Source organism: Ralstonia sp. RRA (genome assembly GCF_037023145.1).
GTDB lineage: Bacteria > Pseudomonadota > Gammaproteobacteria > Burkholderiales > Burkholderiaceae > Ralstonia.
In genome coordinates this window covers 57,672-279,487 of sequence record NZ_CP146094.1, presented here as the reverse complement: position 1 = coordinate 279,487, position 221,816 = coordinate 57,672, and the positions used below count along the sequence as shown (strand labels likewise).

Annotated in this window: 251 protein-coding genes and 3 pseudogenes (1 of these 254 only partly in view); 207 read left to right on the top strand and 47 right to left on the bottom strand. The window is 58.4% G+C overall.

Annotated features, from left to right (window positions below):
• Positions 1-22: 22 nt before the first annotated feature.
• Entirely contained in the window at positions 23-739 is a 717-nt protein-coding gene (locus tag V6657_RS30660) for a head GIN domain-containing protein (protein ID WP_238563858.1), read from the bottom strand.
• Positions 740-967: 228 nt separating this feature from the next.
• Between V6657_RS30660 and V6657_RS30655 the strand changes: the two genes are divergently transcribed.
• A complete protein-coding gene (locus V6657_RS30655) occupies positions 968-2,005 on the top strand; it encodes a DNA-binding protein (protein ID WP_004637342.1) in 1,038 nt (345 codons plus the stop codon).
• Positions 2,006-2,084: 79 nt separating this feature from the next.
• Entirely contained in the window at positions 2,085-2,924 is an 840-nt protein-coding gene (locus V6657_RS30650) for a LysR family transcriptional regulator (protein WP_240480110.1), read from the top strand.
• Positions 2,925-3,107: 183 nt separating this feature from the next.
• Here V6657_RS30650 and V6657_RS30645 read toward each other — a convergent pair.
• The 3 genes and pseudogenes from V6657_RS30645 to V6657_RS30635 all read right to left on the bottom strand — a co-directional run bounded on the left by V6657_RS30645 (position 3,108) and on the right by V6657_RS30635 (position 4,891).
• Positions 3,108-3,708, bottom strand: a pseudogene (locus V6657_RS30645) (uracil-DNA glycosylase family protein).
• 73 nt (positions 3,709-3,781) lie between these two features.
• The gene (locus tag V6657_RS30640) at positions 3,782-4,171 is read right to left on the bottom strand and encodes a cytochrome P460 family protein (protein ID WP_073665606.1); all 390 of its coding nucleotides are present in this window, start codon (positions 4,169-4,171) and stop codon (positions 3,782-3,784) included.
• Between the two features lie 186 nt (positions 4,172-4,357).
• Complete coding sequence (locus V6657_RS30635; protein WP_024542568.1) at positions 4,358-4,891, bottom strand: carboxymuconolactone decarboxylase family protein; 534 nt, start codon at positions 4,889-4,891, stop codon at positions 4,358-4,360.
• Between the two features lie 117 nt (positions 4,892-5,008).
• Between V6657_RS30635 and V6657_RS30630 the strand changes: the two genes are divergently transcribed.
• The 9 genes from V6657_RS30630 (at position 5,009) to V6657_RS30590 (ending at position 9,292) form a co-directional block, all read left to right on the top strand.
• Positions 5,009-5,851 carry an AraC family transcriptional regulator gene (locus tag V6657_RS30630; protein WP_024542567.1) on the top strand — a complete coding sequence of 281 codons (843 nt, stop codon included), beginning with the start codon at positions 5,009-5,011 and terminating at the stop codon, positions 5,849-5,851.
• A gap of 177 nt (positions 5,852-6,028) precedes the next feature.
• Positions 6,029-6,319, top strand: coding sequence for a nucleotidyltransferase (locus V6657_RS30625; RefSeq protein ID WP_001247892.1), 291 nt, complete (start codon positions 6,029-6,031; stop codon positions 6,317-6,319).
• The gene (locus V6657_RS30620; protein WP_003100872.1) at positions 6,316-6,702 is read left to right on the top strand and encodes a DUF86 domain-containing protein; all 387 of its coding nucleotides are present in this window, start codon (positions 6,316-6,318) and stop codon (positions 6,700-6,702) included. The genes V6657_RS30625 and V6657_RS30620 overlap by 4 nt, the downstream gene beginning before the upstream one ends.
• Before the next feature lie 15 nt (positions 6,703-6,717).
• Positions 6,718-6,891, top strand: coding sequence for a hypothetical protein (locus V6657_RS30615; protein WP_003154411.1), 174 nt, complete (start codon positions 6,718-6,720; stop codon positions 6,889-6,891).
• A gap of 47 nt (positions 6,892-6,938) precedes the next feature.
• The gene (locus V6657_RS30610) at positions 6,939-7,295 is read left to right on the top strand and encodes a cupin domain-containing protein (RefSeq protein WP_003465043.1); all 357 of its coding nucleotides are present in this window, start codon (positions 6,939-6,941) and stop codon (positions 7,293-7,295) included.
• Positions 7,296-7,549: 254 nt separating this feature from the next.
• Positions 7,550-7,876 carry a hypothetical protein gene (locus V6657_RS30605; RefSeq protein WP_003100858.1) on the top strand — a complete coding sequence of 109 codons (327 nt, stop codon included), beginning with the start codon at positions 7,550-7,552 and terminating at the stop codon, positions 7,874-7,876.
• A complete protein-coding gene (locus tag V6657_RS30600) occupies positions 7,873-8,373 on the top strand; it encodes a hypothetical protein (protein ID WP_003100856.1) in 501 nt (166 codons plus the stop codon). The genes V6657_RS30605 and V6657_RS30600 overlap by 4 nt, the downstream gene beginning before the upstream one ends.
• Positions 8,370-8,741 (top strand): hypothetical protein, encoded by a 372-nt coding sequence (locus V6657_RS30595; RefSeq protein ID WP_003100853.1) that lies wholly within the window; start codon positions 8,370-8,372, stop codon positions 8,739-8,741. Before V6657_RS30600 ends, V6657_RS30595 begins: the two co-directional genes overlap by 4 nt.
• On the top strand, positions 8,735-9,292 hold the full coding sequence (locus V6657_RS30590; RefSeq protein ID WP_003100847.1) for a recombinase family protein: 558 nt from the start codon (positions 8,735-8,737) through the stop codon (positions 9,290-9,292). The genes V6657_RS30595 and V6657_RS30590 overlap by 7 nt, the downstream gene beginning before the upstream one ends.
• A gap of 32 nt (positions 9,293-9,324) precedes the next feature.
• On the opposite strand, the pseudogene V6657_RS30585 reads toward V6657_RS30590, so the two are convergent.
• The 16 genes and pseudogenes from V6657_RS30585 to V6657_RS30510 all read right to left on the bottom strand — a co-directional run.
• A pseudogene (locus V6657_RS30585) lies at positions 9,325-10,212 on the bottom strand (YncE family protein); the annotation flags it as partial.
• Between the two features lie 59 nt (positions 10,213-10,271).
• On the bottom strand, positions 10,272-11,207 hold the full coding sequence (locus V6657_RS30580; RefSeq protein WP_024542565.1) for a DUF1259 domain-containing protein: 936 nt from the start codon (positions 11,205-11,207) through the stop codon (positions 10,272-10,274).
• Positions 11,208-11,250: 43 nt separating this feature from the next.
• Entirely contained in the window at positions 11,251-12,519 is a 1,269-nt protein-coding gene (locus V6657_RS30575; protein WP_029769034.1) for an MFS transporter, read from the bottom strand.
• Positions 12,512-12,817, bottom strand: coding sequence for a hypothetical protein (locus V6657_RS30570; RefSeq protein WP_024542609.1), 306 nt, complete (start codon positions 12,815-12,817; stop codon positions 12,512-12,514). Before V6657_RS30570 ends, V6657_RS30575 begins: the two co-directional genes overlap by 8 nt.
• 16 nt (positions 12,818-12,833) lie before the next feature.
• The gene (locus tag V6657_RS30565) at positions 12,834-13,238 is read right to left on the bottom strand and encodes a hypothetical protein (RefSeq protein ID WP_024542610.1); all 405 of its coding nucleotides are present in this window, start codon (positions 13,236-13,238) and stop codon (positions 12,834-12,836) included.
• An 18-nt stretch (positions 13,239-13,256) separates the two neighbouring features.
• Positions 13,257-13,871: a family 16 glycoside hydrolase gene (locus V6657_RS30560; RefSeq protein ID WP_024542611.1), complete on the bottom strand. Its 615-nt coding sequence runs from the start codon at positions 13,869-13,871 to the stop codon at positions 13,257-13,259.
• Between the two features lie 20 nt (positions 13,872-13,891).
• Positions 13,892-14,353 (bottom strand): chromate resistance protein ChrB domain-containing protein, encoded by a 462-nt coding sequence (locus V6657_RS30555; protein ID WP_024542612.1) that lies wholly within the window; start codon positions 14,351-14,353, stop codon positions 13,892-13,894.
• Between the two features lie 35 nt (positions 14,354-14,388).
• Positions 14,389-14,979: a Fe-Mn family superoxide dismutase gene (locus V6657_RS30550; RefSeq protein ID WP_024542613.1), complete on the bottom strand. Its 591-nt coding sequence runs from the start codon at positions 14,977-14,979 to the stop codon at positions 14,389-14,391.
• A gap of 16 nt (positions 14,980-14,995) precedes the next feature.
• Positions 14,996-16,201, bottom strand: a complete 1,206-nt coding sequence (locus V6657_RS30545) for a chromate transporter (RefSeq protein WP_092582997.1) — start codon at positions 16,199-16,201, stop codon at positions 14,996-14,998.
• Positions 16,202-16,219: 18 nt separating this feature from the next.
• On the bottom strand, positions 16,220-17,185 hold the full coding sequence (locus V6657_RS30540) for a chromate resistance protein ChrB domain-containing protein (RefSeq protein WP_024542615.1): 966 nt from the start codon (positions 17,183-17,185) through the stop codon (positions 16,220-16,222).
• A 73-nt stretch (positions 17,186-17,258) separates the two neighbouring features.
• The gene (locus V6657_RS30535; protein ID WP_024542616.1) at positions 17,259-20,495 is read right to left on the bottom strand and encodes a CusA/CzcA family heavy metal efflux RND transporter; all 3,237 of its coding nucleotides are present in this window, start codon (positions 20,493-20,495) and stop codon (positions 17,259-17,261) included.
• Positions 20,492-21,661: an efflux RND transporter periplasmic adaptor subunit gene (locus V6657_RS30530; RefSeq protein ID WP_024542617.1), complete on the bottom strand. Its 1,170-nt coding sequence runs from the start codon at positions 21,659-21,661 to the stop codon at positions 20,492-20,494. The genes V6657_RS30535 and V6657_RS30530 overlap by 4 nt, the downstream gene beginning before the upstream one ends.
• Entirely contained in the window at positions 21,661-22,908 is a 1,248-nt protein-coding gene (locus V6657_RS30525) for a TolC family protein (RefSeq protein WP_024542618.1), read from the bottom strand. The genes V6657_RS30530 and V6657_RS30525 overlap by 1 nt, the downstream gene beginning before the upstream one ends.
• A 90-nt stretch (positions 22,909-22,998) precedes the next feature.
• On the bottom strand, positions 22,999-23,571 hold the full coding sequence (locus V6657_RS30520) for a sigma-70 family RNA polymerase sigma factor (protein ID WP_024542619.1): 573 nt from the start codon (positions 23,569-23,571) through the stop codon (positions 22,999-23,001).
• Positions 23,568-24,014, bottom strand: a complete 447-nt coding sequence (locus V6657_RS30515) for a periplasmic heavy metal sensor (protein WP_024542620.1) — start codon at positions 24,012-24,014, stop codon at positions 23,568-23,570. Before V6657_RS30515 ends, V6657_RS30520 begins: the two co-directional genes overlap by 4 nt.
• Positions 24,011-24,298 (bottom strand): CnrY/NccY family anti-sigma factor, encoded by a 288-nt coding sequence (locus tag V6657_RS30510; RefSeq protein ID WP_024542621.1) that lies wholly within the window; start codon positions 24,296-24,298, stop codon positions 24,011-24,013. Before V6657_RS30510 ends, V6657_RS30515 begins: the two co-directional genes overlap by 4 nt.
• A 315-nt stretch (positions 24,299-24,613) precedes the next feature.
• On the opposite strand from V6657_RS30510, the gene V6657_RS30505 reads away from it, so the two are divergent.
• Complete coding sequence (locus V6657_RS30505; RefSeq protein ID WP_024979379.1) at positions 24,614-25,606, top strand: DNA-binding protein; 993 nt, start codon at positions 24,614-24,616, stop codon at positions 25,604-25,606.
• A 308-nt stretch (positions 25,607-25,914) separates the two neighbouring features.
• Here the strand turns inward: V6657_RS30505 and V6657_RS30500 are convergent, their stop codons facing one another.
• Positions 25,915-26,199 (bottom strand): H-NS histone family protein, encoded by a 285-nt coding sequence (locus tag V6657_RS30500; RefSeq protein ID WP_024979380.1) that lies wholly within the window; start codon positions 26,197-26,199, stop codon positions 25,915-25,917.
• Between the two features lie 296 nt (positions 26,200-26,495).
• On the opposite strand from V6657_RS30500, the gene V6657_RS30495 reads away from it, so the two are divergent.
• The 6 genes from V6657_RS30495 to V6657_RS30470 all read left to right on the top strand — a co-directional run bounded on the left by V6657_RS30495 (position 26,496) and on the right by V6657_RS30470 (position 36,089).
• A complete protein-coding gene (locus V6657_RS30495; RefSeq protein ID WP_024979381.1) occupies positions 26,496-26,900 on the top strand; it encodes an HU family DNA-binding protein in 405 nt (134 codons plus the stop codon).
• Positions 26,901-28,416: 1,516 nt separating this feature from the next.
• The gene (locus V6657_RS30490; protein WP_024979384.1) at positions 28,417-29,457 is read left to right on the top strand and encodes a hypothetical protein; all 1,041 of its coding nucleotides are present in this window, start codon (positions 28,417-28,419) and stop codon (positions 29,455-29,457) included.
• A gap of 433 nt (positions 29,458-29,890) precedes the next feature.
• Positions 29,891-32,068 carry a phage integrase family protein gene (locus V6657_RS30485; RefSeq protein ID WP_024979385.1) on the top strand — a complete coding sequence of 726 codons (2,178 nt, stop codon included), beginning with the start codon at positions 29,891-29,893 and terminating at the stop codon, positions 32,066-32,068.
• A gap of 1,774 nt (positions 32,069-33,842) precedes the next feature.
• Positions 33,843-34,847, top strand: coding sequence for a replication protein RepA (locus V6657_RS30480; RefSeq protein WP_024979386.1), 1,005 nt, complete (start codon positions 33,843-33,845; stop codon positions 34,845-34,847).
• 525 nt (positions 34,848-35,372) lie between these two features.
• Entirely contained in the window at positions 35,373-35,663 is a 291-nt protein-coding gene (locus tag V6657_RS30475; RefSeq protein WP_004630160.1) for a hypothetical protein, read from the top strand.
• Between the two features lie 204 nt (positions 35,664-35,867).
• The gene (locus tag V6657_RS30470) at positions 35,868-36,089 is read left to right on the top strand and encodes a hypothetical protein (RefSeq protein ID WP_024979387.1); all 222 of its coding nucleotides are present in this window, start codon (positions 35,868-35,870) and stop codon (positions 36,087-36,089) included.
• Between the two features lie 70 nt (positions 36,090-36,159).
• Here V6657_RS30470 and V6657_RS30465 read toward each other — a convergent pair whose 3' ends face one another.
• The 4 genes from V6657_RS30465 to V6657_RS30450 form a co-directional block, all read right to left on the bottom strand.
• Positions 36,160-36,462 carry a hypothetical protein gene (locus tag V6657_RS30465; protein WP_231973571.1) on the bottom strand — a complete coding sequence of 101 codons (303 nt, stop codon included), beginning with the start codon at positions 36,460-36,462 and terminating at the stop codon, positions 36,160-36,162.
• A 144-nt stretch (positions 36,463-36,606) separates the two neighbouring features.
• The gene (locus V6657_RS30460; RefSeq protein WP_024979389.1) at positions 36,607-37,581 is read right to left on the bottom strand and encodes a ParB/RepB/Spo0J family partition protein; all 975 of its coding nucleotides are present in this window, start codon (positions 37,579-37,581) and stop codon (positions 36,607-36,609) included.
• A gap of 4 nt (positions 37,582-37,585) precedes the next feature.
• On the bottom strand, positions 37,586-38,248 hold the full coding sequence (locus V6657_RS30455; protein WP_080693740.1) for an AAA family ATPase: 663 nt from the start codon (positions 38,246-38,248) through the stop codon (positions 37,586-37,588).
• 1,301 nt (positions 38,249-39,549) lie between these two features.
• Positions 39,550-40,326: a replication initiation protein gene (locus V6657_RS30450; protein ID WP_338755991.1), complete on the bottom strand. Its 777-nt coding sequence runs from the start codon at positions 40,324-40,326 to the stop codon at positions 39,550-39,552.
• Between the two features lie 151 nt (positions 40,327-40,477).
• Between V6657_RS30450 and V6657_RS30445 the strand changes: the two genes are divergently transcribed.
• Positions 40,478-41,564, top strand: a protein-coding gene (locus tag V6657_RS30445) for an IS3 family transposase (RefSeq protein ID WP_237433453.1) whose coding sequence is annotated in 2 segments (ribosomal slippage) — positions 40,478-40,731 and positions 40,730-41,564 — 1,089 coding nt in all. Because the reading frame shifts where the segments join, the coding sequence is not laid out codon by codon here.
• A gap of 3 nt (positions 41,565-41,567) precedes the next feature.
• Here V6657_RS30445 and V6657_RS30440 read toward each other — a convergent pair.
• Positions 41,568-42,098 (bottom strand): replication initiation protein, encoded by a 531-nt coding sequence (locus tag V6657_RS30440; RefSeq protein ID WP_338755990.1) that lies wholly within the window; start codon positions 42,096-42,098, stop codon positions 41,568-41,570.
• Positions 42,099-43,230: 1,132 nt separating this feature from the next.
• Here V6657_RS30440 and V6657_RS30435 point away from each other — a divergent pair.
• Together V6657_RS30435 and V6657_RS30430 are read left to right on the top strand one after the other, a co-directional pair.
• Positions 43,231-43,431 (top strand): hypothetical protein, encoded by a 201-nt coding sequence (locus tag V6657_RS30435; protein WP_024979391.1) that lies wholly within the window; start codon positions 43,231-43,233, stop codon positions 43,429-43,431.
• Positions 43,432-43,580: 149 nt separating this feature from the next.
• A complete protein-coding gene (locus V6657_RS30430; protein ID WP_080693741.1) occupies positions 43,581-44,165 on the top strand; it encodes a DUF882 domain-containing protein in 585 nt (194 codons plus the stop codon).
• Here V6657_RS30430 and V6657_RS30425 read toward each other — a convergent pair.
• Positions 44,162-45,067, bottom strand: coding sequence for a PD-(D/E)XK nuclease-like domain-containing protein (locus tag V6657_RS30425; protein ID WP_338755989.1), 906 nt, complete (start codon positions 45,065-45,067; stop codon positions 44,162-44,164). The two genes, V6657_RS30430 and V6657_RS30425, sit on opposite strands and share 4 nt — an antisense overlap.
• A gap of 124 nt (positions 45,068-45,191) precedes the next feature.
• Between V6657_RS30425 and V6657_RS30420 the strand changes: the two genes are divergently transcribed.
• The 5 genes from V6657_RS30420 to V6657_RS30400 all read left to right on the top strand — a co-directional run bounded on the left by V6657_RS30420 (position 45,192) and on the right by V6657_RS30400 (position 50,538).
• Positions 45,192-45,593 (top strand): hypothetical protein, encoded by a 402-nt coding sequence (locus V6657_RS30420; protein ID WP_024979393.1) that lies wholly within the window; start codon positions 45,192-45,194, stop codon positions 45,591-45,593.
• Position 45,594: 1 nt separating this feature from the next.
• Complete coding sequence (locus tag V6657_RS30415) at positions 45,595-46,356, top strand: hypothetical protein (protein ID WP_024979394.1); 762 nt, start codon at positions 45,595-45,597, stop codon at positions 46,354-46,356.
• A 66-nt stretch (positions 46,357-46,422) separates the two neighbouring features.
• Complete coding sequence (locus tag V6657_RS30410; RefSeq protein ID WP_024979395.1) at positions 46,423-47,694, top strand: hypothetical protein; 1,272 nt, start codon at positions 46,423-46,425, stop codon at positions 47,692-47,694.
• A gap of 911 nt (positions 47,695-48,605) precedes the next feature.
• The gene (locus V6657_RS30405; RefSeq protein WP_024979396.1) at positions 48,606-49,223 is read left to right on the top strand and encodes a polymer-forming cytoskeletal protein; all 618 of its coding nucleotides are present in this window, start codon (positions 48,606-48,608) and stop codon (positions 49,221-49,223) included.
• Between the two features lie 67 nt (positions 49,224-49,290).
• Entirely contained in the window at positions 49,291-50,538 is a 1,248-nt protein-coding gene (locus V6657_RS30400; RefSeq protein WP_024979397.1) for a hypothetical protein, read from the top strand.
• Between the two features lie 268 nt (positions 50,539-50,806).
• Here the strand turns inward: V6657_RS30400 and V6657_RS30395 are convergent, their stop codons facing one another.
• From V6657_RS30395 to V6657_RS30385, 3 genes are read right to left on the bottom strand one after another with little or no spacing between them, the layout of a single operon-like run.
• Positions 50,807-51,205: a hypothetical protein gene (locus V6657_RS30395; protein ID WP_024979398.1), complete on the bottom strand. Its 399-nt coding sequence runs from the start codon at positions 51,203-51,205 to the stop codon at positions 50,807-50,809.
• A gap of 38 nt (positions 51,206-51,243) precedes the next feature.
• A complete protein-coding gene (locus V6657_RS30390) occupies positions 51,244-53,085 on the bottom strand; it encodes an ATP-dependent helicase (protein WP_024979399.1) in 1,842 nt (613 codons plus the stop codon).
• A 3-nt stretch (positions 53,086-53,088) separates the two neighbouring features.
• Positions 53,089-53,868: a hypothetical protein gene (locus V6657_RS30385; RefSeq protein ID WP_024979400.1), complete on the bottom strand. Its 780-nt coding sequence runs from the start codon at positions 53,866-53,868 to the stop codon at positions 53,089-53,091.
• 667 nt (positions 53,869-54,535) lie between these two features.
• Here V6657_RS30385 and V6657_RS30380 point away from each other — a divergent pair.
• The 14 genes and pseudogenes from V6657_RS30380 to V6657_RS30315 all read left to right on the top strand — a co-directional run bounded on the left by V6657_RS30380 (position 54,536) and on the right by V6657_RS30315 (position 70,866).
• The gene (locus V6657_RS30380) at positions 54,536-54,802 is read left to right on the top strand and encodes a hypothetical protein (protein WP_024979401.1); all 267 of its coding nucleotides are present in this window, start codon (positions 54,536-54,538) and stop codon (positions 54,800-54,802) included.
• Positions 54,799-55,425 (top strand): hypothetical protein, encoded by a 627-nt coding sequence (locus V6657_RS30375; RefSeq protein WP_024979402.1) that lies wholly within the window; start codon positions 54,799-54,801, stop codon positions 55,423-55,425. The genes V6657_RS30380 and V6657_RS30375 overlap by 4 nt, the downstream gene beginning before the upstream one ends.
• 58 nt (positions 55,426-55,483) lie before the next feature.
• Positions 55,484-56,605 (top strand): AAA family ATPase, encoded by a 1,122-nt coding sequence (locus tag V6657_RS30370; protein ID WP_024979403.1) that lies wholly within the window; start codon positions 55,484-55,486, stop codon positions 56,603-56,605.
• Positions 56,606-56,607: 2 nt separating this feature from the next.
• Positions 56,608-57,213: a hypothetical protein gene (locus tag V6657_RS30365; protein ID WP_024979404.1), complete on the top strand. Its 606-nt coding sequence runs from the start codon at positions 56,608-56,610 to the stop codon at positions 57,211-57,213.
• A gap of 12 nt (positions 57,214-57,225) precedes the next feature.
• Positions 57,226-58,281, top strand: coding sequence for a hypothetical protein (locus V6657_RS30360; RefSeq protein ID WP_024979405.1), 1,056 nt, complete (start codon positions 57,226-57,228; stop codon positions 58,279-58,281).
• A 15-nt stretch (positions 58,282-58,296) separates the two neighbouring features.
• Positions 58,297-58,770 (top strand): single-stranded DNA-binding protein, encoded by a 474-nt coding sequence (ssb, locus tag V6657_RS30355; protein ID WP_024979406.1) that lies wholly within the window; start codon positions 58,297-58,299, stop codon positions 58,768-58,770.
• A gap of 106 nt (positions 58,771-58,876) precedes the next feature.
• Complete coding sequence (locus V6657_RS30350) at positions 58,877-59,104, top strand: hypothetical protein (RefSeq protein ID WP_024979407.1); 228 nt, start codon at positions 58,877-58,879, stop codon at positions 59,102-59,104.
• Positions 59,105-59,505: 401 nt separating this feature from the next.
• Positions 59,506-62,355, top strand: a complete 2,850-nt coding sequence (locus V6657_RS30345) for a ribonucleoside-diphosphate reductase subunit alpha (protein WP_024979408.1) — start codon at positions 59,506-59,508, stop codon at positions 62,353-62,355.
• Between the two features lie 132 nt (positions 62,356-62,487).
• Positions 62,488-63,504: pseudogene (locus V6657_RS30340) on the top strand (ribonucleotide-diphosphate reductase subunit beta); the annotation flags it as partial.
• Between the two features lie 637 nt (positions 63,505-64,141).
• Positions 64,142-65,470 (top strand): hypothetical protein, encoded by a 1,329-nt coding sequence (locus tag V6657_RS30335; protein WP_048935408.1) that lies wholly within the window; start codon positions 64,142-64,144, stop codon positions 65,468-65,470.
• A gap of 218 nt (positions 65,471-65,688) precedes the next feature.
• On the top strand, positions 65,689-66,792 hold the full coding sequence (locus V6657_RS30330; RefSeq protein ID WP_024979411.1) for a DUF3150 domain-containing protein: 1,104 nt from the start codon (positions 65,689-65,691) through the stop codon (positions 66,790-66,792).
• Between the two features lie 56 nt (positions 66,793-66,848).
• Positions 66,849-68,897, top strand: a complete 2,049-nt coding sequence (locus V6657_RS30325; protein ID WP_024979412.1) for a hypothetical protein — start codon at positions 66,849-66,851, stop codon at positions 68,895-68,897.
• Between the two features lie 17 nt (positions 68,898-68,914).
• The gene (locus V6657_RS30320; RefSeq protein WP_248694817.1) at positions 68,915-70,021 is read left to right on the top strand and encodes a primase-helicase zinc-binding domain-containing protein; all 1,107 of its coding nucleotides are present in this window, start codon (positions 68,915-68,917) and stop codon (positions 70,019-70,021) included.
• A 140-nt stretch (positions 70,022-70,161) separates the two neighbouring features.
• Positions 70,162-70,866, top strand: a complete 705-nt coding sequence (locus V6657_RS30315) for a hypothetical protein (RefSeq protein ID WP_024979414.1) — start codon at positions 70,162-70,164, stop codon at positions 70,864-70,866.
• Here V6657_RS30315 and V6657_RS30310 read toward each other — a convergent pair.
• Positions 70,814-71,569: a helix-turn-helix transcriptional regulator gene (locus V6657_RS30310; RefSeq protein ID WP_152959366.1), complete on the bottom strand. Its 756-nt coding sequence runs from the start codon at positions 71,567-71,569 to the stop codon at positions 70,814-70,816. The two genes, V6657_RS30315 and V6657_RS30310, sit on opposite strands and share 53 nt — an antisense overlap.
• 405 nt (positions 71,570-71,974) lie before the next feature.
• Between V6657_RS30310 and V6657_RS30305 the strand changes: the two genes are divergently transcribed.
• The 28 genes from V6657_RS30305 (at position 71,975) to V6657_RS30170 (ending at position 103,426) form a co-directional block, all read left to right on the top strand.
• A complete protein-coding gene (locus tag V6657_RS30305) occupies positions 71,975-72,169 on the top strand; it encodes a hypothetical protein (RefSeq protein ID WP_024979416.1) in 195 nt (64 codons plus the stop codon).
• 2 nt (positions 72,170-72,171) lie between these two features.
• Positions 72,172-72,729 carry a FlhC family transcriptional regulator gene (locus V6657_RS30300; RefSeq protein WP_024979417.1) on the top strand — a complete coding sequence of 186 codons (558 nt, stop codon included), beginning with the start codon at positions 72,172-72,174 and terminating at the stop codon, positions 72,727-72,729.
• An 80-nt stretch (positions 72,730-72,809) separates the two neighbouring features.
• Positions 72,810-73,682, top strand: coding sequence for a hypothetical protein (locus tag V6657_RS30295; RefSeq protein WP_024979418.1), 873 nt, complete (start codon positions 72,810-72,812; stop codon positions 73,680-73,682).
• Between the two features lie 327 nt (positions 73,683-74,009).
• Positions 74,010-76,028 carry a MobH family relaxase gene (mobH, locus tag V6657_RS30290; protein ID WP_231973559.1) on the top strand — a complete coding sequence of 673 codons (2,019 nt, stop codon included), beginning with the start codon at positions 74,010-74,012 and terminating at the stop codon, positions 76,026-76,028.
• Positions 76,025-77,914 carry a conjugative transfer system coupling protein TraD gene (gene traD / locus V6657_RS30285; protein ID WP_024979420.1) on the top strand — a complete coding sequence of 630 codons (1,890 nt, stop codon included), beginning with the start codon at positions 76,025-76,027 and terminating at the stop codon, positions 77,912-77,914. The genes mobH and traD overlap by 4 nt, the downstream gene beginning before the upstream one ends.
• A gap of 42 nt (positions 77,915-77,956) precedes the next feature.
• Entirely contained in the window at positions 77,957-78,583 is a 627-nt protein-coding gene (locus V6657_RS30280; protein WP_024979421.1) for a hypothetical protein, read from the top strand.
• Positions 78,580-79,218 carry a DUF4400 domain-containing protein gene (locus tag V6657_RS30275; RefSeq protein ID WP_024979422.1) on the top strand — a complete coding sequence of 213 codons (639 nt, stop codon included), beginning with the start codon at positions 78,580-78,582 and terminating at the stop codon, positions 79,216-79,218. Before V6657_RS30280 ends, V6657_RS30275 begins: the two co-directional genes overlap by 4 nt.
• Positions 79,219-79,328: 110 nt before the next feature.
• On the top strand, positions 79,329-80,378 hold the full coding sequence (locus V6657_RS30270) for an ATPase, T2SS/T4P/T4SS family (protein WP_024979423.1): 1,050 nt from the start codon (positions 79,329-79,331) through the stop codon (positions 80,376-80,378).
• Complete coding sequence (locus V6657_RS30265; protein WP_024979424.1) at positions 80,320-80,679, top strand: TrbC/VirB2 family protein; 360 nt, start codon at positions 80,320-80,322, stop codon at positions 80,677-80,679. Before V6657_RS30270 ends, V6657_RS30265 begins: the two co-directional genes overlap by 59 nt.
• A gap of 15 nt (positions 80,680-80,694) precedes the next feature.
• Positions 80,695-81,015, top strand: a complete 321-nt coding sequence (locus tag V6657_RS30260; RefSeq protein WP_024979425.1) for a VirB3 family type IV secretion system protein — start codon at positions 80,695-80,697, stop codon at positions 81,013-81,015.
• On the top strand, positions 81,009-83,543 hold the full coding sequence (locus tag V6657_RS30255; protein ID WP_024979426.1) for a VirB4 family type IV secretion system protein: 2,535 nt from the start codon (positions 81,009-81,011) through the stop codon (positions 83,541-83,543). Before V6657_RS30260 ends, V6657_RS30255 begins: the two co-directional genes overlap by 7 nt.
• Positions 83,536-84,297, top strand: a complete 762-nt coding sequence (locus V6657_RS30250) for a conjugal transfer protein (RefSeq protein ID WP_024979427.1) — start codon at positions 83,536-83,538, stop codon at positions 84,295-84,297. Before V6657_RS30255 ends, V6657_RS30250 begins: the two co-directional genes overlap by 8 nt.
• Positions 84,298-84,325: 28 nt before the next feature.
• Positions 84,326-85,099, top strand: a complete 774-nt coding sequence (locus V6657_RS30245; RefSeq protein ID WP_024979428.1) for a conjugal transfer protein — start codon at positions 84,326-84,328, stop codon at positions 85,097-85,099.
• A 117-nt stretch (positions 85,100-85,216) separates the two neighbouring features.
• Entirely contained in the window at positions 85,217-86,518 is a 1,302-nt protein-coding gene (locus V6657_RS30240; protein WP_024979429.1) for a type IV secretion system protein, read from the top strand.
• 414 nt (positions 86,519-86,932) lie between these two features.
• Positions 86,933-87,091 carry a hypothetical protein gene (locus V6657_RS30235; RefSeq protein ID WP_182557894.1) on the top strand — a complete coding sequence of 53 codons (159 nt, stop codon included), beginning with the start codon at positions 86,933-86,935 and terminating at the stop codon, positions 87,089-87,091.
• Positions 87,088-89,028, top strand: coding sequence for an ATP-binding protein (locus tag V6657_RS30230; protein WP_024979431.1), 1,941 nt, complete (start codon positions 87,088-87,090; stop codon positions 89,026-89,028). Before V6657_RS30235 ends, V6657_RS30230 begins: the two co-directional genes overlap by 4 nt.
• Positions 89,029-89,229: 201 nt before the next feature.
• Positions 89,230-89,928: a type IV secretion system protein gene (locus V6657_RS30225; RefSeq protein ID WP_048935409.1), complete on the top strand. Its 699-nt coding sequence runs from the start codon at positions 89,230-89,232 to the stop codon at positions 89,926-89,928.
• Positions 89,928-90,692 (top strand): TrbG/VirB9 family P-type conjugative transfer protein, encoded by a 765-nt coding sequence (locus V6657_RS30220; protein WP_048935410.1) that lies wholly within the window; start codon positions 89,928-89,930, stop codon positions 90,690-90,692. The genes V6657_RS30225 and V6657_RS30220 overlap by 1 nt, the downstream gene beginning before the upstream one ends.
• Entirely contained in the window at positions 90,689-92,023 is a 1,335-nt protein-coding gene (locus tag V6657_RS30215) for a TrbI/VirB10 family protein (protein ID WP_048935411.1), read from the top strand. The genes V6657_RS30220 and V6657_RS30215 overlap by 4 nt, the downstream gene beginning before the upstream one ends.
• Positions 92,024-92,028: 5 nt before the next feature.
• Positions 92,029-93,549 carry a TrbG/VirB9 family P-type conjugative transfer protein gene (locus V6657_RS30210; RefSeq protein WP_048935412.1) on the top strand — a complete coding sequence of 507 codons (1,521 nt, stop codon included), beginning with the start codon at positions 92,029-92,031 and terminating at the stop codon, positions 93,547-93,549.
• Complete coding sequence (locus tag V6657_RS30205) at positions 93,546-93,989, top strand: TcpQ domain-containing protein (protein ID WP_048935413.1); 444 nt, start codon at positions 93,546-93,548, stop codon at positions 93,987-93,989. Before V6657_RS30210 ends, V6657_RS30205 begins: the two co-directional genes overlap by 4 nt.
• A 306-nt stretch (positions 93,990-94,295) precedes the next feature.
• Positions 94,296-96,086 carry a hypothetical protein gene (locus V6657_RS30200; protein WP_048935414.1) on the top strand — a complete coding sequence of 597 codons (1,791 nt, stop codon included), beginning with the start codon at positions 94,296-94,298 and terminating at the stop codon, positions 96,084-96,086.
• Positions 96,083-97,384 (top strand): type 4b pilus protein PilO2, encoded by a 1,302-nt coding sequence (pilO2, locus tag V6657_RS30195; RefSeq protein ID WP_048935415.1) that lies wholly within the window; start codon positions 96,083-96,085, stop codon positions 97,382-97,384. Before V6657_RS30200 ends, pilO2 begins: the two co-directional genes overlap by 4 nt.
• Before the next feature lie 4 nt (positions 97,385-97,388).
• On the top strand, positions 97,389-97,964 hold the full coding sequence (locus V6657_RS30190; RefSeq protein ID WP_048935416.1) for a hypothetical protein: 576 nt from the start codon (positions 97,389-97,391) through the stop codon (positions 97,962-97,964).
• A complete protein-coding gene (locus tag V6657_RS30185; RefSeq protein WP_024979432.1) occupies positions 97,965-99,890 on the top strand; it encodes an ATPase, T2SS/T4P/T4SS family in 1,926 nt (641 codons plus the stop codon).
• Positions 99,887-101,041 (top strand): hypothetical protein, encoded by a 1,155-nt coding sequence (locus V6657_RS30180; protein WP_024979433.1) that lies wholly within the window; start codon positions 99,887-99,889, stop codon positions 101,039-101,041. The genes V6657_RS30185 and V6657_RS30180 overlap by 4 nt, the downstream gene beginning before the upstream one ends.
• A gap of 209 nt (positions 101,042-101,250) precedes the next feature.
• A complete protein-coding gene (locus V6657_RS30175; protein ID WP_024979434.1) occupies positions 101,251-101,853 on the top strand; it encodes a type 4 pilus major pilin in 603 nt (200 codons plus the stop codon).
• Positions 101,854-102,112: 259 nt separating this feature from the next.
• Entirely contained in the window at positions 102,113-103,426 is a 1,314-nt protein-coding gene (locus tag V6657_RS30170) for a hypothetical protein (protein WP_338755988.1), read from the top strand.
• A gap of 164 nt (positions 103,427-103,590) precedes the next feature.
• On the opposite strand, the gene V6657_RS30165 is transcribed toward V6657_RS30170, so the two are convergent.
• The 4 genes from V6657_RS30165 to V6657_RS30150 form a co-directional block, all read right to left on the bottom strand.
• Entirely contained in the window at positions 103,591-104,073 is a 483-nt protein-coding gene (locus tag V6657_RS30165; RefSeq protein WP_024979436.1) for a lytic transglycosylase domain-containing protein, read from the bottom strand.
• The gene (locus tag V6657_RS30160) at positions 104,066-104,419 is read right to left on the bottom strand and encodes a hypothetical protein (RefSeq protein WP_080693746.1); all 354 of its coding nucleotides are present in this window, start codon (positions 104,417-104,419) and stop codon (positions 104,066-104,068) included. The genes V6657_RS30165 and V6657_RS30160 overlap by 8 nt, the downstream gene beginning before the upstream one ends.
• Positions 104,420-104,484: 65 nt before the next feature.
• On the bottom strand, positions 104,485-104,919 hold the full coding sequence (locus tag V6657_RS30155; protein WP_080693747.1) for a hypothetical protein: 435 nt from the start codon (positions 104,917-104,919) through the stop codon (positions 104,485-104,487).
• Between the two features lie 9 nt (positions 104,920-104,928).
• Positions 104,929-105,981: a PRTRC system protein D gene (locus V6657_RS30150; protein ID WP_024979439.1), complete on the bottom strand. Its 1,053-nt coding sequence runs from the start codon at positions 105,979-105,981 to the stop codon at positions 104,929-104,931.
• A gap of 1,644 nt (positions 105,982-107,625) precedes the next feature.
• Here V6657_RS30150 and V6657_RS30145 point away from each other — a divergent pair.
• The 8 genes from V6657_RS30145 (at position 107,626) to V6657_RS30110 (ending at position 114,240) form a co-directional block, all read left to right on the top strand.
• Positions 107,626-109,029, top strand: a complete 1,404-nt coding sequence (locus V6657_RS30145) for a phage integrase N-terminal domain-containing protein (RefSeq protein ID WP_231973555.1) — start codon at positions 107,626-107,628, stop codon at positions 109,027-109,029.
• Between the two features lie 310 nt (positions 109,030-109,339).
• Positions 109,340-110,842 (top strand): LPD1 domain-containing protein, encoded by a 1,503-nt coding sequence (locus tag V6657_RS30140; protein ID WP_024979441.1) that lies wholly within the window; start codon positions 109,340-109,342, stop codon positions 110,840-110,842.
• Between the two features lie 272 nt (positions 110,843-111,114).
• Entirely contained in the window at positions 111,115-111,651 is a 537-nt protein-coding gene (locus V6657_RS30135) for a hypothetical protein (protein ID WP_024979442.1), read from the top strand.
• A gap of 70 nt (positions 111,652-111,721) precedes the next feature.
• Positions 111,722-112,252, top strand: a complete 531-nt coding sequence (locus tag V6657_RS30130) for a hypothetical protein (RefSeq protein WP_152543761.1) — start codon at positions 111,722-111,724, stop codon at positions 112,250-112,252.
• An 81-nt stretch (positions 112,253-112,333) separates the two neighbouring features.
• Entirely contained in the window at positions 112,334-112,546 is a 213-nt protein-coding gene (locus tag V6657_RS30125; protein WP_024979444.1) for a hypothetical protein, read from the top strand.
• Positions 112,547-112,630: 84 nt separating this feature from the next.
• Positions 112,631-112,903, top strand: a complete 273-nt coding sequence (locus tag V6657_RS30120) for a hypothetical protein (RefSeq protein WP_024979445.1) — start codon at positions 112,631-112,633, stop codon at positions 112,901-112,903.
• A gap of 547 nt (positions 112,904-113,450) precedes the next feature.
• Complete coding sequence (locus tag V6657_RS30115) at positions 113,451-113,843, top strand: hypothetical protein (protein WP_024979446.1); 393 nt, start codon at positions 113,451-113,453, stop codon at positions 113,841-113,843.
• 10 nt (positions 113,844-113,853) lie between these two features.
• On the top strand, positions 113,854-114,240 hold the full coding sequence (locus V6657_RS30110) for a hypothetical protein (RefSeq protein ID WP_024979447.1): 387 nt from the start codon (positions 113,854-113,856) through the stop codon (positions 114,238-114,240).
• A 364-nt stretch (positions 114,241-114,604) separates the two neighbouring features.
• On the opposite strand, the gene V6657_RS30105 is transcribed toward V6657_RS30110, so the two are convergent.
• The gene (locus V6657_RS30105; protein ID WP_152959368.1) at positions 114,605-114,847 is read right to left on the bottom strand and encodes a hypothetical protein; all 243 of its coding nucleotides are present in this window, start codon (positions 114,845-114,847) and stop codon (positions 114,605-114,607) included.
• Here V6657_RS30105 and V6657_RS30100 point away from each other — a divergent pair.
• The 14 genes from V6657_RS30100 to V6657_RS30035 all read left to right on the top strand — a co-directional run bounded on the left by V6657_RS30100 (position 114,846) and on the right by V6657_RS30035 (position 121,405).
• Entirely contained in the window at positions 114,846-115,214 is a 369-nt protein-coding gene (locus tag V6657_RS30100) for a hypothetical protein (protein WP_231973553.1), read from the top strand. The two genes, V6657_RS30105 and V6657_RS30100, sit on opposite strands and share 2 nt — an antisense overlap.
• A 10-nt stretch (positions 115,215-115,224) precedes the next feature.
• Entirely contained in the window at positions 115,225-115,383 is a 159-nt protein-coding gene (locus V6657_RS30095) for a hypothetical protein (RefSeq protein WP_197495080.1), read from the top strand.
• A gap of 18 nt (positions 115,384-115,401) precedes the next feature.
• On the top strand, positions 115,402-115,647 hold the full coding sequence (locus V6657_RS30090; RefSeq protein WP_231973551.1) for a hypothetical protein: 246 nt from the start codon (positions 115,402-115,404) through the stop codon (positions 115,645-115,647).
• Positions 115,648-115,779: 132 nt separating this feature from the next.
• Positions 115,780-116,121 carry a hypothetical protein gene (locus V6657_RS30085; protein ID WP_231973550.1) on the top strand — a complete coding sequence of 114 codons (342 nt, stop codon included), beginning with the start codon at positions 115,780-115,782 and terminating at the stop codon, positions 116,119-116,121.
• A gap of 27 nt (positions 116,122-116,148) precedes the next feature.
• Positions 116,149-116,643 (top strand): hypothetical protein, encoded by a 495-nt coding sequence (locus V6657_RS30080; protein ID WP_024979452.1) that lies wholly within the window; start codon positions 116,149-116,151, stop codon positions 116,641-116,643.
• A gap of 107 nt (positions 116,644-116,750) precedes the next feature.
• On the top strand, positions 116,751-116,981 hold the full coding sequence (locus V6657_RS30075) for a hypothetical protein (RefSeq protein WP_024979453.1): 231 nt from the start codon (positions 116,751-116,753) through the stop codon (positions 116,979-116,981).
• Positions 116,982-117,329: 348 nt separating this feature from the next.
• Entirely contained in the window at positions 117,330-117,749 is a 420-nt protein-coding gene (locus V6657_RS30070; protein ID WP_024979454.1) for a hypothetical protein, read from the top strand.
• Between the two features lie 14 nt (positions 117,750-117,763).
• Positions 117,764-118,015: a hypothetical protein gene (locus V6657_RS30065; RefSeq protein ID WP_024979455.1), complete on the top strand. Its 252-nt coding sequence runs from the start codon at positions 117,764-117,766 to the stop codon at positions 118,013-118,015.
• Between the two features lie 18 nt (positions 118,016-118,033).
• Positions 118,034-118,381 carry a hypothetical protein gene (locus V6657_RS30060; protein WP_024979456.1) on the top strand — a complete coding sequence of 116 codons (348 nt, stop codon included), beginning with the start codon at positions 118,034-118,036 and terminating at the stop codon, positions 118,379-118,381.
• 64 nt (positions 118,382-118,445) lie between these two features.
• The gene (locus tag V6657_RS30055; RefSeq protein WP_024979457.1) at positions 118,446-118,877 is read left to right on the top strand and encodes a hypothetical protein; all 432 of its coding nucleotides are present in this window, start codon (positions 118,446-118,448) and stop codon (positions 118,875-118,877) included.
• A 16-nt stretch (positions 118,878-118,893) separates the two neighbouring features.
• A complete protein-coding gene (locus V6657_RS30050) occupies positions 118,894-119,280 on the top strand; it encodes a hypothetical protein (RefSeq protein ID WP_024979458.1) in 387 nt (128 codons plus the stop codon).
• 41 nt (positions 119,281-119,321) lie between these two features.
• Positions 119,322-119,579, top strand: a complete 258-nt coding sequence (locus V6657_RS30045; RefSeq protein ID WP_024979459.1) for a hypothetical protein — start codon at positions 119,322-119,324, stop codon at positions 119,577-119,579.
• A 212-nt stretch (positions 119,580-119,791) separates the two neighbouring features.
• Positions 119,792-120,016: a hypothetical protein gene (locus V6657_RS30040; protein WP_024979460.1), complete on the top strand. Its 225-nt coding sequence runs from the start codon at positions 119,792-119,794 to the stop codon at positions 120,014-120,016.
• Positions 120,017-120,511: 495 nt separating this feature from the next.
• Complete coding sequence (locus tag V6657_RS30035; RefSeq protein ID WP_024979462.1) at positions 120,512-121,405, top strand: hypothetical protein; 894 nt, start codon at positions 120,512-120,514, stop codon at positions 121,403-121,405.
• A gap of 69 nt (positions 121,406-121,474) precedes the next feature.
• Here the strand turns inward: V6657_RS30035 and V6657_RS30030 are convergent, their stop codons facing one another.
• The 5 genes from V6657_RS30030 to V6657_RS30010 form a co-directional block, all read right to left on the bottom strand.
• On the bottom strand, positions 121,475-122,836 hold the full coding sequence (locus V6657_RS30030; RefSeq protein ID WP_024979463.1) for a type II toxin-antitoxin system HipA family toxin: 1,362 nt from the start codon (positions 122,834-122,836) through the stop codon (positions 121,475-121,477).
• Positions 122,836-123,216: a helix-turn-helix transcriptional regulator gene (locus tag V6657_RS30025; protein ID WP_024979464.1), complete on the bottom strand. Its 381-nt coding sequence runs from the start codon at positions 123,214-123,216 to the stop codon at positions 122,836-122,838. Before V6657_RS30025 ends, V6657_RS30030 begins: the two co-directional genes overlap by 1 nt.
• A 543-nt stretch (positions 123,217-123,759) precedes the next feature.
• A complete protein-coding gene (locus tag V6657_RS30020; protein ID WP_231973527.1) occupies positions 123,760-124,212 on the bottom strand; it encodes a DUF6283 family protein in 453 nt (150 codons plus the stop codon).
• 260 nt (positions 124,213-124,472) lie between these two features.
• Complete coding sequence (locus V6657_RS30015) at positions 124,473-124,862, bottom strand: hypothetical protein (protein ID WP_024979467.1); 390 nt, start codon at positions 124,860-124,862, stop codon at positions 124,473-124,475.
• A gap of 24 nt (positions 124,863-124,886) precedes the next feature.
• Entirely contained in the window at positions 124,887-125,090 is a 204-nt protein-coding gene (locus tag V6657_RS30010; RefSeq protein ID WP_024979468.1) for a hypothetical protein, read from the bottom strand.
• Between the two features lie 307 nt (positions 125,091-125,397).
• Between V6657_RS30010 and V6657_RS30005 the strand changes: the two genes are divergently transcribed.
• From V6657_RS30005 to V6657_RS29840, 34 genes are all read left to right on the top strand, one after another.
• The gene (locus V6657_RS30005; protein ID WP_024979469.1) at positions 125,398-125,748 is read left to right on the top strand and encodes a hypothetical protein; all 351 of its coding nucleotides are present in this window, start codon (positions 125,398-125,400) and stop codon (positions 125,746-125,748) included.
• 215 nt (positions 125,749-125,963) lie between these two features.
• Positions 125,964-126,545 carry a hypothetical protein gene (locus V6657_RS30000; RefSeq protein ID WP_024979470.1) on the top strand — a complete coding sequence of 194 codons (582 nt, stop codon included), beginning with the start codon at positions 125,964-125,966 and terminating at the stop codon, positions 126,543-126,545.
• Between the two features lie 249 nt (positions 126,546-126,794).
• Positions 126,795-128,078 (top strand): hypothetical protein, encoded by a 1,284-nt coding sequence (locus tag V6657_RS29995; RefSeq protein ID WP_024979471.1) that lies wholly within the window; start codon positions 126,795-126,797, stop codon positions 128,076-128,078.
• Positions 128,079-129,095: 1,017 nt separating this feature from the next.
• A complete protein-coding gene (locus V6657_RS29990) occupies positions 129,096-129,401 on the top strand; it encodes a hypothetical protein (protein WP_024979474.1) in 306 nt (101 codons plus the stop codon).
• 34 nt (positions 129,402-129,435) lie between these two features.
• Complete coding sequence (locus tag V6657_RS29985; protein ID WP_257784480.1) at positions 129,436-129,567, top strand: hypothetical protein; 132 nt, start codon at positions 129,436-129,438, stop codon at positions 129,565-129,567.
• Positions 129,568-129,966: 399 nt separating this feature from the next.
• Positions 129,967-130,410: a hypothetical protein gene (locus V6657_RS29980; RefSeq protein WP_024979475.1), complete on the top strand. Its 444-nt coding sequence runs from the start codon at positions 129,967-129,969 to the stop codon at positions 130,408-130,410.
• A 15-nt stretch (positions 130,411-130,425) separates the two neighbouring features.
• Positions 130,426-130,785 carry a hypothetical protein gene (locus V6657_RS29975; RefSeq protein WP_024979476.1) on the top strand — a complete coding sequence of 120 codons (360 nt, stop codon included), beginning with the start codon at positions 130,426-130,428 and terminating at the stop codon, positions 130,783-130,785.
• 12 nt (positions 130,786-130,797) lie between these two features.
• Positions 130,798-131,091, top strand: coding sequence for a hypothetical protein (locus tag V6657_RS29970; RefSeq protein ID WP_024979477.1), 294 nt, complete (start codon positions 130,798-130,800; stop codon positions 131,089-131,091).
• A 31-nt stretch (positions 131,092-131,122) separates the two neighbouring features.
• The gene (locus tag V6657_RS29965; protein ID WP_048935418.1) at positions 131,123-131,317 is read left to right on the top strand and encodes a hypothetical protein; all 195 of its coding nucleotides are present in this window, start codon (positions 131,123-131,125) and stop codon (positions 131,315-131,317) included.
• Between the two features lie 114 nt (positions 131,318-131,431).
• Positions 131,432-131,809: a hypothetical protein gene (locus tag V6657_RS29960; RefSeq protein ID WP_024979478.1), complete on the top strand. Its 378-nt coding sequence runs from the start codon at positions 131,432-131,434 to the stop codon at positions 131,807-131,809.
• A 131-nt stretch (positions 131,810-131,940) separates the two neighbouring features.
• Positions 131,941-132,102, top strand: a complete 162-nt coding sequence (locus tag V6657_RS29955) for a hypothetical protein (RefSeq protein ID WP_156669041.1) — start codon at positions 131,941-131,943, stop codon at positions 132,100-132,102.
• Between the two features lie 25 nt (positions 132,103-132,127).
• The gene (locus V6657_RS29950; RefSeq protein WP_152543762.1) at positions 132,128-132,313 is read left to right on the top strand and encodes a hypothetical protein; all 186 of its coding nucleotides are present in this window, start codon (positions 132,128-132,130) and stop codon (positions 132,311-132,313) included.
• A gap of 275 nt (positions 132,314-132,588) precedes the next feature.
• Positions 132,589-133,053, top strand: coding sequence for a hypothetical protein (locus V6657_RS29945; protein WP_064809138.1), 465 nt, complete (start codon positions 132,589-132,591; stop codon positions 133,051-133,053).
• Positions 133,054-133,061: 8 nt separating this feature from the next.
• Complete coding sequence (locus tag V6657_RS29940; RefSeq protein WP_024979482.1) at positions 133,062-133,322, top strand: hypothetical protein; 261 nt, start codon at positions 133,062-133,064, stop codon at positions 133,320-133,322.
• A 403-nt stretch (positions 133,323-133,725) separates the two neighbouring features.
• Positions 133,726-134,280: a hypothetical protein gene (locus V6657_RS29935; RefSeq protein WP_024979484.1), complete on the top strand. Its 555-nt coding sequence runs from the start codon at positions 133,726-133,728 to the stop codon at positions 134,278-134,280.
• A gap of 231 nt (positions 134,281-134,511) precedes the next feature.
• Entirely contained in the window at positions 134,512-134,772 is a 261-nt protein-coding gene (locus tag V6657_RS29930; protein ID WP_152543763.1) for a hypothetical protein, read from the top strand.
• Positions 134,773-134,851: 79 nt separating this feature from the next.
• Positions 134,852-135,067 (top strand): hypothetical protein, encoded by a 216-nt coding sequence (locus V6657_RS29925; protein WP_024979487.1) that lies wholly within the window; start codon positions 134,852-134,854, stop codon positions 135,065-135,067.
• Between the two features lie 217 nt (positions 135,068-135,284).
• Entirely contained in the window at positions 135,285-135,515 is a 231-nt protein-coding gene (locus V6657_RS29920) for a hypothetical protein (RefSeq protein WP_024979488.1), read from the top strand.
• A gap of 402 nt (positions 135,516-135,917) precedes the next feature.
• On the top strand, positions 135,918-136,079 hold the full coding sequence (locus V6657_RS29915) for a hypothetical protein (RefSeq protein WP_156669040.1): 162 nt from the start codon (positions 135,918-135,920) through the stop codon (positions 136,077-136,079).
• Between the two features lie 465 nt (positions 136,080-136,544).
• Complete coding sequence (locus V6657_RS29910; protein ID WP_152543764.1) at positions 136,545-136,967, top strand: hypothetical protein; 423 nt, start codon at positions 136,545-136,547, stop codon at positions 136,965-136,967.
• Positions 136,968-137,443: 476 nt separating this feature from the next.
• Positions 137,444-137,767, top strand: coding sequence for a hypothetical protein (locus V6657_RS29905; RefSeq protein ID WP_152543765.1), 324 nt, complete (start codon positions 137,444-137,446; stop codon positions 137,765-137,767).
• A gap of 7 nt (positions 137,768-137,774) precedes the next feature.
• Positions 137,775-138,149, top strand: coding sequence for a hypothetical protein (locus tag V6657_RS29900; protein ID WP_024979492.1), 375 nt, complete (start codon positions 137,775-137,777; stop codon positions 138,147-138,149).
• A gap of 57 nt (positions 138,150-138,206) precedes the next feature.
• The gene (locus V6657_RS29895; protein ID WP_024979493.1) at positions 138,207-138,608 is read left to right on the top strand and encodes a hypothetical protein; all 402 of its coding nucleotides are present in this window, start codon (positions 138,207-138,209) and stop codon (positions 138,606-138,608) included.
• 16 nt (positions 138,609-138,624) lie between these two features.
• Positions 138,625-138,966 carry a hypothetical protein gene (locus V6657_RS29890; RefSeq protein WP_231973514.1) on the top strand — a complete coding sequence of 114 codons (342 nt, stop codon included), beginning with the start codon at positions 138,625-138,627 and terminating at the stop codon, positions 138,964-138,966.
• A 56-nt stretch (positions 138,967-139,022) separates the two neighbouring features.
• Entirely contained in the window at positions 139,023-139,373 is a 351-nt protein-coding gene (locus tag V6657_RS29885) for a hypothetical protein (protein WP_024979495.1), read from the top strand.
• A 102-nt stretch (positions 139,374-139,475) separates the two neighbouring features.
• Positions 139,476-139,889 (top strand): hypothetical protein, encoded by a 414-nt coding sequence (locus V6657_RS29880; protein WP_024979496.1) that lies wholly within the window; start codon positions 139,476-139,478, stop codon positions 139,887-139,889.
• Between the two features lie 8 nt (positions 139,890-139,897).
• On the top strand, positions 139,898-140,113 hold the full coding sequence (locus V6657_RS29875) for a hypothetical protein (RefSeq protein ID WP_024979497.1): 216 nt from the start codon (positions 139,898-139,900) through the stop codon (positions 140,111-140,113).
• A 79-nt stretch (positions 140,114-140,192) separates the two neighbouring features.
• Positions 140,193-140,489 (top strand): hypothetical protein, encoded by a 297-nt coding sequence (locus V6657_RS29870; RefSeq protein WP_024979498.1) that lies wholly within the window; start codon positions 140,193-140,195, stop codon positions 140,487-140,489.
• 1,015 nt (positions 140,490-141,504) lie between these two features.
• A complete protein-coding gene (locus V6657_RS29865; protein WP_024979500.1) occupies positions 141,505-141,729 on the top strand; it encodes a hypothetical protein in 225 nt (74 codons plus the stop codon).
• Positions 141,730-141,770: 41 nt separating this feature from the next.
• Positions 141,771-142,028: a hypothetical protein gene (locus tag V6657_RS29860; RefSeq protein WP_024979501.1), complete on the top strand. Its 258-nt coding sequence runs from the start codon at positions 141,771-141,773 to the stop codon at positions 142,026-142,028.
• A gap of 16 nt (positions 142,029-142,044) precedes the next feature.
• Positions 142,045-142,305 (top strand): hypothetical protein, encoded by a 261-nt coding sequence (locus V6657_RS29855; RefSeq protein WP_037032527.1) that lies wholly within the window; start codon positions 142,045-142,047, stop codon positions 142,303-142,305.
• A gap of 101 nt (positions 142,306-142,406) precedes the next feature.
• On the top strand, positions 142,407-142,685 hold the full coding sequence (locus V6657_RS29850) for a hypothetical protein (protein ID WP_024979502.1): 279 nt from the start codon (positions 142,407-142,409) through the stop codon (positions 142,683-142,685).
• 7 nt (positions 142,686-142,692) lie between these two features.
• Entirely contained in the window at positions 142,693-143,004 is a 312-nt protein-coding gene (locus V6657_RS29845; protein WP_024979503.1) for a hypothetical protein, read from the top strand.
• Entirely contained in the window at positions 143,001-143,444 is a 444-nt protein-coding gene (locus V6657_RS29840; RefSeq protein WP_024979504.1) for a hypothetical protein, read from the top strand. The genes V6657_RS29845 and V6657_RS29840 overlap by 4 nt, the downstream gene beginning before the upstream one ends.
• A 1,111-nt stretch (positions 143,445-144,555) precedes the next feature.
• On the opposite strand, the gene V6657_RS29835 is transcribed toward V6657_RS29840, so the two are convergent.
• The 3 genes from V6657_RS29835 to V6657_RS29825 form a co-directional block, all read right to left on the bottom strand.
• Entirely contained in the window at positions 144,556-146,085 is a 1,530-nt protein-coding gene (locus tag V6657_RS29835) for an IS66 family transposase (protein WP_009238807.1), read from the bottom strand.
• A 62-nt stretch (positions 146,086-146,147) separates the two neighbouring features.
• Positions 146,148-146,438, bottom strand: coding sequence for an IS66 family insertion sequence element accessory protein TnpB (gene tnpB, locus V6657_RS29830; protein ID WP_004633551.1), 291 nt, complete (start codon positions 146,436-146,438; stop codon positions 146,148-146,150).
• Between the two features lie 41 nt (positions 146,439-146,479).
• Positions 146,480-146,767 (bottom strand): hypothetical protein, encoded by a 288-nt coding sequence (locus V6657_RS29825; RefSeq protein ID WP_012435592.1) that lies wholly within the window; start codon positions 146,765-146,767, stop codon positions 146,480-146,482.
• A 572-nt stretch (positions 146,768-147,339) separates the two neighbouring features.
• Between V6657_RS29825 and V6657_RS29820 the strand changes: the two genes are divergently transcribed.
• The 5 genes from V6657_RS29820 to V6657_RS29800 all read left to right on the top strand — a co-directional run bounded on the left by V6657_RS29820 (position 147,340) and on the right by V6657_RS29800 (position 149,554).
• A complete protein-coding gene (locus tag V6657_RS29820; protein ID WP_024979506.1) occupies positions 147,340-147,531 on the top strand; it encodes a hypothetical protein in 192 nt (63 codons plus the stop codon).
• Between the two features lie 205 nt (positions 147,532-147,736).
• A complete protein-coding gene (locus V6657_RS29815) occupies positions 147,737-147,943 on the top strand; it encodes a hypothetical protein (protein ID WP_024979507.1) in 207 nt (68 codons plus the stop codon).
• Positions 147,940-148,656 (top strand): DUF5677 domain-containing protein, encoded by a 717-nt coding sequence (locus tag V6657_RS29810; protein ID WP_024979508.1) that lies wholly within the window; start codon positions 147,940-147,942, stop codon positions 148,654-148,656. Before V6657_RS29815 ends, V6657_RS29810 begins: the two co-directional genes overlap by 4 nt.
• Positions 148,657-148,751: 95 nt before the next feature.
• Complete coding sequence (locus V6657_RS29805) at positions 148,752-149,225, top strand: hypothetical protein (RefSeq protein WP_024979509.1); 474 nt, start codon at positions 148,752-148,754, stop codon at positions 149,223-149,225.
• A 20-nt stretch (positions 149,226-149,245) separates the two neighbouring features.
• Positions 149,246-149,554 carry a hypothetical protein gene (locus tag V6657_RS29800; RefSeq protein WP_037032542.1) on the top strand — a complete coding sequence of 103 codons (309 nt, stop codon included), beginning with the start codon at positions 149,246-149,248 and terminating at the stop codon, positions 149,552-149,554.
• A 121-nt stretch (positions 149,555-149,675) separates the two neighbouring features.
• On the opposite strand, the gene V6657_RS29795 is transcribed toward V6657_RS29800, so the two are convergent.
• Entirely contained in the window at positions 149,676-150,038 is a 363-nt protein-coding gene (locus V6657_RS29795; RefSeq protein ID WP_156669044.1) for a hypothetical protein, read from the bottom strand.
• A gap of 115 nt (positions 150,039-150,153) precedes the next feature.
• On the opposite strand from V6657_RS29795, the gene V6657_RS29790 reads away from it, so the two are divergent.
• The 3 genes from V6657_RS29790 to V6657_RS29780 all read left to right on the top strand — a co-directional run bounded on the left by V6657_RS29790 (position 150,154) and on the right by V6657_RS29780 (position 152,128).
• Positions 150,154-150,585 carry a hypothetical protein gene (locus V6657_RS29790; protein ID WP_248694814.1) on the top strand — a complete coding sequence of 144 codons (432 nt, stop codon included), beginning with the start codon at positions 150,154-150,156 and terminating at the stop codon, positions 150,583-150,585.
• A 472-nt stretch (positions 150,586-151,057) separates the two neighbouring features.
• Entirely contained in the window at positions 151,058-151,423 is a 366-nt protein-coding gene (locus V6657_RS29785; protein ID WP_024979512.1) for a hypothetical protein, read from the top strand.
• A 153-nt stretch (positions 151,424-151,576) separates the two neighbouring features.
• Complete coding sequence (locus V6657_RS29780; protein WP_231973512.1) at positions 151,577-152,128, top strand: hypothetical protein; 552 nt, start codon at positions 151,577-151,579, stop codon at positions 152,126-152,128.
• On the opposite strand, the gene V6657_RS29775 is transcribed toward V6657_RS29780, so the two are convergent.
• Positions 152,117-153,034 carry a hypothetical protein gene (locus V6657_RS29775; RefSeq protein WP_024979514.1) on the bottom strand — a complete coding sequence of 306 codons (918 nt, stop codon included), beginning with the start codon at positions 153,032-153,034 and terminating at the stop codon, positions 152,117-152,119. The two genes, V6657_RS29780 and V6657_RS29775, sit on opposite strands and share 12 nt — an antisense overlap.
• Before the next feature lie 3 nt (positions 153,035-153,037).
• A complete protein-coding gene (locus V6657_RS29770) occupies positions 153,038-154,150 on the bottom strand; it encodes a type IV toxin-antitoxin system AbiEi family antitoxin (RefSeq protein ID WP_338756003.1) in 1,113 nt (370 codons plus the stop codon).
• Positions 154,151-155,575: 1,425 nt separating this feature from the next.
• On the opposite strand from V6657_RS29770, the gene V6657_RS29765 reads away from it, so the two are divergent.
• The 75 genes from V6657_RS29765 to V6657_RS29395 all read left to right on the top strand — a co-directional run.
• Entirely contained in the window at positions 155,576-156,565 is a 990-nt protein-coding gene (locus V6657_RS29765) for a hypothetical protein (protein ID WP_024979516.1), read from the top strand.
• Positions 156,559-157,404: a hypothetical protein gene (locus V6657_RS29760; protein WP_024979517.1), complete on the top strand. Its 846-nt coding sequence runs from the start codon at positions 156,559-156,561 to the stop codon at positions 157,402-157,404. Before V6657_RS29765 ends, V6657_RS29760 begins: the two co-directional genes overlap by 7 nt.
• Positions 157,398-158,894, top strand: coding sequence for a hypothetical protein (locus V6657_RS29755; protein ID WP_024979518.1), 1,497 nt, complete (start codon positions 157,398-157,400; stop codon positions 158,892-158,894). The genes V6657_RS29760 and V6657_RS29755 overlap by 7 nt, the downstream gene beginning before the upstream one ends.
• A 27-nt stretch (positions 158,895-158,921) precedes the next feature.
• Entirely contained in the window at positions 158,922-160,400 is a 1,479-nt protein-coding gene (locus V6657_RS29750) for a hypothetical protein (protein WP_024979519.1), read from the top strand.
• A 228-nt stretch (positions 160,401-160,628) separates the two neighbouring features.
• Positions 160,629-162,077: an N-6 DNA methylase gene (locus tag V6657_RS29745; RefSeq protein WP_024979520.1), complete on the top strand. Its 1,449-nt coding sequence runs from the start codon at positions 160,629-160,631 to the stop codon at positions 162,075-162,077.
• A 45-nt stretch (positions 162,078-162,122) separates the two neighbouring features.
• Positions 162,123-162,599, top strand: coding sequence for a hypothetical protein (locus tag V6657_RS29740; protein WP_037032544.1), 477 nt, complete (start codon positions 162,123-162,125; stop codon positions 162,597-162,599).
• Positions 162,600-163,409: 810 nt separating this feature from the next.
• On the top strand, positions 163,410-163,586 hold the full coding sequence (locus V6657_RS29735) for a hypothetical protein (RefSeq protein ID WP_231973504.1): 177 nt from the start codon (positions 163,410-163,412) through the stop codon (positions 163,584-163,586).
• A 379-nt stretch (positions 163,587-163,965) separates the two neighbouring features.
• Entirely contained in the window at positions 163,966-164,202 is a 237-nt protein-coding gene (locus tag V6657_RS29730) for a hypothetical protein (RefSeq protein ID WP_024979526.1), read from the top strand.
• An 8-nt stretch (positions 164,203-164,210) separates the two neighbouring features.
• Positions 164,211-164,603, top strand: a complete 393-nt coding sequence (locus tag V6657_RS29725; RefSeq protein WP_024979527.1) for a hypothetical protein — start codon at positions 164,211-164,213, stop codon at positions 164,601-164,603.
• 725 nt (positions 164,604-165,328) lie between these two features.
• On the top strand, positions 165,329-165,673 hold the full coding sequence (locus V6657_RS29720; RefSeq protein ID WP_024979528.1) for a hypothetical protein: 345 nt from the start codon (positions 165,329-165,331) through the stop codon (positions 165,671-165,673).
• 142 nt (positions 165,674-165,815) lie between these two features.
• Positions 165,816-167,171 carry a hypothetical protein gene (locus V6657_RS29715; protein ID WP_024979529.1) on the top strand — a complete coding sequence of 452 codons (1,356 nt, stop codon included), beginning with the start codon at positions 165,816-165,818 and terminating at the stop codon, positions 167,169-167,171.
• Positions 167,172-167,501: 330 nt separating this feature from the next.
• On the top strand, positions 167,502-167,750 hold the full coding sequence (locus V6657_RS29710; protein WP_024979530.1) for a hypothetical protein: 249 nt from the start codon (positions 167,502-167,504) through the stop codon (positions 167,748-167,750).
• A 157-nt stretch (positions 167,751-167,907) separates the two neighbouring features.
• Positions 167,908-169,023 carry a hypothetical protein gene (locus tag V6657_RS29705; RefSeq protein ID WP_024979531.1) on the top strand — a complete coding sequence of 372 codons (1,116 nt, stop codon included), beginning with the start codon at positions 167,908-167,910 and terminating at the stop codon, positions 169,021-169,023.
• A 649-nt stretch (positions 169,024-169,672) separates the two neighbouring features.
• Positions 169,673-169,810, top strand: a complete 138-nt coding sequence (locus V6657_RS29700; protein WP_231973502.1) for a hypothetical protein — start codon at positions 169,673-169,675, stop codon at positions 169,808-169,810.
• A gap of 180 nt (positions 169,811-169,990) precedes the next feature.
• Positions 169,991-171,046 carry a hypothetical protein gene (locus V6657_RS29695; protein ID WP_024979533.1) on the top strand — a complete coding sequence of 352 codons (1,056 nt, stop codon included), beginning with the start codon at positions 169,991-169,993 and terminating at the stop codon, positions 171,044-171,046.
• Positions 171,047-171,376: 330 nt separating this feature from the next.
• Positions 171,377-172,210: a hypothetical protein gene (locus V6657_RS29690; RefSeq protein ID WP_024979534.1), complete on the top strand. Its 834-nt coding sequence runs from the start codon at positions 171,377-171,379 to the stop codon at positions 172,208-172,210.
• A gap of 323 nt (positions 172,211-172,533) precedes the next feature.
• Positions 172,534-172,860 (top strand): hypothetical protein, encoded by a 327-nt coding sequence (locus V6657_RS29685; RefSeq protein WP_024979535.1) that lies wholly within the window; start codon positions 172,534-172,536, stop codon positions 172,858-172,860.
• A gap of 18 nt (positions 172,861-172,878) precedes the next feature.
• Positions 172,879-173,241: a hypothetical protein gene (locus V6657_RS29680; protein ID WP_024979536.1), complete on the top strand. Its 363-nt coding sequence runs from the start codon at positions 172,879-172,881 to the stop codon at positions 173,239-173,241.
• A 112-nt stretch (positions 173,242-173,353) separates the two neighbouring features.
• Entirely contained in the window at positions 173,354-173,554 is a 201-nt protein-coding gene (locus V6657_RS29675) for a hypothetical protein (protein WP_080693751.1), read from the top strand.
• 114 nt (positions 173,555-173,668) lie between these two features.
• Positions 173,669-173,917 carry a hypothetical protein gene (locus V6657_RS29670; RefSeq protein WP_182557884.1) on the top strand — a complete coding sequence of 83 codons (249 nt, stop codon included), beginning with the start codon at positions 173,669-173,671 and terminating at the stop codon, positions 173,915-173,917.
• A 330-nt stretch (positions 173,918-174,247) separates the two neighbouring features.
• Positions 174,248-175,405 carry a hypothetical protein gene (locus V6657_RS29665; protein ID WP_338756002.1) on the top strand — a complete coding sequence of 386 codons (1,158 nt, stop codon included), beginning with the start codon at positions 174,248-174,250 and terminating at the stop codon, positions 175,403-175,405.
• A gap of 172 nt (positions 175,406-175,577) precedes the next feature.
• Positions 175,578-176,474: a hypothetical protein gene (locus V6657_RS29660; RefSeq protein ID WP_024979538.1), complete on the top strand. Its 897-nt coding sequence runs from the start codon at positions 175,578-175,580 to the stop codon at positions 176,472-176,474.
• A gap of 310 nt (positions 176,475-176,784) precedes the next feature.
• Entirely contained in the window at positions 176,785-177,015 is a 231-nt protein-coding gene (locus V6657_RS29655; RefSeq protein WP_024979539.1) for a hypothetical protein, read from the top strand.
• Between the two features lie 335 nt (positions 177,016-177,350).
• Positions 177,351-177,941 carry a transposase gene (locus V6657_RS29650; protein ID WP_231973495.1) on the top strand — a complete coding sequence of 197 codons (591 nt, stop codon included), beginning with the start codon at positions 177,351-177,353 and terminating at the stop codon, positions 177,939-177,941.
• A gap of 342 nt (positions 177,942-178,283) precedes the next feature.
• A complete protein-coding gene (locus V6657_RS29645; RefSeq protein WP_231973493.1) occupies positions 178,284-178,805 on the top strand; it encodes a site-2 protease family protein in 522 nt (173 codons plus the stop codon).
• Positions 178,806-178,910: 105 nt separating this feature from the next.
• Positions 178,911-179,087 (top strand): hypothetical protein, encoded by a 177-nt coding sequence (locus V6657_RS29640; protein ID WP_248694815.1) that lies wholly within the window; start codon positions 178,911-178,913, stop codon positions 179,085-179,087.
• A 440-nt stretch (positions 179,088-179,527) separates the two neighbouring features.
• Positions 179,528-179,749, top strand: a complete 222-nt coding sequence (locus tag V6657_RS29635; RefSeq protein ID WP_024979542.1) for a hypothetical protein — start codon at positions 179,528-179,530, stop codon at positions 179,747-179,749.
• Between the two features lie 153 nt (positions 179,750-179,902).
• Positions 179,903-180,031, top strand: coding sequence for a hypothetical protein (locus V6657_RS29630; RefSeq protein ID WP_257784479.1), 129 nt, complete (start codon positions 179,903-179,905; stop codon positions 180,029-180,031).
• Positions 180,032-180,405: 374 nt separating this feature from the next.
• A complete protein-coding gene (locus V6657_RS29625; protein WP_024979543.1) occupies positions 180,406-180,852 on the top strand; it encodes a hypothetical protein in 447 nt (148 codons plus the stop codon).
• 801 nt (positions 180,853-181,653) lie between these two features.
• Positions 181,654-182,055 carry a hypothetical protein gene (locus tag V6657_RS29620; RefSeq protein ID WP_231973491.1) on the top strand — a complete coding sequence of 134 codons (402 nt, stop codon included), beginning with the start codon at positions 181,654-181,656 and terminating at the stop codon, positions 182,053-182,055.
• Between the two features lie 440 nt (positions 182,056-182,495).
• The gene (locus V6657_RS29615; protein ID WP_024979546.1) at positions 182,496-182,705 is read left to right on the top strand and encodes a hypothetical protein; all 210 of its coding nucleotides are present in this window, start codon (positions 182,496-182,498) and stop codon (positions 182,703-182,705) included.
• 385 nt (positions 182,706-183,090) lie between these two features.
• On the top strand, positions 183,091-183,681 hold the full coding sequence (locus tag V6657_RS29610) for a sugar O-acetyltransferase (protein WP_024979547.1): 591 nt from the start codon (positions 183,091-183,093) through the stop codon (positions 183,679-183,681).
• Positions 183,682-183,709: 28 nt separating this feature from the next.
• Positions 183,710-184,468: an ATP-grasp domain-containing protein gene (locus tag V6657_RS29605; protein ID WP_024979548.1), complete on the top strand. Its 759-nt coding sequence runs from the start codon at positions 183,710-183,712 to the stop codon at positions 184,466-184,468.
• Positions 184,469-185,151: 683 nt separating this feature from the next.
• Positions 185,152-185,733: a hypothetical protein gene (locus tag V6657_RS29600; RefSeq protein ID WP_231973483.1), complete on the top strand. Its 582-nt coding sequence runs from the start codon at positions 185,152-185,154 to the stop codon at positions 185,731-185,733.
• A 125-nt stretch (positions 185,734-185,858) separates the two neighbouring features.
• The gene (locus V6657_RS29595; protein ID WP_024979550.1) at positions 185,859-186,428 is read left to right on the top strand and encodes a hypothetical protein; all 570 of its coding nucleotides are present in this window, start codon (positions 185,859-185,861) and stop codon (positions 186,426-186,428) included.
• Positions 186,429-186,470: 42 nt separating this feature from the next.
• Positions 186,471-187,679, top strand: coding sequence for a hypothetical protein (locus V6657_RS29590; protein WP_024979551.1), 1,209 nt, complete (start codon positions 186,471-186,473; stop codon positions 187,677-187,679).
• Positions 187,676-188,092 (top strand): hypothetical protein, encoded by a 417-nt coding sequence (locus V6657_RS29585; protein WP_024979552.1) that lies wholly within the window; start codon positions 187,676-187,678, stop codon positions 188,090-188,092. The genes V6657_RS29590 and V6657_RS29585 overlap by 4 nt, the downstream gene beginning before the upstream one ends.
• 360 nt (positions 188,093-188,452) lie before the next feature.
• Positions 188,453-189,106, top strand: a complete 654-nt coding sequence (locus V6657_RS29580) for a hypothetical protein (protein ID WP_231973481.1) — start codon at positions 188,453-188,455, stop codon at positions 189,104-189,106.
• A 766-nt stretch (positions 189,107-189,872) separates the two neighbouring features.
• Positions 189,873-190,367: a hypothetical protein gene (locus V6657_RS29575; RefSeq protein WP_024979554.1), complete on the top strand. Its 495-nt coding sequence runs from the start codon at positions 189,873-189,875 to the stop codon at positions 190,365-190,367.
• Between the two features lie 112 nt (positions 190,368-190,479).
• Entirely contained in the window at positions 190,480-191,436 is a 957-nt protein-coding gene (locus tag V6657_RS29570) for a head GIN domain-containing protein (RefSeq protein ID WP_027692859.1), read from the top strand.
• A gap of 149 nt (positions 191,437-191,585) precedes the next feature.
• Positions 191,586-192,050, top strand: a complete 465-nt coding sequence (locus V6657_RS29565; protein ID WP_024979556.1) for a hypothetical protein — start codon at positions 191,586-191,588, stop codon at positions 192,048-192,050.
• Between the two features lie 10 nt (positions 192,051-192,060).
• A complete protein-coding gene (locus tag V6657_RS29560; RefSeq protein WP_024979557.1) occupies positions 192,061-192,528 on the top strand; it encodes a hypothetical protein in 468 nt (155 codons plus the stop codon).
• A gap of 926 nt (positions 192,529-193,454) precedes the next feature.
• Complete coding sequence (locus V6657_RS29555; protein WP_024979559.1) at positions 193,455-193,757, top strand: DUF4031 domain-containing protein; 303 nt, start codon at positions 193,455-193,457, stop codon at positions 193,755-193,757.
• 101 nt (positions 193,758-193,858) lie between these two features.
• Positions 193,859-194,359, top strand: a complete 501-nt coding sequence (locus V6657_RS29550) for a hypothetical protein (protein WP_024979560.1) — start codon at positions 193,859-193,861, stop codon at positions 194,357-194,359.
• A gap of 200 nt (positions 194,360-194,559) precedes the next feature.
• Positions 194,560-195,933 (top strand): DNA repair protein RadA, encoded by a 1,374-nt coding sequence (gene radA, locus V6657_RS29545; protein WP_024979561.1) that lies wholly within the window; start codon positions 194,560-194,562, stop codon positions 195,931-195,933.
• A gap of 230 nt (positions 195,934-196,163) precedes the next feature.
• Complete coding sequence (locus V6657_RS29540) at positions 196,164-197,033, top strand: hypothetical protein (RefSeq protein ID WP_024979562.1); 870 nt, start codon at positions 196,164-196,166, stop codon at positions 197,031-197,033.
• Positions 197,034-197,122: 89 nt separating this feature from the next.
• Entirely contained in the window at positions 197,123-197,434 is a 312-nt protein-coding gene (locus V6657_RS29535) for an H-NS histone family protein (RefSeq protein WP_024979563.1), read from the top strand.
• 399 nt (positions 197,435-197,833) lie between these two features.
• Positions 197,834-199,924, top strand: coding sequence for an SPFH domain-containing protein (locus V6657_RS29530; protein WP_024979564.1), 2,091 nt, complete (start codon positions 197,834-197,836; stop codon positions 199,922-199,924).
• 61 nt (positions 199,925-199,985) lie between these two features.
• Positions 199,986-200,291, top strand: a complete 306-nt coding sequence (locus V6657_RS29525; RefSeq protein WP_024979565.1) for a hypothetical protein — start codon at positions 199,986-199,988, stop codon at positions 200,289-200,291.
• Between the two features lie 18 nt (positions 200,292-200,309).
• On the top strand, positions 200,310-200,597 hold the full coding sequence (locus V6657_RS29520) for a hypothetical protein (RefSeq protein WP_024979566.1): 288 nt from the start codon (positions 200,310-200,312) through the stop codon (positions 200,595-200,597).
• A gap of 89 nt (positions 200,598-200,686) precedes the next feature.
• Complete coding sequence (locus V6657_RS29515; RefSeq protein WP_024979567.1) at positions 200,687-200,914, top strand: hypothetical protein; 228 nt, start codon at positions 200,687-200,689, stop codon at positions 200,912-200,914.
• Between the two features lie 180 nt (positions 200,915-201,094).
• Positions 201,095-201,424, top strand: coding sequence for a hypothetical protein (locus tag V6657_RS29510; RefSeq protein ID WP_231973479.1), 330 nt, complete (start codon positions 201,095-201,097; stop codon positions 201,422-201,424).
• Between the two features lie 553 nt (positions 201,425-201,977).
• The gene (locus tag V6657_RS29505) at positions 201,978-202,754 is read left to right on the top strand and encodes a hypothetical protein (protein ID WP_080693754.1); all 777 of its coding nucleotides are present in this window, start codon (positions 201,978-201,980) and stop codon (positions 202,752-202,754) included.
• A gap of 388 nt (positions 202,755-203,142) precedes the next feature.
• Positions 203,143-203,514: a hypothetical protein gene (locus V6657_RS29500; RefSeq protein WP_024979570.1), complete on the top strand. Its 372-nt coding sequence runs from the start codon at positions 203,143-203,145 to the stop codon at positions 203,512-203,514.
• A 165-nt stretch (positions 203,515-203,679) separates the two neighbouring features.
• A complete protein-coding gene (locus V6657_RS29495) occupies positions 203,680-204,168 on the top strand; it encodes a hypothetical protein (RefSeq protein ID WP_024979571.1) in 489 nt (162 codons plus the stop codon).
• Positions 204,165-204,662, top strand: a complete 498-nt coding sequence (locus V6657_RS29490; RefSeq protein WP_024979572.1) for a hypothetical protein — start codon at positions 204,165-204,167, stop codon at positions 204,660-204,662. The genes V6657_RS29495 and V6657_RS29490 overlap by 4 nt, the downstream gene beginning before the upstream one ends.
• A 290-nt stretch (positions 204,663-204,952) precedes the next feature.
• Entirely contained in the window at positions 204,953-205,273 is a 321-nt protein-coding gene (locus tag V6657_RS29485) for a DUF1294 domain-containing protein (RefSeq protein WP_025584864.1), read from the top strand.
• Positions 205,274-205,527: 254 nt separating this feature from the next.
• Positions 205,528-205,722, top strand: a complete 195-nt coding sequence (locus V6657_RS29480) for a hypothetical protein (RefSeq protein ID WP_024979574.1) — start codon at positions 205,528-205,530, stop codon at positions 205,720-205,722.
• A gap of 54 nt (positions 205,723-205,776) precedes the next feature.
• The gene (locus V6657_RS29475) at positions 205,777-206,472 is read left to right on the top strand and encodes a hypothetical protein (RefSeq protein ID WP_024979575.1); all 696 of its coding nucleotides are present in this window, start codon (positions 205,777-205,779) and stop codon (positions 206,470-206,472) included.
• A 553-nt stretch (positions 206,473-207,025) separates the two neighbouring features.
• Complete coding sequence (locus V6657_RS29470; protein ID WP_024979576.1) at positions 207,026-208,279, top strand: hypothetical protein; 1,254 nt, start codon at positions 207,026-207,028, stop codon at positions 208,277-208,279.
• Positions 208,280-208,355: 76 nt separating this feature from the next.
• Positions 208,356-208,730 (top strand): hypothetical protein, encoded by a 375-nt coding sequence (locus tag V6657_RS29465; protein ID WP_182557885.1) that lies wholly within the window; start codon positions 208,356-208,358, stop codon positions 208,728-208,730.
• Positions 208,727-209,287 (top strand): hypothetical protein, encoded by a 561-nt coding sequence (locus tag V6657_RS29460; RefSeq protein ID WP_024979577.1) that lies wholly within the window; start codon positions 208,727-208,729, stop codon positions 209,285-209,287. Before V6657_RS29465 ends, V6657_RS29460 begins: the two co-directional genes overlap by 4 nt.
• Before the next feature lie 453 nt (positions 209,288-209,740).
• The gene (locus V6657_RS29455; protein WP_048932974.1) at positions 209,741-210,727 is read left to right on the top strand and encodes a hypothetical protein; all 987 of its coding nucleotides are present in this window, start codon (positions 209,741-209,743) and stop codon (positions 210,725-210,727) included.
• A 124-nt stretch (positions 210,728-210,851) separates the two neighbouring features.
• On the top strand, positions 210,852-211,367 hold the full coding sequence (locus V6657_RS29450) for a hypothetical protein (RefSeq protein WP_024979580.1): 516 nt from the start codon (positions 210,852-210,854) through the stop codon (positions 211,365-211,367).
• A gap of 179 nt (positions 211,368-211,546) precedes the next feature.
• A complete protein-coding gene (locus V6657_RS29445) occupies positions 211,547-211,825 on the top strand; it encodes a hypothetical protein (RefSeq protein ID WP_080693756.1) in 279 nt (92 codons plus the stop codon).
• Positions 211,822-212,106 (top strand): hypothetical protein, encoded by a 285-nt coding sequence (locus tag V6657_RS29440; protein ID WP_024979581.1) that lies wholly within the window; start codon positions 211,822-211,824, stop codon positions 212,104-212,106. Before V6657_RS29445 ends, V6657_RS29440 begins: the two co-directional genes overlap by 4 nt.
• Positions 212,107-212,526: 420 nt before the next feature.
• Complete coding sequence (locus tag V6657_RS29435; protein WP_024979582.1) at positions 212,527-212,865, top strand: hypothetical protein; 339 nt, start codon at positions 212,527-212,529, stop codon at positions 212,863-212,865.
• 108 nt (positions 212,866-212,973) lie between these two features.
• Entirely contained in the window at positions 212,974-213,159 is a 186-nt protein-coding gene (locus tag V6657_RS29430) for a hypothetical protein (protein WP_024979583.1), read from the top strand.
• A 278-nt stretch (positions 213,160-213,437) separates the two neighbouring features.
• A complete protein-coding gene (locus tag V6657_RS29425) occupies positions 213,438-213,656 on the top strand; it encodes a hypothetical protein (RefSeq protein ID WP_024979584.1) in 219 nt (72 codons plus the stop codon).
• A gap of 183 nt (positions 213,657-213,839) precedes the next feature.
• Positions 213,840-214,295, top strand: coding sequence for a hypothetical protein (locus V6657_RS29420; protein ID WP_024979585.1), 456 nt, complete (start codon positions 213,840-213,842; stop codon positions 214,293-214,295).
• A 118-nt stretch (positions 214,296-214,413) separates the two neighbouring features.
• The gene (locus V6657_RS29415; protein ID WP_024979586.1) at positions 214,414-216,228 is read left to right on the top strand and encodes a hypothetical protein; all 1,815 of its coding nucleotides are present in this window, start codon (positions 214,414-214,416) and stop codon (positions 216,226-216,228) included.
• Between the two features lie 334 nt (positions 216,229-216,562).
• Positions 216,563-218,191, top strand: coding sequence for an ATP-binding protein (locus tag V6657_RS29410; protein ID WP_024979587.1), 1,629 nt, complete (start codon positions 216,563-216,565; stop codon positions 218,189-218,191).
• Positions 218,192-218,402: 211 nt separating this feature from the next.
• The gene (locus V6657_RS29405) at positions 218,403-219,161 is read left to right on the top strand and encodes a phospholipase D-like domain-containing protein (RefSeq protein WP_024979588.1); all 759 of its coding nucleotides are present in this window, start codon (positions 218,403-218,405) and stop codon (positions 219,159-219,161) included.
• Positions 219,162-220,276: 1,115 nt separating this feature from the next.
• A complete protein-coding gene (locus V6657_RS29400) occupies positions 220,277-221,515 on the top strand; it encodes a site-specific DNA-methyltransferase (protein WP_024979590.1) in 1,239 nt (412 codons plus the stop codon).
• Between the two features lie 9 nt (positions 221,516-221,524).
• On the top strand, positions 221,525-221,816 hold the 5' portion of the coding sequence (locus tag V6657_RS29395) for an EAL domain-containing protein (protein WP_024979591.1). The gene runs 1,808 nt beyond the window's last position; only the first 292 of its 2,100 coding nucleotides appear in the window; it begins with the start codon at positions 221,525-221,527; its stop codon lies beyond the right edge, outside the window.

Here is a 221,816-nt window from a genome sequence, read left to right as displayed (position 1 = left end):
CGGAGTGCTGGGCCTGCCGCCGTCAACGAAACTTGATCGTGCCGGAGCCAGCCACGTGGTCGTCCCAGCGCAGCGGGTTGCCCCGCACGACGATGTCACCCGAGCCGGCCACGCGGGCGCGCACCTCGGTCCGCACGAAGGCGTCAATGTCGCCGGAACCCGCCACCGACAGGTCGGCCGACTCGGCGATCAGCGCACTGGCATCGACATCGCCAGAGCCCACGACCTGCACGTGCAAGCGGGCGACGTGGCCGCTGGCGGTGATATCGCCCGAACCCGGGATTTCCAGGTCCAAGGCGTCTTGCTGCAGATCGAGCAAGGTGACATCGCCGCTGCCCTTGATCTTGATCGCCGGGAACTCGGGCAGCGCGATGCCGACCACCGCGCGCGGCTGGTGCAGGGAAATGGCCGGCCCGGTGGGCTTGCCGTTCACGATGTCGCCCAAGACCACCGAGCCGACCGTGCCGTGGAAGGTCATGTGGCTGCTGCCGAAGCGGATCGACACGCCTTCGCGCTCGATCACCAGTTTGTCGCCTTTGTAGGCGGTCCGGACCGAGGTCACCGCATCCGCCGTTTCGCCGGCAACGACCAGCGTTGGCGTGTCCGCGCGCCGGAACACCATGTCGACCGAGCCTTTGACGACGATCTTGCGGATCGGCTGCAGGGGACGCTCCTCCTTGAAGGCGGCTTCAAGGCGATCCCAGCCGGTACCGGTGGAGGGCATATCGGAGAGATTCATGAGGTTCGGCGTCATCCAATCATGTCGATTAGAAACCAATCATAGTGATTCAACGTAGGACAATCAACCGCCTGCGAGGTCACCTCGGGCGAGGCGTATTGTGCGGGGCCAGTGCGCAGTATAGTCTAGACAGAAGCGTACTTATGTCTCAAGTTTGTACTTGAAATTATGAAATCACGCGGTTTACGGCATATTATTGACTCATTCGAACTGAAATCCAGGCCCGTCATGACGCTTGACCCCGCATCCACCGCCGAAGACCAAGCGCTGCAGGCCGATATCGCGGCGCTGCGCGGCCGTTTCACCGAGACGCGGGAGCTGTACCGCGAAGTCTGCGCGCTGCTGTTTTTCCGCTATGGCGTCACACCGACGGCCAACAAGCTCTACAGTCTGGTGCGCAAGGGCAGCATGAGCACACCTTCCCACGTGCTGAACCGGTTCTGGCAGGACCTGCGCGACAAAACACGGGTGACGATCGACCACCCAGATCTCCCCGAGGCCTTGAAGCAGGTTGCCGCCGAGGCAGTGTTGGCCATCTGGCAAGCGGCCTCGTCCGCGGCGGCCACCGAACTGGCCGCACTGCGGGCCGAAGCGCGCCACCAGGCGCACGCCGCCGAAGCCGCGCGCGACCAAGCCACTGCGGAAAGCGAAACCGCGCGACAAGCGACCGCGGTCATTCAGGCACAGCTGGACTCGGTGCGCGGGCAGCTTGCCGCGCTTCAAGAAATGCTGTCTGCTGAGCGCCAGGGCCACGCAGCAACCGAAGCGCGTCTGCAGGAGACCCGCCGGCAGTTGGACGAGGCGGCACAGCAGCTCACACAGGCTCGGGTTGAATTTGGCGCGCAGCTCGATCGTGAGCGGGCCCGCGCGGATGCAGCAGAAGAGCGTGCCGCCAGCCACGAGAAACGTGCGTTGCGCGAGATCGACCAGGAGCGCACCGCCCGTCAGAAAAGCGACAAGCTGGCCGATGAGCTACGTGCGCAGGTTGTGGCCGCGCGTACCGCGATGCAAGAAAGCGCCGTGACACATGCCAATGCGATCGGCACGTTGCGCATGGAACTGGGCGCAGTGCGGCAGCAGGCGGAGGGAGCCGCCACGCGGCAGCGTGAAACGGCCGAAGAACTGGTGCAGACCCAGTCGTTGCTGGAGGAGGCGCTACGGCGGGCTGAGCGCGCCGAAACCGAAGCGGAAACAACGCGCCGGCTGGTGAGCGAGTTGAAGAAGGCAACACCAGGACGCGTTGGCCAGCGGACGAAAGCGCCGTGATCCTTAATTACTGAAACGTATGATTCGCGCCGCCTTCATTACTTGAAGGCTTATGATAGCGAACTGGCCTCATCTTGGCATGACCCCGGGTTCGTTTGCCGAGGCGGCCCGTGTGCTGCACCTCGCGCCACCCACGGTCAGTTTGCATATTGCCGACCTGGAGTCGCGGGTTGGCGGAAAGCTGTTGTCGCGCACACGTGGGCGCATTCAGCCTTCGGCGATTGGAGAAACGCTGGTGGAGCGCGCGCGGCGCCTGTTGGCGGATGCGGAGCAGGCGCTTGAGGACGTGGAGCGTCAGGTGCAGGGCTTGGCCGGGCGTGTGCGGCTGGGTGCCTCCACAGGGGCCATCGCACAGTTGATGCCGCAAGCTTTGGAGACGTTGGGCCAACGCCATCCCGCTATCGATGTGCAGGTCGCGGTGCTCACGTCGCAGGAAACTTTGAAGAAGCTTGCCGAGGGCTCTTTGGAGATCGGTCTGGTCGCGCTGCCACAGACCCCGGTGAAGGAATTGCGGATCGAGCCATGGCGGCGGGACCCGGTCATGGCCTTCTTGCCGGCTCGCTGGGAATGCCCGGATGTTGTGACCCCCGGTTGGCTGGCCGCCCAGCCATTAATTCTGAATGACAAAACTACTCGGCTTTCGCGCTTGACCTCGGAGTGGTTCGCCAGTGATGGACGGCAGCCCACGCCGCGTATTCAACTGAACTACAACGATGCGATCAAAAGCCTAGTGGCGGCCGGTTATGGTGCGACGTTGTTGCCGCATGAAGCCTCCACGCCATTGCCCGATACCAGGATCGTCATGCGGCCATTACAGCCCTTATTGTGGCGTCAACTTGGTATTGCCCACCGTGGTGGGGACGTCGAGCGGCCTACGCAACATGTGCTGGATGTGTTGTGGGGGTTGAGTGCGGGCTAGGGCGATGTTGTCAGAGAAAGGACCGCTTTCGACCCGGTCATACGGTGATTGAGGTCCCAGGCGTCAGCTACCGCACCTGAAGCCGTCGTTCATCGCTCCAAAGCCGGTGCCTGTCTCCGTTCGCCCAGGCCAGGGTGTCGTAGTACTTGTGCAGCAGCTCGGTAATGGCGGCGGTGTCGTCGGTCATGGGGTTTCCTTGGGGTTGGCGGTGAGGACTGCCTGGACGCGTGCTTGCAGCGCGGGCAGCACGTCTTGTTGGAACCAGGGGTTGCGCACCAGCCAGCGATTGTTGCGCGGGCTAGGGTGAGGCAGGGGGAACGCTTGCGGCCAGTGCTCGCGCCAGGCTTCGACCACCCGGGTGAGCGGCGTCTTGCCAGTACCGAGGTGGTAGTCCATGGCGTAGCTGCCCAGCACGATGACCAGCGACAGGCGCTCGAAACGCTGCATGAAGGCTTCGCGCCAGGCGGGGGGCGCACTCCGGGCGTAGCGGCAGGTCACCGCTTTTGCCGGTGCCCGGATAACAGAAGCCCATGGGCAGAATGGCGATGCGGGTAGGGTCGTAGAAGGTGTCGCGGTCCACGCCCAGCCAGGCGCGCAGACGCGCGCCGCTGGCGTCGTCGAAGGGCACGCCTGAGGCATGGACCCGGGCCCCCGGTGCTTGGCCGGCGATGAGGATGGGCGCACTCGGGTGAAACTGGAAGACCGGCTGCACGCCGTGTGGCAGATGCGGTGCGCAGCGCGTGCAGGCGCGGACGTCGGTCAGAAAGGCGTCGAGTGTCGGCATGGCGCGCTTCCGGAAAGGGTGGCTCGCGCAGGACGGAGGTGCCATCCTGCGCGAAGCGTAACCCGGCAGCAAGTCAGTGCTGGGTCAGTGTCGGATAGCCCTGGATGAATACGCGGTCGGTCTTGGCCGCCGGCACATGGCAGCCCATGCAGTCGGCTTCGTAGCTGACGGCGACATTCTTGGCGGGGGCGTCGGCCTTGAACAGCGCCCAGCCCCAGCCGTCGCCCCACAAGGGGTTGCTGGCGAAACGGCCTTTGGCGTCCTTGACCATCACGAACCACACGGCCGCATCGGAACCCCAGACCACAGGGTTGCCAGTGGTCATGGCGCTGGTTTCGAGCTTGCGGATCTCTTTCACCAGCGTGGCGCCGTCCAAGAACTTGCCGGTCTTGCGGTAGTGCTCGGCCGAGGCCTTTTCGGTGTACACATCGTGCAGGCCGCGAGAGGCGGATTTTTCGTCCAACACCGCATATGAGCCCAGGTGGACGAAGTTTGTGCGGAAGTCTGTGGGGCGGCTGATGCCGCCCTGGCTGTCCACATAGGGCGAAAAGTCGCCGGCCGTGACGGCCAGTGGCAGGACGAGGGCGCTGGCGAGCAGAGCGCCGGTGAGTGCGATTTTCGTTGTGTTCTCCTTATATGCCTATGGAGATCAGACGGCGACCACGGGGAAATCCACCGTGGTGTCGGCGATGTGGTTGGTGTAGTTGGTGAGCGTGTTCAGCGCGATGTTGGCGATCACTTCCAGTATCAGGCCGTCGTCGAGCCCCGCGCGGCGGTAGTTGGCCATGGCGTCGGCCGACACCACGCCGCGTTGCTCGACCAGCGCGCGGGCAAAGCCGGCAATTGCATCGTCAAGTGCGTTGGCCGCCTGGCCGGTGCGGGCCGCGGCGATGGCCTCTGCCGACAGTCCGGCACCTTTGCCGATCAGGGTGTGTGCGCTCAGGCAGTACTGGCAGCGATTGGCTTGACCGGCAGCCAGCGCAACGATCTCGCGCTGGGTGGCACTCAGGCGGCCGGTGCCCAGCGTTTCGGACAGGCCGAGGTAGCCGTTGAGCGCTGCCGGCGCGTGGGCCAGCGTGGCGAGCAGGTTCGGCACCATGCCGAGCTTGGCTTTGACGGCCTTGAGTGTGGCAGCGGTAGCGGCGTCAGCGGTGTCGATGGTCAGGGGGGCGATTTGGGTCATGTCTATCTCCGTAGTGGGTGAGGTGCAAGAGCAAGTGGGCATGATCGCCCTTTGTTTGGTACGATATGGCACGTAAAGTATCAAATACGTAACCTATCGTCTTATATGGAGAGTGGAATGGCGGATCGACTGGCCGGCTTGCTCCGGCACTACTCGCTTTCGGCGCGCGTTTTTCACAGCGGCGCCTTCTGTGAGCAGCATCATTACGCGGCGCCGCATGGCTATATCCATCTGGTGCGGCGCGGCCCGATTACGGCGCGTTCGCCCGTGCATGAAGATCTGCTGGTTACCGAGCCGAGCCTGCTGTTTTATCCGCGCGTGGCGTCGCATCGTTTTGTCGCCGCCCCCGGCGATACCGCTGAGCTGTTGTGTGCGGAGGTCGATCTGGGCGCTTCGACGGGCAATCCGTTGGCCATGGCCTTGCCGTCGATGCTGCTGATTCCGCTGGCGGACTTGCCCGGCCTCGGGCCGACGCTAGAGCTGCTGTTTGCCGAAGCCGAGCGCGACCAGTGCGGTCGGCAGGCCGCCATCGACCGCTTGTGCGAGTTGCTACTGATCCAGTTGCTGCGTTATCTGATGGATGGGCGGCTTGGCGCCACCGGACTGCTGGCGGGACTGGCCGACCCGAAACTCGCGCGCGCCATAACCGCCATGCACGATGCGCCGCAGACCGCGTGGTCGCTCGAGGCGCTGGCGGCGCAGGCGGGCATGTCACGCGCGCGCTTCGCCGCCGCGTTCAAAGACGCGGTGGGCGTCACGCCGGGCGACTATCTGGCCGACTGGCGGATGAACGTCAGTTGCACCCTGCTCAAGCAGGGGCGTCCGGTGGCGGTGGTGGCCGACCGCGTCGGCTACGGCAGCCCGAACGCGTTGGCGCGCGCCTTCCGCGTGCGCATGGGCTGCGCCCCGCGCGACTGGCTGGCGCAGCAGCGCGGTGACGCGTCGCTCAGCGGTTCGTGAGTTTGAGGTCGATTCGCCGGTTCTTGGCGTAGGCGGCGTCGGTGTTGCGCTCGTCGAGCGGGTGAAATTCACAGGCGCGGCACGGGAATCAAGGCATTGCGATTCTCGAAAATAGTTCTTGAAATTCTATTCTTGATTGCATATCATCTCAACGAGTTTCGATAAGAAAGGATGCGCATGCGACCGTCTGTTGTGCTTGACATGAAGCGAAGCGCAGTGCGTGAAGCGGTAGGCCGCTTTCGCGCCGCGAACCCGCGCGTCTTCGGCTCGGTGCTGCATGGCACCGACCGGGATGGCAGCGACCTCGACCTGTTGGTCGATGCGCTGCCCGGTGCCACGTTGTTGGACTTGGGCGATTTGGAAGAAGAACTGAAATCGCTGCTCGGCGTTGACGTCGATCTGCTGACTCCCGGCGACCTGCCGCCGAAGTTCCGGGCCAAGGTGCTCGCGGAGGCGCAACCGATATGAGCGAGAACCGCCTGCCCGATTACCTCGACCACATTCAGCAGGCCGCAACCGATGCGCGCAGCTTCGTGGAAGGGATGGCCAAGGACGACTTCTTGGCCGACAAGCGCACCCAGCAGGCCGTCATCATGAGCCTGATCGTCATCGGCGAGGCGGCCACAAAGGTGATGGATGGCTACGTCGAGTTCACCCAGGCGCATGCCGACGTGCCGTGGCGCAGCATGCGCAATATGCGTAATCGCATGGCTCACGGCTATTTCGACATCAACCTCGATGTGGTGTGGGAGACGGTACAGGAATGGCTGCCGGCGTTGCTCCAGCAATTGCCCGCCGTGCGTCAGGATGCCGACGATGAAGACCGTAACGACAAAGGCATGGAGCCATGACCAATCAAGCCGCCGATGTTCGGCCCCTCTGGCGTGTTCGATCCCGCGACCTATGAGCCGCGCTCGGGCAAGACCTTCTGGATGGCCGCAACGGACGTGAGTTCGCTGGTGGGCAAGGAGGCAGCAGCCGACACGCTCATCGGCAACTGCACGACCGCACGACCAGCCTCCCGTTCAAATTCGAGTTAGAACTCATATCCAGCCTGTCTGGGGGCACTGTGAAAGAGGGATCTCCGATGACTGTTGAATCGAGAATATTTTCTGTAGCCGAGTATGTTCAGCCGTCCGAAGGCGAGCCTATTCGTTCCGTTGTGCTTGAAACCCGAGACTCAATTATCGTGGTTTGGCATGTCCATCCCGGGCAGGAAATTGCGGCTCACATTCATCCTCACGGCCAAGACACGTGGACTGTTTTGTCGGGAATGGCTGATTACTTTCAGGGCAATGGGATTGTTCGTGCCCTCAGGGAAGGTGAGATAGCCGTGGCAAGACCGGGCCAAGTGCACGGGGCGCGAAATACAGGTACCGAGCCATTTGTGTTCGTCTCGGTTGTGGCATCAGCCAATGCCGGTTTCGTATTGGCTGAGCGATAGAGCCCAATCTCTGGAGTTGGTCCAATGAGCGGTCGGGGAGATAGGTAACAGACATGCAGCGGACACGGCTGCTAAACCAGGTCGCAAACCTCCTTGCGTCGCAGCGTGCCGCAAGCGACGCGATCAATCGAATGGGGTCGGCATGAGACTGAACACCATCCAGTTCCCGACCGCGTAGCCGCCTGTCCTGCCGATCAGGTCTTGACCATCGACGCCTGGGATCAGTCCTGAATGTTCTTGGAGACCACTACGTTATGAGCCGCAGCCGCCGCAAAACACCCATCGTCGGGCACACGACCTGCGGCAGCGAGCGCGAGGACAAGAAGCTCTGGCATCAGCGCTGGCGCACCCGTGAGCGCACGGCGCTGACCAGCGCGTCGCCCGAAGCCCTGAGCGCCCATCTGCCCCTGCTGGAAAACCAGGCCAGCAGCGTCTGGTCGATGGGCAAGGATGGCCGCTCCTACTGGCCCGTCAAGCGCCAGGCCGCCACGGCGGATCGCATCGCCAATCACAAGGGACGCAACCCGCAAGAACGCGCCTCCCTGAAAAAGCGCCTGCTGCGCAAGTGGATGAGCAAATGAAGCTCTCCTTCCATCAGCACATTGCGCTGTTCTGGATGATCGGTGCTCCGGGCGTCTTCGCGCCCGTGATCGAGAACGCCAAGCGGCCCGATGCCGGCGCCGTCATGGCGTGGGGTGTCGCGATCGTGGCGGTGATGATCCTCTTCACCCCTTTGCTGCTGCGCTGTCCACCATTCCGGCGCTGGTATGGCCGGACGGATGCGCTGTCGGAGCGGCAGCGCCAGGCGCTTGCCGAGCGCGGCCTGCGCCGCTACTACCAGACCGCTTTCGATGACGGCTACGTGCCCCGCGTGATGCCCTACGTGTGGCGCATCATCTGGACGGTCGGCGGGTTGATGGCTGTGACCGCCGTACTGCCTACCAACACCGGACGGCCAGCCTTCGATGCCTTGGTGGTCTTCTCGACCTGGTATCCGATAGGCGTGATGCTGCTGGTTTTCGCGTCGAGGCCCCTTGGCCGGTTGATTCGCCAAAGAGCACAGGAGCGGCGGAAATGAGCACGTCAACCATCGAGGCGCTGGCCAGCGCCTGGGCAAGGATTGCCGAGGAAGCGGAATTCCCCGCTGACTACGAGGGGACTGCCACACCACAAGCGCATCGGGCTAGCGAAGCTATTCAGGAGCAGATTCGGGAGCGCATCGTCGCCACCAACGACATGCGGCTGTTCAGCCTGCTGCACCTGCTGGGTCAGGCGTCGCTGCGCATGGAGCAAGCGCTGTGGCCGGAGGATTACGAGCGGATGACGCGCGAGGTTGAGGAAGCCCTGCGGCAAGCCACCGACGCCAACGCCAGATCGTACACCCACGAAGAAGTGATGCAGGCGATGCAGGAACGCATCGACCGGGCGCGAGACAAGCCATGTTGATTGGCTATGCGCGCGTCTCGACGCAGGATCAGAACCTGGAGCTGCAACGCGAAGCCTTGAGCAAGGCCGGATGTAAAAAGGTCTTCGAGGACAAGGTGAGTGGCACGCGGGCAGACCGGCCTGGCTTGGCCAAGACGCTCGAAATGCTGCGCGAAGGCGATACTTTGGTCGTCTGGAAGCTCGACCGGCTGGGCCGGTCGGTCAAGCAACTGGTCGATCTGGTCGGCGATCTGCACAAGCACGGTGTCCAGTTCAGGAGCCTCACCGACTCCATCGACACCGGCACACCATCCGGGCGGTTCTTCTTCCACGTCATGGCGAGCCTTGCCGAAATGGAGCGCGAGCTGACCGTCGAGCGCACCCGCGCCGGGCTGGAAGTCGCCAAGCAGCTCGGCCGCAAAGGCGGCCGCAAGCCGAAGATGACCGACAGCAAGATCGAGTCGGCCAAGAAGCTGCTGGCCAGCGGGGTGCCGCCCAAGGACGTGGCCAAGAACCTCGGCGTGTCCATTCCGACGCTGTACCGCTGGGTGCCAGCCTCCACGCACGCTTAGCGTGCTTTATTTTCCGTTTTCTGAGACGACCCCTTAAAGATCGTCAAGACGCCGGATTCGCTAGCGACATACAACCATCCGAGCGCCGCGTCGTAGGCCACGACGTCGGGCGTCTGTCCAACCCCGAAGCTTGCAACCACCTGTCTGGTGTTCAGGCTCAACACCAGCAAGCGACTGTCGCCCTCGCACGCGATAAACGCCAGTCGCAGCTTGGGCACGATCAGCAGCCCATGGTTTCCTTCGGCACCGGGCAATGGGATGCGATCCACGACTTGATCGGTGCGCGGGTCGATCTCGGCCAAGATCCCCCGTCCCTGGACGTTGACGAGGATGTGCTTCGAAACCGGGTCATACTGCGTGTTCCCAACGGCGCCGCCCAGCGCGATCGTCGTTATTCGCTGGCTGGTGCGGGCATCAATTACCGTTTCCGTGTTACCGGTCTCATCGGAAACATACAGCTTGCCGAGTTCCGGGGCGTAGGCGACGCCGTCAGGATAGATGCCTCCCGGAATACGGGCGACGATTCTCAGCGTCGCGGCGTCGATTGCCACGATTTCGTCGGTCCCCGTCGCGGAGGCATACACACGGTCGAGCTCCGGAACGGCCAACGTGCCATGGACATGACGGATGTTGCTGATCGTGGCCAGCACCCCTTTGGTTTTGGTGTCCACGACAACCACCGCGCTATCCCCGAGGTGGGCGACAAACAGCCGCGACCTGGTCGGGTCCAAGCTGAGGTAGTCCCAGCGCGTCGTGGCGCCAGGTAACGGATAGTCGCCCACATGTCGCAACGGCAGTGTCCCGGCCGGCCTTTGCGTTGCCGCACTGACGGTAAGTGCCAAACCGAGTGCGAGGGTGGCAAGTGCGAGTACGCACCTGAATGACGTGCAGCCTTCGAGTATCGGCGATCGGGTGTGCATGGCTCTCAAAGTTTTGAGGACCGCAGACAAGCGCGGGGACCGGACATGCTGGCCCGCGCTCACCGCATCACTGATTTGTGCACGCTGGCCTGCGCGTCCAGGGCTTTCTTCACGCCCTTTGCCAGGTCGACCGCTTTGCCCTTGCCCCAGTAGTGCAGGAACATGTAGCGCGGCTGCTCGTGCGTCATGTGCTGGTGAATGGCCACGATGTTGATGCCATCGGCCCGCATCGACTTCAGCACGGGCTGCAGCTCGTCTTCGCGCATCGCGAAGTCACCATCCACCACGGCCTCGTCATCGGTGCCGGCAAACGCGGCCCAGGTGTTCAGCCCCATTTCATTGCCGAAGGACACACCGTGCATGGTGCCCTTGGCACCGATCACGACCTTGAACATGCCATTGCTGGCTTGCCCCTTCGTCCCAAAAATGGCGTCCAAGGGCGCCGGCGTGATCTTGTTCTCGCTGGCGATCTTGCCGGGAAACGCCGTCCCGGGAGCTGGGTTCGCCGCACGAATCTCGGCGATTTTGTCGTAGACCTTCTTTACGCCAGCGGCGAGTTCGGCCGGGTCGCCCATGCCGCCGATATGCATGAAATACACCCGAGGCCGGTCGAAGAAGAAGTGGTTGTGCAGTGCCGTGACCTCCAGCCCGGCGTCGAGTGCCGCGCTCATGGCCGGGTTCACCTCATCCTCGAAGAGCACGGTGTCGCCCATCAGCATGGCGTGGCCGTCATGGGCTGGCGTGAACGCCGCCCAGGAGGTCAGTCCCATGAAGGGCGGCATGGCCACGCCGTCCACTTGGATGGGGACATCGTTGCGCGGCTTCGACACCTTGAAGACGTTCTCCCGCTCGGAGAAGCTGCCCTTCAGGCCGGTGACCTGTTCGATGCGAGCGGTATCCAGGGCGGCTCGCTGCGCGGGCGACGCCGCGTGGGCGATGGCACAGACGCTGACGGTTGCAGCCAGGGCAAGAGCAATCGGTGTTCGCAAAGCCATTTCATACTCCAAGGGTTGGGGGGGGGACGGGGAAACGCCTCGGTCAGTTGAGCGGTTCGACGCGCCGAAATCCGCGCAGGATGGCGAGGTCGTAGACAATTTTCAGGACGCCGCAGGCCACCAACGGTGCGCCAATCCAGCCGGCGGCGAGCATCGCGCTGGCCAGTGTCGGGCTGATGGCAGCGGCCAGGCTTCTGGGAACCGAGGTCAGGCTTGCCGCGGCGGTGCGCTCGGGCGGCGTCACCACCGCCATCACGTAGGCCGTTCGGGTCGGCACATCCATTTGGGAGAGCGCGCTGCGCACGAGCAGCAGCCCCAGGGTCAAGGCCAGCGACGGCGCGAACGCCGCCGCGATCAGGCAGAGGCTGGACGGGATATGCGTGAACACCATCGTGTTGAGCAAGCCGATCTTGCGCGCGAGGGGCACGGCGACGAGCTGGGACGCCGTCGTCAGCAGCCCCGCAAAGAAGAAGAACTGGCCTGCGGCCCCGGGCGAAAGGCCAAAACGCTGCATCAGCCACAGCGATAGCAGTGCGTTGACCACCAGGCCGCCCGCAAACGCATCCACGCTGAAAAGCAGCGCCAGCCGGATCACGATGCCGCGCGAAGGCCCCAGTGGAGTTGCAGCCCCGCCTGATTGCGGCTGATGCAGAGGCAGACGCGCATAGAGCACCCAGAGTGCGACACCGATCAATGCGTAGACGAAGAACATCGCTCGCATCGCCGCCAGGAAAGACAGGCCGCTATGCGTAGCGAGCCAGCCAGGCAGGGCTGCGGCCAAGGCACCGATGGCGGCGGAAAACGCCCCGATCAGGCTGTAGCGGGCGAAGAGCGCGGTACGGGCATCGGGCAAAGCCGATTCCGCCAGACGCGCCTGCTCCAGCGGGAGGAACACACTGACATCGCCTGAACTGGGGTTGAGCGTGCCGACAAAGGCGATGGCCAGCAGCGGCCAGAGATCGGAGAGCCCGGCAAAGCCCACGCCGGTCGCCGCCATCAAGGCGGCCGCCAGCATCAGGAGGCGGCGCGGCGCAAAGCGACTGCCGAGCATGCCGACCAGAATCGTTGCCAGCGCCGAGCCGATCAGCGTGGCGCTGCTAACGAGCCCGACGGCCCACTGGGTGAGCCCGAGCGCCAGCAGGTATGCCGGCAACAGCACGGCGATGTAGCCGTCGCAAAAACCGCGCAGTGCCCGGCCGACAAGGATGAACCAGGCACCTGCATCAACGCCCGACGGCAGAAGCCAGCGTGTGAGCCGGCCCCGGGTGGCGGCCACGGCAGATGCCAGGCCGTGATGTACAGCCTCAGTCATCGTCTTCGTCGGCGATTTGCTGACCGTCTTGGCCGATGAGCACGGTGGACTTGTCGCTTCCACTGCCGAGCGTGACCTCGTAGCGGACCCGGCCGTTCTGCGTCTGCTTCTCGATTTCGCCGATCGCCCGCCCGCCCGCCTGCCGATCAATCGTCGCTTTGACTGGCGCCGGGACTTGCGCAATACCGACGACCTCGCTGCTGCGCTCGCCAAACGGGTTCTTCTTGCAGCCGGCGATCGCGAAGGCTAATGAACAGGCGAGAACGATTGCAGCGAGCTGCTGGGCGTCATTCGACATGGTGGGCTCCGATACGTCATCTGTTGACCAAATCCCCCTGCGCAAAGCCGTTTCCATTGCGCCGATATTCGATTGCGTGGCCATGGCGCCAGACTTCGAAGCAATCCTCGGCCTGGGGCTTGCCCTTGCCGTTGGAATCGGCAATGCACAACTCGCCGCCCCGCACGCGCCAGCGGCCGCCTAGGACCTGTCCGTGCATGACGGATTCGACCGTGCCGTCGGGCTTGAACTTGTCCGACCAGTGGGTGCCATCAGTGATGGTCTTGCCAACGATCGCCTTCTTGAGTTCAGCACCGCTCAGGTGCTTGAAACCTTCATCGGCCAGCACCGAAGTGGTGGTACATAGCATCGCGATTCCAGCCCAGACAATTGCGCATGGCAACCGGCCTTTGGTCCCGCCCACTTCCGACTTGAAATTCACTTCTTTCTCCTCTCTGTATTACTTCGCGGTGGTGCCGTACGAGAACGCGTCGAACAGGGTCACGCTGTCGGCCTTGGTCCAGACCCCAACCGCGCCGGTACCGCGGATGTGATCGTCCGTCACGTCGATGTAGCGCTTGCCATCCAGCGATACCTGAATGCGATCGCCCGCGAATTCCACCCGCAACGTATGCCAGGCCTGCGCGGCAACCGGCGCATCCTGGTAGCGAAGCGTGTGCCGGTGACCACCCGTCGTGTAGTACAGCGAGACGTTGTTCTCCAGCGCGTTCGCGCGCGCGACGTAGTAATCGTTGCCGTCCTTCCAGCGCCAGACGACGCCCCCGGCCTGATCTTCATGACCAGCGACAGGCTTGAACTTCACCTCGACGAACCCGTCGGCGACGGCGGTACCCTGTTTCACGCACCACGGGAAATCGCCGGAGCCAGACTGCTTGAGCACGTTGGTGCCGGCAGCGTCCGCCTCAACGGTCCATCTGGGCGTGCCGTGGCCGGTGACGCCAGCCACCCATCCCGCAGGCAATGCGCCAGGCTTGTCCTGGGTGAACAGGATCGTTTCTCCTGTCGCCGGCATGGCCAACAACAGCAGCCAAGGCATCAGCAGGGTCCGCTTCATCGCTCGTCTCCTTGGCCGGTTCAGGCCGGCATCTTGGGAGGCCACTTGTGCGTCTCGGCCTGGCAGCGTTGGCACCACGCATAGAGGGCGTCGTACATCACCAGCCCGTGCTCCAGCATCTCGTGGTCGTCGGCATACACCTGCGAGAGTCCGAGCGAGATGGCATACAGCCCGCTGGACTGCGGCGTCAGGTCCAGCCGCGACGTATCCGCGCCGCGCACGATGCGGGCCAACTGCTGCAGCGCGGCGTCCTGGCCGAGGCGGTACTTGTTGAGGAAGGCGTCGAAGCTGCACAGCTCGCCGACATGCGTAAGCTCCACACCAGGGATGTCGTACGGAATCGCACCACGTTCGTTGGCGATGCGCACCACATCGCCCGACGGTACATAGAGGAACTCCGGCGTCTCATCGATGAAGCGGGCGATCAGCCAGGGACAGGCAATGCGATCGATCTTGGGGCGCTCGCGCGTAATCCACTGCATGACAACCTCCGCTGCGATTAGTTGATGGAAAGGCACTACCGCTGCACGGTGGCCAGACGCTCGGCGACGCGCGCCCAGTGCACGTTCTGCATGAACGCGTCGACATAGGCCGCGGCCTTGGCGCCGTAGTCCATGTGGTACGCGTGCTCGTACATGTCGAGCGCCAGGATTGGCGTGCCGCCGGCCAGCGTATGGGTGTGGTCCGCTGCCCACTGGTTGACGAGCCGCCCATCACGCGGCGAGTAGGTCAGCAACACCCAGCCGGAGCCGCCGCCAAGCGCCTTGCCCATCGCTGTGAATTCGGCCTGCCAGCGCTCGACCGAGCCGAAATCGCGTTCGATGGCAACCTTCAGGTTGCCCCCCAACGGCCCGCCATCCCCAAGGCTGTCGAAGTACACCTCGTGCAGGATCATGGAGTTCGTGGCGATCAGCTCTTCACGCTTGAGGCCGTTGAGCACGAACCCCGCAGCCGTGGTCACATCGAGCGCCGCAAACGCCGCCGCGATGGCATTCAGGCGCTTCACGGCGCCGCCGTAGTTGTTCTCGTAGTGGCTGGCGATCAGCTTCTCCGACAAGCCGGACAGCTTGGTCGGATCGCATGCCAGCGGCTTCATTTGGGTAGTCATGGTCGTCTCGCCCGATTCAGTGGTGGAGCAGTGGATACACCGCCAGGCCGATCAACGCGGCGCCGGCCACGATCACCGGCTCCGTCAGCTTCTTGAACTTGAGCAGCAGCGCGACCGTCACCAGCGCCAGCAACACCGTCGGCACATCGACGATGGAGCGCTTGGCCAGCACGATCACCGCGCCGGTAATGGCACCCACGGCGGCGGCTGTGACACCGTCGACAAACGCCAGGATGGCGGGCAGCTTGCCGTACTTCTTGAAGTACGGCGCCGGCAGGATGGTGAACAGGTAGCACGGCAAGAACGTGCCAGCCGCTGCTACGCAAGCGCCGGGCAGGCCCGCGATCAGGTAGCCGATGAAGCCCACCGTGATGACCACCGGCCCCGGCGTGATCATTGCCACGGCCACCGCATCGACGAACTGTTTATCGTTGAGCCAGTGGTGTTCGGTGACCACGCCGCCATAGAGGAATGGCACGATGGCCAGGCCCGAGCCAAACACGAAGGCGCCCGCTTTGGCAAAGAACACGCCGATCTGCGACAGCAGCGGCCAGTCGATTGAGCTGAAGATGCCGCTGGCCGCCGGCAGCGGTGTCGCGGCCAGCGCATTCACCTTGCCCTGACGTACCCACTTGGGCGGTGCGCGCCAGAACCAGACGAGCACACCGCCGGCCAGGAACAGCCAGGCCACTTCCGATTCCGTGATGACGGTGACGGCCGCCAGCACCAGGTAGACCGCCCACAGCAGCTTGTCCTTGCCAACGCTCTTGGTCGTCAGCTTGTAAGCGCTGATGGCGATGATGCCGATCACGGCCGCACCGACCCCGTAGAACACCGACTGCATCCAGGTCAGGCCGCCGAAGCGCACATAAGCCCACCCCAGCGCCACCACCATCAGGAACGACGGCAGCACGAAGGCGATGCCGATCAGCGTTGCCCCGAGGATGCGGTAATGCACATAGCCGAGGTAAATCGCCAATTGCGCGGCCAATGGGCCGGGTGCCAACTGTGCAAGCGCGAGGCCTTCCTTGTAGTCAGCCTCGGTGATCCATTGCTTCGCGTCCACCAAGTCGCGGCGCATATAGCCGGCCAGCGCCACGGGGCCGCCGAAGCCCAGGGTGCCGAGCCGCACAAAATACAGCACCAGTTGCCAGAGCGTGTAGGACGGGCGTTCGTGGTGAGGCTGCGGTGGCGTGGGCGCGGTGGATGGGGTCGTGTTCATCATGGTTGTGCAGTGAAGTCAGCTTGGTTTGCGGCTGCCGGAGAAGTGGGCATAGAGGGAATCGAGCACACTGCCGATCTCTGTCAGCAGCGCGTCGTCATCGGCCAGTCGTTTGCGAGCGCCGGCCAGGATGGCTTCGAAGCCGCCAGCTTCCGGCACGGTGGTGCCGCCCACGTCCAGCGCGTGCACGACCGCGCCGAGCCGGGCGAGCCCGTGATTGCCGTCCAGGCCGAAGCTGGCGAGCAGCACCTCGAACGACACCCGGTCGCCGACGTGCGTGAAGGTCGCACCGTCAAAGTCGAAGCCCAGCGCATCTGCCGGGCAATCGGCGGGGCTCTCCAGCCAGAGAAAGCGCGCGTGCGGATCGATGAAGCGCTGGATCAGCCAGGCGCTGGCAACGCGATCGACCCACAGATGCTGGCGTGTGGCCCACATACGGCCCTGATACTGCGCAGGGTCGCGGCGCGGGATGCTGCCGGCGGCCGCATGCGGCTCACCCGGCGATTGAACGGCAGTGACGGCGCCCGCAAAGTCCCGCCACTGCGCCTGCGCACGGATCGACGCCTCGTTGGGGAAGAAGTCGATCTTGCGGATGGCCTCATAGGTGCGGGCGTGCCGACGGTGCAGGCGGTTGAGTTCCGCCGCGGCCAGGCCGGGGAGCGTCTTGCGGGCATCCGACAGCTCGGCCAACCAGTCCGTGTAATCAGGGGTGCGGTCGAATAGGGCCTGATAGATCGCCGCCTCATCCGGCCCTGGGGCCTGGACGTGCAGCAGCCAGGCTTGGCCGTTTTCCCGTACGACTTCGTCGGCCAACTCGCGCAACTGGGGGGCTTGTTCCGCGTGGGCAGGCAATAAGTAGGCGCCGTCGCGCAGGGCGGCACAGCCCAGCGCCTTGAGCGCGCGCCAGACGCGCATGCGCGCGGTTGCGCTCGCGGTTGGCAGGCTGACGATCAGCAGGAGCCAGGAATCGAGAGGGGCAGTCATGACGGCAGCTTAGATTGCCGTATGCGACGCTGCAATGATGTAGAGATCGCTACATCAATACGGCTGCCCCCCGTTATGGCTGCGCTTCGAGTACCCCCTGGTCACCCGACTCGCGGCGGGCCTGCCGCCGCAACACCAGCCCGCAGAGCGCGGGTAGCACGAACAGTGTCAGGACGGTGGCGGTGACCAGGCCGCCGATCACCACCGTCGCCAGCGGCTTCTGCACCTCGGCGCCGGTACCCGTCGCAATCGCCATCGGCACGAAGCCGAGCGAGGCAACCAGCGCCGTCATCAGCACAGGCCGCACCCGTTCCATGGCCCCTTCGACGACTGCCGCATCGGGCGCCATGCCATCTTTCAGGCGCTTGCGGATGGCCGAGATGAGCACGAGCCCGTTGAGCACCGCCACCCCCGACACGGCAATGAACCCGACGGCAGCGGAGATCGAGAACGGCATGCCGCGCAGCAGCAGCGCAAACACGCCGCCGGCGAGCGCGAGCGGCACGGCGGTCAATACCGTCGCCGTCAGCATGGCGCTGCCGATCGCCAGATAGAGCGTGGCCGCGATCAGGATGAAGCACGCCGGCACGATGATCGCCAGGCGCTTCGTCGCCGCCTGGAGATTCTGGAACTGCCCGCCCCATTCGATCCACGAGCCGGTCGGCAGCTTGACCTCGTTGGCGATGCGCTTGGCAGCATCGTCGACGAAGCTGCCCAGGTCGCGCTCGCCCACGTTGGCCTCCACGTAGATGCGCCGCTTGCCGTTGTCGCGGCTCACTTCGTTCAGACCTTGGGTGAAGCGGAATTGCACCAACTGACGCAGCGGTACCGATGCGCGTGGTTGGCCATCAGCCTGTGGCAGCATGACCGGCAGCGCGCCAAGCACATCGAGGTTGTCGCGTTGCTCGCGGGCCAAGCGGACCACGATATCGAAGCGCCGGTCGCCATCGAACACCTGACCGGCCGCCTTGCCGGCCAGTGCGGTCGACAGCGTGTCGGCCACTTCCTTGACGGTCAGGCCGTAGCGGGCAATCGCGGCCCGGTCGAACACGATGTCGAAGGTCGGGAAGCCGCCGGTAAGCGGCACACGTACGTCGGCCGCACCCGGCGTCTTGCGCAGCACCGCCGCAACGCGCTGGGCCGTGGCCGCGAGCTCATCCAGATCCTCACCGTAGATCTTCACAGCCACGTCGCTGCGCACGCCACCGATCAGCTCGTTGAAGCGCATCTCGATCGGCTGTGTCACGTCGTAGTTGTTGCCGACCATCGCGGCGGTCTTCTGGCGGATGCGCTCGATCACCTGTTCCTTGGTGGTCACCCCCGCCGGCCATTCGTCCTTAGGCTTCAGGATGATGTAGTTGTCGGACGCGTTGGGCGGCATCGGGTCTGCCGCCAGGCTGGCGGTACCGGCCTTCGAGTAGACCGTCTTCACTTCCGGCAGCGTCATCACCGCCCGCTCCAGCGGCAAGTCGATGGCCACCGACTGGTCGATCGACGTCGACGGAATGCGCACGGACGAGAGGTTCAGGTTCTGTTCGTCCAACGTCGGCATGAACTCGCGGCCGACGAAGGCAAAGGCCACGGCGGCCAGCGCGAGCGTAAGCGCACCCGCCCCAAGAAAAGGCAGCGGACGCCTTACCGCTGCTTGCAGCCACGGGCGATACCGCTGCTTGGTGGCCGCGATCACCCGCACTTCCTTCTCTGCGACCTGTTTGCGCATCAGCACCGCGATCATGGCCGGCACGAAGGTCAGCGACAGCACGAAGGCTGACGCCAGCGCCAGCATCAGTGTGATGACCATCGGCGAGAACATCTTGCCCTCGACGCCCTGGAAGGTCAGGCACGGCAGGAAAACCAGGAAGATGACGAGCTGGCCATAGACCGTGGGGCGGACCATCTCGCGCGACGACAGCACCACTTCGTCCAGCCGTTCGCGCAGCGTCAGCAGGCGGCCCTCCCGGTGCTGGCGTTCGGCCAGCCGGCGCAGTGTGTTCTCGACGATGATGACGGCACCGTCGATGATGAGGCCAAAGTCCAGTGCGCCCAGGCTCATCAGGTTGCCGGAAATGCCCAGCGCGTTCATACCGATTGCGCTGATCAGCAGCGACAGCGGAATGACCAGCGCCGCGATGGTCGCCGCCCGCACGTTGCCCAGCAGCAGGAACAGGATCACCACCACCAGCAACGCGCCTTCGGTCAGATTTTTCGCCACGGTTTCGATGGTGGCCACAACCAGTTGCGAGCGGTCCAGCGTCGGCACGATCACCACGCCCGGCGGCATCGTCTTTTCGATCTGCTTGAGCTTGTCGCCCACCGCTTGCGCCACCGTGCGGCTGTTGGCGCCCACCAGCATCAACGCACTGCCGACCACAGTTTCATAGCCGTTGCGGCTGGCTGCCCCGGAGCGCAGTTCGCCCCCGACCTTGACGACAGCAACCTGGCCGACCGTGATCGGCACGTTCTGCCGTTGCGCAATGACCGCGCGTGAAATCTCGTCCACCGAGCGGATGCGGGCGTCCGCGCGCACGAGATACGACTCGCCCGAGCGCCGGATGTAGTTGGCGCCGACCGAGAGGTTGGCGTCTTCCAGCCCCCGCGCCAGTTCAGCATACGAGATGCCGTAGGCCGCCAGCTTGGCCGCGTCGGGCTCGACCACATACTGCTTGACGTAGCCGCCCAGGGAATCCACGTCGGCCACACCGGGCGTGGTGCGCAGTTGCGGCCGGACGATCCAGTCCTGCACCGTGCGCAGATAGGCGAGCTTGGAGACCTGATCGGTCAGCCGTTCTCCCCGGTCCGTCAGAAAGCTGCCGTCGCTCTGCCAGCCGGGCAGCCCATCCTTGATCGTTGCGCCTTTGCCATCAGGGTGGGCATATTCCACGCTGTAGTGGAACACCTCACCCAGGCCGGTCGATACCGGTCCCATTTGCGGCTCGGCCCCTTCGGGCAGGCTCGGGCGCGCCTGCGCCAGCCGCTCCGACACCTGCTGGCGCATGAAGTAGAGGTTGGCACTCTCCTTGAAGATCACCGTGACCTGGCTGAAGCCGTTGCGCGAGAACGAACGCGTGCTCTCCACACCGTTCAAGCCGGACAACGCGGTCTCGATCGGATAGGTCACACGTTTCTCAACCTCCACCGGGCTGAGCGTCGGCACCACGGTATTGATCTGGACCTGCTTGTTGGTGATGTCGGGCGTGACGTCGATCGGCAGCAGGTTGAGCTGCCAGGCGCCGACTGTCGCCACCACCGCCGTCAGGAACAACACGAGCCAGCGCAGCCGGACCGCGCCGTTCAGAATGCTGCCGATCATTCGTCGTCCCCGGCGCCTTTGTTCATCTCGGCCTTGAGCAGGAAGGCGTTGCGCGTCGCCACCTGTTCACCGGCGCGCGCACCCGAGAGAATCTGGGCGGACCCGCCACTGCGGATGCCCACCAGCACTGGCTGGGGCCGGAACCCCTGCGGCGTGCGAACGAACAACACGTCGCGCCCGTCCAGGTTCTGCACGGCATCCTCCGGCACCGACAGGGCAGCGGGGCCGCTCGTGCGCGTTTGCAGGCGCACCTGCACGCCTTCGCCGATCACCAGCTTGTCCAGCGCTTGCGTGGGCGTCAGGACCACAGTCGCGGTGCGGGCGCTGCTGTTCACCGTCGGCGTCACCGAGTGCACCACGGCGGGCACGGGCGAGCCGCTGCCCAGCAAGATCACCGCAGTGTCGCCGGCCGCCACGCGGGCGGTATCAGCGGCCGTGACCGAAGCCTCCACCTGTGCCGTGCCGCTGCCTGCGACCCGGAACAGTTCGGCCTGAGGCTGCACGAAGGCGCCCAGCGTGACGGATTGCGCCGTCACCCTGCCGGCAATGGGGCTGGTCACCGCGACCGAGCGACCGTCGCTGGCAAGATGCGCGGATTGCGCCACGGTCGCTGCGCGCTGCGCCTCGGCATTGGCGACTTCGAGCGCGGCCTTGGCCGCTTCCATCTCCTGACGCGGCGTGACGCCTTGCTCGTACAGTGCGGCTTCTCGTGCGTAGGTCTTGCGCGCCAAATCGGCCCTGGCGGCGGCCACCCGGCGCTCTGCAGCCATCGCGGCCGCCTCCGGGCTGTCCACCAGGGCCAGCACGTCGCCCGCACGCACGACCTCACCAAGCCGGCGGTTGATCCGCTGGACAGCACCCGACGCGCGGGCAATGATCACGGCCTCGCTGCCCGGCGCGGCGACCACCGTGGCGGGCGCAAGGATCTCCGCGCCCACGCCAGCCGTGGCCACCGGCTCGACCGCGATGTTGGCGGTGGCCAGGTATTCGAGGGGAACCTTGACCTCAGTGGGGGCGGCTTTTTCGGGCGCGGCGGCTGTCTTGGCCGCTGGCGCCGCAGAATGACTGGGCACAAGCCCGCGCGCCACACCGAACCCCACCAGGGCGGCCACCCCGGCAATCCCGGCGATCAGCGGCCAGTTGGCCGAGCGGAGGTTGTCTTTCATCATCGAGCTTCCTCAAAAGCCAGGCGGCCGTCAGCCTGTGCCAGTGCGGCCAACGCGCGTACGCGCGCGAGGCGCGCGTCAATCGTGAGTTGCCTTGCTTCAAACAACGCGCGCCGGACGGCGAGCAGTTCAATCAACGGGGTCTTGCCGGCGTCGTAGCCGAGACGGCCCAGGCGATAGGCTTCGGCGGCTGCGCGTTCGCCTTCCGCCGCTGCGGCGAGGCGTTTTTCCGAAGCCGCAGCCTGAGCCTGGGCGGATCGTTTTGCCGCAGATGCTTCCAGGCGCACGGTGTCCAGCCTGGCTTCTGCGGCGGCGGCACGCTCGACCGCAGCGGTCACCGCGTGCGTGTTCTGGTCAAACAGTGGAATCGTGGCCGACAGGCCCACGACGTAGCCACTGGCATTCGTCCAGCCGTAGCGGCGCACGCCTGCGCTGACGCCAACCTCGGGAACCCACTTCTTGCGCTCGACCTCGACCTGGGCGCTTATCACGTCTCGCTCGGCTTGCGCCGTGACGACAGCGGGGGCTTCGTCCGCCGCGCCCGACGAGGCGGGAGGTGCCGCCGATGTGGACAGAAGCGAGCCAGCCAGACGGGTGTAGGGCTCGTCAGAGCCGGCCAAGGCAGCCAACTGCTCCAGCGCTTGCGTCGCGTCCGCGCCAGCCGCATGTTCAGCCGCAGTGGCGGCGGCGACGCTGGCTTGCGCCTGGGACACGCGCAACGCAGCTTCCTTGCCGGATTGGACTAGCGCGCGGGCCACGCGAAGCTCCTCGCGCGCGCGCCCGAGGTCTTCCGCAGCCAAGGACTTTCGCGCCAGCATGGCCTCTGCCGTCGCATAGGCGGTCGCCAATTCAGCCGCGTACGCGATCTGCGTTTGATGCTCGCGCGCTTGTGCGGCGGCGAAGCCGCGCTGCCCGGCTTCGATGCGTGCGCCACGCTTGCCGCCGATCTCAATCGGCTGTGTGATGGAAAAGGTGTTCTGGCGCTGGCTCACGCCATCGCTCTGCGGAGCCCCCAGATTCTCGAACACCGACTCCGCACGAGGGTTGGGCCACGCGCGCGCCTGGGCGGCATCGGCGCCAGCGGCCAAGACGTTGGCGGCCTGCACGCGCATCGCGGGCGCGTGGGCGAGCGACTGCTGCAGCAATTCTGTAAAGGGCGGTGCCTCGGCCGCCCAACCAGATGCGGCGGACAAGGCCAGCGATGCGGCAAGCACGCTGAGGGTATGGAAAGAGGACACGCGGGTCATCGCCGGATTTCTTGAGGGAAGCAGAAGCCGAAGACGGCACAGATTGGTCAATACGGCGCCCAGCGCGGCACCCCCTCGCGCCCGTCGAAATTATTCGGTGCTGCGGGCGTCGATCAAGGCAGCCAGCTTGGCACGGGCGCGGCCAATGCGCCCCTCAATGGCCTTCGGCGTCATGCCAAGTGCGGCAGCCGCCTCCGGCTGCGACATGCCGACGATGGCGGTCAAAACAATGGCTTCCCGCGAGTTCGCATCGAGCCCGTCCAGGACAGCCACGACGCGTGCCAATTCGCGCCGGGCAGAAGCACGGCGCTCCGGGCCCGGGTCTGGATCGGCCAAGGCAGGGCGTTCGGGGTCCGTCAGATCCTCCGCGCCGAACAGGAAGTGCCGCACGCGCCGGAAACGGCGCAGGTCACGCATCTTGTTGAGCCCGATGTGGAACAGCCAGGCACGGAACGGTCGAGCCTCGTCGTAGTCCCCCAGCGCGCGCCAAGCTGCAACAAAGGTGTCCTGCACGACATCGTCGATATCGGTTTCCGGAATGCCAAAGCTGCGGCCAGCCTGCGCCAGGGCGGGGCTATGCCGCCGCACCAGGATGCCAAACGCATGGTGATCTCCCCGAGCGGCGCGCCGGGCGAGCACGCCGTCCGCTTCCGTACTGGTCACTGCGAACCACGGCGAAGCGCATCAACCAGCACGCGGTCATAAGCAGGCCGGTGCTCGGGCTTCAGGCCCGCGCGCATCTCGAAAACGTGGACCAGCGTGGCCCGCTGCAAATCGGCAGCCGCGCGTTCCACTTCCTGGGTGGCCGCCTCGACCTCTGGCGACCACGTGGGATTCTTGGCAATCGCGTCAGCGAGTTGACCGTTGGCCGTGCGCAGCCGGGTTTCGATCTCCCGGCGGCGTTGGGCGAAGGCCTGTTCCTTCATGTCGAGAATTTCACGCTCGTTGGCGTCCAGCGGCACCGCCTCGTGGAGCATCTCGTGCAGGTCGGTCCGGTGCTCCTGCGATGGGTGCGACAGGAAGACGACGGCGCCGGCAATGGCCACCCCCACCAGAGCGCCGGCTAGCGTTGAGAGGGAAAGACGTCGGGTGCGTGGCGTCATCATTCACCGATCAGCAGGCCAAACGGAGAAGCGGCAGACGGTGTGGCAACCCAGGTTGGGCCCGGCTTGTTCAAGACGGCGGTCGCCACGCGGTCGATCACCGTGAAGGCCACCAGCGCAGCGATGGCGGCGCACAGCATGGCACGCCGCGCATCATAGCGGGCGACCAGCACGTCGGGCGCGGGCTCGGCTGCGAGCCGTTGCTGGATGCGCGCGGTACTTACCGCAGACGGTGCTTCATGGGTGATCCTGGCTGCGTCGGCGAGCCATTGGTCGAGGTCGGCCATTGCTGATCTCCTTGGTGGTTGCCCTGTATACGGCTCGCGCATGCAAATACCCCCGGGTGGCTTCAGAAGGCACCGGCAATCGCGGTAGGCCAACTGCCCCGTCCCGCAATTGGGCAGCACCGAGAATACGCGGCCTTCATCACTACATCCGGCGCGTTTCGTACCGGATTGGGGACCACCAGGGCGCCATGACACCTCTCACACGTGATAATCCGCCATTATCACATGTGAGATTTCGACTCAAACCAATCACCTTGACGCGTCAATTAGGTACGTATATACATGGTACGTACCACAGTATCAAATTCTAACGCCATGGCCCGTGCCGGACTCAGTCGTCTTGACATTAAGCGTGCTCGCGATTCGCTGCTCGCCAAGGGACAACACCCCTCGATTGATGCGATACGTATCGCGCTGGGTAACACCGGCTCGAAGACGACGATCCACCGCTACCTGAAGGAACTGGAAGAAGAGGAAGGCGCGGCGCTCAAGCGGGCCGGCACCACCTCCGACGCCATCCTGGATCTGGTGGGCAGATTGGCGGCGCGCCTGCACGAAGAGGCGCAGGCGGTGGTCGACCAGCAGGTCACGGCCGCCACGGCACAGCGCCAGCAAGTCCGGGCAGAGGCCGACAAGCTGTCCGCAGATCTCGTCGCGCTTCGCGCCGAACTGGCGCAGGCTCATGCCACCATTGCCAAGGAGCGGGCCGCGCACAGCGACACGCAAGCGGCGCTACAGCAGCGCACCATCGAGGCGGAGCGCTCTGCGCAGCAGGTTCAGGACCTCACGGCCCGGCTGGCCGAACATGAAGGCTTCCGACGCTCACTGGAGGAAAAGCTGCAGCACGCCCACCAGGCGCTGGACCACTTCCGCAATGCTAGCAAGGAGCAGCGGGATCAGAACGCGCGCCGGCACGAGCAGCAGGTCCAGCAACTGCAGGCGGAAATCCGGCAGGCCAACCAGGCGCTGATCGTCAAGCAGGGAGAAATCACGCAGTTGAACAGGGATGGCGCGAGGCTGGTCGCCGAAGCCGGGGCCACAACGAAGCGTGCCCGCGAACTGGAAGCACGCGGCGAGCAAACACTGGCGGCGCTGAACCAAGCGCACGCCGACCACACGCGGGCGGAGACGGAACGGGATGTGTTGCGCGCGACGGTGCAGGTCCAGGCCGATGAGCTTGCGGCCTCGCGTGCGGAACGTGAGCAGACGGCGACGGAGTTGGCCAAGCTGGCAGCACGGCTCGAAGCCCAGCAGACGCTACTGGCTGACTACCGGGCGCAGCTCGGAGTAGCGGCGCCGGCGGCATGAAACCGCCAGATTCTGCATCAAAAGGACGACTGCCGCGAAATTGCTGAATTTCCAAGTCACTGATCTAAAAAGGAAATTCAGACGAAACCGCCAGATTTTGCGCGAAAAGGACGACTACCCCGTTCAGCGCGATCAACCTCGACCACGGCGAGCAGTTCTGCATCCATTAAGTCCCCACAACAGTTGGCGCGTGGTGTGGATCGCAACGTCATTTGACCCATTTTGACGCCCGCAGCGCGCAGCGAGCTTCACCGGCCGGCGAATCGCTGCTCTGTGCAGATCTACCCAAGCGAGAGTCGACGCTAGCGTTAGGCGATCAGGAATCGGTCCCGGTTCTTACCGATCCACGCAGGCGCCCGACCGCGCCCCGACCAAGTCGCCCCTGTTTTCGGATCCTGGTATTTCGGTGCCACAGGCGTTTTACCGTGCGCCTTCCGTACACGCTTCACCCCCAGATCCTCAACGGTGAGGTCATAGTCTTGCATGATTTGGCGGATCTGTTGAACGACCTGTTCCACCTCCGCCTTGCGCGCGGCTTCAATTTGCTCATCGAGAGCAGCCTTCTTGGCCATCAATTCTTTATAGGTTGCCATGGTGTTCCTAATTTATGCCGAATGTGAAAGAGGTGAGTTGAATCCTTGCCTGCCTCTTTTGCGCTCAATTAGCGCAGCAGCGAGACTACCAGCAATTGAGCCACCCGAGGGATCCAGGAAACCGGCACCCTGCCCTGCCCTCTTAGAATGTCCTCCAGCAGAGACATTGATTTGCGATTGGAAACTTCAGCCGTAGATCGCCAAAAAGGCTTTGGCTTTGCTATGCTTGACACGCGAAAAATCGCACTGTCATTCGCCATCCTTGGATGGTTAACTTTCTGAAAACTACTCACTCCATGGCGACGAAAACCAAGACCGCAGCAAAGAAAGCCGTACCGGCAAAGAAGGCAGCACCAGCAGCCAAACCAGCCGCCGCTACTGCGATCAAACCGTTGAAGGACACTTTCACGAAAGCCAGCCTGGTGAGCCACCTCGCTGAGAAGGCAGGAGTCGAAGCCAAGGCGGTCAAGTCCGTACTTCAGCATCTGGAGAACACCATCCTCGGCGCGGTCCACAAGAAGGGCGCTGGCGAGTTCTCGCTTCCCGGCCTCTTCAAGGTGACCTCCGTGAAGGTGCCGGCGACCAAGCGTCGTTTCGGCAAAAACCCGTTCACGGGTCAAGAGCAGTGGTTTGAAGCCAAGCCGGCCACTGTGCGCGTCAAGGTTCGCCCGCTGAAGAAGGTCAAGGACGCAGCGCTGTAAATCCATTGCAACAAGCTAACAATACGAACGGGAGGCTCTGCCTCCCGTTTTTTTATGGTGTTCGCTTGCATCCGCCTTATTCGTGCGATGCGACTGCCTCGCTATGCCAGCCTGGCAGATACGCGTCGTAGCGTGCGTGTTGACTTGCCAATCGAGGGTGGGCCCGAACCCATGCAAACAAGGCCTCCCCCGCCCGGGACTTGAAAAAGTAGTCCCGCCGTACCTGTTGCGCGACGAGCAGATGCGGGGGGAGCAACGCAATTCCAAAGGCCTCGCTCAGTTGTTTCACATCCGAATCTGAGAAGTCGGTCAGGTCTAGGCGAGGTTCGTTGTCGTACTTAACAAGCCACCATCCCTGGTTACGCGGACGATTCATAGGGTCGACGGGGGCGAATTTGCGCAATCCGCAGACCCCGAGAGCAACACCGCCCGATCGGCTCTTGCACGTGATGTACGGGCCGTCAGCGCTTATCAGCCCCTGGAACTCCAAGCCTCGAACAGACTCGTTGTGGAACATTCGATTGTTCACGCTTCCTCCCTTCCGTTTGTCAGCATGCACTCGATAGTGCACCACCGAAGCACAACTTCTAGCCCTTCCCGGCGAAGTTGCGAAACGAATCAAGCTTTTCTGGCTCTCGTCACTCAGAACTATCTGCGACTCCGGCGTGCGCTGCTAGATCCTCTAGCCAACTCCAATAACGCCGCCTATCCTGGGGCACGCTAGACATTCTGCGCGAGGCGGCCACTCTGGTGCCCTACACTCAGTCAATCAAGCGGATCTGGCCGAGTCGCTCTAGGCGGTCCCGATCGGCCTGATCGCTGTTCGCCGGCGCGACTGGATGGACGGTTCCGCAAACTGTGCAGACCCAGCTCTCGGTGGTGCGACAGGGCCCTAGCGATGTCTGGCCGCTGGTGTCGAGAACATGGTCCCGCAAGACCGTACAGGTAGTACAGGCAAGCCAGCGCGTGCGTGCTTTCATGGAATCCTAGAAAAGTCTGCCTACCTGATGATAGCCCGCACGCGCGCGCGCCAAAACCTTCTGTCGAGATTCACTGAATCTTGAACCGCTCGAACGTGAGATTGGGGACCTTCACTGCTGAATTGTTCAGCGAACGTGGAACTCTTGGTTCATTGAACATGGAAGTATCTGGTGGCCGGGTCGTTGAAATTGGCACTTTCAGGCGACCTTTTCCGTTTTCCGGCTCGGGCACCCATACCGCTGATACTCGCCGAATAGTTCCTCGCGGCAGGGCTCAATCTATAGCCCGACCATGCGCAAGTTTCTTGCGGGGGCTTTGTCTGAAAAGACAGCGGATCGTGCACTCGAATCTCTGAGGATTGCGGCCCCGCATGGCGCATCTGTGCTAATCTAAATCTACGCTTGGCAGAAAGCGTCCCGCTCGCATTGGGTTAGCCGCAACGGCACTGCCACTTAGTAATACCGCCTTTCATCCTGCTTCTTGTCGGGGTCGATGGTGAGCGAGCCGCCGCCGACCCTCATGCCAAGGAGCTGCCATGCGTCTATTCCCCGCTCATCTTCGCGAAGCCAAAGGCATGGCTCGCCGTCTTTTCGACGCCTTCACCGCCATGGAACTGCCAGGGAACTGGCGAAACCCTGGAACGCTTCAACCCAGCTTGCAGAAAACTCAAGAGTTCATGGCTACTGCAATGGGCTATGCGGGTTGGCGTGAGCTTTCAAGGGCGGTCCAGCAGCCACACGAGCCTGTCTATGTCGACACGGTTGATCCAGGCTCAGATGGGCAGACAATCCTTTTCGAGGTTGTGACGAAGCTCACTACGCTCTTGGGTCTAAGCGATGGAAATGGATCGGTCTACGACGCTGTCACGTCTGCGGGCGTGGGCTATTCTCCGAGAATGCGCCAGCGCCAGTTGGAAAACAGCACCCCTTGGGGAATCGCGATCGGTGAGCCCGAGGAACTCGTACCCGGAATCCGGCACGTCTACACAGCCTCCCACGGTGGCCTACTCCTGTCCCCTCAGCGGAACAGTTCGATGCCGCCCCATCTACGCTTACCGGATGGCGCCTATGCGGATAGCGGCGAATTCCATCTTGTCACGATTGCATTCGCCGAAGAGGCGGAGGCAATGGAGTCCTCTATACGCGATGCGCTCCATTATCTGGGGCTGATCGATCCTTATGACAGGAGCCTGGTACGCGCGCTGGAGTTGCTGAACAGGAGCAGGAGTGACCAGGATTACTTCGCCATCCACTTTCCCACGGAGGCGGCACTCTCCGAAAGCGACTTGGAGGAGGAGATCATTGCGTATCTAGTGCATTGCGTGCGAACGAACACGCTCCCAATCCGCTTTCCCGGCGAGACAGGCGACGCCGACGAGAACGAACGCTTTCAAGCGAAGTACGACCGCTACAGCCTCGCAAGGTGGGTACAGACCTACCAGGGAATTCCGACTGTTGACGGCCGCTGGCCCACGCGCCCGGGGCCCTGGTACCAGCACTGGGCCTGGCAAGAGCGCTTGCATGAGGCTGACGCCGAGCAAGAGCACCGCTTTTCCCCAGGGCCTCGGGTCGATTAGTCATCGCGCGGACCCGCGTGCCGTGTAGACCGGTCGCATTTTCTCAACCACCACTCCCCTGCCCTTCCGGGCAACGGGAAGAGGATTGAATGCACGGGTCGAGCCGCTGCCTCCACAAGGTGTCCTTGGTATAGCAGCCACCGAGCGCCTAGACTGTATTTCAAGGACTCCGCGTGCGACTTTCCCTTCGTCAACCGCATTGCTGTGGACTTGATTGCGCGAGGGCGCAATTTTTTAGGGTGAAACCAAGGGATACATAGGTGTTACTATGTACCCCTTCACAAAATACGTGAAGTTAGGCTGTTTTTGAACGCGCCTCACCCTCCCCGGCCGCCAGCCCTTGGCCAGCAAGGCCCCGCACCGGTCCGAGCCGGCGCCGGCCGAGCGGGGTCGGCGCCACGAACACCCCCAGACCGACCCACAGCGAACCCGCATGCCGACGAACGACGACCGCGAGACCACCGCCAACCGCCCGGGCGCCCTGCCCGCCGACGCGACGGTCGAGGACGTGACCTTTCGCGAGGTGGCCACGCCGGCAGCGCCTGCTGATGGCCAGGCACCGGCCGCTGCCCGAGCGGCCCCGGAGCGACGGCGCATCGGCCTGCACCACATTGCGTTCTTCCGCACCTACCTGGAGGGGCTGGACCTCGCTGACGCGGCCGACCGCTACCTGGATTTCGGGCGCGACACGCCGCGCGCGCGCCGCACCCAGCGCTGGCTGCTCGACGAGTTGGTCGCGGCCGCCCGCAAGCACAAGGATTTCGCCACCGCGCGCCTCCTGAAGATCCGCCCGGCCGCGATCGCGCCGCTGGAGGCGGCGCCAGTCACGCCCGGTGCCCAGCCCAAGCGGCAAGCGCCGTCGCTGGACGACTTCGCCGCCGAACGCGACCCGGACGGGTTCTACACCGAGGCCGAGCTGCTCGAGCTCTTTACGGCCGAGTTTCCCGCCGGCGGCGAGAGCGAGGATCCGGCCGAGGCCGCGGTGCGCCGCCGGCAGGAACGCAACGCCCGGTTGCGCGCCAAGCAACTGGTCGCGCTGGCGGAGTTGGAGCGCCTGCTGGTGGAAGTGCCCAAGCCCGAGCACCACGTGCTGGGCTGGTTCGACGTGTCGATCGCTCTCAAGCTCGCCGACGTCGGCCTCAACACCCTCCGAGGTCTGGTGCAGGCCGTCAATGCGGCCGGCTACCGCTGGTACCGCAACGTGCCGCGCCTCGGCGAAAAGGGTGCCGGCCGCATCACCGCCTGGCTGGAAGCCAATGGGCAGGCGCTCGGCATGCCGGTGGCGCCGACCGCCCTGGCCCGCCCGCCGCGCTGGGGCCAGCCGGTGGTGCTGGAGCGCGCGCCGTCGACGTCGGTCGCGCCGTTGGAGTACTTCGTGCTGCCACGCGCGCTGGACGGCAGCCTCGGCACCAACCGCGACCTGGACTCGCGCAACAAGACCGAGGCGCACGACGACAAGGCGGCGATCCTCTGGTGGCTAGGCAAGTACGCCGGCAACGCCAACACGCTGGCGCGCTACCGCACCGAGGCCGAGCGGCTGCTGCTGTGGGCCGTCCTGCAGAAGGGCAAGGCGCTCTCTAGCCTGTCGATCGCGGACTGCAACGAGTACGTGAACACCTTCCTGCCGGCACCGACCCCGACGTCGACCTGGATCATGGAGCGGGTCGAAGCGCGCTCGCACCCGCTGTGGCGGCCGTTTCGCAAGGGCTTGGGCTACAAGAGCCGCGACCTGGCCCTGCAGGCGCTCAAGAGCCTGTGCGAGTCGCTCACGCGCGCCCACTACCTCGACTTCAACCCGTTTGCAGAGGTGCGCCTTTCGCGGCAGATGCGCCTGGCCGAGGATGGCACGCCAGCGGAGCCGGAGACCGTCACCAGCCGCATCCATACCGAACGCAGTCTCACCCACGACGAATGGCAGTTCGCCATGCGCTTCTTGCGCGGCTTGCCAGCGGAGACGCCCGCCACCCAGCGCATTCGCTTCATCCTGACCTTCGCCTATGGCACCGGTTTGCGCCGGGCAGAGCTGGCCGGCGCGCGCACCGGGCACATCACCCGCACGTACGCGGGGCCCGAGCTGGGCACCATCACGGTCCTACGGGTGATCGGCAAGGGCGGCAAGGAACGCTTCATCCCACTGTCGCCGCGCCTGCTGCAGGCGCTGTCCGCGTACCTGGTCTACCGCGGTCTGCCGGCGGATCCGCAGGCCTGCCCGGCCGGCACGCCGCTCATCCCGGCACTGCAGGACAAGCGCGAACTGCAACTCAAGCGTCTGAAGCCGGCAGGTGCAGAGGCCGTCGTGCCCGCGGACCGTACCGAGAAGGCCGTCACGCTGGCCAAGCTGTACAACGCGGTGAAGCGCTTTTTCGACAATGCTGCGGCCGCCGCTCACCTGGAAGCGCCCGAATTCGCAGACGCGTTCTCGCGGGCAACCACACACTGGCTGCGCCATACGTTCGGCTCGCACGCCGTGGCCGGCGGGATGGCGTTGGAAACCGCGCGCCAGTTCCTGGGGCACGCGTCGATCAGCACGACGGGCATCTACTCGGTCGCCGACATTGCCCGCCAGTACCGAGAGGTCGATGCCTTCATCGAATCGTCGTTTGGCACGTAGGCGCCCTACCCGGCTTCTGCATAGCAACGCGCTTTCTATTGCCGACACAAGTCGACGAAAGACACGCGCCCCAAGGAAACTTTGCCTCCCTACCCCAGGGTAATGCCACGCTGGTTCAGGGTGCACAGTGGCGCTTCCCGCCCGTAGCTCTGGACAAGTCGCGCACGAAAAAGAGTCACGCGCGCTTGCGCTTCTTCCCTGACCTCTCTTGACCGCCCATCGTTCAGCGTTGGCCAAAAGCGTTCCTATCTGGGTTTTCCAATGGCAGCTGCATTTTGGGCGGATCGAAGATCCGCCTCAGTCCCGACTTATGGGCGCTAAAGCGTATATAACCCAACATGGGGGTCACGCAGAACAAGGGTGCGCGAACGCGCACTGAGGCGCCGGCCACTCTGTGGGAGACGAACATCTATGGCCAGCCAACCTGCGCAGATTTAGGGTGGATTTCCGTGCACACCCCAGCACTCTTTGCCCTGAAAGCGACACGCTGATTCAGGGTAAGCAGTCGGCAAACGCGGCCAGCACACTGTTGCCGAGGTGCCGGCGGCCAGCGGCCATTCCCTCCGAACGAAGATTCGGGGTGAATCTAAATCGACCGGTTCCGAGTGCGCGAAGAATCGGGGTGCGAATCTGCCGTCGGCGCGCAGCAGCGCCATGCACTGGTTGCGATGCTGCCAACCGCGGCTACAGGCTCGAGCGGTGCGGCAGCCGGAGCCATGCCCCTTCCACCCTGATTCTGCGTACCCTGAATCTTCGTGCCCCTTTGGGCGGCAAAAACAAGCGCAAGCGCCACCCTGATTCTGCGCAATTGAGCGTTCCCGCTCTACCTCCCACAATGGCAGACACTCTATATATGGGCGGCCTGCCAACCACCACCGCAAGGGCCTTCAGGGACGATGCCCACCCTGAATCTGCGCTTCGGGTGGGATAGCATGCCGGCCATACCGCGCATGGACGTGGCCCGCTTGAGCAGATCAATGACCTTAGAATGGCCTCAGCCGGACCGATTGCTCATCAGAAAAACCCGTTAACAATCCGATAGTTGCGCCGGAATCCACCCTGAATCTGCATTGCCGCTACCTCCTAGGCCAATGCGGACGGTGAGGCAAGTGGCAGACCAGTCCGATTGAGCAATACACGCAGATCCAGGGTGGAAATGCGCCGTACGGCCTTCATGCCGATCCGGACCTCGAGACGCCAGGTACGCCGCCGTCGACCTCTGGTAGGCCCTAGAACCTCAGCTCCAGCATGCCTTGAAGGCGATTTGCGAAGATTCAGGGTGACTCTGGGCGCAGATTCAGGGTGGGAAAGGCTCTGTGGCCGCGAGCTCGATATCGACGCAAGGGCGCTCTGTGGACAAACCTGTGCATTGTGAAAGTTGTCCACAAAGATTCAGGGTGGGCCGGCGAAGAATCAGGGTGCGGAAAGCATGCTTGTCCAAGCAGATTCAGGGTGTACCTACGCAGATTCAGGGAGAGAGAACGCTGATTCAGGGTTGAGGGTGCCCGCAAACCTAGACGGGACAACGGTTCGCGGGCACCGCATATATGTTGGCATTTATCTTCTGTATCTAAGACTTTCTATATCTCTCAACTAGTTGAGGTCGCCCGGCCCGGGGACAACTTTGAAAAACCAAAGTTGCCCCCCGCCCAGCGCGCCCGCGAACACGATGTAGAAAAAAAACGACCAAAACCCCAGTTTCACCCTGAATCTGCGTTACACCGAGATCGAAGAGCGTGTAGATTTCCCCAAACGTTCCGGTACCGGAGCTCACATGAACAACGAAGATTCCAAGAAGCCCTCCCAACTCGTCTTAGTGCCCCGAGATTCCACGTCGGAGAGCAAGCGCGCTCGGGAGCGACGCTTCACCGCTTTGTATGAAGAAGCCTTGGCAATCGAGGCGGAAGATGCAAAGAAGGCTGGCCAAATTGGGTTCGTGGCCAAGTGGATGGTGCACGCCACTCTTCCGTATGTGCAGCCTAAGAACAATCCGCCCGCATGGGGGCGAAATAGCGGTAAGGTCAGCCTGCTAATTCAACCCGGCCACTACATGAAACGGGTGGAGACGATTGTCCGCGGCAAGCCGAAAATCACCCAGGAGGCAGTGTCCATTGGGTATCCGTACGGCGCATACCCGCGCCTGATCCTGGCTTGGATTGCGACCGAGGTTGCGAAAACAGGTGAGCGCGAACTGGTTCTCGGCAACTCACTCAGTGAGTTCATGAGCAACATCGGCAGAGAACATGTGTCAGGGGGATCCCGAGGCAATATCACCTTGATGCGCAACCAGATGCAGCGGTTGTTTTCCGCCAATATCGCGGTGACGAGTGATCCGGATGCGGTGGCTTGGCAGACTGATGGCTTTCGCATTGTGGACAACGCGAACATCGAGATTTGGTGGAATCCGCACAACCCTGACCAAGGCTCACTCTGGCAGTCTCGGCTTCGTTTGACCGAGCGGTTCCATGAGACGCTGTCGAAGAGCCCGGTTCCAGTCGACCTGCGGATTGTGAAGGCATTGTCTCGATCCGCAATGGCGATCGACATCTACTGCTGGTTGACTTATCGATACGCGATTATGGACAAGTCGACCAAGATTCCATGGGAAGCTCTGATGCTGCAGTTCGGCTCTGAGTCGTCACCTCACAAGTTCAAGGAAAACTTCCTCAAAAACCTGAAGGATGTGAAGGAAGTCTACCGCGACGCGAAGCTCGACTACGACAAATCGGGCATTCTCTTGCTCCCGTCGCGCCCCTCGGTGCCTAAGCGAATCGCCTAGGGCTGCACAATATCTGCCCCCAGCGATTCCTGATGGGAAGTAGTTCTTGACTTTGCTGGCGAACTGAAAAAGAATACCCACGTGCCGAACACCGGCATCGAGCAGCTGGAACTCGCACCATTTCGAGCCTCACTTCTACGCAAGCCTCTACGCGGATGAAGATTTGGGAAATGCAGTGGCTTGCATTCCCCAAGCTTTCATCCAAGTCCCTCTGGGCTTGTCTTGCTCTCCTTGGTTGCAAGCAGCAGGATTTCGAACACGTTCGCGTGTCCCGTTTTTCCCGCGAGATCCTTTGTGATCTTGCTCGTCCCTTTGTGGACGGCTTGCTACTCCGGTAGCCTCGAGAACTTCACCGTTCTCCTGTCTCGGCATCGCCTTTTCAGCGATTTGTCGTCTTGTTGTGCCTCGGTTCTGGTAGCTGTCCGATTCGATCGGCTGTTGCTCGTTCCGTTTTTCTTTCAACCCGCGCGGGGACTCGATTCCCTCGTGGGGACGATGTCTTCGCATTCTCCTTTGGAGATTGTCATGTCGAACGTCGTCCTGTCTGAACGCGCCCTGCGTCGCCAAGCCATTTCGGAAGCTCACAGCCATCTCCTGGAGGTGGCTGCAAAGCAACCGAAGACGCTCCTCGAAAACTTCCGCATGTATCCGTCCCTTGTGGGCGATCTGGCATGCTTGGAAGAAGTCGTGGAGATTCTCGTGGAACAGGGATTTGGTAAGCAGCTCGAGCTGCTGTGTGATGCGCCTGGTATCGGGCGCTACGCGAGTACCGTCATCTCTCGCGTGGTTCTGTTTGCGACCAAGGCTTCTGCTTAATCGCACACAGTTCCTCTTTGCCAATCAGCGCTGGGGGTTCCGCTATGCGGAGTCTTCCAGTCTGATAGGCATGTGGTCGCAAGCTTTCGACGCAGTAATGCGCCACAAGCGAGTCCACCGTGCCATCCGGCACTTGTTGTTTCTCACCCATCGGGGCCTACTCCCCGCTGGGGGGCAGGCTTCGAAACATCTTTGGAGCCTAGCATGTTGAACATCGAATCCCGTTCGTCTGCAGTTGCCATCTTGGCCGTCGTCGTCCAGCTGTTTGCCGCCCTCTACTTCCTGACCATTCCGGTCAGCAGTTCGGTGCTGCGTCATCAGCTGGGTGTGCTCGCGTTCTCCATGATCGTGATCGGTCTGCTGTGGCTCTTCGCCAAAGCAAACGAGTCGGTCCCGTCTGCACGGGCCTATCGTCCCGCCTACTGATTTGGTGGGGCATGGACGAGCAAAGTGGCTCGCTTGGAACGTACCTGGCGACAGGTTCTACCAGCTAGCCTTATTGCTCGCATGGATCTGGCCTTGATTTGAACTTCGGTTCGGTCTGGATCAGTTCCCCTTCTGCCAGTCGTGCAAGAAGTTCCGCATCTGCGGATCCTTCTTGCGCGGCCAGCAGTTGGTAATGCTCTGCTGTTTTTAGCAAGGCCTTGTTGTACTCCTCCACCGACTTCGGTGTTGTCTGGTCACCAGAAATCGTCTGAAAGCGCTCAGTTTCCTCTGGCGTCAAGCGCAGAACCTTCCCCAATCGCAGCATCCCCCCCTCCCCTTCTCCGGCAAAACTATTCAGTGATGCTTCAACCAATCTAGGTGCGCTAGTCGGCGCAACTAGGTAGTCCCGTGCTGTTGTATTACGCAACTCTTGCTGCAGGCTCTAATTCGTATTACGTGGGACCCTCGGAAACGCGGCTGCCATAGTGCAATCAACTGTCGTCGCCACCAACGAGTGTCACGTAACTTGAGTCGGGAAAAGATCTTTGATCTTTCTCGCGACCTCCTCGGCCTGTTGTGCGCTCAGGCCCTTCAACTTCAATTCAAGTCGGCCGTCGGCCTCGAACGTCCTTAGCTCCCCTTTTGCCTCGCCAAAGCTTAAGTGTTCCCGAAATGATCGTGCCCGGCGCACTGGGCCTTTGGCTGCTAGCTTGCGGCGAGCAACCACGTCACGGTAACCCAGACCATTCCTGGCTGCGTCTTGAATTAGTTCGAAGGTCTCGTCATCGCCTTGCTGTTCCCAGTATTCACGCAAGGCGTTGAGCATCTTGTGATTCATTAGCTCTGAATACTCAGATACCCCCAAGACAATTTTGTGAGGCAACTGCGCGAGTGATAGGGTGCGGGACACATAGTCTTCACCGAGATTCAACGCCTTAGCGAGTGCACTCTGGGTTGGGTAGATCTTTCGTGCGAGCAGTTCCTTCCACCTAATAGCGTCGTCGAGCGGAGTCTGGTCTCTTCGCTCGACGTTCGCAGCGCGCGCCATTTCGTACAGCTCGCGTTCGCTTGCGGGCTTGGCACGAATTTCGACCCGGAGCGTCGGGATACCGGCCGCCCGGGCGCCGCGCAAACGCGTCTCGCCCTCAATCAGTACGATTGCTCCGTCGTCCTCCTGATAGCCGAGTGCGGCAACACGCTGCCCGTTATTCGTCAGTGAGATCGCCATTTCGTCCACTGCTGCACTCGTATAGACAGCACGTGGATTCAGTGGATTCGACCTGACCCGTTCAACAGGCACTTCGATAATTTGGCCGATCACAACATCTTGGCTCGAGCCAACTTTTGTTGTTGCGTCGTGAAATACCGGCTGAGCAAGCGCCAACCCGTCATTGTGCGTCCGGGGGTCTCCGACAATTGGGGCGCTTGCTGCATTTGCCTCCGCAACTGCGACGGCGGCCGGAGAAATAGTCTTCTTTTTAAATGTGGCCATTAGATCACTCCTTATTTGCCAGTTCGACGATTTCTTCGTATAGCGCCTGCATCTCTTCAATTGCTTTTAATGACCGGTCGGAGCCTTTGAGTTCATGCAGGGCGCGACCAGTTTTTCCCGTCGCCCGCCACGCTTCTCGCTGTGCAATGTGTGTTCGGCACACTGGAATGGATTCTCCCGCGAAGTATTCCCTCAATTCATTCGTGGCTTTTGCATTTTCTTTTGTAGACACTCTGGTCAGAACGACATGAGCTGGAATACTGCCGTTCTGGTGCCGATGATCCAGAGCACGCAGTGCTTCGAACACATTGAGTGTGGATTCGACTTCTTGCTGATCGGGTCCACAAGGAACCAGCACAAGATCCGATAATTGTGCGCATTCAAGCATCGTTCGATAGTTTTGCGCCCCGATATCGACGACAACTAGCGTGTACTTGCCGGCAAGATTAGCGAGCTCTCTAGCCGGATTTGGTGGCAAAGAAAGTACAGGAATCGCCGGAGTTACGCCTTCGTCATTGCGTATGCGAGACCAAGACATCGCGGAGCCTTGTTTGTCCGTATCCAAAAGAACCACATCTATTCCTTCAGTTGCTGCCAAAGCTGCGAGATGCGTAGACAACCGTGTTTTCGCGACCCCACCCTTTTCGGCACCGATAGTGATAACCATGGATGTCCTCCAGACAAATTATCGAAATTTAGTGAATTCTAATTCAGAAGAAATCGCTAAACAAGAGATGGCAATCCAAACGTCAAGAAATTCCGCGCGCAAAGTTCGCATATAAAAAGTTGGCTCGAGCCAACCTAGTGCCGCAGCCGTGCACCGGGCGACTCGAACGCAAAGATTCCGAGGATATTGCGGCCCGCAGCGTGGCCGGTGAAATCTTGGCTCGAGCCAACTTTTTCCGATGGTAACGGGCCTCTATGGAAGAAGAGAAATTTGTAACGCACAACTGAGCCCCTTTGGAAGTTGGCTCGAGCCAACTTGCCGTAGACCTAAGTGCGTGGCTGGATTCGGAAGTAACGGATTTGCTGATTGGTCGGATTCAAATATGGCCGAGAGAATCTTGGCTCGAGCCAAGATCGCCGGTGGTCACGGGGCTCTCTGGAGGAAGGCGTGTGAATGACGCGCACCCGAGCCCTTTAGAAGTTGGCTCGAGCCAACTCCCCGGAAACGAGGCGCGTAGCTCGATTCGGAAGTAGCGGTCTTGTTGATTGGTCGGACCCCAAAGTGGTCAGTGAAATCTTGGCTCGAGCCAACTTTTCAGGCACTCGCAGGGTTCCATGGAAGAAAGCAGTCGTATGGCGCACTCCAAGCCGATAGGAAAGTTGGCTCGAGCCAAGTCGCTTCGCCAAGGCAACTGCTCCTCGAAGAGGCGCCGCCCAGGATCTTGATTGTGTGTTTTTACTTTTACCCCTTAGCCGCCGCCCGATCGGCACAGTGCTGCCCGGTATGACGCTGAAGCGGTTGCAAGCTGGTCCCGCGCAATCAAGCGAGTGACTTCACAACAATTTGACGATAGAAATAAAAAAATATAAAGAAAGTACGACAAAAATCCATCAAATTATGCAGATATGTATGTGTACAGTAGGTCACGACAAGGCTGCCGCAATCGCTCTAACAGCATTTCCATTCACTGAGAGCGCAATTCCTTTGACCAGAAACGGCGGTGGGAAAGGTGTAAAGCGGCAACTCATTACGCACCTGGACAGCCTGAGGCCATAGTGCGCCGATCAATGGCCGGAAAGTGGCCATTGAACTGGGGGACATGCTCCTCCTTGCCTGTCTGTGGCCGTTGTGTGGCCATCTGAGGCCGATCGCCGGCCGGACTCAAGCAAGGAAGAATAATGGAGGAACGGGGAGGGGGGGAGCAACTGCCCTTACACGCCCGGCAGAACCCAAATTGGCAAGGCTAGCGGAAAGATATTGCGGCCAATACCAGTAAGAAGCTACAGAACACGCAGGATCTCTCAGTTCTTGAAGTGATAGGCGTACAGATCGGCATCACCAGGTTCGCCCCACAAATGCTGGTTCAAGAACCGGATAAACCCAGTTTTTGCCAGTTTTGTACTACGGGATGGGTCGTACAAGAGCTTGTCGTTCCGCACACTGGAGTTGTATCGCTGGAGCACCTCCGCCTGCTCGTCGAGGGGCATCTCCAAGAACGCTTTTTCCGCTTTGGCGTCACGGCTGCACATGAACGATTCCCTGAGGTCAGCGTCGTTCAAGACGGGGCGACGAGGGGATGTCCCAGCGTTGAGTTTTCCCGAAACACCTGATCGCGAATATCCATTCTCAATGCTGCTGACAAAGAACGATGCCCGACTCTTCAGGGGCTCTTTGTCTTTCGACGCGTCGCGAAGCAGGGTATGTTGGAGCGCGGCCCTGACCTGCTCCTCGGAGAACTCGCTCATGAGCTGGGCGGCTTTGTTCGGCGACACACCAAGCTTAAGAACCTCCTCCAGCAGCGCAGTTGTTGATGATGAGACTTGTGGTGGGTTCTGAGAATCGGCCTCTAATGCCAGGTCGCCCCCCTTGCGATCCACTTTGAACTGGATCTGGTTTACGACGCGCCCCACCTTATGAAGGATGAGGGTAACTTCGATGTCCGTGAGCTCATTCACTTCCGCAATGGCGCGGTTGAGAACTTTGGCGCGGAAATGTTTGAAGTGTGCGTAAATCGAGTCAGAGTCAATGATTCCAACAACAGCATGCCTGAAGTCCTCCCATGACCATCGACTGGTCATGCCGGTGCGCTCGTAACGTTTGCACCACTCATATAAAGGTCCACTACCCATCGAACGGAAGCGCTGCGAAATGAGTAGATTGATGGGTAATACCCCCTGAAATCCACCGCTGGGAGAAGTAGAATTTTCTCGTTAAGAGGGAGTTCTGCAGATGAAGAAGTCGAGATTCACAGATAGCCAGATATTGGAGGCGCTCAAGCGCGCGGAGGCTGGGCTTGCGGTGCCGGAGCTATGCCGGGAACTGGGCATCAGTTCGGCAACGTTCTACAAATGGCGCTCGAAGTACGGCGGGATGGACGCGTCGATGATGTCGCGCATGAAGGAGCTCGAGGCGGAGAATGCCCGGCTGCGCAAGATGTACATCGAGGAGAAGCTCAAGGCTGAGATTGCCTCGGAGGCGCTGCAAAAAAGTTCTGAAGCCATCTCGCCGGCGCGAGATGGCAAAGCAGGTTGTGCAACAGCGCCGCGTGTCAATTCGTGTGGCGTGCACAGTGTTCGGCATCAGCGAGTCGTGCTACCGATACGAGGCGAAGTTGAACACGGAGAACGAAGAGATTGCAGACTGGCTGATGCGTATCACGGGCTGTCATCGCAACTGGGGCTTTCTGCTGTGCTATTACTACTTGCGTAACGTGCAGGGATTCGGGTGGAACCACAAGCGCATCTACCGGATTTATCGGGAGCTGGAGCTGAACCTGCGCATCAAGCCGAAGAAACGCTTGGTGCGCGAAACGCCGCAGCCGCTGTCGGTGCCGCATGCCATCAACGAAGTGTGGTCAATGGACTTCATGCATGACCAGCTCGTTGACGGGCGCAGCATCCGGACGCTGAACGTGATTGATGATTTCAACCGCGAGGCGCTGGGCATTGAGGTGGATTTCTCGCTGCCGTCCGAGCGGGTGATTCGCACGCTGGAGCAGCACATGGAATGGCGTGGCAAGCCGAAGGTAATTCGTTGTGACAACGGCCCAGAATACCTGAGCACAGCCATCGTGACTTGGACGCAGAAGCTAGGTATACGGCTGGAATACATTGAGCCGGGCAAGCCGCAACAGAACGCGTACATCGAACGGTTCAATCGGACCGCGCGATACGAATGGCTCTCGCAATATCTGTGGGAAGACCTGGAGCAGGTTCGGCAGGCAGCGGCCGACTGGATGTGGACTTACAATCACGAGCGCCCAAATATGGCATTGGGCGGCTTTACCCCGAAGCAGCGGCTGGCCATGGCCGCTTAGTTTCTACTTCTGCCGACTGTGGAAAACGGGGGCATTACCGATGCGCTGCCAAATTTTGGGATCAAGAAGAGCTTCCCGAAGCTTCGGGCTGAACGAGAACTCGAACGCTTTTTGGTCGACCAAGTGCGTCACATCAGCAAGCAACGTCGAGGCTGAAATCTTGCGGTCCAACGGGTTCGTGGTCGCATCCCAAACCACATGCTCCTTCATGAGGCTAAGTAACTCGCCCATGACATAACGGCGGTTGCTCGAATCTTTATAGCCAATGACGTGCTCGAGCTCAGAAATCAGAACCTTCCAGCTGTGGAGTTCGGGCTGCCGCTGCGCAAAGTAGACGCAAGAGTTGAAGAGTCGTTGCTGCAGGACTGACAGGGGCCTGTCTGGGAAAACGAAGATGGCTTCGCGCGCCTTGCGCATGGTGACGGGGCTACCACGCTTCACCATAGGAAGCAGTGCAGCCTGCTGAGGCGCAGGCAACTGTGTGATCGACCCACTAGCTTGAACGCTCATACCCTTGTCGAACTCGGTGCCCAATGCTCGATTCCACCGTATAGCAACGCTCGGTTGAAGATCCGACTTCATAGAGGACGGACGACGAGTGAAAGCTGATGGCTAAGCTTGGTTGGTTTCGAAACTACTTCCCATCTGGAAGCGGAGACTGTGAAGATACCCGTTGACAGGACTTGGAAAAAGCCGAAAAGAAGCGCCATACCCCCACAAATTCGAATTTGAGCTGGACAGCATGACAGCGCCGAATGGCCTACGGGCCACTTCTACCGAAGGCAGGGGAGCGTTCAGCGGATTGTAGAAATGGTTACCTATCGAACGGAGAACCTTCTCTTTTTGCCTCTCTGGAGGCCATTGGTAACCACCTCTACCCCTTACTGGAAGAGCGGCACGGGAAGGGCGGCCAACTCCCGAGAGAGCGTGAAAGTGGTTACTTGTCAGGCGAGCCGCTGAAAAGCTCGTATCTAGGCTGACAAATCACGATGTGCAGTGCCGAAAGGAAGCCGCTGTGGTGAGAGGCCCACAGAGCCGCCAGCATGCGTCACTCAGCGCATCCCAGATCAGTCCCACCTAGTAGATCTGGTTACCTATTACCACTCAGAACAGATTGAAGCGCCGCTTAAGACGCGACGGCACAGGTTTGGCAGCCCGCTTCAAGGGAAGGTGGGTGAGTTGCACAATGGATAGGCATCGACGGTTATAGGTAACCAGGTCTACCGGCCTTGCCCCGGCCCAAATTACGAGAACTGGATACCTGGCTCTTGTGAAGTCAGTAACCTGACAAGCGATAGGTGCCGTGTGGAAGGTGCCTAAGTCCATAGACTAGGTTACCTTCTGAGCTGCCAACGCTTGCGCGAAGCCAGTTCTCGACCCGTAAACAAGTAAACAAAGGATGTTCTTCTAAACTAAAAGAACAAACTCTTCATGGTGGCCCTTAGAAGTGGTTACCTACCAGCAGCGCCCTGTTGATAACTTCTCAGCAAGAACCGGCTCGTTGCCAGTTCGCAGTTGGTCGGCTACGATGTGTGCTCAAATTGAGACCGACCATTCGTGTTTCAAACGACCAGCTGGGGAACCAGCCAATTCGGGCGACCGGATAACCGACCCGTGGGGCACTCGTACCCCGCGGTCGAGCTGCTCCACTTTTCGAGGAGTAGCTATGAAGACATTGTTCAATTGGGCAGTGGGTCTGTTCGTGCTTTTCTGCTTCTTCGTCGGCTTCTTTGATCAAGACTCTTCTTCGAAAAGGAAGCGTTCATCGAGCGAAGAACAGTTGACTGATGAAGTGGAGCGTCGAACGCATGCGGCGGAAGACGCGGCGTACTACGCCGAACACAACCCGCACGATCATCACGCGTAGAAAAGAAAGGGAGGAAGCTGAGGCTTCCTCCCTTTTTTTGTGTGCAGACCAGCTAGAGCGCTGGGCGCGAGAACTCGTACGCGAAAGCTACCCCTGATGCGTACCGTTTCGCGCTGGCTGACTTTGGCTAGTCCGAAAAAAATAGCGGAATGGAAGATCTTTCCCATCCCGCCCCTTCGCCGATCACGAGCCTGCCACGTCGACGCTTTCTACAGAGCGCGACTTTAGTGGCGGCGGCGGCCTATGCTCCAGCCATCTTTGCGCAAGCGCGGGATGACTACTGGTCCCGACCGCGGGCCCTGTGGCTGAGACGCAAAGAAACAGGGGAAGAAGTCAGAACCGTCTATTGGGCAGACGGAAAGCTCGTTGTCGATGCTTATGTCCAATGCTGCACGTTGCTTCGAGACGTTCGCGCCGGCGCGGTGGTTCAGATGAATCCCACCCTCTTGGACATTCTGTGCGGAGTCTACGGCTGGTTCGCGCAGGCAGGGATCGAACGTCCAATCGTCGTCACATCAGGGTACCGAACGCAAGCGACGAACGGAAGAACTGAAGGTTCAGCTCGGAATTCCATGCACCTGGTCGGCCGGGCAGCCGATATACGTGTACCCGACGTCCCAACAGAGTACTTGGCAAGGTTGGGGCTATACCTCCGCGGTGGCGGTGTTGGCTATTACGCGACCAAGCAGTTTGTCCATGTAGACAGCGGGAGACTCAGAACATGGGCAGGCTAGGCCGAGGCCAGGATGTCGTGGTTGGATTGGTATTCGTGCCACCGATCCACTTCGAGAACATAGTCTCCCGCGTACCCCGGCCAAGAATCATGCGCGCGTGCATGGTTCAACCGATTAAGGCCGTCCTCGAACTTCTGAGCACCGTTGTCGAGCAGGGAGTCTCCTGCGGTGTAGGTCATGACGCTGTAGGGCGCTTCCTTCTCAACCGCAATGAAGACGAATGGCCTCTCCTCACCAGTAAAGTACTGGACGCCCGTCTGGTATATGAACGCCGACAGATCGTAATGGTAAGCGTGGACAGAGCCGTTGAATGCTGCGGGTCGAACGTCGACGGTCGACTTCAGATCGAAGATGAACTCGGGGTGCAGGTTATCTACCTTGACCCGGCATTTGACATTCGTTACCCGCTCAACAAAGTAGATCGCCTTTTCCGACTCCCCTTCGTCAAACCACTCTCCAAGAGTGCGGCCGCGAAAATAGTGTTCTCGAACTGCCTTGCGCATGGACAGGAGTGCGTCGAATTTGTCCTGCCCAATGACAGTATGGTTCGGATGATCAGCGATAAACGTCTTGCAGCTACGAAGGCGTCGGTCAAACTCGCCGTCATAGGGCAGCACCACGTCCTCAAATCGCCACGGCTCAAACACGGCCATATGCGCAAGGCGACCGAATTCCAACACTTGCTTGTCCTTGCCGGCCCCTTGAACAGCCGCGAGAAAATGCTTTGGGGTCTTGAGGATCGACTTCAGCTGCGTCGACGACACGTAGTCACGGTCAGAGTGGTACTCCTCGTCGGTGACGGCCATCGAGTAGCTGTCCCTATCCACGCCAAAGACCGCCTTTTTCTTACCTCGCCAGGCCGGAAGGTTTGCTCTTTGCATCATATTGGGGAACGCATTCATCTCACACCTCGAAAGTCTGAGATCAGCGTACAGGGCCATTACTCCGATTCAAGCCCCTTTCTGGCGTCAGGCACCTTGAACAGCGGGGATAGAAACTGGAGGAAGGTTCGGTATCGTTGGCTGCATGAAACGACTGAACACACTCTCTCGCCCCAAATCGCCTGCTCTGCAGGCGTATGTGAAAAACACCTTTCTCGAGCTAGCCGAGGTCAACTTTGTCACACAGACAGACTTCTGCAACGAGGTCCGCGCGGTCTACAACAATCTAGGGAACCCACCCCTACTGCGATCAAAGGCTCTTGCCGTCTTGCTCGCAGCCTCCGAGAAGTTTCCGACTCTGATTACGCTGAAAGACGAGCAGGGCAAGGTAGTTACTGCCGGAGCCACAGGCTTTCGCGAAATCTGCGGCTTGTTTCCCTCAGTTCCGAAATCCGAGATCGATGCGATCTGCCGAAAGGTCGGGTTGCTTCGCGGCGTGCCGAACATGCTTGCGCATGCCAAGCCGATGAACGTCCTGGGGATCTGACATGACGAACAAACCTCTCGAAACCTTCAGCGGCGCACTTTTCGGGGTGCCGATTCTGCTGCCTCGCCAACGCAAATGTCGCACTGAGTCGGCTAAGGGGCAGTATCGGTTCATGGAGGAACTTGCACTGTTGATGCGCGCGACGACGCCCTACAAGGTGAGGACGCTAGACCGCTTTATCTCTCTTCAAGGTACGACCGTGATCTCTCCAGCGTCCATGCGCAACTTTGAGAGGGAGATGGTCGCAATGACGATGAAGGGAAAGACCGCGAGAATCGAGAAGTACGTTCACGCAGTGGGTCCTGGTGACGAATGGCCGCTGGTCGTCATCGCCATTGGAGTCGTAGCCCGGGCGACCACCGGAGCGTCACGATTCAGCCTGCCTGCTCCCGATGTTTGGCAAAGCATACATGCGAAGTTGCAGGGCTACTTGGGCTTTCATGTGGAGGAGTTCCAAGGTGCCGCCATTGGCCAGATTCAATGGATCGACAAGGCTATCGACGACGCTCGCAGGATGTTGCTTGGTGCTGGTACACGCCGTATCGAGGGGGCGCTAGGGGACGGTGCAGCGATTGAAGGCGTCACTGTCACGACGATGAGTCAGGGATTCCGAGTTCATCTTCATAACAGTAGTGGCGTGAACGTTATCGAAGTACCAGCGAGAAGCGGAGCGGATATCGGAGCCGAAATCGCCGGAATCGATGAGAGCATTCGATTCCTAACGGGAAAAGCGGCCGTTTGGGGGCTTGAGACACGACATTGAACGCGAGGGCTAGAAATTGACGCGCGGTCTGTTGAAATTGTCTCAAGCGACCTACAGGAGAATGACGTGATCACCGGTCTCGAATTTGATACCCCAATTCTTGGCACCGTGCGAATGGGCGAGACTCGCCCTGGATTGGGTGGCGCAGAGGACTATCTGGTGCATTTCGATTACTTCGAAGTGCACAACCGCGAACGCAATGCCGACGGCAGCTGGGCAAAGCATCCCATCCACGACAAGCTTCACAACAGGCTCAAGTTAGACGGCCATGCAGGCACAGCGACTGGTGAATTGAAGTTGCGCGAGATTCCAATCACGCTGCCTTACAACAACCCCAAGCTGCTGCTTACCCAGCAACTAGAAGCCCGTAGTCTTGTGGATGGTAGACGAGTGTGTGTCGGCAACGGGGAGAGCGCTGTTCGCCTCGAGAGCGACCAGCGAACAGTCGCAACGGCCTGTCCAGGATGCGAACGTTGCCCCTTCGGAAACACGCAGGAAGTGCAGTGCCAACGTCGCACATCGTTGATTTTTCGAATTGAGGGGCAAGACGATCCGTTCTCGGTGTTTGTTCTCCATTCCGCTGGAAGGAACACGGCGCAAACGCTCGTTACAAAGGTTCACTCAATGCATGCTGCGTTTGGGAATCGCCTGACCGGCATTCCGATGACGCTGAAAATGCGCAACACCGTGTCCGCCGACTCCGACAACTCATCTGTGTTTTACGCCGATCTCGTTCTCCGGGATATCAATCCAAATGAAGCGGTGAAGGTGGCGATGGAATACGAGCGTCAGCAGAAAGAAGCAGGCTTTGACCAAGGCGCGATGGAGGAGGCTCTTCTCCAGTTGAAGGCTCAGTCTCAGTTTGCGCCTCCGGAAGACTTCGGCCAGGTTCAGGACTTTTACGGCCGTCGACGAGCAGCTTCTCGTGGAGAACATGCTTCTCAATCTTTGCAGCTTGTGGCCGTTAATGCAGATGGTCACACCTCGGAAGCTGTCGCCGGTGGCGACCAGCCGATTGCTGATCTCGAGGCGGCTCCGCCGCTTCCCCCTCCAAAAGGGGGGGCGAGGTTCCGGATGCGTAAAGCTGTGCAAGCTGCTACCAGCGTTACCTCTCTGAACGAGCGCCTAGCTCCTAGTGCTGAATTGTCGGCCAAGGGCGCTGAAAGCAACTTGAAATCCGAAATGCTGCATCTCGTTGCGCCCGCAGATGCAGATGTGCCGACGCCTGTCCCGATGGTTCCATCGGTGCGGGGGTGCGCACTTGGAAGGGTAACTGCGGCCTCCTTGGCCGGTATCCCGGAAATGCCGCGTGCAGTAGCAGGCGGGACAGGTTTTTGATACATCGCAAGGAGCACTATGGCCTTTGAAGAACTAGACGCGAGGGTGATCGGCTCATCCATTACGGTGCGTCTCGAACAGTTTGTTGGAGGTACCCCCACACGACCGCCTTTTCAATCCAAGGCGACTGCGGCGAATGCGGCCGCGCCTCGATTGGGGCCGTTACCACCAGCGCCCAAGCCTGAAGTGATGTTCGCAAAGCCTGAGGACGGCTCCAGGCAAGCGCGAAGCCTCACTGCTAAGACGGGATGGCGAAAGCTGGGGGGGGTATTCGTCATGAAACCGCTGAGCGCGGAGCGCCTGCGGGTTGCGTTGACAGTTGGATGCGTCGGAGCGCTTGCGTTCACGGCCGGCACCATCTACATGCGCGACGGATGGAAGTTTTTTAAGGGTTTTCTCCCGACGGTTCATAACGAGACGAGGTCGTCTGCGACCTCAAGCACTCCGCCAACTTTAGTTGCTGGTGGGGCCGTCACACAGGCTCCGGCTTCAGCTGTGACCCCTTCTGCAGCGTCTGCAGTGGTCACGCAAGCAGCTGCTGTCATTCCACCGACGCAGCCGGCAGCCCCAGTGGAGGTTCACAGCCAAGCTTCGGCGGTGCAACCGTTCGCCTCAGCGCCTACAGGACCTCAACAGGCGAATGCCCCGGTGGCGCCACCGGCTCAGGCTGCTGCGCCGGCTCCCGTCGCGGTGGAGGCCCAGCCGGTGAAAAAAGCCGAAGTTCAACCGGTTCCCCAAGCTCTCATTGAACGGGCGCCGCTTGTGCCCCTGCCTGCTGCTCCGAAGATCGTGAGGCCTCGCGTAGTGCATCAGGAGGCTCCTGTGCGGCCGCAACCGCACGAGGCGCCGGCAGCGGAGCAGAACTCGCCGATCTTGGTTGGCGGCCAATTCAGTAAAGGTAAGGAGTCAAAATGAACATCACCCCCATGAATGATCAAGCATCTGAAACGGTGTCGTGCGTGCTGAGCATCGATCCCGTAAAGGAAAAGATCACAGCGGTACTGCCAGCCGGCGCCACTATCGAAGGGGCGCTCAGATTGAAAGAAGGCGGTCGCATTGGTGGCGTGGTCAAAGGCAATGTCATCAGTGAGTCCGGAACGCTGTTGATCGACTCAAGTGCCATTGTTGAGGGCGATATCGTGGCCAAAGGCCGTTGCATTGTTCTAGGCCAGGTCGGAACGTCCTCCCACCGATCGACGATTCGCTGCGAGAAGATTGACGGTCTGACAATCAGTCACGCCGCCCAAATTCACGCCAACATCGAGCACAACGGGATCTCGGCGACAAATGTAAGCGGGCAGATTCAGCGCATAGGTGAAGTAACTCACCAGCAGCCGCTTGCTCGAGAAGGCTTGCGAACGCCTGGGCAGGATCTCCATCTTGAAGAGCTGAGTTCCACTCAACCGCCGGCGTTGACGCACGATCCGTCGCCCGTCGCCAACTTTACGCAGCCTCCGGCACAAGCTCAGCAGGCACCCGCATTGCGAGTCGTCATTTCTGACTCTGCACAAGTCGCGGCAGTAGGCTGAACGACTAGACATAGACCGCGGCGGACCTCAAGATCCGCCGCGGTTTGCTTTTGAGGAATGGATCTTTATGGCCGGCAAGACTTGGGGCAATTTCAGCCAGTGGCGGGCGACAGCGTTGCCATTTGGCCAAAGCAAACTTGCGGGGTGCTTTCTCGCGTTTGCGGTTGGAGCATCGATGTGTGCGTTCAGTTGGCGAGAGCATGCCGCGCCCTTGTTGGCCGCACTCTTCCCTGTGGTGATGGTTATGTGCACATCCCGCTTGCAAGCCTGGTGTCTTGCGTTGGGATACGGTCTCGACATTGGCCTGATGGGCTTCGGTGGTGCCGGTACCTTCTTCGGCGGATCGTGGCTTCTGGGGCTTGCAGCAGGTGCCACTTACGGTTTGATTTTCAGTGCAACCGTTGCTGCGCTGTATCCGAATGACACTCAAAGCCCAAAGAAAAAGGCGGTTGCGGTCATGGCATGGACCGTCTTGTGGACCTATCCGCCGCTGGGAGCGTTCTTGGCAGGGTCGCTTGTGGCCACTTGGGGATTCTGGTTCCCAGGAACCAAGTGGTTGGGGCTTGCTTTGGGCGCTGGCTTCACCACGTTGCTCGGCGCTTACGCACACAGATTTTTTGGCCAGGTAGCGGTGGGCGTTGCAGTGGTTGTCGCGCTGGTCTTTTCGCCCTTGGAGGAGGCTTCGTTCGCACGTTCAGAAGATTGGGTGGGCGTTTCTACGGAATGGGGTGTCCAAACGCCAGATACCCTTCCTGAAACACTCGTGAAGATGCGCACGATCATCCATGATGAAGCTTCCCGGGGAGCAAAGGTTATTGTGTTCCCAGAAAGCATCATAGGCACCTATGACTCTTCCGAAGATGGCGTGCTTGAGATCATGCTCAAGCAGGCCGCTGCACAGAAGAAGGTGAGCGTGGTGTTTGGTGCAAACGCGATGACTGACGTCGGAATGGCCAACATTGCGCGCGAGTACGAGTACACCTCGGACGGGGTACACGAACTTCAATTTCAGGCACGCCAGACGGTGCCCGTCGCCGAATGGAACCCTCTATCTCGTTATCACTATCCCGCCCAATGGTTTTCCAGCGGGGTGATGCCTATCGGCGGAAGAGGGGCACTTTTTCTCTTCTGCTATGAAGAGTATCTGCCCTGGGAGGTGCTCTACTCGATCGGGCGGGAAAAGCCGGATTTGATCGTGGCGATGTCCAATTTGTGGTGGACAAAAGGCACGGGAGAGCCTGTTCTACAGCACCGCCACGCCGAGGGCTACGCGAAACTTTTTGGGCTCCCCCTGGTAATCGCTACCAATAGCTGACACTAGGCCAAGCGGTTGGATTAACGCATCAGAGATCAGAGTTTCGTCACCTGCAACGGCAGCCCCCGGGGCAGGTGAGCGGAGTTGGAATGGTTAGGGCCGGGAATGAGTGCTTCGGCGAACCGAGGACTTCGCGTTGACCAACAGCCGAATAAACGGAAGCACGTAGAACAAGCCCAAGAGTGTGCCGACCATCGCCATTGAGAGCGCTTCTGCCTTCTTGACGACGATGTCGTCAATGCCCACCTCGCCGGCGGAGTTGCTCGCGTCACCGACCGCTTCGGATGTCGTCCTTGATGTATTGAGCCACCACCTTCGCAGTGATGCGGCGCTTGACTCGGGAAGGCAAAGTCCAACGGTAGAAGAGCGCGTGACCTAAGAAGCTAAGGAAGTAGAAGCCAACGAAGTACCGGAGCAGGAGATTCTTCAGATCTTCAAAATTGCTCTGATTGAGCAGTTCCCGGACATAGGGAAGATCCGACGCACCCACCCAGAAGGCGGCCACGGGGACCAAGACAATTGCGTACACCAAGCCTTTCCATGCGAGGACGCAGAAGTCATACAGCCACGCGGTGTCGGCCCACTTGTCTTGGGCATACAGCTCGGCCTTCTCTTGTCGGTACAGGCGCTTGTAGTCAGCGACAGTCGGCAGCACAACGCGGGTCATGTGGATCGTCTTTTGATGTAGATCGTTGGAATCGAGGCTCAGTCGGGGTAGACCGTGGCAGGGTTCGAGGCCAGCCCAGCCTCAGCAATGTATGGCGTGTCGTTCGCGGGAGAGTGGAGAATGAAAAGGCGGTTCTTCGCTCGAGTCATCGCCACGTACATCAACCGCCGTTCGTCGACCTCGGAGCTACCCTCTCCAAGCGAAGGGATGATGTCCTTGTCGGCGCCGACAATGGCAGTGTTGCCAAACTCAAGACCTTTGCAACTGTGCATGGTGAACAAGCCGACAGAGGCTGGATCGTCCTTTCCCTTGGGCTTTTGGACGCTCTGAACACGAGACACCAGCGAACCACTACGACGTTTAAGAATGTCCGCCGCCTTGGTCAGATGTTTAGAGACGCGGTCCCTATACTGTCCTTGGCGCATTCCCATGGTGAGGAAGGTGGCTGCGCTATCGATAGCCTGGTTGACCGCACGCATCGGTGTGTTCGTGCCAGGGATTTTTCTATACAGCGCATCCTGTCGCCAAGTGACTAGCAGCTGCTGAAGTGAACGCATGTGCTCTGCATCGACCTTCGCGATATCGCCGTAGTCGTCGAAGTCCCGCTCGAAGAACGGAGCCATGGTCGCGCCGGGTATCCGCTTGTGAAGTTGGCTGAGGGCTTCTTCACCGGCGCCGACGAACGCGAGGGCGTGATCGATGCCGCTGCGGCTCATCGTCTCGACGGACACGAGTAACTGGAGATAGGTATTGATGTAGTCCTTGTCCCAAAACGAGGCGCCGTTCCTTCGGGAGCGGATGTTGAACTCGTCCAAGACTGCCTCGACCGTGTCGAGCATAAAGTTGGTTCGCGCGAGAATCGCCCACTGTTCTGGTTGAACTGCAATTCTGCCGCCCGGTTGCTCGTCTTCGGGTAGCGCAAACTCAAGGATGAAGGGCACGAGAAACTGAGTTTGAAGGGCAACGGAATCGTGCTCCTCTCCATCCTGCCGGTTCGCAGCAGACACAGCGTAGACGTGAGCCGATCCACCAGGGCCGCGCTTTGCGACGAGGTTCTTCTCCACTCGCTGTCCAGCGTTGTGACGGATCAGCCTGTCTGCAGGGCCAAGGATCTCAGAGTGGGATCGATAGTTCTCGCCAAGGGGGATGATCTCAGCGCCGGTTTGCTCGACGAAATCGATCATGCCCTTGTAGCCGAGAGCTCGACGCCAAGCGTAAATCGACTGATCGTCATCCCCCACGATGGTGACAGGGATGCCCCTGTTGGCGTGCGCCATCATCCAGACGAACTGGATCTCGTCACTGTCCTGGAATTCGTCGACTAGAAGGTGGGTGACTGGAAGAGGGGGAAGCTCTCCGCTAGTCATTTTCAGAGCACAGTCGCGCATGACGTCATACAAATCGACAACGCGGTTGCGCTTTAGCATCTCGTTGTATGCCGCGATGAACGGAGGAACATCCGACTCGTCGGGCGCAATCGCGCACTTGAAGTTCTCGAACAGCTTTAAGGCCGTTTCGTTGTCGATTTCGGTATTGGTAACCGCGATCGCGCGCCTGAGGAAAGTCTTCTGTTCAGGTGGTGTAGCGATCTTGCCGAGCATCTTGTGCCGGCGCAGGTGATCGATCGAGAGCTTGTGAAAGGTACCCAACTCTACGCGTTTAAGTACGTCGGGCCCGATGTCTCGAGTTAGGCGATGGCGCATTTCAGCCGCCGTATCGCTCGTGAAGGTCACTGCGCCGACTCGATTCTTCCGGTCGGCCTCAAGGGTGACCCCGATTTTCGTGATGATCGTTTTGGTTTTCCCCGAGCCGGGGCCGGCCACGGCAAGGATGTTGCCGTGGCCGTACGCCACGCGGTGCTGGGAAGGATTGAGACTCACGAGTTAGGCTGCCTCGGCATGCGAGTGGGCTTCGGTGGATGCCGGCGCGACGGAGATTGCTTCATCGGTAGCTGATGCAGTCGCGCCTTCTTCGGTGGCGTCGGTCTCCACGCTCTCGTCTCCCGTGTGGGCAGATCCCGCAGTGGCAGCTGCGGAGGAACCGGCAGGCAATCGGGCTTTCTCAGCGGCCTGCCAGGCATTGAACTGCTTGTACATCCGGAACTTCACGTCGCGCGCGAGGTTGGAGATCGAGCGAAGGCGCTTGCGGACAGCAATCTCGGCGCTGTGACGGTCGCGCGCGCTTACGAGGCCGGCAAGATACGCAGCCCAGATGAGCTTGAGGTACTCATCTGCGCGGCGCAGGAGCTTGATGTACTCCTTGACGCGCGGAGAGACGTAGGGGAGATCCTGCTTGAGCATGCCGGGAAACTCAGCCGCCGGTGTCTCACTGTTGTTCTCGAACAGCGCCCACAGCTGCTTGGTCAGATTGTCGACATAGACGATCGTGTCGCCAATCTTCTTCTTGAACAGATCATCGATTTCGTCGCACGCAGTCGTATCGAACCGGGGCAACGTGCGCGGAGCGTCGATCGTGAACGAGATATTCTTGTTCAGCAGCAGGTACTCTCGTCGAACGATGGATTGCACGATGGTGGAGCAAAATTCAACGGGCTCCATCGCCACAGCGCCGCGCATCTGGCGGCCGAAAGCTTCGCGAGCGAACTCCGCGACCGATTCGGTCACGGTCGGGCGCAGCAGGTTGACGTTTTCTGCAGTTGTCATGGTGATTCCTCATAGGAAGTGGGTCAGCCTAGAGTAATTGTCGCCACCGGGTGCAACAACGCGGAATCGTCGTCTATGAAGGGTGTCTTTCTTGCAGGTATGCGGCGTAATGCGCTGTTTGGCGCACCAGTCGGTACTGCATAAGGGCCGCCTGTGGTTCTTGGTAGGAAGCCGTGCTTGCAATTTCTACGGTCGCGGTACAGAATGGCCACGTGTCGGTAGAGAACCCACACCCAGCAGCTGGAACTGGTACCCTTTTCGTAGCCCAATTGTTGCGAGCTGGCGACGGCCGGCCCCTAGCGGGAAACCGCTAATTCGCTAGTTAAGCGGGCCCTTGGCCCGGGAGTGCCTCAAGCACTGCCAGAAGTACCAGCCCCTGGTGGAACCGGGGGCTTTCGAATAGGCGTTGATACGCTTTCCCTTCCTCCATTGTCTATTCCAAAGCCAGGTATTTCGTGCGGCGTAGCTGTTGAACGTCGTTGAAATGCTCTCTGGACACTGTTGTGTCTTGGGGGTATTGCCGGAGTTTTCCGGCTAAAGCTGGTGTTCTAGCCTACCTTTGTTACAGGCCTAGCCTGGCGCGGCAACCTTGCCGCGTATTAACCCCTGCGGGAATCTCATTTCCGCAGGGGGATGGGTTTCTCGCGTCTCACAGATGGAGAAGCCTATGGACTGGACGCAAGTCAGTCGTCTGCAGGGCAATTCTCGTGTCGTGTCGCGTGTCGAGGTCGACGACAACGTTTCCAAAGACCGGTTCTTTACGGTCTGGGAGTTGTCGGGCTCCGGGGGATGTATCGTCCTCGCCCGGAAGCGCAAGGCCAATGGCCGGCACGAATTCATCAGTGCAAAGAAGGACGGTCGGCGTACTGCCGATATCGTCCAAGCGCTGAAGGATGGTGCCGAACTGTTCTCCGAGAAGGAGGATGGTTCATGAGGCAAGTTTCGACATCACCAATCCAGGCAACGTTCTTCTTCATTCCGGCGCACGAGCAAATCGTGCGGGAAGCGAAGGACGCCCAGGAAGCGCGAGAGCGTGAAGCGAGGCAAGTCGCCTACGCCAAGAGCAAGTCCAAGAAGGTTCGGCCGGTCCCTGAGGGATTCGACGATCTGGACATGCCCCTGCTGCGCCAGATGTTCGCTGAGATTTTTGAGGCGGCAGACGGTGCCACGGTAGATAAAGCAGTCAACGTCGCTGGGGCGGTCGAATCGAATGAGGAATGGAGTGCGGATGCCGTCAAATGGCTCCACGCTTTGCTCCTCGAGAGATCGATCGAACTGCTGTCGATGCGGATCAGCACTGAGGAAAAGCTCGATATCCTTGATTGGATTTTGAAGCCCAACTTTTGCGGCTACCGCGACCAGATTCTCTCCGATAGGAGGGATAAGGATATCGACGGACGTGAAACTGATGTCGTTGAGCAGCGCCGGGTGCGAGTGCGGGTCTATCAAGACGAGATCCCCTTCACTTTCGCTACCTGTTGCCGTGTCGCTGGACTGAATCCTGAAGAACTCAGGGAGCAGATTCGGTCGAGGCGGGAGCAGATTCTGAGTAGTTAAGCCCCGGGGGCTCCTGTCCCCGTGGGGACTGGAGTCTCCAAATCATCCGGAGATTTTTATGACAACCCAAGCTACAACGTCCGCTGGTACGGGACAGAAGGGCAGAAAGAAGGCTTCACCTGCTCCCACTCCCGCGCCGCAGGCTGTCGCTGGTGCTGGGCTGGCCGAAGAGCAGGTCCAACCGCAATGGGTTCAGCACGACGCTTATCAAGCGTTCGGCGTTGAGCTGATGCGTGGTAAGACGATGATTGGTCTGAGTGCGCCTTCGGCGTTCACGCCGGCCAAGGACCCGACTTACAAGTGGCCGATGGAAAACCTGCGCGATCTGGCGTATTTCTACGTTGCTGGTGGGAATGCCTTCTGCGCAATGGGTCACCCCGGGACAGGCAAGACGGCAGGCGTGCAGCAGTTCCACGCCGCGTTGAATTTGCCGCTTCTTTGCATGTCGGCAAATCCGAGGACCCAGGCGTATCACCTGATTGGCCGGCTCGTTCCGAACCAAGAGGGTGGCGTGTCTTGGTCAGACGGCCCAGTGCTCATGGCTGCCCGCCTCGGTATGTCCGTTTTGATCGATGAATACAACGTCATCGATCCGGGAGAAATGACCGGCTTGAACCTCCTTCTGGAGGGACGGCCGTATCTGGTTCCGGAAACAAGCGAACTTGTTGTTCCGCGGAAGGGGTTTCGCGTCTACGCCACCTGCAATCCAAAGGATGACAAAGGCTTGGTTCATGGACGTCATACGCAGGACAACGCGAATGACGAACGCTTCGAGTTCAGCTGGTTCGGCTACCTCCCACCTGAGGTCGAGATCGATCTGGTTGCGGGGCTGATCGAACCATTTCAACCTGGTCTGCCACCAAAGACTCTTGCGGAGATGTTCGTTACTGTCGCCAACCAAGTGCGCAAGCTCTACGCTGGTGAGTCCGACGAGTCCGGTGCTCTCGACAAGACGATCTCGACACGCGTTCTGCGTCGTTGGGTCGGCAAGGCGATGTTGGCACAGGGTGGAGGCCTCGTTGAGGCACCCATTCACTACGGTCTCGAACGTGCGTGGTCCTTGTCGTGTTCAGATGAGGTTCGAGTTGCAGTTCACGAGCTGGTGACGCAAACCTTCGGGGGAGCTGAATACAAATCCAGCAAGGACAGCTTGCATGCACTGGATCTAGCGGGAGGCTGATCGTGAATAACGTTCTGCTGTTCCGTAAGGCCACTGATGGTCTCGACGTAGCTTTGTCGACGACGCAGGATTCCCCGCTGTGTTTGCACATCGGGGTATCTGGCGGGCGGATGACGAAGCATATCGTCGAAGGCTACACGCAGAGCTCACTCAAAGAGCAGCTCGGGGCCATGGGCTTCGAGTCGCTCGGCGAAAGAGAGTTCGAGGAGGGCTCTGTCGTAGAAACGGCGGCCTCAGACCTCCTGTTCGTAGTACTCGGCGTCAAGGAGTCAACATTCAGGAAGTCAGTCGCGGGCCTGGTCGGAGGTGACCTTGACTGGTCGTTTGTCGATTGCCACGACGAGATGTTTGTCGTGGGAACCCGTGCGAGCAACCAGACGGTAATCGGTGTCCTCGGCGCGGCAATCAGGTTAGGACTTGAGGTTGCCAAGCCGCGCAGTACGAGCGATGAGCTCGATCTCGTTCCTGTTCGCAAAAGCGGGAAGGAGATGTTGTCGTTCTTTGGTCGCGACCTGTTTTTCGGGGCGCTCCATGGAGCATCTGTCAAAGCCGGACTGGTTGTCTCTCCAACAGTTTTCTCAGTGGGGAGGCCATTGGTCAATTTCTGATGAGAGGTTGATATGTCTCAGCAAGGTAGCGTTTACCGCCGTCCGCAAGGAGTGTGTGAAACGATTGTGGAGTGGTGCTTCGTCCTGATCGGGTTCGCCCTCAAGACGGCGGTCACCATCGCTTCACTGGTGGTGCGTGGCGCAGCGAAGTTGCTGCTCGTCAGTTGTCGCTTCTTGTTTGCTTTCGGAATGAAAGCAGCGAAGCGCCGTGTGCCGAAGGATCTGGAGGCGACTGAGCCGGCAAAGACGAAGTCACCAGAACCGGTGCCAAGTCTCAAGCCGGCCATGAGCGTGGCTGAACCGAAGAGCCGAATTGCGTTTTCGGGTCCGGTAACGGCAGCGTTCACACGAACCATCAGCTTCGAGAAGGGCTTTGGGTCAGTGCTGTTGTGGTTCTACCCGGGCGGCAAGGTTAGGAGGCTCGTAAAAATCTACGACCGTGCCTTGATCGAGCAAGTTGGCTTCGAGCGGTACGAGTTGGAGGAGGTTGCATACTCCGGCCAGGCCGAAGTCGAAGTGGTTATCAGGCAAACCATCGCGCAAGTCCAAAGACTTCTGCGAGGCAAGCATGAAGTGAAACTTCGGATCGTCGCTTCGGGTTCTAACGAGTCCGCCAGTGACGCGAAGAAGGAAGAGGGGGGGTCCACAAAGGTACAAGTGGAGGACACCCAAGTAGCTTCAACAATGGAGGCCAAGAAGGTTGACGGTGATGTCGCAGTGATGCCGAAATCCTTCAAGGATGCCGTGGAGTTGAAACGGTCGAAGAGCCGACCTGCAAAGGTCTACACCGGGCGAGTCATCGAATTGGGCGTCAAGTCCAGAAAGATCTCCCAAGAGAAGGGGAAACCCGCAAAGCAAATTGACCAGTTCTGCGTGACCATGGAAGCAGACGAACTCCAAGGAAACGCCCTGCCGGTTTGGGGTACCGACCTGGAGAGAGCAATTGATGAGTGTGGGGCTAAAGTTGGCGATCGCGTTCGAATCGAGCACCTCGGTCGTATCGAGTGGCACGAGCAGAACGGAAAGAAAGCTTGGAAGAACGCCTTCAACGTTGAGTTGCTCAGTTGATTGATGAGGTAAGAGATGAAAAACACGAACCATTGTGTTCTCCACGGCTGGTTGGGGAAGGACCCTGAAGTTCGTTTTCGCAACTCTGGCGGTGCCACTGTGTTGTTCTCGCTCTGTACGAACGACGACTATCACAATGGAACCGAATGGGTGGAAGTCAAAGAGTGGCACGACTGCGTCGTAGTTGGGAATGCCGCTGAGCAATATGCTGAGAAGTATCAGCAAGGCGACGAAGTCATCGTCCAAGGCCGTGTGAAACCTCGTTTTTACGAGAAAAACGGTCAGAAGGTGAAAGTTGTCGAAATCTATGTGTCAACGATGGAGCTGATCGCCAAGCGCGCAAAGCCGATCGGAAACGATCAGCAGCGAGGCGGTGCTTCAGAAGGGCGCAAGGCCGAACAGCGCAAGCAGTATCAAGCTGGAAACGGTAGACAGGAGGTAACTTCTGTTGCTGGTTTGTCGGACGATTATGGTGGCAAGAACTTTTGAAGATCCTGCCGGTGTAGCGTCGCAATGAAATGAGTTTTTTCCCGAGATGGGGGCACGTTCCCCATCCCGGGGAATGTGTCTGCCTCAACTAGATTTGGAGACGGACATGGATGCTCAACGAGTCGTAACGGGTGCAGAACTGATCGAGTTCATCAAGAACGAGCAGGTGCTCCGAAACGCGTTTGCTTGCAGAGTGCAGGTCGAAGCAGCAGGTAAGACGGTGGAGAAGAAGGTCGCCTTCGACGGTATCGGTTTGGTGGTTGACAACGAGAGTTGTGATCCCGATCAGTTCGTCAAAGCGAACAGTGTCTTTGTGCCCCCGGTGCTGCGCTGACCGGATGTCTTCGTACAGCGAATTTGCTGTACACAACCCGAAGCCCGCTCGTTCACTCGAGCGGACTTCCCCAAGCTTCTCTGAATGAGAACCTTTGGGAAGTTGCCGGTTTCTTTGAGCGCAAGTCGCTCCCGAGCTGACGGATTTAGCCCAGGCCGGACCATTGGCTAGTCTGGTGATGCTGTACACACCATCGAGAACACCTCGTTCTCTCTTTCACTGTTGACCCTCGCGGTCGACGTTCTTGAACCCGGCGGGGAAGCTTTCCCGTCAGGGGAAATTCCTGCCGAACGTATGTCACCCAGTGCTTGCGGGATCCACTTAAGCGATCTCGCAGAGAGGCCGCTTAACTAGGCCTCGTCCAATCATTTGGGTAACACGCATTTTTGTGGGAGTTTTGTATGAAAAGAGATTTTGTCGGTGCTTACATGGTCATTCGCCGAAATGGCGAGACGGTGCCGTTTGACGCATCGAAAATTGCAAACGCGCTTGCCAAGGCGTTTCTGTATGACGCACATGGGAATCCGTATCGCCCAGGCGTCGTATCGCTCAGCGCCGCACAACGTGAACGCATTGAGCAGCTGACACAAGCAGTCTGTGATGCGCTGGGTCGACGAGGGGAAAGCAGTTCATTTCACATCGAGGCCTTGCAGGACCAAGTCGAACTGGCCCTGATGCGTGCGGGCGAGCACGAGGTCGCCCGCGGCTATGTCCTCTACCGCGAGATGGCGTCGAAGAAGCGTGCGCCGGCCGAGACTGCAGGGCGTTACGACCACATCAAGTCGTATCGCACGCGCAGTGGCGGTGAATCAGCGTTCGATCCTAACTTCTGGATCGCTATTGTCGAGTCCGTCGTAGCTGGACTCGAAGGTGTTTCAGCGACAGATCTGTTTGATGAAGCCGTTCGAAACCTCTACAACAAGGCGAAGGAAGAGGAGATCGAGAACGCGTTGATTCTTGCAGCGCGTACGAAGATCGAGTTGGAGCCGGCTTACACCAAGGCGGCTGCCAGGCTTGTCCTGGCGCTTCAGTTGGGACACGACGTGTTCGGCAAGGCCGTAACCTTCGCTGAGCTTGCCGGTTCTTACGGAGAGGCGTTCGCTCGCGGTATCAAGGAAGGGGTGAACGCTGAACTGCTTGCCGACGACATGTCGCGTGGGTTCGATTTGCAACGTCTGGCAAGTGCCATTCGTCCGGACCGAGATCGCCTTTGGGACTATCTCGGGATGCAGACGTTGTACGACCGCTACTTGTTGCACATCGACGGCAAGCGCATCGAACTACCGCAGGCATTCCTGATGCGGGTGGCGATGGGGCTGGCGCGGAACGAGGTGGAACGAGAAGTACGTGCCATCGAGTTCTACGAAGTACTGTCGACGTTTGACTACATGGCCAGTACGCCGACGCTGTTCAATACGGGATCGCTCCGGTCGCAGCTTTCGAGCTGCTATCTGACCACGATCTCGGATGACCTCGAGGGCATCTATGACGGGCTTAAAGAAAATGCCCTGTTGTCGAAGTTCGCTGGTGGGCTCGGTAACGACTGGACTCGCGTTCGCGCATTGGGTTCCTACATCAAGGGGACCAATGGCAAATCGCAAGGAATTGTCCCTTTCCTCAAGGTCACCAACGACACAGCCGTCGCCGTGAACCAAGGGGGCAAGCGCAAAGGTGCGGTGTGTGCGTACCTTGAAACGTGGCACCTCGACATCGAGGAATTCCTGGAGCTTCGCAAGAACACCGGGGATGATCGGCGTCGTACGCATGACATGAACACGGCCAACTGGATTCCGGACTTGTTTATGAAGCGCGTGCACGAGGGTGCAGACTGGACGCTGTTCTCGCCGAACGATGTTCCGGACTTGCATGATCTGTACGGTTCGAAGTTCGAAGCGCGCTACAAGCATTATGAAGCTTTGGCCGATGCTGGTACGTTGAAGCACTTCAAACGGTTGCCCGCTGTTGATCTTTGGCGCAAGATGCTCGGTCTGCTGTTTGAGACCGGACATCCTTGGATCACGTTCAAGGACCCTTGCAATATTCGGTCTCCGCAGCAGCATGTCGGCGTGGTGCACAGCTCCAACCTCTGCACGGAAATCACGCTGAACACCAACGACAGCGAAATCGCCGTGTGCAACCTTGGTTCGGTGAACCTTGTTGCTCATTTGGTGAAACTGCCAGATGGCAGTATGGCGCTCGATCACCAGAAGCTGCGGCGCACTGTCCGGATCGCGATGCGGATGCTGGACAACGTGATCGACATGAATTTCTACGCTGTGGCAAAAGCTCGCGCGTCGAATATGCGGCACCGTCCGGTGGGCCTTGGCATGATGGGGTATCAAGATTCGCTGTACGTGCTTGGTATTCCATTCGGCAGCGAGGCAGCTGTCGATTTCTCCGATCGCTCGATGGAAGCCATCTGCTACTACGCTTACGAGGCCTCTTCGGATCTCGCTGTTGAGCGCGGCGTTTACCCGAGCTACAACGGGTCGCTGTGGTCGAAGGGAATTCTTCCACTCGACTCGATTGATCTGCTGGTGCAGGAACGCGGAGAGGGCTACCTGGATATCGACCGTTCGTCGTCGATGGACTGGGATGCCCTGCGGGAAAAGATCGGGCGGCAGGGTATGCGCAACTCGAATTGCGTAGCGATTGCTCCGACTGCAACTATCTCGAACATCGTGGGTGTCTCTGCGAGTAACGAGCCCCAGTTCCAGAACCTTTACGTGAAATCCAACCTCTCGGGGGAGTTCACTTTGGTCAACGAGTACCTGGTCGCCGATCTGAAGAAGCTCGGCATCTGGGACGAGGTGATGTTGTCGGACCTGAAGTTCTACGATGGTTCTGTTCAGAAGATCGATCGCGTCCCTGATGAGATCAAGGCGCGTTATGCCACAGCGTTCGAGGTCGAGCCACGTTGGTCCGTGGAAGCTGGCGCACGCCGGCAGAAGTGGATCGATCAGGCGCAGTCTTTGAACATCTACATGGCCGGCGCTTCTGGAAAGAAGTTGGACGAGGTGTACAAACTTGCGTGGTTGCGTGGTCTCAAAACGACCTATTACCTGCGCACGATTGCCGCTACGTCTGTTGAGAAGTCTACGGTTGCTTTGGGAACTCTCAATGCTGTTGCGCCTTCGTCAGCAATGGCGACGCAGCAATCAACGCAGAGTTCGGATCTTGATGTTGAGGGACGGGTATGCATGTTCCGTCCTGGGGATCCGGATTCTGATGGATGCCAAGCCTGCCAATGAAGTCGGACTAGGTTTGCAGTGAATCATTTTTGGGGGCAGTCAGTCGGCTGCCCCCGTCATTTTCAGAGAGAGGTTAATATGGATATCTCGTCAGTCGAAACGACTGCGCTCGCTCATGCGACCGCAGCTGCGAAACGAGTGAACGTTGCCGAAAAGCGGATCATCAACGGTAAGACCGATGTGAACCAATTGGTGCCGTTCAAGTACAAGTGGGCGTGGGAAAAATACCTGGCCGGCTGCGCGAACCATTGGATGCCGCAGGAAATCAACATGTCGCGCGACATCGCCCTGTGGAAAGACCCGAACGGTCTGACCGAAGACGAGCGACGTATCATCAAGCGCAATTTAGGCTTTTTCGTTACGGCCGACTCACTGGCTGCCAACAACATCGTGCTCGGAACCTATCGGCACATTACGGCACCTGAGTGTCGCCAGTACCTGCTGCGCCAAGCGTTTGAGGAGGCGATTCATACGCACGCGTATCAGTACATCGTTGAATCGCTGGGCCTGAACGAGGCCGAGATCTTCAACGCGTACCACGAGGTGCAGTCGATCCGCGACAAGGACGAGTTCCTGATCCCGTTCATCGACACGCTGACGGACCCGTCCTTCGAGACCGGCACGCCCGAGAACGACCAGAAGCTGTTGAAGTCGCTCATCGTCTTCGCCTGCATCATGGAAGGCCTGTTCTTCTACGTCGGCTTCACGCAGATCCTCGCGATGGGCCGTCAGAACAAGATGACTGGTGCTGCCGAGCAGTACCAGTACATCCTGCGCGACGAGTCGCTGCACTGCAATTTCGGTATTGACCTGATCAACCAGATCAAGCTAGAGAACCCGCACCTATTCACGGATGAGTTCAAGGCCGAGATCACGGAGCTGTTCAAGAAGGCCGTCGATCTGGAATACCGCTATGCGGAAGACACTATGCCGCGCGGTGTGCTGGGCCTGAACGCATCGATGTTCAAGGGTTACCTGCGCTTCATCTGCAACCGCCGTTGTCAGCAGATCGGCTTGGAACCGCTGTTCCCGAACGAGGAAAACCCGTTCCCGTGGATGAGCGAGATGATCGACCTGAAGAAGGAGCGCAACTTTTTTGAGACTCGAGTCATCGAGTATCAGACTGGCGGTGCACTCAGTTGGGATTGAAAATCTTCGCCTGCTCACGGACACATAAGTTGAGATTTCGGACACATAAGTTGAGATTTTGTGCCCTAATCGGCACGTTCGTTAGGTGTTTGCAATCTTGTCCAATGTGTCAGTCTCCGCCTCGGAAGGCGACTCCGGTATGGAGACACGACGAAGCGGTGTTGCTTGCTTCGTATCAGGAAACCCCTGTAAAAGTGGTTACCTATCTGTTAGGTGGCCGTGGGCAGCCCCCGCGCGTAAGCGCGGGGCCTCGTCCACGCAACAACAACTAAATTGACCGTTCCCGTTAGGAATCGCCCGTACTATAATCACCGGAACCTAGCTGGGGGTCTACACTAGCCTTAGCCGCGCCCGCGGCATTCTGTTCTTCCGAGACGTCATAAGCATGCCCCACTGGAATGCTTCTGACGTTTTCTTGTGCCACGGCACGGAAGGGCTGCTTGGTATGCCCGTCTTGCATTCTTCGAATGTGACTAGCCAAGCCTTAGGGAGCTTTCCCCTCTCGTCTTCACCAAGTCCAGCAATGGGCTGGTAGTGCTTCTCCCTGCGAATTTCTTCAGTTTCGGGGCCCCCCAGAGCGATCCAGAACGCTCTGGGGGGCCTCGATTCTGGGGTTCAAATTCGCAAGGAGATAGAAATGAACGTCCAACCCCAGGTTTTTGAGCGTCAGCTCATTGCGCAGTCAGGTGTGTTCGGGGCAAGCAATGGCACCGATCAAGGCACCAGTTGGCTTGCCGATCCTGTGAGTGACCGTGGTGTTCTCGTCTCCGAGTACACCACATCGACTGACACTAGCCGCGTGCTGGCGGTCAGTTTGGCGCTATCAAGCAGCCGTTCAACATACGACGTCCTGGCAGAAGTAGCTGTTGCCGGGCGGGTGGGTATGCCGCTTCTCGTTGATCTGGCGAGTGCGACTCAACTCATCGATGAATCTAATCCCCATGAGCCCAACAGGGCTGCGACCTTGCAAGCAATCGAAAGGCTGTACGCAGCGTCGGCGCGAGGCAACGCAGTTGATGGGGCCCCTCCGATGATCGTGATCAGCGAAGGCGATCTCGCAGATGCTGCTCGTCTCGGGAATGTGGAAAAGTATGTGCGTGTTGGGTCAAGCCAACACGTCGATTGCGAGTTACTCGCTCATCCGCAACGCGTTCCCGAATTGCTGGGAACGGAAGTCAGCGGAATGATTTTTGGTGCGGGTTCAGTGGTTCGGGATGGTTGCGGCGGCGTGTTCGGTACGAGCTCCGAGTTCGTCGACGCAAGCGAGATGGTGGCAGGATCGGTGATCAACCTCTGCGACTATCTTGCTGATACTCAACGCGGAAATGATTGGTTCGACAGCAAGCGGCTCGAGGAGCAAATCCGGCTGGCGGTTCGCGAGCTTGACTCGATGCACGACGTCAAGGAGACGCTGGGATGTCCGGGGCAACCTGGATTTGGCCGGCGGATCGGAATCGGGATCTCGGGCGTCGCGTTCGCACTTCAGCAGCTTGGAGTTGCAGGGAACGCGGATAAAGCCAGAGCGGCGCTTGCGCAGGTAACCAGGATCATTCGTGACGAGGCTTATCGAGCTTCCTGCGATCTCGCAGAGGAGTTTGGTGCGTCGCCATGGTTTGACAGCGTTGATTTCCACACCGGACCCGTCGCGGATCAGTTACCGCCTTCATTGGTGGAGCGTATCCGTACGTATGGGCTCAGGAATGCGCAGATCTTCGGTTGGGCGCTTATGGCGGATCGGCCGGCGTTTGCGATGTCTGTCGGAGTAACTTCCGATTGGGCAGTTGATGCAGTGAGAACTGCAGAGGGGGTCGGCCAACAAATTGCTTGGCACGAAGTGATCTCTCAGGGCTTTGGGACCCAGTATCTCGCAGAGGTGCTGATCCCGGACAGCTGGAGCTTGGAGCAGTCGGCGAAACTGACAGCTCTTAGCAATCGCGCTGACCTCTGGGGAATCACGGTGCGGTAATTAGGCGCGGGTATCCGTGCTGAAGGGCCTTGGCCGGCCCATATGTTTGAAGACATCTCCGGAAAGCGAGCCGTTTCCAGAGATGTTTTTTGCGCAGTGCGCAGAGAGGGTAGCTGACACACCTAACCAAGTCAGCCATTCGTTTGTTAACCCAGCCGGGGATTCCATGCCCGGTAGGGGGCATGGTGTCTTCGGGTTTTCGCAGTAAGGAGATCTCCATGTCGAATCAAAACGAAATCCGGACCATTGAACGGGTCCTTTGTTTCAGTCTCGAAATCCATATCTGGTCGGGCCGGCGCAAGCTGCGTACGACTGATATCGGTGAGATCGATGAGCTGCCGAACAGCGACCTCGCGTCGCTAGGAAGCAAAAAGGTCATCGATAGCGAGCACCTGAAACCGTTCGATAAGCTCAAGAAGCGCGCGCAGAAGGCTTGCGAAAGCCGCGGCGTACGCTTTCTTGGCGGCTATGCTATTCCGTACAACAAGGCCAAACTCGTCGCCGACGAGCTGGAAGCCATCGCAGTGGAATACGAGCAAGCTCGCGCCCACCTCGTTGCAAACTACGACCGCTTCATCCAGGAATGGCAAAACGCTCCGAACAACAAGGAGTGGGCCCACATCATCAAAGACGAAGCGCCTGGGAAGGCGTACGTTGAGAGTGCGTTGGGTTTCAATTGGCAGGCCTGCAAGGTCCGTTCGGTCGACGAATCGGAGGAAGCAGCAGAGCAACTGTCGCGAGGTCTGAAGCAGGCGGAGCAGGGGCTTGCGGGCACTCTCTTTCGGGAAATCGCCCAAGAGGCCGCAGCTTTTGAGGAGCGCACCCTCTGCTTTGGTGACGCTAACAAAGGTCGCCATGCTCGTGAGTATGTCACCCAGCGATGCAAGAACGCACTGGAAGCCATTCGCGAGAAGATGGAGGGTCTGGCGTTCCTCGACCCGTGCGTGCGTCCCATCATCGAGACCATCGACTACAGCATCAACTTGCTACCGTCGAAGGGCAAGATCGAGGGGATCCATCTGACGACTCTCTGGGGCCTGACAGGCATCTTGAAACGTCCAGATCGGATGCGCGCGTTCGGTCAGCAATGTCTGGACTCCGGTGATGTTGCCGCGACGTTCGGATTTGCTGTCGGCACGAACGAAAGTGCGGTCGACGACGAAACCGAACTCGCGCCTGTACAGGTACCTCAGGCACCGGTTCAGCACTCGGTCACAGTCGGTGCTTCGGCAGTAACAACTGTGCGCTCTTCGCGCCAGCTTCCGTCCCTGCCGCTGCCGTTGCCGACGCAGTCGGGAACTGTCATCAGTCTCGGTATTTAATCCCGTAGGGGCAATTTGTCGCCCCTTCGGGGGCGATTCTCATTCTGAGGAATCGCATGAACATCAATACCTTGAAAGGGGCTCTGCCAATCGCAGCAAGGCTGTTGGCACAGAAGTGTGGCCTTGTCGTGCGGTTTGGCGGCCAGGCTTGCACCAACGGCAGAGAGATTACCCTGCCGAATTTGCCGATTGAAGTCGAAACAGCGCGCATCTTGGGTCTTGGATTTATCCTCCACGAAGGCGCTGGACATGTGGTCGAAACCGACTTCGAGGGGGTTCAAGCCTTGAATCTGCCGCCGTTCGTATTCCGACTCTTCAATGCACTGGAAGACGTGCGCATTGAGGGGCGAGTGGAGCGTCGGTATCCGGGCGCGCATCGGGTCTTTATGGCGATGCGAAAGCTGCTTCAAGAGCAAGGCCGCCTGGCAGATATCTCAAACGTGGATTCATTGTCCGGGGCACTGGTAATCGGCACGCTGCAAATACTGCAGTGGCGAGTGCTGAAGCGCGAGTTCTACAAGGAAAGCGAGGCAACTGCTGTTGAGTGGTTGCGCAACGGGTTCGGCATTGCCTTTGCCGACTCTTACCTCGCGATCGTTGGAAAGCTTAAGACTTCGTGCTCGTCAGTTGAAGCCGCGCACATTGCCCTAGAGGCAGCTGCGCTGCTCCAACAGTTCGTGGACGACCTTGCAGAGTCAACTTCTCAGCCGGATGAAAGCGGCAGCGAGAACGAGTCTGCAGACGCCTCCAGCGTTCCTGGCCAACAGTCCGAAGATGATCCGCAAGGTGATGAGTCTGACGCGTCCCCGACGGGAACCAATGACTCGGACGCGGCTGCTGGCGACAGCACTCAGTCGTCAGCGACCAGCCCTAGTGGAGAGCAAGATACAGCCGAAAGTGGGCAACCGCAGCAGGCTGAATCTGGTCCAGAAGGTATCGAGGCTGGGACGCAAGTCCCTGCTGAGAGCGGCGGTGAAAGTCACGTCAACGGCGAGAAGGACACCGCCGGCGGAGACACTGAGTCATCGCATGCCGGCGAACCCGGAGCAGTTGGGGAAGGTAACTCTTCTTCATCAGAATGCAGCGATATCGCCGACAGCGAATCGTTGGCGGGTGGACAAGATGGTCACGACGCGACAGCCAATGGTACCGACGCAACTGAAGTCGATACCGGCGGGCAAGCGGAACCGTCGTTCTGCCTGGCAGATCCCGTCACAAGCGCCGCCCTTCAGGCAGCGCTTGGAGCGGCGTACAACCCAAGCGAGGACTTAGGTGAAGCGCTGCAAGCGATGCTGACCAGCATTGCGTCCACCACGGAGGACCCGCCAGTACTGTCCGAAGCCGTGCCGTTCTTGTCGGAAATTGAAGACAACGGTGAAATCGTTCAGCGCGTGAAGCGCGAAACGATCGCACTGCGTCGGAAGTTGACGACGGCATTGGAATCACAGACGTTGAGCCAGTGTTGGGAAGGGTATGCAGGTGAACGTCTTTCCAATCTCGGAGCTCTCAGGTTGCCTATGGGGGACTTGAACATCTTCGAGCGGGAAACACGACGGACAAACGTCGACGTCGCTATCCAATTGCTGCTGGATCGTTCGGGCAGCATGCAGGAGGAAGAGCGTATCGCATTGGCAATTGACGCATGCACTGCATTGGGTCTAGCGCTCGGTCAGATTGATGGCGTGCAGATTGCAACTGCTGCTTTCCCGGCGGGTGAAATCAACTGCGATCGCAACGTGCTCGTCTTGAACGGGTTCAGTGAGTCGGTGAGCAGGCGTGCAGGTCGAATCGCGGCAGTTCGGGCGGACGGGGCAAACACCCCGCTAGCCGACGCGATGTTGTTTGGCCAGTACTCGCTGCTTTCGACTAAGGCGACTCGGCGAATCCTTCTTCCCATCACCGATGGAGAACCGGATAGCCGGTCTGCAGTTGCCGAAGTTGTCGCTTCATGCGCTCGTTGGGGTGTCGAGGTGATGGGAGTGGGAATTGGCCTTGATATCTCCAGTCAGATACCCGACAGCATCAGAATTGACAAGGTCGAGGAGTTGCCGCAGCGAATGTTCGAGATGATGACGAATCGTCTTGTACTGAAGCAAGCGGCGTAGGGGCCCAGGCGCGATGATTGCGCCTGGTTTCTTTAACAGCTGTAAGCATGGGGATTGGAACCATGATTAGAGATGACAATGCTCGCCGTGCGGCGCGCGACGCGATGATCAAGGATGCCAAGTACCGTGCGGCCGGCAAATGGCGCGGCCTGCTCGAGTCAGCTGGCCTTGACAAAACTTGGTTGAAAAAGGGTGTTCCCTGCCCCTTCTGTGGTGGCCATGATCGCTACAGCTTCACCGACAAGTGGGGAGATGGGAACTACTTCTGTCGCGGATGTGGCCCAGGCGATGGCCTGAAGTTGCTGCAGTTCGCCCTGGGCGGCGTGAGCTTCATGGAAGCTATCGAGTGGGCGATCCAATGGTCGGGGGGAAGCGTGCCCGACCTAAGCGGTTCAGCGCTTGCTCCGAGGCCTGTCCTGAAGTCCAGCGACGAACTTACTCCCGCTGAAGTAGAGCGGAGGAAAGGGCGATACAAAAAGCTTTGGGACGCCGGTTTTCGGGTGACTCAAGGAGACCCGGTATGGAAGCACTTGGAGCGAAGGCTGCCCGGGCTGGAGGAATCTGAAGTGCCTCGAGTATTGCGGTTTCATCCTGCCTTGGAGTACTGGGAGAAAGACGACAACGAGAAGTGGGTTCATGTCGGCAATTTTCCGGGAATGCTGGCCGCAATTCAGGGCCCAGATGGCGTCTGTTGCAACATCCATCGAACTTTCCTGACCGAGGAAGGAGAGAAGGCGCCGGTACCGAGTGCTCGTAAGAAGGAACTCTCCATCGGAGTGAAGGGGGGAGCCATCCGGCTGCTCCCATTGGTCGGCCGGGAGATGAGCGTTGCGGAAGGCATTGAGACATCACTCGCAGTGATTCGATATCGCGGCGAGAGTTGTTGGTCAGCCGTTGACGCCCAGGGGATGGAGGAAATCGCCATTCCAGATGAGGTAGACCTTATCCGCATCTATCAGGACAACGACCTACCGGATCAACGGGGTCGTCGACGTGGTTTCGAGGCGGGAGAAAAGCTTGCTCAGCGTGCGAAAGCGATGGGCAAGCGTGCAATCAAGTACGCACCTGGAAAGGCAGGGATGGACATGGATGATTTTGTCCGATCGCTTCCCAAAAGGGCGTGATGGCAGGCCGGAAACGGTCTGTGTATGATGAGCGCGCCGGGGATATCCCGGCGCGTTTTTTTTGCGCTGTCGTGAGAGGAAAGTGGCTTGAAACCCAGGGCACATTCCGTATCCTCTAGGCAGTAGATAGAGGAGTTTTGATGACTGCAGCGATGGATCAACTCACCGTGCACACGCGGGAGGACGGTGACAAGTTTGTATGCGTTTGGAAGGTAGGCCGGAAGCAGGGGATGGTTTTCGTCAGCGTTGAGGTGGACGTGCCAGAAAAGGCCGTCGTTGCTGAATTGAGCGCAATTCACTATCTCGTGGAAGACGTCCAATTGCTTGGCGATAATCGGAGTGGCGCTAATCTCGCGCTCACTGTTTCGTCGTCGCTCATTGCAGACATCAAAACGGGCAAAAGCCAAAGATCCCACCTGGTCCCATTTGCGGCGCTTCTCACTACAAAATTCCTCGATGTTCCAACGAGTGTGAGTAGGGACGACTCTTGGGTAGGCGAGGGCGCGGGCACCCGCGTCAAGCACCTGGTGGTGACGGAGCCTATGCGAGTTCTACTGGACGTAAAAGGGCACGGAACGATCGGCGTCACAAAGCATGGGTTCGATCAGTTCCGAACTCGGCTGAACAACGTCGGTGCAGTTGATGCTTGGAAGGAGATGCAGCGAATCGCGAAGGTGGGAATGGTCTCAACGCGTGAGTACCATCGAGGAAGCCGAAAGCTCTTCCATGCAGAAAGTCACTGGGCGTTCATTGTGGGGGAGGACGGCAATCTGATTACCGCCTACTCAGACCTCAACGCGGGAAAGCATGTCCAGCAGGAAACCGATACACGGGCGCTCCGATAACGTAGAGGCTATCGCGTTGCTGATGGGTCGTATAGCCAATGCCAATGTCGGATTGGGCAATATCGATGACCGTGTTGTCTTCAAAAGCGAACTCCCAGCGCGGCGCCCCTTGTGGGTTTTCCGGCAGAGATCTGATCCTGGCCACGTACATCAAGTTGTTATAGCGAACGATGTAGTGCTGGCCATCCTCAAGGACCACGTTTTGCGCCGTATAGACAACAATGTCGCCGGCCTGGACGAGTGAGAATGCCTCTTCAGGCGCCACTTGCCAGTAAAAGAACAAGCCAGCCCACCCGATGGTCGCAAACTCCTTAATGCGCTGAGGCAAGGACATTGAAATCGGGTCCTTCCCGCGCGGATCGTAGAGAAGATAGCTGTTCGTGCCCTCTGCGCCGATCAAGAAGTCTGGCGTCACGTTGAGTCGGCGCGCGAGCTCCATCAATATGTCGTAGTTGGGCACGAACACGCCGGACAGATACTTGTATGCAGTCGGCGATGTGACTTTGATCAACTCGGCGATGAACCTGCTCCGAGCAAATCCAGTAGTCGGCAACCCTCTCGCATCCAGGACCAAGTGGAGGCGTTGGCCAAACGTCTGACGGACGGCGTCAATGCCGCTCTGTTCCATGTGGCTTACCCAAAGAAAGTGAGTTTTTAGCGGCGTATTATGCCGCAGGTCGACACGGGCGACTGGGAAAATCACGTCCGCAGCCAAGAAAATGAGAATAATAAATCACATTCGTCCGGCCGCGTAAGGTGACCCTCATCTAGGGCAAGGTGACGCGGTTGGCGCTAGGAAGTCAACGCGGTCTAGCTGTAACGGCTTGTTTTCGTGGAACTTTAGACCTGTTGCCTCGAAACATCTATCAACCCTTCCGAGGGGTGTCCTCCAGCTTGCTAACGGGCTGTCCTTTGTGTAGATTCCGCTCAGGGTTAGTTCTTGCCAAGAAGTTGTAATTCCCAGGCTTAGATCCAAACACGGGAATCGGCTGACGGCAAACATTGGGGGGTCTACATGATGTGTCCAATACTTGAGCTCGCGGCGCGCGAGAATACAAGGGCTTTGGAGAATCGCTGGAACGCGGTGCGACTTGATAGGAGTCGGGCCATGATGGTCTACAAGCTCAGCCAGGAAGCTGTGGACATGCTTCTCCAGACCCCTCTTGAAGTTCTTGTTGAGAAGACGAAAGAAGCCAACCAGGCAATTTTCGTCGACAACCAGTTTGAGGATCTCCTCAAGGTTGCTGCGATTGCGACCGCGTCACCGTCGGCGATCAAGAATGTCATCGCGTTGCGTGGGTAAACATGAAAAATACCCAGCTTCGCTTCTACATTGAGCACGAACGCAGACTGAAGCGGCTATGTGAATTTGGCGCCAGACCCAAAACGATGCAGGCGCTCCTTACCCCTCACGGGGGGGTACATATCGCCACCTTCCGAGAAATTTTTACTCAGTTGACGGGGCGAACGCCAAAGCCGGGCATGTCACCGTCTCCGGATTTCGGAAGCTTCTTCCAAAAACCGAATCGTCGATTCGAGTGCAGCCTCATACTCCACTCATACAATAAGCTCTGCAATCTTGGTGCTCACCATGTTGATGCGCTGATTGAGGCGTACGCCTTTTTTCGGGAGAGCGCGCCCGCGGAAAAGAGCATGGAATTCTCTTTTGAGCGCGCGCTCATGCTCGCTCGGGCATTTGACAGTGGCGAACTACGGCTTTCAGAGTGCGACTGTTGCTCCTCCAACCACGTTCATGAGCGTAACGAACCGGTGATGTGCCCTGTGTGCAATAACGGCAACTTCGGCGGCTCGCGCAAGCGGCACAAATCGCGTGTCGTTGCGACATACCAGCAGGCAGGCTGATCGGTGCTGCCTGCATCCTCAACCGGGTTCGTGTTTCTACAGGAAGTAGACAGCGCGATTTCTGGCGGGCACGAGTTGCTATGCAAGTCGGACTGAGCCCCAGCGGGTTGGCGACCAAACGCGCCAATGTAGAACACCAATCATGCCGGGAACTTGTGCTCGGGCGCGAGGGAGTGGTCTCCATCTCGGCCCGTCGTCCACTGTTCCTGCGCAGCCTTGGTGAAACTGGCTCCGGCAGGTCTATGGCAATCATGGGCTTGGCAGAGCAGATGCTCGCAGGCGGCGGTGCGGTCCTGTGGATCGATAGTGGCAACCATCCCCGCGTTGCCAGGGCACTGCAGAAGCTGGCGGACAGGCATTTGGTGAACTATGCCGCGTCAAACGAATTTTCCCGCGGTGATCAGGCGGCGATCGCAAATTTGATGGCGCTGGGAGGGATTGGCCACTGTGTTCCGGGGAATGACATTCCATCGGGAATGCCAAAAGACAAATACACGCGCATGCGTCTCGGAAACATCCTCCGCACCCTGGGTTCATGTGAACTGAAGGGCCTGGGGAAAGTGTCCCCAACGCTGATTGTGTTCAACCAGATTGTGGGTGCATTTGAGGGACGCGCGCTCGGTCTGGGCAGCTTGCCGGCGAAGCTTCGCGGCGGCGGGCACAGCTTTGTCTTCAGTGATACCTCGATCCTGAACGACGCGCTGGACGTTTCGGCGCACGTCCGCCAGTACTTGTTCCATCGCATGCCTTACGCCCACGCATTGCGCCTTGTGAAAGCATTGCGACCAGCGTGTCGACAAGCGCAGGAGCAAGTTTCGGCTTTCTTCGCACCTTCGGGAGGGGATGCTGACGAGGTCCTTGCGCAGCAGATTGCTCAGCTCGTGGACGAATATGCCGTCTACTGTGCAAACGGAGACTGGAGAGTTCTGCGGTCCGCCGCACCATCACTGTGAGTGACGAGGATTGATTACCTCCAGTTGATCAACTCCTATATAGGGTTGCCGTGCTCGACTCGGTTCGGTCTTTCAGTCGCCTCAAATGCCTTGAAACACCGTCGGTATGCAGCACGTTTTGCGCTTTCTTGCTCTGGAGGCCGGGCATAGACTTTCCCTATGCTCAAACGATTCCTCCATCGGCTGTTAGGTCGAACTGAAGAAGAGGCCGCCGCTATCCCTGCGGTTTCGCCTGTCATCGCAGCGCGGCTCGGTACGCCAGCCGCGCGAGTCGACACTGTAGCCGTTCGCGTCCCTGTTTATCCCCCAATAGATCCGGGGATCGACGTGTTAGCGGTGGAGCAACTTATTGATAGTCAATCCCAGTTGATGGGACGTATCCGTACAGTCGCTGGCGGTGCTGACGATGAGTTCAACGAGATGTACATGTCCGTCATCAGCAACTTGGCGGCGTACGTGCACCTCCTTCCGGCATCAAGACTAGAGACACACACCGGCGCGGGTGGCCTCTTTCGTTTGTCGCTCGAAATGGGGTTTTACAGCCTGCAGGCTTCTGAAGGCGTGATCTTCACCCCGACTGAAGGCGTCGAACGCCGTCACAAACTCGAACCTCGATGGCGCTATGCGGCTTTCCTCGCTGGTCTGTGCTGCGAGTTGCATCGCCCGCTGGCTTCACTCATTGTGAGTGGCCCGGGTGGAGTGCAATGGCCAAAGTATCTTTCGCCACTTCATAAGTGGTGTACCGATCATGGGTTCGAGAACTACTACATCTCGTGGCAGCCAGAGCCAAGGGCGGAGTGGGCCGGGGTAAAAGCCGAGGTGTCCGCGATGATCAGTAAGATCGTCCCCGACAAATGCCTTCAGTACCTGGAGGCTGGTTCCCCCACGCTCGCTCCTATCGTGTTCTCCGTTGCGACGGGCGTTGCACGCGACAACGAAAACGCCGTGGCCGAACTCGTTACCCGTATTCGAAAGCGAGTTCTGGATCGCGATAAAGCTGTGCGGCCGGAGTACTACGGCACCCTCACGGTTGGCAACCATTTGGAGCCTCATCTGCTGGAGGCGATGCGAACTTTGATTCGTGAGAGCAAGTGGACGATCAACCAAGAGGGTGGTCGCGTGTGGTATGGCACCGACGGCCTATACGTAATCTGGAAAAAAGCTGCGGACGAGCTTTCGAAGGCGATCGATGAGAAGGGCATACGAGGTGTACCTTCCGAAGCCAACACTCTTGCCGAAGCGCTGCTGAACGCGAAAGTGTTCGTTGGTAAGAGCGATCGTGATCCCTACTGGAAGGTAATCCTTCCAAATGGCAAGGAATATCAGGCCACGAAGTTGGCGAACCCGCTTACTGTCCTTGGTGACATTGAGGTGGCCCCTCTGCCGCATGCAATCGGAAATGGAGCCGGCGGAGCTCCGAATATTTCCCAGCAGGCTGCCGCACAGACTTTGGCTCCTGCCACGGTACCTACTCCAGCTGCCTCCCCGGCGTCCGCCGAAGCAACAACTACAGCGGATCCTAAAGCTGGCGCCGGCTCGACGCAGCAGGCGCTCGCGCGCGCAGAGAACGAAGCTGTCTCGACCCCAGCTGCGCAAACGGCGTCTACGGGCCCCGCCGGTGTCGCGCCAGAGAAGCTGCATGCGCTAATGAGCCAACAGGCGCAGGCGAGGTCCGCGATGCGGACGCTAGAACCTACCGAGTTGGAAAGCAGAAGCGCTGAAGAAGCAGCAGCCGAACGTGCTGAGATTGGAGGAGCTCCGATAACGGCGGATCCTGTGCAGGCGAGTGAGCGTCGCCGCAGCAAGTCGAACTCAAAATCTTCAGCGACTGTGGAGAAAGCCTCCAATCTTGACGCGCGTGTTGACGCGCGTGCGAAGAGCGACAAGGTTGATGGAGCCCGTTTGGATCCTCCGATTACAGAAGCGGGTGCACCGAGTGGCTTGCAAAATGCCCGCCAAACAGCGGCACCCTCACAGACTCTTACTTCGGGCGATCAAACGGATTTCTCATACGCGCAGTTTGTACCCGAACAGTTCCGCGCAAAGTACAAACCGTTCTTAGCGGAGACGCTGGGAAAGTTGATCTCAGACTACCGGTCTGGTGATCATCAGGCGTTTTTTCTGTTGGACCGCGATGGGCTTTGCGTGAGCTTCAAGTACGCCGGAACGTTGGGGGCGCCTTTGCCTGCACTGATTGACGAATTGGATCGACTCAACTTGCTCTACGTGGACCCCAAGAATCCTGGGAAAAAGCAACATCAGCGGCGCCTACCTGGCTCCGAGAAAGACACACCTTGTTTGGTCCTTGCGGCCCACGCGGCTCAGCATCTTGGGGTAAGTGCATGATCATCGATTTCCAGAACCTCTTCCGTCCGACGTATGAAGCCCGGTCCGCGGCGGCGTGGGGTGTGTCGCTGGTCTCAATGACGGGCATCGCTCTTACTTCGGATATCAGCACCTCGGCGTTTCTTTGGATGGGTGCTGGATCTGCGGGCATGCTGCTTTGGCGCGGAAGTCAGGCGAAACGGATTTGGGATTTCAAGGCAAATTTGGCAGGAAAACCGTTCACGTTCCTGAAGGCAGACGTAGTTCGAATCAACATTCCGAAGTTCGGTGACAACCTGTGGCTAGGGTGGGGCTTCAGATGGGAGCCAAGCCATACTCAGCAGGCAACGGAGATCATGAAGCGTGATCTTGCCGCCGTCTACCCACCGAAATGGTTCTTGAAGGTTCGAGGACTAAAGGGCTCTCAGCTCGACCCGAAGAATGCCAAGGGTCTTCAATGGATTCATGGGCTTGCGGAAGAAAGCGACATGCTGATGCCGCTGACGGCCATGCAAGGACACACGGCCGTCTTGGCAACCACCGGCGCAATCAAGACAACGTTGTACAGCCTGCTGGTGTACCAGCTTGCGTTGCGCGGCTACACGATTGTCATCCTGGACCCAAAAGGTGACCACGATCTTAAGGAGATTGCGAGGAACGCTGGCACGCTATCGGGGCGGCCCGAGAAGGTGCTTACGTTCCACCCTGCATTTCCCTCGGAGTCCGTGCGAATCGATACGCTTAAGAACTGGGACCGCGAGACACAGGTTGCTTCCCGGATTTCTTCTTTGATTCCCTCCGATGGTGACGAGTCATTTCGGTCGTTCGTGTGGATGCAGGTCAACCATGTGGCTCAGGCACAAATCTATACCGGCACACGCCCGTCCTGGTCGTCTTTGCTCGACGCGATCCAAAACCTTAACGGGGCGCAGAAGCTTCTGGAAAAGGCTCTGAGGAAATTCTTCACCCTCAACGTCCCACTCTGGGAGAGCCAGGTCGCTCCGCTTGTTTCAAAGTACAACAAGCCGGAGAAAGGAAAGGGCGGCGATATGGAAGGCGCCTCCCCTGAGTTGCGCGCCTATGTGGAGTTCTTTGAGACTGCTGTCCCTGAGCGAGAACAACCACGGCAGATCAAGGGGCTGATTAGCACCGTACGGTCGAATCGTGAGTGGTTCGCAAAGATGATGGTTCTCCTACTGCCGCTCCTCACCAAACTTACCGCCGGCGAGTTGGAGGGTCTTCTTAGCCCTGACTACGACGACATCGACGATCCGCGGCCAATCTTTGACACCAAGAAAATCGTCGACGGTGGGTACATCTTCTATGCGGGACTAGATTCTCTGAGCGACCCGGAAGTTGGATCGGCGATCGCGGCAGCACTCTTGTCTGATCTCCAGGCCGTTGCGGGTGAGCGCTACAACTACGACAAGAATGTCAAAGACAAGTCTCGCATTGTGGTCTTGATCGACGAGTGGGGCGACGTGATGTGTGAGCCTGTGATTCAGGAACTCAATAAGGGCCGCGGCGCGGGCCTTGACATCATTGCTTGCGGCCAGACCTTTGCCGACCTTGCAGACAAGCTAGGGTCAGAAGTAAAAGCGAAGCGAATGATAGGGAACTTCAACAATCTGATCGCGGGTGCAACGCAAGACGCTGATACGCAGGAAATCATCGCCGAGAAAATTGGCGAAACATTCATCAAGAAGGTTTCGCGAAGCCATGGCCGAAATTCGAAGACAGAAGACCACGGCATCGAATTCGGTGGATCGGTGAGCGAAACAGTCTCGGAGGAGGCCACAGAGCTTTTTCCGATCACGCTCATGAGCAAGCTGCCTGACCTGCATTACATGGCGGTCTGGAATCGAGGCACTGTCATCAAGGGGCGCATTCCAAAACTCGTTCTGTAACGAGTGAATGTCCACCTCCATAAATCACGCAAGAAGCAAGCTATGGAATCGCAGGTAATCGACCTCGCTGGAACCGAGTTTCGCAAGCGCACCCGAGGCGCGCGAGAGGTCAACGTATCAAGCATCAGCCGGCAAGGGGACGTAATTCTGGCGAACGTCCTCCGTTCCACGGAAACGAAGGCGTCGGCGCGGCCGATCTTCCATCAATGGCCGACCTTGCAACAATCGGCCATGAAGTTCTGCGAGATTCTGTCTGAAAGCTATCCAGGTGCCGACGGTGAATCATTGGTCGTTGAGGCAATACGGACCGCAATCCAACGGTTTCTTGAAGTGTACGAGACGTCCCGCAGAAGCACCGATTCAATGGTTGCTTTCCTAGAGTCGCTCGCTCTTTCGGCCGACGTCGCCATGGAATACATCGCGGTCGGCTTTGACGCATCCGGTCGGAGGCGTACTTGGCCGCCGTTTGAAGAACCCATCGGTTCATGGGCCCGCCGCCTTGGTCTGGAAACAATCAGATTTGTCCGCATCCCTCCCCCGGAGCCTGAAGCCCGACTGGGGAATCGATATCTGCTTTGTAGCCGGATCATGACGGCCAAAGATATTGGTCGGGTAAGTGAGCTGCCGGGCGGAACGTTAGAGCAGGCAAGATCTGGAGCCGCGCGATGAAATGGGGACTGCATCTCAAGTTCTGGATCCTGCTAACCCTGGTCGTCCTATTGTCTGTGCCGGCCTTGGTGTCGGTGCAGTCGGGATTGGACCGGGTAGCCCGCGAAGTTGAAATGACGCGTTCGGTCTTCGGCGACGACATGACGGAGCACATTGTTGGCCGGGCGAAAGCTGTGTACAAGGCCGCCTTCGTGGATACCGGATTTATCGCAGATCTAAACAAGACACATCTGTCAGAAGACGATGTGCGCAAGGCACATGCGATGAGCGGTGCTTTGAAGCACTTTTCCGCGCTCACCAATTCTTACTTCGGCTCTATGGTGATCAATCTCTACGGGATGATGATCCGTGTGTTCATCATCGCGCATTGGTTGGCTTACGTAGCTCCGTTCCTCTTGGCCTGCGTGGTTGATGGCTACATGACGCGTGCAAAGAAGCTGGCGGGATTCGCATATCAGAATCCGAGCGCATTTTCGCTCGCAGCGCACGCTCTGCTTTGGATCATCTTCTTCCCGGTCATGTACCTGGTTGCCCCGCTGCCGGTGACCCCGTTGTTCATGCCCCTTTGGGCGCTTGTCATGGCGCTGCCTGTTGCAGTCATGCTCGCCAACTCGCAAAGGATCTTCGGTTCGTAACCTGTTCGCCCCGGAAACATCCCCCTCTTAGGCTGCGTTTCTCGCTATTTCTCCCTGAGAAGTACTAGTAGATTCGAAGCTGGCAAAGATTGTTGCACACGGGGGATGTGATGAGCGATCCAATTGGGGACGCGAAGAGCAGGCGCGAACAGAGTGTCTTGGCGAAGGTCCGGAACTGCCTGACGACTCTGCAAGAGTGGTTTGATGATCAATCGGTAACGGACATCATGATCAACCGGCCGGACGACGTGTGGGTCCAGCAGGGTGGCCGCCAATTCAGCACCGGCGCAAAGATCAGTGCGAGCCAGATTGAAGCCGCCATCACGCTGCTGGCGTCAAATTCCGGGTTCACCGTTAGCCAAGAGTCTGCTGATGCAATCGTCAGCACGAAGCTTCCAGGTTTCCGCGTTGAGGCTACGTTGCCGCCGGTGGCGGTCGACGGCCCGACCATTTGTTTCCGGCGAAACAACATGGTCGTCATGTCAATGGATGACTGGATCAGGCAGGGAGCCCTTCCCAAGGAGATCGCGGATTTCCTCGTGGACGTTGTTCGCAAGCGACTCGGAGTGGCGGTCGTCGGAAGTACTGGTTCGGGGAAAACAACTTTCGCCAACACGCTACTTGGCTGTTTCCCCGAAGGGGATCGGATTATCACCATCGAGCAGGTGCCGGAGCTTGTACTCAAAGCGCCGAACAGCGTACGTCTGCAAATCGATCTGCAGCGGAAGATTACTGCAAAGCGGCTGCTCGAGAGTGTGCTGCGACAGAACCCCAACCGCATCGTCCTCGGCGAGGCACGTGGTGCAGAAGCAAACGATTTGCTGCAGTCCGCCAACACAGGCCACCCAGGCCCACTCGTGACCCTGCACGCTAACAACGGCAGGGAAGGGTTGATTCGATTCGAGGACATGGTTGCGCAAGCGAGTGACGCGCCTGATAGCCGTGAGGGCATTCAAGTGCGTATCGCTTCTGCCTTCCAGGTGATGGTCTTCATGACTCTGGTTGGCGACGACCGGATTGTCGCTGAAGTAGTGAGTGTCGATGGCTTTAACCGCCAGACGAAAGAGTACGAAACCAAACTGATCTATAGGAGCAATCGATATGAAACTTTTGATGTCCCAACTGTCGGTATTCAACACGATCTCGCAGAAGCAGCGTAAATGGGCAGCGTTCGCGCTCCTGTCGGCTGTAGGGATTTCTTCCACGCCGGCTCTCGCCGTAATGACGCTTCCGATCACGGGCATTCTGTGTGATTTTTTCCACCTTATGACCGGCCCCGTCGGCTACGCAATCTCAGGGATTGTTGTGGTGATCCTGGGGTTGCTGTGGGCTGCGGGGGAGGTCAGCGGTTGGATCGGCCGCGGCTTGGCGGTCATCGTTGGCATTTCCATCGCTTTGCAAGCAGCTACCTGGTTGGGCGCGATCCAAACATCGGGTGGCGCTGCAGGCAGCGGCTGCTAAGAGAAGGGGGACGCTATGGATTACGAACCGCGCACCACAGTAATCCACCCCTCCCTGATGAGAGTTCAAACGATCGCTGGCGTCGAGCGGCGCCTTGCGATCGTTCACATCTCGATCGCTGTCGCGATGCTTGGGGTATGGCGCATCTGGTTGTATTTACCCGTCTTCGTCCTTCTGCATCTGTTCCTCGTTTGGCTTACCAAGCGAGACGAAAACATCTACCAGATCTACACGCAGTACAGCAAACAGTCTGACATCTACGACCCATGGGTCCGGATCGATCGGAAGTCAAAAATCAAGCGGCCGCACGGCTTTGGGCGTGACATCCTATGTTGAGCATTAAGGCGATTCTCGGCTCGTACCTCAAATCGGTCCGCAGCTTCTCTGAGATGGTTCCGTGGATGGGGCTGAATGCCTCTGACATGGTATTCAACGTCGATGGGTCGTTGATGGTCGTCTATGAGGTCGCGGGTATTGATGCTGAGGGGCGCCTTCCAATTGAGACTGACGGCTACGTTGAAAACTTCGAGCGGGCGCTGAAGGTCTTTGACGAGCACATCCTCGTCTGGTCGATCATGGACCGTCGTCGGACAGAGCATTATCCCGACGCCGATTTTCCCACGCCGATCGGTAAATACCTCGACCTGACTTGGAAGCAGCACTTATTCGGGCAACGCCAATACGAGAACCGGCACTACTTCGCCGTCATCTACCGGAATCTCGGCGGCACTTCCGGCTTCTTCGACAAGCTGTCAAACCATATGGACCGCTACAAGGTTGGGCTTTTGCCCGCCCTTTGGAAGCTGGGGACGGCGGCAACGTCCGCGCGCAAAAATGCATCGTTCGCATTCGAGCAGTTTGATTCGCATGAGAACCATTTCCGTCAGATCCTCGAAGAATTCGAGACGACCGTCGGCTCTCTCGGATTCAAGAAGCTGCAGAACAACGAGTTGTTGACGTTCATGCATCGGCGAGTTAGCCCGCCGAATGACCACCATCGTGTGGCCATGCCTGATACGCCTATCTATCTCAATACGTATCTCCCGGATTCGACGCTTCGCCGTAAGAAAAAGCACCTCGAGTTCGAAGGTGACGTGGTCCGCTACGTCGGCGCCATGAGTGTAAAGAATTGGCCAAACGTCATCGGTCCTGGTGTAACGGACCCGCTCCTGCAGATCGACGGCGAGATCACCGTCAGCCAGTGTTTTGAGATTTGGCCAAAGGAAAAAGCGCAGAAGTACATACAGGACACACAGGATCACTTCATGGCTTCCTCGAAGCCGTGGATGAGCCTCATGATCGAGCAGATGACCAAGACCGAATCGGACAAGGTCGATGCGGGGAAGCTCGCGCTCGCGGACGACGCTGCATCCGCGCTCGAGGACTTGACTGCACGTGAGCGGCAGTTTGGTCACTACAACATGACCATTCTGTCGTACGGTGACACCGAAAAGGAGATGGAAGAGACGCTGTCGGCAGTTGGCAGCGCAATGCGAACTCTCGTCGGCGCGAAAGTTGTTCGCGAGCGCATGTACGCGTTGTCGGCCTTCACTGCGACTCTGCCAGGCCAATGGGCAAACATCGTTCGATGGGGTTTCGTGAACGTCGGCAATCTCGCCGATCTTGCCCAGCTTCGTGCCATTCGCACCGGTGACCGGCGCAACACGCACTTGTCGGCCCAGCTACAACGGCCTATTCCAGCGCTAGCGTTGCTGCCCACCGAGCATAACGTACCGTTTAACTACAACTTCCACCAGGGAGATCTGCCTCACTTCTTCGTTGTCGGCCCTTCACGCTCCGGCAAGACCACGTTGCTGAACTTCCTCATTTCGCAGTTCTTCAAGTACCACCCTTGCAATGTCTTGATCTTTGACAAGGACTATTCGTGCTACGTGACCTCTGGCCTGCAGGGCGCCAAACACATTGACATGAACCCCAGTACTGGGAAGCCACCACGGATGAATCCGCTGCGCGTGGTGAAGGACTTGACGAAGCGCGGTTGGCTAATGCGGTGGCTTCAACTTATCGTTACCTTGCGGTCGTATGAGTGGAAGACCGAGGATGAGCTTACCTTCAACAAAGCCCTGAACATGTTGGCCGATCAGCCCCCTGAGCACTGGCGGCTGTCTGAACTCGCTGACTTTGTGCGCCCGCTGTCGAGTGAGCTCTACAAGGAATTGCTGCCGTGGCTCGAGGACGGCGGCACGTATCCTCATTTCGACAGTGTCGAAGATGACTTCCGGCTGTCTGACTTCACTGATGTTGAGATGGGCGGTCTGCTAGAGGACGAGATTCTGGCGCCAGTGTTTATCGACTATGCATTCTTCTGCATTGATGAAATGCTGACGCTCGATCCAACGGCGGCAATTAAACCGACGTTGATTTACCTCGAAGAGGTTTGGTATCTCCTGAAGAATAAAAAGCTTCGTGAACGCTTTGACAACTGGCTTCGCACTTTGGCTAAAAAGAATGCAATTGTCGGAATGACAACACAATCTTTGGCGGAAATTGCAGACAGCGATATCTTCACGACGATCATCGACAACATTCAGAACCGGATCTTCTTGCCGAATCCGAGCGTGATGGCGCACCTCGACTTGTACCGCGATAAGTTCCAGCTCAATGCCGAACAGATCGAACGGATCCGCACAGCAAAACGTAAAGTTCAGTATTACTTTGTCAATCCCGAGGGGATGTCTCGGATGGTGAACGTCAAGTTCCCGCCAGAAATGCTTGCATGCCTGCGTTCGGATCAGCTGGCCAAGAAGAAATTCGAGGAGTTCAAAGCCAAATTGGTGCCAGATTGGCAAGAGCAGTTCATCGAAGAATTGGTGCGCATCGGGGAGGCCGCGGAAAGTGAATAAGCTAATCGCAGTAGTGATCGCCACGTTTATTTCGGGTTCGTGCTTTGCCGGCGGGATGCCAGTGTTCACAGGCGGGCTTGTGTTCGATCCGTCGAACTTCGCCCAAAACATTGTCAAGGCTGGCCAGACCGCGCAGCGGGTCGTCACGCAGGCTCAACAGTATGCGACGCAAATCCAGCAGTACCGGATGGCTGTACAGCAGTTGAAATCGCTTGATCCCCGACAGCTGGCTGCATTGGGCGGGGTATCAATGACTGACTTGCAGTCTGTCTACAACTACATCGGCAGCTTGAAGAATGTCATGGGGGATTTGAACAACGTTTCTGATGCCTTGAACAAGCGGTTCACTGAAGCGCAGCTTTCGGGACGTAGTTGGCAGGACTATTTAGCATCGCAACAAGATGCAGTAAAAGCGAACGTCAAAGCGGCGCAGATCCGTGCGCAGAACGAGGCGGCGCTTTTGAAATCGGTTCAGGATGACTTCGCAATGGCAGCTGAATGGCAAGCGCAGATTCCTGCCACCTTGGGAACAAACGAAGACGTGCAGCTACTTAATGCACAGATGAACCGGCTCGTTATGCAGAACGCCCAAGTCATGAGATTGTTGGTCGACCAGAACGGCGCGATGAAATCTGCTGCGCAGATGGACGAATTGGCGAAGCGAAAGCAGGACGCTGAATCAAGGAGCGTTTTTTACAATGCAATTCATCAAGACGGCCAGAACACCAAGTCGTTGGTGGATGGTCTCCGCTGACCGAAAATAATTTGCAAGGGAAACAATCATGAAAAAATTTGCCATCGCACTGTTCATGCTGATCTCATCGGCAACGGCTTCTGCGCAGTACATCGTTTGGGATCCGACGAACTACGTTCAGAACGCGATGACCGCTGCACAAACTGTGCAGTCTGTTATCCAGCAAGTGCAGTCCTACGCTACGCAGATCCGCCAGTATGAAATGGAGGTGAGGCAGCTCGCAGCGATGCCCGCGAATGCGATCAATACGATCAAGCAGATCCGGAACGTCAATCTTTCGAACGTCAACGGGTATATCAACTCCCTGCAAAGCCTGTACGGCAACCTCAACGGCATCTCCAATCAGATTAGCACTCAGTTCTCCGCGGCTCAGTTGAGCAACATGACCTGGGATCAGTACATGGACAAGCTCAAGACAGACGTCCAAAACGGCGTGGCAGCGGCAAAAACTCGGGCTCAGAACGAGGCCAACACGCTTCAGTCGATTCAACAAGACTACGAAATGGCCAAGCAGTGGCAGTCCATGATCCCGGCAACTGCGGGTACCCACGAGTCGATGCAGTTGATGAACACCCAAATGAACCGGATGGTCATGCAGGGCGCCCAGATGTTGCAGCAGCTTCAGGCTATGAATGGTGCCGACAAAGCGCAAGAGGATCTCAACAAGCAGATCGCAAAGCAACGAAACGGCGATGCCTTGCAGACGGTCGACAAGACAATCAGCACAGACAACGCAAACATGTCGAACCTGGTGAATGGCCTAAAAACAACTGGCGGTGGCTGGTGGGGTGTGGCGCACTGATTTGCCGCAATGTTGCGAGCTTCGAAATCGGCTCGCGGTTGCTGTTCAATCAATCAGCTAGCCAGGTGTTGGGTTGGTGAGGTCGCAGATATCTTATGGAACGCGGTTGGAGCGCTGATGCAAATCCTTAAGTCGAACGTAGTCGCTGCTCTTATTTGGGCGGCGATTCTCTTTGTGCTATTGGGAGACTCGACGAGCGCTTTCGCTCAGTCGGGCGGTAGTCAGTCGGTGTCCATCGGTGCGGCAGACGCAGGCTTCATCAACCAGGTCACTAGCCAGCTCAACAGTCTTGAGAGTAGTCTGCAATCCGCGTTCAGCAGCATGAGCGGAACGCTGTCCGCCAATGGCAAGGAATTGGAGTGGGCCCTGTTCAGCGTCATGTTTGTTTGGACGGGCGTGATGGGGATGCTGAAAGGCGAGACCCTCGGGGAGGTTTTCGCAGCCATCATTATGCATACCCTCATGCTTGGGATCGTCATGATGTGCCTCAACTCGAGTTCGCAGAATGCGTTGGTTCGGACGTTCTCGACCATCGCCAGTCAGTTCAATAGCGACGGCGCAAACTTGGCGGCCGGGTTTAAGGGTTTCTTCACTGCAATCTCAAGTTTGTGGACGGATGGGGGGGCTTCCTCGTCTAGCTCTACGTCAAACGGGAGTGGTGGTTGGTTCTCATCGTTGTTCCACACGATCGGTGACTTTGACTTGGGCTCGATGCTTGCGGCCCTGGCGATCGTCATTTTGAAGGTGATTACTACGGTGGTCATCGCAGGTGCATCCGCGATTTGGGCAGCCAATTACATCCTCTCTCAGGCGAAACTTTTTATCGGTATGGCCGTTGCGCCGGTGATGGTTCCGTGGCTGATCATGCCGTATACAACCTTCCTTTTTGATGGATGGTTAAAGTTCATGATCGGCGCCGGGATGATGCAAGTCGTTGGCGCCATCATGATCAAGATCACGAATATTCTCGTGACTACGATGACTTCGATTGCTGCTGGTTCAACTGCAACGAACGTGATCTTGTACGTCGTTCTCGTTGTCCTGGCCTTCATCATCTCGTATCTGATGGCAGAGATTAACGGGATTGCGATGGGCCTTCTGCAAGGAGGCTCGCGTGTCGGTTTCGGATTCAGCTCGCTCTCGAATCTGAAGAACTATGGTCCCCACAAGGGTATGGGCTATGCAGGTGGCAAGGCGGCAGCGCTTGCCGGTCGGGGTGCTAGAAATGCTGGTGCCGCCGTGGGGAATGCAGCGCGACGAGGAGTGGCTGCAGGCTATAACCGCGTTCGACCAGGAGGGGGAGTCTCGAGGTCAGCTACAAGCTCTGGCTCCACGAGTGGGGGAACTGGCTCGTCGGGTGGAGGTGTGCGTGCGACGATGGCTCAAGCGCGCAACGGCGGCGATAAGTCGAAGTCGTGATGGGACTGGACGGTGGCCGCGTTGCACCACCGTTCAATAATAGGAACTCGAAATGAGCACAAAAGTGAAGGAACCCTCTCAGAAGCAAAGACGTGCGAGCTTCGGGGAAGCGTTCGCGGGCGCGCTTAAACTACTTCGAAGCGGCCCTGATACTGAGGCGGAGTGGGAAGCACGTGAAGTCGAGCTCCATGCAATGGTCCGCGCTTCCATGTCTGGGGCCCTGGGGGTAACGCTGGCCAGGCTCTTGGTGCAACAGCCAGTGGTTCTGTTTGCGGGAGTGGCGGGGCTCCTCTTGTGGACGTGCTTGGAGGCGGCACCGTTCCTCTACCATCTGTTGGTGTAGCCCCAGGCTTGTCGAGAGGGCTTGTTTCCGGATTCCACTCGCGTAAATTGGCGAATAAGGAGATCCGGATCATGACGATGCTCTACCGAACCATACTGTTTCTTGTACTTGCCGGCTATGGCTTGTACTACAACACCGCCTTTAACGTGGTACCGGCTTCCGGCGAAGGCCAAGTTCGAACTCAGGCGGTTCGCCATCAAGTCGCCGGCCACCGGGAGAGTGGAAAATGAACCACTACTCGCGGTCGAACCCCTTCGACACTCTTCTTGGCCTCCTGGTAATCGCCGGCGGTGTCCTGACGGTGTTGACAGCTGTCGCCTGGGGTTGGGAGACCTACCAGCTGTTCACCTCGAGCCAGACAGCAAGAGACGTGGCGCTCTATGGGCGAATCGCTTCGGTCGTGGTCGTCATGTTTGGTCTCGCGGCCATACGTGTTCGGTCCGCCGGTTATGCAGCGATCACTGCTTTCGCCTTCAGCTGGATTGCGCTCCAATTTGGAGGCGCCCCTACCAGCGAGTTTTGGGGCTTTGCGGGTTTTCTTCCTATTCTGGCGTTCTATCCATGGCTCGCAATCCGATTTCCGGAGGCTTCCGAGAGCCGCGATCGCGAGCTCGCCAGCAATCCCGCGCAAGAGCAAGGTGCAAGTCGGCTGCCTCAACTTCCGGTCATGAAGCCCCGTAAAGACCTCTCCTCACTCGTTGGCATGGAGGAACTTAAGGGCCGGCTCCGCCATGCCACCGAAGAGATCCTCGGCGCACGAGAAGAAGGAAACGATCCCCGTAATGGCATTCTGCTGTTTGGTGAGCCAGGCAATGGAAAGACTGAGTTTGCGGAGTGCCTCGCAGGCGAATTCGACCTTCCGATGATCAAGCTTCGGACGGGTGACGTGGCCAGCCGGTGGAAGAACCAGACGACGGAAAGTGTAGTGCAGGCTTTTGCGCAGGCCAAAGCTCACGCGCCCTGCATGCTATTCCTCGACGAGGTCGAGAGCATGCTTGCTGATCGCGCGGGCATGGCCGAAAGCGGCAGCGAGGAAGGTAAGCTGACCAATACGTTGCTCACTCTGTTGGTTGATATTCGTGCGCATCGCGTCGTGGTTGTTGCGGCGACTAACTACTTGGATAGGCTCGACCCCGCAGGCGCTCGGGAAGGCCGTTTCGACTACAAGATTGAAGTCCCCGCACCAGATGAGGCGGCGCGCCTGGCCTTGTTGGAGAATTCGCTGAAGCGGTTTGTCCCGTACGCGGAGATCCAACGCTCGGCGATTGAGAGAGCTGCGAAGCGTTGGGTGGGCTATTCGAGCAAGCGTATTCAATCTGTCGGGGAGCAACTGCGTGAAGAAAAGCGCAAGAGCAACCGGACCAGCTTTGGCTTTGACGATCTGATGGCGGCCATGCGGGCTTTGCAGGGCCGTGCGGGGAAGATTCCAGAAAGCACGAAGAATATCGAAGACCTCATCCTTCCGGTTGCTTCCAGTAAGCGCCTGAAGGCCATTGCAACGCGCATGTCGAAGATTGGGCAGATCGAAGAACTGGGCGGGAAGGCTCCGACTGGCATCGTCTTCTGGGGCCCCCCTGGCACGGGGAAAACTGAGGCTGCCCGCGCTTTGGCGAAGGCAACAGGTTGGGCCTTCCTGCAAACGACAGGAAGCACGCTGATTGCCGATCCGGTTTCCTGGGACAAACTCATTCGAGAGGCCAAGGATATTCGGCCGGTGATTGTCTTCCTCGACGAGGCGGATGACATTCTGCGGAATCGACAGCTTTCGAACGTTGCGGCGCTGACAAACAAGATTCTCACAACAATGGACGGTGCTTCAGGTAAGACACCCGATATCGTATTTGTTGCCGCAACCAACTTCGTCGACGATATCGACGAGGCTGCAATGCGCGGAGGTCGGTTTACCGAAAAAGTTCGCTTTGAAGCGCCTGACGCCTTGGGAACCGAGAAATTCGTGATGGACTGGCTTCAAAAGCGCGGGATTGCTCCACAAAACAGCTTTGTCGCGCGAACTGTTCAGCTCCTTGAGGGAGAGTCGATCGCGAATATTGATGCGGTTTTGCAGGAGGCGGTCAATCAGTGTGCAGTCCGTATGCTTGATGGCCAGGAAGGGCATCTTACCGTCGACGATGTCGTTGATGCGCGCCAGGCGGTAGTTCGTAGCTAGTCCTGGAGACTCCGCGCATTCTTAGGGCCGCTTACATGCGGCCCTTTTTCATGCCCCATTCCCTCTGCATGTGGTTCCCAGGTAACTGCTCCGCGCCTGAACCCCGAGCGCGAAAGGTGGCCCTTATAGGCGTTCTTTCGCGATGGTTGAGTGGATCAGTGCTGTGTTTTACTTCCTGCTGAGAAATCTCGGAGCCGGAGCATGCTGTTCAGGAAGAAGGAAAAAGAGGTCAATGTGTTGATGGCGGGTAACGCAGGGCCAATCACTGCCTACGACCGCGCCAAGCGCGAGTTCTTCGAAATCATCGGGTCCAGTCAAGCAAATTCGGCCCGTTGGTTCATCGTCGCTATGGTGATGGGAATTGGCTTGGTCCTCGTGTCGCTGAACCATTACAGGCTCATGCCTCTCAAGACGATCGTTCCGTACATCGTGCGCGAACAAAGTGACGGAAGCGTTGCCAATGGTGGTGCTGTGGCGGCATCGAACTTCACTCCGGACCGCAATATGCGGTCGTACTTTCTGCGCTCTTGGGCAGAGCAAGTCCTGACCATTGACCAGTTCACGACGACAAAAGGTCTCAAGGCGGCTCTGGCACTTTGTCGTGGGACCTGTCTGGCCGAACTCAATAAGCTTGTGACCGACGACGATGTGTGGGGCAAGTTGGCCAGGAATCCGCAGTACACCCGGGTGGTGCACGTCAAGAGCGTTGACCCTGGCGAGAACAACATCGGCTTCATCTTTCTGAATACCGTTTCGAACAGCGGTGACGGCGTGCTCGCGACCAAGCAGTATCGGCTCACCGTGCATTACTCGATCCAGCCACCGACCAAGGAAGAAGAAATCGCCACAAATCCCGTCGGCATTTTTGTCACGCATTTCGCGCGCGTCGAGGACCTCTGATGATGTCGATCCTTCTGAAGACTGCCGCGGCTCTGGTGGTTCTGTCCGCTCCTTTCGCTGCACACGCAGAGCTTATTGCCACGCCGCTTCCAGGCGACACCCGGCTGGTTCGCTTTGAATTCGATCCGAACAACACATACCAAGTGCTGACACGGCCTAAATCGGTGACCGACATCGAGCTGGAGCCGGGTGAAGTGGTTAAGGGCATGGCGGTCGGGGACTCATTCTCTTGGGATTGCGAGACCGGGGTACCTGGGCACATTTTTGTTCGCCCGAAATACGACGATATGGTGACTTCGGGTACCGTAGTAACGGACAAACGCACCTATCAGCTGATGTTGCGCTCGACATCGGCCGACGTGGGGAAGTGGTACCAACGCGTTACCTGGGGCTATCCAGCGACCTCTATTCTGCAGCCGGTCAGTGCGGCCGGAATTGCGCCGCAGTCGGAGTCCAAAGCGCCGGCCGGAGGTTTGGCTAGGGGCATTTCTGTAGACCAACTCAACTTCGACTACTCAATCAGTGGCGGAGCGGCGTTCCGCCCAGTCCAGGTTATCGACGATGGGACGTTCACGTGGCTGCAGATGCCGTCCAAATTGCAGGACTGGCCTGCAGTGTTCTGGGTGACTCCTGACAATCGATATGCGGCGCTGACACCTGTGCCAGATGGCCGCTACCTTAAGGTCACAAAGGTTGTCCACAAGCTACTCTTGAAGATCGGCAAGGAAGAGGTCGAGATCACTAACAACAGGGTCGTTCAATGACCGAGAAGATGATCATTGACCCCGAGGCCGACGACGGGCTTCCTAAGAAGAACATGCATTGGAAGATTGTGCTGTTGCTCAGCGCGGTCGTTCTGGTTGCGATGTTCATCAAATTTGGTGGGGGTAGCACCCGCAACACCGAGTTCAAGCCTACGCCTGTGCAGCCTGCACAATTGGGGCCTGCAGGAGATCCGACCTCAATCGACAAAGGGAAGGCTGAGGCAGAGGAGCGCGAGCGGTTGGCGAAAGCACGAGAGCAAGCAGATCGAGTCGAAGCGAAAAGAAAGCAAGAGGAACTACTGGCCCAGCAGGCACGTCAGGCAGCGAATGCCGGTGTAGCAAGTGCTGCTCCAGCTGTTACGCCTCTATCGAACGCTCCAGTTACCGGCGGTCAGCCCAACGGCGCGTTGCCGCCTCTACCCGCGGGAATGGCTGGAACCGGTTCGCGCCCGGGGCGCTCTGTCTCCGATCCCGACCGTGAAGCGATGATTCGCAACTCTCCGGTTCTGGTGAAGGGGGCGGCGTCAGGGCCGAACCAAGCCCAAGGTAGCGGCGGAAATAGCCTCACTCCACCCGAACTCTCTGAGGCGCAGCGCAAACAGATCACTGGCGCGTTCGATATGTCGTCGATTCTGAAGAACATTCCGGGAATGCAGAATGGTGGGGCTCCTGGAGCCGGCGCCGCTGCGAATGCCCAATGGTTGACTGACTACAGTTCGAAGGCGGCAGACCATACCGTTCAAACGGCATATGCCCCGCCCACGAAGTACTACCTTCGGGCGAATACGCTGATCCAGGCTGTCACCACTCGCGCGCTGAATAGTGATCTCTCTGGGCCGTTTGAGATGAATGTTGTCAGCGATGTGTACGACACAGTAACCGGCACGCAGATTCTCATTCCTGCAGGTTCAACCATTTCGGGCGGAAACAATGGGGACATTCGCCTTGGTCAGTCGCGGATCGAAGTTGGTGTTGGGCGGATATGCCGGCCCGACGGAATTTGCGTGGACACGCCCAATTCACAGGGCGCGGATTCTTCCGGCGCAACTGGTCTGACCGGCGACGTCAACAACCATTTCTTGCAGATTTTCGCTACGGCCATCATTCCTGCCGCTTTAGGCTATGTGACAAGCCCGAAAAGTGCCGGCAGCGGGAACGTGTATGCAGGCAGCGGGAACCCTATGAATGCCGCTGGTCAGATTTTGACGCAGACCTCCCAGCAGATCTTGAATCGCTACAGCAACGCACCGCCGACCATCACGGTTGATCCCGGTACGCCCGTCAGCATCGTGCTTGGCAAAGATTTGGTGTTGCCACCCTTTCATAGGTAACAAACGTGAAAAGCAGCTTTCTGAATATGGTGCAGTCCCGCCTTGCTATCGCGTGCCTAGTTGGCCTCCTAGCAAGCGGGTGCGCAACCTCGCCACTTCCCGCACCTTCGAACCAGAATTACGACTTTGCTTACCGAACCTCGGGCGGAACGAGTGTACGTCCGAGCCAAGTATTTGATGATGGAGCAAAGACGTACTTCCAGTTCCCGATCGGGAAGTTCGCGCCCGTCATCGAACTTGATGAAGGCGGTAAGCGAAGACTGCTCGAGCCAACGCAGGAAGGGCTCTACTACACCATTCCAATGGTAGGCAACCGATTCGTCCTGCAACGCGGCCAGGAGACCGCGGTCGTTGAATATGATGGCGCGAAGATCCATCAGAGCGGCACGATTTCTCGATTCGCAGTGCGTCCGGCGGAGGGATCAGTCTCGGCACAGAATCTTGATCCCGATGCTTTGTATTCGATACTGCAAAGAGGGCGTCCGATTCACGTTAAGCAAGCAATTCAAGCCAATAGTTACGCGGTACCTGTAACGGGAGACAACGCGGCATGGGCAACCTCGCTCCCGACAGAAGATCGTTTCGACGTTCTCTTCAAGCGCGGGAGCTCGACTCTGGTCGTGCCGAAGAAGGCCACTGCTGCGGAGATTCTTGAATCTGCACGTCGCGCAGGGCGTATTGTGGTCACGGGCCGTGATGATGACAGCATGATGGAGACGCTCGCAGAGAAGCGAGCCGCGGCGGTGAAGGAGTGGCTCGTAAAGAACGGGGTCGCTCCAAATATCATCCGACTTGTTGCCGATACAAGCGGGGCCAGCGGCTTAGATGCGCAGCTTCAGATCTTCAGCAAGGTGACGCAAGTGCCTGTGGACTACGCTTCGCCTGATTCTCTGGCATTCAAGGCGGACGCCGTCAAATCGGAAATGCAGGCGGGTGCCATCACGCGAGAGGAGGGCGCGCGCAGGCTTGCCGAGCTGGTTGGCTATGGTGACGGTGGTGGAGACGGAAAAGTAGGAGGTGGTTTGATCTCCATGAAGTCCACTCTGTCAGTGTTCGCAGACAAGGAAGGCTATCGCCTGAACTGGATTGGTGGCCTTGCCGATTCGAAGATCTCTGTGCCGCCGATTGATCGGCTTCCAACCATTGAGGCGAAAGCTGAAGAGATCACGAGGGCTGGCACCGGGGCATTCAACCTCGGCGTTGATAAGGTGGCGAAGTCGCTGTATGCCTCTGCGGATTTGAATGGTCTCGTGCAAGTAGCTGGAAAGGCCGGCATCGAAACGCTTAGCGAGGCGAATGGGAACCTCGCGGTGAAGCTGCGTAGCACGCCTTCGACGATGTATGTTTTCGACCGTGTGGATAAAACCGACCTCACGGTTGATTGGCAGGATCCAACATCGTTCACTGTGCCTATGCGAGACAAGATGGAACTCGCACTGGACAACAGGACCTTGCAATTGACGCGCGTAGCAGACAAGCGCTACGTCATCGTGCTTCAACCCTCTGCCGAGACCACGACAAAATGAAGAAACTGACTTTGCTCCGGCTAGGGGCGATGGCTGCACTGGCGATCACTGTGCAAGCTTTTGCAGCTCAGGAGCATAAAAACCAAGCCTTCGTACCAAAAGCTGGCCCGACAACTGCACAGGCGACCGTTGCGGCGCCGACTAGCGAAAAGGTGGCGCCAATCGGGCGAGCTCAGCAAGATTTCATTGTTCGTGAAAGCGACGAGAACTTCCGAAAGCTGATTGATCGATGGGCTAAGGAAGCCGGATGGCACGCGTTGTGGGACGTGGACCGGGATATCAATATCACCGGCGAGCACACGTGGACGAATATGGGATTCGTGGATGCCGTCCGTGCCACGCTTCATACGACCGAACGCGGCGATTTGGCTGTTCATGGGTGCTATTACGCGAACAATTGGGTGCAGGTCGTCAGGCTCACTACTCCCTGCAAGAAGTAGTTCCGCCACACCTAAAGCGTGTAGTTTCCACGAGTGGGCGCCTTGAAAAGGGCGCCCTTTCTCTTTGGGCCCAGGAATCCCACAGCCTACCCTCGTACCCGTTGGGGGTTCGCAGCCGATGGTAGGAAAGGTGCCCGCGATAGGCACTGTTTCTCGATAGTTCATTGAATCTAGCCATGATTTACTTCTTCATGGGAAGAGGTAGGGCGCCGTGCAAGAGGGCCTCGTCGGCTGCCGGTTAGGCAGTCGACGGAATGGTCAGGACGGAGGCCAGTTAGCCAATGCCGACTAAATCAAGGTAGACCAATGAAACGTGAGATGAAGGCCCTTGTGGTGATGCCGCTGGTGGCTGCACTGACTCTGTCGGGGTGCGTGTCACCCACACTCGAGCGCCAAACCAAGGGTACGGTGGAAGACAACACGCGGCTCCAAGTTGAAGGGCGCCAGCAGCTGCTCGACCAGATTCTCAACAGCCAGAAGGTGCGTGAGCGCGATGAAATGGTTAACGCGCCCTTCTTGGCAGGTAAGGCCGTCGCCCTTAACAGGGAAGTTGTCCTGCCGTTGGCGCTTCGGAAGAACGTCAAAGTGGAAGTGATGTTTCCAGGGCGCCGCGTAACTCTCCCTGTCGCCGCAGAGCGGATCACCTTGGCGACAGGCATTCCAGTAAAGATCGACTCGGACGTCTACTTGCCCGCATCAGCTCTGTTGCCCAAAGGTCAAGCCGGAGATGATGCTAAGGGGGCTCTCGCGGGCCAGGCGGCAGGGGGGCGTGCAGGTGGTTCACTTCCCCTTGCTGCCGGTGGCAAGGGTGTTCTTCCCCCGATCCCTACTGCCACGGAGGGGTTGGGTGGGCTTCAGGGCTACTCTGGAGCCGCCTCTATTGATACCCCGATGGACGTCCAGTTTGAGCCGGGAGAGATGGCTCTGTCGAAGACTCTCGATCTCATTTCGACTCGACTCGGCATCAACTGGAACTACGACGATCAGAAAGGGGTTATCCGCTTCTACCGTATGGTGACAAAGACTTGGCTGCTTCCGGTCAAACCGGGGTCCATGTCGTACACCACCGCGTTCAAGGGTTCGACGATGCAGTCGAACAATTCCAACGCTCTGAACACTCAGGCGCAGGGTCAGGACGCTCCTATTAAGAGCGAGGCGACCAACATCAGCGAGGTTGAATCGGTCAAGTCCTCGATCGGCACGATCATGACGCGCGCGGGCTCAATCTCGGCTGACCCCGCACTTGGCTCTATCACTTTGACTGACACAAAAGAGGCTGTCGACAAGGCGGACGAAATCGTCAAATTTTCGACAAGTGTGTTGTCGAAGATGGTGCTGGTTCGCCTTCAACTGATCCAAGTTACTACCAAGGACAATGGGCAGGCGGCCGTGAACTGGAATGCGGTCATGACCAAGGCGCTGCAGAACATTCCAGGGTTCCAGCTTTCGTCGATTTCGCCTGTTTCGCTCATTGGACAGAGTGGTGGACTAAATAACTCCGGTTCAATCGGTCTGAACATTACCAGCGGCGGCTTCTCAGGTACACAAGCGATCGTTCAAGCACTAGAGGAGCTTGGGCGCGTTTCGACAACAACAGAGATCCCTCTGTCGATCCAGAATCGGCACGGCATGTACTACAACGTACGCCAGACCTACTCGTACGTCTCAGGCACGACTCCGGCCACGGCGACTGCGGGTGGTACAGGTGGGGTACCGGGTATCACCACGGCTCAGGACCAAGTCGGCTTCAAGCTGATGATCTATCCAAGTGTGACGAATCGCGGCTCGATCAACATGACCGTGTCCATTGATCAGTCCACGCTTCAGGGCCTTGATAAGTTCACTTCTGGTTCGGGAGCAAACCAGCAGACAGTCCAGCTACCAAACACGAATGGTGAAGGAGCCACGATTGATGCGATCGTGAACAACGGCGGCACCCTCATTCTGACCGGCTTCGAGCAGAAGCAAAATCAGTTCGACCGACGTGGGCTCGCTCCTGATGTTCCTTTGATCGCCGGCGGATCGAAGGCGGCCAGCACTCAGCGCACAACGACAATCATTATTCTGTCTGCCGCCGTCCAGGATGCCGACTCATGATTATCGACGTCAACGGCAAGAAGATTGCGTTCGGGCTCGCGTGGAAACGCCTTGTAGGTGGCGGCACACCCGAAGCTAAGGCAGTCAGCAAGGCGCGTGAGGTCAAGTCAGCGTTGATCTGGACGGACGCAGAGGCGCTTCAAGTTGGCCTACTCCCGTCTTCCGATTTGACAGAAAAGGAGGCGGCTGCTTCCAGCGTGCCTGTGTACGCCGCAGCGAAGATTCTGTCACGTATCCCCGGTCTCAAGAGGAACGTTCTGCTGGTCTTGAACAGTCCGAGTAAGAGCGGAAGTTTCATCCTTATTGCGCTCTACAAGGGTAAGCCAAGAGACAAGTTCGATCTGGTGGATGTCCCGGGTGACGTCGTAGAGCAGAAGGTCACTGAGTACAGGGAAAAGTTAGTCGGAGCGGAGCCATTTGACATCGTTGGTGATGTCCGCGGAATCGAGGGGCTTCACCTCACGCATATCGGCGTGCTCGCTGAATTCGCAGATGCGGTGAGCGTCATGCATCGGCCGAAGGCGCAGCTTCCACTTCGAAAGGTCGCTGTCGGGATCAGCCTGTTGGTGATGGTCTTTGCTACGGTGCAATTTGCCATTCCGATGGGTATGAGGAAGTGGCAAGAGCATCGGCAAAAGCAGCAGCCGGATCCTCAGAAGCTCTACGACGAGAACATCGCATCGGTTAGGTCCAATCCGGCCGTTGGGGCTCCTGAGTTGGGCCCTTGGTATCAGTGGTTTAGGTCCCGTCCGTGGGATATCGGCGGCTGGCATCTGACCGCAGCCACGTGCACGTTCACGCCAGCGTCAGTTATGGCTTGCTCAGTCGACTACAAACGCTCGATGCCCCAGGCAACGTACATGACGTTCCAGGCGGCTGTGCCGGATGACTGGAAAAGCGTGTATCGATTCGACGGTGAGCTGGCGCACGTTCAGACCAGTTCGCCGGTTGGGCAAGTTCAGCGTATTGGTGCGCTTCTCGACCACGCGCCTGCGGCTGACGCGGTGACGCTTAATTTCGGGTCGCTCCTCCAGGCGTATTCAGTCACTGGGACGTACGTGCTTTCGCCTTTCGCGCTCTTTGGGGCCGACGGTATCGAACCGAGCGCGCTACAGAACACCTTCCGGGCAGCGCAATGGAGCATGTCCGGCCCAGTGCGCAACTTTGAATTGCTGAGCAAATTCCCCGCATATGCAACGGTTGGTTCCATCAACGTGCAAGTGTCCCAACCGCAAACGTCGATCAACTCTTCACTCTTTCAAGTGACGGTCAAGGGCCAAGTGCTGGTTAAAGGATAGGAATATGAAGCGAATTTTTATTGCTGCAGGACTCGTGGCTTCGCTCGTTTGGACTTGCGCGCAAGCGGGTGGCCCCACGACCGCGGAGCTCATCGATGCAGAGGCTGCGAAGACGCTCAAGGCCCTGACAGAAAGCGACAAGTCAGGCGCCAACTCTGGTGTTCCCGGATCGATTCCGCAGGTGGCTGCGCCGATGGCGCCTTTGCCCGTTGCACAAGACGCAGAGAGCGGGAAGCCAAAGCCCCGCGACGGTCTATTTGCTCGCTTCGGGATTGTCCCGGATCTGTCTGGGTACCTCATGTGGAATGGAGTTGTTCACCAGATCTGGGTTGGAAAGAAGGTGCGTGGATACACCGTCGTTGCGATCAACTCGGAGGGCGCCGATCTGAAACCCGCTCGGGGGCCCGTGAAGCACTTCGAGTCCCTTGTGGATGAGGGGTTCAGCATCGGAGATGACACGGGGATCCCTGCTCCAGCGCGAAACAAGCAGGCAGTCGCGCAGCCTGGGATGCCCCCTACCGCACCGGGCATGCCGATGGGAATGGGTCAAATGATGGGCGGAAACGTAGGAGCACGCTAAATGCTGAATCGAATTCTGAACAGGGGTGAGGCGAGCGTGAATCGCGCTGAGCCGGTCATCGGAAATCCCGTGGACATCGTTTCGTCGGGTGCTTGGGTGCCCCCGTCGTCTCCCGGTGGGACTCCTCAAGGCACGGTAACGATCGATTCCGACGCTGCCGAGATTGCAACGCCGCGCATTGGTCCTCAGGACCGCGATGCTGACGACTCGGTGGTCATCTCCACTGTTGACGCGCTTCCGCTCTTTACACGCAAGATGTATGACGACGATCTGGTCCAGATGCCGCCGTCCATGCGTCAATGTGTTTGTCCAGTGGAGGTGTCCCCGCCAAATGCTGAAGGTAAGAAGCGGGGCGAGTACGCCATCATTCTGACCAAGGACATGCGAAACGACGACTACGTCGAGGAGCTCGTTGCGCACTTGGCAGTCAAGTGGGACCTTGTTGCTGATGGCTATCACATTGCCTCTGATCAGGTACTGATTGATCTCGCACGCGACCGGGTGATGGAAAATCGTCGGCGCAAGTCTGCTGCTGTGTCGCTCGAGCAGAAGAACGCAAGCGCTCTTTACCGGCAGTTCGAACTGATGGGCGAGTTCTCGATTGCAAATGAGGCCTCGGACTTGCATATCGAAATGAACCGCCGGCAGGCGAAATCTCAGGTCTCGTTCCGAATCCACGGAAAGCTGGTGCAGCCGCCCGAGTTTTGGATCGACACGCATACGTTGCTGGACATGGTCGCGTACCTGTACAACAACAAGTCGCAGAATGGATCTCACAACTCGTACAACGAGAACATCCTGCAGCAGTGCCAACTGCAGTTGAAGATTCAAGGCCGTGAGGTTCTGTTCCGTTGGGCGTCAGGTCGGACCGCGCTCGGTAGCATCGTTGTGCTGCGCATGTTGTTCCAGGATGACATGCAAAGCATCAAGTCTCTCGAGGAGCTCGGCTACTTCGACCAGCAGATCCATATGTGGCGGAACGCAATCAGCCGTCACAAGGGCGGAATCACTGTCGCTGGAATCGTCGGCTCGGGGAAATCGACGACCATGCAGACCAACATGGCCGGTCTTCCCGCTACGATGGCCAAGTACACGGTTGAAGATCCGGTCGAGTACTTGATTCCTGGCGTACGCCAATTCAACGTGTCGCGTTCCCTGACTGATACGGAAGGCGATTCATTTATTGGCTGGAAGCGGCAGTTGAAGCGTATGGACCCCAGCGCAGTCCTTGTTGGTGAGTGTCGTGATTTGGAAAGCGCCTCGATGTTCCGTGACATTGTCGAATCCGGCCACCTTGGGTTCACTACGGTTCACGCTCCGTCACACATTGGCAGTATCGACCGCTTTTGTTCGTCGGAGTTGGGGATTCCCCGTGAAGTCATGGCGACCCCTGGGTTCATGAACTTGCTTGTTTACCAAGCACTCGTGCCGATCAACTGCGAGTGTTGTAAGGAATTCCCCGCAACTCGAGTTGCTAGCCCGGAGTATTTGCATCGCCTTGAACGCCTGTTTGAGATCGACGTTGACGGCATCTTCATAACGAATCTCCACGGGTGCGAAAAATGCCGCAAGCCAGGATTAACTGAACTCAATGGCATTGCCGGGCGTAAGGTGGTCGCCGAGATGCTTGAGCTCGATACCTACATGCTGGAGATGATCCGCGATCATCGGAACATCGATCTGATCAAGTACGTCAACAAGCAGCGCACAGCAGGTTTCAACGAGGAAGACTCGGTCGGTAAGTCGGCAATGGAAGTTGCTATGTATCGCTGCTCGCGAGGCGAAGTGTCGCCCTTTGAAATCGAAGAGAAGTTTGGCACCTTCGAGCAGTATGAGAGCGAGCAGCAGCGCTTTGGTCTGGGAAAATTCGCCGGTGCGCAAGAGCGGTTTGACTCCCTGCAGAGGAACTGGGGGGTTGTCGCATGAAAACCATGCTTGCTCGATTGCCATTTGGCAGAACGACCGCGACATCCGATCCGACAGCCGGTCGCGGTCTATATCTTGCAATACTCGACTTTAAACAGCGCCGGGGGGAGTTCTACGGGGATTTGGCTGGGATTATGGATGCCCAGCCTGGCCGGAACATCCGGGAATTGCTTGAGCCCTATGTTGAACGGTATGGCTCCTTGCCGGAAGGCAAGCTCGCGGCGTTTTGGCTTCAGCGAATGGACGAGGACGTTGCTACGTTCTCTGAAGCGCTCACCGGGACCGTCCCATCGGAAGACCTAACCGTTCTTTCCTTTGCCGAGCGAGCAGGTGATCTCAAGGTTGGTTTGAAGCAACTCTCAGAAAGCATTCTTGGAATGGAGGCCGCGAAGAAGGTCGCACGCACTGTTTTGATGACTGCAGTTGCAGCCATTGTGATCTTCCACGTCTTCCTTGGCGTTGAAGGTTTCGTGCTCATGCCGCGACTTTTGAGAACGATCGGGGGGATGATCCCACCCGAACAGTGGGGCCCAGTTGGCAAGTTATTCAACACAGTTGGCGAGTTTATTCGCAGCTGGGGCTGGGCAGTTCTCGCGCTCGAAGCGCTGGCAATATGGTGGGTCAAGTGGTCCTTCCCAAACTATGTCGGGAAACTCCGCCCGTGGCTCGACCGAAACTTTCTTCCCTATCAGTTCTACAGAGACTTTCGCGGGGCGTCATTCCTGTCTTCGCTCGGAGCGGCCACTACGAAAGTCGGGACCCAGGTGCAGACAGTTCCAGACGCTTTGGAAAAGATGGAGCCCGAAGCTTATCCCTGGCTGAGATGGCACATCAAGCAGATCCTCGACAACTTCGAGCAGGAGCCTAACGCGAAGGGCGAAGCGTTCAATACAGGAATAGTCAACGATCGAGCTTACTACCGGATCGTTGACTTGGCCTCGTACAACGATATGTCGACCATGCTTGGCAAGGTCGGTGAGATCGTTCGTACGACGGCGCCGGTCGAGATGCAGAAGAAGGCCACCACGCTCCGATACATCGTTGTTATTGGCGTCATTCTGCTGATGATGAGCTTCTACTTCGGAACGTTCAAGATGGGCGATGAGTTCAAACAGATCATCCAGTTGAACATGATGATGCGTGGCTCTTGAGCCGAAACGCATTCGATTTCCGTCCGAATGACCCCGCCGATAGGCTCTCTCTCGCTATTTCGGGTGCTTCTAGGACGTGTTTTACTGATTCCGAGGAAGAAGTGGCAATGGTTGAGTCGCGCCGAGTTCACGGATGTGGAGGCGCGAACGGTCGACGCTTCGTTCGTGGCGGTGGCGCACTTTCCTTCTATTACGTGCTGAGGAGCATCATGGATATTCGTTTTACTGAAGTGGAAAAGAGCGGCCTGGCGCAGCGGCCGCGCCGTCTGGGTTGGGCAAAGTCGTGTGCTCATCTGAAGGGCAACGGGCAGCGGGGCAGCGTGTTGGTCGAGTACGGCCTCTATTTGCTCGTGATTCTGATCGCCGTGGTCGGCTCGTACGCATATTTCAGTTCGAACAGCGTTGGCGAGCAAACCAATCTGCTCGGCAACGACCTGACTTCGTTGGCCGGCAAAGTGAAATCGACGTACGCAGGTCAGTACGCCAACGTTTCGAATGCATCCCTGGATACTGGTGGGTTCTTCAAGAACCTGGTTTCCATGCAGGACACCGCCGGCACCGTTACTGTTTCGCCTGGCGGCGGCCTGCTTACCGTTACGCCGGGCACCTTGAACATCGCGAACGACTCCGTGCAGTATCAAATCACCAACCTACCTGATTCGGCTTGTCAGCCGATCATCTCGGCAATCATGCGGTCAGCGTCGCAGATCTCCATCAACGGCACAGTGATCAAGTCGTCGACGGTGACGTTCAATCCGGCCAACATGACTTGCACGAACAACGCGAACAAGCTGGTGTATCTCATGACCTGATGCGGCCTGCGCAGGTCGAACATTTGGCAAAGGCGCCCGTGAGCGCCTTTTTTCTTGGCACTTCTATCGCCTATACTTCCTGATGGGAAGTTTTATGCGCTCGGAAGCAACGCGGACATCGTTAGGATCATCGAAACACAGGGGATGGCATTCTATGAATCAGACACTGGATTGGAAGGACGTGGTGGGGCGCCCCCCTATGTGGCGTGCAGGGGCGACGGCAACTGCGCGACGTGCTCGTCTGCGACAGAAGGGCAGCATGCTCATTGATACGGCGTTGGCGCTGACGATTGCCACCATGACGTTGGGAGGGCAGTTCGCCAACACCACCGAGGCAGTCGACGAGTCGCTTACAAAGGCAACGGGGCAATGGGCTGTGGAGTTTCAGGGGGGGATTAACGGGTACTACAGTGACTATGGCCAGCAGATCATGGCCGGGCAATCTGTGCCAGGGGTTGCCAGCCCCTATAAACCCACCGTGCCCGAGCTGATCAATCTCGGATACCTGCCGTCCGGATTCGGCAGCGTGGCGCCCAACGGGCAGACCTTCACATCGTCAGTGTCGCAAGTTTGCGCTAGCGGAAATTGCTCGTTGGCCGGTTACGCAGTCTCGACTGCACCTTACACGGATGCAAGCGGGGCGGTGCGCAATGATTTGGCCGGCATCGCAATGCAGGCCGCTGGCGCGGATGCTGGGATGTCTACTCCTGGCAATGCGGGGAAGCTCATCGGGACAGGCAATGGGTGGCAGACTCCAATGTCGGGTGTGCCTGTGGGTACCCTGGCAATGCGTCTAGGCTCCTATTCCGCGACGGATGCTCGCCTAAGTCAGTTTTACAAGCTGGATGGGTCGAGGAAGCTGACCGGCCCCATGAATGCGAACGGAAACTCAATGAGTAACGTTTCCACCTTGGGTGCCACGGGCAACGTGACTACCTCAGGTGGTGCATTTGTGGCCAGCACGCCAGGCATTGGTGTCAAGATTGCAGGAACGCAGTTCTACGGCGACTCGAGCAACATTGCGCTTCGTGCTCCCGGCGGCACCTACATCCAGCATACAGATGGCTCTTGGGCGTCGATGAATTCTGGGACGATCAATGCCTACCAGGATTTGAACGTAGCGGGCAACTCTACGCACAGCGGCGTAACTTGGCTCAACGGTACGACCGTACACAATGGTTACACCTATTTGCAGGGGGGAGCGGTCGTGAACTCAGCCCTGGCAATGGCAGCGACCGCCTGGTCAGGTTATGGTTGCTCAGGGACGGGCATCACTACAGATCCGAACGGAAAGATTCTCTCTTGCCAAGGTGGCGTTTGGCAGTTGGCCTCAGGAATGGGACAGCCTTTCCAAGTGGCTGGCAGCGGAACTTGCGACTATAGTGCGGCAATCGCTCAGTGTCCCGCTGGGTCCAAGTTGGTCGGTGGAGGCTATGTTCTGACTTGGTACAACGGCGGTTCCTTCAGCCATGCCCCGGACGGTTCGTATCCAGACAGTGGCAACAACCGATGGGTCTTAAATGGTTCCGGCACCAATAGTTGTTTCGCAAGCTACGCGAGCTGCGTCTACTAAATGATCGAATGGGCTTGGCGGTGTCCTTACCGGCAAGCCCATTTTCTTTCCACGGTCAGCATGCACAAGTGCCGTACCGGAACCCACAGAATCACTAGCCCGCGCACTGGTGAGTTTGGAGTGCACGGTCGCCCCATTGTAGGCAACGATGCCGCAAGACGCCTTCAGCGCGACGTCACCTGTCCCCAGGAAGTAAGGATCTGCTGTATGGCACGGGCATACTTGTCCCGATGCTGAGGCGTCTCAGAATGGTAGGCGCCGATGGCTTCCCAAGTGTTACCGTACTTTGCCATCTTCGTCTTCAGCCGCCAGGCAGCAACATATATGTTGATGCATCGGTCCATAAGTGCTGAAGGCGTTATTCCCCATGTTGCAAGCTCGGGAAAGTGCACCGAGTTTATCTGCAATTCGCCGACGTCTACTGAGCCATTGGAATTCCTGTGGACAGCAGTCGGGTTCCCCTTCGATTCGTACCAGGCGATCGCCCTGAGTACATAGGGGTTCACTGATTGGTATGCACCGGCGTCGTCGAAGCAGTCTGCCTTGGCAGGCAGACTGCAGACGAGCAGGGCGATGACGAGGCAGCTCGCTAACCGAGACACGAAGTAGCTTCGGCGACTTTTAGCGGTCAATGCGCGTTCAAACATAGCTGTATCGCAAGGGCACTTGGCGTCGGCCACCTCCGGCCGGCGGGTCGATATCGCAGCTGTTCGCGAAACGGTCCAGCTTGAGGCTAGCAGTATCCAACTTGGCCAGCACGCGACCGAGGCGGATCAAAATCCAAGCGATCGCCGGCGGGAAATGTCGGCCGGCCACTGCTTCGGCGTAAGCGTCTTCCACAACGCCATCCTTTTCGACCAGGCTGTTCCCGAGCCCCTCCACTCGCAAGAAGAGTTCATAGAGCTCGTCACGGCCGTCCCCACGGCCGCGCAGTTGGGCCGGTACGCTTCGGCGGTCGAGTTGGGCGTGTTCGCACAGATATTCGTGAGTCATTTGATCCTCCTTGAGTTGCTCCACGCTTTCAAATTTACAGAAGCGCAACCCAAGTTCTAGCCCCCTTATTCAGGGATCCACATGTGTTCTGCCAGCGAAGCGTCAACGACATGTGAGTCTTCGGGCTCGCCGAGTTTCACCCCGGCCGTCTGCGCAACGCTCGAGGAGGGAACAGTCGCCTGTATCGAAGCGGAAGGGGGCGCTGCTCCAAGAATCAATGCGTCCGTCTGGGCTGCTGGTGCCGGCAGGGAAGAATGAATTGGCGCCACAGCAGCCGGCGCAAAGAGGGATGGCCCCCCCCTGAAGTTCAAGAGTTTCACGATATCGGCGACGGAACGCATCGGTCCGCAAAGCTCTTCCAGAGTGGCTCCGATCTCTGCAAGCCGAAGTACTTCTGCATTGAGATCGGATTCTTCGTCGAGATTCCCCAGATGTCGATTGACGGCGTGATGAGGCGGGACGGTCAACCTCATGCGGCGACCGGCTGAAGTACGTGCCATGGCTCCCCCTTATGCGGCAGCGCGTTGTCGGTCCATTGCGGCCCAGAACTCGCCGGCGTACTGAAAGCCGCGGACATTGCTGTACACAGGATCAGTATCAACGTGAATTTGGCTGTGGGTCTTGCCGAGTTCCTTCTTGACGTGGTCGACGAACAAGTGGGCTCCGCCTCCGGTAATGAGAATGTTGTCAATGTCCGAAAGGTTGCCGATCGACATGAGCATCTCATTGATGGCATCGGCGACGATTTGGTCAACAAGAGGCTTGAAGGGGCTGATGTCGATAGTCTTTCCGTTGATGGTCAACGGGCTCCCCGTACGAAGAGCATTGTCGATTCGAGACATAGTCCGGGGGTTCGACGTGAGGTCCGGGCCAATGTGATCCGCGACTGCGCTGATAACTGCCCAAACTGACTTTGGAGTCGCGCTGCATCGGCCGGTGAGCGGCTTTGCGCCCTCGGTGACGAACCAGTCAAGCGTGCCATAGCCAGGGTCAAGAACCAGATTGGTCTGCTGCGACATCGACTGGAGCAGCTTGCGCGGAACGGCGTAGTTGTAGAAGGCACCGCTCGGTTGGGGAAACACCTTCACCCGGCGGACGTCGACTTTGAGGACTTGGTCGTGTGCCACAGGATTTGGCACTTCATGCGTTCCCGTCAGTAGCTCCGTGAGCTCCTTCGAGTACCGGTCATAGGTCGTCAGAGGTAGGCCAACGACCATGTAGTCGATGGCGTTCAGCCGCATCTTCTGGAGTGCTCCGAGAAAGAGTGCGCGATATGCGCGCGAAGTCGAATATGCACTCGCCACCTCACGCTTATAGATACCTTTGGATTCGGCAAGAGCGTCTGCACCGACCGAATAGTTCTCGCCATCAACCTGAACAACAATTCGGTCCACCTTTGCCATCAACCCACCAGTGAAGTCCGATTGCGTAGCCCGAGGTGCGAGTGAGGGGAAAAGCCCGACTTTGACATCCATGTCGATGTCGAGTTGGGAAAGGGTGTGCTTGGTGTTGCCGTAGCCAACATCGATAGCGCGAACGATCGCAGGGGTGGACTTTGACATTTAAGGTTCTCCGCAAGAAGTACGGCAAGGATATGGTTCCTGTAACTTCCTGGCAAGAAGTTCTTGCGAATTGTGGCCAATTCGAGGCCACACAATGGCCAAGATGAGCCAGTAATGAGCTGCTCAAGGCCAATTTGGGGCCGTTATGCTCGCTGCTTTCCAGTGTTGGCAGGCATATGGGGCCACGCTTGGTCCGTCCAGAGGCCAAGTGGAGGACAAGTTCGGCCACGCGCTGTCGAGACTTGGTTGGATCTCCACTCAATCTCGTCTCTGTTCGGGGATTGCCCCGCTATTAGAGGAACGCGGCGAGGACAGGCGCTCTGGTTTTTATGAACGGTGTTACAAAGAGAGTGTCCCTGCATGCGGCAGGAAACACCGTAGGTAGAAAGGAATCGGAGGAATTTACAAACAGTAGAGCGGGGCTGAAGGGAAAATTCATTCTTGACAAGAAATGCGCGGCGCCATAATCTGCACGCCATCTACTGCGCCTCGGCGCGGTGATCGGCAGCTGGGCCGCATCTAGCCCCCGAACGCCTGCCAGAAGGCTGGCTTCGGATCAGGACGCGCAATGCGTTCGAACTTGTGGAAGATTGGAGCGCAGACCGCTCCGCCCGGAATCCGATGAGGATCGACCGGGCAAAAGGTATGAAGTGGATCCCTCAGGGATTCGTGCGGCTCGCCAAATCGGCGTAGACGTGGCAACGCCCGCCAACGGCATTTCAATACGTGACGATCCAAATCCGCGATGACCTCCTGCAGCGACAGCTGCCGGGTTGGTCCGGCATGCTTCGCGCTTAGAGCGCGGGTTCGGCATTCGTACACGCATAGAAATTTCCAAGGCACCCCACAACCCGCGAATAGGTGCTTCCGCTAGGAAGGTCTAGTCGGTTGGGTTTCGCAATATGAAATCGGTGCACACCACCGATGAAAAAGCTGTGTGAGCGCTCCTATAGGGAGCCAGCCGCCAGCCTCCCGTCCTACACGGGGGGGCTACTGGCGCGAAGCGCGCGATGTGCTTCTTGTTTCCGATGACTCTCATTCCGCTGGACGCGGCTTCGTGCTAACCGCATGGAAGTCGACCTACCCGTTTGCGAGCGCCCATTGAGGCGTGTCGTGGGCGGGTCTGGTATCTGGCAACTTGCTCGAACCCGTCACGGTTCGGTGGCCGCAAGGGATGGAATGGGAGGAGAGAGATTCGTTCAGGAGGCGCTGGAGTGCGCCAAATGACAATCCGAGGGTGTCGCCACCTCCAACAAACGCGACTTAGGCTCCTCTCTTTGACACAAGAGAGGATGGCGCACCAGCGCAATTGCATAGCCAAGGGATTGGTTATGTAGTTCCGAGAGTTTCTAACGTACGGCCCTGCCAACCCCTGTCGCTACGGAAGCGACCAAGCAATTCCTGTAGGAACGCGGTGCAAGCAATAGACAGCCGGCCTCATGCTCGGAGGGATTGATGCGTCAAAGCGTCGATTCCTGCGGGGATGAGACCGGGGAGTGGAATTCGATGGCATCTGGGCTATGGAGCCTGGACGGTTGAAAGAAACACAAAGCGTGGTCAGTGCTACCACGGAGCCAAGCGATGGATGATTTTTTCGAAGGGACTGGGACGGGGCGAAATCCAAGCCGGAAGGGGACGGAAGGCATGTACTCGACCTCGTGGAACTGGAAGAAGCAGCTTACCGATCTGATCAAGAAGCCAGAGAACCTCCGGACTGTCCGGGGAGATCGGCGCGCATCGGATCGTACCCAGGAAGCACGTTCGAAGATTCTCTTTCTGGGTTTCGAGGAACTGAAGCTGCTCGGATTCCGCTTTGAGACTATCCACAGCTTCCGGAAGAAGCACATGCAGGCGCTCGTGAAGAAATGGTTGGATGAGGGGAAGTCCGCATCAACCATTCAGAACCGTCTGACGGCATTCCGTATTTTCGCTTCCTGGATTGGCAAGGCCGACATGATTGGGCCCACCGAGGATTTCGTGAAGGATGACCCGGATGCTGCCAAGCGCACGCTCTCTGCGCAGGTGGACAAGAGCTGGTCCGGCAACGGCGTGGACATCGACGGAAAGCTCGCTCAGATCCGGGCGGCCGACGAACGCGCGGGGCTCATGCTCCTGGCGGGACGAACCTGGGGTCTGCGTCGGCTCGAGATGGTGTGTATTCGTCCGTACGCCACGATCGATCAGGGCGGCGTGACGAACATCCTCGCATTCAGCGATGTCAACGTGACTCGGGACGAATTGAAGGCGGCCATCGCGGCGAGTGGCACTGGCCTTCCGATCAAGAAGGGTACGAAGGGCGGGCGGTATCGCGTGCTTCCCCTGGATACGCCTGAGAAGCTGGCCGTGCTCAAGGAACTCCAGTCGGTGGTCCGCGACCGTGATGGTCACCTCGGCTGGCCGGGGAAATCCCTGCAGGCCAATGCCAATCACCTGTCGTACCTGGCTCGGAAGTTCGGTCTGACCAAGGCGGACCTCGGCGTCACGCTTCATGGACTGCGCCACGAGGTGGCCAACAACGAGTTCGAGCACCTTTCTGGCGTAAAGAGTGCGATCCGAGGCGGCAACAGTCCTTTGCGTGGGGAGACCCGGGTTGCTGCCCAGCTGGTGGCCCGGCTACTTGGCCACTCACGGGTCAACATCATCAGCGCGTATTGCGGAACGGTGGTGAATATGGGCGAGGTTCACAAGAATCGCGCGGTCGCTGAGTTGGACGCCCTGCAGCCTCACATCGAGGCGATGTCGGCGGCGCTTGATCAACACGGCTTCATCAGTCTGTACATGGTCGGCACCAGGGCGATGGGCAGGCGGCGTCCGCAGGACACGACCGTTCCGTACGAGTTTGTGACATTCGGGGAGATGGGCCAGCCGACGCCGCCGCTTCAGGCGGATCTGGAGGCGATCCTCAAGTCGCGGGTGCACGTTCGCGTGATGGCCGATACGCCGTTGGAGACGAGTGCCACCTACCTGGACAACATGCTCGTGGTGATTGACGGTGGTTCGCCCGGTTCCGGCAAGGAAGATGCAGAGGGTGAGCTTGATGTCGCATGAAGGCCGTACAGCTACGCGGCGGCAGTGCATTCGCGCGCAGGATCCCAGCGGAGAGTGGTGGTGCCAACTGGCGGGCGCGCGTCCGTGGGCGAATGAATCGGCCGTCACGCGCGGCTGGCGGACCTGCCGAGCCTGGGTCTTCAACGGCAATCAGGTCTGCCAACCGACCAGTCGGTGTCGCCTAAGAGGTGAGCGCAGTGCAAATTCCCGTTTGGAAGCTGTGGGATGCAGGCTTGCTGCTGGTGGAGGGCGTGAATATGGCAACCTTTAACCGGCATCGCCAGCGGTTTCCTGTCGGGAGGAGACTGCCATGAGATCTGAGATTGACGATGCCGGCGAGACGATTCCCTACGCCCACAAGCACCGCTCCAATGATGCCGAGGTGAATGAGGGGAAGGCGGTCTGCCTGGCTGACTTCTGGCCAGAGCCTGATTGGAAGCTGTGGATCGATGAAGGGCGACCGTGCGAGGTCGTGGCCAAACTGGCGGTCCTCTATTCAGGATTTGCCAGCCGCCCTAAATCGGGCATGAAAGAGTGCAGTGCTCGCGACTGGCAGATTGCCTTCGAGCGGGCTGCTCCCCTCATCCGAGATCTCTTCGAGCGTGCTCGGACTGTTGCAGACGTGGAACGCATGCCGAATGATCTCGCCTGCGCGGCAGGATTCGAACTTCCCAACCTGCCTAACCTCTCCTTGCGTGATCGGGGCGTCCAGGTATTCCTTGCGCTGGGCCGGGGATCGCGGCGATTGCGCGGGCCATTCAACCTGACGTTGCGCCAATTGGCTCTCGCAACCTGGCTGCCGGATCTCGGATGGCCTGAAAACGCCCACGCCTTCGATTCGGCCATCGTCCCCGTGAAACTCACAGACGGCACCTGGGCCGTCGGGCGGGTGGAGGGGAACCGCTACACATTGCTCGCCGAGAAAATCCTGACCAGAGCAGAGGCATTGGAGTCAGCCCGTCAACACATTGCGAAAGGCACAAGCGCGGTCGGTGCCGGCAGGGCCGCTCGAGCGCGGGAGATTGAACGGGTTGGCGCAGACCACCGGAAAGGGCGAGACGTCACGCCAGAAGAGTTGATGGGCGTGTTTGGCTTCCGCGGCATCCAGTTTGGGGAATCCTTGGGACAGGCCGAGCGGCAACTGTGGGTCAACGAGCTCTATGACGCTTTGCACGATCTGGCCGCCTTTCTCGGCTTGAAGCCACGTTGGATCGGGCTCAAGGGGCTGGCGCTGGCCGTAGGGGCGCGCGGCGTCGGGCGGGCGCTTGCCCATTACGAGCCCGGGCTGCGTTGCTTCAATTACACCCGCAAGCGCGGTGCCGGCTCGGTGGCGCACGAATGGTGGCATGCCTTAGATGCCTATCTCGTCCAGTGGGTCAACCCTTCCTACTTCAGGCTTGCAGATGGTTACCTGTCATTGCACGATTGGGCCTTCCCAGCCGCATCACACCCATCGGCGCCTAAGTTGCTCCCAGCGTTGCGAGAGATCTTGAGCTTCACCGGAAGGACAGGGCAGGCGTCCGAGTTCCTCCGAGACGCTTGGAAGATTGCGGGAATGCCACGCCAGGGTGAGTACTGGTATCAGCGCCACGAGATGATTGCCCGGGCGTTCGAGGCGTATGTCCAGGATGGCTTGGCCGCACGAGGCCAAATCAGCCCCTACCTAGTATTGGGCACATCCCAACAGGAAATGGCTGAAGAGGATGCGGACCTTCGGGCGTACCCAGTGGGTGAGGAGCGGCTTGCACTCAATGGGTATTTCGACGCGATCTTTGCGGCGCTTCGAGGTATTGCTCCAGCTGGCGGCGCTTGAGTAAGGCGTCATCTGCACCGCGCCTTGCCATTCGGAGCGCTTGACAGATTCCTTTATGGAACAGGACGCGCAAGGTAACCAGGTTTACTGGGAACGGCGGAACGACTGTCGGAGACGCAACGGCAAATTCCTATCGGGAGTGCAGGGCGGTTGCGGCAGCACCGTGGGCGTCGAGCGCATGGTTGTGACTCATCAGCGGAACTGGATCTGCTGCGCGCCGTCGATATATTGGGTAGCTCGAGCACGTACGGCTGACATGAACGAGAGGATCTATGCCTGAAGCCATCTGTGAATCAGCAACCCAGCCTGATGCCGGTCCTGCGGCGCACTTCGATCCGGCGGCCATCGTGGAAGCCGTGAACACTGCAAACGACCGCTTTGGCGCGTCCGTGATCTTCAATCTGCTGCTTGACGAACGAGATGTCTCCGGCCGCAGCCTGGAACACATCAAGCGGGCTCTGGGCGACGGCGCCGATGAGCTCATTCACAACTATCAGGCGGCACGGTCCGCTTTGACCGACAAGATGAAGGAACGGGTGAGGGCAGGACGCGATGCAGCCGGTGCACAGTTGAATGCGATGCTCAGTGCGGCAGGGATTTCGATTTCCGGTGAGCCACAGTTGCTGGCCACGCGGCGTGGCGGGTTGATTCAGGCCCGAGTGGTCAGCGTCAGTTCTGCCCGCCTAGTGGAGGATGGGTCCATCTGGGGCTTCCTGCGGCTTGAGACCTCGCGCCATTCCTATGAGGAAAAGGAATTCACCTTCTCGGAAGGGAAGCTCTTGGTTCGCGATGAGCCTGATCTCGTCTGACACGACCGACTGCGTTGGACGAAAGCCGATCAGCGGCAATACGGGCACGCGCCTGAGAAGGGAGATGAACATGCAGTACGAGCACATTCCATACGAGGCGTTTGGCGAGGGCGGTGAGTACACGCGCGCCGCACGTGAGATTGGCGAATTGCCATGGGAGATGCGGGCCCAGGCGCTCAAGGACGCCACATCGGAGATATCGGGGTTGATCGGCCAGCAGGCGGCGCGGGTGATCTCAAGTGGAACGCCGGCCTACCTGGCCTTCGACATGCGGCCAGAGGAGGCAAACCGGCATGCGCATGCGGACATCCTCCTAAAGTTGGGTACCCACATTCCGCTCAGCTACTGCAGTAAAGGGGGCAAAGCGACCGTGCCAAAGCCGAGCGCCGCGCAGCAAAAGATCATCAATCGGGTCAACGCCGGCGAATCCGTGGTCTTCGACTCGAAGAGCGGGCGTTTTGTGATGCACAGCATAGGCAAGACTTCCCAGGTCGACCAGCGGACCATCGACGCGATGCTGAGAGCGGGCATGTTGGAGAAAGACAATCTGGGCCGGTGCAAGCTCAACAATGTGTTCGGTCAAAGTGATCCGGCCGCGTAGCCACGTGTCGACCCCAGATGGCGGGGCGTTTGTGGCCGCAGCGGTCATCCGTACGAATTCCATTTATCCAGGGAGCAACCTTTGACAAACCGTCACAGCACCAATGGCCGATTCCGGATCAATGAGGAGCAGCTGTCGTACGCCACCGGCCCATTTGCGTACGAGTTCGTGCCAAGCCGCGCGATCGGCAAGTGGCGTCTGCACGATGCCAAGGACAACGCCGTCGGCAGCGCCGAAGACGAGGCTGCGGCCGTTCAGGCGGTGCGTGTGCTGAATGGCGACACGCTTCACTGAACACCGGTTCTGTCCATAGCAACGAAGTCCCGCAGCAACCGCTGTGGATTCAATCCCGAACGGAAGGAGAATGAAGTGCACGAAATGCTTGAAGACATCCGCCTCTTCTGGAGAACCGAAAGGACGGCGGCGCTCCTCCTCTTTGCGAGCATCCTTGGCTTGCTCCTCGCCGGCACCGCGGGCGTTACATTCTTGCTGGACGGCAATATCCTCGCGTTCGCCGTGAGCGTTTTTGCGTTCCTCATCTTCGCGCTTCCGGTGTTTGTCCTGAGCACCGTGAACTTTGCGTCGGCACAATGGGATCGGCGCCAAGCGAAGAGTCGCAGCGGATCCAAGCGTTCCTGCGAAATCCGTTAAGGAAATTGAGGCGTGAGGATGCGGCGGGCAACCGGAGTCTCCATCAACCGGGCCTTACCCGGGCAGTGGTCGTGACCTGCACCACGCAGGCGCCCACGGATGTCGCCAAGTGGTTAGGTGGATCTGGCCGGAGACACGCAGCGACGATGGGAGGCGATCCCGGTACCGGCCCGACATCCCCGCCCATCCAGAGGAAATGTGAGTGATCCGGAATAACGTGTGGAGGCATTCATGAACACCCCTCAGAGCCCCAGCATTGCGAGCGCCGAAGCGAGGCGTTGCGCCACGTGCGGGGCTACGTCCGCAGAGGAGGCCTGGAACATCTGCAATGCCACTAGTGAGGCAGTTTGCTATGGCCTAACCCTCTTCCCGCTGGACATCCAGATCGGCCGAATCGAGTGCGGAGCAGTCACAGTCGATAGTTCCGACGGCATGCCCGATTCCACACGACTCTCCAAATAGTTGAAATGTGTAACTTGCGTTGCCGGTTTTGCCGACTGGGTGCCATTTCTAGGTATGGGCAGCGTGCCCAATCTAGGAGATGGTCATGAATCGAATTGAACAGGGTGTGAGCTGGAAGGACCGTATGAAAGACGTCAAGCGCTGGGCCAACGTCGAGCGAATCGCTCGCAATGCCACCATCACGCTCATCGCGATCTCGGCCGCGTTCGTGGTAGGGCAGTTCACCGCGGCATCGGCAATGTCTTCTGAGTTCGTGGAGGGAAGGCTAAACGCGTGGGCTTCAGGCGATCCACACAAGGCCCAAGCCGTTGCGGACTTTCGGCAGTGTCAGCTTGCCGGGCCGGCGGTCAGCTTGGCGGGATGCATCGAGCAGGTCGCTCCTGGCGAATTGGGGAAAGCGCTGTCGGACCAGGTACATCAGGTCCAGGCGACTGCCGCGCGCGGCACGCCGGCGCCACTAAACTGGTTCTTGAACTGAACCGAACGGAATGAAGATGCCCAACCGCCGAAAAGTCGAAGGCCAAGATGTTGCCCTCATCGTGATGGGGGTGATTTTTGCTGCAGCTGCGTATCTCCTTGGTACGAGTTACCTATTCCAGATAGGCGCAGACGGTTCATTCCTCATGTACCGGGCTGCACAGCTTGGGCTGGTCCCAGACAAATGGGCGAAGGGGCATTTGCTTGATGTCGTCTATTTCAAGCAAATCTCAGATGGAACCTGGGAATATCGGGTTCCAAGGAAACTCATCGGATACGCCTACGTGCCTGGCGTAGTCGCAAAGCAGACATCCAAGGATCTAGGAGCGCTTTGCAATACGCCGGATCCGAACGGGAATCGGGGCTGCCAACGAGCTCGTTTCATCGAAAAGCCCTGACCTCTTTTGCTGCCCGCACGGCCCAACTGATTTCCGCCGGCGGCTGTCGGCTGATTCGGAAATCCGGATTGGAACGCGGTACCGGAGTACCCGGTAATCGGACGCACCTCGATCCGAACTCGTCTCGGAAGCCGGTCTAGGCCGAAACGCAGGCCACTCTTGAAATCCGCGTGCCCAAGTGTAAAAGAGGGGTGCGTGCTCGGGAGTTAGCCCAGCGGTATCGCTATTCGTGGGTCTCCAGGGCTCTGGACCGGCTGGAATGCCCCATTGGTTAAGTATCCAGAACGTTTGCCGATATAGCGTTGTTGAAGGCGCGGAGTCTGTTGCTTCGCGGCGGTGCCGTCAGGGCGCCAATATTAGAGATTCACATATGCTGAAAATCATTGCGATAACGAGTGCTTTCTTTGCCGTTATGACCGTCCTTGCAGGACTTGTCCTGGGGGGCTGGAATAAGCTTGCTTGGACGATTTGCGCCGTCGCATTGGTGCTTGCCATCGGAAATGCCGTGAACATCGCCGGGGCTCCAGACTGGGTCCGTTATCTCATCGTCTTCCTCGTGCTCGTCGCAACCTTCTACGTTTGTATCGGCGGACCCGGCACGTTGCATGTCGATTCGCCTCGGAAAACCCGCCCAAATTGGCCTTGGGAGTGACGCGTTGATGCCACGGATCATCACAGACGCCGCGGGCAACGTTGTTGTCATCCAGGGGCAAGTCGGTCAGGTTGTCAAAGGCGACCAAACCGGTTCCGTCCGGATCGAAATGCGCGGGAATGGCAAAGGCATGACTGTCACGACGCTTCCGGATGCCGCTATCGAGCGGGCGCGGGGATATTTCAGTGCCGTCGCCGCGCTGCTCCGGCTGGAGGGTGGCGTTACGCCGGCGGTGCGGACCCTGTTTGCGGCGGGCGGTGATCCAACCAAAGCCGAATCTGACGATGTGACGCTGTTCCGCGAGCACGGCTTACTCGACTGACTGCTGACAAATGCAAACCTACATTCTCATCATGATCGCCATCAGCTCCATGACTGGCCAGGTCGAAGCAATCCATTCCACCGAGTTTTCCGGCAAGCCCACCTGCGAGGCAGCGGCAAAGCAGCTTGCGAAAGACGGTGTACTGAAGACAACTTGCGTCCCCAAATGAGCTGAGGACGCGGAACACATGACCATGTCATCGACGATGAACATCACCTTCACTGCCGGCCTGCCTGATGATCATGGGCAGTACTTGTTCTGGCTGTGGGACGACACTGTGGTCGAAGCCGCGTTGCATCGCGACGACGAGCTTGGCCAGGTCATTACGTACTACAACCTCGCCATTCCTGAGCGACCGGAACGAATCGTGCATCGCGCCGAGACGGGAAAGGTGAAGGGCTGGGCTAATCTGAAGCAGCGCAGCGTGCGCTGATTCAAGGGGGGTACGGTGAACAATTCCAGCGCAAACACTGCTCGAAGCCGAGCTACATCCCCAGGGGCGATTCTGCTATCGCTTCTTGTGCTGGGCCTTGTCATATGGGGTATCGCCGACAGGCTGAGCGCCTTGTCCGACTGGGTGTCGAGCAACAAGATCCGGGAACGCGAGGAAGCGCTCCTGACTGGAAAGGCCGTGGATGATTCGACGGTTGTCCTAACCACGCTCAAAGACGCGACCGGCGTTCGCCAGGTGTATTACAAGTTCGGTCACAGCGAATACGCGAAAGCGCTTCGTGACGCGGGCATCGGATGCCGGTTCTATACGCCCGGGGGCACAGCCTACTCGTTCGCGCAGTACAAGACGACAGACCCCATTCCGTTCGACAAAGTGCCGACCGGGGTGTGGGTGAAAGGCACCTGCGATATCGACCAGGTTGGCGGCGTCGACCTCGCCCGCATTCAAAAGTAGACAACTGCACACTGGGGAGGAGTCAATATGCGCAATGCAAACGTGACCGTTTATCAGACAGCACGCTCGACGCTATGGGGAAAACTCGGCTGGATTCTTTGTGGAATCGTGGCCGCGGTGTGTCTGGTTGGAGTGGCGACCAACTATCACAAGCTCCTGCAGGAAACGACGTCCCGAGGTGCGCCGTGTGTCGATGGCGACTACAAGGCGCCGAGCGATGCGAAAACGCTGCGGGGACTAGTCGAACACTATGCCGGCATGTGCTCCTATAAGGTTGTCTGGAACACGAAGGTCGACCACGTCGTGGACCCGAACGTATTCAACGCCGCCGGCGTCCTTTACGGAACGCGGGATTTCGCGGGCGCGGTACAGAACACGTTGGTCAAGTCGGTGGAAATGGGGCTCTATCGGATGCCCCACCTCGTTGCCTGCTTTGACGAGAAGGCAAAGACAATCACGGTGATCGAGTACGAAACGATGAGCTCGTATAAGCACTGCGCACTGGCCCCAATGGGCTGGTGACAGTTAGGTCGCCTGCGGGCTGTGCCTATACGGCGTCTGTGAGTTCGACGAAAGCCATGTCGATGCCACGGGAGAGCGGTCAGAACGGGGCCATAAGGAATCGAGAAATGAATCAGCGTAGCAAGTCGAAACGTATCGGGTGGTGGTTCTTCGTCGCCTGGACCGTACTCAGTGGACTGGTCGTTGGTTGGGGTACACCGCTGTTTGCGGTGCCAACCATGGGGCAAATCGTGCTGTTACTCGAGCTGACAGCCTTCGGGTTTGTCGCGGCGTTCGGTGTGACCCTGCTCGTCGAGATTTGGTCGCCACTGATTCTCGGGCATCGCCGGGATGAATGACGGGGTCCGCGGCCGCTGATGTTGCGTAAACGCGGACGTTCCAGAGCATAAGGTGAGCCGAGCTTATTGGCTCAAACTTCGATCAATCGAGGAACCCCATGTCGAAACCACCGCTTAATCCTCCCATCCCACCGGATGAGTCAGAGCCTCTTAAGAAGGGCCTCCTGAAAGGGCGCCTTGAGCGAAATCTTGATAATGAGAAGAAGCGTTGCTACGTCACACAAGAGAAGGAAAGGTGCGACGGAAGCGTGCGGCTTCAAGGCGGTGCAGTGTGCTCACTGTGCGGTAAGAAAGGAAAGGTGTGATGCCTGGAGAATCCCGAAAGGAAACCTCTTCCAAGGGAAAAGCATGACCCCGAAATCGCTCTTTGTGCGTGGCTACGAGATTCCCCTTGCCACTTGGTCCAACCGATGCTTCTACGGGCTGTGGCTCTTCGCCCCAACCTTTGCGCTCGTGCTTTCGATCTACTTTGCCCGCTCTGCTGTTTCAGCCAGCTTGGCGTGGTTTTTGATTGCTATCGGCATTTTTCACATCCGAAACGTTGTCGTCCGCAAGGAGGTGGACGAAGGGCTGCACGATAGTCTCTATGGACCACACCTTATGCGAATGCGGCAACGGGAGTTCGACGAACGGTTGCCGTGGTTCAGAAAGGCTTTGTTTTCTGCGGTGGCGATGGTGGTCGTAGCCGGTGTAGTGCTACATATCGTTGGCATTGACGTCGTGTCATCGCTGGCGGCATTTCATGCGTCCTTGGTCACCAAGAACTAGGTAGAGTTTTGGCAATGATCGGCGAATACGGCAGCACCAAGACCTGCGAAAACTGCACGAGCTGGCGCAGGCTTGAGCCCTTTGAGCACATAGAGAAGGGCACCATCGAGCGAGGCGCCTGCGGGCGATTCCAACTGAGCCCGCACGAATTGGCTCCGGATGAGATTGCGAAGCCGGCCGATCCTGGGCGGCATGACTACGTGATCGGTGGGATGGTGATAACCGGCCCGCAGTTTGGCTGCATCCACTACTCCCGGAAGGCCTAGGAAAGATCGGAGATTCCTGTGTTGCATCTGCTTTCGTTCGTCGTCCTTGTCATCTTCGCCATTGGCTGCGCTGCCTATATCTGGCTAGACCAGGCTTATGGCTCGCCTAAGCCCTCTGAAAGGGGTATCACGCTCATGCTATTTGCATGGCTCTTTGCCGGGATGGTGAAGCCCGAAATTCCGGCTATCGTCTGGAGCTGGTGGAGCCAGGTACTGCCAGAGACCGGAACAACCCTTCACCTGGTGACGACTGGGCTGCTAACACTTTTGTCTTGGCTCGCCATGATGCTAGGAGTCATTGGTGTGGGGGCGAGCATTTCCTACGGCTGGTTGCACTGGCGCAGGAATCCTCGTCAAGTCATGTAAATAGGAAAACCCAACTTGGCGAGAACTGCGCCCCGCACCCGGCCGGACGCCGGCAGACACTAAAATGGAAGAACAAATGTTGAAGTCGAGTCTTGTGTTAGCCGTTTTGGTCGCGTTGGCAGGTGCTGCTCATGCCGCGTCAACGTGCAGCCCGGAGGGGGATTTCGCGCGCTACCTTGATAACGAGGTCAAGCAGGAACACATCAGCATCAAGAACGATAAGGCTGTGCTGCGTACATTTGAAGCGAGCCATCGCTTGGCAAGCGTTTCCGACAAGGATCTTCGCCTACTGACGGAAGAGCATGCGACCGTGAAATTCGATGGCGACGGCAAGAACGGTGTTCGGAGTTTCGACCTCGTGAGCGAGAAAGGTGACCGGCTGTACATGATGGCAATCGATTGCAACGCCAAGACCAACTTCGAGGGGAAGGCGGCCCAGTACATCGAGAACCCGAGCGTTGGCGCTTGGGTACGCGTTCGCAATGCACAGATGTGACGCCTCGGAAAAGTCCATGAGTACACGCTTCCCGATCAAATCTGTCTTTGAATCTTCGACCGATGCCACAACGCCAGTGCCTTCGCAGCCGATGGCGGGCGCCAAGTTCGATCGGGATTCGCGTGTGGTCGCATTTGCCGTTACGGCCGGCGTGCTGTTCATGCTCGCGTGCTTCTACGTGGTGCTTTACCTCGGCTATAGCAGGAGCATCGTCACGTTCGCGAGTCCACTCGGGGTTGCGCTTCCGTGCGCCGTTTACTTGTCGCTCACCTCGCGGATGAATGGCGAAACGCGACGATCGCAAGCAAGCGCAATAGCGCTGGGCATTTTCGGCGGGTACGTAGGCGGCCAGGTCCTCGTCGCAATCTTCGTTCTAGCCTGGAACCTGGTCGGCTCGGCATAGGCCTGCGGAACGCCAAACGAACAACCTCTTAGGAACACAACATGGCAGCTAAGAAAAATGCGGCACTCACCTTCGGGCTCCTGGTGATTCTTGTCTTGTGTACGCTGAAGATCCCAGGTAATGGATTGACGGCCGTGGCCATGCAGGCGGCAGCTGGCGTCGTCGCGTATCTCTTCATGATGAACTTCTGCACCTTCCTTGGAAGCGTCTTTGTCGGCACGAAAGATGCCAATAGCGACAAAGCCGACGGTGCGGTAGATGGATCCTTTGGTCACCAAATCCACGGCGAGAGCCGCTAAGGAATCCACTATGGAAAAAGTAATCGGCTGCAGAACTTGGCTGTTTGCCTGCGCGTCGCTTGCGATCTGGCTGATGGCCATGCACTTCGTGTACGTGACGGTGGGCAGGGCGGCGATTGGTCCATGGTCGGCCCTGGGCGCTTTGACTGTGCCCGCGATTTGGTTTCTTGCGCGCCGAGTGTTGTTTTGGCATCGCCGTAGGGGGCATGGCCATGAACGAGCGTAAACGCCGAATCCTCGAGCGTGCGGCAAACGCTGCTGAAGTCCTCATCTTTCTCAGTGCGGTCATCACTGGCTGGTTGGTCTTTTTCGGCCAAGATGAGATGCTCGGCTTCTTCCTTTTCCCATCGTTCCTGTACTGTTTTGTTGGCGCTCTGTATGTAGTGCTATCGCGGCTAGCCATGACCATTCTGCGATCTCGCTATCCACACCATTAGGACGGATCTGCGGGCAAGCCGTCGCCGGCAGGCCCGCCTGGAAAGAAGCGTGAAGCGCGCGGAAGATCACGCTGTCACCCCTTGGGGCATTCAGCTGCTGGGGAACGCGAGGAATTCATCCGACCACTGAGGCAAAGCCGCTAACCGAGCAGCGGCCATCTCCTGGGAGCGGCCTGCGCGCGATCCGGATCAGCGCAGTGATTCCATTCCGTTCCGGGCACGCCCGAAATGGACACGCCCGTCCATCTTGAAGCGTGCTTCCGCGCGCGATCGGGTCCGCCGAACGCTGGCGAATATCCGGCCAACATGTCCTTCAAAGCCACCTTTGCCGGCAAAGCCTGCGCGCCCCATGCGATCGGGTTTGCCATGCGCATAGACCTGGTGACTTACCACATTGCTAGAGGGGGAAACGGCGCCACGGACCGCGCGTCAGGCCATCAATCGCGGCTGTATCATTTGGCATAGAAGAATCGGGTTCAACCTTGGGGAGGCGGCATGGCACGTGGGCAACCGAAAGTCGTTGTGGACGTGAAGGACATCGGCGGTGGTGAGCTTCAGTACACCGACACGGAAGGGAAGTCGCACACTTACTATCCGAACCGCCGCATCTGGTTGGAAGCGCAGACGCTCGAACTGCTGACTTTCCTGAGGGAGCCTCAGGAACAGGGTGATCTGCCGCAGCTGGTAACGCGCGTCCGAGGTACCGCGGTGCTCGAGGACTATTCGATCTCGGTGGTCGGCGACCCCACCTCGAAAGTCCGAAAACTGTCCATTGTTCTTGGAGCCGAGGAACCGCGCGCAACTCGTGAGGCGCCCGAACCCGGGCCCGACGGGTTCGAGTTTGGCCAGTTGGGTCGCGCGATGCTGGGCTTTAACAGAGGCGATTGGGAGATCGGGAACAGCGACGAATGGTGGGTCGAATGCTACTTGCCGAAGCCATTCATTGAGAACCTTGTCGCGGAAGTCCGTAACGGCGAGATCCACGATATGCAGTTGAGTCTCTCATTGCGTGGGCTCTATACAACCGAGCACACCATGGCGCCGGTGTCGTCGCGAGGCCATCTGTTCATCCGACCCAACAAGCGGGATAACACGATTGATCTCCCGGAGCTGGCCACCGGCTCAGTGCAATCGATTCACTTTGCATCGTCTAGCAGAGATCTGCGTAAGGCCGATGCGAATCAGGCAGAAGCGGGCCCCACGGCCGCGCTGCAGAGCGCAGATGACAGCCTTTTGAATGAGGACGTTGCCCCGGCCGCCGGCGCGGGGAATGATCCTGTGGCGACGGCCATCGATCATCTCATCGCGAGCCTGGACAAAATTCACGGCATCGTGAAGTGGGTAGGCCCTTGCATTGCGATCGCGTTGGCGATCATGGCCTTCAGGTAGGCAGCGGCTCCGCCGAGGGCATGTGCTCGCGTCGGCGGCCGACTGCCGCTATTCTCGGTTGGCCGTGAGCTATGCTGCTGCGTGGCGCTCCAGACGTGCACGGGCGGACGCCACCATGGGTTGGCTGTTGAAGAAGGCCAACAAGTTTTCCTTCTGCCGGGCAGTGAGTTTCGACTCTTCAATCATCTGCGGCCACGCCTTGACCGCGTTTTGCACGGTTTGCATAACGACTGTGGCCAAAGGTTTCTCGGGCAAGCCTAGGTTCTCGCTGAATCTGCGTAGGATTGTCGGACTCAAGCGCTGCTTCGGTGCAGGCTTATCCTTTGGCGGCGGCGGCAAGAGTTCTGGCGGGATGATGTAGAGCCCGTGCCCTTGGCGGTTGTTGTAGGCGCTGTAGGCCACGATATCGTACGCTGGCGAAAGCGTTGGGCTTACACCGTCCAGGTAGAGCACACCGATGTTCTTGATGTGCATGTCGGGGTTTCCCAGCAACTCGTTCACGGTGATCCGGCGCAGCAACTCATGGATCGCCGGTTCGCCAAGTGTGGGTTCGTCCAACATGACGGCGGCAATGTCGAAGTAGCTCGAGCGGTATTTGTTCTCGGGCTGAATCTCCAGAATCTGCCCGAAGTCTTCCGCGTGGATACGGCCACCAGGGGACCGATCAAATCGCGTGACGGCCAGAAAGTTTGTCTTGCCGGTCGTTTCATCCCCCAAGTCGTAATTGTGCTCAACGGCGAGCTTTTCCAACGGCTCGAGCGTGACCTCGCATACCGTGACGCCGGCTGCGGCTGCAAGGCGCAGGGAAAGGTCTTCAAGTTCCGGGAGGAGGGCGTAACCAACCACCGGCAGCTTGGCGATGATGTGCGTGTCCTGCAATTTGGTACGCGCCACGTAGCGGTCGCCTTCCTTCAAGACGCCCAGCTTGGCTTGCATGCCTGATACCGACATGCCGTCCTCCATCGGCTCAGCGACTACGCTCATTTCGAGCGAATCAGCGTCCTGTGTGACCAGGTGAGCGACCTCCTGGAAGTCGAGCTCAACGGGACGCGCGGAGACGTTACCAGGCAGGTCTCGCCCCGTGGCAGCGAGCATTTCAAAGTGATCATCCGGTTCGCACTTGCGTTCCGCTGCGATGTGGTCGCGGAACACGCCCTCCGGCAGCAATCCCTGAAAGAATGCCGGGAGGAGGAAGGCGTCCTTTTTGGCCGAGTAGCTGCCGTTGAATACCGGCTGGGTGACATCTGCCCAGAACGCGCGCTGCTGAGCAGGGTCTGCCGCCTGCATAGAGAGGGAGAGCGTCGGCGGTTGCGGCAGGTCGATGTAGTCGTCGCTCGCGACGAAGCGAATGATCGGGTCATCCGTCCCGTACTTGAACAGGGTGCCGACACGCAGCGTGCCGATGTTGATTGCCAGGGCGCGAAACAGCATCACGCGCCTCCCTTGCGCACACGTGCCAGTCGCGCTTGGACTTTGCTTTGGATTCCCGAAGTCCGTTCCTTTCCGGATTCGCTACCTCGGAGTGAGGCCTTCAGACCATCAATGCGGAGTTGTGGGCGCTCAACGGTCGAACGGGCACTATTCCCGGACGGAAACATTGCACGCGCCTCTTTGGGTACCAACACCAACTCCAAGCCAAGCCGGTCGGCCACCGCCATGAGCGTGGACACTTTGAAGTCTTGGTCGCCGCTCAGCACGTGGCTGAGTGTCCTGTATGTGACTCCTGCGTCGGCGGCGAGCTGCATCTTGCCGTACCGACGCTTGCTCGCGCGCTCGGCGAGCGCCTTCGAAACTTCGCCCAAAGTGATCATGGTGGTACTAAAGTGTCATTGCTGATCGAAATTATACTTTAGTACCATCTTCCAAACTTTCCAAGGGGTGTGTAGAAGTAGTAGTAAAGTATCAACCGGCGCGAGGATGATACTTTAGTATCACTTCTGACTTGCACCAAAGTGCAATTTCACAAGCAAATGATACTTTAGTACCTGAGCGGAGCCGGGTGCTCGCCCATGTGCGTCACCAGGCGCTATGGTGCGCTCCAGACGGGGTCTTCCCAAGCGTGAGTGCCGACGTCTACCCTCACTCCACTCGTGGTTTGCACGGCGGCGCGTCGATGAAACCAACGTGGGATAGATCGACGGTAATTGCGCTCTCAAATCGGTCTGTGCCGGTGTAAGGTCGTGCCCACTGACGACGCTCCTTCGGTGTTCTCTTCGAGCAGACGCGCTCGTGGCGGCGCTTCCACACCTTGCATAGCCCCTGCATGTCGCGGTTGAAAATGGTGAACAACCGAAACTCTGCGCCGCAGTGGTTGCAGCTGGCATAGCCAGTGTTGTTGAGTCCCGTGGTCGAAATCAGTCCCGGCAGGCACCCAAAACTGGATCGTCCGGCGCCACGCCATTTGCGATCGCCATCGCACGATAGTTCTCGTGAAGCTCGTGGCCGCCATCGACCACGTCGCTGAAACTGTCGCCTCTAACCATCTTGAGTCGGACCGCGAGGTTGTGTGCCGCACCCCGAAGTAGGAAGCCGGCGCACATCGCAGGATTGCTCGTGCCGGAATCGTGGCAGGCAAAAGTATGGGAACTCATGTCGTACGCCGTCTCCGCCGAATGACGAAACGCCTCGGCCGGAAACTCCCCAACGGCGTCGACGCGCCATGGGCACTTGTCGCACGGGCGACGTCGATAGCTTCCTTTCCCGCCCTCGGATGTCACCACCTGGTGATCAGGGCCCGCTGGTCGTGTGCGCGTGATTTCTGGTGCTGATCGAGACATCGACATTCCCTCTTTGGTAACCCAGATCATGGTGCGATCGTGACGAGCGTCGAGCAATGCCCATTACGCAGCATTACCCGAAATCCGGATGAGAAACAGTTCCCAGAATGCAGGGTCCATGCGTCGTGCGCCGCCTTCCCACAATTCCCATGCACGAGTCGTCTTGTAGATGAGCCGCGCAGCTGCAGCCTGGGAAATGCCAGCGCGTAACCGGGCAGCTTTGATATCGGCCGGCGGAGGATTGCCGGGAGGGCGGGGTGCGTCCTGCCGGCGTTCAGTGCGAAACGGCATCAGTGATCCGTGTAGATGACGTGGCCGACGACCTGGCCGTTGGCCAGCAGGGCCGACGAAGCATAGTGAAACGGGCACTCTTCATCCGTATTCATGGGCCTCTGTGCGCCCACTGACACTGCATGCAACTGACCATCCTGATCGCAGTAGAAAAAGTCCGGGAGCGGCCCGTCAAAGCAGTCCTGCAGGTCGAATGCCCGGCTGATCGCAGCTTCTGTGGTTGGCCACAGCTTCTTCTTACCGTCGTCGAGCACGCGCACCTCGAAAAATCGAGAGGCATACAAGGCGTTCATTTCGGCCTGCTGGTCGCGAATGAGCTGGCACGCAGCACTGTAGGCCTCATTGATGCCCTTCGTTTCGAGAATGCGGTCAATAGTGGGGTTTGCCATGTTCGTCTTCTGGCTCTCACTTCGTTATTCGAGATTGGACAAAGCGTCTTCGGGGTCGGTGTCGGTCAACATGACCTGTGCGGCGCAGGCCCCTTGCCATGCCTCCGCTTCGTGCGGATGGGTCGCACGATCGAATCGGTAGCCCTCGGGTGCCGTGTACCCGCGGATCTCGTAGAGCTTTCGCGCAAGGGCATTGGTTTGGTCAATCACTTCCTGTTCGGTACGCATTCTTCACTCTCAAGATGGTTTGCGCGGGCATTGCGCCGTGGCGCCGATCACAGATCAAACGATACCGAACAATGTTCGGCGTTCAAGCCTGCCCAAGAACGGTTTGAAGGTGGAGAAACAAACAGATTCCTGTTGGGAATTGTCGTGCTATCCTTCCAACGAATTCCAACGGTAGCTGGGCCGAATGCCAGCCTGCCGCTGCCAACCGGCTGCGGTTCTATTCACCGCCAGGTGGATCTCTTCAACCCATGCGGGGCTAGTGACCCCATGGGGCGCCTGCTTCGCTGATTCCTTTTCGGAGCAGGAAATGTCGATCAATAAGCTTCACCCGCATGATGTCCAGGTAACTGGAGGCCTTCTGTCGCTGGTGCTGGTGATTCGCAACGCTGCAGTGCTGTACCAGTCCGAAGCGGTCATGGCTCACCTCCTCGAGCTGCCGCTGCCCAAACCAAGCGATTACTTGATGCGTTGTAAGGACTTGTTCTACAAGACCTATGCAGAGCAAGTGACGAAGGTCGGGCTCTCTCTGGATGACGCTACTTTCCAGGCAATCGTTCTCGGACGGCTGCCGGCAGAGGTGGTGGATGCGAAGTTCGGTGATTTGGAAGCGAACTGGGTGTTCAATCCAATCCGCCGCGAGACGTGGCGCAAGCTCTAATGCAAGCCGCACCGTGCCCACAATCGACATTTGTCGGCTGTGGGCATCGTGTCACCTTCGATTCAACAGAGGATCTGCCGAGAATGAGCAGGCTCTTTCCAGAAATTCCTGGAAAGAAATTGTGACGGTCTGAGCAGTAGCATCAACGCCTTGGGGCACGAGTTGCCCTGATGGGGTTTGCTCGTGCTCCTTTCAGGAGGGGTACGGAAATGAACATGAAATCGGACACGGCAGAGTTTGACACCGAGATCGTCGGGTTGAACAAGCGGCAGTTGACGGCGCGGGTGCTGACGATGGAGCAGGAACAAGCCAAGCGTGAGCAGCTGCTTGGAGATCCTGCCAGGCTGGCCGAGTACGCGGTAGACAAGGGTCTGCCAGTCAGCGAAATGCGAGAGTTGCTCCAGGCTAACCACCGGAACAACGCTCCGCGCCTCGCGCGGTACAAGGAAGTTCTTGCAATCAAGCCCGATGCTCGGCGTGTGCAATTCGGTTGGACGGAATTGCCGCCCGATGCAGTGTTTCCACCCAGTGTCGGTGACCAGCATCAATCACCTGGCGTGGCCAACCGAAATCAGAGTGCAGACACGTCGCATTTAGTGGCACTCCATGAGCGCTTATTGCGTGAGCGCGCCCGGCTCGCAACAGCCGGATCCGAAGAGGAAAGGGCTGTGCGGCAGGTATGGGTCGCTCAGGCTGAGCGCGAGCTCGAGGGCGAACTGAAGTTCCTCGGCATGGATGGCGGTACTGAGGTTGCCGAAATCAGTGACGATGATGTGCTGGCTGAGCTTGGGAAGTAACCCGCCGGGCCAGGTTTCAGCGGCCAACCTCCAGAGACGTCGACATAGGTAACCAGGTTTACCGACGAATCGCGGAGGTCGTCCGTTTTGCAGGGAGCTCGCCGGCGCAGTAGCCGCCGGATTGAAGCCAACCAACGCGGCCTCTGAGCCGCGGTTCTGTTCACCACCTGGTGGACGTCTTTAACCCATGCGGGGCTTGTGACCCCGTGGGGGCACCTGCTTCGCAATTTTCTTTGTAGGAGCAGGAATATGCTGAACATCAAGCCCGAGTCGAGTACCCAAGTCGTAATCGAGCCTTCCGGCCTCAACGTCAATCGCGTGCTCGAGGAGGGCACGCCGGAAGTCTCGCAAAAGCCGACGAACGACTCTTCCTTTCCAGACCGTGTGCGATTTAACTGGGGATTCCACGATGGAACTGCCGAGGCAGAGCGGGCAAAGGTACGTGAAATGGATCAACATCCTGATCGTGTCTATGCCGCGGGCTATGTCCGTGGCGTACTGGCCTGGAAGAATCTGGGATACCGACCTGAAACAAGCGATGAAGCGTGGTCAACATTCCAGGGACATCGTGCCGGGCGGGCAGATGGAGAAAATCCGGAAAACGAAATCCCAGGCCCCGGAGAGTGCCAGACCTATCTGTACGATGACGGGACCGATTCGGGCTTCATCATTCGAAATGAAGGGAATGGCCTCTTCAAAGCGGAAGAGTGGCGCAACGGTGATATTGCTGACATCACGTATGGACCATACGCGCAGATGAAAGCGTGGACCGACACAGAATCGTCTTCCCACAATGCCTGGCGTACAGCAAACGGCTATGGCTCATTGCCGCTGCGCACGCTCAGCGAGTTATACGGGCTTTGGGATGCCCTCCGCGACGTCCCCGTTACCGAGGATGGCCGCAATCTTGACGGGGCGTTCCTGCACTTCTCCAAGGGTGTCGAAACGGAGACTGTTTGGCGCTGGTTTGAGGCACAGAACCCGAAGTTCATCGTGGGCGACGTGCAGCGAGGCATCCGGCACACAGCTTCCAATCAGGAAAGCGCGACAGTTTCGCAGGTAGCACGAACGCCATGGGAGCGTGATGACGTCCAGTTCCCGCGGCTGCTGGCCGAGATCCTGGCGACCCAGAATTCGTTGGACAAGAAGGCCCTGGCGGACTCCATGGGACTGTCACTGGAGCAGGTAGCGACTCTGTTCGATCGTGCCGCAGCAACCTGGGAGGCTTTCCAAGCAAAATCTGCATTGGAAGCAAACGGAGCCTCGAGTACCCCGGGATTAACCGAGGTACGAAAAGCCGTGCTGCAGTACACGGTATTGCACGACGACGATATCGACCTCTCCACGATTTCGTTGGAGGAAATTGGCAAGGCCTGCCGAGAGGGCGGCTACATTGGGGGAGATCTCATCGTGGTATCGGATGAGCATCTGACCCAGTCCCAGTTGGATGTCGAAGCAGCAAGGCTCGGCGCAGATCCCACGTTCTTTTGCATCGAGGGTGACGACGACGCCCCCGCGCCACCTTCGTTCTGAAGGTAGTCTTCAACAAGCCATCACGCCCGCCGTGGGTCCCACTAGGGGCCCCGGCGGGTTTTTCTTTTGGGCTAACCGACCGAAAATCGTGCCGCTGCGCGATTCCAGAAAGACCTTCGGCTGAAGCGCGGAGGGCTGTAAGTGCAGGACGGACGCTCTTCCGCATCGTCAAGATGCACCAATCTCGTTTCTGAGTTGATACGGTCCACGCTGAAGTTCCATGGCGAACTGCCGTTAATGCTCTTTGGCCGCGAATTTCGGCGTTTGCAGGCCCTAGAATGTCGGCAATCTTCGAGCAAGATGTGGGATACCGAGGGTGGACCCGAGCAGAAGCGCTCCTGTTGCGCTCTCGGGCCAGAACTCAAAGGAAAAGAATCGTGATCCAAATGTGCGAGCGAGATTACAAGCGCCTTCTGGAAGGGCGGAATGCTTTGGGAGCCGCCCTGGCCGCACTGGTCAACGCGCCTGACGTGGCAACCTCAGAATTGGCCCCGCGTTCCGAAGTGCTGGAGCATGCCCGGGCTGTCCTTGCCGAGTATGGTGCACACCAAGCCTTCGTGCTGGAATCAACCTAACGGAAGAAGCCCATAGAAGGCACCAATTATCAGGACAACAGGATGAGTAAGCGATTCCCGCTCCAATCGGTGTTCGATCAGCGGCCCCAGATCAGGTCTGCGCCGAAATTTACACTTAGCGACACTGCCCACATGGACAAGGAATCAAAGCTGGTCCTACTCGCTGCAGTAATGTGCGCGGTGTTTATGGTGGCGTGCATCTACGTTGTGTACTTCCTAGGCTGGACCAAATCTATCGCTACTTTCGTGAGTCCCCTTGGGGTTGCAGTACCTTGCGTTCTGCAAATGTCGATCGTGTCCAGAATGGACGGGGAAACAGGGAGGGCGCGAGCTAGCTCGCTTGCGGGTGGGTTCGCTATCGGCTACGTAGGCGGCGTGATTCTTATGGCGATTTTCGCTCTGACGTGGGATTTCACGATCAGGTAATTGACTGGAAAATTTTGTGAAGCTCAAAGACCTCACTCGCCTTCGCTTCTTTGACGAAAGCCGCGACGTCGGTGACGGCCCAAACTGGGCGAAGTGGCTGTTCATTGTGGCTGCTGCAATATCCTACAGCAGCATAACTCTTGGCCTTATCGGTGTGGCATTTGGGAAGGATCCAAGACCCCTGCTCGCTTTGATGGTGGTGAGCCAAGCGGTAGTGGCAGGTGCGTCATTTCATCTAGGCATGCCGGGCAGGGCTTGGAATGGACTGGTATTAGCTGCCGCATTCGCCGGGGTCTTGTGCCTAATGACTCGTTTCGCATGACGTATCTACTGTAGACCTCGGAAAAGGAGGGGGGATGCCTGACATTCCATTTGACGTAGTTGTCATCGTAGCTGGAGCAGGGCTGCTGCTAATGCTGGTCGCCGCCTTCTTCCTGAAGACAGAGAAGCCAGCAGAAACGCATGTGAACCGGAACCGAGCAAAGTGAAGGGAAAACGCCTGGTCGCTGAAACGTAGGGGGTGGTCGACCTCATGCAGTGGCCAGGCTGGGGCGATGTGATGACTCGACGCATCAAGGAACGCGCAACGGCCTCGATGCCGTAACTCTGACCACGAAAAAAGATCGCGATGTTGGAAACGTGGATTCAATGGACATGTGACGGCTGTGGAGTCACAGAGATGCACTCGCAATCGGATGTGGCGAAGGGCCAGGTGCGAGCATCACTGAAGAGCGGCGGGTGGCGATCGCATGGGCGCCTTGACTATTGCCTTCGTTGTGTGAAGTCTGGCGCGGCGGGGCGTCGTGAGACCAACATGGGTTTGACGGCCGAATAGCAGGAAAGTTACCAAGCTGCGGGTCTGTAACGCGATCTGACCAGGAAAAAACATGCGACTGGTTCACGAAATCTCCGACCACACAAAACGATGGTGGGATTTGGTGTGGTTCCTGCCAGCGGCGGCGGAGCAGCCAGAGGGGCAGGATTGGGCGGAGCTGCGTAGCCATCCATGCGGAGGCATGTCTTGCAACTATCTGGATGGCTGGGTTCTGCCTGTTGCTGGAGCGCCAGCTTGTCAGGACATGCTCCGCGACATCGTAGATGAGGCCTGGTGCACGGACCAACTGGGTCTCGATTACGGAGTGAGCGACTCAGCGAAAGCAGAGTACGTGGGCTATTTGGCAGGGAAGGGCTTGGAGCCCGGCGAGTTGAGCATGCTTCAGCAAGGCGCCTACCCGCTGTCGGCCACCAATCGCGTGCTGGACACCCTCGGGATTGGGGAAAGTCCCGCTTCTGGGGCGCTGCTCATGGTCCTTGGTCCCAACTGCGACTAGATCGGGAAAAACGAAATGACGACTACCTCTACCTACTTCGGTTCGGTCCTTCTGGGGGCTGCAGCTGTGTACTTCGGTCTGTACGGGGCTAACCCAGTCTCGGTTTTGTTCATCGCCGTCTGCGTGATGTCAATGCTTCTGCCAGTCCTCATGGGAACCCGCCGCAAGGTGGCACTGGTGCGCATGGGTGGCGCAGTCGCGGGCGCACTGCTGATGGGACTTCTCGCTTGGCGGATCAGTACGCCCATCGGCCAAGCGGCGGTGGGAAGTCGTGCTAATGAAGAGAGCGTCAGCAAGCTTCTGCAAATGCAGGCAGAGAGCCGTATTGCCACGCTGAAGATCGAGGCGAAGCGAAATCAGGCTCAGTCGCACTGACCACGGAAAAGCATGACTGCCAGCAACGAGATTCCTCGAATCGAGGGTATCCCGTCGAAGGACGGGGCCTACTGGTACTACAAGCGCGGCGCGGTGTTGCCGAGCTTGGTGCAGGTTGGCACGCGCGATGGGGAGCGAGTCATCAAGGATGGCTCCTCAGTCCAACGGTATTGGTGGCCAGGTGAGTTCTTTGTTGGTCCGATCGAACCTCCCTTTGCGACCCCCGTGGACTTGGCGAACGCCTACAGAACGCATGGCGAAGAGCCACAATACTCTGACACGGTGAGCGGCAAGGCTGTTCGCTGATACACGCAGGAAATAAGAACCGGATACGACGATGGAAACGCTGACAGATAGCGAGCGCATCGCGCTTGTCGAGCTATGGAAAGCAGAGTTCCTGCATTGCATGGATACTCGTCGCCCTGTCTATCCAGGTGCCGTTGGTCGCGACGGTATGCGGCTTGTAAAGAAGGGCCTGGCGGAGCGGATTGGCCCAGTTACAAACGAGGCCGGCGCTCGCTATACCGCCTAGGCTTACCGAAGCAGGCAAAGCTCGTGCTGCGCAACATGTACCAGCCGCAATGCGGAACTCGACCTTCTCTGGAATTCGCCGTTGAGGCCTGAAGGCTGATAGGAAACGCACAAGATGACCTACCAATCTGTTACCACCTGGCAAGCCGAGGACTTCGAAGTCGAGGTGCGCTACGGCTTCTTCTCTACGGTCGAGGCTGCGGCCGAGATGGCACGCAATGGCATCGAAGGCATCTTCGTAGACGGCGGGGGCTTGTGGGCCGATCTGCGTGATCGGACGCGGGCGCCAGTCCGGGAAGGTTCCTTCACCGTCCGCCGCTTGCGCGAAGGTTCCCGCAGAGCAGCGAGTCATCGGGCACTGACCATCGAAGACTTCGATGTCGTTGCCATGAGCGCCGACGCAATGCGTAAGGAGCCCGCAATGCGGAGCTTTGGTTCGAAGTCCTATGGCGTGGTTGACGCGGCCGGCAAGCCGGTGATCCTTCCCAACTAATCCACGGGAAAAGCATGGCAGGCATTACGGGGTTCAGACTGAGGCAAACAAGCACCTCGCAGGCGGCGAGGGCTAAATCGCCGGCAAAGCGGCCAGCTGCCCTATACGATCAGCAAGCGCAGGATCGCGTCATGGCGAAGATCAACGCGATGGGTGAGACGTTTTATGCCATGTCGGAGAGTGAATACGACGACTGGCTCGATGCTCTTCCCCAGGATGAGTTCTTTGAGTTCATGTCAGTGATGATCGAGTCGGATGACAGACAACGACAGGCAAGTAGTCGAGCAGCGTAGCAACGGAAAAACTGAGGGAATGGCGATGTTCGCACCAACCACAGATCAGCGTGCGCAGGCACAAATCGACACACAGGCCCACTCTGGCAAGTTCATCCGAGACGACGGAAGTGCCGATCGATTCCGTACCAGCAGCCAAGCTCTCGCAGTCGTGTGGGCTGACCGCGCGATCGAGGCCGCACGGCGCAAGACGCCCGACCGTGTGGTCTGACAAGGAAAAATGCCCGTGAGCCGAAACGGTAAGAAGCCGCTCGATTGGGCCGGACTGCCTCGTCTCGATCCTCGTTACTACAACGAGGAAAGGGAGCTGATTGGTCATACCGTTGTCCCGATGGATCGTCCGTCGGATGGGGTGTTCTGGTGTCGAATTTGTGGAGGGCACCCGACCGATCCTATACATCAGCCCGGATATAAACCGTAACGGGAAAGGAAACAACATGGCCATCTGGTTAGCACTCGGACTTGTCGCACTCGTGGCTCTCACCATTGCCGTCGCTGCCCAACGCCGCGCGGCTGATGATCCCGCTGTGGACCGTGTCCGTTCAGCCGTTCAAGAAGTTTGGGAGTCGGTCCGTCACGTTGACGCGAATGGTGTCGAGCAACGACACAAAGATGGTGATCAATGAAAGGAAAAGTCAGATGAAAATTGCGCACCGATTCGCTCTGAGTATGGGCTGCGTACTGATCTACTCAATGATCGCCATTGGGCTCTTCTTTATCGTCCACCGTGCATGGAATGGCGTTTGCGGGAATCTCAGCCTCTCGCCCATGGCAGATAATCCGCCACTAGGTCTATGCGCTCTGTCCGGCCTCGCCTTACTGGCCTATTTGCCGCTGGCCGGTGCTGGAGTCGTCTACCTCGTCGCCTGGATCTATCGGCGCTTGAGAGGCGCTGACAAGGCCTCCGAACTTCCCAACGAGTTCATCAGCCCGGTGCCTCGCGCCCGCTAACTGGAAAAATGAAAGCGAAAGAACTGCGAGCGCTCATTGAGGGCATTGCCGACGATCAGGACATCGAGCTGTGCATCGAGACGGATGAGATGCAGTTGTGGAGCGGCCAAATTGAGTCCGCATCGCTTCAGGCCGGCGAGACCGGCAACCCGTGCGTTGTCGTGCAATGCGGCGATGACGAAGTGAACGCTGCTGATGCTGGTCCTCCGTATGGGAACGCCGAGAACGATCAAGTAGAAGTGGTGGTTCGCGCGCCTGACATTCATTAATGGGTAAACAGTAATGAGCGCATCAAGAGAAAACTTACTTCGCGTGCAGCAGCAACGAGACGCCGTTAGAGCCGCCTGCAAAGCAGGCGGCATTCAGAACGATGTGCGGCTTGCAGCTGCCGACGCTGCGTACAAGGAGGCGGAAAGGCAGTATCGCGAAATTCAACGCGGGAAGATTGTGGCCGGTGTGTGCTTTGCGGCGGCGTGCGGTGCGGTTGGGCTTGCCCTCGGCTTACCCGCTTGGGGCGTTGCAGCCATCTTCTTGGGTGGAGTCGGTGTGGTCAAACTCCTGACTATTTGAACAGGGAAGAAAGCATCTCTTGCAGAGCTTCGAGAACACGATTAGGAAAATCTGGCGCGAGATGCGCACCGCAGCGGCCGGAAGCCGACAGTGACCTCAACAATGAAGACTTTGCCTTTGACACTGGCTGTCGCGATGCTTGCGACAGGGATGAATGCCTACGCTGCAGGTGCTCTGACCGAACTCGAGCTGCTTAGTAGCGCCGCCAACGCCTACGCGGCTATTAATGCCACCGCCTTGTACGATGGCGCAGACGTGCGCGAGAGGGTGATGACGATTCCGCATGGATCGTCCTATGGACAATCGCTCCACCCGTCGACCGACGCGCTGAAAGCTATGGGATATCTGCCTCCTGGCGCGAGTGGTGGAGACGTCAGTCTGGAATTCACCCCGTCTGGATGCAACAAGGGGAAGGCGCACAAATGCTCCCTGATCGTGTACGCGACCGTTGCAGGCGCAACGAAGTCGAGATCTTGGCCGATCCGTTATGACGAGCAGGTACCCGTGAGGGTCCAGGCGATGCCTGTTTCCTGTGCTAGTGGCGGAGGCTCCGACATCGTCAGCGGTGGGAAAGTGGATTGCCGTCGTGGCGGCCAGATCAATTGGGAGTTGGTCGGCCGGAAGGCGACAAACGGCGAGACGCAAGTAGGCAAGTAGGCAAGTAGGACGAACAATAATCGTGATCCAAATGTGCGAGCGAGATTACAAGCGCCTTTTGGAAGGGCGGAATGCTTTGGGAGCCGCGCTGGCCGCGCTCGTCAACGCGCCTGACGTGGCAACCTCAGAATTGGCCCCACGTTCTGAAGTGCTGAAGCATGCCCGGGCTGTCCTTGCCGAGTATGGGGCCCACCAAGCCTTCGTGCTGGAATCAACCTAATGGAAACCAACATGAGCGATTCGAATGAATTCCGCGTGCAAATCAACGGGGGGCCCGAGCACGTCATCGCCGTTTTGACCGGCGAATATGGTCTTGCTGCTCTAGCGAGTCTGGCGATGGTTGAGCACGAACAACGTCGGGGGGCCGGCCAGGACTACGACGTCGTGAAAATTTGGATTCCTGAGCAGGTTAAGGGGGGGTACGGACCTTACTTCTACGCATGGGATGGCCACAGTTTCAGCTCATGCGTTCCTTCAGAACGCCAATGGTAAGACGCACAGGCAAAAACTTGCGCCAGTTTTTGAGATACTTGACCGTTCTCGGTGCGCAGTAGGGACCTCGGAAAAGGATATGAAGAGTGCAATGTTTCTGGTGAAGCATCGGCAATCGCCAAAGCTGGCGGCAATTGTTGAGTACAGCGAAGCCTCTGGACGGCGGGGAAAGGTTCTGGTCTCCGAGCCTATTGCCGACGATTTCACCAACGAGACGCTGATTGAGGTAGCGCGTCGCCTTGTCCCGCAAGTTAGCGGCTACCACGTGATCTTGCCGGTTGGCGTTGACCTATAACACCACGAAAGGATCATGGCGGGCATTGCGGGGTTTAGGCTGAGGCGAACAGGCACCTCTGAGAAGGCGAGGGACACCTCGACGCGAAGTAAGCCAGCGGCCCTATACGGTCTGCAAGCCCAGGATCGCGTCATGGCGAAGATCAATAGGATGGGTGAGTGACGGGCCTGAACGGCAGGCCGCCCAGGCACGCAGGATCGTGACCGGAGATTCGAAATTGGATATCGATAGCAACAACATTGACCTGACGACGATGGTTGAGGCTGCAGACCGTGAGTTGCTGGTGGCCGGCCTGCAATCGCTGTACCGCGAGCGCGTAGCTGCGCGAAATGCAGCCGTCTCGGTAGCGATCATGCGCGGGGGTGAGCAACCGGCAGATGAGATGTTTGGTATCGGCGAAGTTGCTGCGCTCCTGCGTCGCGTAGGGGCAGCGCCGGCCTCGTTCTGATCGGAAGAATCCAACTTCACAAGACGTTAGAGAACATCGTTAATGAAAAGAACGGTCGCAATCGTCGGTACAGCAAGCGTCTTCTACACCCTTGGCCTATTCACGCCAATCTGGATTGCGCGATACACACACAAGCAAGATATTCAGGGCATCGCCGACCACTGCAACAAACTCACTTCCGATAGCGGGAGAGTGGGAGATGCCAGCAAGACCTTCTTCCGAGAGTGTTTCAACCAGAATGTTGCCTCTTTAGTTGAGGCACGTGAGAAGTCGGCTGCGCGAGAAGCTGGTGATCTTGCAAGAAGACTGGACTAATTCTAGGGGTGGGTCGGAATAATTGGTGAGTTCGAAATGAAGAAGATAGGTCGATGGACTCAACGGGATGTGGTCTTTGCGTGCTTGATGCTGCTGCTGTTCATCAACGGCTTGGTTCTTCACGATGATTTTCTCTATGGCGGCGGAATCGGCTGCGTCGCCCTCGCGGTGATCTGGTACATGGGCCGTGGGCCGGGAGGCAACCCGCGCACAAGCGACAAGATTGAAAAAGGTTGGCCTTTCCAATAGCCAGGAATCATTAAGAAAAAGTCCATGCTGCGAACGATGTGAAACGTGTCCGTCGAGCCAGCCCGCCCATGAATCGCTTGAACCCTTGGTAGAGGAAGGTGTCGATGCGCATTGTTTGTAAATTGAGTGGTTGGGCGGCCGCAGTGGCGTGTGCAACTGCGTGCACGCATGCACCCAGGAGTGAGCCCGTTTATCTCACGATGACGGTCCAGTCGACTCAGTGCGTTCTGGAGGAGATCGGTAGCGGCTACAAGGCCAATATCGTGCGTTTCAAGGGTTCGCTACGCGAGATCGATCCCCAAGTGTTCCGATGCTCAGTAGAAGTACCAAAGGCGGAGTTCGAAGGAAAGTTGGGCGTCTGCACGATGCGCGGGTACACCCTTTCGTCCGGGAGCCTCTTCAAGGGAGATCGCACGACGCGACGCAGCTCATGCGACATGCGTCCATTGCGGAACTCGAACATGTATGTCGAAGCGACTGGCATCGACCAGGACTCTTGCGACTGGATTTGTACGCCAGCAGCGAGTCGATGATGGCCGGCGGCGAGGCCTCTTGGCCATGCTTGGCGCTGGCCGTACCGCCAACCTGACAGAAAAATCCATGGAACTTCTCGGAATCCTAGTCGTGGTGCTTTGGGCGCTGCCGATGTATGTCGCAATGGGTTTTGACAAAGACCCGGGCTCGACCTTCACAGGCGTATTCCTATCGAATTCAGCGATCGCTGCGGAGATATATGCCCTGTCGAGGCTGCTTTCCGTTCTCTCCGGGGACAGGCGATTCTGGGTGATCCTGTGCCTCCTGCTCCTGGTCGGAACGTACTACGGGGTTTGGTACGTCTTCTCTGAAAATTTCCGAAGATTGCTAGGCAGTTTGCTGCGTCGTCACTAGAGTCCGCGCCCCACACGTCAGATAGCAAGAGAGAGCAGGTACAGGGCGCTTGATGTCCGCGTTCGGCTGGCAGGCGAACGGCTCCATTTGGCCTGGCGGTTGTCGATTGCGCATCGCCAGCAGGCCGATCGACCCAACTTCTCTGTTGAGCCGTCATAGGGCTTGAAGAGCGCTGCTGTTGAACCGACCCAAAGTGATGCCGCTGCGCGAATCCTGAAGGGACTACGGCTGGGATTGCTGTATTTACCGAACGGAAGCGCTCCGGCCTCGGCAAGACCGTCACCCCCGGTCCTGAGCTGAACCAGTCAACGCTGAAGTTCCCTGGCGGACTGCCGATAATGCCTTTTGGCCGGGATGCCGGATTTGCAGGCCCTAGATTGCCGGGAATGTTTGAGCAAGATGTGGGATGTCGAGGCAAGCTCCGAACAGAAGCGCTCCCGATGCGCTCTTGGGCCGGATTTCAAAGGAAAATGCTCGTGAAGAAGATTCTCACACTAATCGCGTGCCTTGTGCCTCTGCTGGCCATTGCGCAACAGCAGACGTCAGCCTCTGGGACCTCGAAGCCCAAGATTGACAATGGCTCTGTGCCAGCATCAGTTGTGGACCGGGACGGCGCATACATCGAGTACAAGGCAGTGTTGTCAGACGGCAAGACGTCGATCGACCTGGGGCAGTATGTGCAAGCACAGGAATGTCTCCATCGCCTTGAGCTCGCCTCCACATCGCCTGAATTCTCCCGAGCGATCCAACAGCGGCCGATTCTTTACCTCCAATGCGTGGCTTTGCGCAAGAAGGACTGAGAACAATATGTCGAACAAGGCATTCATATCTGACTGGACGAAGGTCATCCATAGTCTGCCGATGGACAGCGCCGCGGAGCAGGTGCATGAATCGAAGATGCAGCAGGGAGGGCAGGGCACGCCCGAAGCTTTTGCGGTGGGTGACACTGTTACCTGGACCAGTCAATCAAGCGGATACACCCGAACCAAGAAGGGCGTGATCGAAGAGGTTGTGCCAACACAAGGCAAGCCAAACCGAGATCAGTTCCCGCAGTTGTACCGGAGTGCCGGCGTAGGGGCCCCACGCAATCACGTTTCGTACGTCGTTCGCGTCGCTGGCAAGACGGCGAAATCGGCCGGAACCGTGTACTGGCCACGTAGTGCCGGACTCAAGAAGATGTAAAAACTGGCGCTCGCGCGCCCCACACGTTGGCTGGTTGCCAACTCAAGAGGTTCCAGAATGCTGAGCATTGGCGTAGGTCCCGCCCTGATCCTAGCTTGCGTACTAGGTGCGACGGTCTTCGGGGTTCCTGTGGTCGTTCTTGCCCCGGTGGCTGCACTGGTTATGTGCTTGGCTGCGTACGGCGTCTCCCGTGATACGAACATATTCCACCTCGGTTTCGTAGTGGTAGGGATCGTTGTAGGAAAGATGCTGGTCAAGTTCATAAATTCTGCACTGGCGAGCCAAGGGGAGCGGTTTCTCGAATGGCCAGGGGTCCTGGCCAACGCCTTGACGTCAAATGGCGTGATTATTGCCGTGTCGGTCATTGCGTTTTTTGTTGCAATGCTCCTGGGCATCTTCGGACCGTTGAGGAAGCTTGGGAAAGGCGACGATGTTTCGAAGGACGGCGAAAGCCGCTAATCCCGAGGACTGCGCGATGAGCAAATCCAATCAGGCAGACGTTTCACACGCGCTGCGCATTGTCGGTGCAGAGGATTTCTCTGACGATGGGCAGTCCGGGGTTGTCACGGTTTCTGGGGACTTCGCATCAGCCATCATGGGTCAACTGGCCTCAGACCCTGAAGCGCGGCGACGCATGGGGCTCGATGATCAACCGGTGCGCATCAGTCGGATGGGCGGCCTGGAGATCTGCTGCAACGGCTTCTACATCGAAGGCCGTGGCGTGCGTGCAGTTGTGCACCGTGCGGCACGTTCTGTCATGAACTGCGCACGCCTTTCAACTGGCACGCTCAAGCCAGGGGATGCGTGCCCGCATTAAGGATAGACGTCAGACCGTTGTTATCGTCGATCAGCCATAAGCCAAAGCCATAAGCTATGAAGCACACAGTAAGTTCCGTAAAGCAGGTCAGCAGCGCCACCGACAATGCTACGAAGATTGTCGCTGAGTTCTGCCACGAGGTTCTGGAGGAGGCAAAGAAGCGGCAGCGCCGTCTTTCTTCCATAGCCGACCTTGAGGCGATTCTCGACTCCGAGCAGCTCGCGATTGCAGGCGATGCGAGGGCAGGTATTCGACATCTCGCCGCGAGCGTGCTCGATGTCAGTGAGCATCATCAGAAAGGCGCTATGGCCGGCCGGTTTGACGAAACGCTCTCGCAACTCGCGAAGATCCAAGACGAGGTCGAATCGACCTATCGTTGGCTCCACGCTTTGTATGCGCGGGATTAAGGTGAGCTAGTCGGCACGTCAAATAGCCGCGCACGTTCCGGCGAGCATTGTGTCGTCCGGTGAAGCAGAGCGCTCTCGAACGAACTAGTCCAAGAAAAGACGATGAAAAAATTGTTAGCGGTTGCGTTGATGATGGTGGTGGTGGTGGCTAAGGCCAACGTCAACGCCAACGCAGGGGATACGGGCCGGTATCGCGCCTTGCCGTCAGACAAAACCGTGGCTGGCTTGGTGACTAGGTTGGGCGCCCAAGATGGCCTGGTCGTCAAATGGGCCGCAGGCTATGACGTCGAGGTCGATAGTGCCGAGGCATTCACCAATGAGGCTAACCTCAGCTCTGCATCGTCGCTCGTCGAAGCGGTGCAGCGTATTGTCAAGCTGCTCGCGACGAAACCGGTGGCCGGTGAATTGGTGCCGAAGGAAACGCCGCTTGTGGCATGCGTGTACGCCGAAGGTAAGGGGTACATCGTCGTCCGTCCCGTTGGCGAGTCATGCGAGGGTCCGCGCCAGCGACCATAGGAGGTGTCATGCCGGTATACACCGAGAGCAACAACAGCATCTTCAAGCCTGAACTGCCCGCGGACCCTTTGGAGCTGGCGGACCTGCGTCGCCGAAACAATCCGAACGGAGAGCCGGTCGGGAATTTCACGGGGCGTTGTGCACATTGCGGCAGCAGCGATTTGTGGGACGACAATCTAGCGTACGGCTGTAATGCTTGCGGCGCGCTGCTCGGCGGCAACTGAGTGAACACTCGTTCGACGCAGGAATCGCAAGAGTTCGGCGAAAACACGGGTACGAAGCCCCGTGTCTGGGAGACCAGGGATGCAAACCAGACTAAACATTGGAATGTCGTTCGCCGGCGTGGCGGTTTTCGCCGCCGCGATCGCTGCCGCGCCCATGCTCCAGCACAACCCATTGTTGAAATGGGCCATCTACCTCATCGGTGGCGCGCTGTTGTCACCGTTGGCTCTAGCCGTCTTTCCAGGTGATGGAACGTCGGAAGCAAAGCAAGTGCTAGAACTGGATCCGTACTCTGGCGATCCTGCGGACCTGCGCCTGGATAATCCGTATCGTGAGATTGGGGTGAATGGTGAGAGTCTCCAGCGGCACTTCGATTGACAAAAGGGAAGCGATGGAAAGCCTTGGCCGTTGGAGAGAACCGAATCCCTTCATTGGACCGACGGCAACCGTGCAGTGGGTGGCTCCTGGTCGCTCGGGGATTCAGACATGGATCGGCCTCGTCGATGGCCACAAGGTCGCCACAATCAAGCGGCAGCCCGGGCACGCCGGGTCAAGCTGCACGGCGCTCCTGGATGGCTGGATGTGGAACATGACGAAGATTTCTTCTCCACTGCCCGTTAGCGAAAGCGTTGCCCGCAGCTTCGAATCAGTGCCGGCGGCGAAGAAGGCCATTGCCCTAGCTGTCAGTCTCCACCCAAATCATGCCGATGGGTGTAGTTGAGGAACGAATGACATGTTGTTCAGGTTGATATACGCATTGATGAATACGCCGAAAGAGGTCTGTGCTAAGTACGGACACGTGCCGGGGGATCTCGCTGAAACGTCTGGCAATGGGCACAAATGGACGTGCAGGCGTTGCGGGCAGAATGGCCACACCCCTGAGGGTCGTTAATCTGCGCACTTGAGAACCGGCTTGGCAACCCCGCTGATACGCGGGAAAGGGCTTATGGTCGCGGTTCGGAAAGCGATTTCGGACAGTTAGGCAGTGACGGTTGCAGCAATCCCTTGTCACGCCACCACGAGAACGTCGCAAAGAAGTTCCAGACGATCGGAAAGATCAGCCGTCCACCGGCTCCCGTCTGGAATAGCGGGACTGCTCCTACTCCAACGAAATATGGGAGCTTTGCGGTCCTTCGAGCCGGCGACATGCCGTCACTTCCCCCGTCGGTCGAGCGCTGAACAGGGCCTCTAGAAAGGCTCGTGTTGTCGTCCATAATTCGTCCATGAAAACCATTTCTTTGCGGCGTGCCAGACACCAAGGAGACTGCAAGGTGTTGGTAAAGGGGGCACGCATCCCGGTTACTCTCGGCGCAGGCTTTACGTCCAGACGGAAGGCCGCAGACGAGAGTTACGCATGCGACATCTCCAAATTCGAACAACAGGGGCAGCAATCATGAGCGCAGTCAATGACTTCCTCGAGAACATCGACGAGCAGGACCTGCGGGCCGCGGTGGCCGAGATCAAACAGGTTCACGCGACGGGCATCTTGCCGGATGGCGTGGTGCGGCGCCTCACCAGGGGTTTGGTTGATCGCACCCGCATTCCGACCGCGGAAGCTCGTGATGTCGTTGAAAAGGCCGTATTGCGCATGGCGGCCTTCCGATGGGCTGGCGTTTGACGCCATAGCCAACAGATAAACTCGGCGACGAGGAAAATGAGATGAGTGGAAATCTGGGCTGGAAAGGGAAGCGGGTCAAACATGCAGATGGCCGCACCGGAGTGATTCGTTCCGAATCCCTTGGGTTCTGTTTTGTCGGCCTCACCATCGCCATCGACGGCATCGAGGCGACAGACTGGGTGCAGTTGAATAGCAACGGTCCTGATACAGGCGCATTCGGTTGGTGTTGGAATGCCTCGATCGATGACGAGCCGGAGAATTGGCTACCGCTTGGCGACCACAACAGCAAAGCTGCCTAACCTGACCAGATTCGCGATGATGAGCAAGAACATAATCGACCAGGCTTCTTTGCCAGAAGGCTGGGTTGCCGAGCAACATCCCAGTTTCCCGGAGGTTGCGGTCCTGACTAGGCCAAACGGTGGCTTTGTCAGTGTCGACCTGCAAAAGCGAATCTTCAGCCTCGGCTACTGTCGGCCGCATTTTCCTATGAGTGGAGCTGCCACCTATGGAGGGCGCGGCTGGAAGTCGCGCATTGTTGCCGATGCTGTTGCTTGGCTGAATCGCCAGATGGCTTAACCCGCCAATAGCCAATTCGGAAAGGGCGGCCAACATGAGCTACGTTGTATCTGAGGTTCCGACATCAACGTTGATCCTCCTCCACTCGGGTACCAATCAAAATGGACCACTTCAGGCCGTTGCGTGAACCAGCACGCAGCATCTATGACGCTCTTGTGCGGGAAGCGTCCAAGCGCAGCGAGCGTACGGTAGAAGAATGGCTAGCGGCGGAGCCAGTTGCGGTCCATCGCGAGGCGAGCTTTCAGGCCGACAAGTTGGGGCTGAAGAGGCCGTCGATGCAGGATGTCGAGCGTGCAGAACGATTGGCGACGGGGCATACGGACTACGCGTCAAAATGGGCAATCGGCGTTGCTGAAGCCATGACGCCCACCCGCGGCTAACAGAGCGATGCTGCTGCACTACGAGACGGTTGCGGACGCCCAGGCTGCGGCATTCCAGTTGGAGCGACTGGGGGGAACGGCATGTCGGTTGCTCGAGCAATGCGTCGGAGCGCAAGAGTTGAAACGCACGAAGGTCTCCCAAACGGCGCTCAGACTTTCCGACGCCGGCTTCCTCTTCATCCGAGAAAGCGGCAACTTGTGGCGGCAGGAGATAGCGCTGCTTCCCTCTTTGGCTGGCGAGGAGGCGCTCGACGCTCTTGCCCAGATGCAAGCGAACAAGCGCGCTATCGTCGGTACGGACGAGAAGGACCATCAATGAGCCAGTTGCAGCCTGTCGAAGAACTTTGTTCGAGCATTCGAGGCATCTTTGAGCATTTGCTTGCCATCGAAAAAATCGCCGGCACAGCGGGGACGTGCTTGTACGGGTCGATCCTGCTCCAGCAGGCGCTCGACCGATTTGGAAACTGTGAAACGGTGGTCCGCGGTGGGGATGGGGCCGGTGACGGCGGCGCGCAGGACAAGACCGGGGCCTGGCACGGCCACTATTGGGTCGAAGGGCGGACTCAAGATGGGAAACCGTTCTTGGCCGATATCACAGCGGATCAGTTTGGCTGGCCGCCCGTCGTCGTCCTCCCGTTGGGAGAGGGGCGCGGAAGATACCAACCTGGCGATGACGCGACTTGCGGTCGCGCGGTAGAGTTTGAGCTTGCTCAAATGCTTGGCGCCGGTGGTGCGCTTGAAAAGGCCGCTGCGCAATGAAGCCGCCGGCACCACTTTTCGAGTTGACGTACCAACACAACCGGCGCAAGCACCGACACCGGTGTCGATGCTGTTTGCGGATCGTGGAAGCTGGGGAACAAGTCTTGATGGCGCGCGTGCCTACGGGTTTCGTAGTCGGCCAAAACAAGACCTGGGTCTTGCATCTCGCTTGTGGCGACAAGCAGCATGGCAAAGGGCCATGGTTACATCGAGACGCACTGCGGCAAAGTGGAGTGGAGCACCTGAGAAATTCGGGATGGACGAAACTGCACGATGACCCTCGCGCCCGCCTGACCGGCAACTGGCAGCGCATTGAGGACGGCACGTTCGTTCCAGACTTGAGTCAGGAAGCCGACGACGTCCGGTTGGGATATATGACGGCGGACCAGCTGGAGAGTCTCGGCGCCCGCATGCGAGCTGAGTATGCGCGGGCGATGCATGAGCTAGGCGCAATGCCACCATTCGCGGACCTTATGGGTGCCGATGGCAACCCATAACGGGGGATGCGCGGTGACGGGTGCCGCACCAAAGACCGTGCCGGCCGAAGCCAGATAGCCACGGCTGAAAGCGTCCTTGACGGACGCCCAGATGAGCAACATCAAAGTGGCCCCCACGTTCAACAGTGATACCATTTCCTAGCAAGAAGTTCGGCGGCATAAAATGGCCGACGCTGTAGCTTGGTTCGCTGATTAATTTCGACCAGCCAGCGACAACTAGCGGTGGGATCCTCGTGGAAGAACTGAATCTAAGGAATTCGTACGCCCTCATCCCGTACGTCGCCGTAGGCGTGATGGCTGCTGTCAGTGCATGGTCCGCATGCAGTGCGTATCTCGGCAAGCGAAAGACAAAGCGCGCTGCGGAAGATTGTCAAACCGTCGAGCAGACGATCTTTCGATCTGAGGCGCTTGAACAGTTTTGGGCGCTGCGCATGCTACCCAATGCCTTGGCCGGCGAGGGCATGTTCAAGGAACACTATATCCGGGGCATGCTCTCGACAATTCGGCGGATACACGCCGATCTGCTGCAGCTGGCCAGGCAAGTTCAAATTGGAATTCCTCTGACGCCAGCACAGCGCGAACACCGTAAGCACCCGGTGAACCCGTCTTGCCAGCTAGGTGGCGCTGGGCGTCCAGCGATGCGGGAGCAGTTCGGCGATGTCGGCCGCCTTGTGGGTCGGCAGTCGCGTGAGGACGTCTTTCAGATAGGCGTAGGGATCGTGCCCGTTGAGCTTGGCCGATTGGATCAGGCTCATGACGGCAGCCGCGCGTTGACCGGCGCGCAGTGAGCCTGCAAACAACCAATTGGAGCGACCCAGGGCAACCGGCCGGATCTGTCGCTCGACGTGGTTGTTGTCGATGGGCACCGTCGGGTCGTCGAGGTAACGCACGAGAGCCGGCCACCGCTTGAGGCTGTAGTCAATGGCCCGCGCGATCGCCGAGCCGTCTGGGACGCGGCGTCGCTGTTCCTCGAGCCAGGCGTGCAGCCGCTCTAGAATCGGGCCAGCCCTTTGTTGCCGCGCTGCCAGGCGCTGGTCTGGCTCAGCATCCCGCACTTGCGCCTCGATCTCGTACAAGCTCACCATGTAGCGCAGTGCCTGGCCCGCCAATTCGCTCTTGTGCTTGTCGTGCAGTTCAAAGAACTTGCGCCGCGAATGGGCCATGCAACCGATCTCAGTGACGCCACCGTCGAAGCTGGCCTTGTAGCCGGCGAAGTCATCACATACCAGCTTGCCTTGCCACTGCCCCAGGAACGCGCGAGCGTGCTCGCCGCTGCGGCTGGGCGCAAACTGGTAAATCACCGCGCGCATCTTCTCGAACTCGCTCGGCGCATAGGCCCACAGGTAGGCGCGGTGCGTCTTGCCATTGCCGGGCGCGAGCATCTGCACTGGCGTTTCGTCGGCGTGCAGAACACCGTGGCTCAGAACCTCTTCTTGCAGGGCGTCCACCAGCGGTTGCAGACGCACGCCACAGATGCCCACCCACGCGCCCAGTGTCGATTGCGGGATGGCCAGACCGGCGCGCGCATAGATGCGCTCCTGCCGATACAGGGGAAGGTGGTCGCCGAACTTGGACACCAGCGTATGTGCCAGCAGTCCGGCCGTCGGGATGCCTTTGTCGATGACGTGGGGTGGCACCGGCGTCTGCACCAGCGTCTCACACTGATCGCACACCCATTTGCCGCGGATGTGACGCTCCACGGTGAACGTGCCCGGCGTGTAGTCCAGCTTCTCGCTGATGTCTTCGCCAATGCGCTTGAGCGCACACCCACAGGTGCAGGTCTCTGCGTCCGGCTCGTGGTGGATGTCGGTGCGCGGCAACTGCGGCGGCAATGCCTGGCGCTTGGGCTTGCTCTTGGCTTCAGATTTGGACGACGGCAGGAGCGCTTCCAGTTCGGTCTCAATCGCCTCGAGGTCTGCGTCAATGGCTTCGTCCAGCAGACTCGCCTGTTCAGATGTCAGTTGCTCGCTGCGCTTGCCGAACTTCCAGCGCTTGTGGATGGCCAGCTCGTGTGTGAGCTGGTCGATCTTGGCTTGCCGGTACCGCAACTCCCGGTCCTTCTCGCCGACCTGGGCCATCAACTGCGCAGCCAGTGTGCGCAGTTCGTCCGGGCTCAGGGCATCGAGGTTGGTGGGTAGGTTCATGCGGCGAGTCTGCCAGAACCCCAAGTCCTCTGGAAGGAAGCCAGTTTACGGCTTTGGGGGTATTACACGACCGTGATCGCGTGGTCGTGGGTGAGCGTCTGCCAAGGCAGCCCCGTCACCAGCGCACGCAATTGCTCGGGATTGAGCGCCGTGGCGATCGCCTGGTCGCCGTTCGTCCAGATGAAGCGCCCCTTGTTGAGGCGCCGCGCGGCCAGCCAGATGCCGAAGCCGTCGTAGACCAGCACCTTCATGCGCGTCGAACTCTTATTGGCAAACAGGTAGGCGTGGTGGGGGCGTGCCGCGCCGAACACCTTGACGACCCGCGCGAGGATCGTTTCGGTACCGGCGCGCATGTCCAGCGGCTCCACGGCCAACCAGATCGCGTCCACCCGAATCAACGCAACCACCCTTGCAGCCACTGGGCGCACTGCGCTGCGGCCGATCCCGGCCAGCGAAGACTGATCGTCGTCGCGCCACGGCGGACTTCGATCTGGATGTCCGGCACGGCAGTGGTCGGCTCGCCGATCCGCAACGGGATGAACTCGCCTTGCGGCACCCTCATCAACTCGCGGTCCTCAGGCGCGCCATTCTTTGCTTCCTGCTCGGCGACCCAGCGCCGCAGCAGATTCGCATTGAGGCGATGGTGCAGGGCTATCGCCGCGATCGAAACACCCGGCTGCATGCACTCCTGCACTGCCTTGGCCTTGAACTCGGCGCTATGCCGACGTCGGCGCCGTATTGGCGCGCTCTCTTCGATAGTGTCCACGTGTCCACCTAGAACTAGATGGACACGATGCTCCTTGCTACGCGGGTCCCCTTCAAGACGGGTTCACCGGGTGCTTACCGAACACCTGACGTTTCTCAGAAAGGAACTGAACCGATGCATGCAGCGGCCGGATGGGCAGTACTTCGACCTTTCCGCAACGCTGGCTGAATCAGCTATCGCTAGTCGGGACAGCCCGAGAGAAGTTCAGTCTCATTCGCAGTCGCGCCCCCTGAGGGGCGAGCCAGCCGTCAGGAGTCTCGCAGAAACGAGTAGGAATCAGCGAACTTCAGTATCGAGTGACGAGGATTGGATCAATCCGCTGAATCCTCTCAACCCTTTCAGCCCACTTAATCCGCTCGCAGCCACGGTCAGCCCTTGGGCTTTCTGGAAAGCCGAGCCCGGACATCGGGACGAGAGCGATCGCCACTGTAGTAGTCCGAGCGACAACGGTGGCACATCAATCTCGTCGGTGTTCTCCCCCGGTGGCGATGACGACAGCCGGCGAGCCCCTGCAGACTGCTACACGCCGCGGGACACCGGTGACGGCGGCGGTTCAAGCGGTGGCGGTGATTGCGGCGGTGGCGGAGGCAATGATGGTGGTGGCGGAGGAGACTGTGGCGGAGGCGGTGGAGGTGACTGACGCTCGGGATGCACTGTTGCGAACGTTTGATAGCGCATGATGGTTCGCTGTGACCTGCAATGGAGTGGTCGCTGCAAGTTTTTCAGACTTGAATCCCGAGCGTGATTTCAGTGCCCCTTCTTTAGTGGGGCTACAGCAAACGTCTGTCTGCCCGAAGAGCTTGTGTGCGTGTGTGGGCTTGAGATGTCAGGGCATCCGGTTATGCTGCACCGAACGACTTTCGAATTAGCGTTTTAGGACCAATCATGTGGACAAAGGACCGGCGCGACGAACTCGCGAAGCTGCTGCAACTACTTCAGGATGCCAAAGATCTCAACAATTCTTCCGGAACGCTCGATAAGCTGCTGAAGATCAAAGCGGTTGCCGACGAGTTGACGACGGTCGACTTGGCTAACGATCGGACGAGCTTTGTGAAGTTTCTTCTGGGCGAAGTTGCTGCCGCCAAAACATGAGCGATATTCAGCAGAGGGGTTTTCTCTCCTCGGAACTAGAAGAGCAGAAGCGCCTCGCCCGGAGTCAATTCGCGGCGCAGTTCCGGGCATGTGAGTTGTGGTCCGAGAGGGCCGTTGGCATGCTGAATCAGTTAAGTCTGGACGGCAAGGCCGCTGCTTTCCTGTTTGCTGCCGGTTTCTGGATCCGATGCGTACGTTCTTGCCAGGGTGGCATCCTGCTTGCGGAAATGGGCATGGTGCCTGACGCGCTGACGCTGGCGCGCAGCGCAGTGGAAAGTCTTTTTCATGCGGTCGCGTTGGTGAGAAAGCCTGAGCTTGTGCAGCGCTTGGTCGAGCAGGATCAGTTGGAGCAAGGTAAGCAGGCCAACGGCATGTTGGCGATTCCAACTATCACTGCCCATCTGACGCCCGAGGTTCGGCAGGAAATTCAGACCATGATCGATTCCAGGCCTGAGAAACTGCGATCGTTTGGCGCGTACGAGGCTGCAAAGGCTGCGGACCTGGTCGAGTTGTACGAAACCATGTACCGGGGGTTCTCACGCAGCGGGGCTCACAGCACCTTGTACGCCCTCAATCATGAATTTGTAGAAGAGGCGGACGGGTCGATAACGCCGAATTTCGGCCCATGCTACGACGATGTGCCATGGGTGTTGGAGATGCTGGGTGAGTGTCTGAAGATCGGGCTTTCCCGCCTTACCGTTGATCTCACCTAGCGCCGCCTGTTGACCGCGATTCGGGAGACTCCGGTGTTCGCTGCCAACAACGAGACACGCCGGTCGGCCCGGCATTACCAAAGGATTCCAAAACAATGAAAATGAAGAAAACTACCGCTATCGGCCTATTCGCGTTGGGGACGCTCTGTGTCATTTTGGGGATGTTGCTCAAGCTATCCGGATGGATGGTAATACTGGGCTCGGGAGTGGCCCTGTTCAGCTTAAGCAAATTCTTGCGGAGCGTAGAAAGCGACAGGAACTTGAGAGCCATTGAGAGCGCATTGAATGATCTCGACGCCATAGTCGGAGGGCTGCGCATCATTGGACGCGACTCCGAACTCGTCGACTGGCGCAGGGTTGATCTCCCGACCGAACCGGGTCCGATTGAGGTGGCTCAATTGTGCCGTACAGCGAAAGGACAGTGGTTCGAATATTCGTTCTCGCTGAGTCGAACCCGGCGCATTTTCGGCGACCGCATGAGGCTTCTACTCGAAAGTGAGGCCCGAGGATGGCTGAGCTACAACGTCAAGCTCTATGAGCAAGTGTTTGGCGCAGTCGAACTGGCTTGATAAGGGCGAGGGACAGTTCCATGACTTTGAATGATGCGTTTGCTGCAGGCCTGAATGCCGCAGTACAAGACTGGCGAGCCAGCGGTGCAACCGATGTGGCGTTGGTAGGTGAGGGTGCGTCCCATATGCGCAGCCCAGCGGGTATCAGTCCGCTCGAGTCACCAACGCACTTCCAGATGTTGACGTTTGCCGAACTGGTGCTTGGTGAAGAACGTGCGAAAGCGGTGTCCAAAGGCGGCCAGGATCGGGCTGAATGGAATGGTTGCAGCGTGAGCGTCTTCTGCATTGATGAAGGCCAGTCGCTCCATGCAGCGATTCGTTTGATCTAGCCAGCGCGAGGACGCTCTTCGCGTTCATCCCGCCCCCTAGCAAGCGATGCCGCGGGGCGCTACCAGCGCAGGTGGGGTAGAGCTACCCGTTCGGGGGGTGATGCTATTTCCTGAGGAGAAGTTATATTTCTGTTTGGCAGGCCTCGAAGGAACGTTCCATCGTACCAAACCGGCGCTGCAGAGCAGATTTTTCGGGGATGGGATGAACGCGTGCGAGCTGATTTCGGTGTTTAGCGCCGCTGTGGTGCTCATTTTGCTTCTTGCGGTAGCGTCCGCGCCAGCACAGGGGCGCCACTTTTACGCCTATGCGCAATGTCAAAGGGTGATCGACACAAATGGGCTGGAGCGCGAGCATTGGTCGCTTGCCACTTTCAGGGCAAACACTCTTATCGGCCGAACCGTCGGCCGGATTTACATCGCGCTGGCGCACGTCCGTTTTGCCCATATGAAGCGGGCAGGAACCGTGGTGAGATAGTGCCTGCATCGGTGATCGCCATCTGCCGATGATCGGCGGTCTTACGATCCATGATCGTCACCACCTTTCGACCAAAAGCTGATGATCGGCGCTTGCAGGTCGGGCGCGAGATCCGAGAGGTGACATGACTACCTGGCGCGTGAGCGCCCCGAATCGGCCGGCTTGCCGAATGGAAATCGAGAATAAAATGAAGAGATATATTGCCCCGGCGCTGGCCACGATGTTCGTTGCGAGCGCGGCGTTCGCTGATGTACCTGAGCAGCTTCTCTACCTGCGCCAAGTCAGAGTCAGTGACGTTGTTGTCAACCTACCTACTCTGCAGAAGTCTGACGGCTCAGTGTGTATGAGCTATCTGTCCAGCACGTCGCGCGATTCGGCTGGGCGCCTTAACATCCGCGTCGATCAAATCTGCGACAAGCTCGGTAAGGCGCGCGAATCAGTTCTTTCTCCTGGCCAGATGGAAGTTCGTCCGGCCAATGTGCGTGGGTTAGAAACCGTGCGAAACGGTGACCTCCTGATTGAAGTGCCGCAGATCGCGTTGCCGGCAAGTATGTAAGGCTGTCAGGCGCATCGGCTATTGGCGCGACACACCCGAGCACTTAGAGGCTCACTACGTAGAGGGCATTCGCTGAACTCTATCAACGATTGGCGCGTGGCGCCCCGCGTAAGGGCCGGAAGCCCGGTATGACAGAAATTATGGTCAGTCGAATGTGCCTCCCGCCGGCGGAATTGAGCCAGTCCACGCGCGCCGAATTTATGGCGCTGCAAGTGACCGAGATAGAGTTTCTGCAGGCGGTGAATGTCGGCCATCAAGGGGGCTATGTTTCGTACTCCCAAGCCGGTTCATGCCCCCCCCTTGGAAATCATCGCTCCGTGCTCGGTTGCACGCGCACTTCCGGTACGGCGGCATTCGATGCCGTTCTGAAAGAGCATAAGAGTGGCTAATCCTCATAGCCGTACGCCAGAACTCAGGCAGTGAGCCTGGCGAGCCGAAGCGGCTCCATCGACAAATTGAAGGTGACGCAGGTATGAGCGATTTTTCGACTATCAAGATCGCGCAAGACTGCGATCTGTTTCCCGTGGCAGCCCGTACGGGCTGGTCCTTCCAGTCAAAGGATATGCCAGACGACGAAGAGTACTCATGCTGCGTCGACGGGGAGATTGACGCTACTGGACGCTTCGTCCGCATCGACGATCGCGGGCGTTTCTGGAATCCGGAACTGAACGGCTGGATTCATCTCGGCAGTGAGTTTGAATTCTCGCAACTCGAGTTGGTGTGCCGGTTCGTTGGCGGGCGAGTGGTCGAGGTGCGAGATGGGCACGGTGTGATGATTGAAGACGGTTCGGAGTTGCCTGGCGCGTACTGGTCTCCAAATGTCTGGGTCAGACTGTAATTGGCCTAGCCGTATCGGCTGGGCCTAAAGCAGCTCGGAATAGAGGGCATAGCCTCTCCTATCCTGGGCCTTGGAATTGCCGCGGGGCACGTCCAAGTCCTCAAAAGCCCAGCAAAACGCTGTCGAGCGTTAGCCTTTATTGCATCGGCCTTCGTGACCACGCAAACCGAACTGAAAAAGGGGATTCGGAGTGACAAGGAGATCTGCTTCATGTTTGTAAGCTCACGGCGCCATCGGCTTGAAACTGACAAGCTGACCTCCCAACTGCGGGAACAAGACCAGGTGATAGATGGGCTGGCGGCACGGATAGCGATGCTGGAGCGCACACGTCACGATTTCGTGGAAGAGATGCGCTACGTGCTCGAGTCTGGCGCTTCCGTCCTGGCCAGGGAGGATGAGCAGACGAGCGATGCACTAAGGACCTTGGGTCACGTTCTGCCTTACCTTCTCAGTGGAAAGCGCCACTGGAGCGATCCGGCCTTTCCGGAATCGGCGGCATCCGCTCGGGGCGAGGCGCAGAAGCTGGCTGAAGCGCACGGCTTTGTCCTGCCCAGTGATCCGGAGGAGGCAGTCAAAGCAATGTTGGCTCTTGCAATGATGCTGTTCACTCCAGAGCAGTCCTTGACGGTTGAGGGATTGCGAGTCCTTCATCCGTCTAACGCATGGCCGCTTGAGGAAGGCCAGTCGGACCGACTAATCGGCTGAAACAACGCTTCTGCGGGTGGCCTGGATGCTGTCAAGCAACGCTTGGACGAGGCCTGAAGCAAAGCGCTGTTCACGGACGAGATCATCGTCATCTCCGCTATCGCCGTAGAAGTGCGCGAACGAAATCGGCCCCAACTTAAGGTAACCCTCGCCGTGCTCATCATCACAAAAGCGAAGGCGCAGGGCTTCTAGGCCAGCTTGGATCGCACCAGGGTGGAGCCCGGACTGCTCCCGGTCCACGAACATCTTGGCTACCTCTTCTGGCGTGCCGGCGTAACGCAGAACGTGGATAAGGTCCGCCGCATCCTTGTTCTCGTGGCGATCGTCCAGTGCCAGCGCCTTCAGAATGATGAAGGCCGGAACGTCTGCGAACCGCACCGTTTCAGTCGACGTCCCAGCGCCGTCAAGTAGCTCGGCGGTGACTACACGTTCCTGGTACCAGTCGTGAACGATCCCGACGTACTGGACGGTCAATGCCGAAACGCGCTCGCCGTCGATGCTTACAGGCCTACCAGGATTCGCTTCCCCGGCATCTTGTAGGAATTCGATCACCACGTGCAGGTGTTCGTCCACTTTCCGCTTCCAACGCCACGCAGTGGACTTGCCTTCGGCATTCACGTGCCGCTCGAAGCCTCGCTTCTTCAACTGATCGGCTAACGATGCGTAGCCCTCACCGTCAGCGAGCACCCGAATGTTGAGGACTACATCGACGTCGGACGTACCGGCGTGAGCTGGCACATCCGGCGGCGCAGCAGGAGTGAGGTAGCGGGGCACCAGGCCACCAACAAGTCGCAGTGATTTTTTGAGGCTGCCGAATGCCCCCATAAGCGTGAGCAATGCGCGTTCGCAGGCAATGGTCACCTCGGGTTGATAGCCGGCGGCACTTGTCGGTTTGATTGCAGACATGGATTAGATCCCCAGTTTCTCTAGTAGGTGTGCGGCCAGTTCTTTGTTGCGACCTCGGCCGTCGAGCAGATCCAAATAGAGGATGAACGGACTCGCTGAGTGGGCCTCATACAGCGGATGGACTTCGCTGAACATGAGGCTCGCGCCGGTGCGCTCTATCAGGGTGACGTTGTGTCCCTTGCTGACGGGCTTCAGCCTCAAGGCGTCAGCTAGCTCTTGAACGCGATTGGGCGGCACGATGATTTCAGCGGTATCGACGCTGGTAAGAAGCGGTGCGAAATCATTGGCCGCTGCGGTACCAGTGAACGCCCATGGGAAGTTGGTCCCCGACTTGTCGGCCTGCGCAGATAGCTCAAAGATCAGGTTTTTTGGGTTCTGGGTGAACACGTAGTAGCGGTGCCGCTGCTCCTTGCGCTTTGTCCATTGCTCCGCCCATGCATCGAGCAGTCGTCGCGGTTGCGTGAGCATGCGGCGGAGGGTGCGGCCGGCTCCGCTCGACTCGCACCACTCACGACGTTCGAGGCCCTGCAAAACCAATGAGCACGTGTACTGAGACGCTTGGGAAACCCGAGCGAGTTCGCTGCCCGTGAGCCATTCGCCACGATGCATGAGCAAAGCGTGGACGACCATCTCCCTCGCATCCGTGAAGAGTGTAGTTGCCTCTCTCTTTGCAACAGTGAGCGGCGGACGCTCTATGTCGAGCCACCAGTGGTGCCGGCGCAGGTGCAGATTGCCATTTCGCTCAAAGTAGGCAATCCCTCGATTCCGAAGTTGCTCGCGGGCGCCTGGACTAAGCGCCTCGGCTGCCACCATGGGAATGATTTCCATATCGGGACCAGCAGCCAGCTTGTATTCTTCGAGCCGCCACACCGCGCCTTGGATGTCGCGTGGGTAGGCGTGGCGGAGCGTTTCGACCGCAATATTGAGAGTTTCGCCGGCCGCCTCCAGCCTTAGAAGAAGATCGAGCCGGATGCCTTGGCCCGTCTCCACTTCGTCTGCGCGACTGACGATCCTGCCGTTGGTCCTTTCGGTCAATGCGATGCAAAGGAGGTCACCCATCTCGTACTGGTGTGCGAGACGAGTGCTCTCTGCTGCGGATTGAGGATCTTCGATCATGTGAAGACGGATTCGTTAGTTTTGCTGTACAGCAAAAGTACCTAGGATGGCGTTAGTTTAGCAAAAATCGCTAGTTTTGCTGTACAGCAAAACTAAAAGGTGACGCTTTAGTTTAGCGGGAAGCGCTGCTTTTGCTGCTAAAAGTGGTTCGTGAGGCACTTACGTGATCGTGCTGTACTGGGATTGCGCCGCATCCCGGTAAGCAGTCGCCTAACGTGGGTCATGTGGCGCTAAGTTCACTTCAGGCCCGATGTGACCAATAACGCGTTCGCACCTAGCGGCGCAGTTGTTCGGTCACCGGTCCCCGGATTCGAAGGGGCTTGGACAAACCTTCTCCAAATCCGAAGTCCGGTAGAGAACTGATCGTTACGGATTCGGGGCCAACACTGGCCAAGCCCTTCGAGCATTCCGAATTTTGACGCGGGAATTCACGAGCTGTAGTCGCGGCTATCAGGGGCTGCGTTCCTCATGCGGCACCAGTGAGTTCCGTTCGGGCCCTCGTAGGCGGTCGCACTAAGCCGCCGATGAGGCAAAAACCCAAACGCAATTCCCAATAGCGCTGCCCACGGGTCTCTCGATCCTCGCTCTGGAGTAGCGTGCAGACAACACCTGCAACGAGCAGATGTAAAGCGCACGCAGGTGCTTAAGAAATGTGGTGTGGTTGAGATGAAACAAAACAAGTTCCTGACAAGAACTAATGTGGCATACTCTGCCCTGTGCAAGTCGGAGCCATTGACCCGTTCGTCCATGGACCCTCTCACCTGATGGGCGAATAGGCCTCGATTTGTGCAACCCGCAGGTTCTACGGCGATCCCCATCTGTCGTCGAGAATCATTCCCCCGCGTCGTGCTGAGAAGCGCGACGTTTTTTTTTGAGCTTTTGGGCCTCAATTTGTGTGTCAAAGGGCACTAGACCTGATTCCACGCACGCCATCGAGCTCAGGGTTTGCTGGGCCGGTAGATCCGATAGGTAGCCTCGTTTCCGACCTTCGCGCACTCTCTGGCGTTAAGTCGGTCGCGCACGAATCGTCTACGCGAGAAACCAAGATTCCCCTCGTGCTTGGTGTTCATAAATTCGTGATGGGAAGTAAAATGGTTGGTCAATGAGGGCGGTTACTTCTTGGGTCTGGGGCGTAAGGAACTAGATAGGTGGCGTTGCTAGAAAGTCCAAGATTCCAACTTGGAGTGCAGCGGCCCCGCGTGAGGTGGCTCCATCAAAGTCAAAGGGGCTGCAGCCGAAGCATCGGATTGGTGTGACGCCAATGATCGATTCCCGATTGGAGCCCGAACCCGGCAAGGGTACGAATACCGAAATTGGCGTCGTCCCATTGAGTCACCGGCCCTAGAACCTGCGATGCGTCTCCGTATATTGAGTCCACGTAGGTATGTGCTGGCGAAGGCATGGCGCGACACAAGGGACCGATTCATGGAAACGAAATACGGCGGCCTGACCGTCAATCAACTTAGCGATCTTCTCGCCGGCGTAGAGGGTGCGCCAACAAACATCGCGGGGATTCTCGGAGGAGGGGTCAACGCGATCGCTGTCTTACGTGACCTAGTTGCGGCTGCAATGGGTCAGGCTGCAGGAGACGGACGCAGGCACGCTGAATTGTTCCTGCCCGGTACGGTGACGCCACAGCAGGCTGCCGACGTTGAGAGCCCCTTCAACGCCTGCAGGAATCGGGAGGCCTGCCTCGAAATGCTTGTTCGCGAGCGCGCAGCCGCCGACATGCCTTCCCACGGGTTGGACGGACGTGCTTGCGAACACTGCATCGACGGACATACGGAGCTGACATTCGAGGGTGGGAAGTTCTCGAGCAACTGCGACCATTGCTGTGCCGACAATGACGATGCCATGGTGGACCGACTCAATCAACTGGTCGAGAACTGGCTAGCGGACCAAAAAGGCATGCCTCAACCCGAGCCCGCTAGGACTGGTGTTGGCGTGTACTGTCAGCCAGGCGATCAGCGAGATCCTCGTTGGCTCTTGATGTTCGATGACGCCGAGCGAGGAGCATGCAACTACGACAGCGAACATGAAGCGCGTCGGATGTTCGCGATCTCCGAAGGGAATGGCTGGAACTGTTGGTTGTTCTCACCGACCCTGCGGGCTTTCAGTGCAAATCAGTTCGTCGGCGCCGTCGAGGCCGCCTGCGTAACGGTCGATCGTTACGTGCTCATAGGAAGTGATCCGACGAACCCCACCCTGATTCAGCGTTGCCCGCAAGCCGGCGGCGCTGACAAATGGAAGGTGCAGCGCATGGACGAGTGCCTCAACAAACAGGGGGAATGGGAGCCGGAGATGCTTCCCAGCAATCGCGGCAATGCCTACTTGTCACGATGCCGGTACGACAGCGCCAAAGCCGCCATCGAAGCGGCTATCACTTCCGGACAAAAGGAGAGCCGTGCATGCTAACCGACGATCAGAAACTGAAGGCCGCACTCGAAGCGTACCTGGATGAAAGCGACGGCATCACAGTCTGGATGCCAAGCGAAGTCGTGCATGCGATGCTGTCGCGCGTGGGTTCTGAGGCTGTGACGGTACCGATCGACATGGTGCTGTTATGTCCGAAGTGCAACACCCAGCATATCGATGCGGCGGACGAGCCCGGCACGGCTATGGCTGGCGTACCGCGCTGGACCAATCCTCCGCACCGGTCCCATCGTTGCCATAACTGCGGCCATCAGTGGCGGCCTTGCGATGTCGAGACAAATGGCGTCAAGGCGGTGAAAACGAAAGGCAAGAACGATTCCCCAATCGTTGAATGCGCTGATCGTCCCGCGGCTTCTGTGTCGACCTCGATCTGGAAAACGACCCACAAGGCCGTGTGCGTCCCCATCACTGAGGACAGGGATGTCGCCGAACAGTGGAAGGCAAATGGCTATGAGGTGATTGCATACAGCCCGTGTTCGGAAGCGCAACCAACACCTACGGATACACGCAAAGCACTGTATGACCTGATCCACGGTGTACTGAGCGAGCACAGTCTCTCGTACACGTGCGATGACATCGACGAGAAGTATCCCCTTGTCGACAAGCTCTCCGCGCCCGGCGACTGCTCGACTAAGACGGGTCGGGAAGAAGTTGCCTTGATCGCCGAGGCAGTACTCGACGTCCTTCCGACGACGATCAGCTTGTTGAAGCCGGTTGTTCAAGCACCTGAGCTGGCCATCAATGGACCGATGGCCGCTTCCAACGGACAAGCACCAGAACAAGTCGCCAAATCGACAACCATGGAGAAGCGCTCATGCTGACTGTCACCGAGAAACTTAAGGCCGAACTCTACGATGCTGTCTTGAAGGCGGCCGAAGCCCTCGGCCCGGACGTTGTCATCAAGGCGCTGTGCCCAAATCACCTTGAAGATTACCGTCGGCACGTCGAAGCAAGCATGGTCGGTATCGCCGGCGGCATGCCTGGAACTAGCGGGTTCACCATGGCGTGCTTTGAGGCTGCAAAGGTGCCAGTCGGAACCCATCTGTACATCCAGCCCATCGCTGATCTGGTGAGGGCTGACGAAAACGCAGTGGATACCCTTCTAATGATGGTCCCGGAAGTAGCGACTGTCGAACGGCTGGTCCACGATACGGGCGGGGTTGCGCCTGAGCAGGTAGAAGCGGCGTTTCGGTCAATTGCCAAGGCGGCACTGTGGCGCACGCCTTCGGCACGGTACATCCGCCAGCACGCGCTTGGCGAAGCTAAGCGGGCAATCGAGGCGCTCTCTGGAACGAGGTGGGTAAGCCTGGAAGCTGCCGGCGAGTGCGCTGACGCCATCGGAAAACTGGCCGACGATGAGGGCGACGCCAAATCCGGGGAGGAAATCCTCGTGTGCATGCCGCACAGGGACGCGATCAAGCTTGAGCTGGAGTCGTCAGGGGCGGACGCACCGCGTTTTGTAGTGCATTTACCTGCGCACGTGGTGGAACGATCGCCAGAATTTCGCATGATCCCGGTTACCGACCGCTTCCCCGCGTACGACGAGAAGGCGAAAGTGATTGGCTTTACCCAAGATCACGACTACGGCGGCGTCCGGTTTCACCATATGAAGGTGTCCGATTTCTACGAGTGCAACCCTGACGACGGGGAGCCGGGCACCGGGTTGGCACGCAACGTAACGCACTGGATGTATGAGCCGTGGCCCGTGGCGAGCGATGCTAAATCGCACCAGCCCGGGCGAAGCGGAAATGCTGAAGTGCTTCAGATCATTAACGAAGAGGCCGGCCGCACTTTGTCGCGCGAAGACTTCGACCTTTGCAAGAGAATCGCAAAGCGAGTCGCGGCCCTTAAGCCGCAACCTTGTGACCAAAGTCCTGCAATTGATTGGCGCTTTCTGGCCAACGAGTGGGCGGATGTGGCCACCAATGGCCTGCAGTGGTTGCGCAACATCAAGGATAACGTGTCGCAGCCAGCTCAGGCTCTCGAAAACATGGAGAACTGCGTCGAAGGGGTCATGAAGTTGCAAGAGGGTTTGCACGAGACCTCCCGCCTTGAGCACTTGAGCGCCGACGTCATCAAGTTGATGTCCACGCAAACCACTATCACGCTGCGCCAAACGGAGGCCTTGCTAAAGTTCTTCGGCGGGTTCGACTTGGAAGTCGCGATCGCCCGTTACAAGGATGGTCTCATTGCCTGGGACGTGCACTCCCCGGAAAAAGGCGGCTCATTTCTTGGACCCACTGCAGTCGACGCTGAACATGCGCTGCACCGTCGCGAGCGGGAAGCGGCACATCAGGTCGTGCTCAACTAAGTACTGGACAAAACGCGAGGGAACGAAATGCTGACGAACTGTCCGGAACGGGTCTTTCTTCAAATTGGAGATGATTGCCCGCGTGATGCAGATTTCGAGGCTCTTAAGCACGTCACGTGGTGTGCGCACAGTGCCGGAGGGGGCGATATCGAGTACTTGCGCGCCGACGCCGTAGCTGCCGCCGTATTCAAGGTCCTGGCGGATGTAGAAGCTCTCGCATGCGCCCGGAATGCCCCTGAGTTGGCAGGTTTCGAAATGGCGCTTGAGGAGGTGCGCGCGCGCCTCGGTACGTCGGAACTCCAACTCACGGAAATGCTTGGTGAGCAGGCGACGGCGCGGGAAAGCCAAGCTGTGATCGCGGCCTACCTGTCCCATGCATCGGCGCAGGTCTTACCGTCCGGTCCGGAAATATTGAAGGCTCTGTGGGGGGGCAGTACCGAGCCATCGGCCGAGGAAGTGGGTGACCCGGTCGATTCCGGCCCCGGCCCGCAGGCCGAGCCGATGGAGCTCACTAACGACGACGTCCTGACGATTTTCGCAAACACCAGGGGCACCACTGCGAGCGACTACCTACTCAAGGTGGCCAAAAGCATCATCGAGCGGTCGCCATCCGCGGAGACTCCGGTTGATTCATTAACTTGGGCCGCTGTTGCCCGGGCGCTTCTAGCTTCAGAGGGGGCATCGGCGAGCGAGCTCATCCACGGGGCAGCGAAGCATGCTGCATTCCCATCAAAGTGCCCCATTACGCGCCGGGATTTCTTCATGGTGTTGGAACATCCCGAGCTGGGCTTGCTCCCGACCTATGGCGGGCCACTCGATAGCTACACCATCCCAGAGATGGAGGGCGAGCCCACCGAAGAGCTCCATGAGCGTAGCCTGTTTGTCCACCGGTATGACCACGATCGTGGCGAATGGGTGGACGACGAGTCAATCAATCTGCGCGTGATCGAGGAAAGCGTCCTGCACGAGTTGCAGCAGACTGCACCCATCTCTTGCTGCAAGGGGCATGAAGCCAACGCGGCCGCTACGTCGGAATCGATTCCGGCCCAGCGGGCGAATGCAGAAGCGCTGCAAAAGCTATTCGAAATCTTCGGCGTAGGACCGGCGGCGAGAACGCTGCCGATCCTTCTCGCGAATGCAGCCAATGCGCAACGCCGATCTTTGTGCTTGGCGGCGGTAGAGCGGGCGTTTTTCACTGTTGAGTCGGAATCAGACGAAGGGACCGACGAGCCTGGTGAGGAGTGCCAACTCAATTGGGGGGCGGAGCCGGAGGCCTATATCGAGCAGTTCCGTTCGGAATTGCAGCACTTGATCGCAAAGACGTTGGCGACGCGGCGCAACAACGCAGCGTCACTTGAGGCACTCGACATTCCAGGCCTGCGAAGTGCGATCCGAATGTTCACACCCAACATGCGCGATTGGATTGGGAAGGTGCTCGACAGATTGGAAGCCGTCGACAAAGGCGACGCCGATTGGGCTACCGTTCGAAGTGGGTCCGAAGCGTAGTAGTCCCTCATTATCTCGGGAGTTTTCCGGCATGAGGCGGTGGTACGAGTGCTGGAGCGACTAGGCGCTCGGCACCGCTTCCTGATTGCTTCCCGCATTTCGCGGATCCGTGCGGGCTTGTATTCACATCAAGCCGCGGCATGATGGCTTCAATCGCAAACGCCGCGCCGCACCCCCACGTCAACCCAGAGGTAGATGCAGAGTGCCAGGTGCCTAGAGGAACTCGCAATGCCCGAACAAACGATTGATCATCAACATTCGCACATCGCACAAGTAGATCTGGCGCGAACAGAAGCGGTAGAGCGGTTGCATCACGCGACGGCTATCTACACGGCAGCCCCGGTCGTCGATGACCTCCTTGGTCGGCTTGACTGGCCACGTGATGGGCGCAAGTTGGTCGATCCAAGTTGCGGTGACGGAATGTTCCTTGAGCGTGCTCTTGGAAAATTGCTTGCCGCCAGCGGCCAGGCTCGTCCGAGTGTTGACAGTCTGCGGGCCCAAGTCGAAGGTTGGGAGGTTCACGCAGGCGCGTGCATCGAAGCACGTGCGCGAGTAGCGGCTACGTTAAGCCGACATGGCTATGACCATACCCTTGCCACCGAGGCGGCTGAGTCGATGGTTCACAACCGCGATTTCCTCACAGAAGGGCCTCGAACACCTACTTACCATGCGGTGGCCGGCAATCCTCCATATTTGCGCTGGGTGAATGTCCCGCGTGTTCTGCAGGACGAATACTCCAGACACGTTCCGGCGTTCGCTGCCTATGATCTTCTGCATAGCTTCTTGGAGCGCTGCAGTCGATCCATCCATCCCAATGGCCAGATCGGTCTGGTGACTTCGGATCGATGGCTCTTCAATTCCGGTGCGTCGCAGCTGCGAGCAGAATTGGGGGCCCGACTGGCGATTTCCCATCTTGAGCGCTTGGATGCCGGCTCTGTGTTCTACCGCCCCAAGAATCGTCGCGCTGGAACGCCGCCACGAATCCACCCAGTTTCTGTCGTGTTGAATGCAACAGCAAAGTCGGACGAGGGCTCCGAAGTTCTCCAGGACGTCCGTGTCCTAACCGAGAGGCCCATCTATCCAGGCGTTGATGAAAGCCGCTACGAGGGCATGCCTACGCTTGAACAAATCGCCGAGGTACGAATTGCGCCGTGGCTTGGGACTCCAGGAATTTTCGTCGTGGACGAAGACGTTGCCGCACAACTACCTGGTGAGTATTTGGTGCCGGCCGTTGATACCGACGATATCGACGGTGGCAGTCTTGGAGTGCCTAAGCGATTTGCGATAAAGACTGAGCCGGGCGAACAGCCTTGTCAGGTCGTGATGGAGCATTTGCAGCGCAATATGCACAAAATGGCAGCTCGCGGCAGGCGTGGGGTCTTTTGGATGCCACCGGAGACGTTTCACCGCATGGATTTGTCCTGTGAGTCGCTATTGGTGCCGAGGATCGCGACATCGCCAAAGGCTGTGCGCGTGCCGCCGGGAATCTTGCCCATCAACCACAACCTGAGCATCGTTTCTGCTGAGCCGGGAGTGCTCAACCGTGTGGAGGCGGCGCTGCGCTCGCCGCTCGCGGCGCAGTGGGTACGTGACTTTGCGCCGCGCTTGGAGAACGGCTATTTCTCACTGTGCACCACATTGCTTAGGAAGATGCCGATCGACGTGTCTTCCGCTTGAGAAAATCATCGGGATATTGCCAGTGCCACGTGACAGACTGTGACGATGCAATCGATCATCATCAACCCAACCGATGAGCAGGAGCTCTCTCACCCTAATGGCATCTTCGTTTACGTTGACGAAGACGTAGACGGTGTCCTAATGGGGCTCCATGAACGTTTTGCCCGCCGATCCTTTGCTGCATGGGCGGGCCGCACCCGCAACGTGTTCCAGATGCGGGGCGGCTATGTCGTCAAATTGCCCAAGAACTTTCTTGGAATCCGGGACAATGACTGGGAAGGGTCCGTGTCGAACGCTCCGGAAAGTCTAGGCTGCGAATGGCATATTCAGTATCCCCGGACACGCTTGGCCGTGTTCGATGAGGTGCCGGTCGTCTTCATGGAGTTCGTGAACCCGCTTTCCAGCCAGGAAATTGTGAGTCGATTTGGCCATGAGCCTGACTGGGTGATGAGCGTGGATGGAGGCCAAGTCGGAGTCAATCGTGCTGGACGCCTTGTTGCCTATGATTACGGAGTGTGCTGAACGGGACCGGGATGCGCCGCGGTTAGCCGTTTCAGCGTTCAAAGGCAGCAGAAGATGGGCTTGATGCTCAAGTGAAGGGGCATTTTCGTCGATAGTGTCCATTGCGCTATACGCGACCACTCGGTATCTGTCGGGGTAACACAACTCTGGCAGGCCGAACTTGTGAGAAACGGGTGATGAGTGTTTTTGATGTTGCCGCTGTAGGGCTGGTTGTCTTGGCGATTGGTGACGTCGCCTTGCTGCTTTTCAGTCGGGAATCCAAGTGCGATTGGGCTTTGCGCTTGACCCTTGCTGCCGCGCTCGCTGTTGCGGCGCTACTGATTCAACAGCGGGACTTTTCTGTTGGCATTTGGGGACTTCTCGTTGTCCTGGCAGGGTGCTGTCAGGCCGGGCTGATATGGCGCCGGGTCGCCGACGTCAAACGAGGTCAACACTAGAGGGAAGACACGAATGGATGAGCTCTTCGAAAAACTCTTGCGCTTCACCTATATTCAGGTGGTCCTGTGCTTGCTTGTCCGCGTGTTCCAACCAGACTGGTACGTGGAACATCCTCTTCATGCAGTGATATTTGCTACTGCACTTGCTGCATGTGTCTTTGAGGTGGTCTCGGGCATCTTGAGGGCTGCGGCTCACCAGCACACAAACCGACAGCCTTGAGTGCATCTGGAAGCTTTGCGGTGGATGGACTTTGTTTCCGCGTCGATTCAGCCAAAGCGAACCTATAAGTGGCGAGCGCATATGAAGAAGTCAGATTCGTCGGGGCAACCGAAGCCGCCACGGCGGGATTGCAAGCAAGCGAGGATATGGAAGATGTACTACGAGGCGATGGCCAGATGGTACGAGGCAGCGGCCGATACGGTCGCCGTTACGTTTCCAGATTCCGAGGCCGTGCGCTTGGCCAAAGAGGATGCGTCGAGGTTTCAGGACGGCGCACGGCAAATTTCGATGCGTACTCATCCGAACATCGTTTCAGGCACCTGGAAGTAGGCTCAGAGGACTTTCATATGTTGATGCAATTGTGGGATCGACTTGCAGGGCGCAAGAGTCTGCCGAAGGGCTTTGTAGTACTTGGACCAGATGGCATTGCGGCTTGGGACATCGATAGTGACGTCCCACTGATGCCTACGCGCTGGTCGCGCTTGTCATTTGCCCTGACTGTCAGGCAGACGCAGAAGATGACCACTTCCGAGATTGACGCGCACATTGAAAGGTTCGCCTCGCCAGCGGTGAAGGAGCGGCGAGCACTGATGAACGTCGCCCTTTCAGAGCGAAATCACCGACTGGCAATGGAACGATTGATAGCGACGAATAGCCGACAGGGGCGGCAAGAATCGGCGATACCCCGCCGGACTGCATAGGATACGACGTGGAAATCGCTGAGCTTCTTGATACGGTGACCGGCTTCGGAAATGGGTTTGAAAGGGTCATTGAAGCGAACGGTATGACACAGAAAGAGTTGACCGCCTTGCTGTTGGATCACAACGTCGAGAAATGTCCATGCTGCCACTGGTACACGGATAGCCATCAACTGTTGGACGACAATGGTGTTGTGGATGGATACTGCGACAACTGTCGGCAGTACGATAAGCCGACTGAACAATAGGAAATTGTATGCGGGTCCTCATTCATTCGGCCTCACTTGGAACATTGCTCTATCACGCGTTCGATACGGCATTGTTTTCGACCATGCATCAGCCAATCGACCATGCGATGACGTTTGCGGACGAGGCAACTGCCCGAGCGTACGTTGAGGCTATCAAGAACAGCACTTCGAACTTTGTCGAGTGCTTTCCGGAAGATCTGTCATTCCCCGAAGTTGCTACCTCAGCGTCCAGCGCATCTATCGCAGAATGCGTAGCTGCTGGCGTTCCCGCCTGGCAGCCGAGTCCCGCTGTGCCGTATGAGTTCAACTTCCATACTGGCGATGTCGGGCATACCGTTGTGTACGGTGCGGTCCGTGCGGGAAAGTCGTTTTTGCCCCCGAAGCAGGATGGCCGACCGTGAGCTGGAATCCAAGCTCATCAACGTGCAATCGCTGATGGTCTCTGCATCTGGAGTACAACCGCAAGGCTTCCAATGGGTCTCATGACTATCGCTTCAATCGTCGCTGTCGCTACCTCAGGCGCGCTTCTTCGTTGCGCTTGGCACGCCTTTGAGGAATACAGAGTGCGTCGAAAAGCCCTTGCAATGATTCGGCAGCGGCTTCCGGGCCTTAAGAGCATTCCGCTCAGTCGTACTGATAAGCGCGGCTTCGAGAATGGTCCAGACGGTTGGATGCGTCCCCGTTAAGGCAGGGGCACGCGATGTCAAGCAGACGCCCACCTCACTGGGGAGAGCCGCTATCTCCGTTCTGCGAACACGGACCGGGGACGGACTGCCAGCATTGTAGAGGGGTATTCCCTTTCCCTGCAGATCCACTACCGCACCAAACAGGGTACAGGCCGAATGAGAAGCATGATCCCGTCACACAGAGCTGTGAAATTTGAGCGTGACAGCGCAGTCGCGCAGGATGCGGCTAGACGATACTGGCAAAAGGTGCCACAGCTTCTTGTTGGGAATTTCGTGCTATCCTGATACGGATTTTGCATGGTAGCTGGGCCAGAACCAGCCAAAGCGAAGCCTGATCAGGCCTCGTTCAATTTCACCGTTCTCCGGTGACTCTATCAACCCAAGCGGGGCAAGCAGCCCTGCGCGGGACTTGCTCCGCACGTTTCAACAGGAGCATCAAAATGGTTCTTGATTTGCTGCGTGATCCAAAGCTGAAGGTCAAACGCGCCCAGTCTTTGGTTGTGAACGCGCCCGCGTTGTTCAAAGACCCAGCGTTCATCGCGTGGTTGAACAACGGCCAGACGAAATTCACCTGGCACGAAGGCGGGGAGCCGACCGAGCATTCCGACGTCGTTGTGCTGGTCAACCCTGCGTCGGACTTTGACGGCACCGAAGCTCATGAGATGCCCGACCATGCGTGGGAGTTCATCTTCCGGCTCTGCGTCGAGAATTTCGACATTTACGGGCCGGGGACGAGCCCTGATGACCAGATCCTGGTGCGGCTGACTAACCGCCTGGAATCCTAACCACCGATATCGACTCAACCACACCGTCGTCGATTAATCGGTGATCAGTACCTCGCCGCCAAGGCGAGTCTCTAAACCCAAGCGGGGCACGCAGCCCCGAAAGGGTCTGCCTGCTTCGCGATACCAATTCAGGAGCAGGTTCATGGAAAAACATCACACTGGCACGGTGCACACCAAGCTAATCGAGGCATTCTTTCAGCCTCAGGCGTGGATCAACGACTACGCCACGGACATTGACGAAGGCTACGGCATCGACGTCACGCAAAAGGTGCTGTCATTGCAGCTGACTCAGATCCATGAGCTGCAAGACTGCCGGGATTCCACGGATGCACTGGTTGACGCTGTCAAGTTGGGGCACAACGGCCCGTACACGGTCGCGGTCGTCAGCAGCGTCTTGGAATTCTTCGGTGTGCGAAGCCTGGGCGAGATCGATCAGGATCAACTGGATGCCGCCAGGACTGCGGCGATGTGGTCGGCCTTGCAAGATCGCATTCCGTCGGCGCTGCTGAAGCGCAAGGTCCTGAGCGACTGGGGCAGTATGGTTGGTCTGACACTGCACGACGGGTACCGGTTTCTTGTTGCCAGTCATGCAAAAGCCAAGCGGGTAATTGCGGTCGTGGATGGATTGTTCAATCGTGACGCCTACAAGGCCCTGATCTCTGAAATGCAAGGGGCCGGCGTCGCTGTGGACAACGTACATGTGTACTGTGAAATCGGTTCGTACACAGGTCCGGGCATCGAGATCGTGAAGTTCGACGACTTCCCCGAAACTTTGGGACGTTACCGTAAGCCGAAGGGCGGGGAAGACTATGTCATTCTATCCAGTCAGACTCCTCCGAATTCCTATGTAGCGCATAGTCCTGAAGACGTCGGCGGCGAGCCAGCGGCAACGCCGCCGCAGACGTCGAACATAGAAGAGGCGGTGAGATTTGTCTGTCTTTCCGACGCGAGCGCGGTCCAAGAAGAATTGGTGAAGCGCTATCCCGGCAGCGTTTTCCTCATCGACATCGCGCCGCATGCCGCGGTTGAAGGTGAGCCGGCGGACGTAGTGCAAGGCGTTCCTGACCTGGACGGCTTGAACGATGAACGCGCAATGTGGGCCCGCCAAGCTTTGGACGCATTTCAGCGCGCAACCAACTGCGAGCAAGAGAGCGTGGTCGGAGATCTTCTGTGCGATCTGATGCACCACTGCGACAGAACGGGTGTGGATTTCTTGTCGGAGATGGGGCGCGCTGTTCGTCACTACGAAGATGAGACTTCCGCACATGTCGCAGTTGAACCTTCAGGTGTGCTCGAGTCGCTCTTGACGGATGCGCTCGAGTTGAGAGACATGAAGGTCGAGATCAACAACGACTACTCGCAAGAGGACCTCCTGCGTTGGGGTGACCGCCTTGCTGTCGCTGACAAGGCAGTTGAGATGCTAAAGGAATTGCCGCTTTATCCGCACCTTGAGCTACGCGCTCGCAAGCTTGCAACAGCGAGTACGCAGCAGAGCTGATCAGTACCAATTGGCGCCTGCCGCGCTCCCTTCACGGGGAGGCGGTGGGCGCTTTTTCATTTCGATCTGAGAAACGTGCTGCGGCTCCGAGGGGCCGGGGAGGGAAGTGCCGTGGCGGAAACTGTACTGAGCTTCGCCTTGGCTAGCTTCCTGATAGGAATTCTTCCGTGGTAATCTTGCGCAGTATTCCAACGGTAGCTAGACCGCAACTAGCCGATACTGGCCGAAGTTGGCCGCGTCACCGTAATGCGGTGATATTCAATCAACCCAAGCGGGGAGCATACCTCCGCTTGGGGATGTCAGCTCCGCATCCATCTTGGAGCATGATCCATGAAGAAGAGTGTTTTTTGGCAAGTGAAGCACACTCTGGTGGGCTTTGTGTCCGCGAATCCCAACGCTGCAGCGGCCCAAATGAGCCGGGAGCAGTGGAGGCAAGCTGCTGAAATCGGGCGGCAATCTCGCTCGATCGGCATTCTCACAGCACTCTCAGATGACGCCCTCAAGGAAATCGCAAGCGGAGAGCTGGATGTCGTCGCACTTTACAGTGCGGTGCTGGCCGGGCGTCGAACGAGCGCCTGAACTGGCGACTGTCGACATGCCACGTTAAGCGTGAGGCATTTGCTGGACGGTAGCTGAACGTCTTGGCGGACAGCTAACCATCAAATTGAATTTGAACCCATGCGGGGCGAGTGTCCCGACTGGGGATGCCTGCTTCGCGTATCCCATAGGAGCAGGTATGTCACAAAATCGTCTACCGGGCGAGCACCAGGAAGTGCTGTTTTTCTCGACAGCACAAGAAGGAAAGCGGAACGTCACCGCTACTGTCATTCGTCCGCTAACCGAGCAGGAAGCGGATATCGAAGAAGTCGGCCCAATGTTCAAAATTCGTCTCGAGGACGGCGCTGAGCAGGATGCGTTCGAGGACGAACTGATCCCCATCGATACCCTTGAGGACGAAGAGGTTGTCGGTCTCGATCGCGATGGCTGCGTGTTGCAGTGGAATACGCAGACGCGAATTTCCGAAAATACCGGCGAGAAGCTCGAACAGTATGGCATCCACAATCTGCGCGAACATGAGGCTCCGCGCGTCGGTGTACCAGAGGGCGTATGGCTGCAGCACGTCAACACGGTCACAGCGCGCCAGCCGGTGCCGGGCAAGCGCTATGTGTTCTTCAACGCCAACGACAGTCGGGTTTCCACCTGGTGCGCTGAGGGTCGCGTTGACGCACCGCGTACCGCCTATGTGGAGTCTGGCTTCGAGGCAACGCACTGGTGCGAAATCCCCACTGAGCATGACCCCCGCTGGCGTCCCGGTAACCCGTTTCATGTTCCGGAGGCCGAAGGCAAGGGAGTGCTGACGCAGTGCCCGTTCTATCCGTCTGGTCGATTGGGTGTTTGCTGGGAACGAAAGGAGCCTGGCAGCCGCCTGGATGTGAATTTCCCTACTTTCGACGGCGCGAAAGCTTGGATGCTGGCAGACGAACTCCGCGGTGAAGCATTGCCGTTGCCCGATGTCACGCGAAAGCTGCAGATCACGCACCCGCGCACGGGCGCCAGTTTCAGCGTCAAAGAGGCATCGGCAGCTGATTGGACCGACTCGTGGCCGTCCCAGATGGCCGACGGTCTGCCGGTCAGTGAGGGCCCGGGTAACATCAATGGTTCCGTGTTCTGCTTTTGGCTCGGACAACACACGAGCCCGTTCTGTACGGATATCGTGCGGACGATGACGGCGTTTATCGGAGACCACGATGTTGCGGCGGTCCGATTCGTACGTGCAGCGCCAAGCAAAGTGCACCCGGCCATTACGGCGGCGTACACTCAGTTGGCCGATCGCGCAGGTGGAACGACATGAGCAAGTACGGTCAGTTCAATCAGTGCGGTCGGGCCTTGGCCGCGCCTGGGCTCACGTCCTATCGCTGCCGGTCTGGCTATGGCTGGATCATGATTGGTGCGTCTGACGACCGCGACGCACTGCGCGAGGCCCGGAGGTCCAGGGCGGATGTCCTGGAGCAGGATCTGGAAGTTTGGGATGGTACGCAGTACCAGCCGGTACTGGGACGTCGAACTACGCCGACTGCCCCGGCCTGTGCCTGCCGTTCCTAGTTGGAAAAGGCCCCGACCACTCTTGGTGCAGTAGCCCCAAAGCCCGTCGTTCTCCTGAAAATGGGGAATGGCGGGCTTTTTTCTTTGCCTAAAAACACTCCCTGCTTCCCAGCAGGAATCCGTGATACCCTTGCGAGGTACCTCTACCGGCAGCTGGTCCGATATCCAGCCAGGTGGTTCGACCTAGGGCCACCGCTATTCAAATTCATCACTATGTGGTGATCTACATAACCCACGCGGGGCACGCAGTCCCGCAAGGGGTTGCCTGCTTCGCAATCTAATGCGAGGAGCAGGACATGTCAGTGAACTCCATCTGTACCGGCGGGCACCGTCAGCGACAAGGTGTGCGTTGTCTCAACATGCCAGGTCGGTCGCATTTGTATGGGCCAGTCGGTCAGATGTCCGACGACCTCGACGCCGGCGGCCCACTGGATGCACCGGAGATCCTTCCGGCCGGCAGCAGCAACAGCACCGATTGGCGTAACTTCCGTGGCCAGCCGATCGCCCGCCAGACGGAGTGCGGCCGGGAGCGGTGATGTACAGGCCGCGCCGTCCTAGACGAACAGCCGCTAGTTGATCCCTAAGCTCGGAACGTTGATTTCGATCGACCTAACGGCATTCATATTCACCGGCACCGGTGACCATTACCAACCCTCGCGGGGCAACCAGCCCCGAATGGGGTTGCTTGCTTCGCAGATCCAATATGGAGCAAGAAGATGCAAGCAAGCAACGCAGTAACTGAACTGGAAGAGGCACAGGCCCTCGGCCACGCAAGCGTGGAAGAAATGATCGCAGCCGACGCGAACGCCGTGCTTCACGCCCAGCATGTTGCGGTCGCCCGGGCGTATCAATCCTCAGCTCACGCCATCCAGCGAAAGACGGAAGCAGCCAGCAAGCACGGCCTGACACCAGATCAGATTAGCTGGGTTGAGCCCCCATTCGACGCGCCAGTGCGCATCACCGCTGCCGATGTTGTGGCCGCGCGGGACGCGGGGTTCCAGGTCCAGTTAGGAACGGCTGAACATCGCCTAGACCTGATTGGTCGGTGGTGGTGGACATTGAGCCAGCCCGGCTGGCAGAGTGTGGAGTCAAGCGCCGGCAACTTTGCGACCAAAGCAGAAGCATGGGCGGATGTAGTGCGCGCGCTTCGCGACGACCCTTCGCTCGGTTCGCCGGCGAAAGCGGCTGAAGAGCCGCGCCTGTGGGTTGCGATGGTCGAGCACGTGGAGTGCCCTGGTGCAAGGCTGGCCGTGTTCTTCCAGAGAGAAGAGCCTGTGGACGCTGAGATTTTCGCGCGGTATGCGGCCACAACAAAACCGACCGAACTTGATATCGCCGGTCTGTTCGACCTCACGTTCGACGCAAGCGTTGATCCAGGCACCGCCAGGGCTCTGATGACCTACGCGAATGCGCAGGTGGAGGGCGACTATGGTGCGATTTCGCCACCCGCCGTCGTTGACGAGACGCTGGGTTGGTTGAATCCAGGCCAGCGGGCGATACTTGAGAAGTATGCGAGGGGTCAATTTTCATATCTGGCTTGCAGCAAATCGGAGGAGGAATTCCGGAGCTCAGTGGCCCGCTGTGGCGATGGTGTCTTGAAGTTCCTGATGACCGAACTTTCGAGCGCGGAAGACTGCTCGTCAGGCGAGCAGGCCAGTGCGCGGATCGAGATCGCGATTGCGCAGCTGCAATCTGTACTCGGCGCCGTGCAGGATATTCCCGAATGGATGCCGAATGACGGCCATGACCAAGCCATGAACGCTGGTTGCTGACGCAAGTCCGGCCCAGCAGCACAAGCCCGCCGGCCTCCTTATAGGAGGCGGCGGGTTTTTCTTTGTCTGGCAGCACGACACGCAGCTGAGAGAAGAAGGAACGCAGGTGATTAAGGCGTTTCCGTCACTGCTGCGCCTCAATTTCTCATCAGGAAATTCGCGTGTTATGCTTGCGCTGTTTTCCATGGCCGCTGGTCCATCTCCAGCCAACGCGAACCCGACGCGGATCGCGATTCCTATACACCGCCAGTCGGTGTGTCCATTACCCACGCGGGGCAAGTTGTCCCGCAGAGGGCTTCCTGCTTCGCTGACTACATTCAGGAGCAGGATATGCAATCAATCAAAGTTTCGCCTCCTACGCGTGCAACGGCGGCAGATCTCGTCGGAAAGGAAGTGCCGTTCACCCTGTACGAGGTTGTGCAGACCATGCGGGACGACGTATTCGTCAGCGCTGAAGTCAAGCCCGTAACCATCACCTGGCATGGCATCCGAACGGAAGTCGGCGCAACCGCACCGTCGGTGACATTCGTTGGTTCGGATGGCAGACAAGGCTGGGGTAATGCCGAGCTCTTCTATCTGACCGAGGTGGAAGCCATGAAGGAAGTGGCTCTCCTAATGCCCGACCGCCGGCCGACCGAGGCCCCTGTTCTGGACGTCAATGGGCGCCGATTCGTGCATTTTGAAGGCCGAGCCAGACAAGAGCAAAGCGGGTTCTACCGTGAGAAGCCCAATGGGATTCTGTTTTTCGGCAACGACAAGGAGCCTTTCGCGTTTGCCGTAACGAACCCGAAACAGGGCCTGTTTTTCGTGTCCTGCAGTCGGCACGGATCCGGCGTCCGATACATGCACTCGACGAGCTCGGTTGACGAGCGACGCCTGGGCATCGAGGGAGTAGGTTTGAGTGCACAGCATGACCTGGTCTGCGCGCTGGTCAACCAGTTGCACGGCAAAGACGTGCTGTGGACTGGCGAGGATGCAAAAATCCTACAGTTGGCGCTTGGCAATTTGGCCGCGCTGTTGGCCGATCCGTGCAGTGCCGATCGGTGCAGCATGGGGGCCGAGAAGGCGGACCGATGGGCGGATCGCTGCAATGCGATGCTTGAATCGCTCGAATCCGAAGGGAAGGGCGAGCATCGCAGCACGCTTCTCGCGCTGCGCAAGTAGTCCCATTTCAGTGGAATCAACGCCCGCCTGTCCAGTTTGGACAGAGCGGGCGATTTTTTTGGGCGCCGGGCGCTCTGGCACCGCGGCAAGCAGGGCAGTTGTGTCGACCAACATGCTGGGCGCGTCTGATTCCCACCAGGAATTGGGCGTGGTACCCTTACGGTGCTTTTACTCGGCAGCTGGACCGAAACTCCAGCCAACGCGTTCTACTACTGGGCGCGACTCAATTTCACCATTCGTGGTGAGCCACTAAACCCTTGCGGGGCACGCGTGCTCCTGTAGGGGTCGCCTGCTCCGCCAATTCCTTTTCGGAGCAGAAAATCATGCAGAACTTTTGCAAGACGTTGTTGGTCGCGGCGACATGCGCCATGGCGGCGTTTGCTGTGCACGCCCAAAGTGTCGGTGGCCGGGGTGCGGACCTAGGTTGGTACGTGAGCCAGCCGATGCAATTTGTGGTGTCGGGCGTCCTGCTGAAGGATGGCAGCACCACGGAAATCCGTCCAACTCACGGCATCTATGTCGCGAGATCGCAAACGGAGGCCATCGATTTCTTCGCCGCGAAAATGCGTGATGAGAACCCTGGCTACCACTTGGTTACAGCTCTGGCCTCTCCGGTTCCGGTAACCGGTACTTGTCGCCTGGACATCTGATCACATAGGAGCTGCATCGTGACTGATATCCAACGTGCAATGTACCTGACCGACGATCGCGATCTTCCGAAGGACGAGCTGCGGGCGCTGGTTATTTTCCCCGGTGGCAACGGCGACTGGTACGTCCAAGTAGCACCGGAGCACGGGCGCACCTTAGAAGGCGTCCGAATTTGTACCTCTGGCGGCGCAGCTTCAGCTTGTCCTGGTCTCGGCGTAGCAATTGCCGAGGCTTACAGGGCGATGATGGATGCGCAAACTGGCCGGAAGCTTGAGTATGTTCCGTCGCGCGCGGAACTGGAGCAAGAGTTGTGGGCGTGGCGCCAGATGTTTCCAAAGTACCAGTTTGACGGCTTCTTCAGCATTGAGAAGAAGGCAGACTAAGGTCGTGCCGCCCTCAATTTTGTACGCCGCACCGCGGTGACTTTTTAACCCTAGCGGGGCTTTCGACTCCGTGTGGGTTGTCGGCTCCGCAGTTCAATTCAGGAGCAGGCAAATGCCAAACGAGGACGCAGAACTGCGCCCGATCACCGTGTCTGGCGGAAAGAAGTCGATCAGTGACGACGATATGTGTGCTGGATGCGCCAATTGCGACTACCTTCCAGGCTCGATGAGTGGCTGTAAGTTGGACTGGCCAGGACGGGAAGATCGCGACGGCTATGTGCAGCAATGCGATAAGTTTTCACGCGAGAGCTGATACGGTCTCGGCCGCCAATTGCGTTCACTGCCAGGCGGTGAACTTTTTACCCAGCGGGGCTTTCAACTCCGTCGGGGTTGTCTGCTCTGCTTTCTCTGTCAAGGAAGCAAGGAAATGCCCGCGAACGATTCGGTCATCGATAAGCTCTGCAAAGCAGCAGACAATCACGGAGACGATGCTGGTGATGCCGACCATACGGTCGGCGACCTGCAGGGGCTCCTCCAATTGTGCTGGCGCCTCATGACGCCGGCGCAGAAGGAAGCCTTTGCCGCGAGTCCGGAGGTCGAGGATGTTGTCGACCTCGGAGCGCGAGGGGAGTACTCGGTTGAGGATTTGCTGGCCGAGGTTGAGAAGGAAGGTTGATAACGGCGAAGGCCGATATCGGCCTGGCGCCCGTACTGTCCAGAAAGGATGGTGCGGGCGTTTTTCATTTGTGCGTTGTGCTCGCACCCTGAAACTAATCGGCACAAGCCCTGGCGTAGGCACCGTGACACAGCGCTGGCGGCAGTTTCCTGTTGGGAAATCGTGGTACCCTTCATCGGTATTTCGCACGGTAGCTGGGCCTTAAATTCAGCCAAAACGGCGTTAGCGCCGATTCTCATTTTCACCGGCATCGGTGAGTCACCAACCCTTGCGGGGCTTGCAGCCCCAGACGGGGTTGCCTGCTCCGCGTTTCCATTCAGGAGTAGGCAAATGCATGTTTTCGAATTGACCCTTGCCGGTTTCAACGGCTCTTCGAGCAAAACGGATCACCTGATCGTTTGGGTAGCGGTTCAAGCGAGCCAAGCGGAATTCGTTCAGCAGCTGTCATCAGCTGGGCTCTATCCGACGAAGGTCACGGCCGTAGAAGTGCTGCCGTCTCACTTCGAGGCGGAACTGCAGATCTCGAGCAATCTAGGTGAGCTGTCACGGTTCATCGACGAACGGCTGGGTACCGTCCCGTTTGACTCGCCAATTGGAAAGGCCATCGATGCTCTCCAGCTGGCCTGCCAGAATCCAGGCGACCCAAACTATCGGGTCTACAAAGAGGCGCTGTCGTCGCTTGTCGAAGCACGTCGGCATATCCTGCTTCTCGAGAAGCGGATTTCTGACCGGGAGATCAGTCCAGGTGGCGACGAGTACAGCGAGCTCCTTGGTCTGCTTGGCTTGTATATGTCGCCGTCCGCGCGCCTGGCGAGACCGGCTGCCGACGCGCGGATCCTCGGACTCGTTCCGAATCTGCAACCCGAAGGCCTCTCCTTGGGCGAGGGAAACCCGCTGCGCATCAATGTGCGGCAGGTTACGTCGGACCTTTCGTCTGTCGAGGACGAGGATGTCGCGGGTGTGTACGGTGTGCTCTTTACCGTAGATGCAGGCGAACTGACTGACGCGAAAAAGGCGGCCATTGCACTGGACATCTTTCACTCCAAGCAGGGCATCGCTGTCCTGGACGATTTCGAGATCTCTGTCTTGGATGAGGAAGGAAACCTCGTCGCGCCGGATGCCGAACACGTCGACTACTCGTGCTCTGATGCGGGAACCGTTGAGAAGATCAGCGACGTTCCATTGGATGCGACGGCGGCAGGCGCTGTGATTCCCACTGGAAGCGGAGCCAACACGGAGGCAATCGAGCACTCGATCGCCGGTGGGAAGGGGCCATTCGTTCGGGATCACGTCGATATGGAGATCTGGTGTCAGCTGGCGCCGGCGGTCGCGGATCTTGAAGAGGACACCGTCGTGGGACGAGCGGTCGTTGATTTGCTCAAGCAATTCGAGGCCATCATCAAAGCGAAAGCGAAGATGGAGACCTACAACGTCGAGGAACTGAAGGCAATAGGCGTGGATCAGTGCCATGTCTGGTTCTACGGCTGACGGATTCCGCATCCTCAACAATGAAGCGCAACTCTACTTTTGGGCAAAGCCCCATGGGGTAGGGTTGAACGCCTTTCTCTGTTCACCGGCCTGCCGGTGATTTTGGTAACCCAAGCGGGGCACGCAACTCCGAATGGGAGTGCCTGCTTCGCAATTTCTTTGGAGCAAGCATATGACCAACAATCAGGCCCAGAATCGTCAGCCGGATGGCGCACTCATGAGTTCGCAAGGCAATGGCGGGGAAGGTCCACAGGAGCGTGTGTGGACGGATTGGTTTGAAAATCCGTTCCACGCGATCAAGGCTGTTGCAGAGGCGGCCGGCATACCGGAGCAGTTCGACCGGGTGTTGCAGGTGCTGCGCGAGTCAGCAACGTGCTGGACCAACTTTAATTGCGACCAGTATCTTGACGATTTGCTGCAGGAGATCGGTGGCGCTACCAGCATTGTTTGCGAACAGGATCCCGCGAACAAGATGTACCGCGCTACCTACGACGGTGCAACTTCCGTAACGGTCGTGCCCGTTGGATCCAGTGAACCGCACCTGTCGGACGTACCACCGTTTCGGCTGACCGCTGTAACCGGAGAATGGCTTGCCGCTGGCCAAGACATCCCTGCGTACACCAACGGGGTTCGCTGGAACGGATGGCAGCAGCCGCTATTTCCGACGGCGTCGGTCCGAATGCTCGCACAGCTGATGCCAGCAGAAGTGGCCTTCGATGAGTCGGCCGGTGTAGTGCGGGTCACGGACGTGCACGAGGAGCCCGCCGCTGTCTTCGAGTCCTCAATGGAGCAAATTGAAGTCGATGGACGGACCCTCGACGTGTTCTGTGTGGGCACTGGCTGGTGCTGGGAGCTTGCTGATAGTGAACAGAGGGGCTCGGACCGCGACAAGGCGCGTGCGATCCTCTCAGGCTATGGCTACCAGCGAGTCGCTGACCTGTACGACCAAAACCCCGAGTTTGCGAGTGCGCTGCGCGCGCTCGCGGGCCCCGAGTTCGAGTATCCGGACTATTCGTACCTCTTGGTGCGACAGGCGATTTCGAAGGCGGATCGGCAGTTTGGATCTTGAGGCGCTTCAGTGCCTGGACACCATCAAGAACTTCATTGATAGGCAAGCGACATCATTTCGCCACGCATCAGTGCGCCGCCGCGCTCCCGTTCATGGGGGCCGGCGGTTTTTTTTTGCTCGGAAGCTTCGTGATGCTCCCGGGCGTAGCCGGTACGCTGCCTTCCACATACCGCCGCTTGTGCGTCAGCCGGCATAGTTGACCCTGTATAAAAACACAGTAGTATACGGCGTATTCCCTCGGCCTCCTTAGAGGTTCCCGTGGTGAACTCGATGCGAATTCGATTGCAGGCGGCACGTATCGGAGGCCGAAATGGACAACTGGGATCAAGTTTCGGGCTATGGTTGGGAACACCCAAGTGGATGGGCGATCGCCCTCATGAACGTGCGAGGGCAGCCAGCGTACATGCTGTCGCGCAATGGCGCCATTCACGGTCCGTTCGATTCACTGGCGGACGCAAAAGCGCGCCACGCAATCTTGGTCCCGTGCTTCGAACCGGCCGATATCGACTCTGCAAAGTCGATGGGTGAAGTGAGCGACTGAGGGGGCGTACAGCGTTGGCGCCAAGGCCGGGTCTGGCGGCAGCGCGAGCACAAACGCTGTCCAGGTGAATGATGCCCAATGGGCGCAGCCGCCAGACTTAAGACCCTACCAGGCCATCAGCGCAATTCAAGGCGTTGGGAGCTAGCGTTCCTCGGGAGCCGGAGAACCGAAGCACACGCGGACCTCCGGAAGCAGATGACCGATTTGATTCTCTCATTGCTATCTGTGCTTACGTCACGTACTAGTTCACACCCGCAGACTCTACAGTCGGATGCCGGCCGCGCTTCTACCGGATCTTCAAATCGTCTATGGACCTAGAAAAAGTGCGATTGCACTTGCCGAAATTCGAACGCGATGTCGCGATCGTAGCGGAAAAAATGGGCGACCATCAGCCTAGTGTCATCGTCTATGTCGAAGTACTGCGCCACCTGGTTCGGCATGAAGCGTCCGGCGCCTGCCACAAGTACTCTGCAATTTTGTACGTCCTGCTTTCGGAACTGGAGGCTCAGCTGCCTGGGGACGCGGACGAGGTGTCTTTGCGGATCGGAGTCGTGCTTTCTCCGGACGGAGAAAAATTTGACCATTCGTGGGTGCAGTACGGACCAGGCATATATGACGCGGCCGTCTGCCTTCCGAGCGCTATAGGAGGCCAGACCGGCGGCCCAGTCTTCGCGTCGCACGACCTGCTTACCGGTCAATTTGTCCACGGCCGCTACACGCAGTTGGCGGCTCTCGAGTTGGACGACGATGCTCAACGCGTCGCGCGTTGGACGCTGAGCGACTATGCCGACTACATTGCTCAAGAAGGCGCCCTTTCGTTGTGGGAAATCGTCGTCGAAATCGGAAACGAGGTTGGCTTTCCACTGAATGCCGAGGCACTTCGCGTTAAGTATGGGGGGCATCTCCGTGTGCGTGCGGACCATTGACTATCAGTGCTCGCTTCAGGTCATGGTCGATTTCCGACATTGGCTCAATATGGGGCATCGTGCGCTGGCATCAGTGTGTAATTCTCGATCAGTGACAGTTCAGGTATAGGCGAGGCGAAGCGACGTGGGGACGCGCGATGAGCTCGTGGCAGCGGAAATTGGTGCTCAGGACGCTGATTTGGAAGGCAAGCGATCCGGGTGATTTCCTTTTTGAGCCAATGTTGGTCGGCAACGTTTGAGACACGGGTGGAAAACCTGACACTGGTTCACTCCTTCCGGAATCGAACCTAATTTGTACGCGCAAAAATGGACTCACAAAAAAGGGCACGAATCCTCCGCACCATGCTGGTCGAGGTTCCCTTCGCGCTGGTGTTCGTCGGATGGTTCTTGTATCGAGCCCTGATGCAAGAGATGGACGTAAGCGAAATCTTCTCTTTCATCGTCGCTCTCGGCGTGCTCTTCGTAGCCGAGAGTTTCATCCATGAGAGTGGCCACGTTATTTGCGGCCTGCTGTACGGTGTGCCGCCCTCCAGAATCCAAGTGGGCTATGGCCCGTCGATCCATCTCTGGCAAGACGGTCACGTTCCGGTTTCATTGGGGTTGTTGCCATGCGGCGGTTACGTGGAGTTTCGGTATTTGCCGATCTCACGGCGGCAGCGGATTGTGATGTATGCGGGTGGTGTCGCGGCCTCCAGCGTCGCCGCAATCGTTGCGTGGAACTTCATTCCCCATCACCTCGATTTGCTTCGTACCGAAACTGTTATGGCGTTTGCGCTCTTCATAGCCACAAATTTGTTTGGTACGGCGCCAAAGGACAAGTACTCCGACGGAGATGCCATCCGGGGGTTGTTAGCCTATCGGTAAGTGGCGGGGCAGTAGGCGTCGCACGTACTCCAATTATCTCCACTCGGCTTTCCTATACGAATGGAGCGCCCTGCATTCGCAGGGGCCGAACTGGAGTAATGCCTCATGTTGTTCATTGTCTTGTTCCTGGTCGTCGCCTTGACGGCCTTCACCTACCTCCGCCGCCACAACCTATTCTTGTGGGTTGGCACCGTTATGGCATGGGTTTGGTTCCTCGACCTCTGTGCCGGTGCAGCAGGGGACCTGTTGCGCAATGCCTGGAACGCGTGGTTCGGAGCATAGCCTTCTGGCAAGGCAGTATAGGGCGGGGGTCGTTCATCTCAATGCTACTCCCCGCAATATGCTTCAAGCTACTGTCCAGCCTCCAAGGCCCGGCGACATTGCAGGACGTGGCCCCCGATTCGGGTTCGTCGTGGAGGTTTGAGGCTGCCGCTGGTCGACTGAAAGCGCAGGTCACCTCAAATCCCGAAAAAAATCGCACGACGCGACCGGAAACCCTCCGGGCACCGCCAGGGTAGCGATTGGAGTTTCTGGCGATTGCGCCGTTAAGAGACGGGGCGAAAGCATTCACGAGTGCGACGCCATACAACCAGGAATTCGCACGATTTGCGTCACGAAGGCTAGAAAATGCCTACCGGGCTGGGACAATTTCAGGTAGGGCGCTCCAGAACTCCGCAGAGAGCGGTGCCGGCGTGTTAGCGCCCGACTTAAGGAAGAATGCAATGACTACAAAGCTGACGGACAAGCAGGAGGCGGTTTTGGCGTTCGCTAGCCAACACGGCACGATTGACTTTTACCAGGCCAGCGAGTTGGGGGCGAACGGCACCACCCTGGCCAGCATGACGAAAAAGGGGTGGCTTGCGAAGCAAGAGTGCAACGGCCTCAACGATTGGACGGTCACAGATGCCGGTAAAGCGCTGGTTAGGTGCAGCGCCGTTGAGTAGCCCCGTTTGCGCCTGTGGACTGCGTCGCGTCTGCAATTCCGCAGCTGAATCAACCTGACCGTTAAACTGGCGAGACGCCCTGTCCAGGTAGGTTGGAAACAGCTGTCGTGGACTACCCCAAAAAGGGCCGCAACCAGCGATGGAGTGATGGAAATGAGCAGTGTCGGTGCAAATAACGTAGCGAATCAGGTTGGCAATCGTGTGGCCGATTGGTTCGCTGTCGCACTCTTGGTCGTCGAGATTCTGGCGTTTGTGATCAATCTGACGCGCTCCTTCAAGTGAACCGAAGGTGAGCCGGCCATGCGACATGGGGGGCACGCTCCAGTAGCTGCGGCAAGCGGAAAGGTCGGGAGCGCTAAGCACAGTCAATTCGCGCCACAAATTTGCAAGGTGGGCTGCCGGCGATTGTCGGAAGACCCCCGCTTCGAGGGAATAGCTAGCTCGGCTGGTTCACTGTAGGTTCGAGGGAGAAAGGGGGTAACTATGCAAATCAGAGTGACAGTGACGCGTGGCGGTGCTCAGCTTTTTTCGCACGTTTACACGGTTTCCAAGGACGGCGATCTTGAGCAGGCTGTGGGGAGTGCCCTTTCGGAAGCACGGAAGGTGGCGGGCCCCGTCTCATTCGACTATGTCATCAACATTGAGAAGGTTGACCCATGACTTCCACCATTAAGGCCTCGCTTCTTTTACTCACAATGCTGGCTTTTTGCCAGGCAGCACACGCGGCAATCACCACCTCCATCGATGGCGGCACGTCATATATCCATCTGGGGACGTTGACAGCGAAGGAGTGCAAGGCTGTTCTGGAGTCGCCCGTTAGTGCTTCCCAGCAGTTCGCTTTCGACGGCCGCATCCTGGTGCCGGACGCAAGTATTTGCCATGACGGAATCAAGCTCGCATTCGTCAGGAAAGAGGCTGTCGTGCGGACTACAAAGGATGGCGTTACGACGTGGCCACTCGGTAAGAAAGACTGCACGAAAGTCGCAACTCGGATGCTTGAGACTCACAGACCTGTGCAAGTTAACGGCACGAATGTTACGAGTCCGGAATTAGTCGAAGCCACTTGCTCAAAGTTGAGCAATGCAGTCACTGTGCCTCTGTAACGAGAAGCGACATGATATCTCTCGAGCGTGACACATACCTGATGCGCCAAGGTAGGGAAGATGCACGTTTCGGTATGCCGAGCCGCGCTCGTGACTTGCAATGCGTGAGCGAGCAGTTGGCTTATCGACGCGGCTATAGAAAGCCAGATTCTGTTCAGGTGCTGAAGACGATCGCAGTCGTATCCTCTGTTGTTGCGCTCCTTGCGTGGGCCCTATGGGGCTTCTCGATGCAGATTGAAGCGTTGAAGCACGGAACCGCGATCACGTTGTCGCCGGGTTGGGGTAATTTCTGTTGCTTTGGGTCCGGGGTGCCTTTTCTAATCACGCTTTTGTGGCACTGGTGCCTCCCTGCAGAACGGTAATGACTACCCTGAGTGTTGTGCGTTCTCTCAGCATAAGCGTACACACAGCGTTTCCGGTGGGCCATCCCGCCGAGCATTGCGAGTATTCGATACTCTCGATCTTACTGATGTCCCCGAAAGGGCACTACATCTGCAAAAGGTACAGGAGGCACATGGAGTGGCGCGCGTGGCGGAAGGCTGAGAACCCTAATGGAAATTGGAGATGAAACGCATCCTTTGCTTGCTTCTGGGGCACAAATTCGAAGAAGTCTCCAGGGTTGAGAGTCGATACGACGTAACAGTAGTGCGATACCAGTGCACGAGGTGCTTGCAGCACGAGCGAACCGACCTGCAATAAGTCAGGAGTACCGGCGCTTCCGATCGCCGACAAATCGTGCGCGTCCACTTCTGAGCCAGCCAGTTGGCGCGCAGCCATGGATACCAATCTAATTCACGAACCATGATTAAGAAAAGCGCACTTCATCTGACCGCAGTTCTCTTTTGCGCAATCGGCGCATCGCATGCTTTCGCACAAGGCCAAGCAGTAATCGACAACGCAGTCCCAGCGAACGTGTCGCAGGCTCGAGCAGTGGCCGCACAAATGCAACCCGGTTCGGGGCCGTCCGGATCGCTGGAAGCAGCGCAAGACGCAGCAAGGACATTCATGAGCCTTACGACGGGTGTGCCAAGCGACAAGCTCACGTCGACCCTTCAATCCGCCGAAGCCGATAAGGCCATCGTTATCGTAAGGGCTGCTTCGGCCAACAAGTATGCTCAATCCTGTCGCTACTCGCTCGTCAAAAAGCCGGCTCTCAACGAATTCGGTTGGGAAATTACAAGTACGGCCTGCTCCAAAGGCTGACAGGCAAGGTTCTAGAACTACAGCATGCGAGATTTCCTTCAAAAATGCCTCATCTTCGGCGGGATCGCTCTGGCGTTTTGGCTGCTAACTTTTAGCAGGCCTGGTTCGAAAGAGAGTCGTGCTGATCGCGCTCGCAGGCAATCGGACGAAGCGGAACGGCGGCGCAACGATGCTGCGGACGCCGAGCATGCAGCTCAGAATAATCGGCACGACCACCATCGATAGGGAAGAATAGTGAGCGCAACTGCATGGGCCATTCTCAAGCAGGATCTGCGGACCTGACAAGCCGCATCTTGCGGGGGCTGTCAGGCAGTTGCCGTCATCCAAGACATGAGATGGGTCCGCGCGTGGCAGGGGGGACTGGCGTGGTGGGATGCGGACGACATCAGGCCTCTTGTCCAGTCCCTGTTCGACATGGGGTTTGCTTGGAGTGAATTGAAATGAAGAGCGTATTACTGCCATTGCTGATCTCCTGGGTTTTCTTCGGCATTGCCCAGGCACTCTCACTGCCGACCCGAGGCAGCGGCCCCTCGGATTGGACCGGATTCGGGACGGAGCCTTTTCTGTTCGCCTGTGAGCACAAGTTTGCTTTTGTTGGGGTACTGGTTGTGGCGCTGATCGTGTTGATCGCGAAGATGCGACGGGCATAACCCCACATGAGGCGGGCGTCCACGACGGACCGCCGTTATGAATGAGGCTCGCTCTACGTTTAAGCGAATCCAACCAACGACATACCTCGATGATCAGAATTCACTACCTGTTCATGCATGCAATGGCTCGCATTGCGGCTCCAATCATGCGGAAGACTGGCTATCGCTTCCCCAAAGAGTGGCGGGGAAACAAGCTGATCAACCATGTTGAGGCGAACATGTTGGCCGACGGTGTGAAGCCCGATCACGTGCGCTTCTAAGCCGCTAGGCGGGCGGCGCCACAAGACAACTCCAAGCCGTTGCCTCCTGAGCGATTTCTGCCGCCGCGGCTACAATCGGCCACCCCTAGACAGGGCACCACAACTCCATAGAAAGGCGCCGAACGATGTTTACCTTCATGCGTTACCTTTGGCTGCTGGCACGCGGCACTAGCGCGCCAGGCGCGGCGTTGCACTTCTTCAACCACTCAGCTGCATCCAAGAACAAGAAGGGCCGCGTGCTCAAGAGAGCCTTCCCGGGTTTGCACAAGAAATGCACGGTCTGGGCACCGCTGCACGTTGAACGACCAGATCTGCTATCCATTGGACCGGAAGCGTTCTTAAACGTTGCTGTCACCATTGCGAACGGGGCCATGGTGTCCATCGGAGAGCGCACGTTTGTCGGCCCTGGCGTCAAGTTCTGCACGACATACCACCACGTCGATCCCGACGATCGCGCACGCGACCCCTCCGCAATGGCCAAGCCTATCGTTGTGGGTAGGAACGTCTGGATCGGTGCGGGCGCCATCCTTATGCCAGGCGTCCGTATCGAGGACGATGCCGTAATCGCGGCAGGAAGCGTCGTCACGCGCGACGTCGAATCGAGAACCGTCGTCGCTGGCTGCCCGGCGGTAGTCAAGAAGTCTTTCAAAAAGGCGGAGCCAATCCCCGCCGGTTCCGTATCGGAATCGAAGATGAAAAGTGCCGCAGGGGCTTAGCCGGAGAGCAAATCAAAGGTGGTGAGCAATGCAGGTGAGTGAACCAAAAGGGCTGCTGGTTCAAGTAAAGGGTGATGGAACCCTAGACCGGGAAGAACAGCTGATGGCCGATCTAGCTATGAAGCATGGGCTTCCGGTGGAGCGGGCCTCTACCGGGCAGGTTGAGCGCTGCCGAGTTAGATTAGGCGAAGGGTATGTCGCTGTAGGATCGGTACGCTTTGTCAAGTATGCGCTGCGGCAGCTCGGTGTGGACTTACCCAACCATACGCCTTACCCATCATGCCTGGAGCACATGCTGCATCGCCAAGTGAGGCGACTTTCCACGCTTCGCGACGCCTTGAATATTGTGGCGTCGGGCAGAAGCCTATTCATCAAGCCCGCAGACGGATGGAAGCGTTTTACTGGATTCGTCGCTGAATTTGTCGACGACCCTCGGTTCAATGGCCAGTCGAAAGCCAGACCGGTCTGGATTTCCGACCCGGTCCACTTCGTCAGCGAATGGCGCGTTTATGTCGCCGACGGTGAGCTGTTGGAGATGAGGTTTGCGGATCGTGGTGGGGACAGAGGGGTCAATCCGGAAGTGGTCGTGGTCGGCGAAGCCATCAACATCCTGACGGAGGGCGGGCACGCGCCGGCCGGGTACGTGATCGATTTTGGCGTCCTGGACACGGGCAAAACGGCCCTCATCGAGATGAATGACGGATTCTCGTTTGGAGCCTACGACGGCGTGTCACCAGAAACTTATTGGAAAGTTGTTGTCCGCCGCTGGCAGGAACTTACGACCTGACTATGGGCTATGTTCACTTCTCACCGAACAGGGCGGTGCAGGGCGGTTACTTCTTGGTGTAACCGTGGCTGTTTCCCAAGTGGATTTCCTGGTGAGAAATCTTCCGGACTCGGTCTCGCACCACACCCATGGTGAGTTTGCGCGTTGGATACAGCGGGTAGAAATACGGCTCCACGTTGATAGTGTGTCTACAGGTTCGTTCCCCTCATGCCGATATGGATGGTGGGCTGGACCGCCCGACAATTCTATCGACGCCATGAAACGAGTTCATCTGCCAGCACTTGCCGCCCTGTATCTCTGTTCCGGTCTCGCGTATGCGGGGGGAGCCGAAGGACAAGAGGCTCCTTCCAAAGACAGCCGGAATGTGACCGTCGTCACTCTCTACAGTGAGTCGACTCCCGCTCCGGGCTCCCTTGCCCAAGACCGCGAACCACGGCGGCCTCCGATTCAGATTGTCGACGGTGGCGTAAAGAGCGCGGGGCCTTCGTGCTGGACGTTGAGTGATTCAGGTCAGATCACAACTGTCGAGGGTGAGTGCTACATCCTTCGCTCGGCCGCCGCAGGTGAAAAGCCACCCGCAAAGTAGAGGTTAGAGCGGCACCTACTTGGGCCGCGCGTTCGGGCCTGCCGCCGGCTGAACAATGGCCGGCGCCCCCCATTCGAAATTCAAGGGAAAGATGCCCATGATCAGCCACCAAGCCATTCGGGTTTTGTCTGTGGTCACGTTCAGCGCGGCACTTGCTGCGTGCGTCGGCAAGCAGGAAAACTGGCCACCGGCAACTGAGTTCAACCAGAAACTGACAGACGCAGTCCGCCCACTTTCGAGTCTGTCGGCCGATGTTGAGCAACTTCAATGCTGGGCTGAAAAGCCGCTAGTCCTCCAGGATCGCGTCCTCTGCAACGCCAGTTTGAGGGGGCAGGCGCCCAAAGACGTTGGGCGAAAAGTCATTGGCTGGAATATCCCCATCGGCGGCCCTGCCTCCAATCCTTTTGACCGGCTGGGCGAGCAGGAACCTCGCAACCTGTACTCCTATCAGTTCGATCTTCCATTGTTGGCCGGTACCGGATTCCTCTTCAAGGCCAAGAATAATCCTCAAGGTCTGGCGATCGAAGTGGCCGCCAACCAGGATCGAGTCTCTTTCGATGCTGCCCAGGATTTTATCGTCGCCGTGCTTCCTGTCGTGTCGAGCGAACTTTCGAGGCAACTCAAAGAAGCTCGGGCCGCTGCGCCAGATTCAATTCGGGCGACGTGGACGAGCAAGTAGGGGACGGTGCCGCAAAGGCACGTAGTGACGCAACGATCGGAAGCTGCCCGCCATTCCCGCATTCGATTAGGATTGTCAGCGACGTTCCCGCGAAATGGGGGATCTGGCAAGGTAGGGAAGCTGATATGCGCGAAACAGGAAACGGGACCGGATCGAAAGAGCAGCACTCCTTTCAATCGGTGCTCCGTGAAAGAATCATTGAGCATGTCTTCGTGGGCGAGGCCCTTCGGAGACTTTGGCAGCTCGGTGTCGCTGAGGTCGAAGTGCTCCGTTCCGAGTTCGACGCCGGCGGATATGACGTGGTGTTCAGCTACAAAGACGTTGTTCGCCACGTTCAGTTGAAGTCCGCGATCGAGGGCGGCAAGACAAATGAGGTTAGCGTCAGTCTGAAGCTTGCAGAGAAGCCCTCGGGATGCGTCCTTTGGATCATTGTGGACGATCAACTGGACTTTCGCGGGTACCGATGGTTTGGTGGGCAGCCTGGACAGGCTCTGCCTGACATTGGTGGCAAAAGGCAGGCTCGGCAGACCAGAGCAAACAAGGACGGAGTGAAGGCGGACCGCTCAGGACATAGAATCTTGCGCCGCGGAGATTTTGAGCGGCTTGCGTCCCTCGACGCCGTTCTCCAGCGCCTCTTCGGTGAGCTGCTGCCGCCCTTTGGAACGTCGGCAGTCGGTGCACACGACGATCGATAAGTTGATTGCTGGTGCGGCGCCCAAGGCGCCTAAGTATGCAGGATGAGCGAGACCCAACCCGAACGCGTCACAAATTCGAAGCCTTACGGCCGCTTTATTGTCGCCAAGACCTTGTGGGACACCCTGAGGCACCGCGGCCCGGTTGAACTTTTCCGGCTCATCTACGTGATGTTGCGGTACCGTCTACGATCCACTTACGACGACAACACACGGACGCTGGTCATTGCCTTCCACGGCATGCTCGGTGTAGCAGGGGTGGCCCTTTTGGCACTCGTATTCGGAATGGATGGAGGTACCACGGCGACGTCAATCGCCGCCCGGCTTGGGGGAGCGATCACCGGGTTTGCGCTCCTCTTTGTGGCCGCAACATGGTTCCTCATGCCCGCGTTTCAACGATCTGTCCTGCTGGGCGAGGTCGTTGCATCGGTCTGCTACGGGTTCCTTTGCGTCGCGCTGTGCTGGTTTGGGTGGCGGCATGCCGTGGACCTCGCTGCGCGCGATCCACGATCGCTCACAACCTTCATTCTTTTGTCGGTCGTGGTGATGGTGGCGTTTGGACATCCCCTCTCGCTTTTTGCTCGTTTCCTGGTTATGCGGGCGACAGCAAACCACTATGCTTTCGAGACGCCGTACCACCAGATACTTGCCGTTCGGCCACGAACTGGCGGTTTCCGTCAGACCGCTGTCCACGAGGCCGGCCATGCGCTGATGTACGCCCTCGGAGCGAGAATCCCGGAGGACGCCTCGGCGTTCATCGATACCGACACGCTTTCTCCCTCGGTCGGCCAAGTCTCATTCCCGGGAGGAAGGAACGGTGACTTCTCCTATGACTTGCTCGAGTGGAAGTTGTTTACCTGCCTAGCGGGTTTAGTGGCAGAGAAGATCGACTCAGGAACGCACGGGTTCGGCGCCGGCGGCGATATGCGCGTATGGCAGGACTTGGCAATTCCTTACTTGCTCTTGCGTACGGACATCACTTTCTTCGAGGAACCCAAGAGCGACCTTGAGATGGAATCCAACAAGCGCGAGCTCGTTACCCTGAAAAAGCAAATGCTGGTCGCGGTCACCCGCTTCCTGCGCGTCAACTGGGCCGCCGTAATGAGGATAGCCGACAGGCTGGAAGAGGCGGAATATCTTGATTTCGAGCAGCTCGCGCACCTACTAAAGGGAGTGAAGCGGACAGCAGGCTTGCCAACAGCAGTATGGCCAGTCGAACTTGGGGGCATCGAACTGCAAGCGGGAGAGCAATGAAACGTCAAAGGCTTGGGAGATTGACTGCTGTGGTGATCGGATTGCTAGTCTCATTCGCTAGTGCTCACGGCAAAGAAGCACGGGAGTTGATCTGTTCCGGCCATGTCGAATACGGGGAAGTGTCCTTTGCTGATCGGTTTTTCCTGAGAATCGAGGATGGGTCCATTGAGATCAAGGGACGCCCCGGAAGCACCTACACCTTTGATGGCGTTGCGTACGGGGTGTGCTCGGAAAGCCGAGACGAAATCGAATTCGAATACGGTGTTGAGAAGATCTGCGGGTCTGGAAAGCCATCGCGCATCGGCGCGCTGCAAAAGGTCACGGGCGACCTGAAGCTTAGAAGGTTCGACATGGGGAAGCGGTTCGATGGGAATTACACGTGCAGGCCCGCCGGGCGAGTTGTAGGCCCCTGATTCGCTATGATTCCGACTAGCGACGTTCTTCGCCTCCTACAGCCCGCATTCGAGCCCTGTGTCGGCTTCCGGGAGGGAGCCTGCGCTCAAAACAGCTGGGATCCACATGCCGGGCACGTACCTCGAGGATTCTGCGGGGCAACCGCCGGAGCCAACGAGATCCGGCTGGTTCTGGTCTGCGCTGAGCCAGGCGACCCCCATCCATCGGAGAACCATGCAAGTGATGGTACGCCGGCGGGAAGACTGGATTCTGTCGTTCGCTATGCATGGGAATGCGTCCGAAATGGCAACGACCGATTTCACCGGAATCTGCGAACGATTCTCGACCTGTGCTGGCCGGGCGCCGACTTCGAGACGCAGATGCGCTGGACCTGGATTACCGATTCGGTGCTGTGTTCTGCGAAGAAGGAGGGCGGACGAATTCCAGTAAAGGTTGAGCGCGCGTGTGCGAATCGATTCCTGGTTCCGCAGATCAGTCTCTTTACAGGGGCCATTGTCGCGGCGCTCGGAAAAAAGGCGGAGCGCCGGATTAGGCAAGCAGGTATTACGGACTTCGTCGCGGTTGGGACTGCGGCCCCGCCAGGGTGTAACCAGGCGGGAGTGTCGGAATCGTGGCATCACTTGGCGGGTATCGTTCGCATGAGGTTCCCGACCCAAGGCAACACTGCAGAACGAAAAAACATGGACCAAATGATCATGCTCCGGCCGACGAAGGAGTTCGAGGCCTTTGCTCAAGCGGCAGTTTTGGCGCAGACCGAGTCTTCGCATCCAGAACCAATTGACGTGTTTGTGCGAAGTTTGTGGCACGCAGCAGAACTCGACTGGTTTCAACAAACTGGCAAGTACCAGAAGCTTCGTGATGCAGGTGGCGTGCCGAGCGATGAAGCGTCTCTCTACGCGGCACTGATTCGGGTTTGCCGATCGCTGATCGACGCCGCTCCGACCGCCTCTCACTCGTACGACGAGTATTACAGACTGGTTGCTGAAATGGCGCCATCCCAAGCCGTTCGCTAGCCGAGGCACACCGGCCTCTCAATGCGCCGCGAGTATGACCTCCACACGGATGGCATTGAGACAATCGTGAGCGCAGCCTCAGGCTCAGTATCAGATCGCGCGACGCTGGCGCGACGGTCTCTACGCTTTTTGAGGCGACGACACTCACGAAAACGTGCCCCAGCGTCTTGCCCAACCAACCGTCAATATCGCGCGACCTACGCAGAAATGGGTTCGCTTTCCTGTCTACTGGATGACGGGATGCAGGGTGGGAGATGGACTGTGTTGTCAGCAAGGACTGCCACCAGGGTCATTTGCTACGCCAAGCATAGGAAAGCGCGCCCAGATCCGTGTCCAGTATGTCTGCACACGTTGGTGCAGGGGACAGCGCTGGATCCGCAGAAACGGGTACGGTCTGGCCTCGTAGTCGATCCAGCGTCAGTCTGAAGTGCGTCAAGTCCGCTACCCCGGGGCGAATGTTTGCCCACCGCCGGCTGGCCACACATTCGATTCCTATCAAGAACAAACAATGCTGTATTTTTCGGCTGCCCTGCCGTTACAGAGGAGTTGAAGGTGAGCCTTGTCTGCCCCCCCTCCAATCGAAGGGGGCGACACTCCCATGCGAAGACGGTACAGGCTAGATTTGGCTCGAAATCGCTCTAGCATGAGCTCTTGGTGACATCATGATTCACTGGCACCGAAGAAATCGCCTCGCGGGAATAATCGCGCCGCACGGGGTGCCGTCAGACGCTCGACGAACTCCAATCAAGAACCCGAACGACCAACCATGTCTTCATTCAACAGAATCCTTCAAGAAGTTCGCGAAGCTGATGCTCACGAGCAAACCAGAAAGACCATTCAGGCCGCGCTCACATCGTCTGAACTGGAATCACGCGTACTAGCTGCGCAGGCACATTTCCAGAACATCGGCATCCACAGTTTCTTGAGCCAGGAAGCCGAAGCAATGCGCGCGGAGAGCTTCTGGTGCCGATCCTCTGCTGAGGGCGTCGCTGGACGCGCGAGCGCGTCGATCACTTTCGTCCCGTGTGCGGGTGAGAAATTGAACGACGATCCGGTGTTTGGCCCATTGAACGAGTACACCCTGATCATCCAGGCGTTCGCCGGAGGCGATGTGGACTGCCGCTTCTGCAGCAGAGCAGGCACTGAGTACTTTGCTCGCGACCTTCCGCTGAACCAACTCGCTCTTCCGCTGGTACAGGAGTGGTACGAACGTTTTGTCCGGCTTGCTTTCGAGAAACGAAAGCAGGCAGATAGCAAGTAGGAACTCGGCCGTAAGGTACCTCTCCCCTCAAGTGCAGAGATTTGGGGTTCCAGGGCGGAATGCAGACTCGCCGCCTTCGCAGGTAGAACTTAAAATGGGACAAGCATCCAATATGAAGCAACGAAGCCTGAAAACATACTTCGCCGTTGCGATGGTGGTCGCGTTGTTTGGCTGCAGCAAGAGCGGCGAGCCAGACAATGTGACTGTGTCCGCTTCCAATGGCGGTACCGCAATTGCCGTCAACAATGGAACTATCGTGACCGGAACTGGTTCATCGACAAGCGGCCCGACTACAGCAGTCGCGACAACCGATGCCGACGAGATCGTTCAGTCATCTACTGGGGCGGGCTCTGCAAATGTTGTCGTCACTGGAGGAACCACAAGCATGATCGTTTCCGGAAACGGAAATGCCGTTGTCCAGTCGTCGAGTGGTCGCAACTCATCGAACGTCGTCATTGTGAATGGCCAGGCCCTCACAGATGGGAAAGTGCTTAAAGCGGCCGGCCCGGACGGCACCGATGTCCGAAAGGTTGAATTGTTCGATTCTTTGGAGCTGGCTGTCCCGGCGGACGCGACATATTCACCAGGGGCAGTCCCGAGCATCACGATTTCAGGGCCGCAGAACATCTTGCCACTCATCGAAACGAAGGTTCGAGGCGGGAAGCTGACGATTGGGATTGAAGGTGCTGTATCGATGCGAAAACCGCTCAAAGTCCAAGTGGTCGCACCAGACCTGCGTGCCGTGCGAATCGTAGGCAGCGGCGCGATGAAATTGGACGACTTCCAAGGTAAATCACTCGATCTGAATATCTTGGGTTCAGGGACAGTTGTCGCCGCCGGCAAGGCGAACTCGGTGAGTGTCACCGTTTCGGGATCGGGCGATGTGGATGTACGGGCATTGCAGGCCAAGGACTTCAGCGGCGTCATTTCGGGTAGTGGCAATGTGCGGGCATACGCTTCGGATGCCGCCCGGGTGACGATGTCCGGTTCAGGTGATATCCGCGTTGCGGGCAATCCCATGCGGAGGTCAGTGGAGCGATCTGGCTCCGGGCAGGTGGAATTCGACTGATTGTTGAGTTTGGGTGCCTGCTACGAGAGGTGATGGTGTAGGAGCAAAAAGGGGCTAGAAATAGCAATCGGCTCCGGAATGATGTGGTGGACATCTGCGCATTGCGCGCAGCCACCCGTTCCGATAGCCCCCTAGGAGGTCCCAGCACCATGCCGCTTGCAGAGTTTGAAACAGCAATTCTCAAAGTGCTCGACGGCCCTGGTGGCTATACGACTGGGCAGGTCGCCGAACGAATCGACTACCAGTTTGGCCACAACAGGCGCGTACATAGCGCTGCAGTTCGAACTCTGCTCTTGGGGTTGGAGAGGCAGGGGGTGATCAAGCGCTTGGACGATCAGAAGCCCGACTGCTGGGTTAAGGCGGTCCCGGCCGGTTCAGACTCCGCTTCGACTTCGCGCACGGTCAAACTGTCGGTCGGAGAAGAAGCATTCATGCAATCAGTGCTTAAGGAAGCTGGGCCGGCTTCTGCCGGATCGAGCGTATCGTACGACCACATGGAAGGGCGAGCGGTATCCGGCCTGGCAAAGAAGGGTTTGGTTGTGCGCCACGTCGGGGAGGTTGAACTGACCGCGCTAGGTGCGACGTGGCTGCGCCAGGCCGCAAAGAACGGGTAACGAGGACACGATGAAAGCCATCTCCATCTGGCAGCCACACGCGTCGCTCTTGATGCTTGGTCTTAAGCCCTTCGAAACGCGCGGGTGGCCGATTCCGCGATCCATCCTTGGGACTCGCGTTGCCATCCACGCGGCTAAAGCGGATGGCGACCTGAGAGAGATCGAGAAGTACTTGTTGGGACGGCAAGCAGGATCGGAAGCGGACGAGAGCATTGAGGCTTACGTGCGCGCAGTTTCCGGCTGCGGATTCGCGACACTGGCCGATCTACCGAGGGGGTGCATCCTCGGCACAGTGGTTTTGTCTGAGTGCGTGCCGACCCAGGCCGCCGAGAACCACAAGAACTTCGGGGACTTCAGCCCGGGCCGATTCGCATGGCGAGCCTCTGACCCGGTCCTGTTGCCGACCCCAGCTCCGTTCAGAGGAATGCAAGGTTTCTTCGACGTGCCATCGGCGCTTCTTGACCCCACCGCTCCCTGAGCTGGCAGAGATTCCCGTGATGGAACAGATTGAACCGGCCCGAACGGAAGCATATGAGGCTGGTCGCATTGCTGCCAAGGCCGCATTGGATGCGGGCACGCTACCGATCTTGCCCCGAGATGAGTCCGCCCTCTGTGAGCCAGAGCGCTCTTATGCGTTGGGGTGGAATTCCGTATGGGCAAGTGATGAGAATGCACGGCGATGGAGCAAGTTTATTCCGCCTGATCTAAACCGGATCGCGCCAGCGTTGGCCGGTGGACCTGCGCGGTCCGGGTCGGGGCCAGAATCTGCGAAGGCATGTAACGAAACCTCACCTGAATAGACGCATTCAGCTTGTACCCTCACACAATGACGCCTAAGACCAGCTATGCAACTGTCATCACCAATTGACGCCGTGGCCAGTGCGGTGCATCACGCGGCTCTTGCTGCCTTCCCCGACATCCACTATCGAACCCGCGACTATGAGGCAATGAAGAACTGGACGTCTCAGGAGAGCTACGATGCCGTGAAGGCAAACGTAGCGCCCGAGAAAGCAGCGGTTCGAAGGCCTGATGTTCGGCAATGCGAGATATACGCAATGTTTGCGCAAACGTGGAGTTCTACTGCTCTCGGCTTTGGGGGCCTCGGTGGACAGGCTATGACGCCGGCCTATACCGTAGTTGTATCAGGGCCAAGCGGGCATTGGGCGGTCTACTGGGCGGGGCGATTCGCGTACCTCATCGACCCGCACAAGCAGACCGACAAGCAGAGAGAAGCATTTCTCGATGATTTACAGAGGCGGTTCACAGCAGAGAGGCGCGAGGCATCCGATCGATACGGGGCGTGTTCTGAGCTGCCGTTGGAGATCTAAGCGAAGGAGTTCCAAAGGCTGGCGATGAATATCGTGCGGTCAGCCGTTCGAATACGATATCTGTAGGGATGAGAAGGTGACTATCTACGTGGACCCGCTTAGGCACTGGGGATGGATTCTAAGGGGCCACCAGGTCAAATCATGCCACTTGTTTACCGAAAGCCTGGATCTTTCTGAGTTGCACGCTTTTGCGGCACTGCTTGGAATGAAGCGTGCCTGGTTTCAACATCCGCCCGTAGCACCTCACTACGATCTGACCGAGCGCCGACGGCTCCACGCTGTATCGTTGGGAGCAGTAGAAGTTGGGCGCCGCGAGGCCGGGCTAATTTGGCAAGCTCGGCGCGCCATGCTCGTAAGCGTCAAGAGTGAACAGACGTGACGCTGGAAGCACCATAGGCTCCGGTACCGAGAAAGTTGCGTCACTCGATTCGTCTGGATATCTCGCTCGATTGCAAACGATCGAGTGGCCAGACGAAAGCTATGGCCGATGCACTCTCTTTCCCTCTAGAAACGGCTGTCGTCGTCTGGCCCAATCACTATACCGACGCACCTCAGGCATTGCTCCTTTCGATGCAAGAGCACCCGGTGTCTTGCATTTCGAGGGATCGAGATTTGCAATTCGGTGTCGGACAGCGCCGCCCCGCAGGCTTCATCGGCTCGGGTGAGCAGACTCCATTCAAGATGCGGCTGGGGCCGGCCGGCGAGAGCGGACAACCTTTCGCAGGGACTTTTGCTATATTACTTCCCATGAAGAAGCTAAATTCCATTCGAATTGGGCGAGCAATCGCAGGCTTGCTGGAAGCGGGTCGGTCCCGCGCCACTATCGACGAAGTCGGAAGGGCAGCGTCTATTCGCCATCTTGACCGCATTCTGGATCGGCGCAAAGCATCGTCTACCGCGGCGCCTATTCACTCCAGAAGCAAGGGGTTTGAAGACTTCCAACTTGCCGAGTTCAAGGGCGCGTCGTCCGACGCAGCTTAAGCGCCGCCATTCAGGTCGCGGATGCCCTGCGCTCCCTACTGGAACGTGGGCGCTTCAAATCTCAGTCCGTCTTGCAAGCCATCTCTGGAAACATCGACGAGGCTTGAATCCGGGTTGCTATCTGCAACCATTGCTTCTCGTTCTATGAACCAGGTGATCCATCGACTTGACAGTGGGTCACGCTCTGGCGGGAGGCAGCCGTGGCCAAGGCGAAAACAATCTTCAGTTGCACCGAGTGTGGCGCGTCGGCGCCGAAGTGGCAGGGGCAGTGCCCTGGATGCAACGCCTGGAATACCCTTGTAGAGTCTGTCGCGGAGACCGGAGCGCATCGCTTCAAGTCACTTGCCAAAAGCGCGCCGGTCCGCAAGTTAGCTGATATCGACGCGGCAGATGTACCTCGCTTCTCGAGTGGAATTGGCGAGTTCGATCGAGTGCTAGGTGGCGGGCTCGTCGCCGGCGGCGTCGTACTAATCGGCGGTGATCCAGGGATCGGCAAGTCAACTTTACTGCTGCAATCGCTTGGCCAGATGGCCAGTCAGCGCAAGGTTCTCTACGTCAGCGGAGAAGAATCGGACTCACAGATTGCCTTGCGAGCGCAGCGTCTTTCGCTGCTCGAATCGGACTCGCGTGCGCGCGACCTGGAGCTTCTTGCAGAAATCGAACTTGAACGCATTCAGGCGACGATAGAGGCAGGAAAGCCAGAAGTTGCCGTGATCGATTCCATACAGACGATCTATTCACAGGCCCTTACGTCCGCACCGGGATCGGTAGCCCAAGTAAGGGAGTGCGCAGCTCAACTCACTCGAATCGCCAAGTCTTCCGGCACCACCATCATCATGGTGGGCCATGTGACAAAAGAAGGAAGTCTGGCCGGACCGCGGGTACTCGAACACATCGTGGATACGGTGCTGTACTTCGAGGGCGACACACATTCGTCGTACAGACTCGTGCGTGCGTTCAAGAACCGCTTTGGTGCAGTGAACGAGCTGGGCGTGTTTGCCATGACCGAGCGAGGGCTTCGCAGCGTTTCCAATCCTTCGGCCTTGTTCCTTTCACAGCATGATCAGCAGGTGCCAGGCTCATGCGTCATGGTCACGCAAGAAGGTAGCCGACCGCTGCTTGTTGAAGTTCAGGCGCTCGTGGATGCCACCCATGCCCCTAACCCCCGTCGCCTCGCAGTGGGGCTCGAGCAGAATCGGCTCGCCATGCTGCTGGCCGTCCTGCATCGCCATGCCGGTGTCGCCTGTTTCGACCAGGATGTGTTCCTGAACGCTGTAGGGGGCGTGAAGATCACGGAACCCGCGTCAGATCTGGCGGTTTTGCTGTCAATCCACTCGTCGATGCGAAACAAACCACTTCCAAAGGGGCTTATTGCATTCGGTGAGGTGGGTCTGGCTGGCGAGATTCGTCCGTCTCCACGCGGACAGGATCGTCTTAGGGAGGCAGCGAAACTAGGATTCTCAACCGCAATGATCTGCCGCGCGAATGCACCAAAGCAGCCCATTGATGGACTGGATGTCATTACCGTGGATCGGATTGAAGAGGCTATCGAGAGGGTCCGAGCACTGGACTAACTGTCCAGCGGGAGGATTATCGGTTGCCACCCTACTTGGGAGGGGATGGCTGCCTTCTGATTATTGAAAGCCTTCTGGTTTGCGAATACCCCCCTAAAAAGGGGCGTCCTAGGGGCAGGGAACAGGGTTGACATGGTGTATAGTCCGCTTACTTCCTGCTGGGAACTTAATAATTTTCTGACACCGTGGTGCTGGGCGGCCACATAAGGGTCAAAATACAAAGAAACGCGATGCCAGAGTTTGCAAACGATGCTGTGGAGAACGCACAAGTTCTCGTGAATCTCATTCGAGAACGGGGTCCTATTCGGGTTGCAAAGGAAATCTTGGCGGTCGCAGATCAAGTTGTTAAGGCGAATGCTTCAGACCAGGCGCTATTCCAAATTGACCACTTGGCCCGCGTAGCTCGCACTGTCACATCTGAGGCTGTCCGAGAGGAGATTGGCCGTTTGCAAGCTGAATCGGAAAAGCTGTCCGATCGGGTCTCTGCAGTTCGGACTGCTCGCGAACAGGTGCAAAGCGCAGCTGTTGCAATTCTTGAACCCCTGTCCGCTCTAGAAGAATTGATCGAGCCCGGCTTCTGGGACGCACGTGCGGGGTTAGGCAAGCCGACGATCGCTGCGCTCGATTCTGCTGCGTCGAGGTTCGACCTTGCCAAGCTTCGAGCGGCCGCAACTTCTTTTCTTGACTGGGATCCGTCGACCATCAAATACGTGTCCAAAGACATGAGCCGTGAGGTTGAGAGCTACCAAGCGCTTTTTACGGGGTTCGTGGATGGGGGCGAGTATGACAAGCAGTTCCAAATGGTTGCGAAGCTCGGTCACCTGCATCGTCTTATCCGCTTACAGGATCGCAAGATTGAGTTGAACAACGCTGTTACGAAGCTCCAAAAGAAACTGGGCGAGCTGTCAAAAGCCTCAGAAGAGTTGGGAAAGCTCGAGAGCCATGTCGATAGGTGGTGGGGTAGCTTCTCTGCAGGGATTATGGGGCGTTTGCCAGATGGCGAAATGGCCAGAGCCCTTGCCCCTTTGGTGGGGCCGATCAAGGCTCTTGATCCAGTGTGGCTATCCAGAGTTTCCCAGCAACCCATTGAAGGGCGGTGACAGGCCACCCTGTTGCAATTTGACCCGTGGAAACGTGCCTACACGGGGTTATCTGATTTCGGCGCAACGACAAACAACTATCACACGCTATGACTAGCACTCAGCCCCGCTACAAGGACATCATCAAACAGATCGAGGAGCTGCAGAAGCAAGCAGACATGCTCAAGGCCGAAGAACGGTCAAAAGTACTGAAGGAGGTCCGAGAGCAGATCGCCGTATTCGAGTTCACGGCTGGAGAGCTCGGTTTGAAGGGCAAAGCTTCGCTCGCTGGCAAGAAGGTGCCCATCCGCTACAAGGACGACAGCGGCAATACCTGGTCCGGCCGCGGACATCGGCCCGGGTGGCTGAATGCGGCCATTAAAAGCGGCCGCAAGCTGGAGGACTTCCTGATTGCTGTTTGAGGTGGCTGGCCAACTCCGCCGACGCAACAGCTTTCGAGGGCGCAGCGCGGATGTGACGCGCAGGAACTGCTGGAGTCGGGCCGCCGGCTCACCAGCGTGGCGATTAGCGAGCCGTCGATCTAGCCAATCGACATTCGGGTAAGAACCGAACGCCCTCGCCAACACACATAACAAGCAAATGTTCGAAAGGGCTGGGGTCGTCGTAGACGTGCTCAACGGCAGCGTAAATGGCTTCCGGGCGGCACACACCAAACAAGAAGGATCGAATCCGCCAAAGGTGGTGTGCTCAGCACCCCTGACGTTGATCGACATCGCCGACACGTCCGACGCTTGAGGCTTGTGCCTCGTGCGGCAACGCGACTCCACTCAAATCACGTTCACTACAAGGGGCTCTCCATCTTGGACTTCATTCTCGATCATGTCTGGCAAATCGTCGGCGCCGTCGCGATTCTCGGCATCTTGGCTGCCTATCGCCAGGTGTTGTGGCTCGTCGGTGTCATCATTGTCCCCGACGATAGCGTCGGTGTCGTCACGAAGAAGTTCGTCCTGCTTGGCTCGCATCGAAGTTTGCCGGATGGACGGATTCTTGCACTCAACGGAGAGGCAGGCTACCAGGCTGATACGCTCGCGCCGGGTCTGCATTTGGCCTTGTGGCCCTGGCAATACGCTGTCGAACTGGTCAAGTTCGTTGAGGTTCCGGTGGGTAGCATAGGGGTCGTAGAGGCCTGTGATGGTCAACCGCTCCCGAGTGGCCGCATCCTGGCAAAACGTGTGGATTGCGACATGTACCAAGACGCTCGCATGTTTCTGCAGAACGGCGGTCAACGCGGTCCTCAGCTCGACGTGATCCCACCAGGGACGTACCGTATTAACCCGCTTCTGTTCAAGATCACGCTTGCCCAGATGACGTCGGTGCCGCAGGGGAAGATCGGCGTAGTTGAGGCTCACGATGGTTCTCCGCTACAGGCGGGTCGTGTTATTGCCAAGCAAGTGTCCTGCGACTCGTACCAGGACGGTGCGGCGTTTCTCGAGAACGGTGGTGAACGTGGCGCCCAAAGCGGCATCATTACGGCAGGCTCTTATCGGGTGAACCCCATCTTGTTTTCCATTGAAGTTACTTCGGTGGTTGATATTCCGGACAACAAGGTTGGCATCGTAACGACTCGCGAGGGCCAGCCACTGCAGCGAGCAGAGATCGCTGGCCCTGAAGTGCCCGACCACAACATGTTCCAGAACCCTGAAGCGTTCATTAGGAATGGCGGCTGCAAGGGGATGCAAGAGCAGGTCCTACTTCCAGGCCGTTATTTCATCAACCCGCGCTTTGCAACCGTCGAGACGGTCGACATGACAGAGGTCCCCATTGCGCATGTCGGTGTCGTGATTTCATACGTAGGTAAGGACGGCAAAGACGTCACCGGTGAGGAGTTCAAGCACGCGAACTTGGTCTCGAGAGGTGAGAAGGGCGTATGGATTGAACCGCTCGATCCAGGCAAATATCCGATCAACCCGTACACCCACAATATAAAGAACGTTCCAACTGCCAATGTGGTCCTCAACTGGGCCAACGGCAAGTCGGAAGCACACGAGCTGGACGCCAATCTGTCCACGATCACTGTGCGGTCTGCTGACGGATTCAAGTTCAATCTCGATGTCAGCCAGATCATCCACATCCCACGAAACGATGCGCCGAAGGTGATTGCCCGTTTTGGCGATATGGCAGCGCTCGTGACGCAGGTCCTTGAGCCGACTATCGGCAACTACTTCCGCAACAGCGCACAAGACTCGGACATCATCGACTTCTTGCGGGAGCGTTCAAAGCGGCAGAATGAAGCGCGCGGGGCGATCGGCGCAGCGTTGAGTGAGTACAACGTCGGTGCCGTTGACACGCTGATCGGGGACATCGTTCCCCCTGAGCAGTTGATGAAAACTTTGACGGATCGAAAGCTCGCTGAGCAGGAGCGAGTGACATACGAGACACAGAAGGGTGCTCAGGCTGTGCGGCAGGAACTTGAGCAAGCGACTGCTCTCGCGAACACGCAGGCAAATGTCGTCGATGCCGAGCGCCAGGTTTCCATCTCAGAATTCAATGCACAGGCTGCTGTGAAGCGCGCAGAAGGCGAGGCCAAGGCCAAGACGATCAATGCCGAAGCGGATGCGAAGGTCGTTCAGACCGTCGGTGAAGCGGAGGCGAAAAAGGTCGAAGCAATCGGGATGGCCGAGGCCGCTGTGATCAAGCAGAAGATTGATTCGATGCAAAGCGACAACTACGCCGTGGTCCAGGTGGCCGAGGCACTTGCGAGTGCCGGCGTCAAGCTGGTTCCCGATGTGGTTGCAAACGGCAGCGGTGGGGCCAGCGGGGGAACGCTGGTCGATATCCTCCTTGCCGGTGTGATTCGCGACGGTCTGCACCGGGGGACTCCCACAGCCCTGCCCGTTGACCATACCAGTGCAGGCGCCTTGCCAGCCCCAAATGGAGCAAGCGCTTCGTGAGCCGCTAATGCATTGGTCGCCACGTGAGCTATCGCCAAGTCGTCAGGGTTGAGGGGGAAATATGGAATCGGAAGACATCGCCTACCTGCAACAGCAACGGCAAGAGTTGATTGAAGAAGCGAAGAGTCAGAAGCAGACAGCCTTCTTCCTTGCGCAGCTCCGGGGCGAAACGCCTGTGTACCTCTTGAACGGTGAGGAGGTAAGCAAGGAAGCATTCATCTTGCATTCGGGGATGGAACAGATGCTGCCAGATGCTTCGACCGTGCGGTGTTCAAAGTGCGGGCGCATTGAGTCGCCGGCGCGCTGGCGACAAGTGTGTAGCTTCGCCGTGCCTGGAGGTGGCATGTGTGATGGCATCTTTCATTGATGAGAGACTAGATCCGAAATGATCAAAGTTGGCATAAACATCCTGATCGTCATCGCAATGGCCGTCGGTCTTGTTGCTACCTTGGAGCGGTTGTATCTGGTCAACGGCAGCAGTTATCCGAGCTTTCTCGCGGAAGACACCGGCAACCTCGATGAAGTGGGGCTCGCCAGGCTGCGGGCCACTTCGTGCAAGGATGAGTCGGTTGAGATCTACAAGAAGGACGATGTGTGGGTTCTGCGTTGCGGGTTTGCTTACTACCAAGGGCACACCTACATCAGCCACACCGATCCAATGGGGGTCCAATGACTCGCGAATCAGGATTCCCGGGAGATGAGAAATTGACTGGATGCGATCGCGCACCCCGCAACCGGCCGGTAGCCGAAGGACAAGATGCAATGAGTAATTCGTCCCAAGACGTTGTGGCGCACCTGCTGCCAGCTGTGGTAGCCGTTGTGGTGTTTGTGGGCGTGGTTCTGGGTGTCCCTTACCTGATGGTGGAGACTGGCTTTGCTTCGTGGTTGGTCTCGACTTCGCGAGCGCACCCCATCATCGTCGGCGTTGCACTTGTCGTCACGGGCATTCCGCTCTTTATCTGCGCGGGAAGAATGTTCGGTAGGAAGTAATTGGAACGCAGGCTTGGATCGCCGGCGGAGCGCCCGTTCGGTCGGCTTTTGCGCGCGCCGTCGAGATAAGGCAGGCGTTCTGCCACCGCAAGAGAACGGCTAACCTTCCGGCAGTGCAATCATAAGGATTTATGAATGAAGAGCAGAGTCTATTTCTTGAACGCGCGAGAGCGGAGATTCATGATTCGCATCACGTCGACCAATGAAGGCTACACGGCCCGTGTGATGGAAGAGGTTTCGGGAGGCCAAGTCGTTCCCGTAGCACTGAACCTGCCGCCACGGTCGGAGATTGATCCGGCCGAGTTCTATCGAAATCGTGCAAAGTATCGAAGCGAGCTAGTACTTCAGGTCAATGAAGAGCTTCTCGTTTGGCGCGTGACAAGCCTGACTCCGGAGCAGGCGAGCGAGGACAATGACGCCTATATTCGGGCGAATCTGGCCGGTTGGAAAGGCGGCTATCCGCTTGAATCCAAGGACGACATGGACGACTGGAACATTCGCGAGCTCTGAATTGGAGCCATGCAGGGTTTGCGGGATTACGGGGGGCGCAGGCTTTTACGTCGGAAAGCCTGTTCGCCGTCCCCTCCTTTTGTAGGGGTGGAATAGCTTCCTGTTAGGAATTTCTTCGAGTATAGTGGTGCCGTTGTACTCGGTAGCTGGGCCGATCCTAATCCAGCCAAAGCGATCTTCCACAGTCGCGAATCACTTACCCTTGAGGTTCAAGGGACCGCACGCTCCAAGCTGAGCGTACACACTGCTTGTATTGGGACACTACGGTCGCTATCGGCCGTTTTGGACGCCTTCGGAAGTTTGCGACGTCGACTTATCGATACGAAGCTGCTGCCCGGCGCGCCGCAACCGTCCCGCACTCACTCCAGTCGAAATACGCTTTGCCGCCTCGAATCGAGGTCAGCGCAGGTGCGTTTTCGCGTTGCATCAAATCTATTGCGCGTTTGCGCAGGTGAATCCATGGCCTCTTCCCGGCCCCCATACCCCATTTCCTAGCGCTTGGCACGCACCCGTATGACGGGTCGGCTGCCTGGCGTTCTACCAGGAGTCGAAATTGCAAGCATCCACTCAATCTACTGTTGTTCCCTCTTTCCAGGGTTTCCTTGGCAGCCGGCCCGCTGCCGTCTATCTGGCATCGAACTCTGCTGCTGAAGATGCCGGCTCCGCCCAAATGCCTCGTATCAACGTTGGCGATCGAATTGAAGGGCGGTGCGTAGTCCTCGGCGTCACCTACCGTGGCGTTGTAGAGCAGATCATTTTCAGCGAGTACTTCCCTCGGTACCGCATCAAGTCGATTCGGCGAGTTGGTCCCCAGCTGTCGGGGCGCTTGCCGAAAGAGGCAGTGGTGTTTCCGACCGCGAAGCTGCTCGACTCGAGCGTTGTTGCACTCGCAGAAGAAGCATTCCGCAATCGTGCTGGGATGTGGAAGGCGATGACGGTGCAAGCTGCGCACAACGGTTACCGCATTGGTCCTTCCGGCGTTGGAGTTGCTGATGCACACGAGTGGATCGGAATGCTGCCGGCGACGGTGTTGGCCGCAGCGGTTGCGAACGCTGAATCGGCGTCGTTCAAGCTGGATGCTGCAGGTCCCGTCTTGACGTTCGAGCCGACGGGGAAAGGTATGTTGTCCGCGAACTGGGGTGGCTACGCGTGCCGCATGTCGCTCGAATCTGGTGCCGGCGGCTCCAGACCCGGTTGGACTTGGAGTATCTGGGCCGGCCCGCTTCGGACCTTTATTGCTGGCGGCTCGACACCGAGCCCGGAGGAATCCGCGCATCAAGTTTGCCAGCGCCTTCGTGCATTCGGTGCTTACTCCGCATTGGCCGCTTGAACAGCTTCGGCTGTAGCGCGTTCGCACGTGTTTCAATGTACCTGGGCCCGCGCATGGAGGACGCGGGCCTTTCCATTCATGGGGCGGTAGCTGTATTTGAAGCGCTTCGCCTTTCAGTGCGCGGTTAGGTGCCGGCGATATCCCTTGATCCCAGGCGAAAACGTGATGTCGCCAAGGTGTAAGCCCAGAGAGATATGCCCGAGTGTGAAGAAAAATCCCTTCGCCTAGAGTGCGCGCCACCTAGTGCGTGTAGTAACATCAGTTCAGTTTCAACGGTAGCTGGACCGCGCCCCAGCCAAGCGGCTTTTGTCGCTAACTAATAACCCTTGCGGGGCTTGTCTCCCGCGTTAGGGGACCTGCTTCGCGATACTTCAATCAGGAGCAGGTAATGAGCACAACTAAAGTTTCCGACGCAGTTGCTATCGAGATCCGGATTCCGGCCGAGATGAGCGAGTTCGCTTCGGATTCGTTTTACAGTCCGCGCATGCGGGTGGCCCGGGTCGAACAGGCACTCAAGGCATGGGGTGTCGCAAACGAGACCTCATCCGACGTACCGAACTCTCCGGAAGGAGCTGAGCACGCGGTTCTGTGCTTGCTCGCCGACTTGCGTCACTACTGCGATGCAAAAGGGCTCGCCTTCGCCCCGATCGATCGACTGGCTTATCAGGAGTACCTCTCGGTGCTTGTGGAATCGCGCCAGTCGAGCATCGCCGGCGACTCCCAGGAAGCCGGCGGCGTGCAGATTGAGCGCGCGCACTAGGACTTGGGAATAGAGGTCCTTGTCAGCTGTCGACGGCTTCATCTGAGTGGCGCCGCGATATTGGCCAACACCGGTTGCTATACAGGCAGCGTCACATCCAACCCAAGGGGGGCAATCACTCCCTTGGGGCGTGTTTGCTTCTCAATTTCCATTTAGGAGCAAAACATGGCATCTACAACCACCACGCGGTTCCGCACGGCTCAATGGGACCGTGCCCGGGTCGCTCATCTGCGCGTAGCCTCCGACTTTGCGCGGCATCTTCGTCAGATCGCTAGCCCCGTGCAGATTTGCTATCAGCAGCTCATGCAGGCATACAAGGGTGAGCCGGTCGGCATCGAGTGCCGTTCAATTCATCGCGAGGCCTGGGGCTTCGTTGCTCCGGAGATGTCTGGCACTGAACCTTGGCGCATCCAGCGGTTCGACGAGGACGGATTTGTCGGGCATACGTGCCACAACTCACTCCAAGATGCCGTGGAATCCCTGCTGGATGAGGGATTCAGGGTGCCCGATCCTGGCGCGCTCGACAGAATCGGTGCATCGGAGAGATGGGCGCGTGGAGTTCGCCTGGCGGCAGTTCGCCAGAAGTTCCAGGAGGGCTTGATCACGTATCAGCAGATGCTCGAAGAGGCGCTGGCGTTCCAGGAGGTCGCATGAATCGATGCCCCGCTGCACTGGCTTCAGGCTGTCAAGTTTCGCCGGCGGAAGCTCCCCTCGTTTGCAGCGAGGACGATTTCGTCTGCCAGTCGGACGGCCCGGATCCTTGGCTCAACCAACGTTTTGAAGACTACATCCGCGATATCGATGTCCAATTCGACGCGAGTGAGGTGGAGGTCTCGATCAGGAGCCCCGAGTATGGCTTCGTTGCATCGTCTGATAGTGCTCTGCTTCTGCACCGCTCCGCCACATCGAGCGGATGGAGCGGTGCCTCGGTCGTTGGTTACTACAACACGCCGGGCGCTGTTTGCATTGCAGACGAGTATCAAGGTCAAGGACTCGGCGCGGAGTTGATTCTGTGGACATCCATCAACTTCACGGCAGGGCCACCTACGGCGGGCCTCGATGAACAGTGTTTCAGCGAGGCCGGATATGCGGCGCATCTTGCCGCATGGCGGCTTGGAATTGAGCGCGGACTCATCGTTGATGGGTAGCATTCAAACAACTGAGCGCCACATGGATCGCGAGGGCTGACACGGAAAAACTGATCCGAAAGCAGTCGCTAGTTCAGAAGCCCGTCTCTCCGATGCGAGACGGGCTTTCTGCTTTTCTGGCCAGTGTATTCTGTAGCGCCAACTGGCTATCTTCGTAGCGACGAAGTTTCTGGGCTCGAGGGTGCGTATTCGCTGGTTCGTGGGCCGTGGGATACCGCGGGAGAAAGAGCAACATCATGGACTCACCTCAACAACAGTCGTTTCGACTGCTCGAGAATTCGAGCCGCCTCATGAAGATCGTCGCGATCGCTTCAAGTGTCGTTGTCGTCCTCACGCCGATATTTCCTTCATCTTTCCGCCTGCCATTCCTTCTGATCAACTCGGTGGCGTTCGTGATGTTCGCAGTCGACAAGATCCTTGCAAGAACCCGGCAACGCCGGATTCCTGAGGCGTACCTCCACATCATTACATTGGCCGGTGGGTTTGTCGGCAGCCAGATCGGACGCTCGCTTGCTCGTCACAAGACAAAGAAGTGGTCGTTCGACGTCGTCTTCGCGACAGCCTGGGTCTTCTGGATGATGGCCTTCGCGGTGTTCATGGGCATTTGCTGAGCCGATCCGGTTGGCTGTGAGTGTGCTTGACCGAGAGTGCATTGGCCGCGGGTCCACAGATCGTTCAATCATTCGCAACAGGGGAGGGCGAAAGTCCTGCTCGCACAGCTGGTCAGCATCCAATCGACATACCTCGAGATTCGCAGTAAAAAGCCCCCTTGCATGGAACTCCTTTCTCGGTTGCTCGAGGATTGCCGCATGGTGAGAATTGCAGCTCTTGCCAAAGCAACGAGGCGCCGACCTATGGAGAGTGAATGCCGGTTCCGCAGTATTGGATTGATGCAGTGAAGCACGAGACAGCTGTCGATCTTTTGAAAGAGGCGCTGGGGAAGCTCAACGACAAGCCGTGGGAGGATCCCACGCTGCTGCACGCTCGTATTTGCGAATATCTTGGCCAGCCGGTGAAGTATGCTGACGCCGTCGTCCTGGTCCGAACCGGCAAGATCTAGCTCGCCTCGGCCGCGCTGTTCAATCCCATCCTCGAAAACCGAGATTCAATCGAAATGCCTTTCCTCGCCATCAGTTGTTTCCTTATGTACGCGAACCTCATCGCGGCGATACGGGGACTCCTTCGAGGGGGAAAAGCCCGTTGGCTCGGCCAAGTTCACTTGTTCGCCTGCGGGGTAGCGTCTGTTGCGTTCCTGCTGGGAATTGAATTTCTGCCTCCCGCTGCTGGAGGGATCGACAGCGGTGCCTACAACTGGGCCCCAGTAGCCTACCTCTTGTTTGGCTGCATCAGCTTGATTCTGTTCGGGTTCAAGCTGGTGCTGGCAGCACGTGCTCAAAAAGGTGCGATCGGCGGTGGCCTGCGATTCGGTATGACCACTTGGGCTGTACTTGCAGCGATTTATATGTGCGCCACGCCTATTGACCACCTGATTTTCTTCCGCAATCCGGCGAACTCAGGCGTCATGGATGTGACCTTCTCGGGCGAGCATTTGGACTGTAGCGGAGACATGCTGATCGTTAGGATGGAACACCAAGCTGCGGTGTACCGCTGTCCGAAATCCATCCGCCTTGGGCGTGACTATGCGCAGCCGTTCGTTCCTTGGCCGAGCTACACGGAAGGTGAAAGCAAAACACTGAAGGCCAGTATCGACAGGGTCCTGTTGGAGGCAGCCCAATCTGGCGATGTGGTTGTGAAGGTGCCGGCGGACCCAGCCCAGTTGAATCCCATCAAAAATGCGGGCGACAATTAGTTAGCTCGACCTATATGGTTCACGGGCGGGGTACGTCGATCCAGTGGGTTAGTCGCCGCCTTACGCCGTTCGTCTTGGACCCGGTGCCAACGAGAGGAGTCCATCTGTGAGCACCTCAAGGGAGGAAGCGTTACACGCGCTAAATCGAGCTTGCAAGGTTCGACAGCGGAGCGGCCGCTACGCCTACGGCACCATCGTCGAGGTGCATGCAAGTGGCGACTATCTAAAATTCCAGAAAGGAATGGATGGGAGATTGAAGCCGCAGTGGTATCGCCGGGAGAGCGTTGTTTTGCTGCCTGCGGATCCCGATGCAGAGAGCACCTAGCGCGCACGTACTCGCCCCTCCATATCTGGGCCGCCTCGTGGGCCCCATGTCGGGAACCACAGGCAGCGCTCAACTTGAAACCCCTCCCGTTTGTGGCTCCTTTCTAGATTGTTCGCGTAATCGGGCGCAGGTATCGTCATCTCCATCTTCCACAAGTGGTGATCGCGCGCGCCTGGCAATTATCCGGCGCAGCCGCACCACATGCAGTGACGAGCAACGGAGAACGAAATGCTGACAGAAGTGGAACGCCTCGACTTGCGTGACCAGCTTTTCGCGAAGCGCTTCCAAGCAGGACACAAGGAACAGATCTTCGAGCTGCTGGCGGTGGTGCCAGGAGAGAAGGACGGTGCCGAGGCGGTGGTTCACTATTCGTTCGCGCCGCCAGTGTGGGAACGGTCAGCTTGTGCCACCGACCACCACGTGTATGTAGCCCAGCTGATTGGCAGCACCTCCTACAAGGGTCGTGCAATCGCATGCGTGCATCACGACTACTTGTGCGACGAGTGGCCGATCGATTGGAACGCTACAGCGAAGCACCCTTCCAGAGACTTCCCAACCTTGGTAGTGCGCGAATACGCCGATGGTTCAGTGAAGGGTGTGCTCATGCGCCAGGCTCGGTCATATACGTACGTTGGATTCACAGCGGACTACGTCGAGCCTGAAGAGGTGGAGACCGCTCTCAAGATGCTGGGGGCCTTGGCGCCCCGTCAAAAGTACTGCGGATGGTTCAAAGACTCCGACATCGCTGCGGAGTCCCTGGAGGCGGCAATCTCCATGACGGCAGAGTCCCCAGGTGGGCAGAAGTTCGTTGTGCTTTACCGCGACATTGAGTGGTTCTCAGGGATCTGGAACAACCCCACGAAGGATGCACTGCTGGGCGGGACCTTCAGTTTGACGAGCGTTGCTGACTTCCACGGTACTCGCGTGTCGAGAGCTAAGCGAGCGTCACGACCAGGGTTGGTCGAAGTCCGGAAGAATATGGCGATCTCCGGGAGCTATTCTGCGCTTCGTGCTGCGCTAAATCTGCTCACGGATACAGTTCCTTGGTCCAAGATTAAGCAAGACTACGAAGCGAATGGCGCTGTGAAGTCGTTGTGCGATTGGTGGAACGCCAACGCTCCCGAGGAGATGCGATTTGCCGGCGCGTTCCGAGTATATCGCTGGAATCCCGGTGATATGACGTTCGTTGCAGGTGATCCGGAAGAGCCTGCAATGCAAGCCAACGTGGCGGCAAACCTGCGCTCCTTTGCCCTCTTCGAAGAGGTTGGACAGCCCACAGTCCTCGTTTGGTTTTTGCGCGGACGTGCGTTCAATGCCGAAGAATCTGGCGGCACTGTGATCTTTTCTGCCAATGGCGTCCCTGCCTACGATCTAGCTCAATCCCTCGAAGAGACTGACGAAGCGTACTACTCGTTGGTTGGTCTTGAGGAACTGTGGGTCAACGCCAGAATGTCCACGGCGGCTCATGAAGTCACCACTTAAGCAGGGCGCCGGCCGCGGTCCAGAAAACGGGCGAACCCATTATTGAACGAAAGGGGGCTTCATGCTGAGTAGTGCCATGTTCGCCACTGGAATTATATTTTGGGGCCTGGTGTTGTATTTCGTCCTCTGGCTGATTGCAGAGTTGATCTGGGCGTCAATTACGACTGCCAGTTGGCTGCGATTCGTGTGCCGTGCGGCGCGACTTCGCGGTGCCAGCCGTTACCCGACCGTGCTGAAGCTTGCCTCGCTATATCTGAACAACTGGCCAATATTTTTTGGCTTCAGGAAAGGCGGATTGGTGTACCGCGAGTCCAATGGCGTATGGGAGGGGGTGGGCCATTGGAAAGTCCATCCACCTACGTCGCCATTTGACGCGAGCCACGCTTTGCCGTTCCACACCGGTAATGCGAGTCCAAATGTTGCAACCAAAGATCTATCGACCTCTAAATGAAAATCAACTTCCTGGCCAACGCAGCCGCGCTCACGTTGCTGATCGTTTTTGCCGCTGCGAGCCCCGCGAATGCAGAATACCGACAGGTCTATGCGTGGACGGAGGGCCGAGCGTCGCCCGAAGGGCACAAAGAGACATCGATTGCGGACGTGCGAGCGGCGAAGGAACGGCCCAATGGAACGTTGGGCGGAATGACAGCAGTCAGCGTGAAGGTGCTGCGGAAAGGGGCTCAGGAAGTCGAGCGCAACGTCATCATTCGCGATGGGGGGTACGCAGTGATCGGCGAACGCTACGCGTTCCCCATCGCGACTATTGGCGAACAGATCAATCCGGATGATTTCAGCGGGTTCTGGCGGCTGACAATCAGTAAGGTCACGTTCGACCAGAGCGGCGTCGCAATGGTGGATGCTACGCTGGATTCGCGGGAGGCGCGCCAGCATGCCGCGTCGCAAACACTGTCAGTCCGGATTGGCGCCGGCGGCGAGGGAGCCATCATTCACGGCGTCAACGGCAAGGATTACGTTCTTAGCGTACGGCACGTCGAACCGGTGATCTAACGCTGTGCCGCAATCAAAATCGAAGTGACGGGACCCATTTCGGGCGACTCAGCGCTTAATTGAGGCCAGACAAGACGTCACGGTTCTCAGATAGGACTCAGATGACTCTACGCTTTCAGGTGTTTTCACGGAGCGGAACAAGCTGTCCCTCGTACTCGGCACCGTGGTATTGGTTGGCCTCGCTGGTCGCCACGTTCCGGTATGGCAAGGGCGATTACTGCAGGATCCTGGATGCGCGCACGGGCGTCACGATGATGGAATGGAAGTTGGCGAAGAGCGCAAGCTAGATTTCGCGCTATACTTTCGCAGCAACATTCGCAAGGCAGCTGGACCTGATCTAGCCAATGGCACCTAGTGCCTCTCTCTTGCCGCCCAGCGCGGCGTCTTTGTTCAAATCCCCGCGGGGCAGCATCCCGCTCCGGGTCCTGCTTCGCACGTATCCTGGAGCAGGAAATGAATCCGTCTTTGACCCGTTTGCTTGAGTCGCGCATGCCGCGTGACCAAGTCAATGCGTATCTCGATCCGGGGTTGGTTACCCGTGTCGGCATCCCTCATCGCAGTGGCAAGCTCGTGTTCCACGCCTTCAATGAAGGTTACCCGGTGATGGTGAGTGCAAATGCGTTTTGGGATCCGGCTGCACGTCAGTTCGCGTTTCCTTCCGCAACTGACCTTTCCGAGTTGGACTACGCGTTAGATTCGGCCGGATATAGCGCGATCTCGCTTTGGCAAAAGAAGGGCACGCAATCTGGGATAGCGGGAGTGTACCCCTGGAGTTTGGAGCAGTACCTTGCTTTTGCAATATCGACTCGCGCGAGTTGGTATGCGCAACCCGACTTGTGCTGTGAGCCCGAAATATGCAGCAACGATGAGGAAATCGACTACCGCATCGACGCCACAGCAACACTGTTGGAAGGTTGCCTTCGGATCGCCTACGAGTACCAGAACCAGCTAGTCCAGCAAGGGTGGTCTGAGTCATCTGTTCGGAATGAGGTGCGTCTTCCCGTGCCTGTCTTGCAGGGCTGGCGAATTTCACACTACGCAAGGAGCCTTGAGCTCATGCGCGCGGTATGGGAGCGCTGGCAACCTTGGGCAGCGCCGCCGGCGCTGATTGGCCTCGGGTCGGTCTGCCGACGAAGCTTGGGGCATCCAGATCACGGTCTGTTCGCAATCCTCGCAAGTCTCGAAGGAGAACTTCCTGAAACCAGTCGATTGCACTTGTTCGGCATAAAGGGAACTGCAATCGACCAACTGAAAATGTTCGACTGGATCGCGTCGACAGATTCGATGTCCTTCGACCTCGGTGCGCGTCGAAAGGCCTTTGAAGCTGGGATTTCCAACACCATCGACCATCGGAAGCGCGAGATGAGTAAGTGGATGGAAACTGCAAGGCGCCGCGCCATGCCGGCAACCGGCGATCAGTTCCGCCTCAAGCTGCACTGAGTCCTTTCATTGTCAGATGTTCAAGCCCTTCAGTAGTTGGGCTCGCGCATCACTTTCTTTTATCACCCTCGCGGGGCAAACTCCCCGCTGGGTGGTTTGCTTCGCACCAAACACGGAGCAATTCATGCAGAACAACCTGGTTCTCATCCCAACGCATCTGATCCAATCGCTGCTCGCTTTCGCGAAAGCACATGAGCACAGCGATGCCCCCCCTGGGGCAGGGGGCGCTGGAGCGATAGGTGCCGAGGCTACCTCGAGGCTTACGCCGGTAGGCAACGCGATTCCAGAAGTAGAGGCACTGCTTGCTGCCAGCAAGGGCGGTTTCGCCGATGTCGCGGCGGTGGCTTGTCTCTCGACCTGTCACATTACGGCCGAGACGAACGGAATGCTCGAGCTGGCTGGCGATCGCAACCCTTGGTTTTACGGCCAGTACGAGTCGGGCTACTGGATTTGGGTTCCTCAGGAAGACCCCATAACTGGCGCCTACGCATTCGCGCTGGCGGCACCAGAAGACATCAGATCGATCTGGTCGTGGGCTCGCGAGCGCGGCTTTTTCTGGCTCCGTTTGGATGCTGACGGCTCGATAGTCGATGGCCTTCCGACCCACAGTTGGGAGTCGTCGGCAGACTTGGGCGGTTGATTGGCCATAGCTTTTAGACCGGGGTCACCGCAAGTAATTCTCGCGGTGATTTTTGCTCCGGCAGTTGGGCCAAACTAGCTAGAGTGGCGCCATTTCGGGCGCTTCTTTCGATCAATCCCTCGCGGGCGACAGTCCCGCGCGGGGCCGCTCTGCGAGGAAACTTTCTCAGGAGCAGATTTATGACCACAACGGTCGATATGGCGGCAACGCCAGCACCAACCAGTGAATTGTCGCCAGGCTTTCGACGAATGGAGAATGGCGTCGTCACTCGTGTCCATCACGACGATTGCCCGGTTTGTCATGGCAAACTGACGCACCACTCGCCGAATGGCTTCGACAAGATCTTCGAATGCCACGCGGCGGGGCACCATCGCCACATGATTCGTGGCATTACGGGCGAGTACGTCACGATGTCCGCTCTGATGCCGAAGCGAATTCAGAACGGAGGCTCACTATGAAGAATCCATTGACGGCCCTGCAATTCCCTGTGGTCGTGAAGGTGGTTGCCTTCGACACGTGCTTCCCAATTGAGCTCCACGCGGCCGGCACGCTGTACGCCGACGGCGGTGTGTCGATCCAGTATCCGTTCAAACCTGCAGAAGGTGTGGATGATGACGCGGATCCGAAGGACCCTTCGGCTGCTGCGATCGACATCTCCTACATCGTGTTGCCTGACGGTGCGGAAGTGATGCGAGCCTCCGGCTTCTGGCGCGAAGTTGCCAGTCCGCCGGAGATGTAGGTTTTCCTCCTAGGGGGATGCGCCCAGATCAACTCCCGACACGGGGTTGGCTGGGCGCTTTTGCATTCTGGCAAGGCAATGAGGCTGATTCCAAGACAGCATGCGGCACTCATTCGTCACCTTCGACGAAAGATCGGAGAGGCGGCACTCCAGGACGGTCATCAATGCATCAAAGGCCGTGCATGCCCGCGCACCGGCGCTTAGGTTGCCTCGACGTGCTTCGTGTCGTAGAAAATCCTCTACAATCGATCCCGATCTTCGATCCGGGAGCTGGACCGTCTTTCTAGCCAACAGTGCCGGCCATATGCTGCTGCGCACTTCGTCACGGCGGTGTATCACCGCCGCTGTCATCTATTTCAACCCGGAGGGGCAATCGCCCCTCGGGCAATTGCTTCTCCAGTTTTCCCAGGAGTAGCAAAAATGCAGATTCATCTTCAGGATGCAGCGGTTCAAGCGGCCCTCATTGGAGGGCTATTCACGCTCACGGCTGCAATCATCGCCGCGGCAGTCGCCGCAGTCGTTGGTAAGCGGTTTGACAACCAGCGACGGCTAAAGCGCCATCTCCGAACGGCCATCAACGATCTCGCGTTCGCCCTCGCGGTGGAGGACGCCCATTGTGAGATGCACGCCAAGGAACACGGCGAGTCGTTCAAGAACCGTGTCCGCGACAAGGTTCGGGAACAGGGGTACGAGTGGTCGGGCAAGTTCACGCCTGGCCGTGCTCGAGTCACCCTTAAGCACGAAGGCTCTGCCGACTGATAGCCGGCTGAGCGGCTGAATCCTTCGCCCCGACCGCCTGAAGGCAGTTGGGGCGCTCTATCTATGCCTCTGTCCAACCAATTCGAGCCCCAGACGGGGCCAACGTCCATGACACTCACTGACATGAAGGTCCAGCAGGTTCTTAATGACCCCAGCACTTCCGACTGGCTCAAGAATGCACTCCGGGCCCAGCTCGAGCGGGATCCGGTAGACGCAGCAAATGATGCCGACGTTTTGGCTGAGATCTTTCGCTCAAAGTTGGCGGAAGTCTTCGGGACAACTGGCTCGGCGTAACCGATACCTTTTCAACGCGCCAGCGCTTCCCATTGGGAATTGGGGGTGTAGAATGTCCCCTGATCCTTGATCCGGTAGCTGGACGTAACCCAGCCTTTGGGGTTTGGTGAATATCAGCCTCACATCCTTCGATCTTGCGGCCATTTCTGGCGCCGCAAATCCCTCTCGGTGAACGAAGTGTTCTGGTGAATCAGTTTCGCTTTTGTCATCGATCACACCCTCGCGGGTTGCAGTCCCCGCGTAGGGGGCTGCTCCTTGCATCAATCTGGAGCCAAGCAATGACTCTTACTCAAACGACGTTTCCGCTGTACGTGCGTTGCGCACTTGAGACGTTTTCCGCCCACGGCGAACGTACGAAGGCGCGACTGTGCGAGCTGCTCGACTTTTTCTTCAAGTCCACTGGCCAGCTGCAAACCGACGAGCGAAGTTCGCTCGAAACCATGGCGGTGGCCTACGCAAAACAGCGTTGGCAACTCGGGGCGGTCGAGGGCTTCTGAGCCCGCAGCCACCGGGCGCGCATAGGTCACCGTATTCACTGACCTAAGCGGGACTTCAATCCAAGCGGGAGGTCTTCTTCCGTTCTGTCGGACTCCATTTCATGGCGCCGGCATCAAATTGACCCTCGCGGGGACGCGCTCCCCGAAATGGGGGCGCTTCTTCGCAAACCTTCGGAGAAGTAAATGACATCGTTTGTTGATCGCGTCAACGCGCCAATCTCGGCCCGCCAGCGAGCAATGCTGGAGCGCGATGCGCGTGACCTGTATGGCGCAGCTAAGCGCAAGGGGACCACGCTGGACCGCTGGGAGCACGCGTCTGAAGCCCCAGCTGCCCAGGAGCATTTCGAGCTCGGTTGCTGGCTGTACTACTTCACGCAGCGCTTCCGGAGTGGTAAAGACGATCTCGATCTGCGCATCGATATCGTTCGCCGTCTGTTTCTGGCTGGCCTCTACAACCCGGGCTACATGTTTTTCACCGTGTTCGATTTTGGGGAGCGTCAGTTCGACTCCATCTTCGAGCAAGGTGATGCTGAGCAAGTGAAAGAAGGCCTGCGCGCGTACGTTGCCGACGACAGAATCCGAAAGGGTTTTGAGCAATGCGGCTGGTCGAGTGAAGGCGTTCAGCCGGCGCTGTTCTAACGAATCAGCGCCCACCAGGCGCCATTGGTCACCGGATTTACTGGCCTTGGCGCTACCTCAACCCCTACGGGAGAACTTCTCCCGCTGGGGGCTGTTCTCCTCCTAATTGGAGAACAGTATGTTTGACGAGATCCGAAACAAGATGGAAGCGGTGATCGTGATCCTGATGGACAAGATCGCTGCTGGCCATGGCCTGCAGGTTGGCTACAGCGGAGGCAAGGATTCGACCTGTGTCGCAATCCTGATGCTCGAGGCTGTTCGTCGATCGTGTCTGGCCGGCGTGCAACAGGCCCGGCACTACATCGCAACGTCTAACACGACGATCGAGAACCCGTCCATTTCCAACCATTTGCATATCGCGCTCGAGGAGTTCCGTGCGTTCTGCGAGGAAAACGACCTGGACGTCGGCGTGCACATCGCGGAACCTTCGCTTGCTGCGCAGTTTGTTGTTTCGACAGTAGGGCGTGGCACCTTGCTCCGTACACCTGAGAACGGTGTGCGCGATGGGAAAGTGATCCGTGCCTGCGCGGACGACTGGAAGGTCAAACCGCTTGGGCGCTTGCGTGCATTGCTTGAGAAAGAGGCGGTTGCCGCGGGCTTTCGCGAAACCATTGTGCTACTCGGTACTCGCTACGACGAAAGCGCGGCGCGATCTAGCCTGATGTCTCTCCGAGGCGAAATTGCTTTGGATGCGGTCCGGCATAAGGATGGTTACCTCACGCTATCGTCGATCTGTGATTGGAGTCTGTCAGATGTCTGGGACATGCTTGCAATGTTCTCGGATGAGCGATTCGCACCGTTCCCATCTCCTCTGAGCGTTCGGAGCATCGGCCGCATGATCGATCTCTACCGCGCGGGCAATGAAGGTACGTGTGGTGTGACGGTCGGCGACAGCGGCAACAAGGCAGCATGTGGTAGCCGGTTCGGTTGTTCGATATGCGGCGTTTCAGGTGAGCGGGACAAGTCGATGGAGTCGATGATTCAAGAGCCACAGCATGCGCATTTGGCCGGAATCAATCGAGTCCGAAACTATCTACTTGCGACGCAGTGGGATCTCAGCAAACGCGAGTTGGTCGGGCGTACGGTCAGCGAAGCCGGCTATACGCGAGTGCAGGCCGACGTCTACTCATACTCTCACCGTGTCGCGCTTCTGAGATACCTCCTGACGCTCGACGCGACTGAAATCGAGCGCGCAGACCGGCATCAAGCTGATCTGGCCACGGGAAAACTGGAAGACACCCCGGTGAACCGAGAGCTCTGCGATATTCAGTTCCAGTTGGTGACGCCGCAGCAATTGGTCGCGATCGACTTCTTCTTGTCGATGCACCACTATGCGCCGCAGGCCTTCCCAGCGGTGGCGATTTGGCACGACGTGCACACGTTGGGCCGACGCTATGAGGTTCCGGTCGTCGCGACATACCCAAAGATTCCGATCCCGCTTCATGGGTGGTATCGGGTTGGACAGTACGATGCCGAGGCACCTGTGGACGGCCTGCGTGATTACGGGGCGGAACAGTGGAACCGATATCGTCACGGCAAACGGGTTTCAAACTATGCAGCAACGACGGCCGGCGAACGCGTAGTCTACTTCGAAGAAGCTGACCAGCTTGAAGTGGACGCCGAGGCCGCGTGCGCATTTGTTACCTGTACGTTCGACACGCGCTTGATGCTTGAAACTCAGTCTGAACCCGCAATCTCTTCCGCGCGGTTTTGGCTGAACGAAGGGATCTTGCGGTTGCCGTCAGGCATGGCTCAGCGGTATCAGGAAATGGCGAAGCGAGGGCAGTACTTCACCCGCCTCGCCGAGCGGCTGAACCTTACGCCAACCGAACTGGATGAGCATCTGATCCGGAACGCAATCGGCGATGCAGAACACAAAATGCTGCTCAGTCGGGACGACCAGCAAAGGGATCTGTTCCAGGAGGCAGCGTAAGCAAGCTGCTTGCGATGGCGACTTCATTGCGCTTCCCCGCCTCGACCCCACAAGGGGCCGGGGCATTTTTTTTGTCCAAAGGTGGCTGGTAATTGCGATGGCACCATCGAAGCGGCCCGCTTGTACTTCCTATCGGGAAACTGAGTTACAATCCATCCCGATCCTCGATCACGGTAGCTGGACCGTGCCCAGCCAGGCTGTTGTTGTCCGCTTTCGACACAGCAGCAATTCAACTCTTGGAACCGCCTTCGGTTGGAGGTGCGAATTCCTATCTCACCCTCGCGGGGCTTTCGTCCCGCTGGGTCGTTTGCTCCGCATTTTCTTTGGAGCAAACATGTCCTCTTCTTCCGTACGTATTGCAGTCAACCAGGGCAACCTGGTCAAGAACCTGAAGTTCGCGTTCTCGAATTTCTCGACCTTCCTGGCCGAGCTGATTCAGAACAGCCGTCGAGCCGGCGCAAGCATGGTCGACATCCGCCTGGAAGGAAAATCGCTGACTGTCATCGATGACGGTCAAGGGGTCCAGGACTTCCAGAAGCTGTTCACGATCGCCGAGAGCGGCTGGGATGCTCAAACGCAGTCGCTCGAAAACCCATTTGGTATGGGGTTCACAAGTGCACTGTTTGCGTGCGAGGTGCTGAAGGTCGAGTCCTGCGGACAACGCCTCGAGGCGCGCACTCTCGACTTGCTCGAGATGCGTGATTTCTCGCTGCAAGCTGGTGAGGTGGCGAGTGGCACACGGCTGACCTTGAGCAACCTGACCTTCGACGAGAATCGTATAGGCAGCGCCTTGAGAGAGATCGCGCGCGGCTACCCGATTCCTATCTTTTTTAACGGCGAAGAACTGGAGCGACCAGACGCTCAGGACGCCCAAACGTTCGTCGCAACACCGGTCGGGGCCGTTTCGATTCGCGACCTCAAGGGCTTCGGATTTGGACGGCGGACCGCAGTGTATCTTCAGGGCATTCGCGTACTGGGAAGCCATTCCTCGCGCCCCGACGCTATCGTTCACCTCGATAGCGCAAGGTACAAAGCGAAGCTGCCTGACCGCAACTGCCTGATCGATGCGGAGGACAAAGCCAAGGAAATCGAGGCGCAGGTGTCCGCAGTCGCCTATTCCATGCTCGCTGAGCTGCAAGGCAAGATGGACCCCGTCGAGTTTGCCAATGCCTACTGGAGGGTTGCGTCCAAATGTGCGCCGGATCTGCTCCGCGAGCTTCCTGTTGTACCGGCGAGCGAGGTGGATATCCTGGACGATCTGCGATGTTTTGCGGATTGGCACAGCCCTTATGCTCACAGGGGTGCAAATGCCCAGCCTCTTAAGAGGTCGGATTTCGAGAAGGGAGTCGTACGAGTGGTTCGTGGATCCGGAAGTGTGGATCTCGAGGAAGACCTCCTCAGCGCAGTCAAGAGAGCCTACGTTATGAAGATGGAAGCCTTTATTGTTCGGGGAGAGGTCCCCAAAGGTCACTGGCTCATGAACGCGCCTCTGATTGACGATCTCGAAGTCAGCTTCGAGATCGTGAGTCCTGGAGCAACAGCGGGATCCGACCATGAAACGCACTCATTCGACATACAGGTCTGCGACGGGGTGCTTATCAAGGGGCCTTGGGGTGATGTCAAGGTTGCCGATCACGAAATCGCGATCGGTCACGGAGAGAAATCGTTGGAGAGCGTTACCGTCTACAGCCCGCCCAGCGCAAGCAAAGGTGAAGGTGTTTTGCAGTTCAACGCATTCTCGGACGACGATCGCTATGATGAGCAGTACGAGCGCGAGTGCCTGGCGAAGTACAGCCGATGGATCAAGCAGGCTCGGAACGTGAAGCCGCAGGATCTTCTAACCGATCTTCTGTCGGACGTCTGGGTGGACACTGACTCAGTACGCAATACGCGTTTTGTCTTGGAGGTAAACGCACACGGTCGTCTCAACATCGTAGAGCAGTTGCCTGCCGTGGTCGCTTAGTTTCACTATCTCACCTTTAACCCGCGCGCTGCGCGGGTTTTTTTTTGCCTGCACGGCAGCGCAAGGCTGGCAAAGAACATGCATCAGTGAGACCATAACTTCCCGATAGGAAGTTGAGACGCCTTGACCTGGCCAACATCGTCACCAGTAGAAATCGGTGTAGCGGTACGTAGCATTGGCGTCGTAGGTACAACCAGAACAGGACAGGACCATGAAGAAGCTATTCATCTGCGCAGCACTCCTAATTGCGCCTGCATTCGCGCAAGCGGGGATCGTCGATTCGGCTCTCGACAGCATTGGCATTTGGCATGGCAATCGCGTCGAGCAACCGACTTCCCATTCATCCCCTGACGTGCTGGCCAAGATCGCCGCGGCAATGTCTCGAGACAACCGTGAGGGCGGTTACCAAAACACTTCGTACCAGGGCCGCAGGGGGTACCACGGTTCTCGCGGCTACGACGAAAATCAAGACGATGCCGCCAGTTCGTCGGGTGAAAGTGCGGTGACGGTACCGGCAGCAGGCACGATCGAAGTCGGCTTCTCGCCCAATCGTTCGGCGATGAATGTGGCGCTGCATGTCGTAAAGGCTTCCACGCGATCCCTGGATATCGCAGCCTACGAGTTCACGAACAAGCGCTTTGAGAAGGCAGTCGTCGCCGCCATGCGTCGTGGTGTGCAGGTGCGCATCGTTGTCGATGCGAAGGAGAACGTCGGCAAGGGAGCTTCTATAGCCGGACGTCTTGCTGCGGTCGGCGCGCAGGTCCGGTATGTGGATGACGCACCGCTGATGCACAACAAGTACCTCATCAGCGACGGAGAGACGGTCGGGACCGGATCGCTAAATTTCACCGTTCGCGCTGAGAAGTACAACCACGAAAACTTCCGTGCTGACTGGCGCAATCGTGCACTGGCTCAACAGTACATGGGCGACTTCAACGGTATGTGGGCAAACGGCCATCCCTGGCGTTAAGTATAGACAGCGGACGGCAGAATGTCAGGATTGGGGAGGGGATGCTGTGGCGCTTCAGAACTGCCTTCCTTTCCCGGTAAAGCAGAGTTGATCCCTGCCGCCTTGAGCCATTCTGCAGCGTCGAAACAGAGGAGTCGAGAAAGACATGGCTTTTGACGGATGCAGCGGGGCGCCCGCCGGAAGCGGTTGGGGCTCATATGGCCCGACGCCAGGTGAAGACAGCGCTCCCGTGAAGGCAATGCACTTGATCATGCGGGGTGCTCCTCGAGAGATGCGGCTCAGGCCCTACGACGCACTCTCCGCTGCTCTCTTGCACCTCTACGAGGAGGTCCGTTCCGAAAACGCCAAGCGAGCTAAAAGGGGCGCGAAGCTTGCATATGGGACGGCGGTCGCAGCGGTTGATCGAGTTCTCTTCCCCGATCTGCTCTCAACTGTGATTGGGCTCGACGAAGGGTGTCGCGTGCGGGTGCGGTCTGACGTCGAGTTTGGCTCGGAATGCCACCAGAACGCCACGCGGGGACGTCTGGGAACAGTCAGCGCAATTGGCGCTCACGACGATGTTGAGGTATGGCTAGACCCTGTTGAAGGCGCGGCCGGCTGCACTTTCACATACCCGAGAGATGCGCTCCAGCCATTGATTGGTCTCAACGGGGACGTCTTGCGCGACCCTAGGACGCTCAGACTGGCGGACTGGCAACTCAAGGCGATGGCGGATGCACTTGCCCTCAATCTGGGGGCCGAGAATGTATCTGCGGACGTCGCGGCCCGGCTCTTGAGGGCTGCAAGCGGAATCCTTAATGCGAATCCGGCTGCTGCGCCTGTAGGGGACTAGCAGCCGACTCGCGCCGGTGGAACCAGCGATGCGAGCGGATGCCTTCGCGCAGTGGATCACAGGCGAGCGCGCATGGGCGTGCCTGTTTCTCGATGCAGGGCGAACTTTTCAACAGAAAGATGGCCCGCATGCACGCTAATTCGGAGTGGTTCGGCGTGGGGCATTCTGGCCCAATAGACGCTGCAGCGGGTGTTGGTTTCCCGCAGGGCTAGAAATAGGCACCGTCTCTGACAAGCTGGAAGGGTCGACGCCAATGCGCGTCCTACTTCCAGAACTTCCAGCTATGCAATTGGACCTCTTTTCGCACGTCGCGAGCGCTTACGCGGATGCTCCGGGCGGTCGCCTGACGAATAAGCAGTTCTACCAAGCCGTCGCTGTACGCGCGGGCATTTCCATCCAGGAGCTCCACGAGAAAACGCCGATCGGTGATGACGGCAAGCTTTACTCGCTCGTTCACCGGAAAATGCGGTGGGGGCAGCAGTCGCTTCGCCGCATGGGTATTCTCGAGCGCGTGGCCGGTGAGCGCGGTATCTGGCAACTCACGGAGTCGGCCGGCAAGAAGCTGGATGAGGCAGGGAACGAAGTTCAGCTGATCGCATTCTCGACAAAGCTCGGGATCGCAGTCTTCGGGAACTGCAAGCAGGTGTTTGCGGGGCTCAACGAGCCGGTGCATTTGGTCATAACGTCTCCTCCGTTTTTGCTCGCCAAGCCGCGTGCATATGGGAATCCCCCCACGATGAAGGAGTACATCGACTTCGTCTGCGAGACGATTGAACCGGTGTGCCGCCATCTTGCCCCCGGCGCGAGCATCATCATCAATTTGACCAACGACGCCCATGTCAGGGGCTCGCCGGCCCGCTCGACATATCTCGAGCGCCTGGTGTTGGCTCTTGAAGACCGACTGGGTCTTCACCTGATGGACCGTATTGTCTGGAAGTCTTCAAAGGCACCGGGACCGACCCAGTGGGCATGCCTGAGGCCGATCCAGCTCAAGACCGCCTATGAGCACTGCTATTGGTTCACCAATGACCCGTCGCGCGTGCGCTCAAACAACAGAAAGGTCCTGTTGCCGCACACCGAGCGCCACTTGAGGTTCATGGAGGAGGGGGGCGTCAAGAGGACGGCATCCTACGGTGACGGGTCGCAAGTGCACCGTCTGGGTCAATACGGAACGGTGACGGAAGGCCGCCTGCCTTCGAACGTGCTCGAAGTGGGCACGTCTTGCGCCGACACTCGCGCGTATCGCCGCCGAGCTGCAGAGCTCGGGCTGCCCCTGCACGGCGCGATGATGCCCACACGCATTCCTGAGTTCTTCATCAAGTTTTTGACCGAGCCAGGTGAGCTGGTGGTCGACCCGTTCGGCGGCACAGGAAAGACCGCACTTGCCGCGGAGCGACTTGGCCGGCGCTGGGCAATGGCGGAGAAGATGCTGCAGTACATCCGCGGAGCAGCAACGCACTTCGAGCAGTTTGACGGGTATTCACTAAACCCGCTGTTCGAGCCGGTTAAGTACGCTGCATAAGGAGTGGTGGTGACAGGTTCGCAAAACTACGCACTGGTCGCGGTTTCGGTCCTCGTCGCCGCCTTTACGTCGTACACGGCGCTCGATATCAGTGCACGTATCCGTCTTTCGACTGACGCTGTAAAGCGCTTGTCCTGGCTTCTTGGTGGGACCTTCGCGATCGCCACTGGGCTCTGGGCCACGCATATCCTGGGCATGCTTGCCTTTACCCTACCGTTTCCGGTGGCGCAGGGTACATGGATCACCCTCAAGTCGTTTGGGCTCGCACTGTTGGTCTCCTATTTGACGCTCGATGCAGCGA

What these genes read in the sequence shown, in the direction of transcription:
- V6657_RS29925 (WP_024979487.1), top strand. Translation starts at nt 134,852, where the DNA reads ATGAAGAGTGCAATGTTTCTGGTGAAGCATCGGCAATCGCCAAAGCTG.
- V6657_RS30375 (WP_024979402.1), top strand. Translation starts at nt 54,799, where the DNA reads ATGAGGCAAGTTTCGACATCACCAATCCAGGCAACGTTCTTCTTCATT.
- V6657_RS29535 (WP_024979563.1), top strand. Translation starts at nt 197,123, where the DNA reads ATGACTAGCACTCAGCCCCGCTACAAGGACATCATCAAACAGATCGAG.
- V6657_RS29880 (WP_024979496.1), top strand. Translation starts at nt 139,476, where the DNA reads ATGAAAAAATTGTTAGCGGTTGCGTTGATGATGGTGGTGGTGGTGGCT.
- V6657_RS29765 (WP_024979516.1), top strand. Translation starts at nt 155,576, where the DNA reads ATGGAAACGAAATACGGCGGCCTGACCGTCAATCAACTTAGCGATCTT.
- V6657_RS29420 (WP_024979585.1), top strand. Translation starts at nt 213,840, where the DNA reads ATGACATCGTTTGTTGATCGCGTCAACGCGCCAATCTCGGCCCGCCAG.
- V6657_RS29760 (WP_024979517.1), top strand. Translation starts at nt 156,559, where the DNA reads ATGCTAACCGACGATCAGAAACTGAAGGCCGCACTCGAAGCGTACCTG.
- V6657_RS29600 (WP_231973483.1), top strand. Translation starts at nt 185,152, where the DNA reads ATGATCAGCCACCAAGCCATTCGGGTTTTGTCTGTGGTCACGTTCAGC.
- V6657_RS30130 (WP_152543761.1), top strand. Translation starts at nt 111,722, where the DNA reads ATGCAGTACGAGCACATTCCATACGAGGCGTTTGGCGAGGGCGGTGAG.
- V6657_RS29625 (WP_024979543.1), top strand. Translation starts at nt 180,406, where the DNA reads ATGACTTCCACCATTAAGGCCTCGCTTCTTTTACTCACAATGCTGGCT.
- V6657_RS30335 (WP_048935408.1), top strand. Translation starts at nt 64,142, where the DNA reads ATGAACGTCCAACCCCAGGTTTTTGAGCGTCAGCTCATTGCGCAGTCA.
- V6657_RS29560 (WP_024979557.1), top strand. Translation starts at nt 192,061, where the DNA reads ATGAAAGCCATCTCCATCTGGCAGCCACACGCGTCGCTCTTGATGCTT.
- V6657_RS29795 (WP_156669044.1), bottom strand. Translation starts at nt 150,038, where the DNA reads ATGCAGGCACTATCTCACCACGGTTCCTGCCCGCTTCATATGGGCAAA.
- V6657_RS30180 (WP_024979433.1), top strand. Translation starts at nt 99,887, where the DNA reads ATGAAAACCATGCTTGCTCGATTGCCATTTGGCAGAACGACCGCGACA.
- V6657_RS29635 (WP_024979542.1), top strand. Translation starts at nt 179,528, where the DNA reads ATGACTACAAAGCTGACGGACAAGCAGGAGGCGGTTTTGGCGTTCGCT.
- V6657_RS29970 (WP_024979477.1), top strand. Translation starts at nt 130,798, where the DNA reads ATGACTGCCAGCAACGAGATTCCTCGAATCGAGGGTATCCCGTCGAAG.
- V6657_RS29875 (WP_024979497.1), top strand. Translation starts at nt 139,898, where the DNA reads ATGCCGGTATACACCGAGAGCAACAACAGCATCTTCAAGCCTGAACTG.
- V6657_RS30165 (WP_024979436.1), bottom strand. Translation starts at nt 104,073, where the DNA reads ATGTTTGAACGCGCATTGACCGCTAAAAGTCGCCGAAGCTACTTCGTG.
- V6657_RS30300 (WP_024979417.1), top strand. Translation starts at nt 72,172, where the DNA reads ATGAAAAATACCCAGCTTCGCTTCTACATTGAGCACGAACGCAGACTG.
- V6657_RS29685 (WP_024979535.1), top strand. Translation starts at nt 172,534, where the DNA reads ATGCAGAACTTTTGCAAGACGTTGTTGGTCGCGGCGACATGCGCCATG.
- V6657_RS30080 (WP_024979452.1), top strand. Translation starts at nt 116,149, where the DNA reads ATGCGCAATGCAAACGTGACCGTTTATCAGACAGCACGCTCGACGCTA.
- V6657_RS30220 (WP_048935410.1), top strand. Translation starts at nt 89,928, where the DNA reads ATGATGTCGATCCTTCTGAAGACTGCCGCGGCTCTGGTGGTTCTGTCC.
- V6657_RS30305 (WP_024979416.1), top strand. Translation starts at nt 71,975, where the DNA reads ATGATGGTCTACAAGCTCAGCCAGGAAGCTGTGGACATGCTTCTCCAG.
- V6657_RS29900 (WP_024979492.1), top strand. Translation starts at nt 137,775, where the DNA reads ATGTCGAACAAGGCATTCATATCTGACTGGACGAAGGTCATCCATAGT.
- pilO2 (WP_048935415.1), top strand. Translation starts at nt 96,083, where the DNA reads ATGATTATCGACGTCAACGGCAAGAAGATTGCGTTCGGGCTCGCGTGG.
- V6657_RS30515 (WP_024542620.1), bottom strand. Translation starts at nt 24,014, where the DNA reads ATGATGACGCCACGCACCCGACGTCTTTCCCTCTCAACGCTAGCCGGC.
- V6657_RS29975 (WP_024979476.1), top strand. Translation starts at nt 130,426, where the DNA reads ATGACGACTACCTCTACCTACTTCGGTTCGGTCCTTCTGGGGGCTGCA.
- V6657_RS30050 (WP_024979458.1), top strand. Translation starts at nt 118,894, where the DNA reads ATGAGTACACGCTTCCCGATCAAATCTGTCTTTGAATCTTCGACCGAT.
- V6657_RS30160 (WP_080693746.1), bottom strand. Translation starts at nt 104,419, where the DNA reads ATGACTCACGAATATCTGTGCGAACACGCCCAACTCGACCGCCGAAGC.
- V6657_RS30655 (WP_004637342.1), top strand. Translation starts at nt 968, where the DNA reads ATGACGCTTGACCCCGCATCCACCGCCGAAGACCAAGCGCTGCAGGCC.
- V6657_RS30615 (WP_003154411.1), top strand. Translation starts at nt 6,718, where the DNA reads ATGTTCGGCCCCTCTGGCGTGTTCGATCCCGCGACCTATGAGCCGCGC.
- V6657_RS29485 (WP_025584864.1), top strand. Translation starts at nt 204,953, where the DNA reads ATGAAGATCGTCGCGATCGCTTCAAGTGTCGTTGTCGTCCTCACGCCG.
- V6657_RS29860 (WP_024979501.1), top strand. Translation starts at nt 141,771, where the DNA reads ATGAGTGGAAATCTGGGCTGGAAAGGGAAGCGGGTCAAACATGCAGAT.
- V6657_RS30420 (WP_024979393.1), top strand. Translation starts at nt 45,192, where the DNA reads ATGAAACGACTGAACACACTCTCTCGCCCCAAATCGCCTGCTCTGCAG.
- V6657_RS30635 (WP_024542568.1), bottom strand. Translation starts at nt 4,891, where the DNA reads ATGACCCAAATCGCCCCCCTGACCATCGACACCGCTGACGCCGCTACC.
- V6657_RS30625 (WP_001247892.1), top strand. Translation starts at nt 6,029, where the DNA reads ATGCGACCGTCTGTTGTGCTTGACATGAAGCGAAGCGCAGTGCGTGAA.
- V6657_RS29640 (WP_248694815.1), top strand. Translation starts at nt 178,911, where the DNA reads ATGTTGTTCATTGTCTTGTTCCTGGTCGTCGCCTTGACGGCCTTCACC.
- V6657_RS30510 (WP_024542621.1), bottom strand. Translation starts at nt 24,298, where the DNA reads ATGGCCGACCTCGACCAATGGCTCGCCGACGCAGCCAGGATCACCCAT.
- V6657_RS30055 (WP_024979457.1), top strand. Translation starts at nt 118,446, where the DNA reads ATGGAAGAACAAATGTTGAAGTCGAGTCTTGTGTTAGCCGTTTTGGTC.
- V6657_RS29735 (WP_231973504.1), top strand. Translation starts at nt 163,410, where the DNA reads ATGTACTACGAGGCGATGGCCAGATGGTACGAGGCAGCGGCCGATACG.
- V6657_RS29405 (WP_024979588.1), top strand. Translation starts at nt 218,403, where the DNA reads ATGAAGAAGCTATTCATCTGCGCAGCACTCCTAATTGCGCCTGCATTC.
- V6657_RS30425 (WP_338755989.1), bottom strand. Translation starts at nt 45,067, where the DNA reads ATGAATGCGTTCCCCAATATGATGCAAAGAGCAAACCTTCCGGCCTGG.
- V6657_RS29615 (WP_024979546.1), top strand. Translation starts at nt 182,496, where the DNA reads ATGAAGAGCGTATTACTGCCATTGCTGATCTCCTGGGTTTTCTTCGGC.
- V6657_RS30435 (WP_024979391.1), top strand. Translation starts at nt 43,231, where the DNA reads ATGAAGACATTGTTCAATTGGGCAGTGGGTCTGTTCGTGCTTTTCTGC.
- V6657_RS30575 (WP_029769034.1), bottom strand. Translation starts at nt 12,519, where the DNA reads ATGACTGAGGCTGTACATCACGGCCTGGCATCTGCCGTGGCCGCCACC.
- V6657_RS30485 (WP_024979385.1), top strand. Translation starts at nt 29,891, where the DNA reads ATGCCGACGAACGACGACCGCGAGACCACCGCCAACCGCCCGGGCGCC.
- V6657_RS29940 (WP_024979482.1), top strand. Translation starts at nt 133,062, where the DNA reads ATGAAAGCGAAAGAACTGCGAGCGCTCATTGAGGGCATTGCCGACGAT.
- V6657_RS29740 (WP_037032544.1), top strand. Translation starts at nt 162,123, where the DNA reads ATGCAATCGATCATCATCAACCCAACCGATGAGCAGGAGCTCTCTCAC.
- V6657_RS29705 (WP_024979531.1), top strand. Translation starts at nt 167,908, where the DNA reads ATGTCACAAAATCGTCTACCGGGCGAGCACCAGGAAGTGCTGTTTTTC.
- V6657_RS29750 (WP_024979519.1), top strand. Translation starts at nt 158,922, where the DNA reads ATGCTGACGAACTGTCCGGAACGGGTCTTTCTTCAAATTGGAGATGAT.
- V6657_RS30070 (WP_024979454.1), top strand. Translation starts at nt 117,330, where the DNA reads ATGACCCCGAAATCGCTCTTTGTGCGTGGCTACGAGATTCCCCTTGCC.
- V6657_RS30400 (WP_024979397.1), top strand. Translation starts at nt 49,291, where the DNA reads ATGGCCGGCAAGACTTGGGGCAATTTCAGCCAGTGGCGGGCGACAGCG.
- V6657_RS30660 (WP_238563858.1), bottom strand. Translation starts at nt 739, where the DNA reads ATGAATCTCTCCGATATGCCCTCCACCGGTACCGGCTGGGATCGCCTT.
- V6657_RS30265 (WP_024979424.1), top strand. Translation starts at nt 80,320, where the DNA reads ATGAAACTTTTGATGTCCCAACTGTCGGTATTCAACACGATCTCGCAG.
- V6657_RS30260 (WP_024979425.1), top strand. Translation starts at nt 80,695, where the DNA reads ATGGATTACGAACCGCGCACCACAGTAATCCACCCCTCCCTGATGAGA.
- V6657_RS29655 (WP_024979539.1), top strand. Translation starts at nt 176,785, where the DNA reads ATGGACAACTGGGATCAAGTTTCGGGCTATGGTTGGGAACACCCAAGT.
- V6657_RS29835 (WP_009238807.1), bottom strand. Translation starts at nt 146,085, where the DNA reads ATGAACCTACCCACCAACCTCGATGCCCTGAGCCCGGACGAACTGCGC.
- V6657_RS30385 (WP_024979400.1), bottom strand. Translation starts at nt 53,868, where the DNA reads ATGACAACTGCAGAAAACGTCAACCTGCTGCGCCCGACCGTGACCGAA.
- V6657_RS30595 (WP_003100853.1), top strand. Translation starts at nt 8,370, where the DNA reads ATGAGCACGTCAACCATCGAGGCGCTGGCCAGCGCCTGGGCAAGGATT.
- V6657_RS30605 (WP_003100858.1), top strand. Translation starts at nt 7,550, where the DNA reads ATGAGCCGCAGCCGCCGCAAAACACCCATCGTCGGGCACACGACCTGC.
- V6657_RS29570 (WP_027692859.1), top strand. Translation starts at nt 190,480, where the DNA reads ATGAAGCAACGAAGCCTGAAAACATACTTCGCCGTTGCGATGGTGGTC.
- V6657_RS30010 (WP_024979468.1), bottom strand. Translation starts at nt 125,090, where the DNA reads ATGCGTACCGAACAGGAAGTGATTGACCAAACCAATGCCCTTGCGCGA.
- V6657_RS29845 (WP_024979503.1), top strand. Translation starts at nt 142,693, where the DNA reads ATGCTGCTGCACTACGAGACGGTTGCGGACGCCCAGGCTGCGGCATTC.
- V6657_RS30075 (WP_024979453.1), top strand. Translation starts at nt 116,751, where the DNA reads ATGAATCAGCGTAGCAAGTCGAAACGTATCGGGTGGTGGTTCTTCGTC.
- V6657_RS29495 (WP_024979571.1), top strand. Translation starts at nt 203,680, where the DNA reads ATGGCATCTACAACCACCACGCGGTTCCGCACGGCTCAATGGGACCGT.
- V6657_RS30525 (WP_024542618.1), bottom strand. Translation starts at nt 22,908, where the DNA reads ATGACCCGCGTGTCCTCTTTCCATACCCTCAGCGTGCTTGCCGCATCG.
- V6657_RS30245 (WP_024979428.1), top strand. Translation starts at nt 84,326, where the DNA reads ATGAAAAAATTTGCCATCGCACTGTTCATGCTGATCTCATCGGCAACG.
- V6657_RS29755 (WP_024979518.1), top strand. Translation starts at nt 157,398, where the DNA reads ATGCTGACTGTCACCGAGAAACTTAAGGCCGAACTCTACGATGCTGTC.
- V6657_RS30040 (WP_024979460.1), top strand. Translation starts at nt 119,792, where the DNA reads ATGAACGAGCGTAAACGCCGAATCCTCGAGCGTGCGGCAAACGCTGCT.
- V6657_RS29645 (WP_231973493.1), top strand. Translation starts at nt 178,284, where the DNA reads ATGCTGGTCGAGGTTCCCTTCGCGCTGGTGTTCGTCGGATGGTTCTTG.
- V6657_RS30430 (WP_080693741.1), top strand. Translation starts at nt 43,581, where the DNA reads ATGGAAGATCTTTCCCATCCCGCCCCTTCGCCGATCACGAGCCTGCCA.
- V6657_RS30190 (WP_048935416.1), top strand. Translation starts at nt 97,389, where the DNA reads ATGAAGCGAATTTTTATTGCTGCAGGACTCGTGGCTTCGCTCGTTTGG.
- V6657_RS30490 (WP_024979384.1), top strand. Translation starts at nt 28,417, where the DNA reads ATGCGTCTATTCCCCGCTCATCTTCGCGAAGCCAAAGGCATGGCTCGC.
- V6657_RS30650 (WP_240480110.1), top strand. Translation starts at nt 2,085, where the DNA reads ATGACCCCGGGTTCGTTTGCCGAGGCGGCCCGTGTGCTGCACCTCGCG.
- V6657_RS29460 (WP_024979577.1), top strand. Translation starts at nt 208,727, where the DNA reads ATGAAAATCAACTTCCTGGCCAACGCAGCCGCGCTCACGTTGCTGATC.
- V6657_RS29980 (WP_024979475.1), top strand. Translation starts at nt 129,967, where the DNA reads ATGCGACTGGTTCACGAAATCTCCGACCACACAAAACGATGGTGGGAT.
- V6657_RS29610 (WP_024979547.1), top strand. Translation starts at nt 183,091, where the DNA reads ATGTTTACCTTCATGCGTTACCTTTGGCTGCTGGCACGCGGCACTAGC.
- V6657_RS30330 (WP_024979411.1), top strand. Translation starts at nt 65,689, where the DNA reads ATGTCGAATCAAAACGAAATCCGGACCATTGAACGGGTCCTTTGTTTC.
- V6657_RS30255 (WP_024979426.1), top strand. Translation starts at nt 81,009, where the DNA reads ATGTTGAGCATTAAGGCGATTCTCGGCTCGTACCTCAAATCGGTCCGC.
- V6657_RS29455 (WP_048932974.1), top strand. Translation starts at nt 209,741, where the DNA reads ATGAATCCGTCTTTGACCCGTTTGCTTGAGTCGCGCATGCCGCGTGAC.
- V6657_RS29985 (WP_257784480.1), top strand. Translation starts at nt 129,436, where the DNA reads ATGCCTGACATTCCATTTGACGTAGTTGTCATCGTAGCTGGAGCAGGG.
- V6657_RS30610 (WP_003465043.1), top strand. Translation starts at nt 6,939, where the DNA reads ATGACTGTTGAATCGAGAATATTTTCTGTAGCCGAGTATGTTCAGCCG.
- V6657_RS29445 (WP_080693756.1), top strand. Translation starts at nt 211,547, where the DNA reads ATGACCACAACGGTCGATATGGCGGCAACGCCAGCACCAACCAGTGAA.
- ssb (WP_024979406.1), top strand. Translation starts at nt 58,297, where the DNA reads ATGAAAAACACGAACCATTGTGTTCTCCACGGCTGGTTGGGGAAGGAC.
- V6657_RS29695 (WP_024979533.1), top strand. Translation starts at nt 169,991, where the DNA reads ATGCAAGCAAGCAACGCAGTAACTGAACTGGAAGAGGCACAGGCCCTC.
- V6657_RS29490 (WP_024979572.1), top strand. Translation starts at nt 204,165, where the DNA reads ATGAATCGATGCCCCGCTGCACTGGCTTCAGGCTGTCAAGTTTCGCCG.
- V6657_RS30090 (WP_231973551.1), top strand. Translation starts at nt 115,402, where the DNA reads ATGACCATGTCATCGACGATGAACATCACCTTCACTGCCGGCCTGCCT.
- V6657_RS30095 (WP_197495080.1), top strand. Translation starts at nt 115,225, where the DNA reads ATGCAAACCTACATTCTCATCATGATCGCCATCAGCTCCATGACTGGC.
- V6657_RS29430 (WP_024979583.1), top strand. Translation starts at nt 212,974, where the DNA reads ATGACACTCACTGACATGAAGGTCCAGCAGGTTCTTAATGACCCCAGC.
- V6657_RS30630 (WP_024542567.1), top strand. Translation starts at nt 5,009, where the DNA reads ATGGCGGATCGACTGGCCGGCTTGCTCCGGCACTACTCGCTTTCGGCG.
- V6657_RS30370 (WP_024979403.1), top strand. Translation starts at nt 55,484, where the DNA reads ATGACAACCCAAGCTACAACGTCCGCTGGTACGGGACAGAAGGGCAGA.
- V6657_RS30295 (WP_024979418.1), top strand. Translation starts at nt 72,810, where the DNA reads ATGCAAGTCGGACTGAGCCCCAGCGGGTTGGCGACCAAACGCGCCAAT.
- V6657_RS29855 (WP_037032527.1), top strand. Translation starts at nt 142,045, where the DNA reads ATGATGAGCAAGAACATAATCGACCAGGCTTCTTTGCCAGAAGGCTGG.
- V6657_RS29995 (WP_024979471.1), top strand. Translation starts at nt 126,795, where the DNA reads ATGCTGAACATCAAGCCCGAGTCGAGTACCCAAGTCGTAATCGAGCCT.
- V6657_RS29815 (WP_024979507.1), top strand. Translation starts at nt 147,737, where the DNA reads ATGTGGACAAAGGACCGGCGCGACGAACTCGCGAAGCTGCTGCAACTA.
- V6657_RS29580 (WP_231973481.1), top strand. Translation starts at nt 188,453, where the DNA reads ATGCGCTGGACCTGGATTACCGATTCGGTGCTGTGTTCTGCGAAGAAG.
- V6657_RS29675 (WP_080693751.1), top strand. Translation starts at nt 173,354, where the DNA reads ATGCCAAACGAGGACGCAGAACTGCGCCCGATCACCGTGTCTGGCGGA.
- V6657_RS30200 (WP_048935414.1), top strand. Translation starts at nt 94,296, where the DNA reads ATGAAACGTGAGATGAAGGCCCTTGTGGTGATGCCGCTGGTGGCTGCA.
- V6657_RS29435 (WP_024979582.1), top strand. Translation starts at nt 212,527, where the DNA reads ATGCAGATTCATCTTCAGGATGCAGCGGTTCAAGCGGCCCTCATTGGA.
- V6657_RS30150 (WP_024979439.1), bottom strand. Translation starts at nt 105,981, where the DNA reads ATGTCAAAGTCCACCCCTGCGATCGTTCGCGCTATCGATGTTGGCTAC.
- V6657_RS30540 (WP_024542615.1), bottom strand. Translation starts at nt 17,185, where the DNA reads ATGACTGCCCCTCTCGATTCCTGGCTCCTGCTGATCGTCAGCCTGCCA.
- V6657_RS29715 (WP_024979529.1), top strand. Translation starts at nt 165,816, where the DNA reads ATGGAAAAACATCACACTGGCACGGTGCACACCAAGCTAATCGAGGCA.
- V6657_RS30025 (WP_024979464.1), bottom strand. Translation starts at nt 123,216, where the DNA reads ATGATCACTTTGGGCGAAGTTTCGAAGGCGCTCGCCGAGCGCGCGAGC.
- V6657_RS30240 (WP_024979429.1), top strand. Translation starts at nt 85,217, where the DNA reads ATGCAAATCCTTAAGTCGAACGTAGTCGCTGCTCTTATTTGGGCGGCG.
- V6657_RS29540 (WP_024979562.1), top strand. Translation starts at nt 196,164, where the DNA reads ATGCCAGAGTTTGCAAACGATGCTGTGGAGAACGCACAAGTTCTCGTG.
- V6657_RS29465 (WP_182557885.1), top strand. Translation starts at nt 208,356, where the DNA reads ATGTTCGCCACTGGAATTATATTTTGGGGCCTGGTGTTGTATTTCGTC.
- V6657_RS29425 (WP_024979584.1), top strand. Translation starts at nt 213,438, where the DNA reads ATGACTCTTACTCAAACGACGTTTCCGCTGTACGTGCGTTGCGCACTT.
- V6657_RS29850 (WP_024979502.1), top strand. Translation starts at nt 142,407, where the DNA reads ATGGACCACTTCAGGCCGTTGCGTGAACCAGCACGCAGCATCTATGAC.
- V6657_RS29660 (WP_024979538.1), top strand. Translation starts at nt 175,578, where the DNA reads ATGACCAACAATCAGGCCCAGAATCGTCAGCCGGATGGCGCACTCATG.
- V6657_RS30005 (WP_024979469.1), top strand. Translation starts at nt 125,398, where the DNA reads ATGTCGATCAATAAGCTTCACCCGCATGATGTCCAGGTAACTGGAGGC.
- V6657_RS30535 (WP_024542616.1), bottom strand. Translation starts at nt 20,495, where the DNA reads ATGATCGGCAGCATTCTGAACGGCGCGGTCCGGCTGCGCTGGCTCGTG.
- V6657_RS30045 (WP_024979459.1), top strand. Translation starts at nt 119,322, where the DNA reads ATGGCAGCTAAGAAAAATGCGGCACTCACCTTCGGGCTCCTGGTGATT.
- V6657_RS30505 (WP_024979379.1), top strand. Translation starts at nt 24,614, where the DNA reads ATGGCCCGTGCCGGACTCAGTCGTCTTGACATTAAGCGTGCTCGCGAT.
- V6657_RS29790 (WP_248694814.1), top strand. Translation starts at nt 150,154, where the DNA reads ATGACTACCTGGCGCGTGAGCGCCCCGAATCGGCCGGCTTGCCGAATG.
- V6657_RS30270 (WP_024979423.1), top strand. Translation starts at nt 79,329, where the DNA reads ATGAGCGATCCAATTGGGGACGCGAAGAGCAGGCGCGAACAGAGTGTC.
- V6657_RS30620 (WP_003100872.1), top strand. Translation starts at nt 6,316, where the DNA reads ATGAGCGAGAACCGCCTGCCCGATTACCTCGACCACATTCAGCAGGCC.
- V6657_RS30475 (WP_004630160.1), top strand. Translation starts at nt 35,373, where the DNA reads ATGTCGAACGTCGTCCTGTCTGAACGCGCCCTGCGTCGCCAAGCCATT.
- V6657_RS29810 (WP_024979508.1), top strand. Translation starts at nt 147,940, where the DNA reads ATGAGCGATATTCAGCAGAGGGGTTTTCTCTCCTCGGAACTAGAAGAG.
- V6657_RS29800 (WP_037032542.1), top strand. Translation starts at nt 149,246, where the DNA reads ATGACTTTGAATGATGCGTTTGCTGCAGGCCTGAATGCCGCAGTACAA.
- V6657_RS30325 (WP_024979412.1), top strand. Translation starts at nt 66,849, where the DNA reads ATGAACATCAATACCTTGAAAGGGGCTCTGCCAATCGCAGCAAGGCTG.
- V6657_RS30015 (WP_024979467.1), bottom strand. Translation starts at nt 124,862, where the DNA reads ATGGCAAACCCCACTATTGACCGCATTCTCGAAACGAAGGGCATCAAT.
- V6657_RS30350 (WP_024979407.1), top strand. Translation starts at nt 58,877, where the DNA reads ATGGATGCTCAACGAGTCGTAACGGGTGCAGAACTGATCGAGTTCATC.
- V6657_RS29910 (WP_152543764.1), top strand. Translation starts at nt 136,545, where the DNA reads ATGTCGAAGCGACTGGCATCGACCAGGACTCTTGCGACTGGATTTGTA.
- V6657_RS29820 (WP_024979506.1), top strand. Translation starts at nt 147,340, where the DNA reads ATGACGACAGCCGGCGAGCCCCTGCAGACTGCTACACGCCGCGGGACA.
- V6657_RS30280 (WP_024979421.1), top strand. Translation starts at nt 77,957, where the DNA reads ATGGAATCGCAGGTAATCGACCTCGCTGGAACCGAGTTTCGCAAGCGC.
- V6657_RS30415 (WP_024979394.1), top strand. Translation starts at nt 45,595, where the DNA reads ATGACGAACAAACCTCTCGAAACCTTCAGCGGCGCACTTTTCGGGGTG.
- V6657_RS29450 (WP_024979580.1), top strand. Translation starts at nt 210,852, where the DNA reads ATGCAGAACAACCTGGTTCTCATCCCAACGCATCTGATCCAATCGCTG.
- V6657_RS30275 (WP_024979422.1), top strand. Translation starts at nt 78,580, where the DNA reads ATGAAATGGGGACTGCATCTCAAGTTCTGGATCCTGCTAACCCTGGTC.
- V6657_RS30405 (WP_024979396.1), top strand. Translation starts at nt 48,606, where the DNA reads ATGAACATCACCCCCATGAATGATCAAGCATCTGAAACGGTGTCGTGC.
- V6657_RS29475 (WP_024979575.1), top strand. Translation starts at nt 205,777, where the DNA reads ATGCCTTTCCTCGCCATCAGTTGTTTCCTTATGTACGCGAACCTCATC.
- V6657_RS30100 (WP_231973553.1), top strand. Translation starts at nt 114,846, where the DNA reads ATGTCGATTCGCCTCGGAAAACCCGCCCAAATTGGCCTTGGGAGTGAC.
- V6657_RS30110 (WP_024979447.1), top strand. Translation starts at nt 113,854, where the DNA reads ATGAAGATGCCCAACCGCCGAAAAGTCGAAGGCCAAGATGTTGCCCTC.
- V6657_RS30000 (WP_024979470.1), top strand. Translation starts at nt 125,964, where the DNA reads ATGAAATCGGACACGGCAGAGTTTGACACCGAGATCGTCGGGTTGAAC.
- V6657_RS29775 (WP_024979514.1), bottom strand. Translation starts at nt 153,034, where the DNA reads ATGTCTGCAATCAAACCGACAAGTGCCGCCGGCTATCAACCCGAGGTG.
- V6657_RS29575 (WP_024979554.1), top strand. Translation starts at nt 189,873, where the DNA reads ATGTCTTCATTCAACAGAATCCTTCAAGAAGTTCGCGAAGCTGATGCT.
- V6657_RS30205 (WP_048935413.1), top strand. Translation starts at nt 93,546, where the DNA reads ATGAAGAAACTGACTTTGCTCCGGCTAGGGGCGATGGCTGCACTGGCG.
- V6657_RS29500 (WP_024979570.1), top strand. Translation starts at nt 203,143, where the DNA reads ATGAGCACAACTAAAGTTTCCGACGCAGTTGCTATCGAGATCCGGATT.
- V6657_RS30225 (WP_048935409.1), top strand. Translation starts at nt 89,230, where the DNA reads ATGCTGTTCAGGAAGAAGGAAAAAGAGGTCAATGTGTTGATGGCGGGT.
- V6657_RS29415 (WP_024979586.1), top strand. Translation starts at nt 214,414, where the DNA reads ATGTTTGACGAGATCCGAAACAAGATGGAAGCGGTGATCGTGATCCTG.
- V6657_RS29595 (WP_024979550.1), top strand. Translation starts at nt 185,859, where the DNA reads ATGCGCGAAACAGGAAACGGGACCGGATCGAAAGAGCAGCACTCCTTT.
- V6657_RS29870 (WP_024979498.1), top strand. Translation starts at nt 140,193, where the DNA reads ATGCAAACCAGACTAAACATTGGAATGTCGTTCGCCGGCGTGGCGGTT.
- V6657_RS29585 (WP_024979552.1), top strand. Translation starts at nt 187,676, where the DNA reads ATGAAACGTCAAAGGCTTGGGAGATTGACTGCTGTGGTGATCGGATTG.
- V6657_RS29895 (WP_024979493.1), top strand. Translation starts at nt 138,207, where the DNA reads ATGCTGAGCATTGGCGTAGGTCCCGCCCTGATCCTAGCTTGCGTACTA.
- V6657_RS29605 (WP_024979548.1), top strand. Translation starts at nt 183,710, where the DNA reads ATGCAGGTGAGTGAACCAAAAGGGCTGCTGGTTCAAGTAAAGGGTGAT.
- V6657_RS30455 (WP_080693740.1), bottom strand. Translation starts at nt 38,248, where the DNA reads ATGGTTATCACTATCGGTGCCGAAAAGGGTGGGGTCGCGAAAACACGG.
- V6657_RS30215 (WP_048935411.1), top strand. Translation starts at nt 90,689, where the DNA reads ATGACCGAGAAGATGATCATTGACCCCGAGGCCGACGACGGGCTTCCT.
- V6657_RS29965 (WP_048935418.1), top strand. Translation starts at nt 131,123, where the DNA reads ATGGAAACGCTGACAGATAGCGAGCGCATCGCGCTTGTCGAGCTATGG.
- V6657_RS30450 (WP_338755991.1), bottom strand. Translation starts at nt 40,326, where the DNA reads ATGACCAGTCGATGGTCATGGGAGGACTTCAGGCATGCTGTTGTTGGA.
- V6657_RS29825 (WP_012435592.1), bottom strand. Translation starts at nt 146,767, where the DNA reads ATGCAGCCGGGTGTTTCGATCGCGGCGATAGCCCTGCACCATCGCCTC.
- V6657_RS29665 (WP_338756002.1), top strand. Translation starts at nt 174,248, where the DNA reads ATGCATGTTTTCGAATTGACCCTTGCCGGTTTCAACGGCTCTTCGAGC.
- V6657_RS29440 (WP_024979581.1), top strand. Translation starts at nt 211,822, where the DNA reads ATGAAGAATCCATTGACGGCCCTGCAATTCCCTGTGGTCGTGAAGGTG.
- V6657_RS30500 (WP_024979380.1), bottom strand. Translation starts at nt 26,199, where the DNA reads ATGGCAACCTATAAAGAATTGATGGCCAAGAAGGCTGCTCTCGATGAG.
- V6657_RS30185 (WP_024979432.1), top strand. Translation starts at nt 97,965, where the DNA reads ATGCTGAATCGAATTCTGAACAGGGGTGAGGCGAGCGTGAATCGCGCT.
- V6657_RS29470 (WP_024979576.1), top strand. Translation starts at nt 207,026, where the DNA reads ATGCTGACAGAAGTGGAACGCCTCGACTTGCGTGACCAGCTTTTCGCG.
- V6657_RS29515 (WP_024979567.1), top strand. Translation starts at nt 200,687, where the DNA reads ATGAGTAATTCGTCCCAAGACGTTGTGGCGCACCTGCTGCCAGCTGTG.
- V6657_RS30550 (WP_024542613.1), bottom strand. Translation starts at nt 14,979, where the DNA reads ATGACTACCCAAATGAAGCCGCTGGCATGCGATCCGACCAAGCTGTCC.
- V6657_RS29745 (WP_024979520.1), top strand. Translation starts at nt 160,629, where the DNA reads ATGCCCGAACAAACGATTGATCATCAACATTCGCACATCGCACAAGTA.
- V6657_RS29630 (WP_257784479.1), top strand. Translation starts at nt 179,903, where the DNA reads ATGAGCAGTGTCGGTGCAAATAACGTAGCGAATCAGGTTGGCAATCGT.
- V6657_RS29840 (WP_024979504.1), top strand. Translation starts at nt 143,001, where the DNA reads ATGAGCCAGTTGCAGCCTGTCGAAGAACTTTGTTCGAGCATTCGAGGC.
- V6657_RS29915 (WP_156669040.1), top strand. Translation starts at nt 135,918, where the DNA reads ATGCTGCTGCTGTTCATCAACGGCTTGGTTCTTCACGATGATTTTCTC.
- V6657_RS29670 (WP_182557884.1), top strand. Translation starts at nt 173,669, where the DNA reads ATGCCCGCGAACGATTCGGTCATCGATAAGCTCTGCAAAGCAGCAGAC.
- traD (WP_024979420.1), top strand. Translation starts at nt 76,025, where the DNA reads ATGATCATCGATTTCCAGAACCTCTTCCGTCCGACGTATGAAGCCCGG.
- V6657_RS30035 (WP_024979462.1), top strand. Translation starts at nt 120,512, where the DNA reads ATGGCACGTGGGCAACCGAAAGTCGTTGTGGACGTGAAGGACATCGGC.
- V6657_RS30030 (WP_024979463.1), bottom strand. Translation starts at nt 122,836, where the DNA reads ATGCTGTTTCGCGCCCTGGCAATCAACATCGGCACGCTGCGTGTCGGC.
- V6657_RS29885 (WP_024979495.1), top strand. Translation starts at nt 139,023, where the DNA reads ATGAAGCACACAGTAAGTTCCGTAAAGCAGGTCAGCAGCGCCACCGAC.
- V6657_RS30235 (WP_182557894.1), top strand. Translation starts at nt 86,933, where the DNA reads ATGACGATGCTCTACCGAACCATACTGTTTCTTGTACTTGCCGGCTAT.
- V6657_RS30145 (WP_231973555.1), top strand. Translation starts at nt 107,626, where the DNA reads ATGTACTCGACCTCGTGGAACTGGAAGAAGCAGCTTACCGATCTGATC.
- V6657_RS30175 (WP_024979434.1), top strand. Translation starts at nt 101,251, where the DNA reads ATGGATATTCGTTTTACTGAAGTGGAAAAGAGCGGCCTGGCGCAGCGG.
- V6657_RS30495 (WP_024979381.1), top strand. Translation starts at nt 26,496, where the DNA reads ATGGCGACGAAAACCAAGACCGCAGCAAAGAAAGCCGTACCGGCAAAG.
- V6657_RS30580 (WP_024542565.1), bottom strand. Translation starts at nt 11,207, where the DNA reads ATGGCTTTGCGAACACCGATTGCTCTTGCCCTGGCTGCAACCGTCAGC.
- V6657_RS30555 (WP_024542612.1), bottom strand. Translation starts at nt 14,353, where the DNA reads ATGCAGTGGATTACGCGCGAGCGCCCCAAGATCGATCGCATTGCCTGT.
- V6657_RS29950 (WP_152543762.1), top strand. Translation starts at nt 132,128, where the DNA reads ATGTTCGCACCAACCACAGATCAGCGTGCGCAGGCACAAATCGACACA.
- V6657_RS29960 (WP_024979478.1), top strand. Translation starts at nt 131,432, where the DNA reads ATGACCTACCAATCTGTTACCACCTGGCAAGCCGAGGACTTCGAAGTC.
- V6657_RS30360 (WP_024979405.1), top strand. Translation starts at nt 57,226, where the DNA reads ATGTCTCAGCAAGGTAGCGTTTACCGCCGTCCGCAAGGAGTGTGTGAA.
- V6657_RS29720 (WP_024979528.1), top strand. Translation starts at nt 165,329, where the DNA reads ATGGTTCTTGATTTGCTGCGTGATCCAAAGCTGAAGGTCAAACGCGCC.
- V6657_RS30120 (WP_024979445.1), top strand. Translation starts at nt 112,631, where the DNA reads ATGCTTGAAGACATCCGCCTCTTCTGGAGAACCGAAAGGACGGCGGCG.
- V6657_RS29565 (WP_024979556.1), top strand. Translation starts at nt 191,586, where the DNA reads ATGCCGCTTGCAGAGTTTGAAACAGCAATTCTCAAAGTGCTCGACGGC.
- V6657_RS29700 (WP_231973502.1), top strand. Translation starts at nt 169,673, where the DNA reads ATGTCCGACGACCTCGACGCCGGCGGCCCACTGGATGCACCGGAGATC.
- V6657_RS30345 (WP_024979408.1), top strand. Translation starts at nt 59,506, where the DNA reads ATGAAAAGAGATTTTGTCGGTGCTTACATGGTCATTCGCCGAAATGGC.
- V6657_RS30460 (WP_024979389.1), bottom strand. Translation starts at nt 37,581, where the DNA reads ATGGCCACATTTAAAAAGAAGACTATTTCTCCGGCCGCCGTCGCAGTT.
- V6657_RS30115 (WP_024979446.1), top strand. Translation starts at nt 113,451, where the DNA reads ATGAATCGAATTGAACAGGGTGTGAGCTGGAAGGACCGTATGAAAGAC.
- V6657_RS30065 (WP_024979455.1), top strand. Translation starts at nt 117,764, where the DNA reads ATGATCGGCGAATACGGCAGCACCAAGACCTGCGAAAACTGCACGAGC.
- V6657_RS30140 (WP_024979441.1), top strand. Translation starts at nt 109,340, where the DNA reads ATGAGATCTGAGATTGACGATGCCGGCGAGACGATTCCCTACGCCCAC.
- tnpB (WP_004633551.1), bottom strand. Translation starts at nt 146,438, where the DNA reads ATGCGCGCCGGTACCGAAACGATCCTCGCGCGGGTCGTCAAGGTGTTC.
- V6657_RS30170 (WP_338755988.1), top strand. Translation starts at nt 102,113, where the DNA reads ATGCTCATTGATACGGCGTTGGCGCTGACGATTGCCACCATGACGTTG.
- V6657_RS30105 (WP_152959368.1), bottom strand. Translation starts at nt 114,847, where the DNA reads ATGCAACGTGCCGGGTCCGCCGATACAAACGTAGAAGGTTGCGACGAG.
- V6657_RS30560 (WP_024542611.1), bottom strand. Translation starts at nt 13,871, where the DNA reads ATGAAGCGGACCCTGCTGATGCCTTGGCTGCTGTTGTTGGCCATGCCG.
- V6657_RS30020 (WP_231973527.1), bottom strand. Translation starts at nt 124,212, where the DNA reads ATGATCTGGGTTACCAAAGAGGGAATGTCGATGTCTCGATCAGCACCA.
- V6657_RS29865 (WP_024979500.1), top strand. Translation starts at nt 141,505, where the DNA reads ATGAGCGCAGTCAATGACTTCCTCGAGAACATCGACGAGCAGGACCTG.
- V6657_RS29550 (WP_024979560.1), top strand. Translation starts at nt 193,859, where the DNA reads ATGGCCGATGCACTCTCTTTCCCTCTAGAAACGGCTGTCGTCGTCTGG.
- V6657_RS29690 (WP_024979534.1), top strand. Translation starts at nt 171,377, where the DNA reads ATGCAATCAATCAAAGTTTCGCCTCCTACGCGTGCAACGGCGGCAGAT.
- V6657_RS30480 (WP_024979386.1), top strand. Translation starts at nt 33,843, where the DNA reads ATGAACAACGAAGATTCCAAGAAGCCCTCCCAACTCGTCTTAGTGCCC.
- V6657_RS30530 (WP_024542617.1), bottom strand. Translation starts at nt 21,661, where the DNA reads ATGAAAGACAACCTCCGCTCGGCCAACTGGCCGCTGATCGCCGGGATT.
- V6657_RS30230 (WP_024979431.1), top strand. Translation starts at nt 87,088, where the DNA reads ATGAACCACTACTCGCGGTCGAACCCCTTCGACACTCTTCTTGGCCTC.
- V6657_RS29805 (WP_024979509.1), top strand. Translation starts at nt 148,752, where the DNA reads ATGAAAATGAAGAAAACTACCGCTATCGGCCTATTCGCGTTGGGGACG.
- V6657_RS29955 (WP_156669041.1), top strand. Translation starts at nt 131,941, where the DNA reads ATGGCGAAGATCAACGCGATGGGTGAGACGTTTTATGCCATGTCGGAG.
- V6657_RS29525 (WP_024979565.1), top strand. Translation starts at nt 199,986, where the DNA reads ATGGAATCGGAAGACATCGCCTACCTGCAACAGCAACGGCAAGAGTTG.
- V6657_RS29520 (WP_024979566.1), top strand. Translation starts at nt 200,310, where the DNA reads ATGATCAAAGTTGGCATAAACATCCTGATCGTCATCGCAATGGCCGTC.
- V6657_RS30590 (WP_003100847.1), top strand. Translation starts at nt 8,735, where the DNA reads ATGTTGATTGGCTATGCGCGCGTCTCGACGCAGGATCAGAACCTGGAG.
- V6657_RS30545 (WP_092582997.1), bottom strand. Translation starts at nt 16,201, where the DNA reads ATGAACACGACCCCATCCACCGCGCCCACGCCACCGCAGCCTCACCAC.
- V6657_RS30600 (WP_003100856.1), top strand. Translation starts at nt 7,873, where the DNA reads ATGAAGCTCTCCTTCCATCAGCACATTGCGCTGTTCTGGATGATCGGT.
- V6657_RS29480 (WP_024979574.1), top strand. Translation starts at nt 205,528, where the DNA reads ATGCCGGTTCCGCAGTATTGGATTGATGCAGTGAAGCACGAGACAGCT.
- V6657_RS30395 (WP_024979398.1), bottom strand. Translation starts at nt 51,205, where the DNA reads ATGACCCGCGTTGTGCTGCCGACTGTCGCTGACTACAAGCGCCTGTAC.
- V6657_RS29620 (WP_231973491.1), top strand. Translation starts at nt 181,654, where the DNA reads ATGATTAAGAAAAGCGCACTTCATCTGACCGCAGTTCTCTTTTGCGCA.
- V6657_RS29725 (WP_024979527.1), top strand. Translation starts at nt 164,211, where the DNA reads ATGCGGGTCCTCATTCATTCGGCCTCACTTGGAACATTGCTCTATCAC.
- V6657_RS29410 (WP_024979587.1), top strand. Translation starts at nt 216,563, where the DNA reads ATGTCCTCTTCTTCCGTACGTATTGCAGTCAACCAGGGCAACCTGGTC.
- V6657_RS30470 (WP_024979387.1), top strand. Translation starts at nt 35,868, where the DNA reads ATGTTGAACATCGAATCCCGTTCGTCTGCAGTTGCCATCTTGGCCGTC.
- V6657_RS30155 (WP_080693747.1), bottom strand. Translation starts at nt 104,919, where the DNA reads ATGGCACGTACTTCAGCCGGTCGCCGCATGAGGTTGACCGTCCCGCCT.
- V6657_RS29890 (WP_231973514.1), top strand. Translation starts at nt 138,625, where the DNA reads ATGAGCAAATCCAATCAGGCAGACGTTTCACACGCGCTGCGCATTGTC.
- V6657_RS29400 (WP_024979590.1), top strand. Translation starts at nt 220,277, where the DNA reads ATGCAATTGGACCTCTTTTCGCACGTCGCGAGCGCTTACGCGGATGCT.
- V6657_RS29935 (WP_024979484.1), top strand. Translation starts at nt 133,726, where the DNA reads ATGAAGACTTTGCCTTTGACACTGGCTGTCGCGATGCTTGCGACAGGG.
- V6657_RS29590 (WP_024979551.1), top strand. Translation starts at nt 186,471, where the DNA reads ATGAGCGAGACCCAACCCGAACGCGTCACAAATTCGAAGCCTTACGGC.
- V6657_RS29770 (WP_338756003.1), bottom strand. Translation starts at nt 154,150, where the DNA reads ATGATCGAAGATCCTCAATCCGCAGCAGAGAGCACTCGTCTCGCACAC.
- V6657_RS29785 (WP_024979512.1), top strand. Translation starts at nt 151,058, where the DNA reads ATGAGCGATTTTTCGACTATCAAGATCGCGCAAGACTGCGATCTGTTT.
- V6657_RS29930 (WP_152543763.1), top strand. Translation starts at nt 134,512, where the DNA reads ATGAGCGATTCGAATGAATTCCGCGTGCAAATCAACGGGGGGCCCGAG.
- V6657_RS29510 (WP_231973479.1), top strand. Translation starts at nt 201,095, where the DNA reads ATGATTCGCATCACGTCGACCAATGAAGGCTACACGGCCCGTGTGATG.
- V6657_RS30380 (WP_024979401.1), top strand. Translation starts at nt 54,536, where the DNA reads ATGGACTGGACGCAAGTCAGTCGTCTGCAGGGCAATTCTCGTGTCGTG.
- V6657_RS30315 (WP_024979414.1), top strand. Translation starts at nt 70,162, where the DNA reads ATGACTGCAGCGATGGATCAACTCACCGTGCACACGCGGGAGGACGGT.
- V6657_RS29710 (WP_024979530.1), top strand. Translation starts at nt 167,502, where the DNA reads ATGAAGAAGAGTGTTTTTTGGCAAGTGAAGCACACTCTGGTGGGCTTT.
- V6657_RS30570 (WP_024542609.1), bottom strand. Translation starts at nt 12,817, where the DNA reads ATGTCGAATGACGCCCAGCAGCTCGCTGCAATCGTTCTCGCCTGTTCA.
- V6657_RS30135 (WP_024979442.1), top strand. Translation starts at nt 111,115, where the DNA reads ATGCCTGAAGCCATCTGTGAATCAGCAACCCAGCCTGATGCCGGTCCT.